Origin of the sequence: Bradyrhizobium sp. 33ap4, assembly GCF_032654765.1 — a bacterium.
In the GTDB taxonomy this organism is placed as follows: Bacteria; Pseudomonadota; Alphaproteobacteria; order Rhizobiales; family Xanthobacteraceae; genus Bradyrhizobium; species Bradyrhizobium australafricanum.
In genome coordinates, this window is the sequence record NZ_JAUMTJ010000003.1 from 55274 (window position 1) to 244261 (window position 188988).

The following is a 188988-nucleotide window of genomic DNA, read 5'->3' on the forward strand; positions in this document are numbered from 1 at the left end:
CTATGCGCGCTCGCACGACGGCGGCAAAACCTTCTCCGATCCGCTTCCGGTCGGTCAGCCGAACCGCAGCCCGTCACGGCCGCAGATTATCGCGGGGCCGCAGGGGCTTGTCATGGCCTGGAAGGAATTCGACGGGCAGAAGACGACAATCGATCTCATGACATCGCACGACGATGGAGCGACATGGTCGAAGCCAACGGTGATCGCGGATACCGCCGACAGTTCCGACCATCCGCTGCTCGTCTCGAACAGCCGGCAGACCTATCTGTCGTGGATGACGAAGGCCGACGGCTACCATTTTCAAGCGATCGAGGGCGAACCATGAAGCGTTATCTGCTCGCGGCGCTGGTCCTGCTCGCAACGCTGCCGACTGCACTGGCGGCGGGAGAGGGCGCGCCAAGGCCGTTTGAACGCGGCAGCTGGCAAAAGCTGCTGCATGCGCATGCCGGTCGTCCGACCCTGGTGCATTTCTGGGGAGTGACCTGCGGACCATGCAAGGTCGAGCTGCCGGAGCTTGGCCAGTTCATGAAGGATCATCCCGGAATCGATATCGTCACGATCAGCGCGGATCTGGTTCCCAACCTTCCGGAAGCGACGCGATCGATGCTGGATCGCGCCGGCCTCGGCGCGGCCGAAAACTGGATCTTCGACGACGGCTTTGCCGAGCGGTTGAGATTTGAGATCGATCCGGCCTGGCAAGGCGATATCCCGCGAACCATGCTGATTTCCCGGGATGGAACGATCACGACGATCGAAGGGGCGGCCGAAATCGCCGATCTGAACAAATGGTCCAGCGCCCAGTCGGCAGCAACCCGATGACACTTGAATTTCAACTTGAAAGGAAATCCGTCGCCATGAAGACGCTCTCCCGCATCCTTGCCCTCGCAGCGCTGACCGCTGCACTCGCGTCGACGTCCGCGCGCGCGGAGGACGTCAAGGCCGGCGATCTCGTGATCACGCAGGCCTGGACGCGCGCAACGCCGAACGGTGCCAAGATCGGCGGCGGCTACCTGACGATCGAGAACAAGGGGACGACGCCCGACCGGCTGGTGTCAGGCACCGGCGATGTTGCCGGCAAGATCGAAGTCCACGAGATGTCGATGGACAATGGCGTGATGAAGATGCGTGCGCTCGACAAGGGCCTCACCATCGAGCCCGGCAAGACCGTGAAGCTCGCGCCGGGCGGCTATCACCTGATGATGTTCGATCTGAAGAATCCGCTGAAGCAGGGCGACAAGGTGCCGGTCACGCTCGAGTTCGAAAAGGCCGGCAAGGTCTCGGTCTCGCTGGACGTGCAGGCCGTCGGCGCGCAGGGGCCGGGCGGCGGTCATTCCGGCCATGGCGACCATTCCGGTCACATGGACATGAAGAAGATGTGAGGCAGCCATGCGATCACAGACGCTCCTCATTGCCACGGCGGCGCTGCTCGCAGCGCAGCCGGCGATCGCGCATATCACACTCGAAGGAAAGCAGGCGGCGGTCGGATCGTATTACAAGGCGGTGTTCGCCGTGCCGCATGGCTGCGCGGGCTCGGCGACAATCAAGATCCGGGTGCAGATTCCGGAGGGCGTGATCGGAGTTAAGCCGATGCCGAAGGCGGGCTGGACTCTCGATGCGGTCACCGGCAAATACGCCGCCCAATACGACTATCACGGCGCCAAGCTTTCCGAGGGCGTCAAGGAAGTCGCCTGGAGCGGTGGCAAGCTTGCGGACCAGAACTACGACGAGTTCGTGATGCAGACGTTTCTCACCGATACCTTGAAGCCCAACACCACGTTGTACTTTCCGGTCGTGCAGGAGTGCGAGCAGGGCGTCAGCCGCTGGATCGATACCCCAGCCGACGGGCAGGGCGGCGGGCACGACCATGGCAGCAAGACACCGGCTCCCGGCGTCAAGCTGCTGCCGAAGTCGTAAGCGATGCGGCTGGTCGCAAACCTCGCAGCGCTGCTCGTGGCGCTGTGTCTTGCGACCTCAGCCCATGCGCATGCCGTCCTGATCGGCGCCGAACCGGCCGACGGCAGCGTGGTGGCTGAAGCACCCAGGACGGTGGTGCTCCGCTTCAACGAAGCGGTGGCGCCGACGGCGGTCAGCCTGCTCGACGCCGCGGGCAAGCCGCGCGACGTCGCGTTCCGCGCCGTCGACCAGTCGGTGATGGTGACGCTGCCGGCGGGCCTGCCACAGGGCACGCAGGTGGTCAGCTATCGCGTGGTGTCGCAGGATGGCCATCCGGTCGCGGGCTCGCTGCTGTTTTCGATCGGCGTCGTCACCGGCTCGGCGGCGCCGTCAAGCGACGGCGTGCTCGATGTGTTGATCTGGCTGGCGCGGCTCGGGCTCTATCTGGGCCTGTTTGCCGGCGTCGGCGGCGTGTTCTTTGCGGCCTGGATCGGGCAGGGCCCGGCCGGCGAACGGCTGATCATGTGGTCGCTGAAGATCGGCCTTGTCGGCGCGATCGCGTCGCTTGGACTGCAGGGCGTCGACCTCTTGAACCTGCCGCTGTCGGGCATCGTGACGTGGGCGGCGTGGGCCAGCGCCGCCGGCACCAGCTTGTTTCCCGCGCTGCTGCTCGCGATCGCCGCGATGCTAATCGCGGCGATTGCCTGGCGCAGTCCGTCGTTCGGTGCAGCTTTCACCCGCACCGCGATCGCAATGATCTGTGTCGGGCTGTCGTTTGCGGTCAGCGGCCACGCCGCCACCGCTTCGCCGCAATGGCTGACGCGAGCCGCGCTGTTCATCCATGGCGTGGGCGTGGCGTTCTGGATGGGCGCGCTCGCGCCGCTGGCGGTGCTTGCCTGGCAGCGCAAGGATTCGCTGCTGCGGGTGCTGCGGCATTTTTCGACGATCGCGGTGCCGGTCGTCGCGTTGATCGCCTTGTCGGGCCTGGCGCTCGCGATCGTCCAGCTCGACAGTTTTCACGCGCTGATCGACACCGGGTACGGCAACATCCTGGTTGCGAAACTGGTGCTGGTGGTGTTGTTGCTCGGGCTCGCTGCGCTGAACCGGTTGGTGTTCACGCCGGCCATCGCGCGCGAGTTTCATCGGACACGGCCGCTGCAGCGCTCGATCGCGCTGGAATTCGTGCTGATGATCGCCATTCTCGGCCTCGTTGCACTCTGGCGCTTCACGCCGCCGCCGCGCGTGCTGGCGATGTCGGCCGATGTTCCGCTTGCGGTCCACATTCACACCGATGCCGCGATGTTCCAGGTGCTGATCGCGCCGGGCAAGGTCGGGCAAAATGACTTCGTGCTGCAGCTGATGAACGGCGATGCCAGCCCGTTCACGGCCAAGGAGGCGACGCTGACGCTGAGCTTGCCCGAGCGCGGCATCGAACCGATGGAACGCGCCGCCGCGCGCGGTGCCGATGGCTATTGGCACGTGCGCAAGGTGCCGTTGCCGGTGCCGGGCCGCTGGCACATGCAGATCGACGCCTTGGTGACCGATTTCAAGAAAGTGACGCTGGAAGACGATTTCGAGGTCAGGTAAAGCCGCGGTCGGCGCGCTGGGCACTTCGATGGTACGCAATTCGTTCAAATGGCCGAAAATCGCCTGATTTGAAGGGTTTTTCTTATTTGGCGGCCTTGTGTTTTCACAGCCGATCCGGTTTCACTGCAGCTCTTCCCACGCTTTCCTGATTCCCGAGTAACGCCATGCGATTGTCGCGGTTTTTCCTGCCCATCCTGAAAGAAAACCCGAAAGAGGCGGAGATCGTCTCGCATCGGCTGATGCTGCGCGCGGGCATGATGCGGCAGGAGGCTGCCGGCATTTATGCCTGGCTGCCGCTCGGTTTCCGGGTGCTGAAGAAGATCGAGCAGATCGTTCGCGAGGAACAGGACCGCGCCGGCGCGCTCGAGCTCTTGATGCCGACGCTGCAGCTCGCCGATCTCTGGCGCGAAAGCGGCCGCTACGACGCCTATGGCCCGGAGATGCTGCGCATCCTCGATCGTCACAAGCGCGAGCTGTTGTACGGGCCGACCAACGAGGAAATGATCACGGAGATTTTCCGCTCCTACATCAAGTCCTACAAGAACCTGCCGCTCAACCTCTACCACATCCAGTGGAAATTCCGCGATGAGCAGCGTCCGCGCTTCGGCGTGATGCGCGGCCGCGAGTTCCTGATGAAGGACGCCTATTCGTTCGACCTCGACGAGGCCGGCGCGCGGCGCTCCTACAACAAGATGTTCGTGGCCTATTTGCGCACCTTTGCGCGGATGGGCCTCAAGGCGATCCCGATGCGGGCCGAGACCGGCCCGATCGGCGGCGACCTCAGCCACGAATTCATCGTGCTCGCGGAGACCGGCGAGTCCGGCGTCTACATCAACCGCGATGTGCTGGACCTGCCGGTGCCGGGCGCGGACGTCGATTATGACGGTGATCTGACGCCGATCATCAAGCAGTGGACTTCGGTCTACGCCGCGACCGAGGACGTCCACGAGGCTGCGCGCTTCGAACAGGAAGTGCCTGAGGCAAAGCGGCTGAACACGCGCGGCATCGAGGTCGGCCAGATCTTCTATTTCGGCACCAAATATTCCGAGACCATGAAGGCGATGGTGGCCGGTCCCGACGGCGTCGACGTGCCGATCCATGGCGGCTCCTACGGCGTCGGCGTGTCGCGTCTGGTCGGCGCGATCATCGAAGCGTGTCACGATGACGCCGGCATCAAATGGCCCGAGGCCGTCGCGCCGTTCCGCGCCGCGATCCTCAATCTCAAGCAGGGCGATGCCGCGGTCGATGGCGCCTGCGAGCAGCTTTATCGCGAGCTCTCGGCGAAGGGCGTCGACGTGCTCTACGACGACACCGACCAGCGTGCCGGCGCCAAGTTCGCCGCGGCCGATCTGATCGGCATCCCGTGGCAGATTCTGGTCGGACCCAAGGGGCTTGCGGACGGCAAGGTCGAAGTGAAGCGTCGCAGCGACGGCTCACGCGACAATATGAGCCGCGCCGACGTGGTCGCGAAGCTCGCGGGTTAAAGTTTATTCACGCCGTGCTGATCGGCGGGGTAATCCGGCCACATTTGGCCCGAATCATGGGATTATCGACAGATGGATGAGACCATGAGCGAGCCAGTCCGTACCCCGCCCTTTGCGCCATTCGAATGGCTGCTGTCCGGACGCTATCTGCGCGCGCGCCGCAAGGAAGGGTTCATTTCGGTCATCGCCGGCTTTTCGTTCCTCGGCATCATGCTCGGCGTCGCCACGCTGATCGTGGTGATGGCGGTCATGAACGGCTTCCGCAAGGAATTGCTGGACAAGATCCTCGGCCTCAACGGACACATTCTGGTGCAGCCGCTGGAATCGCCGCTGACCGACTGGAAGGATGTCGCCGACCGCATCAGCCAGGTGCAGGGCATCCGCCTCGCCGCACCGGTGGTCGACGGGCAGGGGCTCGGCTCATCGCCGTTCAACGCCGCCGGCGTCTTCATCCGCGGCATCCGCGCCGACGATCTCAACAACCTCACCTCGATCGCCAAGAACATCAAGCAAGGCTCGCTCGAGGGCTTTGATGAGGGGCAGGGCGTCGCGATCGGTCGCCGCCTCGCTGACCAGCTTTCGCTGCATGCCGGCGACATGATCACGCTGGTCTCGCCGAAGGGCGCGGTGACGCCGATGGGCACCACGCCGCGCATCAAGCCCTACAAGATCACTGCGGTGTTCGAGATCGGGATGTCGGAATATGATTCGACCTTCGTGTTCATGCCGCTGACCGAGGCGCAGGCCTATTTCAACCGCAACAACGACGTGTCCTCGATCGAGGTGTTCACCACCAATCCGGACAAGATCGAGACCTATCGCAAGCTGGTGACCGAGGCGGCCGGCCGGCCGGTCTTCCTGGTCGACTGGCGGCAGCGCAATTCGACCTTCTTCAACGCGCTTCAGGTCGAACGCAACGTGATGTTCCTGATCCTGACCATGATCGTGCTGGTCGCGGCGCTCAACATCGTCTCGGGACTGATCATGCTGGTGAAGGACAAGGGCCAGGACATCGCGATTCTGCGGACCATGGGCGCCTCGCAGGGCTCGATCATGCGGATATTCCTGATCACCGGCGCATCGATCGGCGTCGTCGGCACGCTGGTCGGTCTGCTGGTCGGCTTGCTGATCTGCTTCAACATCGAAACCATCAGGCAATTCCTGTCGTGGCTCACCAACACGGAATTGTTCGATCCGACGCTGTATTTCCTGTCGAAGCTGCCTGCTGAAATCGATTTTGGCGAGACGCTCGCCGTCGTGATCATGGCGCTGACGCTGTCCTTCCTTGCGACGCTCTACCCGTCGTGGCGCGCCGCGCGCCTCGATCCGGTCGACGCGCTCCGGTACGAATAAGGAGCGCACATGGCGGAGGGGGCGGAAGACACACCGGTCGTCTATCTTCATGACATCAAGCGGGAATACCGGCAGGGCGAAGCGACGCTGACCGTCCTGAACGGCGCCAATCTCGCGCTGTGGCCCGGTCAATCGGTGGCGCTGGTGGCGCCGTCGGGATCCGGCAAGTCGACATTGCTGCACATCGCGGGCCTGCTGGAGACCCCCGATGACGGCGAAGTCTATGTCGCGGGCACGCCGACCTCGCAGATGTCCGACGTCGACCGCACCCAGATTCGCCGTTCCGATATCGGCTTCGTCTATCAATCGCACCGGTTGCTGCCGGAGTTCTCGGCGCTCGAGAACGTCATGCTGCCGCAGATGATTCGCGGCCTCAAACGCTCCGAAACCGTGAAACGGTCGACCGAGATTCTCTCCTATCTCGGGCTCGGCGATCGCATCACCCATCGCCCAGCCGAGCTCTCGGGCGGCGAGCAGCAGCGTGTCGCGATCGCGCGCGCGGTTGCCAACGCGCCCCGGGTACTGTTCGCGGACGAGCCGACCGGCAATCTCGATCCCGGCACGGCCGACCACGTCTTCAACGCGCTGATGCAACTCGTGAAGGCGACCCGGGTCGCGATGCTGATCGCGACTCACAATCTGGATCTCGCCGCGCGAATGGATCGCCGGGTGTCGCTGTCGAACGGACAGGTTGTCGAGCTCGAATAGTGCGCCGTCGCGTGAACTGGCTAGCGGTGCGCGTGAAGAAGCCGCGCTAAGACGAGAGAATCCGGAGCCTTTTTCCGTGTCGCTTCGATCGGAACGAAATGCTTCTGGCTCAATAAGCGGGGCGAGGCCGTCTGCCGGATGCTCTCGGCTGCCTGTCGATCGGCGGCCCGGCATAATAGGGGTTGTTGATGCAGATCGCCGCGAGGCCGGACGCCGAAGCCTGGCACTGCGCGATCGAAGTGTAGCCGCAGTCGGTATCCTCACCGCCCCATCGGTAGTTGGTTTTGCAGACCGGCGAGGTCGAATCGTATTTCTGGGCGCTGGCCGGCGCGGCTGCCAAGGCCAGGAGTGTCGGCAAGAGTGCCAGAATCAGACTGCGCATCAGAAATCTCCTCGTCGGCGCCGGCAATGCTGATGCCGAGCGCGCGCGAATAGGCACCTGTGCGCAGCGCCGGATCAACTCACATTCCCGCGCCGGGGTTGCCGGACCGAGCGTATCAGTGGATGAACAGGTCGAAGAAATTGCCCTCACGGCGGTCCCGCGGGGACACGTGAAGATACGAGCGCGGGTCGTTGTCGCCGGCATAATAGGGGTTGGCGATGCAGTTCTGCCCGATGCCCGAAGCGGTGGCCAAGCACGCCTCATACGATGGATAGGAGCAGTTGCTCAGGCCGGGATAGCGGTCGCCTTGAATGCAGAACGGGTAACGCACGCCGACGGCATGCGCGGGCGCAGTCCCCAGCGTTGCAAGTGCAGCCACCGATGCCGCAGCAGCAAGAATCATCGTCCGCATCTGCATTCCTTTTGCTGCGAAGATTCGACCCTGGCGACGATCCAAATCGGACAAGCCGGTTCCGGTCAACGATCTTGCGCCCAGCTGCGCACGCAGATCCGAATTGTGAAGATTGTGCGGCAACTATGTGGCAAAAACTCCAGGAAGTGCCCGTAATACAGTATTAACTTCAAATTTGAGCGAAGTCGTTTGGCCCTGCCTGTTGCCGCGAAGTTACAGCAATTCCGCCGGCGGCTGCTATGACGGTGTCTCGCGGCCTTGGGGGCCTGTAGAAAAAGTTGGAACGGGAAAATGAAAAAGATTTTGCTTGTCACCGCCAGCATGCTCGCGCTCAGCGCGACTGCTGCCTCCGCGGCTGACCTCGCGGCTCGCCCTTACACCAAGGCTCCGCCGCCCATGGTTGCCGCTGTTTATGATTGGACTGGCTTCTACATCGGTATCAACGGTGGTTGGGGCCAGAGCCACGACAACCGTTCGGTCGACGGCTTCGGCGGCGTCGGAAGCTACGACGCCAACGGCGGCACCGTCGGTGGCCAGATCGGCTACCGCTGGCAGGCCGGCGGCTGGGTGTTCGGTCTGGAAGCTCAGGGCAACTGGGCTGACTTCTCCGGCAGCACCGGCAATCTGGTCGTCCCGGGCGGCATCGTTCGCTCGAAGACTGATGCGTTCGGCCTGTTCACCGGTCAGATCGGCTACGCCTGGAACAACGTCCTGCTGTACGCCAAGGGCGGTGCTGCGGTCACCGATCGCAACTTCCAGTTCCTCAACGCGGCCGGCAATCTGGCGTCCGAGACCGGCTTCGACACCCGTTGGAGCCCGACGGTCGGTGTTGGCCTCGAATTCGCCTTCTCGCAGGGCTGGTCGCTCGGCGTCGAGTACAACCACATCTTCGAAGACACCCATGGCGCGACCTTCGTGACCCCGGCTGGTGTTGCCGTGACCGGCTTCCACACCGGTGGCGACACCGACATGGTCCTGGGCCGTCTGAACTACAAGTTCGGTGGCCCGGTCATCGCGAAGTACTGATCGCTCGCTTAATTCAAGCGGCATCGAAAACCCCGGGCTTCTTCGGCCCGGGGTTTTTTGTTGGCCTGGCGGCGCCGGCCCGTCGGCCAGGAGCAGGGGACGGGCTTTGCCCGTCCGCTTCGGGATTCGGGTCGGATTTGATTGGACGAGGCCTTCCGACCGAACGGTCAACGCCGCATATTCGCGGCATGACGGACCTGCAGCTGACTTCCCAACTGACGTGCCCGTCCTGCGGCCATGTCTCCATCGAGACGATGCCGACCGACGCCTGCCAGTTCTTCTATGATTGCAAGGGCTGCGGCACTCGCCTGAAACCGAAAGCAGGAGATTGCTGCGTGTTTTGCTCATACGGAACGGTCCTTTGCCCTCCCAGGCAGGCTGGGAATTGCTGCGGTAACTAGCTCCCCGGAGGCTCAAGACGAGTTCGCCATCCGGATCACTGTCGGCGGCGAGACGTCGGCCGCTCAGGAATTAACCACAGGGGTCACTTCTCGAACTGGGTCGCCGGCATTGCTTGACTCCTAGAACAAAAAAGGAACAATGTTCTGCATACGTTCCGGTTCAGGGAGAGCGGCCATGTTGAAGATTTTCGTGCAAGAAGCTGCAGCGCTGGCATCGATCACGCTGTTCGTCGGGATGATCGCGGTGTGGGCCCAGCTGATCACCCAATTCTGAAAATGCGCCCGCGGGGACAGGGGCATCGCCGGCGGCATGGTCTGCCCCTGGGGAAAAGCAGGAGGACTTGCCGCCACGCCGCGTTCGGCGTGGACTTCACAGGGGTCAGGCCCCACCATGGGATTGCGAGTCGGGTCTGACACTTTCGAGTTCCGGCCCTGGCGCTCGCTCCATCCCTGACTCAAGAGATTCCGTAAGCAGTCATGCCGAATGCCGGATTCGTTCACCTTCACGTTCATTCCGCTTATTCGCTGCTGAAGGGCTCGATCAAGATCGCCAAGCTGGGCGAGCTCGCGAAGGCCGACCGCCAGCCGGCGCTGGCGCTGACCGATACCGACAACATGTTCGGCGCACTGGAATTCTCGGACAAGATGGCCGGCTACGGCATCCAGCCGATCGTCGGCTGCGAGCTGGCGGTGGATTTCGGCGACGTCGATCCGAATACGCGGAGCATCCTTGCGACGACGGGCCCGGCGCGAATCGTGCTGCTGGCGGCGCGCGAGCGCGGCTACCGCAGCCTGATGCGGCTGAACTCGCGGGCGTTCCTGGAGACGCCGGTCAACCAGACCCCGCACATCAAGTTCGATTGGCTCATCGACGACGCCGAGGACCTGATCGCGCTGACCGGCGGCCCCGACGGCCCGATCGCGCTGGCGCTCCGGGCCGAGCAGGCGGCGCTGGCGATCACCCGCTGCGAACGCCTGGCCGGCCTGTTCGGCGATCGCCTCTACATCGAATTGCAGCGCCACGGCGCCGACAAGGAACGCCGCACCGAAGGCGGCCTGATCGATCTCGCCTACAGCAAGGGCCTGCCGCTGGTGGCGACCAACGAGCCGTATTTTGCCAGCAATGACGACTACGAATCGCATGACGCGCTGCTCTGCATCGCCGGCGGCCATCTGATTGCCGAGACCAACCGCGAGCAACTGACCCCGGATCACCGCTTCAAGACCCGCGCGGAAATGGCGGTGCTGTTCGCCGACATCCCGGAGGCGCTGGCCTCGACGGTGGAGATCGCCGAGCGCTGCTCGTTCCGGCCGAAGACCCGCAAGCCGATCCTGCCGTTCTTCACGGTGGGTGCCGCCGCCAGCGCCGATGCCGCCGCCGACGAGGCCGCCGAGCTGAAGCGCCAGGCCGAGGAGGGGCTCGCGAATCGCCTGCGGGTGCACGGTCTCTCGCCGGGAATGACCGAAGAGGACTACAGCAAGCGGCTTGCCTTCGAGCTCGACGTCATCACCCGCATGAAATACGCGGGCTACTTCCTGATCGTCTCCGACTTCATCAAATGGGCGAAGGCGCAGGGCATTCCGGTCGGGCCGGGCCGCGGCTCCGGCGCCGGCTCGCTGGTCGCCTGGGTGCTGACCATCACCGACCTCGATCCGATGCGGTTTGCGCTGCTGTTCGAGCGCTTCCTCAATCCCGAACGCGTCTCGATGCCGGACTTCGACATCGACTTCTGCCAGGACCGCCGCGGCGAGGTGATTCAGTACGTGCAGGAGCGCTACGGCCGCGACCAGGTGGCGCAGATCATCACCTTCGGTACGCTGCAGGCGCGCGGCGTGCTGCGCGACGTCGGGCGCGTGCTGCAGATGCCCTATGGGCAGGTGGACAAGCTGACCAAGCTGGTGCCGCAGAATCCCGCAGCGCCGGTGACGCTGGCGCAGGCGATCGAGGGCGAGCCCAAGCTGCAGGCGTTCCGCGACGAGGATCCGGTGGTGGCGCGTGCGTTCGATATCGCGCAGCGCCTCGAAGGCCTGACGCGCCATGCCTCGACGCATGCCGCCGGTATCGTGATCGGCGACCGGCCGCTGAGCGAGCTGGTGCCGCTCTACCGCGATCCGAAATCCGACATGCCGGTCACCCAATTCAACATGAAATGGGTCGAGCCGGCGGGCCTCGTGAAATTCGACTTCCTCGGCCTGAAGACGCTGACCGTGCTGGACGTCGCGGTGAAGCTGCTCAAGCAGCGCAACGTTCATGTCGATCTCGCGACGCTGCCGATCGACGATGAGCCGAGCTATCAGATGTTGGCGCGGGGCGATGTCGTCGGCGTGTTCCAGGTGGAAAGCCAGGGCATGCGGCGCGCGCTGATCGACATGCGGCCGGACCGCTTCGAGGACATCATCGCGCTGGTGGCGCTGTATCGCCCGGGCCCGATGGCGAACATCCCGACCTATTGTGCGCGCAAGCACGGCGACGAGGAATCGGAATATCTGCATCCGATCCTGGAGCCGATCCTGAAGGAGACCTTCGGCGTCATCATCTATCAGGAACAGGTGATGCAGATCGCGCAGCAGATGGCGGGCTACTCGCTCGGCCAGGCCGACCTGCTGCGCCGCGCGATGGGCAAGAAGATCCGCGCCGAGATGGACAAGCAGCGCGACATCTTCGTCGACGGTGCGATGAAGAACGGCGTAGGCAAGGGCCAGGCCGAGACGATTTTCGAACTGCTCGCCAAGTTCGCCGACTACGGCTTCAACAAGAGCCACGCGGCGGCCTATGCGCTGGTGTCGTACCACACCGCCTATATGAAGGCGCATTACCCGGTCGAGTTCCTCGCGGCGTCGATGACGCTCGAACTCAACAACACCGACAAGCTGTCCGAATTCCGTTCCGAGGCGCAACGGCTCGGCATCAAGGTCGAGGCGCCCAACATCAATCGCTCCGGCGCGACCTTCGAGGTCAGCGAGAACACGATCTACTACGCGCTCGCCGCGCTGAAGGGCGTCGGCATCCAGGCGGTCGAGCAGATCATCGAGGAGCGCAACAAGAAGGGCGCCTTCACCTCGCTGGCCGATTTCGCCGCGCGGGTCAGCCCGCGCGCGGTCAACAAGCGGATCATCGAGAGCCTCGCGGCGGCCGGCGCCTTCGATACGCTGGAGCCGAACCGCGCGCGCGTCTTCGCCGGCGCCGATGCGATCCTCGCCGCCTGCCAGCGCAGCCATGAGGCGGCGACCTCGGGCCAGAACGACATGTTCGGCGGCGCGGCGGATGCGCCGAGCATCATGCTGCCGCAGATCGAGCCGTGGCTGCCCGCGGACCGGCTGCGGCGCGAATATGACGCCATCGGCTTCTTCCTGTCGGGCCATCCGCTCGACGACTACGCGACCGCGCTGAAGCGGCTGCGCGTGCAGTCCTGGGCGGAGTTCTCGCGCGCGGTGAAGACCGGCGCCACGGCGGGCAAGGTCGCGGCAACCGTGGTGTCGCGCATGGAGCGGCGCACCAAGACCGGCAACAAGATGGGCATCATGGGCCTGTCGGACCCGACCGGCCATTTCGAAGCGGTGCTGTTCTCGGAGGGCCTTGCGCAATACCGCGACGTGCTCGAGCCGGGCGCGGCCGTGCTGTTGCAGCTCGGCGCCGAATTGCAGGGCGAGGACGTGCGGGCGAGGGTGCTGCACGCCGAGCCGCTGGATCACGCCGCGGCCAAGACGCAGAAGGGCCTGCGCATCTTCGTCCGCGACACCAAGCCGCTGGAGTCGATCGCCCGCCGCCTCAACATGCCGGAAGCCGCGCCCGCCCCGGGCGGCGCAGCAAAGGTACCGGCCGTGAAGCCGGCCGCCGCGCCGCCACCGGCGGCGGGGGCCGATGGCGACGTCTCGCTGGTGATGATCCTGGACCTCGAAACCGAGGTGGAGATGAAGCTGCCCGGCCGCTACAAGGTCTCGCCGCAGATCGCCGGCGCGATCAAGGCGGTGGCGGGCGTGGTCGACGTGCAGACCCTGTAAACTGGGGACTCCGGACGCCAAACAGGGCCGTTTCGGCACGATTTGGGCCCGGCCGGCCGGTGTAACCGGCCGTATTTCCTTGCTTCTGGCGCAAATCGCGCTATATAGCGCGCCATCTCACACGGAAACATGGCTCTCAAGGCCGTCCGGTGGCAACCGGGCCATTCAGGCGCGTTTGCTCACACGTTTCCGGAGGAACCAACCGGAGAATTATCACTATGTCGCTACCCGATTTTTCTATGCGTCAGTTGCTTGAAGCTGGCGTTCACTTTGGCCACCAGGCCCACCGCTGGAATCCGAAGATGCAGGATTACATCTTCGGCGCCCGCAACAACATCCACATCATCGACCTCGCGCAGACCGTGCCGATGCTGCACCGTGCCCTGCAGGCGGTCAGCGATACCGTCGCCAAGGGCGGCCGCATCCTGTTCGTCGGCACCAAGCGCTCGGCCCAGGACGGCGTTGCCGACGCTGCCAAGCGTTCGGCGCAGTACTTCGTCAACTCGCGCTGGCTCGGCGGCACGCTGACCAACTGGAAGACGATCTCGGCCTCGATCAAGCGCCTGCGTCATCTCGACGACGTGCTGTCGTCGGGCGAAGCCAACTCCTACACCAAGAAGGAGCGGCTGACGCTGCAGCGCGAGCGCGACAAGCTCGACCGTTCGCTCGGCGGCATCAAGGACATGGGCGGCCTTCCCGACATGATCTTCGTGATCGACACCAACAAGGAAGACATCGCGATCCAGGAAGCCCAGCGGCTCAACATCCCGGTCGCGGCGATCGTCGACACCAATTCGGACCCGAAGGGCATCACCTATGTGGTGCCGGGCAATGACGACGCCGGCCGCGCGATCTCGCTGTATTGCGATCTCGTGGCGCGCGCCGCCATCGACGGCATCTCGCGCGCTCAGGGCGATTCCGGAATCGACATCGGCGCGTCGGCGACGCCCGTGCAGGAAGACCTTCCGGCGGCTGCGCCGTCCGGCTTCCAGGGCCTCGCCGGCCCGCGCGGCACCGCCGACAACCTCAAGAAGCTCACCGGCGTGTCCGGTGCGATCGAGAAGAAGCTCAACGACCTCGGCATCTTCCACTACTGGCAGCTCGCCGAGCTCGACCACGACACCGCGCACAAGATCGGCGAAGAAGTCGGTCTGCCGAGCCGTGCCGACGCCTGGGTCGCCCAGGCCAAGACGCTCGCCGAAGCGGAATAAAGGCTACGCGGCGTGGCCGGGTCTCGCCCGGCCGCCGCTTCTATTCCACGAACAACGATCTCCCTGTTGCAGATAGCGGCGCCATCGGGCGCCGCGGTTTCTGTACAGGCAAGAAGGACATTGAACGATGGCAACGATCACAGCAGCGATGGTCAAGGAGCTCCGCGAGTCGACTGGCGCGGGCATGATGGATTGCAAGGCGGCGCTGACCGAGAACAACGGCGACATGCAGGAAGCGCAGGACTGGCTGCGCAAGAAGGGCCTCTCCAAGGCCGCCAAGAAGGCCGGCCGCGTCGCGGCCGAGGGCCTGATCGGCGCGCTGACCTCCGGCACCAAGGGCGTGCTGGTCGAGGTCAACTCGGAGACCGACTTCGTTGCGCGCAATGAGCAGTTCCAGGGCCTGGTCAAGATGATCGCCCAGGTCGCGCTGCACAACGGCGCCGACGTCGAGAAGATCAAGGCGGCCAAGGTCGGCGACGTCACCGTCGAGACCGCGATCTCCGACGCGATCGCGACCATCGGCGAGAACATGACGCTGCGCCGCGCCGCCTCGCTCGAGGTGAGCAAGGGCGTGGTGTCGAGCTATGTCCACAACGCGGTCGTCGAGGGCGCCGGCAAGATCGGCGTGATCGTGGCGCTGGAGTCCGCCGGCAAGACCGACGAGCTCGCGGTGCTCGGCCGCCAGCTCGCCATGCACGTCGCGGCGGCGAAGCCGCTGGCGCTCGACCCGGCCGGGCTCGATCCGGAGACCGTCAAGCGCGAGAAGGACGTGCTGGCCGACAAGTACCGCCAGCAGGGCAAGCCGGAGAACGTCATCGAGAAGATCGTCGATTCCGGCCTGAAGACCTACTACAAGGAGGTCTGCCTGCTCGATCAGGCCTTCATCCACGATAGCGGCAAGTCGGTTGCCCAGGCGGTGAAGGAAGCTGAGGGTAAGGTCGGCGGGCCGATCAAAATCGCTGGCTTTGTGAACTATGCTCTCGGTGAGGGAATCGAGAAGCAGGAAAGTGACTTCGCCGCCGAAGTCGCGGCCGCCAGCGGCAAGAAGTAACCGCTGACACCAAGGCGTCCGGCGCTCCGCGCCGGAGGCCTGCCTGCGCGGGATAAGAAAGCGATCGCATCATGGCTGAGCCGATCTATCGTCGCGTGGTGATCAAGCTGTCCGGCGAATATCTGGCCGGCTCCCACGGGTTCGGTATCGATCAACCGACGGTCGATCGCATCGCCGACGACCTGATCGCAGCCCGCAAGCTCGGTATCGAGGTCGCCGTCGTGATCGGCGGCGGCAACATCGTCCGTGGCGTCGAGGTGTCCTCGCGCGGCGTCTCCCGGCCGACCGGCGACACCATGGGTATGCTTGCCACCATGATGAACTGCCTCGCGCTGGAGGCGGCGATCGAGCGCAAGGGAACCCCGGCGCGGACCTTGTCGGCATTCGTGATGCCGGAGATTTCCGAGCTGTTCACCCGTAGTGCAACGCACAAATATCTCGCCGAGGGACGCATCGTCCTGCTCGGCGGTGGAACCGGCAACCCGTTCTTCACGACCGACACCACCGCCGTGCTCCGCGCGGCCGAAATCGGTGCGCAGGCGGTGCTGAAGGCCACCAATGTCGACGGCGTCTACAGCGCCGATCCGAAGAAGGACCCCAAAGCCAAGCGCTTCGACCGCCTAACCCATTCGCAGGCGATCGAGGGCGGCTACAAGGTCATGGACGCGACCGCTTTCGCACTTGCCCGCGAGACGTCGCTGCCTATCATCGTGTTCTCTATCGCGGAGCCCGGTTCGATCGGTGCGATTCTGCGCGGTACCGGACACGGCACCGTCGTCGCCGGCTGATTGCCGCGCCTCCGGGTCCAGATTTTGGGCCCGAGGGCGTCGACAGCCGGTTTCTAGTGAAAGGGAGAAACGTCATGGCCGCAGCTGGTTTTGACATCAACGACGTGAAGCGCCGCATGCAGGGCGCCACGCAATCGCTCAAGCACGAGCTCGGCGGCCTGCGCACCGGCCGTGCCGCGGCCTCTATGTTGGAGCCGGTCCAGGTCGAGGCTTACGGCTCGCATATGCCGCTCAACCAGGTTGCCACCATCAGCGTGCCCGAGCCGCGCCTGCTCTCGGTGCAGGTCTGGGACAAGACGATGGTCAAGGCCGTGGAGAAGGCAATCGTCGACTCCAACCTCGGCCTGTCGCCGGCGACCGAAGGACAGGTGCTGCGCTTGCGGATTCCCGAACTCAACGAGGAGCGCCGCAAGGAGCTCGTCAAGGTCGCGCACAAATACGCGGAAGCGGCCAAGGTCGCGGTACGCCACGTGCGCCGCGACGGCCTCGACGTGATCAAGAAGCTCGAGAAGAATCACGAGATCTCCGAGGACGATCAGGAGCGCCTGTCGAACGAGGTGCAGAAGGCGACCGACGGCGTGATCGCCGAAGTCGATCAGCTGCTTGCCGCCAAGGAAAAGGAAATCCTGACGGTCTGAAGGCGCTACGGGAACGAGCCGATGTCGAACGCCGCCGCCCCAGCAGCTGACGGACCGGATCGCTCCGGCAGTCCGTTGCATGTGGCCATCATCATGGACGGCAACGGGCGCTGGGCCGCTTCGCGCGGCTTGCCGCGCGTCGAGGGCCATCGCCGCGGCGTCGAAGCGCTGCGCCGCGTGGTGCGTGCGGCCCATGAACTCGGCATCGTCTATCTCACCATTTTTTCTTTCAGCTCGGAAAACTGGTCGCGGCCCGCGAGCGAGATCGGCGATCTGTTCGGCCTGTTGCGCCGCTTCATCCGCAACGATCTGGCGACGCTGCATCGTGACGGGGTGCGGGTGCGCGTGATCGGCGAGCGTGACGGGCTTGACGCCGACATCTGCGCGCTGCTCAACGAGGCAGAGGAGCTGACGAAGAACAACGTCAAGCTCAGCCTTGTGGTCGCCTTCAACTATGGTTCGCGGGCGGAGATCGCCGCCGCGGCGCGGCGCCTTGCGCGCGAGGTCGCCGAAGGCAAGCGCGACGCCAACTCCATCGATGCCGACACGCTCGGGCAATATCTCGATGCGCCCGACATTCCGGATCCGGATCTGATTATCCGCACCAGCGGCGAGCAGCGTCTGTCCAACTTCCTGATGTGGCAGGCCGCCTATAGCGAACTCGTGTTCGTGCCGATTCACTGGCCGGATTTCGACAAGGCGGCGCTCGAAGGCGCGATTGCGGAATACGGCAAGCGCGAGCGCCGGTTCGGCGGGCTCGCTGCGAAAACCGGATCGTGACCGAGGGCGAGGCCGCGCCGGCGGCAGCAAACGAGGAGGGGTCGCGCAATCTCGCGATGCGCGTGATTGCGGCGCTGGTGCTGGCGCCGGTTGCGATCGCGCTGGCCTATATGGGCGGCGTCGCCTGGTCGCTCCTCGTGACATTGGCGGCGGCCGGATTGTTCGCGGAATGGCTTGTTGTCACCGGACTCGGACGCGAGCTCCGTGTCGTGGTGCCCGGCGTGGTCGCGTTGCTGCTCGCCGGACTATGCCTGATGGCCGGCCGTATCGATGCGGCCCTGATCGTACTCGCCGCCGGTGCGGTTGTTGTGGCGCTGACGTCCGGCGCGCGGCGCAACTGGGCCATTGCGGGACTGCTCTATGCGGCAGGGGCCGAGATTGCATCGGTCCTGCTGCGCCTCGACACGGCGAAGGGCTTTGCCGCGCTGATGTTCGTGTTGCTGATCGTGTGGGTCACCGATATCGGCGGCTACTTCGCGGGCCGCAGTATCGGCGGGCCGAAGCTCTGGGTGCGGGTCAGCCCGAAGAAGACATGGGCGGGCGCGGTTGGCGGCTTCGGGGCGAGCCTGCTGGTCGCTGCCGGCTTTGCCGCCCTTGAGATCGGCTCGACCGGTCCGCTCTTGATGCTCGGCGCCGTGTTGTCGGTGGTCTCGCAACTTGGCGATCTCTTCGAATCCGCGGTGAAGCGGCGGTTCGGCGTGAAGGATTCGAGTCACATCATTCCCGGTCACGGCGGCCTCCTGGACCGCCTGGACGGATTTGTCGCGGCCGTCATTGTGGCGGCGATTTTCGGCTTTCTCCGTGGTGGCGCCGATGGCGTCGGGCGCGGTCTTATGGTTTGGTGATGAGATGAGCGCAGTTCCGTTGCGTAACAACAAGGCCGCGGCGGCATCCGCCCTGCGGACTGTAACCGTCCTCGGTGCCACCGGCTCGATCGGCGACAGCACTATGGACCTGCTGCGTGGCGCGCGCGACCGCTACCGGGTCGAGGCGCTGACCGCGAACAGCAATGTCGAGGGCCTCGCCAAGCTGGCCAAGGAATTCGGCGCGCGGTTCGCCGCCATTGCCGATCCGGCGAAGCTTTCGGAGCTGAAGGACGCGCTGACCGGAACCCGGACCGAATGCGGGGCCGGGGAGAGCGCGATCATCGAAGCGGCCGCGCGGCCGGCCGATTGGGTGATGGCGGCGGTCAGCGGCGCGGCCGGGCTGAAGCCTGCGCTTGCCGCGGTCGATCGTGGCGCCACCGTCGCGCTGGCCAACAAGGAATGCTTGGTCTGTGCCGGCGATATCTTCATGGAGCGGGCGAGGAAGGCCGGCGCCTGCATCCTGCCGGCGGACTCCGAGCACAATGCGCTGTTCCAGGCGCTGGCTTCCGGCAACCGCGAGGAACTGACGCGGGTGATCATCACCGCGTCCGGCGGCCCGTTCCGTACCTGGGCGCCCGCCGACATCGAGCAGGCGACGCTGGAACAGGCGCTGAAGCATCCGAATTGGAGCATGGGGCAGAAGATCACGATCGATTCCGCCTCGATGATGAACAAGGGTCTCGAGGTGATCGAGGCGTCCTATCTGTTCGCTTTGACGCCCGACGAAATCGACGTGCTGGTGCACCCGCAGTCGATCATCCACGGCATGGTCGAGTTCTCCGATCGCTCGGTGGTCGCCCAGCTCGGCACGCCCGATATGCGGATCCCGATCGCGCATTGCCTCGGCTGGCCCGACCGCGTCGTCGGCCCGTCCGCCAAGCTCGACCTCGCCAAGGTCGGACAGCTCACCTTTGAGGCGCCGGATTTTGAGCGCTTCCCGGGGCTGCGGCTGGCCTACGAGGCGTTGCGGATGGGGCACGGCGCGACGACGGTCTACAACGCTGCGAACGAGATCGCGGTCGCCGCGTTTATCGCCGGCAAGATCAAGTTCGGCGCGATCGCCCGGCTGGTCGAGGCGACGATGAACGATTGGATCAAGTCAGGGAATCAGCCACCACTGCACTCGGCGGATGATGCGATTTCCGTTGACCATATCGCGCGAAATAAAGCTGCCGCCCTATTGCCTCAAATTGCCTTAAAGGCAACCTAGAGGGTTGGGGACGGAGCCTTTGGCTCTTGTCGAGGGAAAATCGAATGCCCGAGTATTTTATTCATAGTATCAATGCGTTGAGTCATGGGCTTCTCGGTACCATCGTTCCCTTCCTCTTCGTCCTGACCATCGTCGTCTTCTTCCATGAGCTCGGCCACTTCCTGGTCGCGCGCTGGGCCGGCGTGAAGGTGTTGACGTTCTCGCTGGGCTTCGGCCCGGAGCTCGCCGGCTTCAACGACCGGCATGGCACGCGCTGGAAGATCTCGGCGATTCCGCTCGGCGGCTACGTCAAATTCTTCGGCGACGACAGCGAGGCTTCGACGCCGTCCACCGAGACGCTCGCCGCCATGACGGCGGAAGAGCGTGAAGGCAGCTTCCATCACAAATCGGTCGGAAAGCGCACCGCCATCGTTGCGGCCGGCCCGGTGGCGAACTTCATTCTCGGCGCCCTGATTTTCGCGGGCATGGCGCTCTACTACGGCAAGCCGAGCACGATTGCCCGGGTCGACGGCTTAGTGGCCGAAAGCGTCGCCGCGAACGCCGGCTTCAAGGTCGGCGATGTCGTCGTGGATATCGACGGCAGCGCGATCCAGAGCTTCGCCGACATGCAGCGGATTGTAGCTTCGAATGCTGGTTCAGAGCTTGGATTTAAGGTGAAGCGCGATGGTGCGATTGTCGCGCTCAAGGCGACGCCGGCGCTCCGGGAGGTCAAGGACCCCTTCGGCAATGCCCACCGAATCGGCGTGCTCGGAATTGAGCACAAGGCTCAGGTCGGCGAAGCGACCAGCGCCTCGGTCGGCGTGCTGGAGGCCCTGAAGATCGGCGTCGAGCAGGTTTGGTACATCATTTCCAGCACGTTCAAGTTCCTGGGCTCGCTGTTCGTTGGAACCGGCAATCCGGCCGAGGTGAGCGGCGTCATTGGAATCGCGAAGCTGTCGGGGCAGGCCGCGAGCGCCGGGTTCCAGTTCGTGATCAATCTTTGCGCCATCCTGTCGGTCTCGATCGGCCTGCTGAACCTGTTTCCGATCCCGCTTTTGGATGGCGGACACCTGCTTTTCTACAGCGCGGAGGCGCTGCGCGGGCGCCCGCTGTCGGAGCGGACGCAGGAGGTGGGTTTCCGAATCGGGCTGGGTCTGGTCCTGATGCTGATGGTGTTTGCGACGTATAACGACATCCTCAGGATCGCCGGGTCCTGAAACGGGCTTTTTTGTGGCGTTGCCAATGGGCAACGTCTTGGAACGAAAATGGAAATGTTCGGCTCTAGTAAGTTTGCCCCCCCGGCAAATTTGGTTACAAGCTGAGCGGCAGGTTGGGAATCTGTCGGGTCGTTGGGGAACGATCTGGCATCGTTAAGATAAGGGCGCATTGCGCATGATGTTTGGAATGCGAGTGAGGGGGGGGCTGTTCGCCGCCTTGGTCATGTTCGCCGCGCCGGTGGTTGCCACCTTGGCGACCGTAGCTGTGTCTGTGCCTGCGTCGGCGCAGACCGTCGATTCGATCACGGTGGAGGGGAACCGCCGTGTCGAGCTTGAAACCATCCGCTCCTACTTCCATCCCGGACCGGGCGGTCGGCTGGCCCAGGCCCAGATCGACGACGGTCTGAAGGCGCTGATCGAGACCGGCCTGTTTCAGGACGTCCATATCGACCAGCGGGGCGGGCGCCTCGTCGTGGTCGTGGTCGAGAACCCGGTGATCGGCCGCGTTGCCTTCGAGGGCAACAAGAAGATCAAGGACGAACAGCTCACCGCTGAAGTGCAGTCCAAGCCGCGCGGCACGTTCTCGCGCCCGATGGTCCAGTCGGACGCCCTGCGCATCGCCGAAATCTACCGTCGGTCCGGCCGCTATGACGTGCGGGTCAATCCGCAGATCATCGAGCAGCCGAACAACCGCGTCGACCTGATCTTCGAGGTCAATGAAGGCGTGAAGACCGGCGTCCGGTCGATCGAATTCATCGGCAACAGCGCCTATTCGGCGTCCCGTCTGCGCGACGTCATCAAGACCCGCGAATCGAACATCCTGAGCTTCCTCGGCGGCAACGACGTCTACGATCCCGACCGGGTCGAGGCCGATCGCGACCTGCTGCGTCGCTTCTATCTCAAGAACGGCTATGCCGACGTCCAGGTCGTGGCCGCGCTGACCGAATACGATCCCGAGAAGAAGGGCTTCCTGGTTACCTTCAAGATCGAGGAAGGCCAGCAGTACCGCGTCGCGTCGGTCAACTATACGTCGTCGATCGCAACGCTCGACCCGAACGCGCTGCGCACCTACTCGCGCGTCAATGTCGGCTCGCTCTACAACGCCGAGGCGCTGGAGAAGTCGGTCGAGGAGATGCAGATCGAGGCATCGCGCCGCGGCTACGCATTCGCGGTGGTCCGGCCGCGCGGTGATCGCAACTTCGACAATCACACGGTGTCGATCACCTTCGCTATCGACGAAGGTCCGCGCACCTATATCGAGCGCATCAACATCCGCGGCAACAGCCGTACCCGCGACTACGTGATCCGCCGCGAGTTCGATATCTCGGAAGGCGACGCCTACAACCGTGCGCTGGTCGACCGCGCCGAGCGCCGGCTGAAGAACCTCGACTTCTTCAAGACGGTGAAGATCACCACCGAGCCGGGCTCCTCCAGCGATCGCGTCATCCTGATCGTCGATCTCGAGGAGAAATCGACCGGCGACTTCTCGGTGTCGGGCGGTTACTCGACCACCGACGGCGCGCTGGCCGAAGTCAGCGTCTCCGAGCGCAACCTGCTCGGCCGCGGCCTGTACGCGAAGGCGTCGGTGACCTACGGCCAGTATGCCCGCGGCTACTCGCTGTCGTTCGTCGAGCCCTATCTGCTCGACTACCGCGTCGCGCTCGGCCTCGACCTCTATCAGCGCCAGCAGCTGTCCAACAGCTACATCGCCTACGGCACCAAGACGCTGGGGTTCAGCCCGCGGCTCGGCTTCAGCCTGCGGGAAGATCTGTCGCTGCAGCTGCGCTACTCGATCTACCAGCAGGAAATCACCCTGCCGTCGACGCTGAACAACTGCAACAACGTGCCGACCCTGCCGGATGGAACGCCCAACCCCGCGTTCAATCCGAGCCCGGCCTATGCGAACCTGAACGGGATCAGCTTGGTGTCGACCAATGGTCTCGGCTGCTTCTTTGACGGCGAAGCCTCGCTGCCGGTCCGCAAGGAGCTGGCGGGCGGCAAGACCCTCACATCGGCGCTGGGTTACACGCTCAACTACAACACGCTCGACAACAACAAGAACCCGACCGACGGTCTGATCGTCGACTTCAAGCAGGACTTCGCCGGTGTTGGCGGTGACGTCAGCTACATCAAGACCGCGATCGACGCGAAGTACTACACCCCGCTGGTCTCCGACATTGTCGGCGTGATCCACGCCCAGGGCGGCATCCTGAACAAGCTCGGGACCTCGGATCTGCGCATGCTCGACCACTTCCAGATGGGCCCGAACCTGGTCCGCGGCTTCGCGCCGAACGGCATCGGTCCGCGTGACATCAACCCGTACGGCACCATGGATGCCATCGGCGGCACCAAGTACTGGGGCGTGTCGGCGGAACTGCAGATGCCGTTCTGGTTCCTGCCGAAGGAAGTCGGGCTCAAGGGCGCGGTCTATGCCGACGCCGGCGGGCTGTACGACTACCAGGGCCCGACCTCGTGGGCGGCGACCGGCGAAGTCAACGTGCCTGGCTGTGTCAGGCCGACGAACAATCCGCCGTCTCCGGGTACGTGCCTTGGCCTGAGCTACGACGACAGCAAGGTTGTCCGCACCTCGGTCGGTGTCGGCCTGATCTGGCAGTCACCGTTCGGCCCGCTGCGCTTCGACTACGCGGTGCCGCTGACCAAGGGTGCGTTTGACCGCACGCAAGAATTCCGGTTTGGCGGCGGTACGACGTTCTAAGACCGATTGCCAACCGGACTGCGACGGATGGAATGGCGCAGCCGATCTTCTACAAGAGTCCTCCTTCGTCATCGCTGGCTGAAATAGCCGCGCTGACGAAGGCGCAACTGGTCGACCCCGAAAGGGGCGCGCTTCAGATCAGGGGGCTGGCCTCGCTCGACGAGGCCGGTCCGATGCATCTCGCCTTTTTCGACAATCTGAAATACGCCGACCAGCTTGCCGCGACCAAGGCCGGGGCGTGTCTGGTCAGCCCGCGCTTCGAGGCGCAGGTGCCGAAGGGCACGGCCGTGCTGCGGGCGGCGAAGCCGTTCCAGGTGTTCGTCGAGCTCGCCCGGCAATGGCACGCCGATGCCCTGCGGCCGCAATCCTGGTTCGACACCGAGGGGATCGCGCCGTCGGCGATCATCGATCCCACCGCGCGCCTCGAGGACGGCGTCATCGTCGATCCGCTGGTCGTGATCGGCCCGCGGGTCGAGATCGGCTCGGGCACCATCATCGGCGCCGGCGCGGTGATCGGGGCCGATGTCAAGATCGGCCGCGACTGCAATGTCGGCGCCAAGACCACCATTCAGTTCGCGCTGATCGGCAACAACGTCCTGATCCATCCCGGCTGCAATATCGGCCAGGACGGCTATGGCTTCATCTTCTTCGGGCCGGCCGGCCATGTGAAGGTGCCGCAGACCGGCCGCGTGGTGATCCAGAACAATGTCGAGGTCGGCGCCGCCTCGACCATCGACCGCGGTTCCCTGCGCGACACCGTGATCGGCGAGGGCACCAAAATCGACAATCAGGTCCAGATCGGCCACAATGTGACGATCGGCCGGCACTGCCTGCTGGCGGCCCAGATCGGGCTCGCCGGCAGCCTGACCATCGGCGACAATGTCGCGCTCGGCGCCAAGGTGGGCATCAACAACCACCTCAAGATCGGCGACGGCGCCCAGGTGACGGCGATGAGCGCGGTCAAGGACGACATCCCGGCCAACGGTCGGTGGGGCGGGCATTTCGCCAAGCCGACCAAGCAGTGGTTCAGGGAAATTATCGCAGTGGAGCGTCTGGTGCGCGACAACGAAGCCAAAGGTGAGGGGCAGGAGTGATGGAGGAGGCACCGGTCAAATTCGAGCTGGTGGATATCAACGATATCCTGAAGACGCTTCCGCATCGCTTTCCGATGTTGCTGATCGACCGGGTGATCAAGATCCGCACCGACTACAGCGGCATCGGCATCAAGAACGTCACCTTCAACGAGCCGCCGTTCCAGGGCCACTTCCCGGACCGCCCGGTCTACCCCGGCGTGATGATGATCGAGGCGATGGCCCAGACCGCCGGCGTCATCGGCATCAAGTCGGTCGAGGGCACCGAGAAGCCGCGCGCGGTGTATTTCCTCACCATCGACAAGTGCAAGTTCAGGAAGCCGGTGATGCCCGGCGACACCATCGAGTATCACATGCGCTCGCTCGGCCGGCGCAAGACGATGTGGTGGTTTCACGGCGATGCCAAGGTCAACGGTCAGGTCGTCGCCGAAGCCGATGTCGGTGCGATGCTGACGGATTAGGCCGCGCCGGTCCACGTGGTGCAGGTGTAGCGGCCGTCCGCGCCCGCGATCCGCAGGACGCGATTGAGGAAGATGCCCATCGATGGCGCGTTCATCAGCGCGTCGTAGGTTTCGGCAGGGACGCCGCAATAATGCTGGTAGCTGCCTCTGACCGCGACCAGCAGCGCGCGTTGATCCGTGCTGTAGCAGACCCGCTGGACGATCGTGCTGCGGTTGATGTCGCGGCATTCGAAGCTCGAGAGGTCGACCGCCGTGCTGTTGCCGAGATCGACCGTCTCCGGGCCGATTGGCGCAGAGAGCAGGCTGAGGATCAGCGCGGCGGCCCGGACCATGGATCGGTTGCGACCTTCTCTTGCAACAGGCGGTCATGATACGTCACTGGACAGGGCGGGCAAAGTCGCGCTAACGACCGCCCAAATCGATAGGCTGGCGCCTCGATAGCATCTTGGCGCCATTAACGAATTCCGGACCGAAATTTCATGAGCATGATCGACCCGACTGCGCGGATTGCCGATGGCGCTGTGATCGGGGCCGGCACCGAGATCGGTCCGTACTGCATCGTCGGCCCCAACGTCGTGCTCGGTGAGAACTGCAAGCTGATCGCGCATGTCACGATCAGCGGGCATACCAGGATCGGCGCCGGCTGCATCATCTCGCCGTTCGCCGCGCTCGGCGGGCCGCCGCAGGATCTCAGCTATCGCGGCGAGCCGACCCGCCTCGAAGTCGGCGAAGCCTGCACGATCCGCGAGGGCGTGACGATGAATGTCGGCACGGTCAAGGGCGGCGGGCTCACGCGCGTCGGCGATCGCGGCTTCTTCATGAACAACAGCCATGTCGGCCATGACTGCATGGTCGGCAATGGCGTGATCTTCGCGACGTCGGCGACGCTCGGCGGCCACTGCGAGATCGGCGACTTCGTCTATATCGGCGGCCTGTCGGCTGTGCACCAGTTCACCCGCGTCGGCTCGCAGGTGATGATCGGCGGCGTCTGCGGCGTGCGCGGCGACATCATCCCGTTCGGCCTCGCCAACGGTCAGTACGCGGTTCTCGAAGGACTCAACATCATCGGCATGCGGCGCCGCCAGTTCACCAAGGCGCGGCTGGCGACGGTGCGCGCGTTCTATCAAAAGCTGTTCCACGGCCCCGGCATCTTCGCCGAGCGGCTCGCCTCGGTGCAGCCGCTGGCGGGCGAGGATCCGGCGATTGCGGAAATCCTGGCCTTCATCGAGGGCGGCAAGCTGCGCCCGCTCTGCCTTCCCGCCGATACCAATTGAGCAGGGGATGGCCGCCAGCATGACGTCAGCGGCTCCCTCGCTTTCCTCGCCGGTCGGCGTCATCGCCGGCGGCGGCGCCATGCCGTTCGCGGTCGCCGACTCCCTGGTTGCGCGCGGCATCACGCCGGTGCTGTTCGCGCTGCGCGGCGCCTGCGATCCGGCGCGCGCGCAGCGGTTCCGTCACCGCTGGATCTCGGTCGGCCAGCTCGGGCGGGCGACCCGGCTGTTCCGCGACGAAGGCTGCCGCGATCTGATCTTCATCGGCACCTTGGTGCGGCCCGCGCTGTCGGAAATTCGGCTCGACTGGGGCACGCTGCGCCTGCTCGGCCACGTCGTGCGCGCATTTCGCGGCGGAGACGATCATTTGCTGTCGAGTGTTGGCCGCATCCTCGAGCAGCAGGGCTTCCGCATGGTCGGGATCAAGGATGTCGCGCCCGATCTGTTGATGCCGGAGGGCGCCGTGACGCGCGCGGCGCCCGACAGCACGGCGCTCGCCGACATCGCGCGCGGACGCGGCGTGCTTGACGCGCTCGGCCCGTTCGACATCGGTCAGGCGGCCGTGGTGATCGACGGTCATGTGGTAGCGGTCGAGGATATCGAGGGTACCGACGGGCTGCTCGCGCGCGTCGCGCGGCTGCGCGCCGAGGGTCGCGTTCGCGCCAAGGCCGGCCGCGGCGTGCTGGTGAAGGCTCCGAAGAGCCGGCAGGATCTGCGCTTCGATCTGCCGACCATCGGCCCGCGGACGGTCGAGGGCGCGGCAGCAGCCGGTATCGCCGGCATCGCCGTGATCGCCGGCAATACGCTGGCCGCCGAGCCGCAGGCCCTGGTCGAGGCCGCCGACGCCAGGGGGCTGTTTGTCATCGGGCTGGCGGGCTGATGCAGCTGCGCAGCCCCAGCACCGCTCGCAAGATCTTCCTCATCGCGACCGAGGAATCCGGCGACCGCCTCGGCGCGGCGCTGATGCAGGTGCTGCGCCAGCGGCTCGGCGATGCCGTGCAGTTTTCCGGCGTCGGCGGTCGGGCGATGACTGCTCAGGGAATCGCCCCGCTGTTTCCGATCGAAGAGCTCTCGATCATGGGCTTTGCCGCCGTCGTGAAGCAGTTGCCGAAAATCCTGCGATTGATCCGGCGCACCGCCGATGCCGTGCTCGCCGACGCGCCTGACATGCTCGTCATCATCGACAGCCCCGATTTCACCCACCGCGTCGCCCGTCGCGTCCGCGCCCGCAACCCGAACATTCCGATCGTCGATTACGTATCCCCGTCGGTCTGGGCCTGGCGGCCGGGCAGGGCGCGCGCGATGCGGGGCTATGTCGACCACGTGCTCGCGCTGCTGCCGTTCGAGCCGGAGGAATATCGCAAGCTGCAGGGACCGCCGTGCAGCTATGTCGGCCACCCCCTGACCGAGCAGCTCGCCACGCTGCGCCCGAACGAGGAGGAGCAGAAGCGGCGCGATGCGCAGCCTCCGGTGCTGCTGGTATTGCCCGGAAGCCGGCGCAGCGAGATCAGGCATCATCTGGCGCTGTTCGGCACCGCGCTCGGCCAGCTCAACAAGCAAACGCCGTTCGAGCTCGTGCTTCCCACCATGCCGCATCTCGAGGCGATGGTGCGCGAGGGCGTCGCGTCGTGGCCGGTGGTGCCGCGGCTCGCGATCGGCGAGACCGAGAAGCGCGCCGCGTTCCGTGTCGCCCGCGCTGCGCTCGCGAAGTCGGGCACGGTGACGCTGGAGCTCGCGCTGTCAGGGATTCCCATGGTGACGGCCTATCGCGTCGGCGCCGCCGAGGCGTTCATCCTGCGCCGCGCGATCCGGGTGTCCTCGGTGATCCTCGCCAATCTCGTGATCGGCAGCGATATCATTCCCGAGTTCCTGCAGGAGGACTGCACGCCGGACGAGCTCGCGGCGGCGCTGGGCGACGTGCTTGCGGATTCGCCCGATCGTCTGCGGCAGCTCGTGGGGTTCGCGACGATGGACGGGAAGATGTCGACCGGCGACCAGCCGCCGAGCGTCCGCGCCGCCGACATCGTGCTGGCGGAAATGGGCCGCCGTTCGGCCTAGCCAATCGATCGTGTCCTCGTTCAGTTCAGTGGCGACATCCCGCCGCAACGATCTCGCTTGCGCTGAATATTTAGACCGTCCTAATATTAGCAATAGCTAATATTAGGACGGAGCATGCCATGAAGATCGACCCGGTCGCCTATCTCGGAGCCGTCATTCGCGAAGTCGCCTTCCGGGAACGCGACGGCAAGCCGGCCCGGGCGGTGATCGCGACCCGCAGCTACGACACCGACATTGCCGATCTCTGGGATGTGCTGACCAACCCCGAACGCATTCCGCGCTGGTTCCTGCCGATCTCGGGCGACCTGAGGCTTGGCGGCCGCTATCAGTTCCAGGGCCATGCGGGCGGCGAGATCACGACGTGTGAGCCACCGCGCCGGCTTGCCGTCACGTGGGAGTCCATGGGCACGGTCAGCTGGGTTAGCGTCACGCTGGCCGAGAATGGCCCGGACGCCACGCGCCTGGAATTGGAACACCTCTCGGTGATCGAGGGCGACTTCTGGGACCGCTACGGGGCCGGTGCGGTCGGCGTCGGCTGGGATCTCGCGCTGCTAGGGCTCGCGCTCTATCTGGCCATGCCGCCCGGCGAGGAATTCGACCGCGCCGCCGCGTCCGCCTGGCCAGCCACCGGCGACGGCAAGGAATTCATCCGCCGCGCCAGCGAGGACTGGTGCAGGGCCTCGATCGCGGCGGGCACCGAGGAGGCTGCGGCGCGCAGATCGGCCGCAAACACCACGGCGGCCTATTGCGGCGAGCCGGAGCCGGGGAGCGGAGGCTAGAGCATGATCCGGAAAAGTGTGAAGCGGTTTTCCCTCGCGACAAACGCGAAGCGTTTGCGCGGAGATCATGCTCAAACGAAGAGCTAAAGCGGGATGACGATGCAGTCTCATCGCGCTTTAGCGACCTTGCACGCCTTCGACATCCTCGGCGATCCCGTCCGCCGGCGCATCCTGGAACTGCTTGCGACCGGCGAGCACAGTTCGGGCGACGTCGTTGCGGTCGTGCAGCGCGAGTTCGGCATCACCCAGTCGGCGGTGTCGCAGCAGCTGCGGATCTTGCGGGACGCCGGTTTCGCGTCGGTGCGTGCCGAGGGCACGCGCCGCATCTATGCGGTCGAGCCGGCGCGGCTGCGCGAGGTCGACGACTGGCTCGACCGGTTCAGGGCGTTCTGGCTGCCGCGCCTTGACGCGATCGCGACCGAAGTTGCGCGGGGCAAACGAAAACGGCGCCATCAGGAATGATGGCGCCGTCCCGGATTCTCTTCAGCGATGCAGCTTACTTGCGCTTGTCGATCTGCACATAGTCGCGGCGTGCGACGCCGGTGTAGAGCTGGCGCGGACGGCCGATCTTCTGCTGCGGATCCTCGATCATCTCGCTCCACTGGCTGATCCAGCCGACGGTGCGGGCGACCGCGAACAGCACGGTGAACATCGAGACCGGGAAGCCCATCGCCTTCAGCGTGATGCCCGAATAGAAGTCGACGTTCGGATAGAGCTTGCGATCGATGAAGTAGGGATCGCTGAGCGCGATCTTCTCGAGCTCCATCGCGACCTTGAGCATCGGATCGTCGCCGTGGCCGGTCTCCTTCAGCACCGCGTGACACATCTTCTGCATGATCTTGGCGCGCGGATCGTAGTTCTTGTAGACGCGGTGGCCGAAGCCCATCAGGCGAACTTCGCTGTTCTTGTCCTTCACCTTGGCGATGAAGTCCGGAATGTTTTCGACCTTGCCGATGCCGTAGAGCATGTTGAGCGCGGCCTCGTTGGCGCCGCCATGCGCCGGGCCCCACAGGCAGGCGATGCCTGCCGCGATGCAGGCGAACGGGTTGGCGCCCGACGAGCCGGCGATACGTACCGTCGAGGTCGAGGCGTTCTGCTCGTGGTCGGCGTGCAGGATGAAGATCTTGTCGAGCGCGTCGGCGAGCACCGGGTTGATCTTGTAGTCCTCGCAGGGGACCGCGAAGCACATGTTGAGGAAGTTCTCGGCAAACGAGAGCGAGTTCTTCGGATACACGAAGGGCTGGCCGACCGTGTACTTGTAGGCCATCGCCGCCAGCGTCGGCACCTTCGCGATCATCCGCATCGAGGCGATCATGCGCTGACGCGGATCGTTGATGTCGGTGGAGTCGTGATAGAACGCGGCGAGCGCGCCGACGGCGGCGACCATGATCGCCATCGGATGAGCGTCGCGGCGGAAGCCCTGGAAGAACCGCGCCATCTGCTCATGCACCATCGTGTGATGGATCACGCGATGGTCGAAGTCCTTCTTCTGCGCCGGGGTCGGAAGATCCCCGTACAGCAGCAGGTAGCAGGTCTCGAGGAAGTCGCCGTGCTCGGCGAGCTGCTCGATCGGATAGCCACGGTACTCGAGCACGCCGGCGTCGCCGTCGATGTAGGTGATCTTCGACTGGCAGCTGCCGGTCGAGGTGAAGCCGGGGTCGTAGGTGAACACCCCGGCCTGGCCGTAGAGCTTGGCGATGTCGATGACATCAGGCCCAACCGTGCCGCTCAGGATCGGGAAATCGTAGTTCTTGTTGCCGATGGTGAGTGTGGCTGTCTTGCTGGATTTTGCGTCCATCGTGATATCCCCGATGAATTCGTTGCGAAAACCGACCTTGCCCAGTCGCTAAATTGCGGCCCATGGCGGGGCGGAACGGCTTGTGGAGAAAGCGTCCGGGATTGGGTAGCTCATTGCCATGTGCGCTGCAAGATGGACCCTGGAGGGGGTCCATGCAGGATCACGCCGCCTGATCGGCGAGGCGGGCAAGGCACTCCTGGCGTCCCAGCACGGCCAGCACGTCGAATATGCCCGGCGACGTCGTGCGTCCCGTCAGTGCTACCCGCAGCGGCTGGGCGACGGCGCCGAGTTTCAGGTTGTTCTGCTCGGCGAAATTCCGCATCGCGGTCTCGGTGGTTTCCGCCGTCCAGTCGTTGACGGCTTCCAGCGCGGTGCGCAGGCGGCCGATCAACGCGCGCGTTTCCGGCGTCAGCAGCGCCACAGCTTTCGGATCGAGCGCGAGCGGACGATCGGCGAAGATGAAATAGGCGCCGGCGATCAGCTCGATCAGCGTCTTGGCGCGCTCCTTCAGGCTCGGCATCGCCCGCAGCAATTGCGCGCGGGTGGTGTCGTTGAGCTTGGCCTTCAGCGCGGCACCCTCGGGAACATAATCCAGCACGCTCTCGAACTGGGTCACGAGGGATTGATCGTCGCTCTGCCGGATATAGTGGCCGTTGAGGTTCTCCAGCTTGGCGAAATCAAACCGCGCCGCAGAGCGGCCGATGCCCGAGAGGTCGAACGCGTCGATCATCTCCTGGGTCGAGAAGATCTCCTGATCGCCATGGCTCCAGCCGAGCCGGACCAGGTAGTTGCGCAAGGCGGCCGGCAGGTAGCCGAGCGCGCGGTAGGCGTCGACGCCGAGCGCGCCATGGCGCTTCGACAGTTTCGAGCCGTCGGGACCGTGGATCAGCGGAATGTGGGACATGCTCGGCAGTTCCCACTCCAGCGCGTCGTAGATCTGCTTCTGACGCGCGGCGTTGATCAGGTGGTCGTCGCCACGGATGATGTGAGTGACGCCCATATCGTGGTCGTCGACCACGACCGCGAGCATGTAGGTCGGGGTGCCGTCGCCGCGCAGCAGGACGAGGTCGTCGAGGTTCTCGTTCTGCCAGACCACGCGGCCCTGCACCTGGTCCTCGATCACGGTTTCGCCGGTCTGCGGCGCCTTGAGGCGGATGGTCGGCTTGATGCCGTCGGGCGCGGTGGCCGGATCGCGGTCGCGCCACATGCCGTCATAGAGGCGGGTGCGGCCCTCGGCGCGCGCCTTCTCGCGCATCGCGGTGAGCTCTTCCGGCGAGGCATAGCAGTAATAGGCGCGCCCGGCGGCGAGCAGGCTCTCGGCGACCTCGCGATGGCGGGCAGCGCGGCTGAACTGGTAGATGACCTCGCCGTCCCAATCGAGCTCGAGCCACTTCAGGCCGTCCAGGATGGCGTCGATCGCCTCCTTGGTCGAGCGTTCGCGGTCGGTGTCCTCGATCCGGAGCAGCATCTTGCCGCCGAGCTTCCTGGCATAGAGCCAGTTGAACAGCGCGGTGCGGGCACCTCCGATATGGAGGAAGCCGGTCGGAGAGGGGGCGAAGCGGGTAACGACGGGTTTGGTCATGATCGAGCGAGACGTATGCTGAGACGGCGGTGGTGTATATCAGGAACCGGACATAACTAAACCCCCGGCTGACCTTTTGCCCACCAAACCAGGCCTCAAACCAGACTTGAAACCAGGCTTGAAACCAGACTTGGCCGGACGGCACGAATTTGGCAGAAGGTTGAGCTGACTCCTCCAGGGAACCCTTTGATGACGACTGACACGACGGCAGAGGCAGGGCGCGACTTCATCCGCGACATCGTCCAGGCCGATCTCTCCTCCCACAAGCACAACCGGATCGTGACCCGTTTCCCGCCGGAGCCGAACGGCTACCTGCATATCGGCCACGCCAAGTCGATCGCCCTGAATTTCGGCATCGCGCAGGAGTTCGGCGGCCAGTGCAATTTGCGCTTCGACGACACCAATCCGACCAAGGAGGAGCAGGAGTACATCGACTCCATCCAGGCCGACGTCCATTGGCTCGGCTATGACTGGGGAGCCAACCTGTTCTATGCGTCGGACTATTTCGAGCGCCTGTACGATTGGGCCGAGGGTCTGATCAAGGCCGGCTATGCCTATGTCGACGATCAGTCCCAGGAGGAAATCCGGCTGTCTCGCGGCACGCTGACCGAGCCCGGCAAGAACTCGCCGTTCCGCGACCGCTCGGTCGAGGAGAACCTCGATCTGTTCCGCCGCATGAAGGCCGGTGAGTTCTCGAACGGCGCCCGCGTGCTGCGCGCCAAGATCGACATGGCCGCCGGCAACATCAACCTGCGCGATCCGGTGCTCTACCGCATTCTGCACGCCCATCATCCGCGTACCGGCGACAAATGGTCGATCTATCCGAGCTACGACTACGCGCACGGCCAGTCGGACGCGATCGAGGGCATCACCCATTCGATCTGTACGCTGGAGTTCGAGGATCACCGCCCGCTCTATGAGTGGCTGCTCGACAAGCTGCCGGTGCCTTCGAAGCCGCGCCAGTACGAAATGGCACGGCTCAACCTGACCTATACGCTGCTGTCCAAGCGCGTGCTGACCCAGCTCGTCCGTGACGGCCACGTCTCGGGCTGGGACGATCCGCGCATGCCGACCATTGCCGGCTTGAAGCGGCGCGGCGTGCCGCCGGCCGCGGTGCGCGAATTCATCAAGCGCATCGGCGTCGCCAAGGCCAACAGCGTGGTCGATGTCGGGATGCTCGAATTCTGCATCCGCGAGGAGCTGAACCGCACGGCGCTGCGCCGGATGGCGGTGCTGCGGCCGCTCAAGGTGGTGATCGAGAATTATCCGGAAGGGCAGGTCGAGGAGATCGAGGCGATCAACCATCCCGACAATCCGGAAGCCGGCACCCGCAAGATCGCGTTCGGCCGCGAGCTCTATATCGAGCGCGACGACTTCATGGAGAATCCGCCGAAGAAGTTCTACCGCCTCTCGCCCGGCAACGAGGTGCGGCTGCGCTATGCCTACTTCATCAAGTGCACCGGCGTGGTGAAGAACGACGCCGGCGAGATCGTCGAACTCCGCGCGACCTACGATCCCCTAACCAAGGGCGGCAATGCGCCCGACGGCCGCAAGGTCAAGGCGACGATGCACTGGTTGCCGGCGGCGCAGTCGAAGCCTGCGGAGATCCGTATCTACAACCAGCTGTTCGCCAATCCGAGCCCGAACGCGGCCGATTTCGCCGCCGACCTCAATCCGCAGTCGCTCGAAGTGCTGAAGGATGCGCGCGTCGAGCCGGCGATCGCCGAGAGCAATTCGCCCGATCCGGTGCAGTTCGAGCGGCAGGGCTATTTCGTGCGCGACGCGGATTCGACGCCGGACCGGCTGGTGTTCAACCGCACCATCGGCCTGCGCGACACCTTCGCCAAGGAAGTCGGCGGCAAGGGCTAGCCGAGAGGAAGCGCGTCCCGAGCGGACAAGCGGACGGGGGGATCGATGCCTGATGAATCCGACGAGATTGCCTCCGCCATCATCGCCAGATGGTCGGCGGGTTTCAGCAGGCTCGATGCGAATGCGTTAAGCGCGCTCTATTCGAAGAGCGCGTTCTTCTTCGGCTCGAACCCGACGCTGTATCGCGGCCGCGACGGCGTCAAAGCCTACTTTGACGGTCTGCCGCGCTGGCACGCGCCGCGTGTTCAGTTCAGCGATGTCAGGGCAGAACGGGTCAACGCCGATCTCGTCAACATGGCGGGCATCGCGTCATTCGTCCTCGACGGCGATGCGCCCTCGCTCGCCGTCAAGATCACCTGGGTGATCGCGCGCGAGGACGGCGACTGGAAGATCGTCTGCCACCACGTCTCGTCGCAGACGCCGCTGATCTAGGCTCAGCGCTGGAGCTGACGAAAAAGTCGAGGGCCGGCGGGCCCTCGTAGTCAGGGAGAGTGCGCGGGGCCGGGCGCCTCGCGGCTGCACCCAACTCGCAGGCTATCCGGATCGCGCTGCATTGCGAGGAGGGACCAAGGTCGTAGGCTGCGGAACGCGGCTTCCGGGCGCCCGGACGGCAGCAAGGTCGTCGGCTCGCGGATCAGCAGCGGCAACACATCGCAGGTCGGACAGATGCTTTTTTGTCCGCGCCGCACCATGTCTTCGGAAGAAGGAGGTGAGGATCATGCGCATTCAACACTGGCAGGATGCTGCCAGCCTGTTGGTAGGCGCCTGGCTGGTCGCATCGCCGTTTGCACTGGGCTTTTCCGGGGCAGCTCTCTGGATATCCATCGCGCTCGGATTGGGCGTCGTGCTGTTCGCCCTGGAGGCATTCATCATTCCGTCCTATCTGGAGGAATGGGGCGAGATGCTGATGGGGTTGGCTCTGGTGGTGGCACCCTGGACGTTCGGCTACCAGCAGGGATCGGTCACGACGAGCAGCGTGCTCGCCGGGGTCGTGGTGATCGTGCTCGCGTGCTGGGAGCTGACGATGGATCGTGATTTCGCCACCTGGTGGCACGATCGCTGGCATCACCGAGCTGGCTGAGAGGAAGCTGACTGAGACGCTGGCCTGACCGCCAACCAAAGGCGGCCGGAGCGGGGATTTGCGTGGCGCGGGATCCCCTCCATGCCGCTCCGACGTAACGCGGATGCAGGTTCTGCAGAGACATCTCGCCAGAGACGGCGGGTGTGGGACGATTCAGAAGCGTCGTCCCGCACTCGCTGGACGGCGGCCATGGCGCCTGCTGCAGGGTGAGAGCGCTTTCGAGCGACGTGGATAGCGGCTCGCGTAAGGAAAACGCGTCGAGACAAGCTTCGAGAGTCCCGTTCCGATCCCGTCGGAACGGAGCTGTAGTCGCCCGTCAGCAAGGCGACTCCGTCACGATGCGGCTTTCGCCTCGATCTGCTCCCAAATTCTGGTCTTGCGTGTTTCGGGCATGATGAAAACGGCGATCACGAAGCACACCGCGGGAACGACAATCGGGTAGATCAGCGCATAGCCGATGCTGCCGGTCGCCGCGAAGGCGGCTGATGTGATGAACGGCACCAATCCGCCGCCCCAACCATTGCCGATATGATACGGCACCGAGACCGAGGTGTACCTGATCCTGGCCGGGAAAAACTCCGCCAGGAACGCGCCGACCGGCCCGTACACCATCCCGACGTAGCAGACGAGGATGAAGATGATGAAGACGGCGACCGGATAGTTGATGTGTCCCGGTTGCGTGACCATGCCGAGCCACAGATACAGCGGATAGTAGGTGATCGCGGCAAGCAGCATTCCTCCGAGGATCACGGACTTGCGGCCGATCTGATCCGACAGCCAACCAAAGAAGATCAGGCTCGGCGTTGCGATCAACAATGCGGCTCCCACGATGTAGGCCGAGGTAACCGCATCGACCTTGGAGACCTGCTGCAGGAAGTACAGTGCCCAGAATTGACCACTGTACCAGACCACGCCCTGTCCAATCAGGACGACGATAGCGATCAGGATGTACTTGATGTTGGCGCTGAGGAAGGCTTCCCGCCAGGGATTCCTGGTCATCTGTCCCTGTGCCTTGATCTCCTGGAAAATCGGCGTCTCCTGGAGTTGCAGGCGGATGTAGATGGCGATGGCCACCAGCACGAACGAGACCAGGAACGGTACGCGCCACGCCCATTCGTCAAAGGCCTGATTGCCGGCCCAGGTTCGGGTCAGAACGATCACCGCCAGCGACACCACGATCCCGAGCGTCGGCGAGGTTTGTAGCCAGCCCGTGTAGTAGCCGCGGCTGTCGTCCGGAACATGCTCGGCGACGTAGGTGATGGCGCCGCCATATTCGCCGCCCAGGCAGAGACCCTGGATCATCCGCAAGCCGAACAGAACGAATGCGGCCGTCAGGCCAATCGACTGATAAGTTGGGATCAGTCCGATCGCTCCCGTTCCCAGGCCCATTCCGCTCAGCGTAATGAGGAATGTATATTTGCGGCCGACCCGATCGCCCATCCATCCGAACAGGAAGGCCCCCAGCGGGCGGATCAGGAATCCCGCAGTGAACAGCGCGATCGTGCTCAGCAGGGCTGCGACGGGGTGGGATTGCTCAAAGAACTTGACCGACAGAACGGCGGCCAGGCTGCCAAAAATATAAAAGTCGTACCATTCAATGATGTTTCCCACTGACGCAGCGACAATCACGCGGCGAAAATCGCTTGGTACTTGAATTGCCATGTGCTGCTCCTCTCAAAAGCAAACGCTACTCCTCGCGTTTTTCAGCGATCTATCCGCTCGCGGAGTGCGCGTGGTGCACGGCGTTACAGGCGAGATTTGCGCGTTCGTCCGCAACGCCTGATCTCAGGGGAGTTGTGGCCACCTGAGAGGAGCTCCAGCGGCCTTCAAGTGCCGCGAGCCGTCACTGCCTCATCCCTGTCTATTTGGGAGTGGAGGCATCAGGACAGTCTATTCCTAATGTGATCGGTATCTTAGTGAGACTTTCGGCTCGATCGATTTGACGCAGGCGGCAGCTGTGGCGCGGCGCGAGCTAGGCAAGGCGCAGGACGATCCAGGTACCCCGGGCGTTCCCGGTCCGTATTCTGCATCCGTTCCGCTGGGCGACGGGGCCATCCGCTAGCCTGCCGCCCGGCAGGGATCGCAGGCGGAATGGCGGAGCAGGGCACGACGCCGGGCGGCAAACGCGGCTACGCGGGGACGTGGCCGCCGCGCACGGCTGCGCCGGTCGGCGGCTTTCTCCCGGGCGCGCGCCGGGATCTGGAAGCCTCTCGTCGAGACATTGCGGCAATGGGCGCGCGCGGAGGCGGGGGCGGGCCGCCTGTTGCCCTGGGTGCCGGTGGCGTTCGGCACCGGCATCGCGTTCTATTTCGCGGCCGAGCACGAGCCGGTGCTGTCGGTCGCGGCCACCGCCGCAATCCTGCTCTGCCTGCTGGCGCTGCTGCTGCGGCGGCGCAGCGTGTTTCCCGTCATCGTGATGCTGGCCGCGGTCGCCGCGGGCTTTGCGACGGCGACCTGGAAGACGGCGCGCGTCGCTCACACGGTGCTGGCGCGGCCGATGTTCTCGGTGGCGCTGACCGGCTTCGTCGAGACGCGCGACATCCGCGAGAAGACCGATCGTTTCGTGCTGCGTGTGGTTTCGATGGAGAGCCCGCGCGACATGACGAAGCTCGATCGGGTCCGGCTCTCGGTGAAGAAGGGCACCGCGCCCGATGTCGGCAGCTTCGTTGAATTGAAGGCACGGCTGATGCCGCCGCTCGGGCCACAGCGCCCGGGCTCCTATGATTTCGGCCGCGACCTGTATTTCCAGGGCATCGGCGCCTCCGGCTTCGTGATGGGCGCCGTCAAGACCAGGGAGCCGCCTGCGACCGGCGGCTTTGCGCTGCGCTACGCCGCCTTCATGCAGGGCCTGCGCGACACCATCGACGCGCGGATTCGCACCACGCTCGACGGCGACCAGCGCGCGATCGCGACCGCCTTGCTCACCGGCCGGCGCGATGCGATCTCGTCGCCGGTCAACGATGCGATGTTCATCTCGGGACTCGGCCACGTGCTGTCGATCTCCGGCTACCACATGGCCGTGGTCGCCGGCGTCGTGTTTTTCGCGGTGCGCGCGCTGCTCGCGCTGTTTCCGGCGCTGACGGCGGCGCATCCGATCAAGAAATGGGCGGCGGCGGCCGCGCTGGTCGCCGCCGCATTCTATCTTCTGCTGTCGGGCGCGGAGGTCGCGACCCAGCGGTCATTCTTCATGACCGCCGTGGTGCTGCTCGCCGTGATCGTCGACCGCCGGGCCATCACCTTTCGCACGCTGGCGGTGGCAGCGCTGATCGTGCTCGCGATCGCGCCGGAGGCGCTGGTGCATTCCAGTTTCCAGATGTCGTTCGCCGCGACGCTCGGGCTGGTGGCGCTGGTGCAGATCGGGCTGCCGAACCTGCTGGCGTCGCCCGACCATTCGGCGACCGCGCGCGTCGCGCTGTGGGGCGGGCGCGAGCTCACGATGCTGATGCTGGCCTCGCTGGTGGCGGGGCTGGGGACGACGCCCTATGCCGCATTCCATTTCCACCGCGTGACGCCCTACGGGCTGCTCGCCAACCTCGCGGCGATGCCGGTGGTCTCGGCGGTCGTGATGCCGGCCGGCCTGCTGGGGCTCGTCGCCATGCCGTTCGGCTTCGACGGCGTGTTCTGGGCGATCATGGGTCTTGGCATCGACTGGATGATCCTGGTGACGCAATGGGGCGCCGCACTCCCGGGCGCGGTCGGCCGCATGGCGGCGTTCGGCATCGGGCCGCTGATCGCAGCGAGCGCCGGCATCATCCTGCTCGGGCTGCTGCGCACGCCGCTGCGCTGGTCAGGTGCGGTGCTGCTGCTGGTGGCCTCGGTCTGGGCGCTCAGGGTGCCGCAGCCGGACGTGCTGATCTCGGGCGACGGCCGCAATGTCGCGGTGCGTGGCGGTGATGGACGGCTGCATCTAATGCACAGCGCCAAGGATGCATTTTTGGTCAAGGAGTGGCTGGCGGCGGACGCCGACGCGCGCACCGCCACCGATGCGTCGCTCGGCGAGGGCGTCTCCTGCGATGCCAGCGGCTGCGTGACCCAGGGACCCGGCGGCGCCTTCGTCGCGCTGGCGACCCGGCCGGAGGCCCTAGTGGACGACTGCGAGCGCGCAGGCCTGATCGTGACGGCGCGGCCGGCGCCGCAGGGCTGCGCGGCATCGGTGATCGATGCCGAGCGGCTGCGCCGCCACGGCGCGCTGGTGCTGCGACGGAGCAGGGACGGCTACGTCGTCGATGCGGTCAAGCCCGGCGGGATCGACCGGCCGTGGTCGCCGGCGGTTCCCGGCGACGGCGAGAGCGAGACGACGCTACGCGCCCCCGCGCCGCGGCCTGCGGTGGATGCGACGCCGGCCGAGACCGATCTGCAGGGCGATGATTAGCCGTGGTCCGGCAAGGGCGCGCTCGGCAGCTCGAACAGGCCGAGATGGTATTCGTCGGAGTCGGGGCCGGCGTCGGGCTTCTTGACGAGAGTGAAGGAAGCCTCGGGAAATTGCTCCCAGACTTTCAGGTCGTCGGCCGTTACCGTCAGCCAACCGAACCGGAACATGTAGCGGCCCGGTTCCGTGACGCGTCCAGCCTTTTGCCATGTGACCTTATCGACCACCGCGCACGTCCTCCGTACCCGATGATGCGCCAAGGTGCCGGCCGACGCAAATCTCCTTCTGCGCCCCGGAAGCGGGAGTCCGGGGTCGCCCGAAATTGCTTAGGTCATCCGCCGCCGAACAGCTCATTCCACGGCGACGATGCGCTCAACCCAAAAACAGCGTTGCGAATGCGGAAGGCCGCCGCTCCACAACCTTCGGCTTCTGCTCGACCGGCGGATGCAGCGCCGGCAATTGCAGCACGCTGACGCGCTGTCCCTCGACCAGCTGGGTCACCAGCACATGGCTGCCGTCGGGGAATTCGACCGCATCATGATGCCGATCGGGCACGTCGGGCTCGACTTCGTTGAATACGCCGACGCGATAGTTCAGCGTCTTGGTCCAGATCCAGCGGCTGTCGTAGCGAACGTTCTCGGCGAAAGCGAGCTCGGTGCCCGGCAGCATGCAGACCGCGACAGTGGGGTCATTCTCCGAAGCAAAGCCGCGGGTCGACGTGCCGCGGAACGTCGTCGTGATCAGCGTCTCTCCGACAATGGCGGGGCGCGATGCCACGGCGTGCAGACTATAGTCACACATCGGATGGCTCCTCATTTCGAGGTAGCGACCCGTGCCTCTCCTTGAGGCATTAGGGCCTCTACCAGAGTGGACGATAGCGAACGAGCGTCTGCTCGTTTCTGGGCGATTGTACGACTGGTCCGAGATCGCTCCGATCACAAACACGCGACGCTGCGCGAGAGGTATCGGAGCGCATCGGGCAGGCCGTACGCTACACTATCATGCAAGGAACGATCCGACGTGTTGCTCGTTCCCGGCCGCCGCAAGTATTTGCAATTCAGTATTTGCGATAAAGGCCGATCAGCTTGCCCTGGATGCGGACCCGGTTCGGCGGCAGGATGCGCACTTCATAGGCGGTGTTGGCCGGCTCGAGCGCGATCGATGCGCCGCGGCGGCGGAAGCGCTTCAGGGTCGCTTCCTCCTCGTCGATCAGCGCCACCACGATGTCGCCGGTATTGGCGACGTCGTTGCGCTGGATCAGCGCCATGTCGCCGTCGAGGATGCCGGCATCGACCATCGAGTCGCCGCGTACCTCGAGCGCGTAGTGCTCGCCGGCGCCGAGCATGTCGGGCGGCACGCTGATGGTGTGGCTGCGGGTCTGCAGCGCCTCGATCGGCGTACCGGCGGCGATCCGGCCCATCACGGGGACCGCGACCGGACGGTTGCCGTCGTCCTCGGCAATCGGCGGCGTGCTGGCGCGCCGGCCGAGGGTGCCTTCGATGACGCTGGGCGTGAAGCCGCGGCGACCGTTGCCGCCGCCGGCCGAGAGTTCGGGCAGCTTGATGACCTCGATGGCGCGGGCGCGGTTCGGCAGACGGCGGATGAAGCCTCGCTCCTCCAGCGCAGTGATCAGGCGGTGGATACCGGACTTCGAGCGCAGGTCGAGCGCATCCTTCATCTCGTCGAAGGAGGGCGGTACGCCGGCCTCTTTCAGACGTTCATTGATGAAACGCAGTAGTTCGTACTGTTTGCGCGTGAGCATCTCGAGTATTCCCCCGGTTGATAGCGTCGTTCGATTCCGAGACTCTTCTGGTGGGGCCTGCAGGCCGGGCCTGACCTCAGGAGCATGTGCTCGATGCACCTGCTTCCATGCAGCTTCCCGAATGTAGACACCAGCACTCGAAACAAATCATGAACGGACACTATATGTTCGATATGTGTTCCGCAACCACTTAATTTCCGGTGAACGTGTCGGGCAACGCACAATCGGCGGGGCGCGAAAACCCTATTCGGGCAGTGTCAGGATCTCGCATTCGCTGCCTTCGACGGCCGCCGCCGCGAACGGCGGGCGCACGAGAAGTGCCCGTGCCGCAGCGAGATTCCCGAGCAACGACGAGTCCTGCTGCGTCACCGGCGTTGCGATCAACGTGCCGTCCTCGCGCGCTTCGAGCCGTGCACGCAGATAGTCCTCGCGCTGGTCGTTGGCGGCGAGGTCGCGGCCGAGCAGGGCGCTCGTGCGGCGATGATGAATCACTTTCCGGCCGCTCAGCGCCCGAATCAACGGCACCAGGAACAGGAAGGCGCAGACATAGGACGACACCGGATTGCCGGGCAGGCCGATCACCCTCATCGCGCCGAGCCGGCCATGCATCATCGGCTTGCCGGGCCGCATCGCAATCCGCCAGAACGTCATGTCGACGCCCTCGGCTTCCAGCGACCGCTTGACGAGATCGTGGTCGCCGACCGAGGCGCCGCCTGTCGTGATCAGGACATCGGCACCGGCCTCGCGCGCCCGGCGGATGCCCGCCGTGGTCGCCTCCACCGTGTCGGCGGCAACGCCGAGGTCGACGGTCTCGGCGCCCTCGGCGCGCGCCAGCGCCCGCAGCGCGTAGCCGTTGGAATAGACGATCTGGCCGGGGCCGGGCTGCGAGCCCGGCATCACCAGCTCGTCGCCGGTCGCCAGCACCGCGACCTTCGGGCGGCGGCGCACCGCAAGTCCCGGATAGTTCATGGCGGCCGCCAGCGACAGCGCGCGGTCGGACAGGCGGCTGCCGCCGGCGAGCAGCACCTCGCCCTCACGGAAGTCGACCCCAGCCGGGCGGATGTGCCGCCCGACGCTGGCGGCCTCCGTGATCGTGATGTGGTCGCCGTCGACGGCGGTGTCCTCCTGGATGATCACCGCGTCGGCGCCATTGGGGATCACGCCGCCGGTGAAGATCCGCACCGCCTCGCCGGCGCCGACCGTCCGGTCGAACGGCCGGCCGGCGGCGACTTCGCCGATCACCTTGAGCCGGGCCTTTAGATCAGCCGCATCGGCGGCGCGCACCGCATAGCCGTCCATCGCCGACATCGGCTGCGGCGGCTGGGTGCGGAGCGCCGCGAGGTCGTGCGCAAGCGTGCGGTGGTAGGCGGCATCGAGCGCGACCATCTCCTCCGGCAGCGGTTCGGCGCCGGCGAGGACGGCGGACAGGGCATCGGCAACCGGCATCAGGGCCACGCTCAGAGTTCCTCAATTCCTAGTCTTCAAATTCCAAGTGCGGTCAAAGCCCTTGCCACGTCATCCGTCGATGTCACGTGGATAGCATAAAGGCCGCGGGCCCGCGCACCTTCGATATTGGCGGCCAGGTCGTCGAAAAACAGGATCCGCGACGCCGGCACGCCGATGGCTTTTACCACATGATCATAGGCCTCGGCGTCGGGTTTGCGGAAGCCGATGCTCGAGGACAGGAAGACGTTGCGGAAATGGCTGAGCAGCTCGGCATGGGTGACCGAGAAATGCGCGACATGGGCCGGATTGGTGTTGGAGAAGGCGTAGAGCGGCATCCGCTTGGCGGCCGCCGCGAGCAGCGGGGCGATGCCCGGCATCTCGCCGGTGAAGATCGCATTCCAGCCTTCGAGGAACTGGGCGTCCGTGATGTTGATGCCGAGCGTCCGGCGCAGATTCTCGAAGAATGCCGCGTCGTCGATCCGGCCGATCTCATGATGCTTGAAACTGTCGTCGACGACAAAGCGCGTGGCGAGCTCGGCGGGCGCACACCCGGCATGCTGCGCCCAGTGCGCCATCACCTTGTCAAAGTTGATGTCGAGCACGACGCGGCCGATATCGAACAGCAGCACGTCGACGGAGTTGGGAGTGAATTGCGAGGTCATTGCATGAAACCGTGTACGAGAATTGCGGGCAGGCGGCAATGTCCTCGATTTCAGTGACCGGTGTGTGGATTGTACGTGGCGTTGCATCCATCGCGAGACTGTTCCCGCGCACACCACCGTCGTCCCGGCGAAGGCCGGGACCCATAACCACCGCATTTGATCAGGAACGGGATCGTGGCCCCAGCGTCGCGCAACAATTGAGATTGGGGTAAGGGGTCCCGGCCTTCGCCGGGACGACGGCGGGTGTCGTCGCTTGTGCGTCAAACATCCGCATTCTCGCGACATGTCTGTCCGAGCCTTGCTCTTCGTTTCACCCTATATTTTTGCTACGGGGCTTGGCTTGCCGCGTCGGGCAACTCAGTGGCACGCGCGCGCGCTTTCAGGGTACCAAGCGACTTGATACCTGCCGGCGGCTTGGTGCCCGCCGGCGTCGCTCTCACAGCCTGGACAGCGCCAAGCCGAGGTAACCGATCAGCGCACCGGTGCTGAGAATGATGACGACGAGCGCCTGTTCCGAGCGTGCTTGCAAGGTTTTCCGGGTCACGGCGTTGGACGCTCCGTCTTCGAGATCATGCGGTCCAACGAACAGCAACGATTTCCGTTCCGGTCCTTCCCCCGGGAACCTTCACGACCTGCCGAGTGACGCGACGGGCGCGGAACAGGAACGCAGGTCGGCCGCCTACGAGGGCGGCGCGATCCCCGGAACGGGGAAAGCGCGGCACATCTCGACGCTGATCGACCTCAGTCGCTTGACGACCGCTGCATCTCCCTTCGACCGGAGGGACTCCGCAATGAGTTCGGCGATCAGGCGCATTTCGGGCTCGCCCATGCCGCGCGTGGTCGCCGCCGGCGTCCCGAGGCGAATGCCGCTCGGCTTGAGCGGTGGATGCGGATCGTCGGGAATGATCTGCTTGTTTGCGGTGATCCCAACGGCGTCGAGGATGTTCTCGGCCGCGCTGCCGTCCACGCCGACGCTGGCCACGGTATCCACGACCATCATGTGATTGTCGGTTCCGCCGGTGATCAACGTCATGCCGCGTTCCATCAACGCTTCGGCTAGGACCTTCGCGTTGCGCATGACCAGCCTTGCATAGGCATGAAAATCGGACGTCGAAGCCTTCTTCAGCGTGACCGCGGTTCCGGCCACAACGTTCATGTGCGGACCTCCCTGCAATCCCGGGAACACCGACGCGTCTATCTTGCCGGCGAACTCCCGGCGACAAAGAACGATGCCGCCACGCGGCCCGCGAAGCGTCTTGTGCGATGTCGTCGTCATCACGTCGAAACCCGCATCGAGCGGATTGCGCAAGGCGTTGCCGGCGATCAGGCCGCCGTAATGGCTGACGTCGGCCATGGTCAGTGCACCCACTTCATCGGCGATGCTCTTGAAGGACGCATAATCCAGATCGCGCGGATAAGAGCTGTAGCCGCACAGCACCAGCTTCGGGCGGACGTGCCGGGCCATGGCGCGGAGCTCATCGAAATCGATGGCGCCGCCGTTTGACGGCTGCGTCTTGTAGCGGGCGAAGTTGAAGAGCCGCCCCATGTGCGACACCGGCGCGCCATGAGTGAGATGGCCGCCGTGTGAAAGGTCCATCGCCAAGATCGTATCGCCGGGCTGCAGCAGGCCGAGATACACGGCCTGGTTCATTGGCGACCCGGACAGAGGCTGAACGTTGGCATGTTCGGCGCGGAACAGCGCGCAAGCGCGCTGGCGGGCAAGGTTCTCTATCTGGTCGGTGAATTCCTGGCCGCCGTAATAGCGACGTCCCGGATAGCCCTCGGAATACTTGTTGGTGAACACCGATCCGAGCAGCTCGAGCACCTCGGGATAGGTGTAGTTCTCCGACGGAATCAGCTCGACGCCGTCTTGCTGGCGGCGCTCTTCGCCCTCGAGCGCAAGGGCAACTTCCGAATCGTTGAGATGGAGTTCATTGCGGAATGACGGCATGGTCCGGGCTCCCTAAGACGCTGGATCATCAGCTGAACGGGTTGCCCAGGCGAACGGCGTTGAAACCCTTCGCGCTTCACCGTGGTCAATTCCACGTAAGCTCGCCAGTCGCGCGAGGGACGAATGAGCCTGCGAGGCTCATCGCGAGCAGAAGGCTATCCAATCCCCGGCGGGCTCGCAAGGGTTGGTTGCTGGCGCCGCCGCGGGCCCAGCGTTGGGCGAGATCGAACATCTGGCGACAGCCACGGCAATGGCGACCAAACCGAGGGACGTCCGGCTTACCCAATGAACCGATGTCCCGATGATCAATGCCGTCTTCGGCTGAGGGCCAATAAGGTGCATGACCATCCGTCACTTGCGGGCCGTCAGGCTTGCGGGGTGGCTGACCGTGTGGCTGTGGCACCCGCGAATCTATTCCTTGACGAAGATATGAGACTTTATCTTCCACTGCCCGTCGGGTTGGCGTTCAAGCAGTCTCACGGTGCTGCCAGAAATTGGCGCCGCCTTCTCATTTATTACTAGCGTGGCCGTGAAATGCGAGGTGGTGTAGGCGTATTTTCCCATGGGCAACACATCGAGCAGCTCAACCTTGTGATCTCTGACGCTTCTTCCCCGCCCGGCAAAGAAATTACGGATTGCCAAAGGGCCGGTGACTGGCTGCGCACCAGGCGGCATCAATCTGGCGTCAGCGGCATACAACGGTAACAGGGCATCGAAGTCTGCGTTGTTGATGGCGGCATCCCATTTGGCAGCCGCCGAGGAAAGTTCGTCGGCAGGTGGGGCTGCCCCTGCGGGACTGACGCAAGTACAAGTAAAGATCAACAACAGGGTGCATGAAAGAAGAGAAGGGCGGCTCATCTTTGCCTCCTTTAGCTGAGATGCTTAGCGCGGGAGCGCATTCGCAAACGCTATAGCCGAGGCAAGCAGAACCACTAGTCCAGAAAGTGGACTGGATATCCTCAACTGGCTGAGACTCGATCTGCGGCCGCCGGCGCCTCATCGGCATATTTGCTGCGTGGGAACCAAGTCCGCATGCTGTTCACAAGATGCCTGGGACCGTCGATCTCGATTTTGCCGAGCTCACACGCCCGTAGCAGCGGCATCTCGTCTACGAAAATCTGCACGAGCGTCAGCAGACTCGCATAGAGGCTGATATCGACCTTGAAGCCGGGGTCATCCCAGCAAAGATCGGCTTCCTCCTTCTTCACAACAAACCACCAGCGCTTTGGCCGAGCGTCCGCAATCTCGATGTACAGAACGAAGTCGCATGGAATGTGCCTTAGATCGAACGAACGGCGCATATTCCACATGAGCCGGCCCGCGTGAAGTTCGTTGGGTGTGAGCTGGCTGCGAGCCCATTTGTGGCCCCAATAGCCCATTGCATCGATAATTGGCCTGGCTTCCCTGGCTGCCTGGGTTGGATGGTACTCCCAATGCCCGTTATCGCCTGATCTGCGTGAGATTAGCCCGGCTTCTTCTAGCGTTTGCAGGCGCTTGGAGAGGAGGGTCGGCGACATCTGCGGGATGCCGCGGCGAAGCTGGTTGAAGTGGTGGGACCCCAGCAACAGTTCGCGGAGCAGGAGCGGGGTCCACCGCTCCGTGAGAATTTCCGCAGCTTTGGCTACGGGGCAAAATGATCCATAGCCTTTCATGACGAGAACTTTAGCATCACGAGGGCCACCAAGGTAGTCCAGGTTCTGAACTATGTCCCAGACGAGCCAGCATCGAGGCTGTCCTGGAGGTCTGTTACGCGATTTTCTCGAGACTCGGCCATTCGACGATGCCGGCTCGATGTTCGGTTTGCCCGGAGGCAGATGCGGCTCGATTTGCCAGTACGCGGCCTGGCTGGTGCCACCGTGGGCTCAGCGTTCGCCGAGATCGATCTGCGTGAGGATGCCTTGCCGCAGCGCGAGGCGGACCAACTCGATATCGGTGCCGACGCCGAGCTTGTCCTTGATTAGGGAATGCAGGTTCGCGACCGTCTTGGGGCTGAGGTGCAGTGCCTCGGCGATCTCCTCGGTGGTGTTTTCCGCGAGCAGCATCCGCAGCACCTCGAATTCCCGCGCGGTCAGGAGGTCGGCCGCCTTGGTCTCGCCGGCAAGGTGGCTGAGCGCGAGCTCGTGGTCGATATCCGGGCTGATCGCGATCTTGCCCGACAGCGCATCCATCACGGCGTGCACCAGCGTCTCCGGCGGGCTGGTCTTGGTGACATAGCCGCTCGCGCCGGCGCGGATCGCCTGCACGGCAAAGGCCGCGTTCTGGTGCATGGTGAACACCAGGATTTTTGCGCGCCTGTCCCACTGCCGGAGGCGGCGAATGGCCTCGATGCCGCCGATGCCGGGCATCGACAGGTCCATGATGACGAGGTCGGGCCCGGTCTCCTTGTAGAGGCGGTAGGCCTCGACACCGTCGGAGGCTTCGGCGACGACGCAGAGGCCCGGCTGCTTCTGCAGCATCGCCCGGTAGCCCTCCCGGACGACGGCGTGGTCGTCGACCAGCATGATGGTGCGCGCCGCGTGGCTCATGCCGCGCGCTCCACCGGTGCGGCCTCTCGGCTGGCCGCGACGGGAACGATGACGCGGAGCGAGGAGCCGCTGGGCTGTCCGGTCTCGAAGCTGAGCCGCCCGCCCAGCGCGGCGACCCGTTCGCGCATGCCGAGCAGGCCGAGGCCGGACCTGAGCTGGGGATCGCCTTGCGGATCGCCGGGCTGGCCGTCATCGTCGATCGCGAGCACGATCGCGCTGTCGCCGCCGCCAGGCGGCGCCTCGCGCATCTCAAGCCGCAGCATGACGCGCGTGGCGCCGGCATGCTTGGCGGCGTTGGTGAGCGCCTCCTGCACGATGCGGTAGAGATTGGCGCTGACGGAGGCGACAAGGCGCTCGAACGATCCCGATATGGTGATCTCGAACCGTGGCTGTCCGCGGCTGCGGCCGTTCCAGCCGGCGACCAGGCCCTCGAGGCTGGCCGCAAGTCCGAGTTCGTCGACATCGGGCGGGCGGAGCCGGAAGAGGGCGCCGCGCAACGTCTCCATCATGGCGGTCGCGGTCCGCGCGATGCCGTCGCATTCGGCGAGCAAAGGCGGGCAATCCGCGGCCGCGGTTTGGCGCGCCGAGGCGGCGAGCGCACGGATTGCGGCCAGCGACTGCCCGAACTCGTCATGCAGCTCACGCGCGAGGTGCCGGCGCTCCTCGTCCTGCACCAGGATCAGTTTCTGCGTCAGCGCGTTGCGGTCGGAGAGCGCGGCGGCGAGGCGCTCGGCGAGCTGGTTGAAGACATCGCCGATCGCCGACAGTTCGGCGAGATCGAACGGCGGCAGGCGCGCGGCGAGGTCGCCTGCGGCGATCCGCTCGAGCCCGTCGCGGATCTGCCGCGTCGGACGCAGCGCGCGCGCCAGCGCCGCATAGACCAGGGCGCAGAGCAGCGGCAGCGCGATCATGAACACCGCCATCAGCCGGCCGGCATCGTGCCAGGCCTCGGCGGTCGGCACCGCCGGATCGATCCAGGCCACGGCCTCGCCGATGGCATTGCCGCGCGAAACCACCTGCCGCACCACCTCGCGGCAGGGATCGAACAGGCGGCGATAGAGCGCCGCGAAGGCCAGCGGCGGCGCGGCCGTGTCAGTCTGCGAGCCGCCGCAGAAGCGCTGGCTGATCTCGCCGCTATTGCTGCGAAAGGCGAGGCACAGTCCCGGCGTCATGACCGAGGCGGCAACGCTGTCGAGATCGGGAAATTCGGAGCGCGCATTGTTCAGCCACTGGATCTTGCTCTGCTGCAGCTCCAGCGTCTTGGCGGCGACATCGGCAACGGCCGCGATCCGCCCGCGCACCGAGCGGTCGGCCTCGATCAGGAAATAGCCGGAGATGACGGCAAAGCAGAGCGTCGAGACGATCGCCACGCGCAACGTCAACCGCAGTTTCAGATCGCTTCCGGACCAATTCCACATTGGCGTATCCTCAAGATCGAAGGCGGGCTTCGGCGCGCGATCGCGGGCAGGGTCGTCACGCACATTAAACGGCAGAACGGAGGCGCCGAGAAGCGCTGCCATAGCCGTTCTTCGGGCGCGGACCATCGTCGTGAAATTTTCCCGGCACCGGGCGGGAGGCACTCCGCTGCGGCGCGGAGGCCAGTTGGCCCAGGATGCGACCGACCCGCCCGCGCCAGCAGCTGAAAGGCCCAATCATGCACCAGTCGCGCCTCGTCTTGCTCGCCCTCGCGTTGACCGGCCTTCTGGCCAGACCTTGTCCGCCGCGCGCCGAGACCGGCACGGTGCCGGCATCCCACCTTGGCGTCAGCATCGATGATTTCAGCTACGTCGACACCTCGGGCGAGGTGATCGACCAGACCGCCGTGCACCAGAAGCGGCTCGACGCGTTCATGCGCGCGCTGCGCGCCGACGTCGCCGCGGAGCCGCGCTATCGCCTGGTGCCAGCAGCGGCGTCCGCAGGCGAGGCCCGGATCAAGGTGGTCGGCGGCGTGCAGAAGATGAGCACGCTGGTGCAGTGGGCCAAGGTGGCGGTCGTCGATGTCGAAGGGAGCCGCGTGCTGTACGAAAAGCTCTACACGTTTCGCGGCGACAATGACGACGCATGGGACCATGCGCGGATGTTCGTGTCGCGCGAGGTGCTCGGCGTGCTCGCGGCCGTGTTGCCGCCGGCACAGACCGCCACGGCTGCGCCGATCGGGCTTGCGGTGTTCGAGTTCGAGCTTGAGGACACCTCCGCGGCGCCGGCATCCGGCCTTGCCGACGCCGATGCGGCCTACCTCGCCGATGTGACCAAGGGCGTGCGTGACCGGCTTGCGCAGTCGGGCCGCTACCGCCTGGTCGATACCGGCGGCGCGACCGCCGAGCCCGTCAAGGCGCGTGCGCTGCGCGACTGCGACGGCTGCGAGGCCGCGATCGCGCAACAGCTCGGCGCAGATCAATCGCTGATCGGCGTGATCAGGCGGGTCAGCCGGACCGAATACACGATCGGCTTCCAGCTGCGCGACGCCCGCAGCGGCGCGGTCGTCTCACGCGGCGACAGCGGCCTGCGGATGGGCGCCGATTATTCCTGGACCCGTGGCGCGGTCCGCCTGGTCGGCGATCGCCTGCTCGAAGGTGGGGCGCAGCGCTAGGGATGCTTCGCGGCTGCGGCTGCAACTCTGGCAGGCGGACCATAGCAAAGTGCGATAGCTGCTAGACACACCGTCATCTGGCTCCGGGCTCATGCGTGCGCTATCACCGCCGCCTGATCACCGCACAGGAGCCGCCGATGCGTTTGCCCGCCATCTTCTTCGCCCTCACGCTCGCCGCAAGCCCCGCGGCGGCCGAGGAGCTGTCGGGCACGCTGCAGAAGATCAAGGAGACGAAGAAGGTCACGCTCGGCTTTCAGGAGGCTTCCGTTCCCTTCAGCTATCTCGACGACAATCAGCGGCCGATCGGCTTTGCGCTCGACATCTGCCTGAAGATCGTCGATGCCGTGAAGAAGGAGCTCGGCGTATCTGACATCGCCGTCGACTACCTCCCGGTGACCTCGTCGAACCGCATTCCGCTGATGGTCAACGGCACGATCGATCTGCATTGCTCGGCGACCACCAACAGCGCGGACCGCCAGAAGCAGGTGACCTTCACCAACACGCACTTTCTCAGCGCGACACGGTTTGCCGCCAAGAAATCCGCTGGCATCAACACGATCGACGACCTCAAGGGCAAGTCCGTCACCGCCGTTGCGGGCTCGGTGAACCTCACGCAGCTCATCAAGGTCAACACCGAACGCAAGCTCGGCATCAACGTTCTCCCGGCCAAGGACCAGGCCGAGGCGTTTTTGATGCTGGAGACCGATCGCGCCCAGGCCTACGCGCTCGACGATGTCCAGCTTGCGGTTGCGATCGCGCGGTCGAAGCAGCCTTCGCTCTACATGATCAGCGAGGAGGCGTTCTCGAAGGCAGAGCCGTTCGGCATCATGCTGCGCAGGGAGGACACCCCGTTCAAGGTGCTCGCCGACCGCGCCACGGCGGAACTCTACAAGAGCCCCGAGATCGAGGTCATGTACAGGAAGTGGCTGGAAGCGCCGACCCCGCCGAAAGGTATCAATTACAACGTCCCGATGTCGCCGGCGCTGCGCCACGCGTTCGCCCATCCGAGTTCGAGCTTCGATCCCGACGAGTACGAGGTCGGCAAGTAGCGTCACTTGCGGGTGTGCCAGCGCAAATCGATTGTGGTTCTCGGAAGCCGCTGCGCTCACCCCCGCGCCGAGCGGCAGTCCGGGTGCACCTCCAATGATTTATGGCCCCAGCGTGACGGCTGGGGCCGCAGGAGGTGGTGTGTGCCTCTGGGGCAATGAATCAGAGGACAACCACTGAACCGCACATCGATGACAATGTTCCAACAGGCTGCGGCCGGCCGTGCCATGCTGCCATGCAGACTGAGAAGCTTGCAGACCGCGCCAGGACCGTACCATCATGACGTCGGCCGGCCCGAATCGAATGCGGGCCTGGTGGACGTCTCCAGCGTCGGCCTTCGGCCCCAAAGGGTGCCGGGGTCACATTCCGTTTGCAGCTAATTTTTTCCGTTATGCCGATTGTTCTGCGGAGCCGACATTGAACCACGATGCATTGGCCAAGCTCACCGTCACCATCATTGTCCTGGTCGCGTTGCTGGTATGGCGCGTTGCCGACCAGAAGAAGTCGATTGAATGCGGCGCAAATTGCCCAACCGACCTCTCTGCGAGCCGGAAGGCCGCCCAATAGTATCTGAGCGACTCGATCCCGGTTCACGGCCGCCTGGTCAGCATGGCGCGTAGCCTAGCGCTTTGCGGGTGGGCCGCTCTTGTTGCCTGGTTGTCCCTTGATGTTCGACGAATCCTGTTCCTGGACATGCAGGTTCTGCGAGTTCGAGCCGACCGTGCCTTGCTTGGCGGGCGGCCCGCTCTTGTTGCCCGGCGCGCCGGCGATTCCGGTTCCGGAACTTTGAGCGCTCGGGGACGTCGTGGCGTTTGGGGAACCGGCGGCCGTGTCGGGGCGCCCCGGAGGCGTTGCGGCCGCGCCGGGCCTGTCCTGATCGCCGACATAGCCGGATTCACCGGAGTTGCGGGTCTTGGCACCCTTGTCGGCCTCGTTTTGCAGGTTCTGGGCAACCGCGTGTTGCGCCAGTATCGGGCTGGTTGCCATGGCACCGGCGATGAGCAGTGCGATTGTGCGGGTTCTCATGAGTGTCCCTCCTCTGGGTTGCCGGGGACAACACGTATCGCGATCATCATTTCCTATGCGCGCGAAAAATCGCCGCGAGGGAACAAGCATCGCGAACGTGCCGCGGCCGGCTACAGCGATCCGTTTGAGTGGTCGCACCGCGCCTCTATCGGCCATCGCGCGGCGCGTATATCGTCCGCGCCAAACACAAGATCGGTCCCGGCACGCCGGGTAACGACGCATAATGAGGACGCGATGTCCGACATGCTGCTGTTTTCGCCAATGACCATCCGCGGCGTCACGCTGAAGAACCGCATCGTGGTGCCGCCGATGCACCAATATTCCGCCGAGAAGGGCTTTCCGACCGACTGGCATCTGATGAATGCCGGCAAGTTCGCCGCCGGCGGCGCCGGTCTCGTGATCGTCGAATCGACCAAGGTCGAGCGGCGCGGCTGCGGCACGATCGGCGATCTCGGCATCTGGGACGACAAGTTCATCGCGCCGCTCAGTCGCCTCGTCGGCTTCATCAAGCAGCAGAACGCGGTCGCCGGCATCCAGCTCGGTCATTCCGGCCGCAAGGCGCGCGCAAGCCGGCCCTGGGAGGGGGATCGTCCGCTCGAACGCACCGCCGAGATCGAGGACTGGGATGCCTGGACGCCGGTGGCGCCGAGCGCGATCGCCCATAGCGAGCGCTGGCCGGTGCCGCGCGCGCTGGATACGCACGAGGTGAAGGACCTCGTCGCAGCCTGGGGGCAGGCGGCACGACGCGCCCATGCGGCAGGGTTCGAGGTGCTGGAACTGCACGGCGCCCATGGCTATCTCGTGCACGAATTCCTCTCCGGGCGCTCCAACCAGCGCAGCGACGAATATGGCGGCTCGGAAGCCAACCGGATGCGCTTCCTGATCGAGGTCACCGAGGCGGTGCGGGCGCACTGGCCGGATCACAAGCCGCTGTTCGTGCGGCTGTCGGTCGAGGACAACGCCGGCTGGGGCCCGGAGCAGAGCGCGCGGCTCGCCAGGATCCTGAAAGCGAAGGGGGTCGACGTGATCGATTGCTCATCGGGCGGAATCAGCGAGATGGCGCCGATCCTGGGCAAGGAGATCAAATACAATTATCAGGTGCCGCTCGCGGAATATGTCCGCGCCCATGCCGATATCATGACCATGGCGGTCGGCCTGATCATCCATGGAGACCAGGCCGAACAAATCCTGCGTGATAAACAAGCAGATTTGATCGCGGTCGGCCGGGAAATCCTCAATAACCCGAACTGGCCGATGGACGCCGCGCTCAAGCTCGGCGTCGAGGGGCCGTTCCGCAATGTTCCTCCGCAGTTCGGCTACTGGCTGGGCACGCGGGCCAAGCGCGGATTCGGCACCCAGCCGTCGACCTGGCAGAACGGGTTGCGGGAGACTGGGCCAAAGGCCGACGAAAGGCTGGCAGGGGGCTGACAAGAGGCCGATCCGGGCACCGTGACAGGACCGTAATGGTCCGGTGACAAGGCGGCCTTGATCCGACCAAAAAGCCGTTGTGTGGTGCCCCGCGTCGGGGTGGGGCCGAATGTTGCGAAACGTTGCCGGCCGTTAGCGAAGGGATCACGGATAATGCGCAAACATGTTGGCTTCTTGCTCGGGACGGTGGCGGGCGCGTGTCTCACCTTGCTCGTGGCCTCGCCGCAGGGCGCGCATCTGTTCGCCGTCGCCAACGCCGCCGCGCATTCCAAGTCGGATCGTAGCCATGTCGTTCTGTGAGCCAAGGAGTTGAGTGTTATAGTTGTCTTCCTAAGACCGCTTGGCCTCCGACTTGAGAAGCCCGAGGACGCCAAGCTCGTCGAGGGCGCGATCAACGGCATGATCTCCTCGCTCGATCCGCACTCCCGCTACATGAACGAGAAGGGCTGGGCGGAGATGCAGGAGACCACGCATGGCGAGTTCGGCGGGCTCGGCATCGAGGTCACCATGGAGGACGGCTTCGTCAAGGTGGTGGCGCCGATCGACGACACGCCGGCCTCGCGCGCCGGCATCATGTCGGGCGACGTGATCACGTCGATCGACGACGACCAGATCCAGGGCATGACGCTCGACCAGGCCGTCAACAAGATGAAGGGCGCCCCCAACAGCTCGATCCGGCTGAAGATCATCCGCAAGGACGCCGACAAGCCGATCGAGGTCTCGATTATGCGCGAGATCATCCGCGTCCGCCCGGTGAAGTATCACGTCGAGGGCGGCGACATCGGCTATATCAGGATCACCTCGTTCAACGAGCAGACCACCGAGGGTCTGCGCAAGGCGATCGGCGATATCCAGAAGCAGATCCCGCAGGACAAGCTCACAGGCTACGTCGTCGACCTCCGCAACAATCCCGGCGGCCTGCTCGACCAGGCGGTCTCGGTGACCTCGACCTTGATGCAGCGCGGCGAGGTGGTCTCGACCCGCGGCCGCAATCCCGAGGAAACCCAGCGCTTCACCGCGCATGGCGGCGACATGACCAAGGGCAAGCCGCTCGTCGTCTTGATCAACGGCGGTTCGGCCTCGGCCTCCGAGATCGTCGCCGGCGCGCTGCATGACCACAAGCGCGCGACCCTGATCGGCACCCGCTCGTTCGGCAAGGGCTCGGTGCAGACCATCATTCCGCTCGGCACCGGCAATGGCGCGCTGGCGCTGACCACGGCGCGCTATTTCACGCCGTCGGGCCATTCGATCCAGGCACTCGGCATCAAGCCCGACATCGAGGTGCTGCAGGACGTGCCGGACGAATTCAAGACCCGCTCGGAGATCAAGGGCGAGGCCTCGATGCGCGGCCATCTCTCCGCCGAGGGCGCCGAGCAGACCGGCTCGCAATCCTACGTCCCGCCGGACGAGAAGAACGACAAGGCGCTGGCCGCGGCGTTCAACCAGCTGCGCGGCGTCACCGTCAACGCCGATGCCAAGAACGCCGACACCAAGGCCGCGCAGAAGCGGCCGGTGCCGAACTAGAACCTGTAGCCCGGATAGCTCCATCCGGGCTACGCAGCTGCCAAAATATCGAAAACAACCCCATGCAAAGGAGCCGGTGGGGGCTGGCGCTCGACCAGGCAATTTGACACGTCGGGCAATTACAGGGTAAATTTCCAAAATTCCGAAATCGTGCGGGCGCGTCCCTCGGGCTCCGACTTCCGAGCAGCCTTACGCCGCGCCGGCGACCGGCTTGCGTCGCCGCGCCGTGCTCGCGCCCGCAGCGGGGCCGCGGCGATGCCCGGCCAGCAGCTCGCGGATCTGGGCAGCGGGCTTTGGCGGGCTGAACAGATAGCCCTGCATCTCCGAGCAGCCGAGCTCGCGCAGCAATTGCTGTTGCTGCGCGGTCTCGACGCCTTCCGCCGTCGTCGTCATGCTGCGCTCGGCGGCGATGTTGACGACGGCCTCGACGATGCCGGCCGAGCCTTGCGGATCGGCGATGTCGGTGACGAAGCAGCGGTCGATCTTGATCTTGTCGAACGGGAATCGCTTCAGGTAGCTCAGCGACGAATAGCCGGTGCCGAAATCGTCGAGCGCGATCCTGATCCCGATGGCGCGCAGCTGGTGCAGCGCGGCCAACGCGCTCTCGTCGTCGCGGATCAGCACCGCCTCGGTGATCTCGAGCTCGAGCCGGCTCGCTGACAGCCCCGACGATGCAAGCGCCGCGATCACCTTGAGCGCCAGCGTGCCGCTGCGGAACTGCACCGGCGAGACGTTGACGGCGAGCCTGACGTGGTCGGGCCAGTTCACGGCTTCCTTGCAGGCCGTCATCAGTACCCACTCGCCGAGCTGGTTGATCAGGCCGGTCTCTTCCGCAATCGGCACGAATTCGGCCGGCGAGATCATGCCGCGCTGTGGATGACGCCAGCGCACCAGCGCCTCGCAGCCGGTGATCTCGTTGCTGCGCAGGTCGACGCAGGGCTGGTAATGCACTTCGAGCCCGCTGCCGGCGGCGATCGTCTGCCGCAACTCCATCTCGAGCTCGCGGCGGGCGCGGGCGTCGGCATCCATCGCCGGCTCGAAGAAGCGGAAGACGCGCCGGCCGGCCGACTTCGCCGCATACATCGCAAGATCGGCGTTCTTCATGATCTGGTCGAGATCGGTGCCGTCCTTCGGCGCCAGTGCGATGCCGATGCTGGCGTCGGTCGTGACCTGGTGGCCGAGGCATTGATAGGGCGCGCGGATCACCTCGTAGATGCGCGCGACGAGGTCGGCGACCTCGGCCTCGCTCTTCACCCCGGTCTGCACGATCGCGAACTCGTCGCCGCCGAGGCGAGCGACGAAATCGCCGTCGCCGATCACGCCGCTCAGCGTCCGCGCCACGGACTTGAGAAGCTCGTCGCCGACCATATGGCCGAGCGAGTCGTTGACGCCCTTGAATTCGTCGATGTCGATATAGAGCACCGCAAGCTGGCTGTCGGGCGTGACATGCGGCAGCTCGCGCCTGATCTCCTCGTGGAACAGCGCGCGGTTCGGCAGGTCGGTGAGCGCATCGTAGTGGGCGAGATGCGTGATGCGCTCTTCGGCGCGGCGGCGCTCGGTGACGTCCTCATGGGTCGCAAGCCAGCCGCCGTCGGCCAGCGGCTCGTTGACGACCTGGATCGAGCGCCCGTCGGGCGTCGTGATCACCATGGTGTTGCGGATGTCGACGTCGCGCAGCACGAGATTGACGTAGCGCTCGACGTCGCCCTGGAACGAGCCGGTCCGGTGACGATGCACGATGACGTCGCGGAAGCTGCAGCCGGGCTTGATGATGTCGGCCGACAACCCGTACATCTCGATATAGCGCCTGTTGCAGATCACCAGGCACTGCGCGGCGTCGAACAGCAACAGGCCCTGCGTCATGTTGTTGACGGCGGTGTCGAGCCGCAGCTTCTCCAGCGTCAGGCGCTGCTGCTGGGCGCGATGCTGCTGCACCAGCTTGCGCACCACCAGCGTCAGCAGGATCGCGATCGCCAGCACCGAGATGCTGGTCACCGCGATCAGGATGCCGATCTGCTCGCGCCAGTTGGCGAGCGCCGCCTCGGTGGTGCTCGTCGCGACGACGACGATCGGGAATTTGGTCAGTGCCCGCGACGACACCAGGCGGTCCTTGCCGTCGACCGGGCTGGCGAGCCGCGTCGTGCTCTGCGGCAGCTCGAAAACCTGCTGCTGATTGACTGGACCGTTGCGGAAATTCCTCCCGATCAGCTCTTCGACATGGGGATAGCGTGCCAGCAGCGTGCCGTCGCGATGATGCATCGAGATCGCGGCGCCGTCGCCGAGCGCCACGGTGGAGAAGAACTTCTCGAAGGCCGCCGGCTCGATGCCGCGGCCGACCACGCCGAGGAATTCCCCGTGCGGACCGGTGACCTTGCGGACGATAACGGTGGTCCAGTTTCCGGTGATGCGGCTCACCACCGGCGCGACCTGCATGTCGGGCGAATAGGGGCTCGACTTGAAGATCTGGAAGTAGGGGCGGTCGGCAATGCTTGCCTGCGGCAGCGGCCAGGCGCCCGAGCTGTTGATCAGAACGCCGTCGGCGTCGAACACGTTGAGGCTGCCGACATTGGACAGCGCGTCCATCTTGGATTTGAGCATCGCATGGATGTCGGCGGCCGACATCCGGCGCCTGTAGTTCTCCGGCGCCGCGATTGCATTGTCGCGCATGAACGTGATCAGGTCGCGCTGGACGACTTCGAGATCGTCGAGCTGCTGGTCGAAATGCCGCGCCAGCAGCAGTACGGTGTTCTCGAGCTCACGCTCGCTGTTGTGCAGGGCGCGATCGCGGAAATTCTCCGCCATCAGCGTAGCGCCGATCGCGATCGCGGCCATCAGCACGGCGCCGCCGAGGATCAGCCAGCGGATCGGACCGCTGCCGATCACCGATTTGATGTTGAACGTGGCGCTGCCGTTTGGAGTCATTTGCCGCAATCGCTTCCAGGTGTTTCACCCGGAAGTAGGTCTCGTGCACCCCCGGCCCGCGAAAGTCGTATCCAATCGAAATGGAGCGCGGGTTAGCGAGATTGGTTAATGAAACCTTGCGGGCATTGGCGACAGTGCGTACCGGCGATCACGCGCCGGCGCGATAGTGCCCCGATTTGCCGCCGATCTTCTCGACGAGGTGGATGCCCTCGATGCGGATGCCGCGGTCGACCGCCTTGACCATGTCGTAGATCGTCAGGCATGCGACCGAGACTGCGGTCAGCGCCTCCATCTCGACGCCGGTCGGCCCCGTCACCTTGACGCTGGCGCGGACGATGCAGCCGGGCAGCTTGCGGTCGGGTGTGATGTCGATCGTGACCTTGGTCAGCGCCAGCGGATGGCAGAGCGGGATCAATTCCGAGGTCCGCTTCGCCGCCATGATGCCGGCGATCCGCGCCGTCGCCAGCACGTCGCCCTTCTTGGCCTGGCCGGTTTCGATCAGCGCCAGCGTCGCCTTGCTCATCACGACGCGGCCTTCGGCGACCGCGGTCCGCTCGGTCGCGGGCTTGGCCGAGACGTCGACCATCCGAGCCTCGCCCTTGGCGTCGATATGGGTGAGGGCGGTGCCGGAGCCGGAAGGCTCGGCCTTGGTCTTGCCCTTGCTGTTCCGCGCCATTGCGTCAGCGCGTTGCGGTGGCGCGCGGGGCGGCCTGCCGCGTCAGCAAGGCGCGGGTCGCCGCGGTGACGTCCTGCTGGCGCATCAGGCTTTCACCGACCAGGAAAGTCGACATCCCGACCCGTTCGAGCCGGGCGAGATCGCCAGGCGTGAAGATGCCGCTCTCGCCGACCATCAGGCGGTCGGGCGGGATCAGCGGTGCCAGCGCCTCGCTGGTCGCGAGCGTGGTCTCGAAGGTGCGCAGATTGCGGTTGTTGACGCCGATCATCGGCGAGCGAAGTTTCAAGGCACGGTCAAGCTCGGCGCGGTCGTGAATCTCGACCAGTACGTCCATGCCGTAGCCGAGCGCGGCGTCCTCGATCTCCCTGGCCGCCGCGTCGTCGAGCGCGGCCATGATGATCAGGATGCAGTCGGCGCCATGGGCGCGCGCCTCCGCCACCTGGTAGGTGTCGAACATGAAATCCTTGCGCAGCACCGGCAGGCTGGTCGCCGCGCGGGCCGCAACCATGAAGTCGAGATGGCCCTGGAACGAGGGCGCGTCGGTCAGCACCGACAGGCACGCCGCGCCGCCGGCCTCGTAGGCCTTTGCGAGCACGGGCGGATCGAAGTCGGCCCGGATCAATCCTTTCGAGGGCGAGGCCTTCTTCACTTCCGCGATTAGCGCGTAGTCGCCGCGCGTATGCTTGTCCTTGAGGGCGCGGACGAAGCCGCGAGGAGCCGAGGCCGATCTGGCCTCCGCCTCGATCTCGGCGAGCGGATGGGCGCGCTTCGCGGCGGCGATCTCCTCGCGCTTGTAGGCCTCGATCTTGGTCAGGATGTCCGACATCGCTTAGCGCCTTGCTTAACCGTTCGAAACCGCGACCAGATGCTTCAGCCGCGCGGCGGCAGCGCCGCTGTCGAGCGACTGGGCACCGATCGCGACGCCTTCCTTGAGGTCCTTGGCGCGGCCGGCCACGATCAGCGCGGCGGCGGCGTTGAGCAGGGCGACGTCGCGATAGGCGCTCGGCTTGCCCTGCAGCACGCTGGAGAGCGCGATCGCATTTGCATCGGCGTCACCGCCCTTCAGCGCCTCGCCGCCGACGCGGCCAAGGCCGGCATCCTCGGGCGTGACCTCTGATGTCCTGATCTCGCCGTTCTCGAGCGTCGCAACGAAGGTCGGGCCGGTGAGGGTGATCTCGTCGAGGCCATCGGAGCCATGCACGACCCATACCTTGTCCGAACCGAGGTTCTTCAGCACCTGCGCCAGCGGCTGCACCCATTGCCGCGAGAACACGCCGACCATCTGCCGCTTGACGCCGGCCGGGTTCGATAGCGGCCCGAGCAGGTTGAAAATGGTGCGGGTAGCGAGCTCGACCCGGGTCGGACCGACATTCTTCATCGCCGGATGATGCGCGGGCGCGAACATGAAGCCGATGCCGGCTTCCTTGACGCAGCGCCCGACTTGTGCGGGCGTCAAATCGAGCTTGACGCCGAGCGAGGCCAGCACGTCGGCGGCGCCCGAGCGCGACGACAATGCGCGGTTGCCGTGCTTCGCCACGGGCACGCCAGCGCCGGCCACGATGAAGGCCGCGCAGGTCGAGACGTTGACCGAGCCGGAGCCGTCGCCGCCGGTGCCGACGATGTCGACGGCCTCCGCCGGCGCCGTGACCGGCAGCATCTTGCCGCGCATCGCGGTGACGGCGCCGGTGATCTCCTCGACGGTCTCGCCGCGCACCCGCAGTGCCATCAATAGCCCGCCCATCTGCGAGGGCGTGGCTTCGCCCGACATCATGCTGTCGAAGGCGGACGCCGCCTCTTCACGCGTCAGCGTGGCGCCGGTGGCGACTTTTCCGATGATCGATTTCAGGTCGTCCATTCGCTGGCTCAGGGTCTGTTGTTGGAGCTTGATCGCCGCGCAGCGCGTCGTCGCGCTGTCCCGATCATGCTCAATTATTTGCGCCTGTCACCTGTGCGAAGGCTGCCTGGTTGATGGTCACACCGATATCGGACTCGATCTTCGTGACATATTGCGCGACCTGCTCGTCGCTCAGCGACCGCCGCAGCGCCTCGGTGAGCTGCTTGGCCGCGTCCGACGCGAAGTCGACCGGCGGCACCGTCACGTTGGTGACGCGGAAGACCACCCACTGGCTGCCGCCGGCGACGGAGGTCTGTCCATCGCCGTCCTTGGCGGTCCGGAATGCCGCCGCAATCACGCCGGCCGGCACGGCAGGCAGCGAGGCCTCGCGGTTGAAATTCGCCGCGGTTTCGACCTTGACGCCGGCAGCGGCGGCTTCGTCGGCGAGCTTGGCGCCGCTGTCGAGCTTCTGGACGATCTCGGTCGCCTTGGCACGCAGCTTGGTGGAGATCTGGTCTTCGCGCCACTTGGCCTCGACCTGATCGCGAACCTCGTCGAGGCTGCGCTCGCGCGACGGCGTGATGCCGAGCACGTCGTACCAGACATAGCCGCCGTTGAACTGGATCGGGTCGTTGTCGACGCCAACGTCGCTGTTGAAGGCCTGCGACACCACGTCGAGGCCGCGCGGGATGTTGGTCGCGACCTGGCCGTTCGGCAGCCGTCCGGAGCGATCGACCGCGTCGATGGTGATCGGCGTCAGCTTCAGTTTCTGTGCGGCTTCGACGACGCTGGCGCCGCCGCCGCGCTCGTCTTCCATCTTGTCGCGCAGGTCGGCGACCTTGGTGCGGGCGCGCTCGGAGGCGATCTCGTTCTTCACCTGCTGGGCGAGGCTCTCATAGCTCGGGGTCGCGCCGGGCTCGACCTTGCCGACCTTGACCAGCGCGACACCGAAGCGGCCCTGCACCGGCTGGCTGACTTCGCCTGCGGGCAGGGAGAAGGCGGCATCGGCGACGGCAGGGTCGAGGATCGCCGACTTCGCGACCAGGCCGAGATTGACGTCGGCCAGATTGAGGTTGCGCTCCTTGGCGATGTCGTCGAACGACGCGCCCGACGCGATCCGCCCGCGCGCGGCCTGCGCCTCGCCGGCGTCCGGAAACACGATCTGCGAGACCTCGCGCTTCTCCGGCGTGCTGAGCCGGTCCTTGCGCTCCTCGAAGATCTTCCTGGCGTCCTCGTCCGACACCGTTTCCCACTTGCCGATTTCCTCCGGCGTGATGGCGACGAAGGAGATCTTGCGGTATTCGGGCGCGCGGAACTGGGCCTTGTGGTCCTCGAAATAGGCGGCGAGCGCCTCGGGCGAGGGCGGATCGATGGTTCCGGCCTGCGCGGCGCCGAGCGTGATGTAGTCGATCGAACGCTGCTCGTTCTGGAACCGGGTCAGCGCCTCGACCAGAGATTTCGGCGGCTCGATCCCGGACGAGATAGTGCCGGCGATCTGGCGCCTGAGGCCAACGCGGCGCTGCTCGGCGATGTAGCGACCTTCGGTATAGCCATAGTTGCGGATCACGGCCTGGAAACGCTGCGGGTCGAACTGGTTGTTGAGGCCCTTGAAGTTCGGATCGTTGTAGATCGCGCGCAGCACCTCGGCGTCGGACAAATTGAGGCCCATGCGGCGTGCTTCCTCGTCCATCGCGGCTTCCGCAAGCGTCTGCTGCAGCACCTGGCGGTCAATGCCGAAGGCGCGCGCCTGGTCCGGCGTCAGCGGGCGGCCGAACTGGCGGCCTAGCTGCTGCAGGCGGTCGGTATAGATCTGGCGGAACTGCTCGGCCGAAATCTCGGTCCCGCCCACCTTGGCGAAGGTCGACTGGCCAAACCCCTTGAAAATGTCGGCAATGCCCCAAATTCCGAAACTGACGATCAAAACGCCCATCACCACGGCCATAATCGTCTTGCCGAGCCAGTTTGATGAGGCTTTCCGCATTCCTCGAAGCATGGGTCCAACTTGTTTTACAGGAGGGGAACCGGGTCGTGCCCAATGGGGAGCCGAAAGTCGAGGCTTTTGTCCCGCAGCAGGGCGTCACCGGGTTGAAAACCCATCATAAAGTGGCCGAAGCGCCCCCGCAACCTTGGCCGCGCGGGCGGAAGCGTCGCACGGTGTGCGCGAAGCCGCGCTCTGGAAGTCGCCGCCCGGCTCTGGTAGCGCAGGGACACGCTCGAACGATGGGAAATCCGACATGACCGACGCCATCCGGCCGCTGATCGCCGGCAACTGGAAAATGAACGGCCTGAAATCCTCTTTTGCCGAGTTCGACGCGATGCTGGCGGGCGCCGGAGATGTCGCCGGGAAGGCTGATCTCCTGGTCTGTCCGCCCGCGACATTGGTCGGGGCGTTCGCTGACAAGGCGCGCGGCTCGAAGGTCGCGGTCGGCGCCCAGGATTGCCATCCCAAGGCATCGGGCGCCCACACCGGCGATCTCTCGGCGGAGATGTTCAAAGACCTCGGCGCGGTCGCGATCATCGTCGGCCATTCCGAGCGGCGCGCCGACCACGGCGAGACCGACGCCTTGATTCGGCAGAAGGCGGAGGCCGCCTGGCGCGCCGGGCTGACCGCGATCGTCTGCATCGGCGAGACACGCGAGCAGCGCGACGCCGGCAAGACGCTCGATGTCTGCGGCACCCAGCTTGCGGGCTCGCTGCCCGACGGCTCGACCGCGGCCAACCTGGTGGTGGCCTATGAGCCGGTCTGGGCGATCGGCACCGGCCTGACCCCGACGGCCAAGGATGTCGAGGAAGTTCACAGGTTTATCCGAGGTCAGCTCACCGATCGCTTCAAGGGCGAGGGAAACAGGATCAGGATCCTCTACGGCGGCTCGGTCAAGCCGTCGAATGCGGTCGAGCTGATGGCCGTCGCCAATGTCAACGGCGCCCTGGTCGGCGGCGCCAGCCTCAAGGCGTCGGACTTTTTGGCGATCGCTGCGGGGTGTTAGGGCTGCCCCTTCGCACCGAGCTCTCACACCGTCATCATGAAGGAGGCCGCAACGCGGCCGTCTCGAAGGATCGACGGCCCAGCTGGTGGCCGTCGACCCTTCGAGACGCGCGGAGCCTGTCATCGGGCCGCGCTTTGCGCGGACCCGTTGGCGCTCCTCAGGGTGACGGGATGGGCAGTGTTGCGCAGACAGTTGCCATCGGCATCTCTGCTTGGCTACGGATTCAGGCCGCCGCCGCGCCGATCCGCTTCCAGTAGATCATCGTGCCGGTGAGGCCGCCATTCGGCTTCAGCGCGTAGTCCGGGATGAGGCCGGTGAGCTGAAATCCCAGTCTTTCATAGAGTGGCGCAGCGCCATCCTCTGCGGCGGTGTCGAGCACCAGCAGCGTGCGGCCGTGCGCGATCGCAAGCTGCTCGGCCGTGCGCATCAATTCCGTCGCGACGCCGCGATGGCGATGGGCGACGCGTGTCATCATCTTTGCAATTTCCGCCCGATGCGGCTGGTTGGGCGGCAGCTTGAGCAGAAGCGTCACGGTGCCGATCAGATCATTGTCGGTGAATGCGCCGAGCACGATGCGCTCGCCGCGCGCGGCGGCGCCGAGCGAGTCCTGCCAGAATGCATCGGCGTCGTCCGGCGACAGCGGATGCATGAAGCTCACCGAGCCGCCGCTGGCGACGGTCTCGATCAACAATTCGCTGAGCGCGCTGCGAATCCCGGGCTCATCGGCGAGTGGCTTGATCGAAAACTGCGGCATGCATCAGCTCCGGGCCAGGGCGACCACATAGGTGCAGGAGGCGTTGGTCTCGTTGGCGAAGGTCGTCTCTGCCGGCGGGCCGAATCCGAGGCAATCACCGGCGCCGAGCAAATGGCGTGCGCCGCCTTCGGTGATGACGAGGCTGCCGCTGAGCACCCAGACCAGTTGGCGGATATGCGCGTAGGAGGAGGCGGGCAGGGTCACGGTCTGCTTCGGCGGCAGCTCGACCCGCACCAGTTCGACCGGATGGTCGGGACGGCTGAACACCTGGCGGCGTAGATAGCCGGTTTCCGGATCGCGCCAGACCGGTTGCGCGGCGGCGCGCGACAGCCGTTCGCCCTGGCCTTCGGCGCGCAACATCAGGCCGGCCAGGGTGAGATCGAAAGCCGAGGCGAGGCGCACCAGCACGACCGCGGTCGGGCTGACCTCGGCGCGCTCGATCTTGCTGATCGTGGCCTTCGAGACGCCAGCGCGTTCGGCGAGGTCGGCCAGCGACCAGCCCCGGCCATCGCGCTCGAGCCTGATCCGCTGCGCCAGGCGCTGGCTCAGATCTTCTACTAAAGTATCCATTTGTCTACTATAGTAGAAATTGCCGGTTCCCGGCAAGGCCCGGCCGGGCCGCCATCGGCGCCGCTTGTGATCGTCGACAGTGCGACTATCTCGGGGGTGACAATGCCCGGTGCAATCGTGTAACAGGGCGCGACTTCACGAAAACCGTAGAGCCGATAGCGCCGTTTGTCTGGCCGCTTGGCGGCTTGTGACGAAGGCTTGCGATGCAGACTGTCGTTATCATTGTCCACCTCATGATTGTCGCCGTCATGATCGGCGCCGTGCTGTTGCAGAAATCCGAAGGCGGTGGCCTTGGCATGGGTGGCGGCGCCGGCTTCATGTCGAGCCGCGGCACCGCCAATTTGCTGACGCGGACTACGGCGATCCTCGCGGTGGGCTTCTTCATCACCAGCCTGTTCCTGTCCTGGTACGCAGGCTACGACCGCAAGCCGAGCTCGATCGTCAGCACCGGCGCGCCGGCGCAGACGCAGCCGGCCGGCGGCACGCCGATGAACGCGCCGACCTCGGGCGGCATCCTCGATTCGCTGAAGAAGGCCGACGAGCAGCAGGGGCAGCAGGCCCCGAGCGGCCCGCAGGCGCCACGGTCGCAATAAAGCGGGGTGGCCATGCAGGATGCCCCGCTGGCATCCTGCATCAGAAACCCCCATCAATGCTCTGAAATCGCTTCCAGTTTGATGCAACCCACAGCCCGGCGAATTGTTTGCCGGGAACAGCCGATTCGTTTTGCGAATCGCCGGAGTCGGATTAAAGGTAAAGTCCCATGGCGCGGTACATATTCATCACCGGCGGCGTGGTCTCCTCGCTCGGCAAGGGTCTGGCTTCAGCGGCGCTCGGCGCTCTGCTGCAGGCCAGGGGCTACAAAGTCCGCCTTCGCAAGCTCGATCCCTATCTCAACCTCGATCCCGGAACGATGTCGCCGTATCAGCACGGCGAAGTGTTCGTGACCGACGACGGCGCCGAGACCGATCTCGATCTCGGCCATTACGAGCGCTTCACCGGTCGTCCGGCCACCAAGGCCGACAACATCACGACCGGGCGAATCTACCAGGACATCATCACCAAGGAGCGCCGCGGCGATTATCTCGGCGCCACCATCCAGGTGGTTCCGCACGTCACCAATGCGATCAAGGAATTCGTGCTGTCGGGTAACGACGAGTTCGATTTCGTGCTGGTCGAGATCGGCGGTACCGTCGGCGACATCGAGGGCCTGCCGTTCTTCGAGGCGATCCGCCAGCTCAAGAACGAGCTGCCGCGCGATCACGCGGTCTACATTCACCTGACGCTTCTGCCGTACATTCCAAGTGCCGGCGAACTCAAGACAAAGCCGACGCAGCACTCGGTGAAGGAGCTGCGCTCGATCGGCATCCAGCCGGACATCCTGCTGTGCCGCACCGATCGCGAAATTCCCAAGGAGGAGCGGCGCAAGCTCGGCCTGTTCTGCAACGTGCGCGAGAGCGCCGTGATCGAGGCGCGCGACGTCGACAACATTTACGCCGTGCCGGAGGCCTATCACGCCGCCGGCCTCGACGATGAGGTGCTGGCCGCGTTCGGCATCACCGCGAAGATTCCGCCGGCGCTGCAGAGCTGGCACGTCATCAACGAGCGCGTCCGCAATCCGGAAGGTGCGGTGACGATCGCCATCGTCGGCAAATACACCGGCATGAAGGACGCCTACAAATCGCTGATCGAGGCGCTGTCGCACGGTGGCATCGCCAACAAGGTGAAGGTCAATCTCGATTGGATCGAGAGCGAGGTGTTCGAGAACGAGGACCCGGCGCCGTTCCTCGAGCACGTCAACGGCATCCTGGTGCCCGGCGGCTTCGGCCAGCGCGGCGCCGAGGGCAAGATCCGCGCGGCGCAGTTCGCGCGCGAGCGTGACGTGCCGTATTTCGGCATCTGCTTCGGCATGCAGATGGCGGTGATCGAGGCGGCGCGCAATCTGGTCGGCATCGAGGACGCCAACTCGACCGAGTTCGGCCCGACCAAGGAGCCGCTGGTCGGCCTGATGACGGAATGGCTGCGCGGCAACGAGCTCGAGAAGCGCTCGCAGAGCGGCGATCTCGGCGGCACGATGCGGCTCGGGGCCTATCCCGCGGCGCTCAACCGCGGCAGCCGCGTCTCGCAGGTCTATGGCGGCGCGACCGAGATCTCCGAGCGGCACCGCCATCGCTACGAGGTCAACACCGCCTACAAGGACCGCCTCGAGCAGCACGGCCTGCGCTTCTCCGGCATGTCGCCCGATGGCGTGCTGCCGGAGATCGTGGAGTACGAGGACCATCCCTGGTTCATCGGCGTCCAGTTCCATCCCGAGCTGAAATCGCGGCCCTTTGAACCGCATCCCCTCTTCGCGTCGTTCATCGAGGCGGCAGCCAAGCAGAGCCGGCTGGTTTAACTGAGCGGCCGTCAGCTGCGCCGCTACACGGCGCAGTCCTCGCTGGTCCGGCGTTCCTTCTTGATCGGTGAAACGTTTGCACCAGCCGCCGGCGTGCCGTCGCGCGTCATCAGCTTGTATTGCGGGCGTCGCGTCAGCCGGTAGACCGCGGCCGGCGGCACGTTGAGGATGGCGCGATCGACCAGCGTGGCGCGCAGGCCGAGCCGGTCGAGGATCGGCCGCGGCACCGGACAGCGCATGCCGTAGGTGAATTGATAGAACGCGCCGCCGGGACGTAGATAGCTGAACGCGCCGCCGACGATCGAGATGACCTTGCGCGGCGACATGTTGAGCAGCGGCAGTCCGCTGACGACGGCGCCGACCGGCGCGCCATCGTAGAGCCGCTCCGAGGCGAGGCGCGCCGCGTCCATCCACAGCACGCGCGCGCCGGGAAAGCGCAGCTGCAACAGCCGCATGAAATCCGAGCCGTATTCGATCAGCGTAAGATCCTGCTGGCGCACGCCGCGCTTCAACAGCTGATAGGTGAACGCGCCCGTGCCCGGACCGAGCTCGAGCACCGGGCCGGTGTCGGCGCTGATGTCGCGCGTGATCAGTTCGGCGAGCGCGGCGCCCGACGGCGCGATGGCGCCGACGCGGCCGGGGGCCGCCATCCACGCCGTGAAGAAAGACAGCAGATCATGTGACATTGGGATTCCCAGCAAAGTGTCGCGGCGCTTCGACTCAGATGCGAAGCGTGACGCCTTGTTTGCGGGAGCTGCATTGCGAGAACATTGCGCGAGAGCGCCGTTCCGATTGAATCGGAACGGGGCTCTCGACTCTAGTTTTGACGCGTTTCCTTCACGCGAACCGGTGCCCATCCCGCATCGAGTGCGGGACAGGCTTCGCTCGAAAACGCTTTGGCATCACGACGCGAACGGCGCCGGCGGTAACGTGAGGCGGAAGCACGCGCCGCCCTTCGGACCGTCGAGCACGGAGACGTGACCGCCGTGCAGCCTTGCGATCTCGCGCACCATGTTGAGGCCGAGTCCGGCGCCGCGGTCGAGCGGCGCGAGCCGATAGAACGGATCGAAGATCCGGGTGCGCTGGTCCTGGGGAATGCCGTCGCCTTCATCCGATACGTCGATGGTCGCGGCACTGCCGACATGGATGGTGATGGTGCCGCGGCGGCCGCCATGCTGGATGGCGTTCTGCACCAGATTGGTGAGCGCGCGCTCCAGCGCGGCGCGATCGCCCAAGATCTCGACGCGATCGGTTGCGGTATCGAGCGACAGCTCGTAGCCGGCCGCGATCGCGAGCGGCGCGAGGTCGGCCGCGACATTGCGGGCGACCGCGACGAGATCAACGCGGACGAACGGATTGCGGCACTGGTCGAAGCGCTGGATGTCGAGCAGTTGCTCGGCCAATGTCGCAAGCCGCGCCGAATCCTCGAGCAGGCGGGTTTTCTCCGGACCTGGCGGCAGCGACTCCAGCCGCGTGTTGAGGATCGCGATCGGCGTGCGCAATTCATGCGCCGCGTCGGCGACGAATCGCTGGTGCCGGGAATAGCCATCGTCGAGCCGTTTCAGCGCATCGTTGATGGCGGTCACCAGCGGCGCTACCTCGAGCGGCAGATGGTCCGCCGACAGTCGGCTGCCGCGCTGGCGGAAATCGATCCGGCGCGCTTCGTCGGCGGTGGTATCGAGACCGGCGAAGGCGCGCTTCACCACCATCGGCGTCGCGATGAAGGTGGCGCATGCCATCAGGAAAAGGCCGGGCAGGGCAATGGCGAGGAATGCCAGCGTCGTGGCGAGCGCGGTCTTGACGCTCGACATTGGCCCTTGCGTCGCTGTGAGCACCTGCACGGGGCCGGCGTCGGAATTGACGCGCTTCAGCCGCGCCGGCGGCTTGCGCGGATCATCCTCGAACATCTGCCAGCCGAGCCGCGCCTGGCTGATCTGGTCGAGTGCGTCACCGATCCTGGCAAATTCCGGCGGCACCGCGCCTTCCGTCAGCGAACGGCCATGCCGGTCGCGCACCAGGAACCAGAGGTCGGGCGTGTCGTCACGAAGCTTTTGCAGTTCGGCCGTCGGGCGCAAAATCAACTCGCCCTTGCCGTCGCGTGCGACCGCGCCCTGCACGATGGAAATCACATGATCCTCATCGCGTGGAACGATCAGGAAGCCGGTGGCACACAACGCGCTGATCAGGCAAACGATCAGCATGGCAAGCAGCAGCGCCTGGAGCGTCACCAGCCGCCAGCTCAGTTGCGAGCGCAGGCAATAGTGCTCGGCCTGTTCGCTCATGACGTTTGCTTCAAGAGATAGCCGACGCCGCGGATGCTGTGGATCTCGACGCCGGCGTTGGCGTCGGCAAGCTTGCGCCTGAGACGCGAGACGTGCGCATCGAGCGCGTTGGACTGGATCTCGTCCTCGAAATTGTAGACGGCCTCCTCCAGCGTCGCGCGCAGCACGGTGCGGCCCATGCGGCGCAGCAGCGTCTCCAGCACCAGCAGCTCGCGCCGCGGCAGCTCAAGTGGGCAGCCGTCGACACTGGCCTCGCGATGGCCGCAATCGAACGCCACGCGGCCGGCCCTGATGATCTCGAGCTGCAGGCCGGCGGGGCGGCGCAGCACGGCGCGCAGCCGCGCCATCAGCTCCTCGACCGCGAACGGCTTGGCCAGATAGTCGTCGGCGCCGCTGTCGAGGCCCGTGATGCGGTCGGTGAGATCGCCGCGCGCGGTCAGCACGATGATCGGCACGCCGTCGGCCTTGGCGCGCAGCTTCGGGATCAGCGTGAGGCCGTCGCCGTCCGGAAGCTGGCGGTCGAGCAGGACCGCGCCATGCACGTCGGCACAGATCGCTTCCTCGGCCTCGGCAAGGTTCGGGACGTGGTCGACCACCATGTCGTAGCCCTTCAGCGCCTGCGACAGCGCCGCCGCCATTTCGGCCTCGTCCTCAACCAGCAGTATCCGCATGTCCTTGTGGTCCAACTCCTGAAGGCAGGTTTTAGGGCAAGTAACATTGCAACAACATTGCGGAAATGGCCGCCCGTCGCGAGCAGGGGTGCCATGTTGTCACCCCCTCAAGACAGTCCGGAAGGCGCTGGCTATAACCGCCCGCACACCAATCTGGGAGGACTGCCAATGATCTACGAGACCCGCGTCTATCGCTGCCTGCCGGGACGGCTGCCGGCGCTGCTCAAGCGCTTCGAGACCATCACGCTGAAGCTCTGGGACAAGCATGGCATCAGGCAGGCCGGCTTCTTCACGACGCTGGTCGGGGAATCCAACCAGGAGCTGACCTATCTGCTGGCCTGGGAATCGCTCGCCGAGCGCGAGAAGAAGTGGACCGCGTTCCAGACCGATCCGGAGTGGATCACCGCGCGCGCCAAGACCGAGGAGGACGGCCAGATCGTCCTCAACATCGTCAACCAGCTTCTGGTGCCGACGGCGTTTTCGTCGGTCAAGTGACGCCCGCTGCGGCCATGTTCCCGTCATTGCAAGCGAAGCAATCCATTGGCACCACATATGCGGAGCGATCGATTGCTGCGTCGCTTCAGCGCAAAATTGCTTCGCAATTTTGTCGCGAGCTCCTCGCAATGACGGGGAGGCATCTTTTCTCGGTCCCTTGGGGAGGGAAAGTTGCAGCGACGCTATTGCGGGCAGCCCGAGGTCTGATCGCCCTGGGTCACCATCGGCTTGCCGTTGATGAAGACGCCGTGGCTGCCGGAGGTCGTCTTGCCGCCGCAATGCGTGCGATCGCCCATGACCACCGCCGGCTTGCCGTTGATCAGGACGTTGGGCACGCCCTCGACGAGCGGGCCGCCATTGCTGGTGGTATCGCCGCTGCGCGCCGCCGGCTTGCCATTGACGGTGACGCCGGTGGCTCCGCTGGTGACGACCCCGGGCTGGGTGCTGGTCTGGCCATAGGCGAGGCCCGACATCGCCGACATGGCGGCGACGGCTCCGATCATCAGCGGGATGCGCATGGCTTCCTCATGGGAATCTGTTCCGCGCCAGTTTATAGGCGCTGTTTGGGCGGGATTGTGTTAGCACGGCGCACCCACGGCGTCAGCGCAACCCCCTCATCGTGCGGGATGGCTTGATCCGTCCCGCGCGGGACTGCATGGTCGCCGGCAAAAGGATGCAGCATTTTGACCAATCAGGTTTCCGCGCAAGCCGCCGCGCCGATCGTTGCCGTCGGATCGGCCAAATTCGGCAATGCCTTGCCGATTTCGATCATCGCCGGTCCGTGCCAGCTCGAGAGCCGCGCGCATGCGCTTGAGGTGGCGTCCGCGCTGAAGGAGATCGCGGTCCGGCTCAAGGTCGGTCTGGTGTACAAGACCTCGTTCGACAAGGCGAACCGCACCAGCGCGACCGCGGCGCGCGGCATCGGATTGGCGCAGGCGCTGCCGATCTTCGCCGAGATCCGGTCTTCGCTCGGGCTGCCGGTGCTGACCGACGTGCATGAGGCGACCCAGTGCGCCGACGTGGCGCAGGCGGTCGACGTGCTGCAGATCCCGGCCTTCCTGTGCCGGCAGACCGATCTGTTGCTGGCTGCGGCCGCGACCGGCAAGGTCGTCAATGTCAAGAAGGGCCAGTTCCTGGCGCCGTGGGACATGGCCAATGTGGTCAGCAAGATCACCGGCGCCGGCAACGCCAATGTGCTGGTCACCGAGCGCGGTGCATCGTTCGGCTACAACACGCTGGTCTCGGACATGCGCGCGCTGCCGATCTTGTCGCGCACCACCGGCGCGCCTGTGATCTTCGACGCCACCCATTCGGTGCAGCAGCCGGGCGGCAAGGGCACCTCGTCGGGCGGCGAGCGTGAATTCGTGCCGGTGCTGGCGCGGGCCGCGGTCGCGGTCGGCGTCGCCGGCGTGTTCATCGAGACTCATCCCGATCCGGATCATGCGCCGTCGGACGGCCCCAACATGGTGCCGCTCCGCGACTTCGAGGCCCTCGTCAAGCGGCTGATGCAGTTCGACGCGCTGGCGAAGACGGCGGCCTGACCGGCGGACAACGACATGACCGCAACCAGCGGCATGCCGCCGGCCCTCAACGTGATCACGCTGGCGACCTTCGCGGCGAGCCTGTCGGTGCGTGCGCTTGATCCGGTGCTGCCGCATGTCGCTGATGACTTCGGCGTCAGCATAGCGACCGCCGCGAGCTTCGCCGCGGTGTTCGCCTTCACCTTTGCCGCGGTGCAGCCGGCGATCGGCGCCGCTGCCGATTTGTTCGGCAAGGCGCGGCTGATGACGATCTGCCTCGGACTGCTCGGCGTTGCCAACATCCTCGGCGCGCTCTCGACCTCGTTTCCGATGCTGTTCGTGACCCGCATCCTCTCTGGCATCGGCTCGGGCGGCGTGTTTCCGGTGGCGCTGTCGCTGACCAGCGATCTGGTTGGCCCGGACAAGCGGCAGCTCGCGATCGGGCGAACCCTGGCGGGCTCGATGACCGGCAATCTGCTCGGTGCGACGGCATCCGGCCTGATCGGCGACTTCCTCGGCTGGCGCGGCGTGCTCGCGGTGCTCGGCGGCCTCGTGATTATCGTCGCGCTGGCGGTTGCAGCCGGCTTCCGCGGCGCTGCGCTGAACCGTCCGCCGCGCACCAGCCTGAAGGCGCTGCGCCACGGCTATCGTACCATCTTCACCAATCCGAACGCCCGCATCTGCTATTCGGCAGTCTTCATCGAAGGCTGCTGCGTGCTCGGGCTGTTTCCCTTCATCGCCTCGTTCCTGTTCGAGCTCGGCGAGACCTCGCTGTCGATCGCCGGCATCGTGATCGCGGGATTTGCGATCGGCGGATTGCTCTACACGCTGACGGTATCGCGCCTGCTGCCGTGGATCGGGGTGAGGGGGATGATGATCGTTGGCGCGACACTGGTTGCGATTCAACTGGTCGGGGTCGCCTTCGGGCCGCACTGGAAGCTGCAGATGGCGGGCCTCCTGGTGATGGGCCTCGGCTTCTACATGATCCACGGCTGCCTGCAGGTGTTCGCCAGCGAGCTGTCGGTCGAGGCGCGCGCCACCGCGCTGTCGCTGCACTCGTTCTTCTTTTTCATGGGCCAGACCGTCGGCCCGATCGCCTATGGCTTCGGCCTGCAACACGTCGGCAAGACCGCGACGTTGGTGTCAGCCGCCGCCGTGATGGTCGTGCTCGGCTTTATCTGCGCGCGGTTTCTGCGTCAGACCAGGCCCGCCGATGCGCAGACAACCTAGGCGTCCACGGGCTCACCGGCGGTGGCAGACACAACATGCAGGGAAGCGGGGTGCAGCGTCAGGATGACGCATTCGCGGCAGCGTTCGGACGACCGCGCATGGCATGAGGATTGCTTATTTCTCGCCATTTGAGGTGAGAGCGTGGACGTCCAGACTGGCTGGCCTATTCGAGGGAATGCGGACGTCAGGACAACGGGATATGGCACCGAGCCTCCACTTCAGCGTTTTCTGGCCTCCTGCCACCAAGAATTCAAATCGGACAATTCCGGCGCGCTCGCCGACTACATTCCGGAGCTGAAACGGGCCAACCCGGCGCATTTCGGCATCAGCCTCGTCACCATCGATGGCCATGTCTACGAAGTCGGCGACAGCGCCGCTCCTTTCACCATCCAGTCCGTTTCGAAGGCGTTCGTGTTTGCGCTGGCCCTCGATCTCGTCGGCGAAGCGCGCGTCGCGTCGGCGATCGGCGTCGAGCCGAGCGGTGAGGCATTCAACTCGATCCGGCTGACCAACGACAACAAGCCGTTCAATCCGATGGTCGACGCCGGCGCGATTGCCTGCTCCGGGCTGATCCACGAGGTCGATGGCCGCGCCGCATTCGAGCGCATCCGGGACAAGCTCGGCCAGTTTGCCGGCCGCGAACTCGACGTCGACGACGCGGTCCATGCGTCGGAGACGGCGACCGGCAACCGCAATCGCGCGATCGCCTGGCTGCTGCGCAACTACCTCGTGCTACAGGACGGCGTCGATGCCGTGCTCGATATCTATTTCCGGCAATGCGCAATTCTCGTCACCGCGCGCGACCTCGCGGTGATGGCCGCAACGCTCGCCAATCGCGGCGTCAATCCGGTCACCGGCGTCCAGGTGGTGACGCCGCATGTCGTCGCGCGCACGCTGTCGGTGATGACGAGCTCGGGCATGTACGACTATGCCGGCGAGTGGATCTATCGCGTCGGAATGCCCGCCAAGAGTGGGGTCGGCGGCGGCATCGTCGCAGCGCTCCCGTCGCAATTGGGGCTCGGCACCTTTTCGCCGCTGCTCGATGGGCACTTCAACAGCGTGCGAGGCCTGAAGGTTTGTGAGGCGCTGTCGGCGCGATTTGATCTGCATATGCTCAACCGCAGCGGCGACGTCCGCACCTGCATCATCGCCGACTACGACATCTTCGGCATCACCTCCCGCCGCAGCCGCCAGCCGCACGAACAGCAGATCCTCGATGACCGCCACAGCGACACCCGCGTCATCGAGCTGGTGGGGGCGCTCAACTTCGCGTCGATCGACTACGTCACTCGCCGGCTGTCCAGCGAGCCGCCCGGCGCGCCGCTGCTGATCCTAGATTTCCACCGCGTGCCCGACATCACGGCAGCCGGCGCCCAGCTGCTGGCTGAGAAAATCGCCACGCTCGGAAATTCCGGTGTCACGACGATCATCTCCGGTGTCGAGACGACGTCGTCGGTCTGGGCCACGATCCGCGCGCAGATCGAAGAGCCGAAGCGGTTGCGGCATTTTCCGCTGCTCGACGACGCCGTTGAATGGGCCGAGGATCAACTGATCTACCGCTATGGCGGCTTCACCGAGACCAAGGAGACCGCCCATCTCGGCGAGCAGGCGCTGTTGGCCGATCTCGCGCCCGAGGAGATCGCTGCGCTCGCCGAACTCTCGACGCCGCGCCGCTACGACGCCGGCCAGCGCATCGTCGTGGCCGGCGAGCCGGCCAATTCGTTGTTCTTCCTGCAAAGCGGGATGGTGAGCGTGAAGCTGCCGAGCGGCGTGCGGCTTGCCTCGCTCGGGCCGGGGATGGAGTTCGGCGAGATGGCGATCATCGAGAGCCACCGCAGCGCCGACGTCTGGGCGGACACGCCGGTCAAATGTCTCGAGCTACCGATCGACAGCTTTGCCGACTATCGTCAACTCCACCCGCAGATTTCGATGAAGATCATGCGCAATCTTTCCGCACTGCTGGCGCGCCGCCTCATCCTCGCCAATGCCAAGGTCGATCTGCTGAGCGCCTATTGAGACGCCGGATCAGCCCCGGCCTCGATAGGGCGCGACGCCCTGATCGGGAACCCAGATGCCCTTCGGCAGCCGGCCGGTCTGGAAGAACACGTCGATCGGAATGCCGCCCCGCGGATACCAGTAACCGCCGATCCGCAGCCATTTCGGCTTGATTTCCCCGACGATGCGCTTCCCGATCATGACGGTGCAATCCTCGTGGAAGGCGCCGTGATTGCGGAAGCTCGCCGCATAGAGTTTCAGCGACTTAGATTCCAGGAGCCACCGGCCCGGCACATAGTCGAGCACCAGATGGGCGAAGTCCGGCTGGCCGGTGATCGGGCAGACCGAGGTGAATTCCGGGATAGCGAAGCGCACCAGATAATCCGTGCCGGCCTGCGGATTGGGGACGCGGTCGAGCACCGCCTTGTCCGGGCTATCCGGCCAAGCGACGGCACGGCCGAGTTGCAGGGTTTTCTTCGCCATGGGCCTCATCCTTGTGGGAGCGGCCGAAATGAACGGAAGCGGGCGGTTCGTCAACCGTCCGCGTGCGGGGGCAGGGTGCTACGCGGGCGCCGCCGTCTGGATCAGGACCAAGCGGTCTTGGCCGGATTCACAGCCCCAGACCTCGCCGGGCCGGCCATCGAGTTGCCGGACATTCGCGCCGGCGCGGTCGCTCGGAAAGGCGTTGAAGGTCGCGCCCACCGGATCGAAGCGCATGATCGCGTTGGCCGAGAAATCGGTGAGCCAGACCTTGTCCTTGTCGTCGACATAGACGGCATAGGTCCGTGGATTGCTGCCGGGCAGCTTCCAGGCCCTCCACGTCCCGTCGGCGGGATCGTGCACCGACACGTTGCCGCTGTTCCATTCGCTGACCCAGATCCGCCCCCGCGAATCCGACCACACCCGTCGCGCGCCCTGTTTCGGCGTCGGCGGTTGGACCACGCTGGCGTTGCCGGTCGCAGGGTCAATCCGTGCGATATAGCTGCCGGCAAGCGAGGCGTACCAGATGTCGCCGTTTGGGGTCACGGTGATGCCGTAGGGGCCGACGCCGCGCGGTGCCTCGAACACCTTCATCTCACCGGATTTCGGATCGAGCCGGCCGTAGAAGCCGGACTGGCCGGTGAACCAGTAGACGCCGCGCTTGTCGAACACGCCGGTATTGAGATTGGCGTCAGCGGCTTTCTCAGGCAGGCGGAACAGCGTCACCTTGTGGTCGCCGGGGTCGACGCGGGCGATCGCATTCTGCCCGCCCTCGGTTACCCATGGCGCGCCGTCGGGGCCGATCGTGACGCCGTGCGGGGCCGCACCCTTGCCGAGGCTGACCAGCTTGAACGCACTGTCGCGCGGATTGAGCCGGCCCAGCGCACCGCTGCGCTGGCCCGTGAACCAGACGGTGCCATCGGGCGCCGGCGTGACATCGTGCAGGCCGGTCCCGGCGTCGACGTTGAAATATTTCACCCGGAACGGCGTCTGGGCATCCTGCGCCTGCGCTCTCTTGGTCAAAATCGCGGCAGTGGTGGAGGCGAGAAACTGGCGACGGTTCATTGCGTTATCCCGGCTTCGTGAAACAATGGGCCAGCACGCGAAGGTAATCCCCGACAGCATAAACCCACCACATTGCACCGTCAGACGGGCCGGGCGGGCGGGCCGTTCACATTTGCTTGCGCGCCGTGTATGACGCGGCGCATCAGCCAACCCCATATCGAGAAAGAGCACGTCATGACTGACATCGTCGACATCATCAGCCGCGAAATCCTTGATAGCCGCGGCAACCCCACGGTCGAGGTCGATGTGGTGCTGGAGGATGGGTCAATCGGTCGCGCGGCGGTGCCGTCGGGCGCCTCCACCGGCGCGCATGAGGCGGTGGAACTGCGCGACGGCAACAAGGCGCGCTATCTCGGCAAGGGCGTCGAGAAGGCGGTCGCCGCCATCAACGGTGAGATCTTCGAGGCGCTCAGCGACCAGGCGGTCGAGGAGCAGGTCGCGATCGACCAGATCATGATCGAGCTCGACGGGACGCCGAACAAGAGCCGGCTCGGGGCCAACGCCATCCTCGGCGTCTCGCTGGCCTGCGCCAAGGCCGCCGCCGAATCCTTCGACATGCCGCTGTATCGTTATGTCGGCGGCACCTCGGCGCGGACGCTCCCGGTGCCGATGATGAACATCATCAATGGCGGCGTGCATGCCGACAACCCGATCGACTTCCAGGAATTCATGATCCTGCCGGTCGGCGCCACGTCGTTCGCCGAGGCGCTACGTTGCGGTTCGGAAATTTTCCACACGCTGCGCGGCGAACTGAAGAAGGCCGGCCACAACACCAATGTCGGCGACGAGGGCGGCTTCGCGCCGAACCTGCCGTCGGCCGACGCCGCGCTCGAGTTCGTGATGAATGCGATCGGCAAGGCCGGCTACAAGGCGGGCGACGACGTCGTGCTCGGCCTCGACTGCGCCTCGACCGAATTCTTCAAGGAAGGCTCCTACGTCTATGGCGGCGAGAACAAGACCCGCTCGCGCTCCGAGCAGGTGAAGTATCTCGCCGATCTCGTCAGCCGCTATCCGATCGTCACCATCGAGGACGGTATGTCGGAGGACGACATGGACGGCTGGAAGGAACTGACGGATGCGATCGGCAAGAAGTGCCAGCTGGTCGGCGACGATCTGTTCGTCACCAACGTCACCCGGCTTGCCGACGGCATCAAGAACGGCCGCGCCAATTCGATCCTGGTCAAGGTCAACCAGATCGGCACGCTGACCGAGACGCTTGCGGCGATCGAGATGGCCTACAAGGCCGGCTACACCGCCGTGATGTCGCACCGCTCCGGCGAGACCGAGGACTCCACGATCGCCGATCTCGCGGTCGCCACCAATTGCGGGCAGATCAAGACCGGCTCGCTGGCGCGCTCCGACCGCACCGCCAAATACAATCAGCTGCTCCGCATCGAGCAGCAGCTCGGCACCCAGGCGAAATACGCGGGCAGGGCGGCCTTGAAGGCCTTGGCGTAGCGCCCCAGCTTGAACGTGATCCAACAAAACTCAAAAGGGAGGTCGGGATGAGCGACGGCAAGAGCGGTCTGCAGCTGCGTTCGCTGCTCAAGAAGAATGGCGAGCTCGAGATATCGCTGGTCAATGTCCCGACCCCCGAGCCCGGCCCCGACGAGGTCGTTGTCCGGGTCGAGGCGACCCCGATCAATCCGTCCGATCTCGGTCTGTTGATCGGCCCGGCCGACATGTCGGCCGCCAAGGTCTCCGGCAGCCAGGAATTGCCAGTGGTGACCGCGCGCGTGCCGGAAGCTGCGTTGCCGGGCCTCGCGGCACGGCTCGATGAGTCCATGCCGGTCGGCAATGAAGGCGCCGGCGTCGTGATCAGGACCGGTTCATCGGATGCGGCGAAAGCGCTGATGGGCCGGACGGTCGCGATGATCGGTGGCGCGATGTATGCGCAATACCGGACGCTGCGCGCCAACGAATGCCTGCCGCTGCCCGACGGCACCACGCCGGCGGAAGGCGCGTCCTGCTTCGTCAATCCGCTGACCGCGCTCGGCATGACCGAGACGATGCGGCGCGAGGGGCACAAGGCGCTGGTGCACACCGCGGCAGCGTCCAATCTCGGCCAGATGCTCAACAAGATCTGTCTCAAGGACGGCATCGGCCTCGTCAACATCGTGCGCAACAAGGAGCAGGCCGACATCCTGCACAAGATCGGCGCCAAACATGTCGTCGATTCCTCCGCGCCCGATTTCATGGACAAGCTCACCGGCGCGCTGGTCGAAACCGGCGCCACCATCGCCTTCGATGCGATCGGCGGCGGCAAGCTCGCGGGCCAGATCCTGGTCGCGATGGAGACCGCGATCAACAAGACCGCCAAGGCCTACAGCCGCTACGGCTCGAATGTGCACAAGCAGGTCTATGTCTATGGCAGCCTCGACACCCGCTCGATCGAATTGCCGCGCGGCTTCGGCATGGCCTGGGGCGTCGGCGGCTGGCTGCTGTTCCCATTCCTGATGAAGATCGGTCCGGAGGCCGGCAACAAGCTGCGCCAGCGCGTGGTGGCCGAACTGAAGACGACTTTCGCCAGTCACTACACCAAGGTGGTCTCGTTGCAGGAGACCCTGCAACTCGACAACATCGCCGTCTACAACAAGCGCGCGACCGGCGAGAAATTCCTGATCAACCCGAACAAGGGCTGAGGATCGAAACGCAGGGGCCGTCCCGATGGGGGCGGCCTTTTGCTTTGCATAGACCAATTCCGCGAAACGCTGCGTTTCCGGAATTGGACGATCCATGCACTTGCATCTTTCTTGGTGCGCCGGTAGGTGAGGGGCACCAGTTTCACGCGCAATCCGAGGGGAATTTGCTATGGCCTATAACATCGTCACCATCGTCGGCAGCATCCGCAAACAGAGCTTCTCGCTCAAGATCGCCAATGCGCTGGCCAAGCTTGCACCGGCGTCGCTGAAGCTCGATGTGACGACGCTTCAGGAAATTTCCTTCTTCAACCAGGACCTCGAGGCCGCGCCGCCGGCGGACTGGCTTGCCTTCCGCGAGAAGCTGCAGAAGTCGAACGGCGTGCTGTTCGTGACCCCCGAATACAACCGCTCGATCCCGGGCGTGCTGAAGAACGCCATCGACGTCGCCTCGCGGCCCTACGGCAAGAGCTCGTTCATCGGCAAGCCGGTCGGCATCATCGGCAATTCGCCCGGACCGCTCGGCGGCGTCAGCGCGGTGAAGCACCTGCAGAACATCCTGCCCGGCATTTCCGGCCCGATCCTCGGTCAGCCGGAAGCCTATCTCAACGGCGTCGGCGATGCCTTCGACGACAACGGCGAACTGACCAAGGAGTCGCTCAAGGGTGTGCTGCAGCAGTATCTCGACGCCTTCGCGGCCTTTATCGAAAAGCAGAACCGCTGAGCAAGAGTCCCGTTCCGATCGAATCGGAACGGGCTCTGAACTTGCTTTGACGCGTTGTCTTCACGCGAACCGGCATCCACTTCGCTCGAAAACGCTCTGGTTCAGCGTTCGTTAACCCCATGGCCGCATGCTCGCGGCCATGGTTTCCCGCACACGCCTCAAATCGATTCTGACCGGGCTCGCCCTCTATACGCTGGCGGCGCTGATGGTCGGCTATTTCGGCGTCAACGCCTACACCGGCAAATACGGCTTGAACGCGCGGCAGGAGCTCGATCAGGAGATCATCGCGCTGACCTCCGAGCTGGCGCGGCTGAAGAAGGAGCGGGCCGAGGGCGAACAGCGGGTGTCGCTGCTGCGGTCGGACCGGGTCGATCCCGACATGCTGGACGAGCGCGCGCGCTTCCAGCTCGACTACGCCAACCCGCGTGATCTCGTTCGGATCAACAAGAACTGACGCGTTCTCAAATTTCAAAATCACTCGCGCGCTATCACAAAAATGTCGCGCTGCGCTGCAGTGCGGCATAGCAAAATTCCATCGGGCGAACGCAATCCTTCCAAGGCGATTTGAGTTGGGTTAGAGAGGGTTCTCCGACTTCTCTCACCCGGAATTGCCATGGCCGCACCCAAGAAAAGCGTCGCAAAAGAATCAGGGCAGGAGAAGGCCGGCTCTCCCCCCGAATTCACCAAGGAGCAGGAGCTCAAGGCACTGCGGGACATGCTCCTGATCCGGCGCTTCGAGGAGAAGGCCGGTCAACTCTACGGCATGGGTGCGATCGGCGGTTTCTGCCATCTCTATATCGGCCAGGAAGCGGTCGTGGTCGGCATGCAGATGGCGCTGAAGCCGGGCGACGAGGTCATAACCGGCTACCGGGACCACGGCCACATGCTGGCCTGCGACATGGAAGCCAAGGGCGTGATGGCCGAATTGACCGGACGCCGCGGCGGCTATTCCCGCGGCAAGGGCGGCTCCATGCACATGTTCAGCAAGGAGAAGCACTTTTATGGCGGTCACGGAATCGTGGGCGCGCAGGTCTCGCTCGGCACCGGCCTTGCGTTCGCCAACCGCTATCGCGGCAACGATAACGTCAGCGTGACCTATTTCGGCGACGGCGCGGCCAACCAGGGCCAGGTCTACGAGAGCTTCAACATGGCGGAGCTGTGGAAGCTGCCGGTGATCTACGTGATCGAAAACAATCGCTATGCGATGGGCACCTCGGTGTCGCGCGCATCGGCCCAGCAGGATTTCTCCAAGCGCGGCGCCTCCTTCAACATTCCGGGCAAGCAGGTCGACGGCATGGACGTGCGCGCCGTCAAGGCCGCCGCCGATGAGGCCGTGGCCTGGTGCCGCGGCGGCAACGGTCCGATGATTCTCGAGATGCAGACCTACCGCTACCGCGGCCACTCGATGTCCGATCCGGCCAAGTACCGCACGCGCGAGGAGGTCGAGAAGGTGCGTCACGACCAGGACCCGATCGAGCAGGTGCGCAACCGCTTGCTGGCCTCGGGCGCCAGCGAGCAGGACCTGAAGGCGATCGACGCCCAGGTGCGCGAGATCGTCAACGAGGCCGCAGACTTCGCGCAGCACGATCCGGAGCCGGATCCGGCCGAGCTCTACACCGACATCTACCGCTGACCCCACCCGCGCAGACGAATTTCAAGACCGATTTCGGGAGCCGATATGCCCATTCAAGTGCTGATGCCTGCGCTGTCGCCCACCATGGAGAAGGGCAACCTCGCCAAATGGCTGAAAAAGGAAGGCGAGACCATCAAGTCCGGTGACGTCATCGCCGAGATCGAGACCGACAAGGCGACGATGGAGGTCGAGGCAACTGACGAGGGCACGCTCGGCAAGATCCTGATTCCGGAAGGCACCGCGGACGTTGCGGTGAACACGCCGATCGCCACCATTCTCGTCGACGGCGAAAGCGCCGCCGACCTCGCCAAGGCGCCGGCGGCTCCAGCGCCGCAGCCGAAGGCCGCCGAAGCCGCGCCTGCCGAAGCCAAGGCGGAAACGCCGCAGCCCGCGGCGAAGGCACCAGCCGCGCCCGCGACCGAGTCACTGCCTGATCCGGAAATCCCTGCGGGGACCGAGATGGTCACGCAGACCATTCGCGAGGCGCTGCGCGATGCGATGGCCGAGGAGATGCGCCGCGACGGCGATGTCTTCATCATGGGCGAGGAGGTCGCGGAATATCAGGGCGCCTACAAGGTGACGCAGGGCCTGTTGCAGGAATTCGGCGCCCGCCGCGTGATCGACACGCCGATCACCGAGCACGGCTTTGCCGGCGTCGGCGTCGGCGCGGCGATGGCGGGCCTGAAGCCGATCGTCGAGTTCATGACCTTCAACTTCGCCATGCAGGCGATCGACCAGATCATCAACTCCGCCGCCAAGACGCTCTATATGTCCGGCGGCCAGATGGGATGCTCGATCGTGTTCCGCGGCCCGAACGGCGCCGCCGCGCGTGTCGCCGCGCAGCACAGCCAGGACTACGCGGCGTGGTACTCGCAGATCCCGGGCCTCAAGGTGATCGCGCCGTATTCGGCCGCCGATTACAAGGGCCTGCTCAAGGCCGCGATCCGCGATCCCAATCCGGTGATCTTCCTCGAGAACGAGGTGCTGTACGGCCACACCGGCGAGGTGCCGAAGCTGGCTGATTTCGTGGTGCCGATCGGCAAGGCGCGGATTGCCCGCGCCGGCAAGGACGTCACCATCGTCTCCTGGGCGATGGGCATGTCCTATGCGCTGAAGGCTGCCGACGAGCTCGCCAAGGAAGGTATCGAGGCCGAGGTCGTCGATCTCCGCACCATCCGTCCGATGGACACCGAGACCATCATCAACTCGGTGAAGAAGACCGGCCGCGCGGTGACGGTCGAGGAGGGCTGGCAGCAGAGCGGCGTCGGCTCTGAGGTCGCCGCGCGCATCATGGAGCACGCCTTCGACTATCTCGACGCGCCGGTGGCGCGCGTCTCCGGCAAGGACGTGCCGATGCCCTATGCCGCCAACCTCGAAAAGCTCGCTCTGCCCTCCGTCGCCGAGGTGGTCGCCGCCGCCAAGGCCGTATCCTACCGGTAACGCCGATGGCCGGTCCCAAGGAGCAGCCGCTGCCGCCTGACGTGATGGGCCGCGACGACGCCATCGAGGTGCTGCGCGCCTTCGTCGTCGATGGCGGCCTGTCGATCGCGTTCCAGCGCGCTTTCGAGGAGCCGGACATGTGGGGGCTCATGCTGGTCGACATCGCCCGCCACGCCGCGCGCGCCTATGCGCGCGAGAGCGAATACACCGAGGACGAGGCGCTCGCGCGCATCGTCGAGATGTTCGAAGCCGAAATCGCCCGGCCGACCGACATGGGCCAAACCAAACCGCGGTCGCAACAAGGTCACTGACAATGCCGATCAATATTCTCATGCCCGCGCTGTCGCCGACGATGGAAAAGGGCAACCTCGCCAAGTGGCTCAAGAAAGAGGGCGACAAGGTCAAGTCCGGCGACGTGATCGCGGAGATCGAGACCGACAAGGCGACGATGGAAGTCGAGGCGGTCGACGAAGGCACGATCGCCAGGATCCTGGTGCCCGAGGGCACCCAGGACGTGCCGGTCAACGACGTCATCGCGGTCATGGCCGGCGACGGCGAGGATGTGAAGGCGGCGGCCAGCGCCGGAGCGGGCGCCGCACCTGTCGCGAAACCCGCCGAGGCGCCGAAGCCCGCCGCCCAGGCCGCGCCGGCGGCGGCTCCCGCACCGGCGGCGGCGCCTGCGCCGAAGCCGGCCGCAGCGCCAGCGCCGGCAGCGGCGCCTCAGGCTGCTGCACCGGCCGCGCAGGCTAACGGCCACGCCCGGGTGTTCTCATCGCCCCTGGCGCGCCGGCTGGCAAAGGAAGCCGGCATCGATCTTACCCGCATCACCGGCACCGGCCCGCATGGCCGGGTCATCGCGCGCGACGTCGACGAGGCCAAGTCCGGCAAGGGCCTGAAGGCGCCGGCGGCAGCGCCCGCCGCGGGACCGAGCATCGCGCCGTCAATGTCGGACAAGCAGATCCTCGCGCTGTTCGAGCCGGGCTCCTACGAGGTGGTGCCGCATGACGGCATGCGCCGCACCATCGCGCAGCGTCTCACCGCCTCGGTGCAGAACGTCCCGCACTTCTACCTCACCATCGACTGCGACATCGGCAAGCTGCTCGCCGCGCGCGAGGAGATCAACGCCGCAGCGCCGAAGGACAAGGAAAAGAAGCCGCTCTACAAGATCTCGGTCAACGACTTCGTCATCAAGGCGATGGCGGTCGCGCTGCAGAAGATTCCGAACTGCAACGTCAGCTGGACCGAAGGCGGCATGCTCAAGCACAAGCATTCCGACGTCGGCGTCGCGGTGGCGATGCCGGGCGGCCTGATCACGCCGATCATCCGCAAGGCCGAGACCAAGACACTCTCGACCATCTCCAACGAGATGAAGGATTTCGCCGCCCGCGCCCGCGCCCGCAAGCTGAAGCCGGAGGAATATCAGGGCGGCACCACCGCGGTCTCCAACCTCGGCATGTACGGCATCAACCACTTCACCGCCGTGATCAACCCGCCGCATGCCTCGATCCTCGCGGTTGGCACCTCGGAGGAACGTCCGGTGGTGCGCGGCGGCAAGATCGAGATCGCGCACATGATGAGCGTGACGTTGTCGTGCGATCACCGTGCGATCGACGGCGCGCTCGGCGCCGAGCTGATCGGTGCCTTCAAGCAGCTGATCGAAAACCCTGTGATGATGATGGTGTGACGAGCATCCGCCATGTACGCGATCGTCGGTCCGTACGTCCTGCTCGCCGCTATCGCCGTCGCGTTGCTCGTCGCGGTCAACCGCGACCTGATATCGACGATCCAGTTCAGGATCATGATGATCGGCGCCGCGGTGCTGGCGCTGGCGTGGTCCGTGTTCCTCGGTGCGGTATGGCGGGAGTACGGATGAATGGCCAGCATGGCTCGCACGCGCTGGCCCTGGATCTCGCTGTTGCTGTCGGCCGCACTGGTGCTCAATCCGGTCGGATTGGATTTTCTACACTCCGCGTTCTTCGCCGGCGAGCAGCTGGCGCGGAACATCGCCCAGCCGATCGTGCTGACGGCCCTGGCCATCATGGCCCTGGTGATCGGCCTCGAATGGCTGGTCAGGTCATTGATCGCAAGAAGCCGCGCCCGCGGCGTCACACGTTGAGTTGAACGGGAGCCGCCATGGCCGACACATCCTTTGACGTCATCATCATCGGCTCCGGCCCCGGCGGCTACGTGACCGCGATCCGTGCCGCGCAGCTCGGTTTCAAGACCGCGATCGTCGAGAAATCCTATCTCGGCGGCATCTGCCTGAACTGGGGCTGCATTCCGACCAAAGCGCTGCTGCGCTCCGCCGAGATCTATCACTACATGCAGCACGCCAAGGATTACGGGTTGTCGGCCGACAATGTCTCGTTCGATCCGAAGGCGGTGGTGCAGCGCTCGCGCGGCGTCTCGAAGCGCCTCAATGACGGCGTCGGCTTCCTGATGAAGAAGAACAAGGTCACGGTGATCTGGGGCGAGGCCAGGATCGACGCGCCCGGCAAGATCACGGTGAAGAAGTCGGCGGTCGAGGCGCCGAAGGGCGCCAGCGGCGAGGGCAGCTATCAGGCCAAGCACATCATCGTGGCGACCGGCGCGCGGCCGCGCGTGCTGCCCGGGCTCGAGCCCGACAAGAAGCTGATCTGGACCTATTTCGAGGCGATGGTGCCGGAGCGGATGCCGAAGTCGCTGCTGGTGGTCGGCTCGGGCGCGATCGGCATCGAGTTCGCCTCGTTCTTCCACACCATGGGCGCCGACGTCACCGTGGTCGAGGTGCTGCCGCAGATTCTCCCGGTCGAGGATGCGGAAATCGCAGGGCTCGCCCGCAAGCGGTTTGAGAAGATGGGGATCAAGATACTCACCTCGACCAAGGTGACAAAGCTCGAGAAGAAGGCCGACAGCGTGGTTGCGACCATCGACGACGGCAAGGAGAAGCCGCAAGCGGTGGAGTTCGAGCGCGTGATTTCGGCGGTCGGCGTGGTCGGCAATATCGAGAATCTCGGGCTGGAGAAGCTTGGCGTCAAAACCGATCGCGGCTGCATCGTGATCGACGGCCTCGGCAAGACCAACGTTCCCGGCATCTATGCGATCGGCGACGTCGCGGGACCGCCGATGCTCGCGCACAAGGCCGAGCATGAGGGCGTGATCTGCATCGAGGCGATCAAGGGCCTGCATCCGCATCCGATGGACAAGCTGATGATCCCGGGCTGCACCTACTGCAACCCGCAGGTCGCCTCCGTCGGCCTCACCGAGGCCAAGGCCAAGGAAGACGGCCGCGAGATCCGGGTCGGCCGCTTCCCGTTCGTCGGCAACGGCAAGGCGATCGCGCTCGGCGAGGACCAGGGCCTCGTCAAGGTGATCTTCGACAAGAAGACCGGCCAGCTGCTCGGCGCCCACATGATCGGCGCCGAGGTCACCGAGCTGATCCAGGGCTACGTCGTGGCGATGAATCTGGAGACCACGGAAGAGGAACTGATGCACACCGTGTTCCCGCATCCGACCTTGTCGGAGATGATGAAGGAAGCGGTGCTCGACGCCTATGGGCGCGTGCTGAATATCTGAGGCCGCGGACGGCGGCCACGGTCCCGTCATCCTGAGGAGCGCGGAGCGCATCCCGAAGGATGCACGGCCCGGAGCGAGCAGCGGGGCTCGTCGCCCTTCGAGACGGCCGCTGCGCGGCCTCCTCAGGGTGACGGGTCCGACAAAACGAATTCGCAAAGAAAAAAGAAAGAGCGCATCTCGTGAAAGACAACGACAACCTCACCATCGAACGCCCGACTTTCGTCACCCATCTCGAATGCGCGATGGAGGGCGATCATTATCCCGCCGACCAGGTGCACAACCTCTCCAAGGCCGGCAAGCCGCTGCTGGTGCGCTATGACCTTGCCGGGGTGAAGAAGGCGCTGACGAAGGACGCCCTGGCGCAGCGTCCCGCCGATTTGTGGCGCTACCGCGAGCTGCTGCCGGTGCGCAAATGCAAAGATATCGTCAGCCTCGGCGAGGTCACGACGCCGCTGATCCGGCTGCCGCGGCTCGGCGCCAAGCTTGGCGGCGGCGAGATCATTGTGAAAGATGAAGGCCGGCTGCCGACCGGCTCGTTCAAGGCACGCGGCCTGGTGATGGCGGTGTCGATGGGCAAGGCGCTCGGCATCAAGCACATGGCGATGCCGACCAACGGCAATGCCGGCGCGGCGCTGGCGGCCTATGCGACCTCCTGCGGCATCAAGACCACGATCTTCTGCCCGGCCGATACGCCGGAGGTGAATGTCAGCGAGATCGAGCTGCAGGGCGCCACCGTCTATCGCGTCAACGGCTATATCGATGACTGCGGCAAGATCGTCGGCGAGGGCAAGGCGAAGGTCGGCTGGTTCGATACCTCGACCCTGAAGGAGCCGTACCGGATCGAGGGCAAGAAGACGATGGGGCTTGAACTTGCCGAGCAGCTCGGCTGGGACGTGCCCGACGTGATCTTCTACCCGACCGGCGGCGGCACCGGCCTGATCGGCATGTGGAAGGCGTTCGACGAGCTCGAGAAGATCGGCTTCATCGGAAGCAAGCGCCCGCGCATGGTCGCGGTGCAGGCCTCCGGCTGCGCGCCGATGGTGCGGGCCTATGAGGCCGGCACCGAGCACGCCGCGCGCTGGGAGGACGCCCACACCATCGCCTCGGGCATCCGCGTGCCGCAGGCGATCGGCGACTTCCTCATCCTGCGCGCGGTGCGCGAGAGCAAGGGCTTTGCGATCGCCGTCGATGACGACAAGATCAGCGCCGCCCTCAATGAGGTCGCGCGCGAGGAGGGGCTGCTGCTGTGCCCCGAGGGCGCCGCGACCTATGCCGCCTACAAGGAGAGCCTCGCCGACGGCCGTGTCAGCAAGACCGACCGCGTGATGCTGTTCAACTGCGCCAGTGGCCTGAAATACCCCCTGCCGCCGATCACCCGCACGCTCGACCGGCACAAGCCGATCGACTTCTCGCAGTTCTGACGCCTCATCCGAAGGGCCATCTTGTCGAAAGGTGGCCCTTCAAAAATAATTGGAAACAAGAAAATTGAGGGAGAGCGTGATGCGGAAGCTGGTTCTGGCCGTATTGGCGATGTTCGCGTTGACGGGGACCGTTTCCGCGGAAACCTATCCCGCGCACCCGATCACCATCGTGGTGCCGTTTGCTGCCGGCGGCCCCTCGGATGCGATGGCGCGCATCCTCGGCGAACGAATGAAGCAGTCGCTCGGTGAGGTGCTGCTGATCGAGAACGTGACTGGAGCGGGCGGCTCGATCGGCGTTGGCCGCGCGGTGCGCTCGGCGCCCGACGGCTACACCATCTCGTTCGGCCATCTCGGCACCCATGTCGCCAACGGCGCGATCTACAAGCTCGGCTACGACCTCGTCACCGATCTCGAGCCGGTGGCGCTGCTGCCGAGCAACCCGATGATCATCGTCAGCAAGAACGCCGTGCCGGCGAAATCGCTGAAGGAGTTGCTGGAGTGGCTGAAGTCGCGGCCGGCGCCGCCGACCGCGGGCACCGCCGGCGCCGGCAGCGGCAGCCATATCGCCGGGCTCTATTTCGAGAACGTCTCCGGCATCAAGCTGCAATATGTACCGTATCGCGGCACCGGCCCAGCGCTGAACGACCTCGTCGCCGGCCAGATCGACATCATCGTCGACCAGACCTCGAACTCGATCAACCAGGTCCGTGCCGGCAATATCCGCGCCTATGCGGTCACCGATTCCAAGCGGGTCGCGAATGCGCCTGACGTTCCGACGGTCGACGAGGCCGGCCTGCCGGGCTTCCACATGACGCTGTGGTCCGGCCTCTGGGTGCCGAAGGGTACCCCGAAGGAGATCGTGGCCAAGCTCAACGCCGCTGCGGTCCAGGCGATGGCCGATCCGGCCGTGCAGAAGCAGCTCGAGAATTTGGGCTTGCAGATGCCGCCGAAGGATCAGCTCACGCCGGATGCGCTCGGTGCCTGGCAGAAGGCGGAAATCGCCAAATGGTGGCCGATGATCAAGGCCGCCAACGTGAAGGTGGATTGAAACTTGTCATCCCGGCCGCGCGCAATTGCGCGCTAGGCCGGGACGACGTTATTGCGACGGCATTGCCTCAGCCGGCGCCGCGTTGCTCTCCTGTGTCACGACGCGCTCGCCGTTCTTGGCCACCGCCGTGCCGGCATCCTCGAACCGCGCCTGGTAGACCGCGAAATTCTCCATCACGCGCTGCACGTAGTTGCGCGTCTCGGAGATCGGGATCCGCTCCACCCAGTCGACCGGATCGACCTTGGGATCGCGCGGGTCGCCATAGGCCTTGACCCAGTCGCGGACGCGGCCGCGACCGGCGTTGTAGCCGGCAAAGGTCATGATGTGGCAGTTGCGATATTCCGACAGCAACGCGCTGAGCTCGGCTGCGCCCATCTGGGTGTTGTAGACGGGATCGGACACCATCCGGCTCCAGTCATAGCTGACGCCGAAGCGCTTGGCGGTGTCACGGCCGGCTTCCGGCGTCACCTGCATCAGGCCGACGGCGTTGGCCGCCGACTTGTCGCGCTGGTCGAACGCGCTTTCGGTACGCGCGATCGAGTAGGTCATGCTGCGCCCGATATCGGGCGCGATCGGCGTGTGCTTGGGAATGCCGATCACCGGGAAGGCGTAATGGTCGAAGGCAAAGCCGCGCGCGAGCGCGATCTTGCCGATCTGCAGCATGGCGCGGGCATCGTTGCGGCGGCCGGTCAGCTCGCCGAGCGCTTCGAGCATCCCGACATCGGTGCTTTCCTCGGCGAGGTCGGCGGCGAAATAGAGCACGACGTCGGGCTCGCCGATCGCATAGAGCATATCGGCGGCGCGGACCCGCTCGTCGGTCGCCATGCTGCCGGCGCTGGCAGCCGGCGAGGGCGCGCGCAGCTCGACGCCACCATCACGGCCGAGCTTGGCCAGCGCGAGCTGACCGTAATAGGCCGTCGGGTAGCGCGCGGCGGCCTGGTAGTCGGCCCGCATCGCCGCGGAATTTCCGAGTGCCTCGGCGGCGCGGCCGCGCCAATAGGCGGCGCGCGCCAGCACGGTCGGGTTGGTCTGGCCCTCGTCGATATGCGCGAAGTGCGCCGCGGCGGTCTTGGCGTCGTTGAGATAACGCAGCGCGATCCAGCCGCGCATGAAGTGCATGTCGGAGCGGTAATAAGGATTGTCCGGCGCCGCCGCGGGCCGGATCACGTCATAGGCCGCCTGGTACTCGCCCTGGTCGAGCAGCTTGCGGGAGAGGATGCGGCGCTCGCGCCACCACTGGTCGGTGTCCTGCTGCGCCATCGTCTCGGGCTCAGCCGCGATCGTCACGCGCGCGGCTTCGTCGACCTTGTTCTTCGCAAGCAGCCACTGAATTCGGCACAGCGTGTAACCGAGATCGCGGCGGGCATCGGCCGGCACATCGTTGAGCGTGTCCTCTGCCTTGCTGGATTGTCCGCGGACCGCGCTGCAGGCTTTCACGATCGCCAGATCGTCGCTGCCGAGCCGCTGCGCCGCGCGCCTCGCGCCGGCGAGATCCTTGGCGCCGATCAGCTTGTCCATGCGCGCGCGATGGTCGTCGCGCGTCAGCAGGTCCTTGAACGCATCATAGGCGTCGCTCTCGGAGCGATCGGACAGCTCCTCCGAGCGCCAGGCGTCGCGCACCAGCCGGGTGGCGCCGTCGCGGTCGCCTTCGGCCAGCAGCGTGCGGGCGAGCGCGAACTTGCCCTTGGCGCTGATCGGCTGATCGAGGGTGAAGCCGTGCACCGTGGCCGGATCGCTGCGCTCCTGCCAGATCCGCGCTTCGGCGCGCTTGCGCAACAGCGTGACGCTAGGCCAATCCGGATTGGCCGTCACGAATGCCGCATAACGGCTGAACGGCGCGCTCGATTCCGAGTGGCGCAGCAGATACCACTCGACGAGTTTTCGCCCGACCGGGTCGGTGATCCTGGCCTGGATATCGGTCGCGTCGCTGGTCTTGCCTCTGCGCGCGGCGAGGATCGCGTCCCTGATCGTGGCGAGATCGCCCAACAATTGCGGCTCGGCGGGTTTCTCCGGCTCGGGCGCCTTCTCAGCGGATTTGGAAGGATCGGATTTGGCCTTCGCGGATTTACGTTTGTCGGCGCCGTGTCTGGCGTGCCGCCGCTTGCCGGAGGCACTCTCGCGCGCGGCCTTGCCGCCATGCGCCTTCTTGTCCCCGTGGCCGCTCTTGGCCTGGTGCTGGTGATGCGGCTTGGCGGTCGCCTGGACCGGAAGCAGCGCGAGCGCGGCGGCGGTGGCGAAGCACGCCAGCGGACGTAGGCAACGGTTCATTCCCTGGTCCCCCCTGAGAAACCATGAGGCACTACAGAACGCGTCATACGGCGGCACAACCGCCGCAGATTATCACTACCCTCGATTCTCGAGTCTTAATGCAGCTGCAACTCAACAGGGAAAACGCGGCAAAATATGGAATATGGCGTGTGGAACCCGCGGGAACCGGGGTTTTCACGGACGAAAATGGCGGGCAGCACCGTGCTTTGACCGGTTCCGCGTGAGTTGTATCGTCGTCGCGAGCGCACGTGGGGGCTGCCGATGTCACTGCCACATCACTTTTCTCGAGCCGGTGCGTCATGACGGCTCGCCTCAGAACGATCCTCGACGGCGGCCGCTATTTCGAAGGCCCGCGATGGCATCGCGGGCGGCTCTGGTTCGTCGATTGCATGGCGCGGGCGCTTCTGAGCATCAGCTCGTCGGGCGAGTTGCAGGAGCATGCTGCGCTGACCGACGACACGCCGTGTGGTCTCGGCGTGCTGCCTGATGGGGACATCGTCGTGCTGACGATGTTCAGGAAGCGGCTGCTGCGATTTTCCGATGGAGCGCTGTCAATCTATGCCGATCTCTCCGAGGTCGCGACCGGCACGATCGACGACATGATCATCGACGGGCAGGGACGCGCCTATGTCGGCGATCTCGGCTTCAACCTGCCGCCGCCGGAGCGCCGCGGTGCGGTCGGCCGGATCATCCTCGTGAGGCCCGACGGCAGTGCGCGCGTCGTTGCTGAAGGCTTGCGGTTTCCCAACGGCATTGCCGTCTCCTCCGACCGTCGCCGACTCGTCGTTGCCGAAATGGATGGCGCCGGTCTCGCCGAATACGACATCGCGCCGGACGGCGGCCTGAGCCTGCGCGGGCGGTTCGGCAGCATCAACGATCCCGACGGCATCTGCCTCGATGCCGACGGGGCGACCTGGGTCGCGTCCTTCACGGAAGATGCTTTTGTCCGGATCGATCGCACCGGTGTGGAGCGTAAGCGCATCACGGTGTCCGGCCGCCGCGCGCTTGCCTGCGCGCTCGGAGGCGCGGACCGCAGGACGCTGTTCTGCCTGAGCGCGGAGACGTCCTACGAGGAGCTACGCAAGGGCAGGTCCGCGTCGCGGATCGATGTGATCGAGGTCGACACGCCGGGTGACGGCTATCCCTGACCCGACCGCAGGCGCGTCTCAGTTCTTCTTTTTCTTCTCTTTCCTCTTCAGGATATCGGCCTGACTCTCCTGAAGGCGCGGGCGAGGGAGCGCATCTGGTTGGCGACAAGTGCGTCGGCCGTCGTCAATGCAACTCGCTCCGCGGTCTGCGCCTGCCTGCGAATTGCCTTGGCCATTTTCATGAAGGAACCAATCGCGTCGCGTCGCTCTGGTTCCTGCACCGGCGACGGTGGCTTGAAGCCATCTCGCGGCCTTGAGTTTCGTTCTTGTTTCGTTCATATTGACGCGCTCCGGGGGAGTGCTGCCATGGACGCCGAGCGAGACCGCGAAATCATCAGGCTGTGGAACGAGCTCCGCCGGCTGCAGCGCGAGGGGCGTCCGACGGCGGTGCTGGTCCGCCGGATCGAGAGGGCGCTCGCGGAACGCGAGCAGGAGGCTGCCTGAAACTACGGTCTGCCGCGTCCTCGCTGCGCGCAAGCGGTCTAGCGCCCGCCGTCCGGCCCCATGATCAGATTCGGCAGCCAGGTCGATATCTCCGGAAAGAAGCAGAGCAACAGCACTGCGAACATCATCAGCAGCACGAATGGCAGCGTGCCCCAGATCACCTCGCTCAAGGGGATGTCGGGCGCGACGTTGCGGATGACGAAGATGTTGAGGCCGACCGGCGGATGGATCAGGCCCATCTCCATCACGATCGTCATGACGACGCCGAACCAGATGATATCGAACTCGGCCGCCCGCAGTGGCGGCAGGATGATCGGCGCGGTCATCAGGATGATCGAGACCGGCGGCAGGAAGAAGCCGAGCACGATCACCATCACGAGGATCGCAAACAAGAGCTCCCAGCGCGGCAGGTGCATGGCGACGATCGCTTCCGCCGCCGACTGCGAGATGTGCAGGTAGCTCATCACATAGGAATAGAGCAGTGACATGCCGATGATCAGCATCAGCATGGTGGACTCGCGGATGGTCGATTTCAGGATCGGCGACAGGTCGTTGGGTGTCCACACGCTGTAGATCACGGCGATCAGCCCGAGCGCCAGGAGGCCGCCGAGGCCGGCGGTTTCCGATGGCGTGGCGTAGCCGCCATAGAGCGCAATCATCACGCCGGTCAGCAGCAGCACGAACGGGATCACGCGCGGCAGCGCGCTGAAGCGCTCGGCCATGGTGAATTCGTCATGCTGCAGGATCGCCGCGTCCTTGCCGGTCGCGTCATAGACGGCGCGGGCCATGGCGTATTCCTTGCGGAAGCGGAACACGGCGTAGAAACCGAACAGCGTCACCAGCAGCAGGCCGGGGCCGATGCCGGCGAGAAACAGCCGTCCCAGCGATTTCTCGGCTGCGACGGCGAACAGGATCATCGTGATCGAGGGCGGCAGCAGGATGCCGAGCGTGCCGCCGGCGGCGATGATCCCCGCGGCAAAGCCGCCTGAATAGCCGCGCTTGCGCATCTCCGGGATGCCGGCCGAACCGATCGCCGAGCAGGTCGCCGGCGAGGAGCCGGCCATCGCCGCGAACAGGGCGCAGGCGAACACGTTGGCGACGCCGAGGCCGCCGGGCACGCGGTGCAGCCAGGCGTGCAGCGCCGAATAGAGGTCCTGGCCGGCTCGCGATTTGCCGATCGCCGCGCCCTTCAGGATGAACAGCGGGATCGACAGCAGCGTGATCGAGGCCATCTCCTCGTAGACGTTCTGCGTCACCGTATCGAGCGAGGCCGCCGGCATGAAGATCGCCATGAACACGACCGCGACGGCACCGAGCGCGAACGCGATCGGCATACCGGAGAACATCGCAAACAGGGTGGCAAGTCCGTAGGAGATACCAATACCAAACACGGTCATCGGCGCGCGCCACCCGTCAGCGGAATGATGATTTGCAGGAGGATTTGCACGCAGAGCAGCGTCATGCCCAGCGCCATCAGCACGTAGGGGATGGCGAGCGGCGGCGACCACATCGAGTTGGACACCTGGCCGTCGACATAGGCTTCATGCGCCAGGGTCCAGGATTTCCAGGCGAAGAAGGCGCAGAACGCGAAGCTCGCGACGTCGACCAGCCACAGCCGGATGGCGTTGGCGCGCGCCGAGAGCAGCCCGACGAACGCCTCGATGCTGACATGGCCGCGCTGGCTCTGCACATAGGCCGAGGTCATGAAGGTGGCGCCGACCAGGAGGAAGACGGCCGCCTCGTCCTGCCAGTAGTTCGGGCTGTGGAACAGGGCGCGGCCGAGCACGCTGTAGCTCAGGATCACGCAGGCCGCGACCAGAGCGAGCGCGGCGAACACCACGATGATGTTGTTGCAGATGGACAGCGCGCGCCCAAGCACGGCCACGGGCGTGTTGCCCGCGGCGATGCTTGCGGTTTCGGCCTGATCCGCGACCGGACCATGGATCATGCGGCGACGTCGCTAGCGAGCTTCAGCAGGTTGGCGGCGGTGGCGGTCTTGGCGCCATAGTCCTTCCACGCGGTGTCGCGCGCGATGTCGCGCCACTTGCCGACAATGGTTGCATCGAGCGCGCTGACCTTGGCGCCGGCCTTCTCATAGACCTTGGCGACTTCGGTATCGTCGTCCTGCGCCCCCTTGCGGCCAAACGCCTCGAGCTCGGTGCCGACGGCAAGGATGATGTCCTGCTGGTTTTTCGGCAGCTTGTCGAAGATCGCCTTCGACATCATCAACGGCTCCAGCATGAACCAGTAGGAGGCGCCGGCGCCCGAGGTCAGCGACTTCGCGACCTCCTCGAGGCGGAACGAGATCAGGCTGGTGGAGGAGGTGATGCCGGCGTCGCAGGCGCCGGTCTGCATCGCGGCGTAGAGCTCGTTGGACGGCACCGAGAGCACGGCGGCGCCGGCGGTCTGCAGCACCATGTCCATCTCGCGCGAGCCGCCGCGCACCTTGAGGCCCTTGGCATCTTCAGGCGCCACGATCGCCCTGGAGCGGCTGGCGACGCCGCCGGCCTGCCAGACCCAGGAGATCAGCAGAATGCCCTTGTCGGCGAGGAAGTCGCTCAAGGCCTTGCCGACCGGCTCCTTCTTCCAGCGCAGGCCCTGGTCGTAGGTGGTGACGAGGCCCGGCATCAGGCCGATATTGGTCTCCGGCAATTCGCCGCCGGCATAGGGCATCGGATACAGGCTGAGGTCGAGCGCGCCCTTGCGCATCGCCGAGAACTGCGCGTTGGTCTTGATCAGCGACGAGTTCGGATAGACCTCGGCGGTCAAATCGCCGCCCGAGCGCTTGGCGACCTCGGCCGCGAACATCCTGCACAGCCGGTCGCGGAAGTCGCCCTTGTCGATGGTGCCGCCGGGGAACTGGTGCGAGATCTTCAGCGTGGTCGCGGCATGCGCGGTCCCGATGCCCATCCGCAGGACGGCGGGTGCGGCGAGGGCGGAAGCGAGGACGTGGCGGCGTGTAAGCATTGTTCTCCCCTGAGAGCTTCTTGAGTGGCTGTTAGGCCGGCGCGGAGCTTTAGTTTAGCCGGTCTTCGCGTGAATATTCTCTAGTCTGATAGTTCGAGGCGCCCTGATAGTGCGAGCCGATACGCGGCTGCAAGTCCTGACGTTCAAGTCCTGACGTTCAAGCCTTGCCGTTGTTGCGATGCACACTGATGCGCGGTGACGCCGCGTCGTCACGCAACCGTCGCGCGACCAGCCGCCGGGCGACCGCAGCCGTGCTGCTTCAAGAATTCGTTATTGGAGGTAACGACGGCCGGCGCAAGTGCGTCGAGTAGAGAGCGGCAAGTCGTCGCGCTCACATTCGACCACACAAGGGATCATCACCATGACCACCAAGACCCGCCTCGGCCTTTCCGCCGCGCTGCTCTCGTTCAGCCTGGCGCTGGCGCCCGCCGCCTTCGCTCAGGACAAGATGGGCAAGGATGACGCGATGAAAAAGGAAGACTCGATGTCCAAGGATGCCATGAAGAAGGACGGTGGCATGATGAAGAAGGACGACGCCATGAAGAAGGACGGCGGCGCGATGATGAAGAAAGACGACGGCATGAAGAAGAACTGACTGCCGTCATCGCCCGCTATCCGCAGGCCCGCCGCTCTGGCGGGCCTGGTTGCGCCTTAGCGCTTCTTCTTGCCGCGCTCCTTGCGTGCCGCGTAGCGGGCATCGCGCTTGGCCTTCTGCTCGGCGAGCAGCGCCTCCTCGCGGGCGGCTTCCTCTTCCTTCTCGCGGGCAATGCGGGCGGCCTCGGCGGCGGCGGCCTCTTCCTCGCGGCGCTTCTGCTCGGCCTTTTCGGCCTCGCGGGCTTCCTTGGCCTTGGTGCGGCGTTCGGCGATCGCCGCGCGCTCCTCGGCACGTGCCTTCACAGCGGGATCGTCAGCTCCCGGCTGGGCGCGAAACTTGTTGAGGAGGTTTTGCCGCGCCTGCAGGGCCGCTTTCTGGCGGTCGGCAAAACCCGGTTCCTTGAAGCCACTCATAGAGGAAGCCTTGCTGCTTTCTGTTCGGGTGATGGATGGGGTTGGTTCGGCGTTTCAATAAGTGAATGGCGACGAAATTGCCAGTGGTGAACGGAGGGCTGTGGAGCAAGGGAGATATGAGCCAGCGTCAAGCAGCCATCGTTCGCCCCGCGGACGCGTGGTGAGTGGCTGGTCACCAAGGGCTGTTGAACAAGGGCTGTTGAAAAGTTCAGCCGCGCTGGAGGTGCTCGCGTCGTCCGTTACCCAGGACTTTGGCGACCGTCTCGGCGGTCATCGCGCTCCGGTCCGAGGCGCGCTGGGCTTCCAGCCTGTCGCGCGCCCTTTCGACGATCAGTAGGCTGATCAGCCGCTGCCTGCTGCTCTCATCGACAGCCTCCGAGAGCAACTGCCTGTAACGCTGATAGTCATACGTCGTCGCTTCTTGTTCGCTCATCGGCACGCCCCGCACACGCGCTCCACTTCAGCGAGTAGTCTTTCGCGAGTCGCCCCTGGCGCGCAACGGAATTGCGGTGCCGACGGCCGCGGCCGTGCATTTCGTTGTGCGACTGTTGCAGAATTGATCCCACGCAACCATGCAAAGGGCATGATGCGGACCATGGCAACCGGGAACCGAAGCGGGCATGAGCGAATCCGACGACGGAGGCAGCAGAAGGGGCGCGCTGATCGGACTGCTGGTCGCGGCGGTCATGCTCGCGGTCGGCCTCTGGCTCGCGCATGACCTGACGGCGGCGAGCAAGATGCAGGACTGCCTGATGTCGGGCCGGACCAACTGTAATGTGATCGAGCCGGCGCGCTGACCCCGTCTTGCGGCAGTGCAATATCGATCCCACATCAACCCCAAAGACTCGGGCTGAACTGTTTGATCCCGGTTGTGATTCCGATCGCACGCGGACAGGCGGGCTGCCTCGACTCCTGGAGATCGGCGGGAACCAAGGCCATGATGTCCAAGCTGTGGTCCGGAAAGGGCGCGGCGCTGGCTGCCGCAGGCGCGGCGGGTGCCGTTTTGGTGGCGTATCTATCCCTGACACTGGCGTCGCCAGAGCCGGTGTCCAATGCGGCGCTCGGGCCGGAATGGCAATGCAGCCGGGTTGCTTTCGTGCTGACCACCTGCACCAGGGGGACCGAGGCGGAACGCGAGGCTGAGGCCAAGCCGGAAGGCGAGGTCAAGGCGATCCCGGTGCGGGCGAAGGACGATTGTCCGCCAGAACTCTAGCGGCCGTATTTCAAGTCATTTCTTGGTGGTACTGCGCGGCTTGATCGACAGGCCGAGGCGCATCGCCATCTTCTTGATCCGCTCCGGCGAGCGGCCGGTCGCCTTGACGACCTCCTCCAGCGACTTCGAGGAGCGTGCCAGTTCCATCAGTCGTCGGTCCTCCTTGAACGACCACCGCGGCTTTCGGGCCATCTTGTTGGTTTCCTTGTGCATTGCTGGGCAACAAAGCCGCCAGGCGGGGTCGCCTGACGGCCTTGCCGGTGTGGGCCCGGACCTTGGGGAAATGTCCGGTGGATAAGCAATACTGCTTCCGAATAAGGCCGCAATTGAAACCGGAATTTAACCTAACCCATCAAGGTTACTTGCAACGTTACTCGGATACGGCGTGGCAGGAGGCCTTATGCGCAAGGTCGCCATTTTGAGTGCCGCAGCATTTTTACTGTCCGGTTGCTGGTCCGACCCGGAGGTTACGGGATCGACCAACAGCTGTGCGGCCAATCTTTACAGTCAGTACAATCCCAAGGTCATGGATCAGTGCGTCAACGCCTGCATCAAATGTGACCGCGGCAACGTGACGACCTGCACGACCTCCTGCACGCTGAAGGGCGCGCGGTAATCGATCCGCGCGTCCGATGCCAGCGAGGCCTCGTGGCGTCATGCCACCGAGCCGCCTTGCGTGGCGCGATGATCGCCTTTATCGCGTCTGGCAGCGGCGCCGTCGGCGCGCGGGACACTGAGAGCGTGGAACAGGGCGCGATGAGCGGGCTTTCCTATGTCGCGGTCGATTGGGGCACCAGCAGCTTCCGGCTCTGGCTGACGGGCGCCGGTGGCAAGGTGCTCGGTGAGCGCCGCAGCGATGAAGGCATGACCGCGGCAGCCAGGACCGGCTTTGCGGCCGTGCTGCAATCGCATCTCGATGCGTTGGGTGTGCCGGCCGACCTGCCGGTCGTGATCTGCGGCATGGCGGGCGCGCGGCAGGGCTGGGTCGAGGCCGGCTATATCGATACGCCGGCGCATCTGTCGGACATCCTCAAGGGCGCTGTCGTGGTCAGCGGGCAGGCGCGCGATATCCGTATCCTGCCCGGGATCGCGCAGCGTGATGCCGCCGCGCCGGACGTCATGCGCGGCGAGGAGACCCAGCTGCTGGGGGCGCTCGGCTTGAACGCGCCGGGCGAGGCGCTCGTCTGCATGCCGGGAACGCATTCCAAATGGGTGAGGGTCCGCGGCGGAACGGTCGAACGCTTTGCGACCTTCATGACCGGAGAGCTGTTCAGCGCGGTCGCGCGCGACACCATCCTGTCGCACGCCGTCGCCGGCGCCGAGGAAGCGGTTGACGGCGATGCGTTCCGCGCGGCGGTCGCGGCGGCATTCGCGGCGCCGGCGCTAGCGGCCAATCTGCTGTTTCGCGTGCGATCGCGGCAGCTGCTGTTCGGCGGCAACGCACAGGCCGCGCGCGAGACGATCTCGGGCACGTTGATCGGCGTCGAACTCGCGGCGGGCCTTGCGGAGCGGGAGCAGGGAGCGCCGGTTACGCTGCTTGCCTCGGGCCGGTTGCAGCGGCTCTATCAGATGGCGCTCGAATGCCTTTCGATTCCGCTCAATGTTATGGATGCGGAGGAGGCGGTTCGCCGTGGCCTCGCCGGCGCGGCGGCGGCGATCTGGAAGAACTGAGGGATCAACGCATGAGTATTCCGTTTCCGCCGATGAATCGGCCGCTGGTCGCGATCCTGCGCGGCGTCAAGCCGGACGAGGTGCTGGGCATCGTCGGCGCGTTGCTCGACGCCGGCATGACCGCGATCGAGATTCCGCTGAACTCGCCAGAGCCGTTCCGCTCGATCGAGATCGCGGCGAAGCGCGCTCCGGCCGATGTTCTGATCGGCGCGGGCACGGTGCTGACTGCAGCCGACGTCGATCGCCTGCACGACGTCGGCGGCCGCCTCATGGTGTCGCCGAATGTCGATGTCGAGGTGCTGGCGCGTGCAAGGGACCACGCGATGATCACGATGCCCGGCGTGTTCTCGCCGACGGAAGCGCTGCTCGCCGCGCGCGCGGGGGCATCTAGCCTGAAATTCTTTCCGGCCAGCGTGCTCGGCGCCGCCGGCATCACCGCGATCCGCGCCGTGCTGCCGCCGGACGTGATGATCGCCGCGGTCGGCGGCGTCTCGGACCAGAATTTCGCCGAGTATGTGAAGGCAGGCATTCGCGCCTTCGGTCTCGGCAGCAGCCTTTACAAGCCGGGCATGACGGCCGCGGATATTGCGGTCAGGGCAAGGCTGACGATCGAGGCCTATGACAAGGCCGTGCAGGGTACCGGCTAGGCTCGGCGCAAGCGCGCTAATCGTCCCGCCTGCCGCCGTCGATCACCCTGAACAGCGGGGCCGCCTCGCGGGGATTCTCAAGCAGCTCTTCGACCATGGCGATCGCGGCCGCGACGTATTTCCCGGTCGCGGCGTCCAGCGGCCGTTCGGCTTCGTCTGACAGCGCGAGCCTTGCGCCTTCGAGCAGCTTGCGGGTGCGGACGGCGGACTCGTCGCCGGCGGTGAGGGCGGCGCGCGCGATCGATCGCAGCACGAACAATTCGCCCTCCAGCCGCAGCAGGCGGTCGTTCAGCTTGCTCAGGACGGTGTTCAGGTTCCGCATGATGCGCTCTCCGGGCATTGGACCGTCTTCCATACACGGTCATTCCTGACGAAATTCTTGTGACGACCGCGCACCATTTGGTTGGTCGAATGGCATCTCGGATATTCTCATGCTCCCGGTGGCCCGGGCATTGCCATTTGACGAAGGCATCAATGGCCCTAATAGAATGGCTGCGGTCCGGCGCCGCCCGGGAGGCGCGTCAGCTTCACCCCATCGCAACGAGGGAATTGATATGAGGATTGCCGTCGAAACGACCGTTGCCGCGCCGATCGCGGATGTCTGGCGCGCCTATACGACGCCTGACGACATCAAGCAGTGGAACGCGGCTTCCGACGATTGGCACACGACCGCCGCGACCGTCGACCTGCGCACCGGCGGCGCCTTCTCGTCGCGAATGGAAGCCAAGGACGGCAGCATGGGGTTCGATTTCGCCGGCACCTACACCAGGGTCGAGGAGCCCCGTCTGCTCGAATATTCGTTCGGCGATCGCAGCGCGCAGGTCGCATTCACGCCGGAGAGCGGCGGCGTCAAGGTGCAGGTCAGCTTCGACAGCGAGGATACCCATTCGGTCGAGCAGCAGCGCGGCGGTTGGCAGGCGATCCTGGATAACTTCAAGCGTTACGTCGAAGCCAAGCGGCGGTCCTGATCCGGCGACTTGAGAGCGGCGTGACGTTGAAGCGACCGCGCGCGGCGATGCCGGCGAGCATCCGCCGCAAGCTCGATGCTGCCGGACTGATGCAGGCGTTCAAGACGCGCCCGCCGTATCAGCGCAACGACTATCTGCACTGGATCGGCCGCAGCGTGCGAACTGCAACACAGCGCAAGCGGATCGACCAGATGCTGGCGGAATTGAAGGCCGGTGGGGTGTATATGGGAATGGCGCATCGGCCGAGCAAACCAAAGTGAGACTCTCGCGGCGTGACCGCTGCGCGCGGTGCGTTCGCATCGCTCGCGTGATGTTTTGGTCGTGCGAATCCTCATCGAACAAAAAGGACGATCTGGGAATCGTCCATCGCGGTCCTGAAAAATATCGACGACCGATGCGCGCACTCACAATCCTCTAGCAAAACATTCTTGGATTAAGAAATTGCGAAGCGCGCTGCCGGCGCTCACGGCAAGTGGAACCTGCAATCGCACGAACGGAAAGCGATCAGTCCCTCAATCGCCGCCGGAACTTTGTTCACGCACGGAGAACTACGGAATCGTTTCGTGCGCTGAATGATAAAAACGGCGAGTGATTTCACGGCACACGGCGAACATCAAAAAAGAAAGGCCTCAGCGCGTGGGCCACGCTGAGGCCAAGTAAACACTTTGGTCGTGAGGCACCGTCGCCGGCGCCTCGATGCCTAACCTATCTTTGTTTCTGTGTTTCCAAATGGCCCATTTGGGCCATGCCGCGTGATAGCCAATTTGGGACATGCGCCGCTGGCACAAAGTGTGCAGACTTGGAGCTGTCAGGATTTTGCATCACCTTCCTGGGGCTAGGGCCAGCGCCGTCCGCATCTATTTCAAGCGGACGGCGTTGTGCATTCCGGCGGCCGCGCCGGCCATCGCCTGGCTGCGCTCAGGGTCAGCGGTCCACCGGCCGAATCTCGAGGTTCTCGATTTTCAGGGGCGGCGTTGAGGGGACGTTCCGCTCGTTCGACGGATGCAGCGTGATCGGCGTATTCGTGCCGCCGGCGAGAACGTTGACGCCGGCGCCGTCGGCATGGGCGTAGCCGCCGGCGAGATCGTCGCTTCCAAGCCACGGCACGGGCGCCATCACCTTCCAGGTCATGGCGACTTCTTGATCTCCGATCAAAACGCCGAGGTTGCGGATGGCCGCGACATAACGACTGTCCGGCGTGCTATCGACGTGCAGCACGCAATTGAGGTTGGTCACCGGACCCACCACGAACCCGGTATCGGGTCCGCCACGACACTCAAGCGTTCCGGCCTGCACCTGCTGCGCATTGGCGGCTGCGAGCGGCGCAGCGAGAACCGCCGCACCACACAGAGCAGAGGCGATCGGACGGCTTGTCACACGCATGGTGCTGGATAACGCGGATCGGCGCGCAATCGGCCCATGACCCCGCGTGCGGCCTTCGCTTGTGGTTAAGAGAGCCTTAGAGATTGGTTTGATTGCTGCCGACGGTCGACGTTCGCGAGCGACCGGCCAGGAGGACGACGATCAACCAGCGGCGATCCTTTTCATCGCCGTGCCGGCTGACACCTCGATGGTGGAGCTATCGACGTCGAACGAGCGTGCTTGATTTCCAGGCAGGAGAGGCCGCGGGCGAAGCAAGGGAATGGTCCCGGCACTGACGCCGGACCGTTCGGATCATGGCGGTGAGCCCGTCCCGAAAAATTACGCCGCCGGGCTCGAAATGCATTGTCCCGGCGGCGCCTGTTCCAATCTGGGCCCGCAATCCCAGTCATGTTTGTCTCTGCAAAACCGGCGCCAAGGTTCGAGCGCCCCCGTAATCATACGGGGACTGGGGGGCCCGCGATGGATTGGTGTTGGCTGCTTGTGCGCTGGCGAAGGTCCGATTGTCTGGGGTGATCCAAGCCGCGGCGCGAGAACGGCTGATCGCCACCGATGCTCCGCCCGGTCAGATATGATGCTCGAGCTTGCGCATCTCCTGCAGGCGAGCCAGGCAAAAATCCCGATACAATTCGTTGATGAAATCCCACATGACCGAAGCCCCTTGGTCCAACCCCCTGGACACTACGCCGGGTTTGTTTCCGGCCGGCTTCGTGGCTTCTGGAAAATGGTTTCATCGAGGAGGGAGGGTGGCGATCCCGGCAGGATTCGAACCTGCAACCCGCGGAGTAGAAATCCGCTACTCTATCCAGTTGAGCTACGGGACCGTGGCGGCCTTGTAGCACCGCCAATATGAAAAATCCGCCTTTCCGCCAAGTCCGTCCGAACCGATTTTTGTGGTCGAACGACAAAGGCGAGCAGGGCGCCCGCCCTGCGTTGGCCTGTCCAGCCTGCCGAGCCGCACGACGCTGCAGCCGGGGGCCGGTCAAAGGAATGTCGGCAATGCGATCTGCGACGTTTTCGTCCGTTCATGTCCGCGCCTTCACTCCGTCACCTTTTCGCGCACTTTTGGCCCCAACGCGGCGTTCGACCGCGGGGCGTTCAGGAGCTCCATCATGATCGGATTGGTTCGTGCCGCCACGATATGCGCCACGCTGCTGCTCGCCCTGGTGGGCGCCCAGGCCGCGGACAAGGCCTTCAAGCGCGACGATCTCGCCGATTCCGCGATCAAGCTGGAAGCCCAGATCAAGAGCGAGGCCGGCGCGGTCAACAAATCGGCCGCGACCCTGCGCACCGAAGCCGACGCCGCCTTCAAGCGCAATGATTTCCGCGGCGGGCTGCAAATCCTCGGCCAGATCGCGGCGACCACGCCCGAGGACGGCGCTAACTGGCTGCGGCTCGCCAGGACGATCTTCCAGATCCGCTCGGCGAGCTCCAGCGAACAGACGTTCCTGATGGAGCGCGCCTCCACTGCCGCCTACATCGCCTATCAGCGCGCCGGCAATGCGGGCGAGGAGGCGGACGCGCTGGCCGTGCTCGGCAAAGCGCTTGCCGAGCGCAAGCTGTGGCGCCCGGCGCTGGACAGCTTGCGGCTGTCGCTCGACATGCGCGAGGTCGCCGATGTCCGCGGCCAGTATGAGAAGATGCGCGGCGAGCACGGTTTCCGGCTGCTCGATTATACCGTCGATTCCGACGCGGCCTCGCCGCGGGCCTGCTTCCAGTTCTCGGAGGAACTCGCCAAGCGCGTCGACTTCGCGCCGTATCTCGCGCTCGCGGGCACCGACAAGCCGGCCTTGTCGGCGGAAGGCCAGCAGCTCTGCGTCGACGGGCTGAAGCACGGCGAGCGCTACAACATCAATCTGCGCGCCGGCCTGCCGTCGACCGTCAAGGAGACCCTGCCGAAATCGGCCGAGTTCAACATCTATGTCCGCGACCGCAAGCCGTTCGTGCGGTTCACTGGGCGGGCCTATGTGCTGCCGCGGACCGGACAGCGCGGTATCCCGGTGGTCAGCGTCAACACGCCGGCGGTCAAGGTCGACGTCTTCCGGATCGGCGACCGCAACCTGATCAACACGGTGATCGACAGCGACTTCCAGAGCACGCTGAGCCGCTACCAGCTCTCCGATCTCGGCGACCAGCGCGGCGTCAAGGTGTGGTCCGGCGAGCTTGCGACTGCGACCACGCTGAACCAGGACGTCGTCACGGCGTTTCCGGTCGACCAGGCGCTCGGCGACCTGCAACCCGGTGTCTATGTCATGACCGCCGCGGCCAAGGGGCCGGGGACCGACGACGACGGCACGCTAGCGACGCAATGGTTCATCGTCTCGGACATGGGCCTGTCGGCCTTCTCCGGCAATGACGGTATCCACGTCTTCGTCAACTCGCTGGCTTCGACCGAACCGGTCGCCAACGCCGACGTGAAACTAGTCGCCCGCAACAACGAGATCCTGGCGACCCGCAAGACCGATGCCGCCGGCCATGTGCTGTTCGAGCAAGGCCTGGCCCGGGGCGAGGGCGGGTTGTCGCCGGCACTGCTGACCGTCACGGGCGAGAAGGCCGACTACGCCTTCCTGAGCCTGAAGACCAATGCGTTCGACCTCACCGACCGCGGCGTCGCGGGCCGGGCGATCCCGGCCGGCGCGGACGCCTTCGTCTACGCCGAGCGTGGCGTCTACCGCTCCAACGAGACCGTTTATCTGACCGCGCTGTTGCGCGACGGGCAGGGCAATGCCCTGACCGGGACGCCGCTGACCATGGTGATCGAGCGCCCCGACGGCGTCGAATTCCGCCGCGCCGTGCTGCCCGACCAGGGCGCCGGCGGCCGGATGCTGGCGGTGGCGCTCAATTCGGCGGTGCCGACCGGCACCTGGCGCGCCCGTGTCTTTACCGACCCGAAGGGCTCGTCGGTCGGCGAGACCACCTTCATGGTCGAGGATTACATTCCCGAACGGGTCGAATTCGATCTGACCAGCAAGGAGAAGGTGATCAAAGCTGAAGTTCCAGTGGAGCTTCAGGTCTCCGGCCATTTCCTCTACGGCGCGCCGGCCTCGGGCCTGCAGCTCGAGGGCGACATGCTGGTAGCGCCCGCGGCGAACGGCCGGCCCGGTTATGCCGGCTATCAGTTCGGCGTCGACGACGAGCAGACCGCGAGCAACGAGCGGACCCCGATCGAGGACCTGCCGGAGGCCGATGCCAACGGCGCGGCGACCTTTCCGGTGAAGCTCGAGAAGGTGCCGACCTCGACGCGGCCACAGGAGGCCCAGATCTACATCCGCATGGCGGAGACCGGCGGCCGCTCGGTGGAACGCAAGATCGTGCTGCCGGTGGCGCCTAGCGCCTCGCTGATCGGCGTCAAGCCGCTGTTCGGCGACAAGAGCGTTGCCGAGGGCGACAAGGCCGAGTTCGACGTCGTGTTCGTCGCGCCCGACGGCAAGCAGCTGCCGCGCAACGGGCTGCGCTACGAGCTGTTGAAGCTGGAGTCGCGTTACCAGTGGTACCGGCAGAATTCGTCCTGGCAGTATGAGCCGGTCAAGTCGACCCGCCGCGTCGCCGATGGCGACGTCAACCTCGCGGCCGACAAGCCGATGCGCCTGGCCTTCCAGCCGCAGCCCGGCCGCTACCGGCTCGACGTGAAATCGACCGACGCCGACGGCCCCGTCACCTCGGTGCAGTTCGACGTCGGCTGGTATTCCGACGGCAGCGCCGACACGCCCGATCTATTGGAAACCTCGATCGACAAGCCGGAATATGCCTCGGGCGACACGATGACCGTGTCGGTCAATGCGCGCACGTCAGGCAAGCTGACGGTCTATGTGCTTGGCGACCGCCTGCTGACCACCCAAAGCGTCGACGTCACGGAGGGCACCCGGCAGGTCAAGCTCCCCGTCGGCAAGGAATGGGGCACCGGCGCGTATGTCATGACGACGTTGCGCCGTCCGCTCGATGCCGCCGCCGGGCGCATGCCCGGCCGCGCGATCGGACTGAAATGGTTCGGCATCGACAAGAAAGCGCGCACGCTTGCCGTCGAACTGTCGCCGCCCGCGTTGGTGCGGCCGGGCTCGACACTGAAGATCCCGGTCAAGCTCGGCGGGCTCAATCCCGGCGAGGATGCCAAGGTGGTGCTCGCCGCGGTCGATGTCGGCATTCTCAATTTGACCAATTACAAGCCGCCGGCGCCGGACGACTACTACCTTGGCCAGCGCCGCCTGACCGCCGAGATCCGCGACCTCTACGGCCAGCTGATCGACGGCATGCAAGGTACCCGCGGCCAGATCCGCAGCGGCGGCGACTCTGCCGGCGCCGAGCTGCAGGGCTCGCCGCCAACGCAGAAGCCGCTCGCGCTCTATTCCGGCATCCTCACGGTCGGGCCTGACGGGACGGCCGAGGTGAGCTTTGATATCCCGGAATTTGCCGGCACCGCGCGGGTGATGGCGGTGGCGTGGAGCGCAACCAAGGTCGGCCGCGCCAATGTCGACGTGATCGTGCGCGATCCCGTGGTGGTGACCGCGACCTTGCCGCGCTTCCTGCTGACCGGTGACAAGGGCACCATCAGCATGGATATCGACAATGTCGAAGGTGCCGCCGGCAACTATGCCATCAGCGTCAAGGCGAGCGGCCCGATCAAGGCTTCCGGCAATTCGACCACGACGGTGAAGCTCGCCGCCAAGCAGCGCTCCTCGCTGTCGCTGGGCCTCGAGGCCGGCGGCGCCGGACGTGCCGAGTTCGACGTCGACATCTCCGGGCCGAACGGGCTGACGCTGGCGCGGCATTATGCGCTCGACGTCAAGCCGGCGACCCAGGTTCTGGCGCGCCGTTCGATCCGCACGCTGGCGAAGGGCGAAAGCCTGACGCTGACCTCGGACATGTTCTCCGATCTTGTGCCGGGTACCGGCAGCGTTTCGGTCTCGGCGAGCCTGTCGACCGCGCTCGATGCCGCGAGCATTCTGAAGGCGCTCGACCGCTACCCGTATGGCTGCTCCGAGCAGATCACGAGCCGCGCGTTGCCGTTGCTCTATGTCAATGATCTCGCCGCCGGTGCCCATCTTGCGATGGACACCGCGGTCGACCAGCGCATCCGCGACGCGATCGAGCGGCTCCTCGCTCGACAGGGGTCCAACGGCTCGTTTGGCCTGTGGTCGGCGGGCGGCGACGACGCCTGGCTCGATGCCTACGTCACAGACTTCCTGACCCGGGCCCGCGAAAAGGGCTTTGCGGTGCCGGACGTGCTGTTCAAGAACGCGCTCGACCGCGTCAGGAACTCGGTGGTCAATGCCAACGAGCCGGAGAAGGACGGCGGCCGCGATCTGGCCTACGGCCTCTATGTGCTCGCGCGCAACGGCGCGGCGCCGATCGGTGATCTGCGCTATCTCGCCGACACCAAGCTGAACAATCTGGCGACCCCGATCTCCAAGGCCCAGCTTGCGGCGGCGCTGGCGCTGGTCGGCGACAAGGCGAGGGCCGAGCGGGTCTATGGTGCCGCGCTCGATGCGCTGAACCCGAAACCCGTGATCGAGTTCGGTCGGGTCGACTACGGCTCGGCGCTGCGCGATGCTGCTGCGCTGGTCTCGCTCGCTGGCGAAGGCAATGCACCGCGCACCACGCTGACCCAAGCCGTGCTGCGGGTCGAGGCGGCGCGGGGACTGTCGCCCTACACCTCGACGCAGGAAAATGCGTGGATGGTGCTGGCGGCGCGGGCGCTCGCCAAGGAGACGCTGGCGCTCGACATCAACGGCCAGCCGGTCAAGACCGCGGTCTATCGCAGCTACAAGGCCGAGGAGATGACCGGCCAGCCGCTCAGGATCACCAATACCGGCGATGCGCCGGTGCAGGCGGTGATCTCGGTGTCGGGCTCGCCGGTCACGCCGGAGCCGGCGGCCTCCAACGGCTTCAAGATCGAGCGCAGCTATTTCACGCTCGACGGCAAGCCGGCCGATGTCACCAAGGCGAAACAGAATGACCGCTTCGCGGTTGTCCTGAAGGTGACGGAAGCCAAACCGGAGTTCGGTCACATCATGGTGGCCGACTATCTGCCGGCCGGGCTCGAGATCGACAACCCGAACTTGGTGTCATCGGGGGATTCCGGCACGCTCGCGTGGATCGAGGACGGCGTCGAGCCGAAGAACACCGAGTTCCGCGATGACCGCTTCACGGCGGCGATCGATCGGGGCGCCAACGACAAAGCGGTGTTTACGGTCGCCTATGTCGTGCGCGCGGTGTCGCCGGGCAAATATGTGCTGCCGCGGGCCTATGTCGAGGACATGTACAATCCCTCGCGCTATGGCCGCAGCGGAACCGGTGCGGTTGAGGTGAAGCCGGCGAAATGAACAAGGACGCGCGGCGCAAACTCTTCTCGTCATGGCCGGGCTTGACCCGGCCATTCATAGGCGCGTCCATGCGAACGAAGGATGTGGATGCCCGGGTCAAGCCCGGGCATGACAAGCGCAGCGGGCGGCTGGCGCTCCGCGTCGCGGCCGCAATGGCCGTCGTCCTTATTGCGATCACCGGCGCCTTCGCCGCCTGGATCGTTTCGCTCGGGCCGTTGCCGCTCGACAAGGCGCAGCAGGTCTCGACCACGGTGATCGATCGCAACGGCAAGTTGCTCCGCGCCTATGCGATGACGGACGGGCGCTGGCGGCTGCCGGTCGATGCGAAGACGTCAGTCGATCCCACCTATCTGAAGCTCTTGTTCGCCTATGAGGACAAGCGCTTCTATGAGCATCGCGGCATCGATCCGCTGGCGCTGTCGCGCGCCGCATTCCAGCTTCTCACCAGCGGTCATATCGTCTCGGGCGGTTCGACGATCACGATGCAGCTGGCGCGGCTGATCGAGCCGCGCCACCAGCGCTCGGTCTACGCAAAGCTGCGGCAGATGGTGCGGGCGGTCGAACTGGAGCGGCAGCTCTCGAAGGACCAGATCCTCGATCTCTATCTTGCGCTGGCGCCGTTCGGCGGCAATCTCGAGGGCATCCGTGCCGCCTCGATCGCCTATTTCGGCAAGGAGCCGAAGCGGCTGTCGCTCGCCGAAGCCGCGCTGCTGGTGGCGCTGCCGCAATCGCCGGAGCGGCGGCGGCTCGATCGTTACCCGGACGCCGCCCACGCCGCCCGCGACCGCGTGCTCGAGCGCATGGTCGAGGATGGCGTGGTGTCGAAGGACGATGCCGCGCAGGCCACGGCGACGGCGGTGCCGAAGATGCGCAAGCAGATTCCGATCCTGGCGCCGCATTCGTCCGATCAGGCGATCGCGACGATTAAGGATGCGCCCGTCATCAAGCTGACGCTCGACGCCGCGCTACAACGGAACCTGGAGGCGCTGGCGCGCGACCGCGCCATTGCGCAGGGGCCTGATGTCTCGGTTGCGATCGTCGTGGTCGACAATGAGACGGGCGACGTGCTCGCGCGCGTCGGCTCGGCGGATTATTTCGACGAGCGGCGGGCCGGGCAGGTCGACATGACGCGCGCGGTGCGCTCGCCGGGCTCGACCTTGAAGCCGTTCATCTATGGCCTTGCCTTCGAAGATGGCTTTGTCCATCCCGACAGCCTGATCGAGGACCGGCCGATCCGCTTCGGCACCTACGCGCCGGAAAATTTCGACATGACGTTCCAGGGCACGGTGCCGATCCGCAAGGCGCTGCAATTGTCGCTCAACGTGCCGGCGATCGCGCTGCTCGACCGGGTCGGTGCCAGCCGGCTGTCGTCGCGGCTGAAGCAGGCCGGCACCAGTCTCGTGCTGCCGAAGGACGAGGCGCCGGGCCTTGCGATGGGTCTTGGCGGTGTCGGCATCACGTTGCAGGATCTCGCTCAGCTCTATTCCGGCCTGGCACGGCTCGGCGCGACTAAACCGTTGCGCGAGATCATGCAGGAGAATGACAGTCGCGACACGATGCGGCTGATGGATCAGGCTGCGGCCTGGCAGGTCGGCAACGTCCTGCTCGGCACGCCGCCGCCGGAGAACGGCGTGCACAACCGGATCGCGTTCAAGACCGGCACCAGCTATGGCTATCGCGATGCCTGGTCGGTCGGCTTCGACGGCCGCGTCACGATCGGCGTCTGGGTCGGCCGTCCCGACGGCGCGCCGGTGCCGGGTCTGGTTGGCCGCACCGCCGCGGCGCCGATCCTGTTCGACGCCTTTGCACGCACCGGCAAAATCCCGGCGGCATTGCCGAAGCCGCCACGCGGCGTGCTGGTCGCCTCCAACGCGAAACTGCCGCCGCCGCTGCGCCGCTTCCGGCCGCTCGGCGAACTGGTCCGTAGCGGCAACGACCAGGCTCCGCACATCCAGTTTCCGCTGAACGGCTCGCGCATCGATGTCGATCAATCCGAGGGCGGCCGCAATGCCGCGCTGCCGGTCAAGGTTGCCGGCGGGGTGCTGCCGCTGACGGTGCTCGTGAATGGTGTCTCAGCCGGGGACATCGACAGCCGGCGCCAGCGCCTGATCGAGCCGCCCGGGCCGGGCTTTGCGCGGCTCACCGTGATCGACGCCACGGGGGCCGCGGATACCGTTGTGATCCGCGTGCAATGATCGCACGGGAAAGCGGAGCGGCACGGCCGGAAAGCGGAACAGCACAGTTGTTTGCGCTGCGGTTTCATCGTATGCGAAACCCATGGTGGATGGCCTCCAACCCCGGCGCTTCGGAGCAGGGCAACAGTCTGTAAAACCTGCGCATTCGAGCCGCAGGCTGTTCATGGCGTTCGAGTTCGCAACGGCCAGCCAATGGCGTTCGATCCTGTTCCTGACGCTGACCTGCCTGGTGCTGTTCCTGCCGGGCTTCTTCACCATCCCGCCGATCGACCGTGACGAGGTCCGCTTTGCCCAGGCGACCAAGCAGATGGTCGAGAGCGGCGATTTCGTCGACATCCGCTTCCAGGACGACGTCCGTTACAAGAAACCGGTTGGCATCTACTGGATGCAGGCGGCTGCGCTGAAGACCGTCTCCGCGCTCGGAGTGCCGCGCGCCCAGGTCCGCATCTGGGTGTACCGCCTGCCGTCCCTGATCGGCGCCATCGGCGCCGTTTTGCTGACCTATTGGACGGCGCTGGCCTTCGTGACGCGGCAGGGGGCGGTGCTGGCCGCCCTGATGATGGCAAGCTGCGTGCTGCTCGGGGTCGAAGCGCGGCTCGCCAAGACCGACGCGATGCTGCTGCTGACCGTCACCGCGGCGATGGGCGCGATGGCGCGAGTCTATCTGTCGTGGCAGCGCGGCGAGGATCCCGCACACCCTTCATGGGGTCCGCCCGCGGTGTTCTGGACGGCACTGGCGGTCGGCATCCTGCTCAAGGGGCCGCTGATCCTGATGTTCGTCGGCCTTGCGATGGCGGGGCTTGCGATTCTCGACCGATCGGCGGCTTGGTTCTGGCGCATGCGCCCGGTCTGGGGCCTGATGTGGACCCTGGTGCTGGTGCTGCCGTGGTTCGTGCTGATCTTCCTGCGCGCCGGCGAGACCTTCTTTGCCGACTCGGTCGGCGGCGACATGCTGAGCAAGCTCGGTGCGCAGGAATCCCATGGCGCGCCGCCTGGACTCTATCTGCTGCTGTTCTGGATCACGTTCTGGCCCGGTGCGCCGCTGGCCGGCATGGCGGCGCCTGCGGTTTGGCGGGCGCGGCGCGAGCCCGGTGCGCAGTTCCTGCTGGCCTGGCTGATCCCGTCCTGGATCGTGTTCGAGGCCGTGCTGACCAAGCTGCCGCATTACGTGCTGCCGCTCTATCCGGCGATCGCGATCCTGACCGTCGGCGCGCTGGAGCGGCGCGTGCTGTCGCGCTCGCCCTGGCTGTTGCGCGGCGCCGCCTGGTGGTTCGCGATCCCCGCATTCGGCGCGGTGCTGGTGATCGTCGGCGCCATCAAGGCGATCCATCAGCCGGTGTTTCCGGCCTGGCCGTTGTTCGCCGTTGCGATGGTGTTCGGCCTGATCGCGTGGTGGTTGTTCGAGGACAGCCGCGCCGAGCGCTCGCTGCTCAATGCGGTGATTGCCGCGGCGCTGATGGCAGCCGGCACCTATGGTGTGGTGCTGCCGCGGCTCACCACCGTATTTCCGAGCCAGGAGGTCGCGCGCGCCTTGCGTAACGTGACCTGCGTCGGCCCGAAGGCGGCAGCCGCCGGCTTCCACGAGCCGAGCCTCGTGTTCATGACCGATACCTCGACGCTGCTCACCGACGGATCGGGCGCCGCGGATTTCCTCGGGCAGGGCTCCTGCCGCTTCGCGCTGGTCGAACAGCGCTCGGAGCGCGCCTTCGTGCAGCGCGCCGAGGCGATTGGCCTGCGCTACAACGCGCCGGTGCGCGTCGAGGGCTACAACATCTCGCAGGGCAAGGCGGTCTCGATCGCGATCTTCCGTTCCGAAGGGACGGAATGACATGCCGGCGCCGCCAGCCATCCCGGATTCTGCCAATTATTTCGGACGATTGCTGACGCTGGTTTGGCTGTCCCTTGCCCAGCTCGTGCGGGCGCCGTCGCATTCGCGCCGCGCCGAGGCGGCGCGCCGCTCCGCGCGCCACGGACTTTTGCTCGTCGTCATCGTCGGCGCCGTGATCATCACGCTGATGTATGCGTTCGATGTCACCGAGATCGGTCTGATGCCGCCACGCGGCACGCCGGGTCTCTGGTGGGTGAAGACGCTCACCGATTTCGGCAAGGACGAGTATGTGCTGTGCGCGCTTGGCCTGCTGCTGATCGTGGTCGCGCTGGCGGCGCCTGCGCTGCGCGGCGTGCCGCGCGCCACCTTGCTTGGCTTCGGGACAAGGCTGCAATACCTGTTTCTGTCGGTCGTGCTCTCGGTCGCTGTCGGCGAATTGATCAAGTGGATCGTCGGCCGCGGGCGGCCCTTTGTCGGCGGCAAGGCCAATGCCTTCAACTTCCAGCATTTCGCCGGCACCGAGGCCTATTCGAGCTTTCCGTCGGGACATTCGATCACGGCGTTCGCGCTGGCCTTTGCCATATCCGCGGTGTGGCCGGGCGCGCGGTTCGTGATGCTGGTCTATGCGCTGGTCATCGCCGCGACCCGGCTCGTGCTGCTGGCGCATCATCCGAGCGACGTGGTGGCCGGCGCGCTGGTCGGGGTGATCGGCGCAATGGTCGTGCGCTACTGGTTCGCCGCCCGCCGCCTTGGTTTTGCCATTCATCGCGACGGCACTGTGGTGGCGCTGTCAGGACCGTCGGACGGGCGTCTCAAAAGGGTTGCGAGGAGCGCCTTCGCCCCATAAAAGCGGTCGCCCGACGGCCGGATCGGGCTGGTTCCATCGCCGACAACACCAACCACGAGTGCCGATTTGCCTGCTCCCGACCAGACGCCGGTCGCCGTTTCCATCGTCGTGCCCGTGCGCAACGAGGCGGACAATATCGCGCCGTTGATCGCCGAGATCGCGGCCGCGCTCGACGGACGCTGGGCCTACGAGGTCGTCTACGTCAATGACGGCTCGACGGATGCCACCGGCGAGCGGCTGAGCGCGGTCATGGCCGGGCGGCCCAATCTCCGGCAGCTTCGCCACGCGGTCTCGTCGGGCCAGTCGGCGGCCGTGCGCAGCGGCGTGCGCGCCGCGCGCGGCGCGATCGTGGCGACGCTCGACGGTGACGGGCAGAACAATCCCGCCTTCCTGCCGGACCTGATTGCGGCGGTCGAGAGCGGCAATGGCCGCGTCGGCCTCGCCGCGGGCCAGCGCGTCGGGCGCAAGGACACCGGCTTCAAGAAGCTGCAATCGCGCATCGCCAACACGGTGCGCGGCATCATCCTGCGCGACGGCACCCGCGACACCGGATGCGGCCTGAAGGCGTTTCCGCGCGAGGTGTTTCTGGCGATGCCTTACTTCGACGGGCTGCATCGTTTTCTTCCGGCACTGGTCCGCCGCGAGGGGCTGGCGATTGCCTATGTCGACGTCGTCGACCGGCCGCGCCATTCCGGCGTGTCGAACTATGGATTTTTCGACCGGCTCTGGATCGGGATCATGGATCTCGCCGGCGTGTGGTGGCTGATCCGCCGCAAGAAGCCGACGCCGGTCGTCACTGAAGTGGTCGCTGAAGTGCCCGATGTCGCTGGCGTGCCAGGCGTGACCGAGGTGAAGTGATGCTGATTCAGTACGGTCAGGCGCTGAGCGCCTATCTCTACGACGTGTTCATCGCCAAGTTCGACTTCTGGCTGGCGTTCGGCCTGATCGCGCAACTGTTCTTCACCGCGCGCTTCCTCGTGCAGTGGATTTCCAGCGAACGCGCCGGCCAGAGCGTGGTGCCGATGGCGTTCTGGTTCTTTTCGATGGGTGGCGGCCTGATGACGCTGATCTACGGGCTTGCCAAGCGCGAGCCCGTCATCATCATCGGGCAGGGTCTCGCCACGCTGATCTACATCCGCAACATCATGCTGATCGTGAAGAACCGCGGCCGCGGGTCGAAGACACTCGATAGCTGATTGCCGTCATCGCCGGAGCGGCGAGCGGTATGCCGGGCCTTGTTCGGGAATCTCGATAGATTCCAGCATCGGGCTCAGCCCGGGATCAATTGCGACCGAATCTGAACCAAGGTCAAACATTCGCCCCAAGCGGCATGGCATCTACGGCTTGCCGTGGGCGTGGCGGCATCTCGAGACCGTGCCCCAGGGGATGAGGGGCGTTGATGACCAGCCGTGACGAAGCGACGAAAGCGGGCGGTTATCGATCGAGCGTCCGCGATATTCCGTCGCTTGACGAGCCACCGCTGACCGGCGAGCGCAAATTGCCTGACCGGCGCGCCGTCAGTCTCCGCTGGATGGCGGGGACGATTCTGATCGGATCCGCCGCCGTCGCTCTTCTGGCTGGCGCGCTTCGCGGGGCATTTGGCGATCACGCGCGATTCGCAGCCGCGCCGGTCGTGTCACTTCCGCGCTTCGCAGGGCAGGTAGTTGACGAGGCGCGACGCGGCGATCGTCTCGACCGGAGGCTCGGCCCGCAGGGCAATTCCGCTGCGCTCAAGATTGAGCAGCTGAGCGATGCCGGCGCGGTCCGTCGATTTACCCGCGTGTCAGCGCGGCTCGCGGAGATCGATCCCGAGCCACACCAGGAAGCGCGGGGAGACGAAAAGGACGACGCGCGAGCGGGCTCGCAACGCGACCTGCTGTCGGAGCTGCCGGCCATCATACGGACAGGTCCAGCGCGGCGCCCGCTGCCGGGCGGCACCAGCGCCTATGCTGACGGTGAAGACGTGCCGCGTCCGCCGGCTCCGATCGGCGAGGCTGTCAACGTCACCAACCTTCCGAAGTCGCCTACGTCGTCGCGTCACCGCCGACATGTCATTATCGCGAGAAGCGGCGACACGCTGGCCGCCATTCTGCGGGCGCTGGCGGCGGCCGCGGAGGACGCGCCGGCGATCCTTGCCGCCTTCCCGTCGCCGGGCGCTCGAGAGACGCTGTCCGGTGGCGAGAAAATCACGGTCGTCGAACAGGGCGAAGACGCCGGTTCGCCACGCGGCCATGTCGCGAAGGTGTCGATCGAACGGGCCGGCTCGGATGTGTCCGCCGTCGGTCGCACCGATGGCGGCCAATACCAGCCGATCGTGCCGGAACAGCCCGACATCGCCGCGCGGAGCGAGAGCCCGCTGCGTGAGTCGATCGATACGCATTCCGTTCCGGGCGAAACACTGCGTGACGGCCTTGACGCGCTTGCGCGCTCCAACCACGTCGACCAGGGGATCGTTGCTGAACTGATGCGGCTCTGTGGCCGCGATTTCGATCTCGACGAGCCGCTCGGCGACGCCGATGTGGCCGAGATCATCTACGCGCCGAACGACATCGGTCAGCCGGAGTTGGTCTTCATCGATTTGACGGCGGGCGGACAGTCCCGCCGGTACTATCGCTTCACGGCGCCGGACGATGGCAGCTCCGATTTCTATGATGAGACCGGCCAGTCCATCACCAGATTCCTGTTGCGCAAGCCGGTCGTGAGCGGGCGGCTCGGCGACGGCTTTGGTTGGCGGATTCATCCGATCCTTGGCGACCGCCGTTTCCATGAGGGCGTCGATTATGCGGCGCCCTATGGTTCGCCCATCGCGGCCGCGGGCGCCGGCGTCGTCGAGACCGAAGGGTACGAACGCGGGTACGGGAAATATATCCGCGTGCGGCACGACCGCGGCTATGAGACGACCTATGCCCACGTCGCGAGCTTCCCGCCCGGGCTGAAGATTGGAGACCGCGTTCGTCAGGGCGAGACGATCGCCTTTGTCGGATCGACCGGGCTCTCGACCGGACCGCACCTCTATTACGAGGTGCGGATCAACGGCCGCAACGTCGATCCGCTTCGGATGAAGCTGTCGGGCGGCCGGCTGCTGCAAGGCGATCTGCTCGGGGCTTTCGATCGCCAGCGTGACAGCATCGACCAACTCGCTGCCATCTCCGCGCTTCTGCCGCGGCGTTTCGGCTCCGAACATCGGCCGCCGACATAGCGAGCGCAGATCGCATCACGCCATGCCGGCGCGGCGGGCCTTGCCGGGGTCAGGAGCCCGGAGAGCTCGAAGGCACTGGCGCCGCAACGTCGGTCGCTTCCATGGTGATGCTCTCGCGATCGGCGGCGGTCTCGCCGGCGGCGTCGAGCACGGGATAGGCGACCGAGCAGATGTGCGAATGGATGCGGCGAAGGTCGCGCAGCACGTCGAGATGCAGCGAAGTGGTCTCGATGGTTTCGGGCCGGCCTTCGCGCAGGCGCTCCAGATGGCGCTCGACGGCGGCCAATTCGGCCGCGCGCAGCGCCGCCTTCTCGGTGAGCAGCTTGCGCGCCTCGTTGGCATCGCCCGACATGAACACGCCGAACGCGATCCGCAGCGAGTCGATCGTGCGCTTGTGGAACGCCGACAATTCCTCCGCGCCTTCGGTGGAGAATTGCAGGCGATGCTTGATCTTCTTGGTCGCGAGCTCGCTCAGGTTCTTGTCGATGATGTCGCCGATATGCTCGAGATTGATCGCGAACGCGACGATCTCCATCGCGCGCTGGCCCTCGCGCTCGTCCAGGCTGCCGCGGGTGAGTTTCGTGACGTAAAGCTTGATCGCCTCGTTCAGCCGGTCGACGGTGTTGTCCATCTTCGACACCTGGTCAACCAGGGCGCGATCGTTGGTCAGCATCGCCGCCATCACCTTGCGCAGCATGGCCTCGGTGTGATCGCCCATATGCAGCACCTCGCGCGCCGCATCGGCCAGCGCCAGTGAAGGCGTCTCCAACGCACTCTCGTCGAGATAGCGCGGCCGTGATGGATCGGTCTCCTGCGCTCGCTTCGGCAGCAGACGCTCGAGCAGCCGCGCCATGTGGTCGAGCACGCCGATGAACAGCAGCGCAGTCGCGACGTTGAAGGCGATGTGGAACAGCGCAGTCGCCTTGGCGAGATCGGGCTGCCAGGCGTAGATGATCTCGGTGATCGGGCGCAGGAACGGCGCCACCAGCAGGATGCCGACGACGCGGTTGACGAGATTGCCGACCGGCAGCCGGTAGCTCGCCGGATTGTCGCGACGCGCGCCCTCCAGCAGCGGATTGATGGCACTGCCGAGGTTGGCGCCGAGCACCAGCGCAAATGCGGCATAGGGCGAGATGAACTGGGAAAAGGCCAGCGACATCACCAGCAGCACGCTGGCGACACTGGAATGGACCAGCCAGGTGACGACGGCGCCGATCAGGATACAGAGCACGGGATCGCCGGTGATCGCGCCCAGGAACACGCGCACGCCCGGAGCATTCTCGGCGGGCGCCATCGTATCGAGCAGGATGTGCAGCGCCAGCAGCATCAGGCCGAGGCCGATCGAGACGCGGCCGAGATCCTTGATCCGGGAGCGCGGCCCGCTGCGGAACGCGACGAGGCCGACAATGAACAGGACCGGCGCGATGGCGGCGACGTTGAACGACAGCACCTGCACGATCAGCGTGGTGCCGATATTGGCACCGAGCATGATCGCGAGCGCCGGCACCAGGCTGACGATCTCTTCGGCGGCGAAGGAACTGGTGATCAGGGCAGTCGCGGTCGAACTCTGGAGCAGGGCGGTCAGGCCGAGGCCGGCGCCAAGGGCGGTAAAGCGATTGCGCAGCGCCCGGGCGAGCAGCAGCCGCAAATCCGGTCCGAAGGCGCGCAGAATCCCGCTATGGACCATGTGCAGGCCCCACAGCAGGAGCGCCACGCCCCCCATCAGATCGAGCAGAACAATGCTTCCCATGCTTCCTGGCATCCCGGCGAATTCGAGTCGAATGAACATAGGTATCGCCTATCGACTGGCGATCAACCCCTTTTTGTTCTCATGCGACCACGGCGGGAGCGACGCAGGCTATCGAGTGAGGCGGCCCATCAGGGAGACCTCATTCGACCTGCAGCACATATCCTTCAACTATTCAATCTTTGATTGATCAAACTCGTGTCGCCCGGCGGGGGCGCCCCGGTAAACGAATCTCGAACGCGACCGCTCAATTGCGATGGGTTCCGCTAGGCAGTTTCCAATCTTTCCCCGCTATGACGATAGGCCAGGAAGTTGCCCAGAAAGGCTTGGGGATCAGAATGTTTATGAATCGCCGCAAGAGCGAACGCCGCCCGTGCCGGAGCGTCGCCAAAATTCAGCTGGGCACAGGGTCGCTGCCACGCGACTGCATGATCACGGATATTTCGGCCGGCGGCGTCAAGGTGATCGCCGAATATCTGGAGATCCCGCCGGAATTTACCATCATCCTGTCGAGCGGCAGTCCGCGTCAGTGCCGGCTGGCCTGGCAAATCGGGCACGAGTTCGGCGCCCAGTTCGTCGACTGAATCAGCCATTTGGCTGCTGTCTCGCCAGGCGTCCGGCACCGCATCTGGGCCGGATGACGGCGACATGATGGCATCCTTAACCGGACCTTAGGGTTAAGCTGTGAGCATCCCGGAACCTTCGCCGTTCCGAGTCTCGCTTTATGTTTGAGAAATTCCCCCGACCCTCAGGCCGCGTGCGCCGTCTCGCGGGCACGGTATCTGCTGCGATCCTGCTGATCGGGTTGTCTGCCTGTCAAACCTCCGGCCCGTCTGACATCACCGGCTCATTGGGCGACACGGCGGAGGCCACGCCGGCCCCGGCCGATCCGCGGCGCGACATCGCGACCTACCACGAGCGGGTCCGCGCCAACCCGAAAGACACCGACGCCGCGCTGAAATACGCCCGGGCGCTGCGCGCCACCGGCCAGCGGGCCCAGGCGGTCGCCGTCATGGAGCAGGCGGTGCTGGCGCAGCCCAGCAACAAGGCGCTGCTCGCGGGTTACGGACGGGCGCTCGCCGACAACGGCAATTTCCAGCAGGCATTCGACGTGCTCGGGCGCGCGCATACCCCGGAAGATCCGGACTGGCGCATCCTGTCGGCGCAGGGCGCCGTGCTCGACCAACTCGATCGCCACGACGAGGCGCGGCAGTATTATGCGAGTGCGCTGAAGATCGTGCCTGACGATCCGTCAGTGCTCTCCAATATCGGGCTGTCCTATCTGCTGTCGAAGGACCTGCCGAAGGCCGAGGAGACGCTGCGCCGCGCGCGGGAGCGCGCCCCCGGCGACATGCGGGTGCGAACCAATCTCGCCGTCGTGGTTGGCTTGCAGGGCCGCCAGTCCGATGCGGAAACCATCATGAAGGCCGATTTGCCGGCGGAGCAGGGCTCAGCCAACGTCGCCGCGCTGAAGCGACTGTTGGCGCGCAGGGATGCGAGCCGCACCGACGCCGAGAAGATCCCGGTCGCAGCCAGTCGCCGCGACTAGAGCGCTAGCGGGACGCTAGCCGGCGGCCCGGCGCCCGTCATTTCGGCGCGACTGCAGCTTCCTGAGGATCGGCGACAGGAACGACTCGCGGGCTTCGGCGAGATCGGGACGGCCGGTGAGGCGCTGCGCGATCTGCAGGAAAGTCCTTGTGGTGCGGTGACGCGCGGAGACTTCCGCGATCATCTGGCCGTTGTTGGCGGCTTCACCGAACAGCCTGCAGTCGAACGGGATCGCCGCGATCGGCTGGCTCTCGATCGTCTTGGCGAAATCCTTGACCTCGATCTCGGGTCGCTTCGACATGCCGACCTGATTCAGGCAGTAGAGCGGCGGGCGGTCGTTCGGACGCGCGGTCCTCAACAGGTTCATCATGTTCTTGGTGTTGCGCATGTTGGCGAGGTCGGGCTCGGCCACGATCAGGATATCGTCGGCACCGACCAGCACGCGTTTGGTCCAGGCGGTCCATTGATGCGGCACGTCGAGCACGATGCAGGACGTCGTCATGCGCATCGTATCGAAGATGGCATCGAACGCCTCGGCGCCGAAATCGTAGACCTGGTCGAGGGTGGCCGGCGCCGCCAGCAGGCTGAGATGATCGCCGCACTTTGCGAGCAGGCGTTCCATGAAGGCAGAGTCCGGACGCTCGGGCGAGAACACGGCGTTGGCGATGCCCTGCACCGGGTCCTGATTGTAGTCCAGGCCGGCCGTACCGAAGGCGAGGTCGAGATCGACGACGACCGAATCCAGCCCGAGGTCGCGTGCGATGGTCCAGGCGACATTGTGGGCAATGGTCGAGGCGCCGACGCCACCCTTGGCGCCCGCGACCGCGATCAGGCGGCCGACCGAGACCGCTTCGGAGGCCGAGAACAGGCTGCAGATCGAGCGCACGATGTCGAGCACCTTGACCGGCCCGATGACGTAGTCGTTGACGCCGCGCCGGACCAATTCGCGATATGGCGCAGTCTCGCCGGCCGTGCCGAGCACCACGACGCGGGTGCCGGGATCGCAGACCGTGGCGAGCTCGTCGAGACCGGCGAGGAAATCATGATCCGGCTCGGTCTCGAGCATGATGACGTTGGGCGTCGGCGCCTTGTGGTAGGCGTCGATCGCCGCGGCGATGCCGCCCATATGGACCGAGAGATGAGCCTTGGCGAGCCGGCGGTCGTCGGCAGCCGCGCGTGCGTTCGCGGCGGTCGCGACGCTTGCGCAGAACGCCTGCACGGAAATCCGCGGCGCCGGCGCGATGTAATCGTTGGCGTGCTGCGGCTCGTCTTGTTGTTCGGTCATTTCGCGGCGTCGCTCAGCTTGGCTTTCTCGGCTTCGGGGTAGGCGGTCGCGGTCGACTCACCCTTGCGGTATTTATCGAACGCGATCGTACGGCGCGGCGTATAGGCTGCGGTCTCGGTTCGCGGCTGTTCGAGGTCGGACGGATTGGCGACCATCGCGGCAAGATTACGCTGCGTGGCGCAGCCGAAATTGTCGTACTGCTTGTTCTGGTTGTAGTTCGGATTGTAGATCGAGGGACCGAGGTCGCTCGGCCACACTCCGCAGGGACCGGCGACGGCGGCCATCTTCGGATAGCTCAGCCGAATGGTCGGAAGCGCGCGCGGATCATCGAGATGGTAGGAGCGCTTGGTGATGGCATGGGCGGGTACGCCCATCGACGCCAGCAGGCCGCGGATCTCCTGATACACAGCCTGTGCCGAGCGCGAGTTCGAGCTGTCGGCCGGCACGTCGATCGCAATCGCGCCGGTGCCTTCGCGGCGCCAGGTGCGCGCCAGCCCCATGACGTCGTCGCGCTGCGCTTCGGTGAGGTTGCCGCGGGCGCGGCCGACGAAGACGACGATTGATTGCTCGCCCTCGGTCACCGCGATCGGATGCCGCTGCCGGTAGTCGTCGCCCACGGTGCCGGTGGCAAGATTGTCGCCCGTCAGATTGCAGCCGCCGAGCGCGATCGCGCTGACGACGAGGGCGCCCAACAGCGACAGCGTCCTGGCACGACCGGCTTGTGTGTTGCGTGTCATCATAGGATCCCCCAACCCCTTCAGGTCCGCGCCTCAGTCGATGATGAAGCCGAAATTGACCGGCGTGGCGCCGATCGGCTCGCTGCGGGCGGCGACGCCGTAGATGCGATTGACGCGCGCCAGCAGTGCCGACTGCGCGTCGGAAGCCGGGGCAAATCCGTCGTCGGGACGGGACAGCTCCTTCTGCGCAACGGCGCGCACCACGTAGGGCGTCACGATGACCATGAGCTCGGTCTCGTTGTTGACGAAGTCCTGGCTCCGGAAGAGCTGGCCGAGGATCGGGATCTGATCGACGCCGGGCATGCCGTTGATGGCCTGCTTGGTCTGCTCCTGGATCAAACCGGCCATCGCGATCGAGCCGCCGGAGGGCACCTCCAGCGTGGTGTCGGCGCGGCGGGTCTTGATCGAGGGAATGGTCGTGCCGTTCTGGCCGCCGGTCAGGGCGTTCTCCATCGAGACTTCGGAGACCTCGGTCATCACCTTCAGGCTGATCCGTCCCTCGGTCAGCACCACCGGCGTGAAGTTGAGCGAGATGCCGAACTTCTTGAAGCTGACGGTCTGCACGCAATTGCCGATCGTGCCCGACGTCGTCGTCTGGCAGGTGACGCCGGTCGGAATCGGAAACTCGCCGCCCGAAATGAAGGTCGCCGACTCGCCGGAGATCGCGGTGAGGTTGGGCTCGGCCAGCGTCTTGACCACGCCCGCGCTCTCCATCGCGCGCAGCGTCGCGGTGACGGTCGGCACGCCGAGCTTGTTCAGGGCTGCGCCCGTCAGCCCGTTGTTGGGGGCGAGCGCACCGTTATTGGCGGTGAAGGCGTTGGCGTTGTTGAAGACCACCGCGGCGGTGCCGTAGTTCATGTTGGCGCTGAGGTCGACGCCGAGCTGCTTGACGACGTCCCGGCGGACTTCGGCGACGGTGACTTTCAGCATCACCTGGTCGCGGCCGCGGACCACGATGGAATTGACGACCTTGTCGGCGCTGCCGACCAGTTTGGCGGCGATGTCGCCGGCCTGCTGGGCCTCGACCGGGCTTGCCACCGTGCCGGTCAGGACGACGCTGTCGCCGACGCCCTCGATCTGGACGCCGGGCAGCATCTGCTTCAGCGCGGCGCGCATTCCGTTAAGGTCGCGCTTGATCGCGATGTCGTAGGAGGCGACCTGGTTGCCGTCGGCGTCGAAGAACACCACGTTGGTCTGGCCGACTGCCGCGCCGATGATATAGGCGCGCTGCGCCGAGCGGATCACGGCGTTGGCGATCTTGGGATCGGCGACCAGAACGTCCTTGGCCTCGCGCGGCAGGTCGACCACGACCGACTTGCCGACGCCGAGCGAGACGGAGCGCGTCTTGGCGGCGATGCTGCTCGTCACCGCGACATCCGCGTTCTTGTCGGGATCGGTCGCGCTGGCAAGGGCAGGGATCAGCATCAGCGCGGTGATCGCCGACAATGACAGCGCGCGGACCAGCGTGGTCGACGTCGCCATTTGTTTCGCACCCGTCGTCATATCGAAGCCCCCATCACTTCTGTGTCGTCAGAGAGCTCGGGATGCCGAAGCGCACCACCTTGATGCTCTCGCCCCGCTTCGGGGCATGGTCTCTGGTCTCGTCGGTCTGCTCGTTGACGTCGGCGATGCTGCGCAGCGCCAGCGCCAGCGTTCCGCTCTGCCGGGCGCGCGCCAGCGTCTCGGCCTGTTCGGGCTTGAGCTCGAGGGTCACGGTCTTGCCGACGAGGGAGTTGTTGCCGTCCTTCTCCTTCGGCGCCTGGTCGATCGCCAGCACGCGGACGTTGGACAGCAGGATTTCAGTGGTGACGATATCGCGGCCGCCTTGCTGATCGGGATTCTTGTCGCGACGCGACAGGATCACATCGACGCGGTCGTTCGGCAGAATGAAGCCGCCGGCGCCCGTCTCCGGCGAGATTTCGGTGGAAATCGCGCGCATGCCGGAGGGCAGGATCGCGGCCATGAAGCCGCTTCCGTTGGCCTTGACCAGCTTTTGCTCGCGGATCGGTTCGCCGACGATGAAGGGCGCGCGTGCGATCGAACCGATGATGTCGTTCATGGCATTGGCGTTGGCGTCGTGACGGATGAACGCGCTGCTTGCAGTTTCGGCCGGCCAGCGCTGCCACTGGATGTCTTCGGCCTTGACCGATTGACCGAGCCCGATGTCGGACTTAGCGACCAGCACTTCGACGGTCGGCAGTTGCGCGACGGGCGGCGCGACCGGCGCCGGTTTGCGATCGCCAACGCTCGCGAGATACATGGCCGCGAGGCCTGCGACGCCGGCGATGCCGAGGACCACGATGCGTGCCGTTTTCATGCGATTGTCTGAATGCCCTTCACACAGGGCAATCGCGTCCTTGCGGCACTGACAGCCCTTCCCGAGGCATCACTACGGCCGCAAAAGTATAAGGGAACTTGATGGAAGGTCCGGACAATTAAGGGATTGGTGGGGATGGTGAACGGCGAGTTATCGGCGCTGTTGCATCTCCGCAGAATCCCGGAGATCGCGCGTGCTTAAGGCGTACGACGTTGGTCGCAACGCGGCGTCAGCGCCGGTGGAGCGTGGTTAATGTCGTCTAACGTGGCAGGGCGCGAGGATCAGAGCGCGGCCTTCAACGCCGCAAATCCACGGTCGAGATCGGCCTTGAGGTCGTCGAGATTCTCGAGCCCGATATGCAGCCGCAGCGTCGGCCCGCCCGGCGACCATTTGGTCGCGGTGCGATAGTCGCTGCAGTCGAACGGGATGGCGAGGCTTTCGAAGCCGCCCCAGGAAAAGCCCATGCCGAACAAAGTGAGCGTGTTCAGCATTGCATCGACCGCGGTCTGTGGCACCGGCTTCAGCACGATGCTGAACAGCCCGGAGGCGCCGGTGAAGTCGCGTTTCCAGATCGCGTGCCCGGGATCGGTGTCGAGGGCAGGGTGCAGCACGCGATCGACCTCGGGCCGCGCGCCGAGCCAGCGCGCGATCTCGAGTCCGGAGCGGTGGTGCTGCGCAAGCCGCACCGATAGCGTGCGAACCCCGCGCAGCGCGAGATAGACGTCGTCGGGGCCGGCGCAGACGCCGAGCAGGCGGATCGCCTCCTGGATCAGCGGCCAGGCTTTCGCATTGGCTGCGATGGTGCCGAACATGATGTCGGAGTGGCCGCCGATATATTTGGTGCCGGCCTGCATGCTGATGTCGACGCCCTGTTCGAGCGAGCGGTGATAGAGCGGCGTCGCCCAGGTGTTGTCGTCGATCATGAGCGCGCCGCGGGCGTGCGCCACGGCCGATATCGCCCGCACGTCCGGCATCTCGAACGTCTGCGAGCCGGGCGCTTCGATCAGCACCGCGCGGGTGTTCGGCTTGAACAGCGTCTCGATGCCGGCGCCGATCAGCGGATCGAAATAGCTGGTCTCGATGCCGTAGCGCTTGAGCATGTTGTCGCAGAAATTGCGGGTCGGCCGATAGGCATTGTCGCACACCAGGAGGTGATCGCCGGTCTTGAGCACGGCGAGCAGCGTGGTGCTGATCGCCGCCAGTCCCGACGGGGCAAGGCCGACGCCGGCGCATTGCGGCCCTTCCAGCGCCATCAGCACGTCCTGTAGCGCCCGCGTGGTCGGGCTGCCGTGGCGGCCATAGGTAAATTCGGCGCGATGGGCGTGCAGGTCCTCCGCGGTCGGATAGAGCACGGTAGAGCCGTGAAACACCGGCGGATTGACAAAGCCCTTCTGGGCCTTGGTGTCGCGGCCGGCCGTGACCAGGCGGGTGGCGGCCTGTTGCGGGTGGGAGGGCGTGGAGCCGTCGGAGGAGATCATGGAGCGCTGCCGTTAAACTTTAGACTCTTTGCCGCAGCCGTACCGCGCCGGGAAGACGGGGCCGGGCCGGGAGGTGTTACTAACAAGAGGTAGAAGACATGCGTCAACCCCTTGACCCGGCTCGTCAGTCGCTATGTGATGCTGCGCAACTACCAGTCGCCGCACGTTGAGGGGCCTGCCGCGACCTACGATCCGTTGCCTGACCGGTTTGCAAGTCAAACTGCCGGTCAAATCGGCATTTTTGCTGCAAGGGATCATTGGGATGGCCCGTGAACGCGAGGCGATCACAATGCAAACGTCCACCGGACGACCTTGAAAGGCCCCGCCCATGAAACGCGTAACCCTGGCTGTCACCCTTGCCGCTGCCGCCGCCCTGTCGGTCCAGGCCGCCTCGGCGCAAACCCTCAAGACGGTCAAGGACCGAGGCCAGCTGTCCTGCGGCGTCAGCGGCGGCCTGCCGGGCTTCTCGTCGCCGGACGACAAGGGGAACTGGACCGGCATCGACGTCGACATCTGCCGTGGCATCGCGGCGGCGATCTTCGACGATCCGTCCAAGGTCAAGTTCGTGCCGCTGTCGGCCAAGGATCGCTTCACCGCGCTGCAGTCGGGCGAGATCGACGTGCTGTCGCGCAACACCACCTGGACGCTGTCGCGCGATACCTCGCTCGGCGCCAACTTCACCGGCGTGACCTATTATGACGGGCAGGGCTTTCTGGTGAAGAAGTCGCTGAAGGTGAACTCGGCGCTGGAGCTGAACAGCGCGTCGGTCTGCGTGCAGACCGGCACCACGACCGAGCAGAACCTCGCCGACTACTTCAAGGGCAACAACATGAAGTACGAGGTGATCGCGTTCGCCGGTGCCGACGAGACCGTGAAGGCCTACGAGACCGGCCGCTGCGACGTGTTCACCTCCGACGTGTCCCAGCTCTATGCGCAGCGACTGAAGCTCGCCAACCCGGCCGACCACGTCGTGCTTCCCGAGATCATCTCCAAGGAGCCGCTCGGCCCGATGGTTCGCCATGGCGACGACCAGTGGTTCGACATCGTGAAGTGGGCGCTGTTCGCCCAGATCAATGCCGAGGAACTCGGTGTTACCCAGAAGAACGTCGACGAGATGGCCAAGTCGGACAAGCCCGACCTCAAGCGCGCCTTCGGCACCGACGGCAATCTCGGTGAGCAGCTCGGCCTGACCAAGGACTGGTTCTCCCGCATCATCAAGGCCGTCGGCAATTACGGCGAGATGTACGATCGCAACGTCGGCGTCGGATCGAAGCTGCAGATCGCACGCGGGCTCAACAATCTCTGGAACAAGGGCGGCATCCAGTACGCGCCTCCGATCCGCTGATCGGCGACGAGGCGGCTGCGGCGATGACGACCGAGCCCCGAAAACCACCGCTGCAGTTCATCTTCCGCCTGAAGCGCGCGCTCGGCGGCCAGTCCGGCTGGACTGGCCTTGCCGTGCAGATCGTGTTCGCGGCGGTGTTGGCCTGGGTCGCCTATGAGATCGTGGCCAATGCCCGCGCCAACCTGGAGACGCAGCGCATTGCCTCCGGGTTCGGGTTTCTCAAAAACAATGCGGGCTTTGATGTCAGCCTGAACCTGATCCCGTATTCGGGGTCGGACACCTATACGCGGGTGTTCTTCGTCGGCCTGCTCAACACGCTGCTGGTTGCGGGCATTGGCATCGTCTTCGCCACCATCATCGGCTTCATCATTGCGCTGTGCCGGCTGTCGCCGAACTGGCTGTTGGCGCGGCTCGGCGAGATCTATGTCGAGATCGTCCGCAATCTGCCGCTGCTGTTCCAGCTGTTATTCTGGTACCTCGCGGTGCTGGCGGCGCTGCCGGGGCCGCGCCAGAGCATCTCGCTGTTCAACGCCTTCTTCCTCTCCAATCGCGGGCTGGTGATCCCGCGGCCGATCGGCGAGCCCGGGCTCGATCCGCTTCTGATCGCGCTCGCGATTGGCGTCGCAGGCGCGCTGGCGCTGCGCGGCTATGCGAGGCGGGCGCTGTTTCAACGCGGGCAGGCGATCCGGATCTGGCCCTATGTACTCGGCCTGCTCGCTGGCTTGCCACTGGTGACGATGCTGGTGTTCGGGCTGCCGGTGACCTTCGAGCTGCCGCAACTCAAGGGCTTCAACTTCGCCGGCGGCGCGCGGGTGATTCCGGAGCTGGTTGCGCTGGCGGTTGCGCTGTCGACCTATACGGCGGCGTTCATCGCCGAGATCGTTCGCGCCGGTATTCTGTCGGTCCATAGGGGACAGATGGAAGCCGGCTCGTCGCTCGGCCTGTCGCGCGGCACCACCTTGCGGCTGATCGTCGTGCCGCAGGCGATGCGCGTCATCGTTCCGCCGCTGACCAACCAGTACCTCAACCTGACCAAGAATTCGTCGCTGGCGGTCGCGATCGGCTATCCCGACCTGGTCTCGGTATTCGCCGGAACGACGCTGAGCCAGACCGGCCAGGCGATCGAGATCATCGCCATCACCATGGGCGTGTACCTGCTGATCTCGCTGGTCACCAGCGCGATCATGAGCGTCTATGGCTGGCGCATCAACCGGAGCCTTGGGGCATGACCGACGCCACCGCGTCATCCTTCGTCCGGCAGGACCTGGTGCCTGAACGCCGGGCGCCGGTGAAGACCACCGGCCTCGTCGGTTTCGTCCGCACGCGGCTGTTGAATTCGCCGACCAACATCCTGCTGACGATCCTGGCGCTGGGGCTGCTCTGGTACACGATCGTTCCCGCGTTCAAGTTCCTGCTGGTCGATGCGGTCTGGAGCGGCAAGGATCGCAATGCGTGTCTCGCCGAGACCGCCGGCCGTCAGGTCGGCGCCTGCTGGCCCTACATCCAGGCCAAGCTCACCCAGCTGATCTACGGCTTCTATCCGGAAGCCGAACGCTGGCGCGTCAACCTGACCTTCGTCCTTGCGGCCGTCCTGTTGCTGCCACTCCTTATTCCGCGCCTGCCGGCGAAGGGCCTGAATGCGGGTCTGTTCTTCTTCGCGTTCCCGGCGGTCGCCTTCTTCCTGCTGCGCGGCGGCGGACTAGCCGGCTTCGGCGTCAGTTGGGTCGCGAGCCTGTTGCAGCTGTTCGACGACAGCATCGTCAATGCCGGTCGGGCGCTGGTCAATCTCAGCCGGAGTTCGGCGATCGGGCCGCTGCTGTGGGCCGTCGGCAATATCATCGTGCTCGTCGGCAGCCTGATCGGCTGGCTGATCTTTCCGCTGACCTGGCTGCGCGAGCAGCTCCAGATGTCGATCCAGCCGCTGTGGTTCGACTTCCTGCTGACCACGGCGATCGTCTCGCTGATCCTGTTTTTCCTCGGCGGCGGCATGCGAACCGGACAACGGGCGCTGCTCGGGAGCCTGGCGAGCTTCGCCGGCATCGCGATCGTGATCAAGCTGATGGGGCTCGACCGCGGCGGACTGCCTATCGTCGACACCAGGCTGTGGGGCGGCCTCCTGGTGACGCTGGTGGTGTCGGTCACCGGCATCGTCACCTCGATGCCGATCGGGATCGCGCTGGCGCTGGGCCGCCGCTCGACCATTCCGCTGATCCGGATATTCTCGATCGCCTTCATCGAGTTCTGGCGCGGCGTGCCGCTGATCACCGTGCTGTTCTTCGCAACCTACATGCTGCCGCTGTTCCTGCCGGGCAACTTCAACGTCGACGGGCTGGTCCGCGCGCTGATCGGCATTGCGCTGTTTGCCGGCGCCTATCAGGCCGAGGTGGTGCGCGGCGGCCTTGCCGCAATCCCGCGCGGGCAGGGCGAGGCGGCGAGCGCGCTCGGCCTGTCCTGGTGGAAGACCACGTCGCTGATCGTGATGCCGCAGGCGCTGCGCCACGTCATTCCGGGTCTCGTCAACAGCTTCATCGCCCTGTTCAAGGACACCTCGCTGGTTTCGATCGTCGCACTGTTCGACCTCTTGGGATCGTTGCACGCGACGTTCTCCGATCCGACCTGGTCGACGCCGACCACGGCCTTTACCGGCTTCGCCTTCGCTGGAATGATCTACTTCGTGTTCTGCTTTGGAATGTCGCGCTACTCGCTGTTCGTCGAAAACCGGCTCAACGCTCACCGCCGCCACTGAACAAGGTCACCATGTCCACAACCCCGATCGTCAACATTTCCGCTCTCAACAAATGGTACGGCGACTTCCACGTGCTGCGCGACATCAACCTGGAGGTCGGCAAGGGCGAGCGCATCGTGATCTGCGGCCCATCCGGTTCGGGCAAGTCGACCCTGATCCGCTGCATCAACGCGCTGGAGGAATTCCAGGAGGGTGAGATCGTGGTCGACGGCATCGACCTCGGCCCGAACCTTCGCCGTGTCGACGAAGTCCGCCGCGAGGTCGGCATGGTTTTCCAGAGCTTCAACCTGTTCCCGCATCTCACCGTGCTCGACAATTGCACGCTGGCGCCGATCTGGGTGCGCAACATCCCGAAGAAGGATGCCGAGGCCACCGCGATGAAGTTCCTCGAGCGGGTCAAGATCCCGCATCAGGCCAACAAGTTTCCCGGCCAGATGTCGGGCGGTCAGCAGCAGCGCGTTGCGATCGCCCGCGCGCTGACCATGAACCCGAAGGTGATGCTGTTCGACGAGCCGACCTCGGCGCTCGACCCGGAGATGGTCAAGGAAGTGCTCGACACCATGGTCGATCTTGCCAAGGAGGGCATGACCATGCTGGTCGTGACCCACGAAATGGGCTTTGCCCGCGAGGTCGCCAACCGCGTCGTCTTCATGGACGCGGGCCAGATCATCGAATCGAACACGCCGCAGGAATTCTTCGCCAACCCGCAGCATGCGCGGTCGAAGCTGTTCCTGAGCCAGATTCTGCGGTGATTTCTGCCGTCATTGCGAGCCACCCGGTCGGCGCAAAGCGCCGCCGGATGACAGGCTCCGCGAAGCAATCCAATCCTCCGCATCGGAAGCATGGATTGCTTCGTCGCAATAGCTCCTCGCAATGACGTCTGCGGGGACGCATTCGCTCCCTAGACCAGCGGCAGCTCGATCTTGCTGCGCTTTTCCAGCCATTCCGGGACCGGCAGGTTCTTCGAGCGCATGAAGGCCGGGTTGAACAGCTTGGACTGATAGCGGTTGCCGGAGTCGCAGAGGATGGTGACGATGGTCTTGCCGGGGCCGAGCTGCTTGGCGAGCTGGATCGCGCCCGCGATGTTGACGCCGGTCGAGCCGCCGAGGCACAGGCCTTCGTGCTCCAAAAGCTCATAGATGATGGTCACCGCTTCCTCGTCGGAGATCAGGAACGCAGTGTCGACCTTCGCCGTCTCGACCACAGGCGTGACGCGTCCGAGCCCGATGCCTTCTGTGATCGAATCGCCCGGCGTCGATTTGACCTGCCCATTCTTGAACAGTTCGTACATCCCGAAGCCGTGCGGATCGGCGCAGGCGGTGACGATGGCCGGGTTCTTTTCCTTCAGGTAGCGGCTGATGCCGGCGAGCGTGCCGCCGGTGCCGACCGAGCAGATGAAGCCGTCGACCTTGCCGTCGGTCTGCTGCCAGATTTCCGGTCCGGTCGAGTCGTAATGCGCCTTGGGATTGTCGAGGTTGTTCCACTGGTCGGCAAACAGCACGCCGTTCGGTTCGGTCTTCCGCAGCTGCTCCGCGAGACGCCTGCCGAGATGCTGATAGTTGTTCGGATTGGCGAAGGGCAGCGCCGGCGCCTCGACCAGTTCGGCACCGCACAGCCGCAGCATGTCCTTCTTTTCCTGGCTCTGCGTCTCCGGAATGACGATCAGGGTGCGGTAGCCGCGCGCACTCGCCACGACAGCAAGCCCGATCCCGGTATTGCCCGCGGTCGACTCGACCACGAGGCCGCCGGGCTTCAGCGTGCCGCGCCTCTCGGCCTCCAGGATCATCCATTTGCCGGCACGATCCTTCACCGACTGGCCCGGGTTCATGAATTCGGCCTTGCCGAGAATGGTGCAGCCGGTCAGTTCGGACGCGCGTTTCAGCTTGATGAGGGGGGTGTTGCCGATCGCTTCGATGACGTCTTTGTTGAATATCATGTCGGGGAATTTCTTTGCCGGTCTGGGTCTTGCTTGGCGAACCTAGTGTGCTGATCGAAAAAGGGAAGGGCTTTTGCACTGCGGCAAAACACGGGTTCAACACGCTTGACCTCGCAAGCGCGGAGGTCACGGGCTTGGGGAGAACTCCGTTTTGTGGCGGTCGGGTCGGCCAGCACAATCATCCTGTGGTCCGCGGTTTCGCGTGAGTTGCGCGCTCTCGGCCAATCAAGACCTGACGGCGCGGTGCGCGGTGGCGCGAGTCTGGCGCCGTGCCGGCACATCTTGCGGATTCAATGCAACAGCAGCCGAGAAATCCCCATGAAATCTTTGTAAGAATCGTGACTTCCGGCACCGGTCCGAAATGCGCGGAAATGCCGTAAAAAATAGGGAAAAGTCGGCATTCAAGGTAGCTACGAATCGCTTGCGATGCGACGCCACGCAATCGTGACGGGGCTGTCCGCCCCATTGTCCCAAGGGTAGGATGGGACAGGCAGGTTCCATTGGAAGCATACCCCCGTGAACGTCACCCAGACCATCGCTGAACGCGTCATTCGTGCGCCACGGGCGAAGTCTGGCTTCGGCGGAGAACGGGTGTGACCCAGCCGGTGTCCGTGATGGTGCCTGGAGGCCGGTTCGGCCTCGCCGCCCGCGCGCGCCGGCTCGCGGCACGTTCGCTCGTTGCGCTCGGCCTGGTCGTTGGTTCTGCCGGCTGCATTCTGACCCAGGACATCCCTGACCCAGCGCTCGACGTGCCGCAGGGCTACAAGGCCGTGCGTCTCGGCCGGCCGGGCGACGCGCTTCCGACGCTCGATTGGTGGCGGGGCTTCCGCTCCAGGGAGCTGACGCAGCTGATGGAGGAGGCGCAGACCGTCAACCTCGACATCGCCGCTGCGGTTGCGCGCTTCCGCCAGGCCGACGCGCTGGCGCGGCAGGCCGGCGCGGCGCTGCTGCCGACCCTCAATCTCAACGGATCGGAAACCTACTCGCGCACCTCCGGCTCCAGCGCCAGCGGCCTCACCAATGGCGGGCGCGAGGTGGTGAACTACAACGCCTCGCTGAGCGCCAGCTATCAGCTCGACTTCTGGGGCCAGAACCGCGACGCCGCGCAGGCGGCGGAGGAGACCGCCGTTGCCAACCGGTTCGACCGCGAGGTGGTGGCGCTGACCACGCTGGCGAGCGTCGCCAATGCTTATTTCAGCGTGCTCGCGACGCAGGACCGGCTGCGCACCGCGCAGCGCAACATCGCCAGCGCCGAGCGCATCCTCAATGCGATCAAGGAGCGCTTCAAGGCCGGCACCGGCTCCGATCTCGACGTCGCGCAGCAGGAGACCGTGCTCGCCAACCAGCGCGCGCTGGTGCCGCCGCTGCGGCAGACGCTCGACCAGAGCATCAATGCGCTCGCGGTGCTGGTGTCGCGACCGCCGGAAAGCGTGCGCGTCTCCGGCGGCTCGCTCAACGCCGTTGCGATCCCGCGCGTTACGCCGGGCCTGCCGTCTGAATTGCTGACTCAGCGTCCCGACATCCGCCGGCAGGAGGCGCAGCTTGCATCCGCCACCGCCAATGTCGGCAGCGCGCGGGCGCAGTTCTTCCCGAGCATCCAGCTGACCGGAACGGGCGGCTACCAGAGCCAGGCGCTGGTCTCGCTATTCCAGCCGCATGCCGCCTTCTTCAACCTGGTCGGCAGCATGACCCAGCCGATCTTCGACGGCGGCCGGATCCTCGGCAATTTCGAGTACACCAAGGCCAAGCAGGACGAGTTGCTGCAGACCTACCGCAAGACGGTGGTGCAGTCGTTCACCGACGTCGACAATGCGCTGGTCGCGATCCGCGAGACCACGCGCCGGCTGCAGCTGCAGCGCGACGTGCTGTCGTCGTCGCGGCGCGCCTTCGACCTCGCCGAGCAGCAGCTCAAGGCCGGCACCGCCGATATCGTAACTGTGCTAAACACGCAGCTGACCCTGTTCCAGGCGGAAGATGCCTATTCGCAGGCCCAACTGGCCCGGCTATTGGCGATCGTGAGCCTATATCAAGCATTAGGGGGCGGCTGGGAACCGAAGATGGAAAGACCGGTCGATGCTCTTTAAGCCCGACTCGACGGACGACGAGAAACGCACGGCGCCGCGCAAGCGGAGCCTTCTCTCGCGCGTGCTGGGGCGCATGGTGTCCTTGCTCATCACGCTCGTGATCCTCGGCGGGCTCGGCTATCTCGGCTGGCTCGCCTTCCAGCCCAAGCAAAATGGGGGCGGCGGGCGCGGCGCGGGCGGGCGGCCTGACCTGCCGGTGCCGGTGCTGGCGGCCACGCCGCAGGTGCATGACGTGCCGGTCTATCTCGACGGCGTCGGTTCGGTGAGGGCGCTGAATACCGTGACCGTGCGCTCGCAGGTCGACGGCAAGCTGCTCAAGGTGAATTTCGTCGAGGGCCAGGACGTCAAGAAGGACGATGTTCTGGGCGAGATCGATCCGGCGATCTATCAGGCGCAATACGACCAGGCGGTGGCCACGAAGGCCAAGGACGAAGCGCTGCTCGCCAATCAGAAGATCGATCTTGCCCGCTATGAGCAGCTCGCTGCCACCAACGCGGGCTCGAAGCAGCAGGCCGATACGCAGCGAGCGCTGGTCGCGCAGCAGCAGGCCATCATCAAGGCCGACCAGGCCCAGATCGACAATGCGCGCGCCACGCTCGGCTATACCAAGATCGTCGCGCCGATCGCGGGGCGCGCCGGCCTTCGCCAGGTCGACCAGGGCAACATCATCCACGCCGCCGATACCACGGGGCTCGTCATCCTGACCCAGCTGCAGCCGATCGCAGTATGGTTCAGCCTGCCGCAGCAGCAGATCATGCGGGTCAACGCCGCGGCCGCGAAGGGCCAACTCGCGGTCGACGTGTTCGGCAATGACGGCGTCACCGTGATCGATACCGGCAAGCTGACCGGCATCGACAACCAGGTCGATCCGACCACCGGCACGCTGAAGCTGAAGGCGGAATTCCCCAATGCCAGCTACCAGCTCTGGCCCGGCCAGTTCGTCAATGTCCGCCTCAAGGTCGAGACCCTGCCGCAGGCGATCGTGGTGCCGACCTCCGCGGTGCAGCGCGGTCCCGCCGGCACGTTCAGCTACGTGATCGGTGAGGGCGATATCGTCACCGCCAAGCCGGTCACGGTCACGCAGCAGAACGAGCATGAGGCCGTGATCGCCAGCGGCCTGACCACGTCGGACCGCGTCGTGACGACCGGCTTTGCCAATCTCGCCGATGGCGCGAAGGTCGTGGTCGGCAAGGACGACGGGCCGCCGGCCGCCGATCTCGCGCCGCGCAAGCGCAGCCGCAACCCTGACGGCAAGCGCGGGGCGCAAGGCGAAGGTCAAGGCACGGACGGTAAGAAAGACTGGCAGGGCAAGGACGGCGAGCATCGCGGCCGGCACGAGCATAGCGAAGGCGATCAGAAGGGGCAGACCGGACCGGCGCCCGCGCCGGCAGCAGGGGGCGAACTGTCGGGCGGCGCGCCGAAGGCGCAGCCATGACCGGCATCCTGACTTCGTAATGTCCGATCTAACAGCGAGCACGCAGCCATGAGCGTCTCCGAACCGTTCATCCGCCGGCCGATCGCCACCTCGCTGCTCGGCATCGCCCTGATGATCGGTGGTGCGCTCGGCTATTGGGCGCTGCCGGTCTCGGCGCTGCCGCAGGTCGACTTCCCGACCGTGCAGGTGACGACGCAACTGCCCGGCGCGAGCCCCGACGTGGTTGCCTCGCTGATCACGGCGCCGCTGGAGCGGCAGCTCGGGCAGATCCCGTCGCTGTCGTCGATGAACTCGACGAGCTCGTTCGGCGTCAGCCAGATCTCGCTGCAGTTCGACCTCAACCGCGACATCGACGGCGCCACGCAGGATGTGCAGGCCGCGATCAATGCGGCCGCCGGCATCTTGCCGAAGACGCTGCCGTATCCGCCTGTCTACGCCAAGGTGAACCCGGCGGACGCGCCGGTGATGACGCTGGCGCTGACCTCGGAGACGATCTCGCTGCGGGCGATGAGCGATCTCGCCGACACCATCCTGGGTCAACGGCTGAGCCAGATTTCCGGCGTCGGCCGGGTCTCGATCCTCGGCGGATTGAAGCCGGCGGTGCGCGTGCAGGCCGATCTGGCCCGGCTCGCGGCCTATGGCATCGCGATGGAGGACCTCCGCAGCGCGATCGCCGGTGCCAACGTGTCGGGGCCGAAGGGTTCGCTCGACGGCGCCCAGCAATCCTACACCATCGCCGCCAACGACCAGATCGCCGCCGCCGACGCCTACCGGCCGATCATCATCGCCTATCGCAACGGCTCGCCGGTCACGATCGGCGACGTCGCCCAGATCGTCGATGGGCTGGAGAACGACCGCACCGGCGGCTGGTACCAGGGCACGCCGGCCGTCATCATCGACATCCAGCGCCAGCCGGGCGCCAATGTCATCGACGTCGTCAAGCAGATCCGCGGCGAAATCCCGCGGCTGCAACGCGCGGTCCCGGCCGGCGTCAAGCTGACCATTGTCTCCGATCGTACCGTGACGATCCGCGCCTCGGTACGCGATGTGCAGTTCACGCTGATCCTGAGCGTCGTGCTTGTGACGCTGGTGGTGCTCCTGTTCCTGCGGTCGCTGCGCGCGACCCTGATCGCCGGCGTTGCGCTGCCGCTGTCGCTGATCACGAGCTTCGGCATCATGTATTTCGCGGGCTTCAGCCTCGACAATCTGTCGCTGATGGCGCTGACCATCGGAACCGGGTTTGTGGTCGACGACGCCATCGTCATGATCGAGAACATCGTCCGCCACATGGAAGACGGCGAAACGGTGATGGAGGCCTCGCTGAAGGGGGCCAGCGAGATCGGCTTCACCGTGATCTCGCTGACGGTGTCGCTGATCGCGGTGTTCATCCCGCTGCTGTTCATGTCCGGCCTGGTTGGCCGCATGTTCCGCGAATTCGCGCTCACCTTGACGATCGCGGTCGTGACCTCGGCGATCGTCTCGCTGACATTGACGCCGATGATGTGCTCGCGGCTGCTCAAGAACATCCATGAGGAGATGGCGGTCCCGGGCCTTGCCGCGGTCAGCCGTTTCATCGACCGCATGGTGGAGTTCTACCATCGGACGCTGCTCTGGGTGCTGCGGCGCCAGCGCGCGACGCTGCTGGTGACGTTCGCGACCATCGCGCTGACGCTGATCATGTATGTGCTGGCACCGAAGGGTTTTCTGCCGCTGCAGGACACCTCATCGATCACGGCGGTGACCGAGGCCGGACCCGACGTCTCGTTCGCCGAGATGCAGCGGCGGCAGAGCGCGGTCTCAAACATCATCAAGGCCGATCCTGATGTGGTCGGCGTTGTCTCGGTGATCGGTTCGGGCTCGGTCAATCCGACCACCAATGTCGGCCGTCTGGTGATGACGCTGAAGCCGCTCGACCAGCGGCGCGAGGGCGTCGTCAAGGTGATCGAGCGGCTGAAGGAGAAGATCGCGACGGTGCCCGGCATGACGGTGTACTTCCAGCCGGTGCAGGATGTGCAGATCTCGACCCAGTCGAGCCGCTCGCAATACCAGTACACGCTGACCGCGACCGACGCCGCCGAGGTCTCGCAATGGGCGCAAAAGCTCGTCGCCGAGATGCGGCGCGACCCGATCTTCCGCGATGTCTCCTCGGAGGCGCAGGAGGGCGGCCTGCGCGCGGCGCTCGACGTCAATCGCCAGCGTGCCGGCCAGCTCGGCGTCAGTCTGCAGGGCGTCACCGACACGCTGAACGATGCCTTCGCGCAGCGGCAGATATCGACGATCTACGGCCAGGCCAACCAGTACCGCGTCGTGCTCGAAGCGCTGCCGATGTATCAGCGCGACCCGTCGATTCTCGACAAGCTCTATCTGCCCGGCGCCAACGGCGCGCAGGTGCCGCTGTCGGCGGTGGCGACGCTGGTCCGGACCACGGCGCCGCTCGCGATCTCGCACCAGGCGCAATTCCCGTCGGTCTCGCTCAGCTTCAACCTGGCGCCGGGCGAAGCGCTGGGCGACGCGGTCGCGGCCGTGAAGGCGATCGAGAGCAGGATCGGAATGCCCGGCAGCATCGTCGGGATCTATTCCGGCGACGCCGCCGAATTCTCGCGCTCGCTCGCCGGCCAGCCCTGGCTGATCCTGGCGGCGATCATCACGATCTATATCGTGCTCGGCGTGCTCTATGAGAGCTATATCCATCCGATCACCATCCTCTCGACGCTGCCCTCGGCCGGCGTCGGCGCCATCCTCGCCTTGATGCTGTGCGGGCAGGACCTCTCGGTGATCGGCCTGATCGGCATCATCCTGTTGATGGGTATCGTCAAGAAGAACGCGATCATGATGATCGACTTCGCGCTGGAGGCCGAGCGTCGCCAGGGCATGTCGTCCTATGACGCCATCGTGCAGGCCTGCCTGCTGCGCTTCCGCCCGATCATGATGACGACGCTGGCGGCGTTGTTCGGCGCGCTGCCGCTCGCGATCGAAAGCGGCACCGGCGCCGAACTGCGCTTCCCGCTCGGCATCTCGATCATCGGCGGCCTGCTGCTGAGCCAGCTGCTGACGCTCTACACCACGCCGGTGATCTATCTGGCGCTCGACCGCCTCAACCGCCGGATCGAGCGGGCCGTGCCGGAGCCGGGTCCCAGCGGCCCGCCGATCGCGGGCGCCACCGAGGGCATGCAGTGATCTCGATCTCGGAGCCCTTCATCCGCAGGCCGGTGGGCACCACACTGCTTGCGATCGGGCTGTTCCTGGTCGGGATCGTCGCCTACCAGTTCCTGCCGGTGTCGTCGGTTCCGAATGTCGATTTCCCGACCATCCGGGTGTCGGCGTCCAGGCCAGGGGCCGATCCCTCCGTAATGGCCGCGACCGTCGCCGCACCGCTGGAGCGCAAGCTCGGCACCATTTCGGGCGTCGACCAGATCACCTCGACGAGCTCGCTCGGCACCACCAGCATCCAGGTGCAGTTCTCGATCGGCCGCAATATCGACCGCGCCGCGCGCGACGTGCAGGCCGCGATCAACGCCTCGCTCGCCGATTTGCCGAGCGACCTGCCGTCGCTGCCCAGGTTCCGCAAGGCCAACCCGGCCGCGTCGCCGGTATTCGTGCTGGCGCTGACCTCGAAGACGATCTCGACTAGCGCGATGTACGACGTCGCCGACACGGTGCTGGCGCAGCGCATCTCGCAGGTGCCGGGAGTGGGCGAGGTGACCGTCAGCGGGGCCGATCAGCCGGCGGTGCGCATCGCGCTCAATCCGGTGTCCCTGGCGAACGCCGGGATCGCGACCGACGACGTCCGGCTCGCGATCATCAATGCCAACCCGCTGGGACCGGTCGGCATCTTCAATGGCGGCCGGCTGAGCGAGACGCTCTCGATCAACAAGCAGATGCGCACCGCGGCCGAATTCCGCGACATTGTCATCAAGAGCTCGAACGGCAATTACGTCCGTCTCGCCGACGTCGCCGAGGTCGAGGATTCCGTGCGCAACTCGCGCTCGATCGCCTGGTTCAACAAGCAGCCGGCGGTGCTGATCCAGATCACCAAGCAGGGCGACGCCAACGTCATCGACACCGTCGACGGCGTTCGCAGGATGCTGCCGGAATTGAGGAAATGGATTCCGGCGGGCGTCGAGATCTCCACCCTGGTCGATCGTACCGGAACGATCCGCGCCAGCGTCGAGGACATGCAGTTCACGCTGCTGGCGACCGCCGTGCTTGTGATGATTGTGGTGTTCGTGTTCCTGCGTCGGGTGGTGCCGACGATCGCCGCCGGCGTGTCGGTGCCGCTGGCGCTGGCCGGCACCTGCGCCGGAATGTGGCTCGCCGGCTTCTCGATCGACAATCTGTCGCTGATGGCGCTGGCGATCTCCGTCGGCTTCGTGGTCGACGACGCCATCGTGATGATCGAGAACATGTACCGCAATCTCGAGCAGGGCATGGCGCCATATCCGGCCGCGGTCGAAGGCGCCAAGCAGATCGGCTTCACGGTGCTGTCGATCTCGCTGTCGCTGATCGCGGCCTTCACGCCGCTGATCTTCATGGATGGCATCGTCGGGCGGCTGCTGCGCGAATTCTCGCTGACGCTGGTGTTCGCGATCGCGGTCTCGACCGTGGTGTCGCTGACCATCACGCCGATGATCTGCGCGCATTACATCAGGGAGGCGACCTCGGATCATGCCACCTGGTACGATCGCGTCATCGAGGGCACGTTGTCCCGTGTCGTGGCGTTCTACGCAGCGACGCTGCGAATCGTGCTCGGCTATCCCTTCCTGACCCTGGTGGTGTTCTTCGCCACCGTCGCGCTGACAGTGACGCTCTACATCAAGACGCCGAAGGGCTATTTCCCGACCGACGACAGCGGTTTTGTCATCGGCGCGACGCGGGCGTCGGCGGATATCTCGTTCCAGGCGATGCTTCAGCTGCAGCAGCGGCTCGCCGACATCGTGATGGCCGACCCCGCTGTCGCCGGCATCGGCTCGTCAGTCGGTTCCGGCGGCGGCCCGGGCGGCGCCACCTCCAACCGCGGCATCATGTACATCAGCCTGAAGCCGCCGGAGGAGCGGGGAGGCCTGTCGACCGCGCAGGTGATCGACCGGCTGCGCCGCAACCTGTTCATGGTGCCGGGCATCCGCCTGTTCATGTTCGCCGCACAGGACATTCGCACCGGCGGCCGGCAGAGCGATTCAGACTACCAGTACACGCTCGCCTCGACCGATCTCGAGCTGCTGCAGAAATGGGCGCCGATCATCGCCAAGCGCATGGAAACGGTGGAGGGCATCACGGACGTCTCCTCCGACCGCGATCCCGGCGGGCTACAGCTCAACCTCGTGATCAACCGCAAGACCGCCTCCAGCCTCGGCGTCCGCGTGCAGGACATCGACAATGCGCTCAACAACGCCTTCTCGCAGCGGCAGATCTCGTACATCTACACCCAGCGCAACCAGTACATGGTAGTGCTCGAGATCGATCCGAAATTCCAGAGCGATCCGTCGAACCTCGAGCGCATCTACGTTGCCGGCGCCAACGACGTGCAGGTGCCGCTGTCGGCGCTGGTGCACTACCAGCGTGGATTGTCGGCGCTCGCGGTCTATCACTCCGGCGGCTTCCCCTCGACCACGGTGTCGTTCAACCTGCTGCCGGACGTGCCGCTGGAGGTGGCGACGACGAACATCCAGCAGGCGGTCGACGAGCTGCACATGCCCGAGGGCATTCGCGGCAGCTTCGACGGCAATGCCGGCGACTTCAACAAGACCAGCGGGCGGCAGCCGCTCCTGATCCTCGGCGCGCTGGTCGCGATGTATATCGTGCTCGGCGTGCTCTATGAGAGCCTGGCGCATCCGATCACGATCATCTCGACCCTGCCTTCGGCCGGGCTCGGCGCCTTGCTCGCCTTGCAGGTGACCAACACGCCGCTGACGGTGATCGCCTTCGTCGGCATCATCCTGTTGATCGGCATCGTCAAGAAGAACGGCATCATGATGGTCGATTTCGCGCTCGAGGCCGAGCGGCATCAGGGCCTGTCGTCGCGGGACGCGATCTTCGAGGCCTGCCGCGCGCGCTTCCGTCCCATCCTGATGACGACGATGGCCGCGCTGTTCGCCGGCATTCCGCTGGTCATTGCGACCGGCCCGGGCACCGAGCTGCGCCGGCCGCTCGGCATCACCATCATCGGCGGCCTGTTCGTGTCGCAGATCCTGACGCTCTACACGACACCGGTGATCTATCTCTTGATCGACCGGCTGCGCCAGCGCCGCGAGCCGTCAGGCGTGCACGCACCCGCGGAATAGTTTGAATTGCACGATTGCAAGCGTATAGCGGAGCGATGTCCGAACCGACCGAAGCAAAAACCGATATTGTCGCCGAGATCGAGGAGTGCGCGCATTGCGGCAAGCCGTTGCCGCTGTGCATCTGCGACAGCGTCACGCCGATCGAGAGCCGCATCCAGCTCCTGATCCTGATCCATCCGCAGGAGCAGGACAGGGCGCTCGGCACCGCGCGACTGTTGGCACAGCATTTCGAAAACGCCGTGGTGCGGATCGGGCTGTCCTGGCCGAGCCTGGCCAAGGCGCTCGGCCGGCCGGTACCCGATCCGTCACGCTGGGCGGCGCTCTATCTCGGCTCCGCCAAGGTCGAAGACCTCGAGACCGATGCCGAGATCGTTGCGATCAACCGCAAGGGCGAGCTTGAGCCGCATCAGCGCGCCATCCTCTCCGACATCGAGGGCATCGTGCTGCTCGACGGCACCTGGAGCCAGGCCAAGGCGCTGTGGTGGCGCAATGCCTGGATGCTGAAGTGTCAGCGGGTGATTCTCGGGCCGAAACGGCCCTCGCTCTACGGCAGACTGCGGCGGGAACCGCGCCGCGACGGCCTGTCCACCATTGAGGCGGCCGCGATCCTGCTGGCGCGGCTGGAGAAGCGGCCGGACATTGCCGCAACGTTAACTAATAGTTTCGAGCGGATGCTGGCGAGATTCCGCGAAGTGCAGGCCAAAATGCCGGAATTGGCGCCAAAACCGAAGAAGCGGGACTTTCGCAGACGCCGGCGTTAGCCGTCCGGCTTGGTTGCCTATCTCGGAGAGGGCGTATATGAAGTGCGCCGCAAGGGGCCACGTGGCGGAGTGGTTACGCAACGGTCTGCAAAACCGTGTACACCAGTTCAATTCTGGTCGTGGCCTCCACTCATCTCATCAATGGCTTGCAGCCAGTCAATGAGAAGCCGCATTAGCTCGCGGCGTACCAACCTTCAGGAAACGGAATCAGCGGCCACGGCGCCTGGTTGTCATTGGCCGCGCGCGGTGGCGGCTGAATGCGGGGCGAGGGCTGAGCCACGAAATCCTCCTGAGCAATGGGCGCGATCGCCGTTCGCACGGCGTCCAGCAGCAGATCAAATTCGACTTCGCTCATCACGCTCTCCGAGGTTCGAGAGCGCCATGGTCGCAAAACAGTCTTCGGTCCGGATTGAGCGATTCGTTCGAATTTTATGAAAAGAACGATGGCGCCCGCTTTGGTTAATGAATCGTTGGTGATCCCTTCGGGAACCTAGGTCGGCATGGCCGCACCTCGTGTGAAACAAATCACAACTTTCTAAAAACTCTTGCCGGGATTCCCGGCGGTATTCATAGCCGTCAAATATCGCAGGAATTTTAGGGAGACGTGACAATGGAGGCAAGTATCGCACGGTGGGGACCAGTCGCATGCCGCACGATCCTCGGCTCCTGCTGACGCGAACGGCGTAAGCCGTATGCGCCCGTATCTATCGTTTCTGTACAGGGAATATTCCCAACGCTCGTGCCGGAGCCGTCATGCCAGACTGGCGAGGTCGTGCGGCAGCATGGTCTTGAACTGCGTCAGCGCCTGCCGCGCCTTCCTCGGTGGCAGCGTGATCGTGTGACGCACGGCGGCTGCGATCAGTGTCATGGTCAGGGCGGAAAAGGTGGCGAGAGCGGCAGTCGGCATGTCGGGCGCAATCCGCCTGATCGCGTCGGACAACAGGCCGGAGAGCACGGCCATGTCGTCCGCATCGAGCTTCTGCAGGGCGCGGTCGGCTTGCGTCGCCTGCCAGATGTCGCGCATGACAGGCTCGCGCATGAACATCTCGTAGTAGCTGTCGACGATCCTGCACAGCGCCGGGTGCAGGTCGCGCGCGGTCGTCACCGCGGCCAGATCGCGCCTGACGCAATCGCGCCCGACCGCGTTATGGCGTTCGGCCAGCGTGCCGATGATCGCGGCCTTGTCCGGGAAATATTGATAGAGCGAGCCGAATGCGACGCCGCTGCGCGCGACGACGTCGCTCATGCGGAAAGCCTCGCTGCCCTTTTCCGCCATGATCTCGGTCGCACAGGCGAGGATGCGCTCGAAGCGCTCGCGGCTGCGCTGCTGGGTCGGGGCAAGCCGCGCCAGCCCGGGCAGGGCGACTTCCACGGATGCGGCCTTTCGTCTCGACATCTTTCGCTTCCCTGCGATCGGGGTTGACGGCTCTAATACGAGAGTTTATCGCATTTCACAAATACGAGTATATCTCGCATTTGGAGGCGGAACGATGCGCCAGATCTTGACCTCGGGCTTGCTTTGGTTTTCCGCGCTCGGCTGCGGCCTGCTCGCTGGGCTCTATTTCGCGTTCTCGGCTTTCGTCATGACCGCGCTCGGCCGCATCGATCAGGCCGCCGGCATCTCGGCGATGAACGCGATCAATGTCGATATCGTCCGCTCGCCGTTCATGCTGGTGTTCCTCGGCACCACGCTGTCCTGCGCCGTGCTCGCCGTGCTCGGCGGGCTCAGATGGCAGGAGCCGGGCGCGGTTGCGATGATTTGCGGCGGCCTCTACGTGGTCGGCATGTTCGTCGTCACCGTCGTCTTCAATGTGCCGCTGAATGATCAGCTTGCGGCCTCTGACCCGGCGGGCACGTCGGCGGCGTCGGTTTGGGCGCGCTATCTGACCGACTGAACCTTCTGGAACCACGTGCGGACCATTGCATCGCTGGCCGCGACCGCGCTGTTCATCGTTGCCATCGCCGGGCGGTAGCCAACCCGTTTGCGAGAGGAACTGGGCCGTGGCGCCCCTGACAGAATCGCGGGCGCGGTGCGACCGCCGCGCTGGCGGTGTTTCCAGGCGCCCGCGGGAGCGCGGCCGGGCCGGCGGGCTGGGCATGTTGCACGCCGTGCGATAGGTAAGCCCTTGTATCGCAGAGGCTTACCGTGCGCGCTAAAGTTTCGCCGGAGGGGCCATTTGGTTCTTTGCAAGGCCGAAAGGCTTTGTTATACGCTGCCCGCTCGCGAACAGATGTTCGCCTATTCCTCGGTAGCTCAGCGGTAGAGCATTCGACTGTTAATCGAATGGTCGCTGGTTCGAATCCAGCCCGGGGAGCCAGTTTGGTCTGGCCCCATCGATCCCCCAAATCGCCATCACAAGCCCGTGGTCCGCAGCGGACAGGCCGAAAACGTCGTCAAATCGACTCAATAGCCGTCGACACTTGCTCCCGCCGGGTCTTGAGAGGTGATTTTGATGGCCATTAACCTGATCGACCTGTCGATGCCGCAGCCGACGCTCGTTCCGAGCGATGCCCCCGACATCAGTGACGACGAGTGCGTCCGCCGGCTCGCGAGGGCCGTCGAGGAGCACGATTCCGAGCATCTCGATGAAGTTGCCCGCCTGATCGGCCGGCTCGCCGTCACGATCGAATAGACTGCGCCTTGGAGCGCGTTTTGGGAGCGCGTTTTGCACGCCAGCGGCGTGTTGCGTTTTGGCGGAGCTTGTTCCAAAAGATGGCCCTGTTCTAGCTTCTCCAGCGGCAATGCCGCGACTTGCAGGGTCTCCGCCAATGACCGGTTTTTCGACCGCGCGCCAGTATATGGTCGATGGTCAGGTGCGTCCGAGCGACGTGACCGATGATCGCATTCTCGATGCCATGCTGACCGTGCCGCGCGAGGTCTTCGTGCCGGCCAGCAAGCAGGCGCTGGCCTATCTCGACCTCGACCTCGATGTCGCCGAGGGCGGTGCGACGAAGCGCTGCCTGATCACGCCGGCGCTGCTCGCCCGGATGCTCCAAGCCGCCGAGATCAAGGCCACCGACCGCGTCCTCGTGGTCGGCTGCGCGACCGGCTACGCCGCCGCCGTCGTGGCGCGCTTTGCCGCAGAGGTCAGCGCGACCGAAAGCGATCCGGCCCTTGCCGCAAAGGCGACCACGGCGTTCGCCGAGCTCGGGATCCAGAATATCACGGTCAAAGCGGCCGCGGCCGCCGATGGCGATGCCGCGGGCGCCCCGTTTGACGTCATTATCCTCAATGGTGCGACGGAAATCGTCCCGACCGGGCTGTTCGGCCAACTCAAGGAGGGGGGCCGGCTGGTCGGGGTGTTCGGCCTGTTGCCGCCGCCGCGCGCCACCCTGGTGACGCACTCCCACGGGGATTTCGGCCATCGCGAGCTGTTCGACGCCTCGGCCCCCGTTTTACCCGGATTCGAGCGAGTTCCCGCCTTCGTCTTCTGACCGCGATGGCGGCGCACCGGCTGATAAAATCCCGTTCCGAATCAGAAGTGTGGCCCGTTTGCCCCATGTGAAGAGTTTCGACCGTGTTCCGTTGCGGGGTAGTTCCGTTGGCCCTAGCTGCGGACTAAGGTGAGGCGGGACTCACTTCGACTGAAGCGACCGCCGGACTGATTTGCGTGTGGGAGACGGCGACTACAATGATTGGATTTCCGGGGATGCGTGGGGTGAAGGTTGTCACCGCGGCTGCGACTGCCGTCCTTCTGTTGGCGGAGATGGGCCCTGTGCCCGCACTCGCCGATACAATCGAGGCCGCGCTGGTGCGGTCCTACCAAAACAATCCCCAGCTGAACGCGCAACGCGCGCAGGTGCGGTCAACTGATGAGAACGTTCCGCAGGCACTGTCGGGCTACCGCCCGAAAGTCGCACTGACGGCAAGCGCGGGGTACCAATACACCGATACGCTGACGACACAGGGCGGCGACGCGAACAATCTTGTCCGCACCCAAATCCATGGCGCCAACGCGCCGCGCAGCGCAGGCCTCACGGTCAACCAATCGCTGTTCAACGCGCAGACCGCGCCCAGGGTGCGCGCGGCCGAAAGCCAGGTCTCGGCGGCGCGCGAGGGCCTGCGTGTGCTCGAGCAAACCGTGATCCTGAGCGCGGCTACGATCTACATGGACTATCTCCGCGACTCCGCCATCGTCGAAGTTCAGCGCAGCAACACGCGCGTGCTGGAACAGACGCTGAAGCAGACCCAGGACCGCTTCAATGTCGGCGAAGTGACGCGGACCGACGTCGCGCAATCCGAAGCGCAGCTCGCGGCAGGTAAAACCCAGCAGCTCACCGCCGAATCGAACCTGACGACGACGCGATCGAATTTCCGCCGCATCATCGGCAACGAGCCGCAGAATCTCGCGCCGGGCTCGCCGGTCGACCGCTTCCTGCCGACGACGCTTGCGGCCGCCGTCGATCTCAGCCTGACCCAGAATCCGAACGTCACCTCGGCGATGTACGGCGTCGACGTCAACTTCCTGCAGGTCAAGGTCAGCGAGGGTGCGCTGTTCCCGTCGGTCAACCTGCAAACGTCGGTGCAGCAGCAATACGAACAGACCCTGATCAGCCAGCGCGCATTCAGCGCGGGAACGGCGGTCCAGCTGTCGGTGCCACTCTACCAGGGCGGTGCGGAATACTCGCTGATCCGCCAGTCCAAGGAATCGCTGGCGCAGCAGCGCCTCGTGCTCGAACAGACCCGCGATCAGGCGCGCGCCAACGTCGTCACCGCGTGGGGCCAGCTGGTCGCCGGCAAGTCGCAGGTGGCATCGGCACAGGCGCAGGTGACTGCGTCGGAGATCGCCCTGAACGGCGTGCGCGAAGAGGCCAAGGCCGGTCAACGCACCACGCTCGACGTGCTCAACGCGCAGCAGGCGCTCGTCAACGCGCGCAACGCGCTGGTCACCGCGCAGCACGACCGCGTCGTCGCGTCCTATAACGTGCTGAGCGCGGTTGGCCGCTTGTCGCCGCAGGTGCTCGGGCTTTCGACCAACGTCTACGATCCGAGCGTGCATTACCAGCAGGTTCGTGACAACTGGGCCGGCGTACGCACGCCCGACGGCCGCTAAACACCTTCGCATCGTCATCGCTTATCGCGTCATGTTTGTGGTTCTGAGTTAATCAGGACCACAAACAGGCGCGTTTGCTTGCATTCGATAATTGGCCTGACATACCGTTTTGTCGGGCAGCAAGGCGATTCGCGGCGCGCCGGCGTAGCGTGATGACAGGTGCGACGCCCCCTGTGAGCACGCTGCATTGGGCGACACGAAGCTTGCACAAAGCCTCGGGCGGGCTTGATCTGGGGACAAGTCGGGCGGGAGCAGTCAAAATCTCCGCCCGCATCATCGGAACCGGCGAATCCTCTCGGGCTTGATGTAAAATCGTTTCGATGTGGAGTCGGAGATGACGCAACCTGCGAAGGTCCAAGAGCCCTCGATGGAGGAGATCCTGGCGTCGATCCGTCGCATCATTGCCGACGACGAGGCGAAGCCGGCCGCGGCCGAGAAGCCTGCGGCCGCCGCTGCAGCCCCGGCGCCGAAGGTCGAGCCAGCACCAGCAGCCAAGCCCGCGATGAAGAGCCCGCCGTCCGCAGCGCCACCGGCCGCGAAGGCCGCCGCGCCGGCGCCGAAATCACCGCCGCCTGCGGCGCCGGCACCGGCGGCCAGCAACAGTCAGGACGATATCGACTCGCTGCTCGCCAGCCTCGATGAGGCGACGCCCGCAGCCGAGATCAGGCCGTCGCCGCAGCCCGCGGCCCAGCCCGAAGCCGACGTGTTCGAACTCACCGACGAGATGGCGCTGCCGGACCCGGCCGCCGCGCCGTCGTTCCGCAAGGTCGAGCCGCAGGACGACCTCGAGTTCACGGAAGCGCGGAGCCGGGCGCCGGAACCGGCCCGGGAGCCGCCGGCGATCGAGACCGCGCCCATGCAGCAGATCATCTCGGGAACCACGATGCGGGCCGTCGAGTCGGCCTTCAACTCTTTGGCCAACACCGTGCTGAGCAACAATGCGCGGACGCTCGAGGATCTGGTCAAGGAGATGCTGCGGCCGATGCTGAAGTCCTGGCTGGACGACAATCTGCCCGGGCTGGTCGAGCGGATCGTCAAGGCCGAGATCGAGCGGGTATCCCGCGGGCGCTAGCTCCGCCGCGGGCGCTAGCTCCGCCGCGGGCGCTAGCTCCGCCGTGGGCGCTAGCAACGCAACCGGCGCGAGGCTGACTCCCGCCGTTGGGCCTGGCGGCCCTCAATCAGCTCCCCAAATGCCCTAAACGTCGATTTGACGTACTGGTCCGGTTGACTTGGTGCGCTCCGGCGGCTTTCTAACGCTTTCCATGGTCCACAGCGCATTGTCATGATCGAGAAAAACTACCAGCCCGCCGATATCGAGCACCGGATGGCCCGGATCTGGGAGGAGAGCGGTGCGTTCAAGGCCGGCCGGCCTGAACGCAAGGACGCCGCGCCTTTTACCATTGTGATCCCGCCGCCGAACGTGACCGGCTCGCTGCACATGGGCCACGCGCTCAACAATACGCTGCAGGACATCCTGTGCCGCTTCGAGCGGATGCGCGGCCGCGACGTGCTGTGGCAGCCCGGCACTGATCACGCCGGCATCGCCACCCAGATGGTGGTCGAGCGTCAGCTGATGGAACGGCAGGAGCCGGGCCGGCGCGACATGGGCCGCGCCAAGTTCCTCGAGCGAGTCTGGCAGTGGAAGGCCGAGAGCGGCGGCACCATCGTCAACCAGCTCAAGCGTCTCGGCGCCTCCTGCGACTGGTCGCGCGAGCGCTTCACCATGGACGAGGGCCTGTCGCGCGCCGTCGTCAAGGTGTTCGTCGAGCTGCACCGCGATGGCCTGATCTACAAGGACAAGCGCCTGGTCAATTGGGACCCGAAGCTGCTCACCGCGATCTCCGATCTCGAAGTGCAGCAGGTCGAGGTCAGGGGCCATCTCTGGTACCTGCGCTACCCGATCGAGGGCCGCAGCTTCAGCCCCGAGGATCCGAAATCGTTCATCGTGGTCGCGACGACGCGCCCCGAGACGATGCTCGGCGACACCGCGGTCGCGGTGCATCCGGACGACGAGCGCTACGCCGATCTGGTCGGCCAGCACGTCATCCTGCCGCTGGTCGGCCGCAGGATTCCGATCGTCGCCGACGACTATTCCGATCCGGAGAAGGGCTCGGGCGCGGTCAAGGTGACGCCTGCGCACGACTTCAACGACTTCGAGATCGGCAAGCGTCACGGCCTGCCGCAGATCAGCGTGCTCGACCAGGAAGGCAGCCTCAGCCTGGTGGGCAACGAGGACTATCTGCGCGGCCTGCCTGTCGGCGCCGACGAGTTCGCCGCCGAGTTTGACAAGATCGAGCGCTTCGCGGCGCGCAAGAAGATCGTCGCAAGGCTGGAGGAGTTCGGCTTCCTCGAGCGGATCGAGCCCAACACCCACATGGTGCCGCATGGCGACCGCTCCGGTGTCGTGATCGAGCCGTATCTGACCGACCAGTGGTATGTCGACGCCAAGACGCTGGCGCAGCCGGCGATCGCGGCGGTGCGCTCCGGCGAAACCACGTTCGTGCCGAAGAACTGGGAAAAGACCTATTTCGAGTGGATGGAGAACATCCAGCCCTGGTGCATCTCGCGCCAGCTCTGGTGGGGCCATCAGATCCCGGCGTGGTACGGACCCGACGGCAAGGTGTTCGTCGCCGAGACCGAGGAAGAGGCGGTCGGCCACGCGCTCGGCTATTACGTCGAGCAGGAAGTCATCACGCCGGAGCAGGGCCACGACATGGCGGTCGACCCCGCCAAGCGCGAGGGCTTCATCACGCGTGACGAGGACGTGCTCGACACCTGGTTCTCGTCGGCCCTGTGGCCGTTCTCGACGCTGGGCTGGCCGGACGACACGCCGGAGGTCGCGCGCTACTACCCGACCAATACGCTGGTTACCGGCTTCGACATCATCTTCTTCTGGGTCGCCCGCATGATGATGATGGGCCTCCATTTCATGAAGGAGGCGCCGTTCTCGACCGTCTACATCCACCGCCTCGTCCGCGACGAGAAGGGCGCCAAGATGTCGAAGTCGAAGGGCAACGTCATCGACCCGCTCGGCGTGATCGACGAATACGGCGCCGACGCGCTGCGCTTCGCGCTGACCCGCGAGGCGGCCCAAGGCCATGACATCCGCCTGTCGCCGCATGTGGTCGAGACCAACCGCAATTTCGCGACCAAGTTCTGGAACGCCTGTCGGTTCGCCGAGATGAACGAGTGCGTCAAGCCGGACGGTTTCGATCCGAAGGGCGCAAAGGAGACGTTGAACCGCTGGATCGCGCACGAAACCTCGCGCGTCACCCGCGAGGTGACCGAGACGATCGAGGATCATCGCTTCAACGATGCCGCGGGCGCGATCTACCGCTACGTCTGGAACGTGTTCTGCGACTGGTATCTTGAGCTCGCGAAACCCGTGCTGATGGGCGAGGAGGGCGCGGCCAAGGCCGAGACCCGCGCCATGATCGCCTGGACCCGCGACGAGATCCTCAAGCTGCTGCATCCGTTCATGCCCTTCATCACCGAGGAGCTGTGGGCGGTGACCGCACAGCGCGACGGCCTGTTGGTCTTGGCGTCCTGGCCGCGCAAGTCGGGCGTGACCGGCGAGCAGCTGGCCGCGATCGCGACCGCCGGTCCGGTGGTCGATCCGATCATTCCGCCGGTGATTGCCGCGCTCGACGCCGACGAGTTCAGCGATCCCGCGGCCGAGGCCGAGATCGGCTGGGTGGTCGATCTCGTCACTGCGATGCGGTCGGTGAAGGCGGAAATGAACATCCCGCCGTCGACACTGACGCCGCTGGTGATCGCGGGCGCCTCCGACGAGACGCGGGACCGCGCGCGGCGCTGGAACGACACCATCAAGCGGCTCGCGCGATTGTCGGATATCTCGTTCGCCGATCACCCGCCGGAAGGCGCGGTGCAGCTCCTTGTCCGCGGCGAGGCGGTCGCGCTGCCGCTGAAGGGCGTGATCGATCTCGCGGCCGAACGCACGCGGCTGGAGAAGGAGCTCGGCAAGGCCGACGCCGACATCAAGCGGGTCGATGCCAAGCTCGCCAACGACAAGTTCGTCGCCAACGCGCCGGACGAGCTCGTCGAGGAAGAGAAGGAAAAGCGCGCGGCAGCAGCGGAGCGCCGCGCCAAGATTCTCGAGGCGATCGAGCGGTTGAAGAAGGCGTCATAGCTGATAACGCCGTGGTGCTCAAAACCGCTTGCTGAGGAATTTTGATCCCTTCAGCCCGTAGCGCCAAGGCAGGTCGACGGCCTTGGTGATGCCGATCCGCACCCCGGTGATGATGTCGGGGGCTTCGGTCCGCGCATGGAGCGCGATCGGGGCGCGGTCGAGTGGCAATTCGCTGTGCGCGATGGTGATGCCGAGCGCCTCGCAGAGCTTGCCGGGCCCCGAGCACAGCGCGCGCTCGTCTTCCAGCCCGCGCCGCCGGCGCATCGCCGCGAGCCCATGGGTCGGCTCGATCGCGCGGATCAGCACGGCGCTGGCCGAGCCCGCTTCCTCGCAGACGAAGTTGACGCACCAATGGATGCCGTAGGAGCGGTAGACGTAGGAGAAGCCCGGCGGGCCGAACATCACCTGGTTGCGCGGGGTCGGCCCGCGGTAGGAATGCGCCGCCGGGTCGGTGTGATGATAGGCCTCGACCTCGGTGATGATGCCGCCGGCGCCGCCGACCAGGAAGGTCGCGCCGATCAGGTCGGGGGCGACCTCGTGGACGCTGCGATCGAAGAAGGAGCGTTTCAGCGCCTTGCCGAGGCGCGGCGCGGTCGCGCTGATGGGTAGGGGTTTTTGAGCCATTTTGAGGTGGGAATCGGCATGGAACGGGCCGCAAGACTGCCAATATATGGGCAGGTCTGCTAGGGTCGCGGGGCGGGTTGCGAGCCGCGTCAACACCGATTAGCTAAGCCGTTGGTTCGGAGCATTGATCTGCCTGGATCATGCTCCCGCGACTTGCAGGCATCCATGGTCACCATCGTCGATACCATCTCCATCACTCAGCTCCGCCCGCGGCACCCCGAAAAGGTCAACCGGCCGGATGCCGTGTCGCCGCCGAAGCCGGACTGGATCCGGGTTCGTGCGCCGAACACGCGCGGCTATGCAGATACGCGCCGGATCGTGAAGGAGAACGGCCTCGTCACGGTGTGCGAGGAGGCGGGCTGCCCCAATATCGGTGAGTGCTGGGACAAGAAGCACGCCACCTTCATGATCATGGGCGACACCTGCACGCGCGCCTGCGCGTTCTGCAACGTCAAGACCGGCATGCCCGGCGCGCTCGAGGCGAGCGAGCCGGAATACGTCGCGGAGGCCACCGCCAAGCTCGGGCTCAGTCATGTCGTGGTCACTTCGGTCGACCGCGACGATCTCGCCGACGGCGGCGCCGAGCATTTTGCCGAGACCATCCGCGCCATCCGCGCGCGCTGCCCGAGCACCACGATCGAGATCCTGACACCGGACTTCCTGCGCAAGGACGGCGCGCTGGAGCGCGTGGTCGTGGCCAAGCCCGACGTCTTCAACCACAATCTGGAAACCGTGCCGTCGCGCTATCTGACGGTCCGTCCCGGCGCCCGCTATTTCCATTCCATCCGGCTGCTGCAGCGGGTCAAGGAGATGGATCCGACCATCTTTACCAAATCAGGCATCATGGTCGGACTCGGCGAGGAGCGGCACGAGGTGCTGCAGGTGATGGACGATCTGCGCTCGGCCGACGTCGATTTCCTGACCATCGGCCAGTATTTGCAGCCGACCCGCAAGCATCACGCCGTGATGCGCTACGTGACGCCGGACGAGTTCGCAGGCTACGAGCGCGTCGCCTATACCAAGGGCTTTTTGATGGTGTCGGCGAGCCCGTTGACGCGCTCGTCGCATCACGCCGGCGAGGATTTCGCCAAACTGCAGGCGGCGCGCACGGCCCGCGGCCGCTAGATTTTTGCAAACGGCGGTAGGCCGGCGCCGTCACGCGCCGTTGCTTGATCGGGCCTTGACCGAACCTTGACCGAATCTTGGACTGGACCAATGCAGCGCGTTCTGGTGATGGGATCGTCGGGATCCGGCAAGTCGACCTTTGCGCGGCGGCTGTCCGCGATGACAGGGATTCCGACCGTGTCGATCGATGCGCTGTTCTGGAAACCGGGCTGGGTCGAGTCGGGCAGGGACGAATTCGAGCGCCGCGTGACCGAAGCAGCCCAGGAGCCGCGCTGGATCATGGATGGGAACTACATGAGGCATGGTGCAGGGGAATTGCGCCGGGAGCTCTCCGACACGATCATCTGGTTCGACCTGCCGCGGTCGACCTGTATGCTCGGTATCTTCAGGCGGATAGCCGGGAGCTATGGCGAGGTCCGCCCGGAGATGGCGGAAGGCTGCCCTGAGAAGATCGATCTCGAATTCTTCCGCTACGTCTGGACCTATCGCCGGCAGCAGCGGCCGAAGCTGATCGAGTATTTTGCCGGCTTGCGGCCCGATCAATCGCTGGTCTGTTTCACCGATCGGGCGCAGGCGGATGATTATCTGAAGCGCCTCGCACTCGGGCAAAACCGTGCGAGTATCCACTGATGCCACGATTCTCAAGCAAGCGGCGGGTCCGGCACACCGCACCCCAAATGTTCGATCTGGTTGCCGACGTCGAGCGCTATCCCGAATTCGTGCCGCTATGCCAGTCGCTCAAGATCCGCCAGCGCACGCCCAAGGACGACGGCACCGAGGTCGTGGTGGCGGACATGACAGTGTCCTTCAAGCTGGTGCGGGAAACCTTCACCAGCAAGGTGACGCTCGACCGGGCCAATCTGAATATCCTGGTCGAATATCTGCGCGGCCCGTTCAGCAATCTGGAGAATCGCTGGAGTTTTGAGCCGAAGTCAGAAACCGAATGCGATGTCGGCTTCTTCCTGAACTACGAATTCAAGAGCCGGATGCTGGCGATGCTGATGGGCTCGATGTTCGACGCCGCATTCTCGCGCTTTGCCGCGGCGTTCGAGAAGCGCGCGGATCAGGTCTACGGCAAGCCGCAGCTGTCGACGTAGCGAAGCCGTCTCGTCTACATCTCTGGAACGCAAATGCCCGCACGAGGCCGGGCACGACGGATGGTGCGGGAGAGCGTTCGCCGACTTACGGGCAGGATCGCCGCACGCCGCCGGATGCGATGTAGGTGCCCGAAGCGGGGTCGTAGGTACGGAAACGCTGGGAGCAATAAGCGTCGTTGTTGGCCTTGGCCTGGCTCGCCGCAATCGCGCCGCCGATGATCGCGCCGGCCGCCAGCCCGCCGATGATCGCCGCGCCGTTACTGCCGCGATCGCGATAGTAACCACCGCGGTAGCCGTATCCGCCGCGATAGCCGTAACGCGGACCACCGTGCCAGTGACGATACTGCACATGCTCGACGGAGGTAGGCTGATCCTGCAATCGCGCGGGAGCGAGTGGTGCGGCGGACGAAGGCACAACAGTCGACAGCGTCATGGCGCCAGCGCTGATGGCGGCCACGACCAAAGTTCCCAACTTCATCATTTTCTCCTTGTTGTGGGATTTTGCTGTTGGACGAACAATCGAAACAGCAGAGTTGGAACAACATAAAGCGGCGAAGCCGCGTCAAAGTTCCATTTCAGCTAAGCGTCACCGGGCCGCAGTTGACACAAGCCCGTGTAAGGCGGGCCGTGGCGCGACTTGTTGGGCCTATCCGCGCGGCGGCCGGCGGCGTTTCGCAGCGTGGCTCCGCGGCGACCGGGCCACCCTTGGCCGCAACCGGCTGGCCGCCTCGCGACGCGGCTTGGCGGCCTGCGGCGGGCGCGCAAGCTCCATCAGCATGCGCAATGCTTCGACCACGGAGCGCTGCCGCACCGTGCTGCGGCCGATCGCGCCAAATCGCTGCTCACGATGAATGATGCGGCCGTCGCGCGCGGCGACGGCGAAATGCACCAGGCCGACCGGCTTGCCCGGTGTCGCACCGCCCGGGCCCGCGATGCCGGTGATCGAGACCGCAAGGTCGACGCCGGCCTTTTCCAGCGCGCCGATCGCCATCGCAGTCGCGGTTTCCTTGCTCACCGCGCCGAACGTTTCGAGCGTGGCCGCCTTGACGCCGAGCATGACCCGCTTGGCCTCGTTCGAATAGGTCACGAAGCCGCGGTCGATCACGTCGGAAGAGCCGGGGATGTCGGTGAGCGCACCCGCGACCAGGCCGCCGGTGCAGGATTCGGCGGTCGCGATGGTCAGCTTGCGCATCCGGCACAGGTCGAGCAGCGAGCGGGAGAGGGCACGAGCGTCGCTGTCGCCCATGTCAGGCACTCCGGCCTTTATCGTCCCAGCCTTTATCATCCCACGGGAGACGGACCGTGGCGCTCGCGGTTGCCGCGATGCCTTCCTCGCGGCCGGTGAAGCCGAGCCGCTCGCTGGTGGTGGCCTTGACCGCCACGCGCGAGACGTGGACGCCGGAGATCTCCGCGATCTTCGCCCGCATGGTGTCGCGCAACGGCCCGATCTTCGGCCGCTCGCAGATCAGCGTCACCTCGAGATTGGCGATCCGTCCGCCACGCGCGGTGACGCGCTCGACCGCGTATTTCAGGAATTGGTCGGAGGAGGCGCCCTTCCACTTGGCGTCGCTCGGCGGGAAATGCGAGCCGATATCGCCGTCGGCCAGCGCGCCGAGGATCGCGTCGACCAGCGCATGCAGCCCGACATCGCCGTCGGAATGGGCCAGGAATCCCTTCGTGTGCGGCACGCGCACGCCGCAGATCATGACATGGTCACCGTCGCCAAAGGCATGCACGTCGTAGCCGGTGCCGGTTCTGATGTCGCCGAGCTGGCTTGCGAGCCGCGCTTCCTCGCGCACGAAGTCCTCGGGTGTGGTGAGTTTCATGTTGGCAGCATCACCTTCAAACGTCGCAACCGTCAATCCCGCCCACTCGGCAAGCGCCGCATCGTCGGTGAAATCGGAGCGGCCATCGCGCGCTGCGCGACGATGCGCCTCCAATATTACGTCGAAACGAAAAGCCTGTGGCGTCTGCGCGATCCGCAGGCGCGCGCGCTCCGGCGTCGCCTCGACGTCGCCGGCATCGCCGGTGAGCTTGATGGTGTCGGTGACGGGAATCACGGGGATCGCAGCGCCGGTCCGGCCGGCCGCGGCGATCGCGCGCGAGATCACGGCTGATGTGACGAAGGGGCGCGCGGCATCGTGGATCAGCACGATGTCCGGCTTTTCGCTTGCGAGCGCCTCGAGCCCGGCATGGACCGAGGCCTGCCGGGTCGCGCCGCCCGGCGTCGGCGGCCGATGGCGGAGGCCTGCGACGGCTTCATCGAACAGCGCGGTGTCGTCAGGATTGACCACAGGCTGCACCGCAAACACGTCCGGATGTCCGGAGAACGCCTCCATGGCGCGGTAGATCACCGTCTGTCCGCCGATCGTCCGGTATTGCTTCGGCCCGCCTGCGCCGGCGCGCAGTCCACGGCCGGCTGCGACAAGGATGGCTGCGGTACGCTCAGGCTTCGGCATTTTGAACCAGTGACAGACGAATCGGGGATGAGGGGGACGGCGAGGATCGCCGCGCACAGCCCTTAGCATGACCGCTGCGCAAAAACAGAGCGTTTGCCGATGACTGTGGGAAAAGCAGATTTTGTTGCAGTGCACCTGCACTGATGATAGGAATGTCTAAACCGTAGGCATGAGCCTTGACTGCACAAGAATTGTGCGCAGAATAGGCGACGTCAGCTGCAATGGCGTGGCTGACAGAACGACGAGACGGCTGTGACCGGCGTGCAAAGTACTCCTCGTAACCCATTGAAGATCGGCGATATTGCTGTCGCCAACCGGGTTCTCCTCGCGCCCATGTCCGGCATCACCGATGCGCCCTTCCGGCGACTCGCTGCCACTTTGGGCGCCGGCCTGGTGGTCTCCGAGATGACCGCCAGCAACGATCTGGTGAACGGCAAGCCGATGTCGAAGCTGCGTTGCGAGGCAGCCGGGGTCGGGCCGCATGTGGTCCAGCTGGCGGGCTGCGAGACCCACTGGATGGCGGAGGGCGCACGGATCGCCGAAGGCGCCGGCGCCGACGTCATCGACATCAACATGGGCTGTCCGGCCCGCTACGTGACCGGGGGCCAGTCCGGCTCGGCCCTGATGCGCGACCTCGACCACGCGGTCACGCTGATCGAGGCGACGCTGTCGGCGGTCAGGGTGCCGGTCACGCTGAAGATGCGGCTCGGCTGGGATGATCGCTCGCTCAATGCACCGGAACTGGCGCGCCGCGCCGAGGCCGCCGGCGTGCAGATGATCACCGTGCATGGCCGGACCCGCTGCCAGTTCTACAAGGGCGAGGCGAACTGGAACGCGGTGCGCGCGGTCAAGGACGCCGTCACCGTCCCGGTCGTGGTCAACGGCGATATCACCTCGTTCGACAAGGCCGTCAGTGCGCTCGAGATGTCGGGCGCCGACGCCGTCATGATCGGCCGCGGCGCGCAGGGGCAGCCCTGGCTGCCGGGACAGATCGGCCGTCGCCTCGAGACCGGGATCGCCGAGGCCGCGCCGTCGCTCGCCGAGCAGCTCAAGCACGTTCGCGCGCTCTATGACGAGGTTTGCAGCCACTATGGCCTGCGCATCGGGCTCAAGCATGCACGCAAGCATCTGGGCTGGGCGCTGGAGGCTGCTGCGGCCTATAGCTGCGCGCCGGCCGCGACCTTGAAGACCTGGCGGCAGGCGATCCTGACCGCGGAAGAGCCGTCCAGCGTGCATCGCTCGCTCGCCGACGCCTACGACGATTTTGCCTGGAGTGCTGCCGCATGACGTCAGCCATGGAATTCCGCCGGCCGGTGCCGACTGACGGGGAGGCCATCCTCAATGCGCTGCCCAATCCGGTGCTGCTGGTCGCACCCGACGGGCGGATCGTCGACGCCAATATCGCAGCCGAATCATTCTTCGAGATATCGACCCAGTTCCTGCGCCGGCAATCGCTGAAGGAACTGGTGCCGTTCGGCAGCCCGCTGCTGGCGCTGATCGAGCAGGTGCGGACGAGCGGCTCGCCGGTCAACGAATACAAGGTCGATCTCGGCACGCCGCGGATCGGCGGCGATCGCCAGGTCGATCTGCACGTCGCGCCGCTGACCGAGCGGCCCGGGCATATCGTGGTGATGCTGCAGGAGCGCACCATCGCCGACAAGATGGATCGGCAGCTCACCCACCGCAGCGCGGCGCGCTCGGTGATCGCGCTGGCGGCGATGCTCGCCCACGAGATCAAGAACCCGCTGTCGGGCATCCGCGGCGCGGCGCAGCTTTTGGAGCAGCAGGCGTCCTCCGAGGACCGGCTGCTGACACGACTGATCTGCGACGAGGCGGACCGCATCGTGACGCTGGTCGACCGCATGGAGGTGTTCGGCGACGACCGCCCGGTGGCGCGCGGTCCGGTCAACATCCATTCCGTGCTCGATCATGTGAAGCGCCTGGCGCAGTCCGGCTTTGCCCGCAATGTCCGCTTCATCGAGGACTACGATCCGTCGTTGCCGCCGGTGCTGGCCAACCAGGACCAGCTGATCCAGGTGTTCCTCAACCTCGTGAAGAACGCGGCCGAAGCGGTGGCCGATCTCGGCACCGATGCTGAGATCCAGCTCACCACTGCGTTCCGGCCAGGCGTGCGGCTGTCGGTGCCCGGCAAGAAATCGCGGGTCTCGCTGCCGCTGGAATTCTGCGTCAAGGACAACGGCTCTGGCGTGCCGGAAGACCTGCTGCCGAACCTGTTCGATCCCTTCGTCACCACCAAGCAGACCGGCAGCGGGCTCGGCCTCGCGCTGGTCGCCAAGATCGTCGGCGATCACGGCGGCATCATCGAATGCGAGTCGCAGCCGCGCAAAACCACTTTCCGCGTGCTGATGCCGATGTACAGCGCCGCCAAGCAACTTGACCAAAGCAACCGCGATGACGTTCCGGGTACGTCCTCGCCTGCCTCTCAGGATGCACGATGAGGAACACCAATGCCTGCAGGTAGCATACTTGTCGCTGACGACGACACCGCCATCCGGACCGTCCTGAACCAGGCGCTGTCGCGCGCCGGCTATGAGGTTCGCCTCACCGGCAACGCCGCCACGCTGTGGCGCTGGGTCAGCCAGGGCGAGGGCGATCTCGTCATCACCGACGTGGTGATGCCCGACGAGAACGCATTCGATCTCTTGCCGCGGATCAAGAAGATGCGGCCGAATTTGCCTGTCATCGTGATGAGCGCGCAGAACACCTTCATGACCGCGATCCGCGCCTCCGAGCGCGGCGCCTACGAATATCTGCCGAAGCCATTCGACCTGAAGGAGCTGATCACCATCGTCGGCCGCGCGCTGGCCGAGCCGAAGGAGCGGGTCTCCAGTCCCGCCGATGACGGCGAGTTCGACTCGATCCCGCTGGTCGGCCGTTCGCCGGCGATGCAGGAAATCTACCGCGTGCTGGCGCGGCTGATGCAGACCGACCTCACCGTGATGATCTCGGGCGAATCGGGCACCGGCAAGGAGCTGGTCGCGCGCGCGCTGCACGACTACGGACGGCGCCGCAACGGCCCGTTCGTCGCGGTCAACATGGCGGCGATCCCGCGCGACCTGATCGAATCGGAGCTGTTCGGCCATGAGCGCGGCGCCTTCACCGGCGCCAACACCCGCGCCTCCGGCCGCTTCGAGCAGGCCGAGGGCGGCACGCTGTTCCTCGACGAGATCGGCGACATGCCGATGGAGGCGCAGACCCGGCTGCTCCGCGTGCTGCAGCAGGGCGAGTACACCACGGTCGGCGGCCGCACCCCGATCAAGACCGACGTCCGCATCGTCGCCGCCTCCAACAAGGACCTGCGCATCCTGATCCAGCAGGGCCTGTTCCGCGAGGACCTGTTCTTCCGCCTCAACGTGGTGCCGCTGCGGCTGCCGCCGCTGCGCGAGCGCATCGAGGATCTGCCCGACCTGATCAGACACTTCTTCTCGCTCGCCGAGAAGGACGGCCTGCCGCCGAAGAAGCTCGACGCCCAGGCACTCGAGCGGCTCAAGCAGCACCGCTGGCCGGGCAACGTCCGCGAGCTGGAAAACCTCGCGCGGCGGCTCGCCGCCCTCTATCCGCAGGACGTCATCACGTCTTCCGTCATCGACGGCGAGCTGGCGCCGCCCGCGGTCACCTCGGGCAGCACGGCGACCGTCGGCGTCGACAATCTCGGCGGCGCGGTCGAGGCCTATCTGTCCTCGCACTTCTCCGGCTTCCCGAACGGCGTGCCGCCGCCGGGCCTCTACCACCGTATCCTCAAGGAGATCGAGATCCCGCTGCTGACCGCCGCGCTGGCGGCGACCCGCGGCAACCAGATCCGGGCCGCCGACCTGCTCGGGTTGAACCGCAATACGCTACGCAAGAAGATCCGCGACCTCGACATCCAAGTCTACCGGAGCGGCGGCTAGGGCTGCCAGGGCGGGGCGCAAGCCTCGCTTCAAGCTCGCTACCGTATTGAGTAGTCACAAATGGTTTTGGGGACACGGCGCCGCACCAGGGGTTTGCGCCGCGGAAATGTCGCAATTCGGCAACATTGTGATATGATTGCATCAGTTCGCAATTCCCGCGGGCGATCGCTCTCAGCTCAATTGCCGGTATGACCAGCGCAGAGACCACCGCTTCAACATTACGCGCCCCGTCGGCCGAGCAGCCCAATGCAGAGGCGCGGGGCTTCCCGCTGCGGCGCTGGCTGGCGCCGTTTGCCGTGGCCATCGCGCTGCTGTCCGCCTTCCTGACCTTCGTGGTGCTGACCGGGCTGACCCCGATCGAGCCCACGTCCGAGGTGGTCCGCTCCTTCCTGATGATCAATGCCGGCACCATCCTGCTGCTGGTCGGCATCATCGTCCGGGAAGTCTGGCAGATGGTGCAGGCGAGGCGGCGCGGCCGGGCCGCGGCGCGGCTGCATGTGCAGATTGTCGGCCTGTTCTCGGTGATCGCGGTGCTGCCCGCCGTGCTGGTGTCGATCGTCGCCAACGTCACCATCGAGCGCGGCCTCGACCGGCTGTTCTCGGGTCCCACCAAGCAGGTGATCCAGAATTCGCTGACCATCGCCAGTGCCTACATGCAGGAGCACGCCCAGCTCATCAACGGCGACACGCTGGCGATGGCCAATGACCTCGCCCATGCCCGGCCGCTCTACGACCAGGATCGCATGACGTTCCTGCAGCTGATGACGGCCGGCGCCGAGTCGCGCAATCTTCCGGTCGCGGTGCTGATGGACAAGGACGGCAAGATCGTCGCCAGCGCCGAGACCGGCGTTCGCCTGAACTACGAGGCGCCGCCGCCCGACATCCTGAAGGACATCAACGAGACCGAGCCGAAGATCTCGGTCTTTCCGGAAAACTACGTCGCCTCCGTGGTCCGCCTGCGGGCCTATGACGACATGTTCCTGTATGTGGCGCGGCTGCTCGATCCGGCGGTGGTTGCCCAGCTCAAGCAGACCCAGACCAGCGCGGCCGAATATGCCCAGCTCGAGACCCGCAGGCTCGGCATCCAGGTCGCGTTCGCGCTGATGTTCGCGGTGATCGCGCTGACCATCCTGATGGCCTCGGTGCTGATCGGGCTGAACTTCGCCAACGGGCTGGTGTCGCCGATTCGCCAGCTGATGGGTGCGGCGAGCGAGGTCTCGACCGGCAATCTCAATGTCCAGGTGCCGGTCAACAAGTCGGAAAGCGACCTCGCGCTGCTCGGCGAAATCTTCAACAAGATGACCCAGGAGCTGCGCACCCAGCGCAACGAGCTGGTCGACGCCAGCGAGACCATCGACAGCCGCCGCCGTTTCATCGAAGCGGTGCTGTCGTCGGCCTCTGCCGGCATCATCGGGGTCGACGCCTCAGGCACCATCGGCGTCCTCAACCGCTCGGCGGAGAAGCTGATCGGGCACGCCGAATCGGAGACGCTCGGCCATCCGCTCTCGGACGTGCTGCCCGAGCTCGACGAGATGATGAAAACCGCGCGCGAGGGAACGCAGCGCCTGGTGCAGGGGCAGGTCACGATCCTGCGCGACGGCCATGAGCGCAATCTGTCGGTCCGCGTCTCGGCCGAGCAGACCAGCCAGTCGCGCGACAGCTACATCATCACACTCGACGACATCACCGAGCTGGTGTCGGCGCAGCGCACCTCGGCCTGGGGCGACGTCGCCCGCCGCATCGCCCACGAGATCAAGAACCCGCTGACCCCGATCCAGCTCTCCGCCGAGCGCATCCGCCGCAAGTTCGGCAAGACCATCACCGAGGAGAAGGACAAGTCGATCTTTGAGCAGTGCACCGATACCATCGTGCGCCAGGTCGACGACATCAGGCGGATGGTCGACGAGTTCTCGCGCTTTGCGCGGATGCCGAAGCCGGTGATGGAAGGGGAGGACGTCGCCGACGTGGTGCGCCAGGCGGTGTTCCTGATGAAGGTCGCGCATCCCGATCTCGACATCGAGGCCGACATCAAGCAGTCGCCGCTGCCCGCGCAGTTCGACCGCCGGCTGATCTCGCAGGCACTGACCAACATCATCAAGAACGCCACCGAGGCGATCGAGCAGGTGCCGCGCGAGGAACTCGGCAAGGGCCGCATCGACGTCGTGGCGCAGCGCGAGAACGACGACATCCTGATCGACGTGGTCGACAACGGCATCGGCCTGCCCAAGGTCGCCCGCGCGCGCCTGCTCGAGCCCTATGTCACGACCCGGGCGAAGGGCACCGGCCTCGGCCTGGCGATCGTCGGCCGCGTTCTGGAGGACCATGGCGGCCGCATCGAGCTCAAGGATGCCTCCGATTTCCGCGACGGCCAGCGCGGTGCCTGGATGCGGCTGCGCTTTGCCGTCACGGGACACGCGGCCAAGCCGGAGAACAAGCCCGAAAGCAAGGACCAAAAACCGGACGTCAAACCGGACAAGGCCGAACCGGAAAGTGAAAAAAATCCGCCGGAGGAGCCGACCAACGGCCCGGCACAAGCGACCAACAATGAACCAAAAATCCAAGAACCGACCCAAGAACCAATCCAAGAACCTATCCGAGATCCCGCTGATCAGGGGCCAAACAATCAAGAGCCAAATGCGCAAAAGCCAAAATTCAAAGCCGCGACGAGCGACTGACAAGGCAGGTGTAACCCATGGCAAGTGACATTCTGATTGTCGACGACGAAGCTGACATTCGCGACCTCGTTGCGGGTATTCTGGACGATGAGGGCTTTTCCACGCGCACCGCGCGCGACAGCGACTCGGCGCTCGCCGAGATCGCCAATCGCCGGCCCAATCTGGTCTTCCTCGACATCTGGCTGCAGGGCTCCAAGCTCGACGGCCTGCAGCTGCTCGAGCAGATCAAGAAGGACAATGCCGATCTGCCCGTCGTGATGATCTCGGGCCACGGCAACATCGAGACCGCGGTCGCCGCGATCAAGCGCGGTGCCTACGACTTCATCGAGAAGCCGTTCAAGTCGGACCGGCTGATCCTGGTCGCGACCCGGGCGCTGGAAACCTCGCGGCTCAAGCGCGAGGTGAAGGAGCTCAAGCAGCTGGCTCCGGCGGCGAGCGTCCTGACCGGCCGCTCGGCCTGCATGAACCAGCTGCGCCAGACCATCGACCGCGCCGCCAAGGCCAACAGCCGCATCCTGATCGTCGGTCCCTCCGGCGCCGGCAAGGAGCTTGCCGCGCGCACGCTGCACCATGCCTCCGGGCGCGCCGAGGGGCCGTTCGTGGTGATCAATGCGGCCGCGATCACGCCGGAGCGCATGGAGATCGAGCTGTTCGGCATCGAGGGATCGAACGGCGAGCAGCAGCGCAAGGCCGGCGCGCTCGAGGAGGCGCATGGCGGCACGCTGTTCATCGACGAGATCGCGGACATGCCGCGCGAGACCCAGAACAAGATTCTGCGCGTGCTGGTCGATCAGACCTTCCAGCGCCAGGGCGGCACCGGCAAAGTCCATGTCGACGTCCGCATCATCTCCTCGACCGCGCGCAATCTCGAGGAGGAGATCGCCGCAGGCCGCTTCCGCGAGGACCTCTATCATCGCCTCTCGGTGGTGCCGATCCGGGTGCCGCCGCTGTCGGAGCGACGCGAGGACATCCCCGAGCTGATCGACTATTTCATGGACCAGATCTCGGCCGCCACCGGCCTGCCGAAGCGGCAGATCGGGCAGGACGCGATGGCGGTCCTGCAGTCGCACGTCTGGCCGGGCAACGTCCGCCAGCTCCGCAACAATGTCGAGCGCGTGATGATCCTGGCCGGCGGCGGTCCGGAGGCGATCATCACCGCCGACATGCTGCCGCAGGACGTCGGCTCGATGGTGCCGGCGATGCCGACCTCCAACAATGGCGAGCACATCATGGGCCTGCCGTTGCGCGAGGCGCGCGAGGTGTTCGAGCGCGACTATCTGATCGCCCAGATCAGCCGCTTCTCCGGCAATATCTCGCGCACCGCGGAGTTCGTCGGCATGGAGCGCTCAGCGCTGCATCGCAAGCTGAAGGCGCTCGGGGTCGGCTGACCCCGGCGCGGCAGGCCGGCAGTCCGCTGGCGGCTCGAAGCGAAGCCCCGGCGGTCACCCGCCGGGGAGCCGACAGGCGGCTCTCGGGGCGGTTTGGATCGATCGGCGGGGCGAGGGCGGGGCCGGTACAACCGGGGATTTATCCACGCTCCACGAGAATATTCGTCTCTTTCCCCGCACTTTCTTAGAATTGCCACCGTGTTCCTACCGACTGCACCGCGAACTGGCTTGCCTAAAAACCGCGCGTAGCCTCTAATCCTACCGCTATGCCTGCCGGAGGGGGATCTCGTGGCAGGTGGGCAGCCGGAGGAGGCTCCGTCAGAGAGCAACAACCGGTTCAATAAAAAGAAGCACAAGCTTGCGGGACAAAAACAATGGCGGCAGACCGCGCACAAAATCTACAAGACACCTTCCTTAATCACGTTCGTAAAACCAAGACGCCACTGACGATATTTCTGGTCAACGGAGTAAAGCTGCAGGGCATTGTCACATGGTTCGACAATTTCTGCTTGCTGCTGCGGCGCGATGGTCACTCGCAGCTGGTCTACAAGCACGCGATCTCGACCATCATGCCCGGAGCTCCGATTCAGTTGTTCGAAGGTGGTGAGGACGCACCGGCTTGAGAGTGAACTGATTGGAACCCTTCAATCGTGAAGGGGGCGCCGACCGCGCACGGTCGGCGGGGGACGGCAGCACCGGGCGGGTGATCGTCATCGGCCCGTACCTGCGTACGCGCCGTGGCGACGGCGATGCGCAAACAGATTCGTCTGTCCGCGACTATGAAGCGCGGATCGAGGAAGCCGCCGGCCTCGCTGGTGCGATCGACCTCACGGTGGTGGACTCCGTGATCGCGCCGATCAGCCAGATCCGGCCCGCAACCTACCTCGGCAAGGGCAAGGTCGAGGAGATCAACGGCCTCGTCGCCAGCAACCAGGTCGAGCTCGTGGTGATGGATTGCGCGCTGTCGCCGATCCAGCAGCGCAATCTCGAGAAGGCCTGGAGCACCAAGGTGCTCGACCGCACCGGCTTGATCCTGGAAATCTTCGGCCGCCGCGCCAAGACCAAGGAAGGCGCGCTGCAGGTCGAGCTCGCCCATCTCAACTATCAGCGCAGCCGTCTGGTGCGGTCCTGGACCCATCTCGAGCGCCAGCGTGGCGGCTTCGGCTTCATGGGCGGCCCCGGCGAAACCCAGATCGAGGCCGACCGCCGCCTGATCAGCGAGCGCATCACCAAGCTCGAAGGCGAGTTGAAGAAGGTGCAGGCGACGCGGCGGCTGCATCGGGCCGGCCGCCAGCGCGTGCCGTATCGCGTGGTGGCGCTGGTCGGCTACACCAATGCCGGCAAATCGACGCTGTTCAACCGCCTGACCCGCGCCGACGTGCAGGCCGCGGACATGCTGTTTGCGACGCTCGACCCGACCCTGCGCGCGCTCAACCTGCCGCATGGCGGCAAGGCGATGCTGTCGGACACGGTCGGCTTCATCTCCAATTTGCCGACCCAGCTGGTGGCCGCGTTCCGCGCCACGCTGGAAGAGGTGCTGGAAGCCGACATCATCCTGCATGTCCGCGACATCTCCCATGAGGACGCGGAGGCGCAGGAGCGCGACGTCGAGGCGGTGTTGCGCCAGCTCGGCATCGATCCCGATGCCGACGGTGGCCAGCGCATCATCGAGGTCTGGAACAAGATCGACCGCTTCGATCCCGAGGAGCGGGACAATTTGCGCAATATCGCCGCGCGCCGTCCGCCGGAGCGGCCATGCTTCCTGGTTTCGGCCGCAACAGGCGAGGGGATCGATGCGCTGCTCGCCGCGATCGAGGATCGCCTCGCGGCCAAGCGCTCGACGCTCAATCTTTCGATCGACGCCTCCGATGGCGCCGGCATCAGCTGGCTGCACCGCAATGCCGAGGTCCTGAACAAGGTGCTGCATGGCGAGCGCTTCGACATGACGGTGCGCGTCGACGAGACCAAGCGCGACATCGTGATGAGCCGGTTCGCCGCCGTCCCCTACGAGGCGTAAGCCCTCGAATACGGGCCTTGCAATCTTCCGAAATATGACGATGCCGTGACGTTGCAGGGCGCCGATGCGCCTGCGACGCGGCGTCGCACTTTCTGTTTGAAATCCGCGCCGCCTTGGTTCATTGCGCTGCAGAACGCAAAGCCGAGGCGGATCGATGCAGGACACCAGCGAAACCATCACGAAAGAGGCGCTCGCCGGCCAGAGCGGTGACCTTGCCCATGTCCGGGCTCCCGAGATCGTCGATGCGCTCAACGCCCGGGAGCCCGCGGATGCCGCGAAGCTGCTGCGATCGCTGCCGGCCGAGAAGGCGATCGAGGTGCTTGACCTGCCCGGACTCGACAACACCTGCGAGATCCTCGCCGAGCTGCCGAAGGATACCGCGGTCTCGCTGCTGTCGGGCGTCTCCGACGACCGTGCCGCCGATATCTTCAAGGAGCTGGTCGAGCCGCTGCGCGCCACGCTGCTGAACGGGCTCAATCCGGAGACCCGCAACGTCATCTCGGGCCTGTTGGCCTATCCCGAGCGCAGCGCCGGCAGCATCATGACGACCGAGTTCGTCAGCGTGCCCTCGAGCTGGACCATCGCCGAGGTCCTGCATCACATCCGGATGGTCGAGCGCACCCGTGAGACCGTCTACTCGATCTTCGTGATCGACCCGGTCAAGAAGACGCTGATCCAGGCCGTGCCGCTGCGCCGCCTGATCTCGGGCGATCCGCACGCCAATGTGCTGACCGCGGCGCCGGCGCGGAAGCCGTTGATGATCTCGCCGGAGGCCGACCGCATGGAGGCGGCGCGGCTGATCTCGCGCTACGACCTGCTCGCCGTCGCCGTCGTCGACGGCCCCGGCCATATCCTCGGCATCGTCACGGTCGACGACGTCATCGACGCCATCGTCGAGGAATCGACCGAGGACGCCCAGAAGTTCGGCGGCATGGAAGCGATCGACGAGCCGTATTTGCGGATCGGTTTCGGCGAGATGATCAAGAAGCGCGCCGGCTGGCTGTGCGCGCTGTTCCTGTCGGAAATGCTGACCGCGACCGCAATGCAGTCGTACCAGAGCGAGCTCGAGAAGGCGATCGTCCTGACGCTCTTCATCCCGTTGATCATGAGCTCGGGCGGCAATTCCGGCTCCCAGGCAACCTCGCTGTTGATCCGCTCGCTGGCGCTGCACGAGGTGCGGCTGCGCGACTGGTGGCGTGTCGCCGTGCGGGAATTGCCGACAGGCATCGTGCTCGGCGCCATTCTCGGCCTGATCGGCGTCGTCAGGATCACGCTCTGGCAGACGCTCGGCCTGTTCGACTACGGCCCGCATTGGGTGCTCGTCGCAGCGACCGTCGGCACCGCACTGATCGGCATCGTCACCTTCGGATCGCTGTGCGGCTCGATGCTGCCCTTCATCCTCAAACGCATCGGCTTCGACCCGGCCAGCGCCTCCGCGCCATTCGTCGCGACACTGGTCGACGTCACCGGCCTCGTGATCTATTTCGGCGTCGCCGCGGTGATCCTGCGCGGGACGCTGTTGTAGGCTGAGCCTGCGCCCTCAACCTCGGTGTCGTCCCTGCGAAAGCAATGCGAAAGCAGGGACCCATGACCACCGGCCATCGTTGTTGAGTGCAGCGGAAGTTCTGCATCTTGCTCGCCTCGCTGAATCTCTGGCGATGCGTGGGATTGATACCGTCGACTATCCGTTAGATCACGCGGTATGGGTCCCGGCGTTCGCCGGGACGACGGCGGTTTTGGCTTCATTCCACAACGCGTCCATCTCCTCCAGCGATGCCCCCTCCAGCGAACGCCCCTGCGCCGCCAGCGCCTTCTCGATATAGGCAAAGCGCCGCTCGAACTTGGCGTTGGTCGCACGCAGCGCCGCTTCCGGATCGGCGTCGACGTGGCGGGCGAGGTTGACCAGCGCGAACATCAGGTCGCCGGTTTCCTCCGCGATCTCCGCCTTGTCGTTGCGGTCGAGCGCGGCCTCGATCTCGTCGGCCTCCTCGCGGATCTTGGCGAGCACCGCGCGCGGGTCGTTCCAGTCGAAGCCGACGGTGGACGCCTTGCGCTGCAGCTCCATCGCGCGCGTCAGGGCAGGCAGGCCCGCCTTCACGCTAGCCAGCAGCGATTTGTGCGCAGTCTCTTCGGGCGGCCGCCGCGCGGCGCGCTCGGCCTTCTCCTCGGCCTTGATCCGTTCCCAGGCGCTCTTGACGCCGGCCGGCTGGATATTGCCGTCCTTGTCGGCGAAGACGTGCGGATGACGGCGGATCATCTTCCTGGTGATCGCCTCGACCACATCGCCGAACGCGAACGCGTTCTGCTCCTCGGCCATCCTGGCGTGATAGACCACCTGCAACAGCAGGTCGCCGAGCTCCTCGCGCAAATCGTCGAGATCGCCGCGCGTGATCGCATCCGCAACCTCATAGGCCTCCTCGATCGTGTAGGGCGCGATGGTCTCGAAATTCTGCACGAGGTCCCATGGGCAGCCGGTCACCGGCGTGCGCAGCGCAGCCATGATCTCGATCATTCGGGAAATGTCGCGGGATGGGGTCATGGGGCACCGGCATCAAAGAGGTATTGGCTTTATGCCAAAACACCCCTCCCGATCCCAGTAAAACACGCCGGAATCGCGACGCTGTCCACGGATTGGCCACGGCGCCGTCAGATGCTAAATCGCGTTTCATGACCGATCAGAATGCTTCCGACACCGCGCTGGTGCTGTTTTCCGGCGGCCAGGATTCCACCACGTGCCTTGCCTGGGCCTTGTCGCGCTTTGCCCGCGTCGAGATGCTCGGCTTCACCTACGGCCAGCGCCACGCGATCGAGCTCGATTGCCGGGACCAGCTGCTGGCCGGGATCAGGCGGGTCCGGCCGGAATGGTCTGCGAAACTCGGCGACAGCCACACGCTTGATATCCCGACGCTGTCCGAGATTTCCGACACCGCGCTGACCCGCGACGTCGCGATCGAAATGGGCGCGGACGGCTTGCCGAACACCTTCGTGCCCGGCCGCAACCTCGTGTTCCTCACCTTCGCTGGGGCGCTGGCCTATCGGCGGGGGATCCGCCACATCATCGGCGGCATGTGCGAGACCGACTATTCCGGCTACCCGGATTGCCGCGACGAGACCATTAAGGCATTGCAATCCGCGCTCAATCTCGGCATGGCCAGGGATTTCGAGCTGCACACGCCGCTGATGTGGCTCGACAAGGCCGCGACCTGGCGGCTCGCGCACGAGCTCGGCGGAGCAGGGCTGGTCGACCTGATCCGCGAGCACTCGCACACCTGCTATCTCGGCGAACGCGGCGCGCAGCACGATTGGGGCTATGGCTGCGGCGAATGCCCGGCCTGCAGCCTGCGGGCCAAGGGCTGGCGGGAGTACGTCGCGCAGGGTGGCGCGTAACCGTGGACTGATGGCCCCGCAGGGCGCACGGCCAAAATATCGAAAACAACCCCATGCAAAGGAGTCGGCGGCTGCCGGCGTTCGACACGGCAACGTTCGACACGGCAACTTGACACGTCGGGCAACTCAGCGGTATTCTTCTATTATCCAGAAATCGTCCCAGGCCCGGCTCGACCGGGCGATCCGGTATGCTGCGGCTTCTCGGCTCCAGCACTCCCGTCTCTGGAATCCGTGCGCGCGGTCTCTCCCCGTCGTCGTCCCGGCGAAGGCCGGGACCCATACGCCGCGGCAGGCGTTGTGGGTGGGACTCGTCGTTCCAGCATCGCGTAACAATTTGCATTTGGGGTTATGGGTCCCGGCCTTCGCCGGGACGACGATGAGGATGAGTTCGCGATTCAAGGCGACCCACCACGCGATGACATCACCCGCGCATGCGCATGTAGGTAATCATGGCATTCGAGGCTACTCGAAATCCGCGGCCGTCAGCACGATCGGCTGGCCGTGCGGGGTGCGGTCGGCGGCGTGGTCCCAGGCGTCGCGGTAGCGGTGCAGTGTCTCATGCGTCGTGACGCCCTTGGCGGCGACGAGATGTTCGAGCGTCGCGAGCCAGTGCTGGTAATAGGTCTCGCCGGTGTCGGGATCGCCGGCGGCCTGCGCGCGCTTGATCTGGTCGGCAAGCGCCGCAGCCCATTCGGGCCAGGTGAACACGCCGCGGTCATGCAGCGTCAAGGCCATGGCGAACGCCTGCGCCTCCCACGGTGCACGGAACACCGGGCCGTCCTGGTCGCGGGGAATGCTGGACACTGCGCTGGTGGCGCGCGCGGCGGCACCTGCATCCATCACACGGCCTCCAGATACGGCTCGAACGCGTCGATCGAGACCTTGATGGTCGGATCGGAGTCCGGGCCCCACAGCTCGCGTCCGTCGAACACGACGGTGTACAGCCACTGCGGATGTTCGCCGGCGTCGTTGGCCACGGTATCGGGAAATACGTGACAGCCATGATCGCGCTCGACCACCCCGACGTGACCGCGCACGTAGCGTGGCAGCCGTGTGTGCGTCGCGGGATGGATGTTCTTCGCCCGCACCCGATCGCCGGCCTTGAATTTCGCAGGCCCCGGCGCGGCGCGGCCGAACTTGCCGCGCACCATGATGCGCTCGATGTCGGCGACGGAGAACTTGCCGTGCTTGAGCGATTTCGCCGGCGCGACGGAATGCCCGGCGGCGACGTCGTCCTTGGAGATATAGCCCTTGTCGAGCAGCAGGGCTTCCAGCCCAAGCAGCCATTTCCTGTAGTAGGAGCTCGACAGATAGACCTGCGGGGGCAGGGTCTCGCGATAGAAGCGCGAGGCGTCGATGTTGAAGGCGCCGGCTGCGCCCATCGCACGGACCATGGCGAGCACCCGGGATTCCCATTCCTCATGGAACATCGGTTCGTTCGGCTCGGGCTCGACCTTGCCGAACCCGTCCATGCCGCCCATGTCGTGGACGCCGTTCATGACGGCGCCCCCGGTTTCTTGGGAAAGCCGGTGCCGATCATGGAATCGCGCGTCACCAGCTCGGCGAGCTGGTCTTCGCTCCAGCCCTCGGTGCCTTCGGGCCGCATCGGCAGCACCAGAAAGCGCGTCTCCGCGGTCGAATCCCAGACCCGGATTTCCGTCTCCTTCGGCAGGCTGACGCCGAAATCGGCGAGCACGCCGCGCGGATCCTTGACCGCGCGCGAGCGATACGGCGAGGCCTTGTACCAGACCGGCGGCAGCCCGAGCATTTCCCAGGGATAACAGGAGCACAATGTGCAGACGACCATGTTGTGGCGGCCGGGTGTATTCTCCATCGCGACCAGATGGTCGCCGACCCGGCTGACATGGCCGAGGGTGCCGACCGCCTTGCTGGCGTCCTCGAGCAGCGCCTTCTTGAAGGCGGGATCGGTCCAGGCCTTGGCGACGACCCGGGCGCCGTTATGCGGGCCGATCTTGGTCTCATAGGCCTGCACGATGGCGTCGAGCGCGGCAGCCTCGACATAGCCCTTCTCGGTCAGGATCGATTCCAGCGCACGGACGCGCAGTTCGGTCTCCGACAGTTCGGAATGGTCGTGATCGTGGTGGTGATGATCATGTTCGCTCATGCCCACAGAATAGGCGAAACCGTCGTGCTATGTCGAGGCAGGCAGTACACAAGAATGCGAGCGGGGAGGTATGCGTGATTGACTATGTGACGATCGAGAAAGGCCTCGGGCCGGAGGGCCGCATCGCCGTGGTGCGGTTCGACCGCGGCGACGGTATCAACGCGCTGTCGCCGGAGGCGCTGCGGCAGCTGACCGACGCGGCGCGCAGTTTCGAGGACGATAGCGAGACCTCGGTGGTGGTGCTGACCGGCGGCGCCAAATCGTTCAGCGCCGGCTTCGACCTCAAGGACGCCGAGGGGCGTTCTCGCCAGACCATGGACATGGGCACGCTGCGCCGGCACCTGAAGCTCGGGCCGCGGCTGACGCGCGCCTGGCAGGACATGGAGCAGGTCACGATCGGCGCGATCGAGGGCTTTTGCGTCGGCGGCGGCGTGGCACTCGCGGTCGCGCTGGATTTCCGCGTCATGGCGCGCGACGCGCATATGCGGGTGCCGGAAATCGCGCTCGGCATGAACATGAGCTGGCAGAGCGTGCCGCGCATGCTGCATCTGATGGGACCGGCGCGCACCAAGCAGGCGGTGATCCTGGCCGACGACCGGATCTCGGCCGAGGAGGCCTACGAGTGGGGCCTGGTGGAGCAGGTGACCGATCCTGGAAAGTCATATGACATCGCGATGGCGCTCGCGGCCAAGGTCGCTGCCCAGCCGCCGATCTCGGTCGCGATGACCAAGCTGACGGTCAACCGGCTCGCACATGCGCTCGACGATCTCGCCAGCCACATGGACCTCGACCAGTTCGCGCTGGCGAGCCTGACCGAGGATCACAAGGAAGGCGTCGCGGCCTTCCTCGGACGGCGGAAGCCGGGCTTTAAGGGGCGCTGATGCTTGTCGTTCAAGAGCCTTTCCAGGCTTCGGAATGGCGAAGGCCCTGACGCCCGGGCCGGTGCGTCAGGGCCTTTGCGGTGCGGAGACGACCCCAGCACCTTTGCGGGCCCTGGGGCCGACGCTGGGGTCATCCGCCTGCACCGTTGTCGAGACTAAGCAGGTAACGGGTATGATGCGCCCATCACAGCGTCCGCATTTGCCTATGTGAATCGCCATCCCCGTCCTCGAGCTTACTTTCGCCGCCGCGCTCTGGTGCGGGCTGCTTTCTTTGCTGCGGCCGAACGAACGGCCGATCCCTTGGTTTTTGCCGCCTTGCGTGCCGCGGCCGAGCGGGCCGATGCAGAACGCCGCGAGGCCGCGCGCCGCGTTTGTTTCGACAGCGCCGTGTGCGACGCCGCGCTGCGCGGTTCCCGTTTCAGGACGTTGGACACCGCTCGCGAGACGCGCGGCCTGCGTCTGGTCTTTCGCTTGCCCTGGCCCGCCTCATAGGCGTACTCCGCGCTCTTGCGGGTGGTCGCCTTGGCTGCGCCTTTCTTGGGGGGACGGAGCGGAACGCCCGCGCGCCTCGCCTTCGACAGGCCGATTGCAATGGCCTGTTTGGAAGATCGCGCGCCGTGCTTGCCACGGCGAACCTTGCGAATTTCCTCGTGCACGAACTCGCCCGCCTGGGTGGTCGTCGACTTTCCCGCGCGCCGGTCCTGTCTGGCCTTTTGCATCGTCTTTCGTTCCGGCATTATCGTTCTCCCGTTGCCGATTTCGGTTTCCGGGACGTCAACGTCCGGCTCAAGGAAACGGTCCTTCAAGCATCGATTTAGCCCACTGCCGCAGGAGCGCCTCTCGGCGATCCTAGGTTCCCGAGATCAAGGCTGCGCAGTGGCGAGCAATCGTTGCTTCCTCGTTTGTCGCCATGACGAGCACGTCCACCGAACTGTCCGTGCCAGCAATGTGCAGCTCTGCCGCGGCGTTGGCGCATGGATCGAGCTCAACACCCAGCCATCGCAGGCGTTCGCAGACCTGGCTGCGAACCTCGCCCGCGTGCTCGCCGATACCGCCGGTGAACACCAGGCATTCCAGTCCGCCCAGCGTGCCAGCCATCGCGACGACCTGCTGCGCGATGCGGAACGTGAAGAGATCAACCGCTTCCTTCGCGGCTGGCTCCTGGCTGGCGAGCAAGACACGCATGTCGGAGGAGATGCCCGAAACGCCGAGCAGCCCCGATTGGTGATAAAGCAGTTGCTCAAGGTCGTCGACCGACATGCCGTTCTGCTGCTGGAGGTAAAGCAGAACGCCCGGATCGATCGTGCCGCAACGGGTCCCCATGACCAGGCCGTCGAGCGGCGTCAGACCCATCGTGGTGTCGATGCTCCGGCCGTTGCGCATGGCGCAGAGGCTCGCGCCATTGCCGAGATGCGCCACCACGGTGCGCTTTGCGGAAAACTCCGGCGAGATGTCGGCAAGGCGGCCTGCGACATATTCAAAGGAGAGCCCATGAAAGCCGTAGCGCCGAATGCCGGCGCGTTCGAGATGTCTCGGGATCGCAAACCGATTGACGGGCGGCGCGAGGCCATGATGGAACGACGTGTCGAAGCATGCGACCTGCATCAGTTCCGGCCGGATCGCGCTGATTGCCCGGATTGGCGTCAGGCAGCGAGGCTGATGCAACGGCGCCAGCGGGGTGAGGGCGTCGAGGACGGCAAGCACCGTCCGATTGACTTCGACCGGTCGCGAAAATTCGCGGCCGCCATGTACGACGCGATGCCCGACGGCACGCAGCCGCTGGCCAAGATGATGTTCGATCCGTGCCAGGACGTCGGCGAACAGCCGATCGGGCGACGCATCTGGTTCGGCTTGCTCCAACGCGAACGACGCGCGGCCGGCCGGGTCGGTGAAGACCAATCGCGACGCGCCCTCGTGCTCGTCGACCTGTGCCTTGCAGAGCAGCGCGGGATCGGTATGCGAAGCATCGAAAACGCCGAACTTGATGCTCGACGAGCCGGAGTTGACGACCAGAACCGCATCGGACGTCGGCATGGCTCAACCGCCCGCAGGTGTGGCGCCGCCAGTGCCGTTTGGCCAGACCCAGTCTCGAACCTCCGGCATGTCCTCGCCATGTTCGCGCACATATCGCGCATGCGCGATCAAGGCGTTCCGGTATTCTTGCTTGATCTGTGCGGCCTTGGTGGCGAGCCCCGGCACGCGCTCGATCACCTCGATCGCGAGATGATAGCGGTCTAATCCATTGAGAACGACCATGTCGAAAGGTGTGGTCGTCGTGCCTTCCTCCACAAAGCCGCGCACATGCATGTTGTCGTGATTGGCCCGGCCATAGGTGAGTCGGTGGATGAGATAAGGGTAGCCGTGGTAGGCAAAGATGACGGGGCGATCGCGCGTGAACAGGCTGTCGAAGTCGCGATCGCTGAGGCCATGAGGGTGCTGTTGCCTCGGCTGCAGCGTCATCAGGTCGACGACGTTGACCACGCGGATCTTGAGGTCGGGGAGGGCCTTATGCAGCAGATCAACGGCGGCGAGCGTCTCCAGCGTCGGAACGTCACCCGCGCAAGCCATCACGACATCGGGCTCGCTTGTGGCATCTCCGGTTCCGGCCCACGTCCAGATGCCAATGCCGGCATCGCAATGGGTGGCGGCGTCCTGCATCGAAAGCCATTGCGCGGACGGTTGTTTGCCGGCGACGATGACATTGATCCGATCGTAGGTCTGCAGGCAGTGATCGGCGATCCATAGCAGCGTGTTGGCGTCGGGCGGGAAATAGACACGGACGATGTCGGCCTTCTTGTTGGTGACCAGATCGACAAAGCCGGGATCCTGGTGGCTGAAACCGTTGTGATCCTGTCGCCAGACATGCGACGTCAGCAGATAATTGAGCGAGGCGATCGGACGCCGCCACGCCAATTGGCGCGAGACCTTCAGCCATTTGGCGTGCTGGTTGAACATCGAATCCACGATGTGGATGAATGCTTCATAGCAGGAGAAGAAGCCGTGGCGTCCGGTCAATAGATAGCCCTCCAGCCAGCCCTGGCAGAGGTGTTCGCTGAGGACTTCCATGACGCGGCCGTCTTGAGCGAGATGGACATCGTACGGCTCGGTCGGCTCCATCCAGACCCGGTCTGTGGCTTCGAATACGGCATCCAGCCGGTTCGAGGCGGTTTCGTCAGGCCCCATGATGCGGAAATTGCCGGCATTGGCATTCAGCTTGAGGACATCGCGCAGGTATTTTCCGAGCTCGTGGGTCGCTGCGGCGACCGTCTGACCCGGATGCTTCACGTCGACGGCAAATGCGCGGTAATCCGGCAACCGGAGCTCGCGTTTCAGAAGGCCGCCATTGGCGTGCGGATTGGCGCCCATCCGGCGGTTCGCGGTCGGGGCGAGGGCCTGGAGCTCCGGGATCAGCGCACCATCCTTGTCGAACAGTTGCTCTGGATGATAGCTTCGCATCCAGTCTTCAAGCAGCCTGAGATGCGCGGGGTTGTCGCGGACTTGCGCGATCGGCACCTGGTGCGCGCGCCAAAAGCCCTCGACTTTCAGCCCGTCGACCTCCTTCGGACCGGTCCAGCCCTTCGGACTGCGCAGCACGATCATCGGCCAGCGCGGCCGCTCCGATCGTTTGCCGCCGCGCGCCTCGGTTTGGATCTTGTGAATGGCTGCAAGCGCCTCATCCAGGGCAGCGGCCATGGCGCGATGCATCGGCATCGGATTGTCGCCCTCGACGAAAAGCGGCTCATGTCCGTAGCCGCGAAACAGGTTGCGGATTTCCTCGTCGCCCATCCGCCCGAGCACCGTCGGATTGGCGATCTTGTAGCCGTTGAGATGCAGGATCGGCAGCACCGCGCCATCACGCGCGGGATTTAAGAACTTGTTCGAGTGCCACGATGCAGCCAGCGGACCGGTTTCCGCCTCGCCATCGCCGACGACGCAGGCCACGATCAGATCGGGATTGTCGAACGCCGCGCCATAGGCGTGGACCAGCGAATAGCCGAGCTCGCCACCCTCATGAATGGAGCCGGGCGTTTCCGGTGCCGCGTGGCTTGGAATACCGCCGGGGAAGGAAAACTGCCGGAACAACTTTCGCAGACCATCCGCGTCTCGGCCGATGTCGGGATATATCTCGCTGTAGGAGCCTTCGAGATATGTGTTCGCCACCATGCCCGGACCGCCATGTCCGGGACCGCAAATGTAGATGACGTTGAGATCGAGCGCGCGAATGACACGGTTGAGATGGGCATAGACGAAATTCAGGCCCGGTGTGGTGCCCCAATGACCGAGCAGGCGGGGCTTGATGTGTTCCTTGCGCAGCGGCTCGCTAAGCAGCGGATTGTCGAGAAGATAGATCTGGCCGACCGAAAGGTAATTGGCGGCGCGCCAGTAGCGGTCGAGCAGGTCGAGATTGCCGGCGGTCGTTCTTTGTTCGATGGTTGCTTTCATGGAGCCAACTCCTCCCCAAAACTATCACAACAGCTACAGGTTGATCCGGCCGGTGATGATCGCGCTCGACTGATGGCGGGGCCGGGCGGGACGTCGGGCAGCGATAGCGGCGGCGGTTCTTGGCTGCGGTTCTTGGCTGATGCATTGCGTTCGCTGGCTCCAACCGCAGGCGCCGACCCTCGTTCCTTAGTTTGCCGCCTTGGAGCCGCGCACCCGCACACCCTAGCGGTGACGGCGACTGGTTTGTTCTTCGACATCGGCAAACAAGGCATCTCCGGGCGGGACCACCGATCTCTCATATGTAAATGCCGGAACCAGGCAGAGAGATGACAAGCGGCAGCGACTGATGTTTCGACCGCGATTCGATATCCGCCATAGTCATCCGAAGGGTGCAGTTGATGAATCTCATCGACCGCTACTTTTTCGCCGCAACGATCACTGTGACAATTGTACTCTGGCTGTACCTCGGGTTGCTGGTGGCCGGTAGCTGACGGCGCGCGCCTGGAAAATCGGGACCACCCTCCGTCTTGAATTCCCGCTCTTTGAATGGGCCATGACCGCTGTCCTAACGGTGCGCGGAACGACGCGCCTGGGAAACCCAACCGGCGGGAGAACGTTAACGCCTCGATCATCCGCGAAGATCAACTGGCAGAGGTACTGCTATGCGTACGATCTTGATCGTGGAGGACGAGTATTTCATTGCCGATGACTGTGCCACGCTGGCACGACAGGCCGGCTATCACGTCGTCGGCCCGTTCGCTTCGATCGACGAAGCCCGCCCGCACGCGTCCGGAGCGTCCGGCGCGCTGATCGACATCAACGTCAATGGAACCTCGTCCTACAAGTTGATCGATACCCTGCTTGCGATGGGAACACCGGTCACCCTGTATACCGGCTACGACCCCAGCGCGCTGCCCGAGAAGTATGCGCATCTCCCCGTGGTGACCAAGCCGCGCGGGTGTGCGGAGGCTCTCGGGATCTTGTGCAAGCAGATGAGCGTCGCCGAATAGCCGGCGAACTGAACGCAGATCGGTGCGCGCGCCGGGATGCGCAGCGGTGGATATGGGTCCGGCCCCCGTGCCAATGACACCAAAGAGAATGAGCGTTCGCTGCTCTTTCCACACGTCGTCCCTGCGAAAGCATGCGAAAGCAGGGACGACACCGTATGTATTGCGCTGTGATTCCCAACACAGCACTTTGTTGGCAACTTTCCTGGTCGAGGTTTGTTGTCTCCTCATCACCGGCCAAGGCTCTGCCGTAGGCGTCGGTGGCTGAGAGACCGATTGTGCTCCCGCCTGCATAACAGGGAGTACACCATGCCCATCGAGCGGCAAATCTATCGTCTTTCCAATTACCGTGATCTCAACGATACCGAGCGGATGATCCGGGTCGTCGAGCACGCGCGCAAGCTCCTCGCCGAAAGCCGCGCCAGCACGTTTCTGGGCCGCAAGACGCAGGAACCCTTCCCGCAGGCGGAAAGCCAATATGGAATCCTGAATCCTGACCTGTGTTGAGCTTTCGCACCCTGCGGAGGCGGAACCATGCTGGTTGGGGTGATTACTGTGTCACCCCCGCCAGGGAGCAGAGCATGAAGCGGCGCACCGACGCTGGCGACGACCGCGTTCGAACAATCTTCGATGTCTCATGAGATACGTTTGTCGCGATGCCTCGGAGCAAACCCGCTTCGGACTTATCACATGACAGGGCGGCGGCAGCGATCGGGTGACATGTTTCGTCGATGATCGATCCCCTGTTCGCCCGCGCTCAGCTTGCCATCGAAGAAAGTCTCACTTTGCGCGCACAGAAGCGATCGCTCGCGGATCAGCGAGACGATCAGCTCGCCGAGTTGCGGCAATCGGTGCGTAATTCCGCGAGCACGCGCATGGAGATCAAAGCCCACCGCGACAACAGTACGTAAGGCTTTCGCTGGTGGGGGCGGGCAATATCCCTATCGGTCGGCAGGCCGACTAGCGGGCGTTGATGAAGCGTTCGAGATGCATGGAGAATTCGTAGCTCAGCGCCAATTGTCGCCAGGACCTGGCCAGCAACTCGTAATCCTTGCGCGTCCTTTCGACGCCGGACGTCGCGGCCAGACGGTCGGCCTCGTCGGCCAGTTGCCGGCATTCCGCGATCCGATCCGTTGAATCGTGCAGTGTCGTTGTCCTTCCTGAAAACGATGGGAGGATGTATCGCGCCGCCGGTTCACCCGAGATCGTGGACCGAGACAATCAGACAGTATGAGCGTCACCCGGCCTCAAGGTCCTGAGCTGCGCGACGACGAGGCGCAACTCGTTTGCCAATTGGGCGTTACGGATGCGGGTTTCCGTGACGGTTGAGAGGTCGGCGACCAGCGCGCGTTCTGCGGCCGTCTGCTCCAGCAGCTCGATACGTCTTTCGATCTCGGTCATTACACACCCCCGGTCCGATATCGTGACCGGAGTATCGTGAGGCCGTCTGCAAACCTCCGCACTAACATTTGCAAATGCTCGAGCGGATTATTCGTGTCCGGCAGCGTCATTGCCGCGCAGGATCATGCCGGCGAGCCCGTGCGCCATGGCGCGATGATCGAACGGCTTCTCCCACAACGGAACGTCCGCGAATTCGCTGCTCAGCACGATCTTGTCGTATCCCGAGGTGAACACCATCGGCACGCCGCGCGCCTGCAGCTCGCGCGCGACCGGATAGATCATCTGCTTGCGGATGTTTACATCGAGCACCGCTCCATCGATCACGCCGCCGTCTTGAAGGATACGAAGCGCATCGTCGATGTCACCGGCCGGCCCGGCGATATCGGCACCGAGCGCACGCAGCGCGCTGCGCATGTCGTCGGCAAGGAAATATTCGTCTTCGACAATCAGGACGCGCCGTCCGGTCAGGAGAGGGCGTTCGCGCAAAGGTGCAAATTCAGACATGTCGATTCGGGCCGTACCCGGTGTGATGTCGTCGCAAAATTGGAACATAAGCCGAATGCTCGCCTTGTTGTAAACAATATCGGAAAAGGCAGGTTCCATGTCCAATCGGGACATCATCGTCATCGGCGGTTCGGCTGGGGCGACTGCACCGTTGAAGGAGATTCTGGGCCGGCTGCCGGTGGATCTGCCGGCCGCGGTCTTCATCGTATTGCACATACCGTCTCACGGCATCGGCATTCTCTCCACGGTCGCGAACGCCGCCGGCAAGCTGCCGGTCCGGCAGGCGGAAAGCGGCATGGTCATCGAAAATGGTCACGTCTATCTGGCGGCGCCGGACCACCATCTGCTGATCCAGGATGGCCACCTGATGCTCGGCCGCGGGCCACGCGAAAATCTGGTGCGGCCGGCGATCGACGCGCTGTTTCGCTCGGCCGCACTGCACTATGGACCGCGCGTGATTGGCGTTGTGCTCAGCGGCCTGCTGTCCGACGGCGCGGCAGGCCTGAACGCGATCAAGCGGTGCGGTGGGGTCGCGCTGGTTCAGGAGCCCCAGGACGCGATGTCCGATGAAATGCCGCTCAGGGCATTGGAAGCGACCACCGTCGATCTCTGTATCCCGGGCGCACGGCTTGGCGATGTGCTGTCCGATCTGGTTCGGGAGCGGCCCGGCGCGATCCTGCCGATTCCGCCGGAGATCGTGCTGGAGGTGAAAATTGCGGCGGGCGAGCGCGTCGGCAGCGATACGCTGGTCGAGATTGCCGATCCGGCACCGCTGACTTGTCCGGGATGCGGTGGCGTCCTTTCCGAGCTCAAGGTCGGGCACCCGCTGCGATTTCGCTGTCAGGTCGGTCACGCCTATACGGCCGACGCGCTTGCCAAGGAGCAGGAGGGCCGGGTTGACGAGGCGCTCCGGGTCGCACTCCGCATCATCGAGGAGCGCGCCGAACTGGTGCACCGGATGGCCGAGGACGGCCGCCAGAGCGGTCGCCCGGCGGTCGCGCAAATGTATGACGCGCGCGCCGCTGAATATCGCGAATACGCCGATATGATCCGGCGAGTCATGCTACAATCGCTCGATCCGAAGCGACCGGCGCGGAAGGAACCGTGATGGCCAGCGCTGAGCATGCGAACTGGGCCGAACAGCTGCGGTCCGAACGTGCGCTGCTGGTCAAGGCGGACGTCGATATCGAGGAGGGCTGGAGGCGGCTGCGCAGCCAGCAGGATCTGCTGGATTGGCTGCAACGGGCCGGTCACGACACTGTGCAAGCCGAGCGGCTGGTCGGCTTGCTCAAGCAGACCTTGATCGAGTGGGAGCGGCATCGAACCCTGATCGTGCAGCGGGTCGCATATCTCGAGGAGCGGGTGACATCGCACTAGCGCCTGGGAGGAGGATCGGGGATGCGCCTCAGTGCCCTGAACTCCGCTCCAAGTTCGAACATGTGGTCAAACTGCTGCAGGACGCGCTGGCGCCAGAGGTCGTTCTCGTCGATGAGGCGATGGGCTTCTGCAGTCGCCCGTTCCGCACGCCTGATCAGGGCTGTGAGCTCTCCGGATCCATCTATCGTCGGGTCGCCTTCCATCACCTAACTATGACCCTTCCGGTTTTGGAGGGCAATCGATCCCGGAGTCGAGGTTCCCGGGAGGTTGGAGAATTCCTACCTATCCCGTTGGGATAGGACTAAACTCTGCTATCAAAAGACGCGGGCGAGACGCCAGCAGGAGAATGAGAGCCGCTGCAATCATGGATGATGTTGGCCAATCCCAGAGCGGAGACGAAGAGCGCCAGTCCAAGGCGCCGCTGATCATAGGTGTGGGCGCGTCCGCCGGCACCCTCGACAGCATCGAGCGGTTCTTCTCGAAGCTGAGGCTCAATCCGGACCAGGCCGTCGTGCTCGTGTTGCAGTACCGGGATGCCATCGAGGACACCCGGTTGCGCGAAGCGTTGCAGCGATCGGAAGGCGCCCGGCTGTCCGAGATCAGCGACGGACAGCTCGTCGAGGGTGGCACGATCCATCTGTGTCCGTCCGACATGATCACCACCGTTCATGGCGACCGTTTCGCGGTCCGGCGCGCCGAGCAGGCGCGCGCCGAGCGGGCCACCATCGACAGTTTCCTGGTGTCGCTGGCGGAGGAGCGCGCCGAGGAATCGATCGGCGTGGTGCTGGCCGGCACCGGTGGCGACGGCACGCTCGGGGTCGCGACCCTGAAGGATCATGGCGGCCTGGCGATCGCCGAGCGCATCGGGGATGGCGAACCCGATCCGCACGCCGAAGGCAATTCGGCCGTCGCGATCGCGGATTTTGTGCTGCCGCCCGAGGCCATTCCCGAGCATATCGACGTCTATGCCCGCCACCTGCGCCGGCTCGAGGAGAAGCAGGGGTTCGACGAGGTGCTGGCCGCGGCGGCAACCTCGCTTGCGCGCATTGCGGATATCCTTCGCAACAAGACCGGCAACGATTTCCACGGCTACAAGCAGAACACCTTCCTGCGCCGCGTCCAGCGCCGCATGCAGGTGGTGCAGATCGACGATATCTCTGCCTATGTCGATTTCCTGAGAAACGACAAGGACGAGGCGCAACATCTGTTCAACGACCTCCTGATCGGCGTCACGGAATTCTTCCGCGACAAGAAGGAGTTCGATGTCCTGGAAACCCAGATCATTCCGAAGATATTCGAAGGGAAGGGCGTCGGCCAGCAGGTGCGTGTCTGGGTGCTTGGCTGCGCGACCGGCGAAGAGGCCTATTCGATCGGCATTCTGCTGCGCGAGCATATGGCCGGTCTCGACTCGGTGCCGCAGGTGCAGATCTTCGCGACTGACATCGACGGGCGCGCGCTCGCCGCCGCGCGCGTCGGGCGCTATCGCACCAGCATCGAGAACGATATGACGCCGGAACGGCTGGCGCGCTGGTTCGTACGCGAAGGCGACACCTACTGCGTCGTCAAGGAGCTGCGCGAGATGTGCATTTTCTCGCAGCACAACGTCATCAAGGACGCGCCGTTCTCCAAGCTCGATTTGATCTCGTGCCGCAACCTGCTGATCTATCTCAATGCCGAGCTGCAGAACCGCGTCATCCCGCTGTTCCATTTTGCGCTGCTGCCGGACCGGTACCTGTTTCTCGGCAATTCCGAGAACGTCACCCGGCATCCGAAGCTGTTCGCGCCGGTCGACCGGCGCGCACGCATCTTCAAGAAGCTCGAGACCGGGACGCGGCTGCCGCCGGAATTCCCGATCACGACGGCGGCCGGGCGAGCCGCGATCGACATACCACCGGTCCGCTCCATCGGCCCCGATGTCGGCCTCGAGCGCCGCGCCCAGCGCATCGCCGAGCGCTATGCGCCGGCCTATGTGATCACCGACGACCACTTTCACATCCTGCATTTCTCCGGCCGCACCGGCCGCTATATCGAGCCGACCGCAGGCACGGCGACCCTCGACCTGCTGCAACTCGTGCACCGCGACCTCAGACTTGAGCTGCGCACGGCGCTCAGCCGTGCCGCGGAAACCAACGAGGCCGCGCATGCCGAGCAGGTGCAACTCGGCGTCAACGGGCATCGCGTGCTGGTCGACATCACGGCCGAACCAATTCTCGACGGCCCTGCGGGTCACCGCAATTTCGTCGTGCTGTTCAAGGATGGGCCGATCCGCCCTGTGGATCGCGCCGAAACCAATCCCAACGTTCTGGTCAGGACCGAGCATGTCGAGCGGCTGGAAAGCGAGCTGCGCGCCACCCGCGAGCGGTTGCAGGCCACGATCGAGGAGCTCGAAAGCACCAATGAGGAACTGAAATCCTCCAACGAGGAGTATCAATCGCTCAATGAGGAGCTGCAATCCGCCAACGAGGAACTGGAGACCTCGCGCGAGGAATTGCAGTCGGTCAACGAGGAGCTGACGACCGTCAACGGCGAGCTGGCGCATCGCGTGCAGGAATTGACCCGCGCCACCAGCGACCTGAAGAATTTCCTCGAGAGCACGCAGATCGCGACCGTGTTCCTGGACAACGATCTGAAGGTGATGAACTTCACGCCGGCGATCACGCATTTGCTGCATCTGGTCGAGACCGATGTCGGCCGCCCGATCGCGCATATCAAGGCGCGCATCCCGATCGAGGAGCTCTACGACGATGTGCGGCGCGTGCTGCGGACGCTGGCCAGCGCCGAGCGCGAGCTGACCGCGCCCGACAGCGGCACGCGCTATATCGTGCGCATCCTGCCGTACCGCAGCATCGACAATTTCATCGCCGGCGTCGTGATCACCTTCATCGACGTCACCGCGATCACGCGGGCCGAGGAGCGGCAGCGGCTGCTACTTGCCGAGCTGCAGCATCGCGTGCGCAACACGCTCGGCGTGGTCCGCTCGATCGCGCGCCGCTCGGCCGAGACCAGCGCGAACGTCGAGGACTACGCATCGCATCTCGACGGCCGGCTCAACGCCTTCGCGCGGACCCAGTCGCTGGTGACCCGCGATCCGGAAGGCGGCGTCGACCTCGAATATCTCGTGGTCGAGGAATTGCTTGCGTACAACGCGAAGGAAGGCGAGCAACTGAAGGTCGCAGGTCCCGGGATCCGGCTCCAGCCCAAGGCCGCGGAGACCTTCGCGCTGGCACTCCACGAGCTCGCAACCAATGCCTTGAAGTATGGCGCGCTGAGCGATACGGCCGGGCGCATCGACGTCTCATGGCGCATCGATGATGCGGCCGATCCGCGGCAACTGCTGTTCGACTGGCGCGAGCGCAACGGGCCCGCGGTGGCGCCGCCGCGCCGCAGGGGATTTGGATCCGATCTCCTGGAGCGGACGCTGGCGTTCGAGTTCAAGGGCAAGAGCACGCTCGAGTTCAATCCGTCGGGACTGCACTGCACGATCGCCATACCGATGAACCCGCAAGCCATCCATACGCCGAGCATGGGGAGCTAGATGCATCCCCCGATCCTCGAGGGAAATCTGGCGCAGCCGGTGATCCGGCGGCTCAATGCCCTGCGGCAATTGTCCGAACGCGGGATCGCGTTGCTGCAACAGGCGATCCAGGAAGGGCTGCATCGGGCCCGCCCGGGCGAAGACCTCGCCACCGAGGGCGATCCGGTCGAGAGCGTCAGGATCATCCTGTCGGGCTGGCTCTGCCGCTACAAGACGCTGCCGGACGGCCGCCGCCAGATCGTCAATTTCATCCTGCCGGGCGACAGCTGCGACGCCTGCGTTTATCTTTTGTCGGTGATGGATCATTCGATCGGCGCGCTGACCCCGGTCACTTATGCCGACATCAAGCGGCCAGCGTTCGAGCAACTGCTGGCGAGCGACCGTTCGCTGGAGGAGGCGCTGTGGTGCGAAACCATGGTGAACAGCGCGATCCAGCGGGAATGGACGGTCAATATCGGACGGCGCGTGGCGCTGGAGCGGGTCGCGCATCTGTTGTGCGAACTCCATGAGCGCCTGCTGCCGGTTGGAATGATCGACGGCGATTCCTGCCTGTTCCCGGTCACGCAGATGGATCTCGCCGATGCCACCGGCCTGTCGGTGGTCCACGTCAACAGGACGCTGCAGGAGCTGCGCGGCTCCGGCCTGATCGTGCTGCGCGACCGCATGCTGACGATCAACGACCTGAAGCTGCTCAAGGACACGGCGTTGTTTTCGGCCGACTATCTGCACACCAAGCGGCGCGGCTGAGACGCGGCAAGGCGGCTCTATGCTGCTCCCCCTGAAATCGCGACGGATGCCGGTGCGGCGGGCGCGCGAGGCGCCGCAGGCGTTCGCTGATGCGATCCTTGAAATGTCGCAGCGGGACTGACGCGGAGGCGCGTCATTTTGCAGAGCGCACTGACGATCTGAACATGACAGTGATTTGTCGCGACGAAGACAGCGCGACGGTCGGCCGCGCAAGATTTGGATACGGCTGTTAACATACTTGAACTCCTCTCGCGCGGTGTCGCGCTACGATGCAGTTCGATCCACGAGGGCAGGGAGGCAATCATGCTCGATGGAGAGACGGCCGCAGTGCTTCGCGCGGTGCTCGACGAGGTCTGCGGAGGCGTGCCGCGCTCGGATACGACGAAGCGGACCAACGTCGCCTCTGGATTGCTGCAGGCCATTCGCGAGGGACGCTCGTCAATCGATGAGCTGCGCATCGCAGGCCAGGCCGCGTTGCGCACCGCCCCGAGCATGTGGCGCTAGGCGGTCTGATCGGGCAATCGCAGCGGCACGATTGTGCGTCGCACATTTGCAGACGTTAGTGCCGGAACTGACTTCGACGCGCATGCTCTCGCGAGCTGACGCGCCGACCGGCCGTCAGCGCAACCAGGAGAACCCCGCTACGACCCCAGCTCTCCATCCCTGAGCTGGGGTCACTTGTGTCGAACAGGGAGTGGAGCCACAGCGATCGAGTAGAGCGTCGAGGGCTCCTCGATCTCGTCCTCCGGTCACGTCCAGCCGCCATGATGGTGAAGGAACGTTCAGGAAAGTTCCGGTCCTGTTCCTGCAACATGCGCGGACGCCAGTCGTTATCACGGCGTACTAGTCTTACTGTGTCATAAGTGGATCGGCGGGTCGCGCCCTTTGATGAGCCGGATGCAGCAAGGACACCTTTGCATGCGG

General features: G+C 65.2%; 171 protein-coding genes, 3 tRNA genes, 3 pseudogenes and 1 riboswitch (1 of these 178 running past the window's edge). Of the genes and pseudogenes, 114 read left to right on the forward strand and 63 right to left on the reverse strand.

All coding sequences use genetic code 11. The annotated features are described in order from the left end of the window. The 8 genes from Q2M23_RS03155 to Q2M23_RS03190 form a co-directional block, all read left to right on the forward strand. A protein-coding gene (locus tag Q2M23_RS03155; protein WP_316394175.1) for a sialidase family protein crosses the window boundary here: on the forward strand, window positions 1-325 show its 3' portion. The gene continues 902 nt to the left of window position 1, outside the view; only the last 325 of its 1227 coding nucleotides appear in the window; its start codon lies off the left edge, out of view; it ends in the stop codon at window positions 323-325. Beyond that, on the forward strand, window positions 322-819 hold the full coding sequence (locus Q2M23_RS03160; RefSeq protein WP_168855894.1) for a TlpA family protein disulfide reductase: 498 nt from the start codon (window positions 322-324) through the stop codon (window positions 817-819). Before Q2M23_RS03155 ends, Q2M23_RS03160 begins: the two co-directional genes overlap by 4 nt. A 35-nt stretch (window positions 820-854) precedes the next feature. Then, entirely contained in the window at window positions 855-1379 is a 525-nt protein-coding gene (locus tag Q2M23_RS03165) for a copper chaperone PCu(A)C (RefSeq protein ID WP_057016486.1), read from the forward strand. A gap of 7 nt (window positions 1380-1386) precedes the next feature. Further along, window positions 1387-1914, forward strand: coding sequence for a YcnI family protein (locus Q2M23_RS03170; RefSeq protein WP_253623827.1), 528 nt, complete (start codon window positions 1387-1389; stop codon window positions 1912-1914). Between the two features lie 3 nt (window positions 1915-1917). Beyond that, a complete protein-coding gene (locus Q2M23_RS03175; protein ID WP_316394179.1) occupies window positions 1918-3480 on the forward strand; it encodes a copper resistance CopC/CopD family protein in 1563 nt (520 codons plus the stop codon). A 164-nt stretch (window positions 3481-3644) separates the two neighbouring features. After that, entirely contained in the window at window positions 3645-4964 is a 1320-nt protein-coding gene (gene proS / locus Q2M23_RS03180) for a proline--tRNA ligase (protein WP_316394181.1), read from the forward strand. A gap of 72 nt (window positions 4965-5036) precedes the next feature. Beyond that, window positions 5037-6317, forward strand: a complete 1281-nt coding sequence (locus Q2M23_RS03185) for a lipoprotein-releasing ABC transporter permease subunit (protein WP_028339647.1) — start codon at window positions 5037-5039, stop codon at window positions 6315-6317. A 9-nt stretch (window positions 6318-6326) separates the two neighbouring features. Continuing rightward, window positions 6327-7025, forward strand: coding sequence for an ABC transporter ATP-binding protein (locus tag Q2M23_RS03190; protein ID WP_016840545.1), 699 nt, complete (start codon window positions 6327-6329; stop codon window positions 7023-7025). A gap of 109 nt (window positions 7026-7134) precedes the next feature. Here the strand turns inward: Q2M23_RS03190 and Q2M23_RS03195 are convergent, their stop codons facing one another. Together Q2M23_RS03195 and Q2M23_RS03200 are read right to left on the reverse strand one after the other, a co-directional pair. Continuing rightward, window positions 7135-7407: a DUF3551 domain-containing protein gene (locus Q2M23_RS03195; protein WP_057016489.1), complete on the reverse strand. Its 273-nt coding sequence runs from the start codon at window positions 7405-7407 to the stop codon at window positions 7135-7137. Window positions 7408-7522: 115 nt separating this feature from the next. Next, on the reverse strand, window positions 7523-7873 hold the full coding sequence (locus Q2M23_RS03200) for a DUF3551 domain-containing protein (RefSeq protein WP_225647479.1): 351 nt from the start codon (window positions 7871-7873) through the stop codon (window positions 7523-7525). 237 nt (window positions 7874-8110) lie between these two features. On the opposite strand from Q2M23_RS03200, the gene Q2M23_RS03205 reads away from it, so the two are divergent. The 14 genes from Q2M23_RS03205 to fabZ all read left to right on the forward strand — a co-directional run bounded on the left by Q2M23_RS03205 (window position 8111) and on the right by fabZ (window position 25256). Further along, window positions 8111-8845, forward strand: a complete 735-nt coding sequence (locus tag Q2M23_RS03205) for an outer membrane protein (RefSeq protein ID WP_057016491.1) — start codon at window positions 8111-8113, stop codon at window positions 8843-8845. Window positions 8846-9033: 188 nt separating this feature from the next. After that, on the forward strand, window positions 9034-9246 hold the full coding sequence (locus Q2M23_RS03210; RefSeq protein WP_076825378.1) for a GDCCVxC domain-containing (seleno)protein: 213 nt from the start codon (window positions 9034-9036) through the stop codon (window positions 9244-9246). A gap of 477 nt (window positions 9247-9723) precedes the next feature. After that, window positions 9724-13248, forward strand: coding sequence for a DNA polymerase III subunit alpha (gene dnaE, locus Q2M23_RS03215; protein WP_316394186.1), 3525 nt, complete (start codon window positions 9724-9726; stop codon window positions 13246-13248). Between the two features lie 218 nt (window positions 13249-13466). Beyond that, on the forward strand, window positions 13467-14459 hold the full coding sequence (locus Q2M23_RS03220) for a 30S ribosomal protein S2 (protein WP_057016493.1): 993 nt from the start codon (window positions 13467-13469) through the stop codon (window positions 14457-14459). A gap of 127 nt (window positions 14460-14586) precedes the next feature. Continuing rightward, on the forward strand, window positions 14587-15510 hold the full coding sequence (gene tsf / locus Q2M23_RS03225) for a translation elongation factor Ts (RefSeq protein ID WP_057016494.1): 924 nt from the start codon (window positions 14587-14589) through the stop codon (window positions 15508-15510). A 71-nt stretch (window positions 15511-15581) separates the two neighbouring features. Further along, window positions 15582-16298: a UMP kinase gene (gene pyrH, locus Q2M23_RS03230; RefSeq protein WP_028334006.1), complete on the forward strand. Its 717-nt coding sequence runs from the start codon at window positions 15582-15584 to the stop codon at window positions 16296-16298. Window positions 16299-16372: 74 nt separating this feature from the next. Further along, window positions 16373-16936, forward strand: coding sequence for a ribosome recycling factor (gene frr / locus Q2M23_RS03235; protein WP_028334007.1), 564 nt, complete (start codon window positions 16373-16375; stop codon window positions 16934-16936). Between the two features lie 21 nt (window positions 16937-16957). Beyond that, entirely contained in the window at window positions 16958-17716 is a 759-nt protein-coding gene (locus Q2M23_RS03240; RefSeq protein ID WP_057016496.1) for an isoprenyl transferase, read from the forward strand. After that, window positions 17713-18561, forward strand: coding sequence for a phosphatidate cytidylyltransferase (locus tag Q2M23_RS03245; RefSeq protein ID WP_316394191.1), 849 nt, complete (start codon window positions 17713-17715; stop codon window positions 18559-18561). The genes Q2M23_RS03240 and Q2M23_RS03245 overlap by 4 nt, the downstream gene beginning before the upstream one ends. Before the next feature lie 4 nt (window positions 18562-18565). Next, window positions 18566-19792, forward strand: a complete 1227-nt coding sequence (dxr, locus tag Q2M23_RS03250) for a 1-deoxy-D-xylulose-5-phosphate reductoisomerase (protein ID WP_316394193.1) — start codon at window positions 18566-18568, stop codon at window positions 19790-19792. Window positions 19793-19836: 44 nt separating this feature from the next. Then, window positions 19837-20988 carry an RIP metalloprotease RseP gene (gene rseP / locus Q2M23_RS03255; RefSeq protein WP_028339659.1) on the forward strand — a complete coding sequence of 384 codons (1152 nt, stop codon included), beginning with the start codon at window positions 19837-19839 and terminating at the stop codon, window positions 20986-20988. 175 nt (window positions 20989-21163) lie between these two features. Then, window positions 21164-23704, forward strand: coding sequence for an outer membrane protein assembly factor BamA (gene bamA / locus Q2M23_RS03260; RefSeq protein WP_057016498.1), 2541 nt, complete (start codon window positions 21164-21166; stop codon window positions 23702-23704). 32 nt (window positions 23705-23736) lie between these two features. Next, the gene (gene lpxD, locus Q2M23_RS03265; RefSeq protein ID WP_316394195.1) at window positions 23737-24798 is read left to right on the forward strand and encodes a UDP-3-O-(3-hydroxymyristoyl)glucosamine N-acyltransferase; all 1062 of its coding nucleotides are present in this window, start codon (window positions 23737-23739) and stop codon (window positions 24796-24798) included. After that, window positions 24798-25256: a 3-hydroxyacyl-ACP dehydratase FabZ gene (gene fabZ, locus Q2M23_RS03270; RefSeq protein ID WP_016841580.1), complete on the forward strand. Its 459-nt coding sequence runs from the start codon at window positions 24798-24800 to the stop codon at window positions 25254-25256. The genes lpxD and fabZ overlap by 1 nt, the downstream gene beginning before the upstream one ends. On the opposite strand, the gene Q2M23_RS03275 is transcribed toward fabZ, so the two are convergent. After that, entirely contained in the window at window positions 25253-25588 is a 336-nt protein-coding gene (locus Q2M23_RS03275; RefSeq protein ID WP_316394197.1) for a KTSC domain-containing protein, read from the reverse strand. The two genes, fabZ and Q2M23_RS03275, sit on opposite strands and share 4 nt — an antisense overlap. A 147-nt stretch (window positions 25589-25735) precedes the next feature. Here Q2M23_RS03275 and lpxA point away from each other — a divergent pair, with 147 nt between their 5' ends. From lpxA to Q2M23_RS03300, 5 genes are all read left to right on the forward strand, one after another. Then, window positions 25736-26530 (forward strand): acyl-ACP--UDP-N-acetylglucosamine O-acyltransferase, encoded by a 795-nt coding sequence (gene lpxA, locus Q2M23_RS03280; protein ID WP_028334015.1) that lies wholly within the window; start codon window positions 25736-25738, stop codon window positions 26528-26530. A 19-nt stretch (window positions 26531-26549) separates the two neighbouring features. Continuing rightward, on the forward strand, window positions 26550-27407 hold the full coding sequence (locus tag Q2M23_RS03285; RefSeq protein WP_076825416.1) for an LpxI family protein: 858 nt from the start codon (window positions 26550-26552) through the stop codon (window positions 27405-27407). Next, complete coding sequence (gene lpxB / locus Q2M23_RS03290) at window positions 27407-28585, forward strand: lipid-A-disaccharide synthase (RefSeq protein ID WP_316394200.1); 1179 nt, start codon at window positions 27407-27409, stop codon at window positions 28583-28585. Before Q2M23_RS03285 ends, lpxB begins: the two co-directional genes overlap by 1 nt. A 119-nt stretch (window positions 28586-28704) precedes the next feature. Further along, window positions 28705-29364 carry an SRPBCC family protein gene (locus Q2M23_RS03295; RefSeq protein WP_076825392.1) on the forward strand — a complete coding sequence of 220 codons (660 nt, stop codon included), beginning with the start codon at window positions 28705-28707 and terminating at the stop codon, window positions 29362-29364. Between the two features lie 93 nt (window positions 29365-29457). Continuing rightward, window positions 29458-29826 carry an ArsR/SmtB family transcription factor gene (locus Q2M23_RS03300; RefSeq protein ID WP_246786912.1) on the forward strand — a complete coding sequence of 123 codons (369 nt, stop codon included), beginning with the start codon at window positions 29458-29460 and terminating at the stop codon, window positions 29824-29826. Between the two features lie 34 nt (window positions 29827-29860). On the opposite strand, the gene gltA is transcribed toward Q2M23_RS03300, so the two are convergent. Both gltA and gltX read right to left on the reverse strand, forming a co-directional pair. Further along, window positions 29861-31162: a citrate synthase gene (gene gltA / locus Q2M23_RS03305; protein ID WP_028339667.1), complete on the reverse strand. Its 1302-nt coding sequence runs from the start codon at window positions 31160-31162 to the stop codon at window positions 29861-29863. 160 nt (window positions 31163-31322) lie between these two features. Beyond that, a complete protein-coding gene (gltX, locus tag Q2M23_RS03310) occupies window positions 31323-32744 on the reverse strand; it encodes a glutamate--tRNA ligase (protein ID WP_028334021.1) in 1422 nt (473 codons plus the stop codon). Between the two features lie 189 nt (window positions 32745-32933). On the opposite strand from gltX, the gene Q2M23_RS03315 reads away from it, so the two are divergent. The 3 genes from Q2M23_RS03315 to Q2M23_RS03325 all read left to right on the forward strand — a co-directional run bounded on the left by Q2M23_RS03315 (window position 32934) and on the right by Q2M23_RS03325 (window position 35694). Next, window positions 32934-34613, forward strand: a complete 1680-nt coding sequence (locus Q2M23_RS03315) for a glutamine--tRNA ligase/YqeY domain fusion protein (protein ID WP_076825395.1) — start codon at window positions 32934-32936, stop codon at window positions 34611-34613. Between the two features lie 45 nt (window positions 34614-34658). Then, window positions 34659-35045 carry a YybH family protein gene (locus Q2M23_RS03320; protein WP_076825397.1) on the forward strand — a complete coding sequence of 129 codons (387 nt, stop codon included), beginning with the start codon at window positions 34659-34661 and terminating at the stop codon, window positions 35043-35045. Window positions 35046-35331: 286 nt separating this feature from the next. Further along, complete coding sequence (locus Q2M23_RS03325; RefSeq protein WP_076825399.1) at window positions 35332-35694, forward strand: SPW repeat protein; 363 nt, start codon at window positions 35332-35334, stop codon at window positions 35692-35694. Between the two features lie 333 nt (window positions 35695-36027). Here Q2M23_RS03325 and Q2M23_RS03330 read toward each other — a convergent pair whose 3' ends face one another. After that, window positions 36028-37356 (reverse strand): MFS transporter, encoded by a 1329-nt coding sequence (locus Q2M23_RS03330; protein ID WP_057016507.1) that lies wholly within the window; start codon window positions 37354-37356, stop codon window positions 36028-36030. 429 nt (window positions 37357-37785) lie between these two features. Here Q2M23_RS03330 and Q2M23_RS03335 point away from each other — a divergent pair. Further along, window positions 37786-40066: pseudogene (locus Q2M23_RS03335) on the forward strand (ComEC/Rec2 family competence protein). Here the strand turns inward: Q2M23_RS03335 and Q2M23_RS03340 are convergent. From Q2M23_RS03340 to Q2M23_RS03390, 11 genes are all read right to left on the reverse strand, one after another. Further along, window positions 40063-40290 carry a hypothetical protein gene (locus Q2M23_RS03340; RefSeq protein ID WP_076825420.1) on the reverse strand — a complete coding sequence of 76 codons (228 nt, stop codon included), beginning with the start codon at window positions 40288-40290 and terminating at the stop codon, window positions 40063-40065. The pseudogene Q2M23_RS03335 and the gene Q2M23_RS03340 overlap by 4 nt on opposite strands. A 145-nt stretch (window positions 40291-40435) precedes the next feature. Beyond that, window positions 40436-40864 carry a hypothetical protein gene (locus Q2M23_RS03345; protein WP_026192810.1) on the reverse strand — a complete coding sequence of 143 codons (429 nt, stop codon included), beginning with the start codon at window positions 40862-40864 and terminating at the stop codon, window positions 40436-40438. 256 nt (window positions 40865-41120) lie between these two features. Then, complete coding sequence (gene lexA / locus Q2M23_RS03350) at window positions 41121-41825, reverse strand: transcriptional repressor LexA (protein ID WP_016841600.1); 705 nt, start codon at window positions 41823-41825, stop codon at window positions 41121-41123. Between the two features lie 243 nt (window positions 41826-42068). Then, entirely contained in the window at window positions 42069-43280 is a 1212-nt protein-coding gene (gene glp, locus Q2M23_RS03355; protein ID WP_076825422.1) for a gephyrin-like molybdotransferase Glp, read from the reverse strand. Window positions 43281-43306: 26 nt separating this feature from the next. Beyond that, window positions 43307-43933 carry an HAD family hydrolase gene (locus Q2M23_RS03360; RefSeq protein ID WP_076825423.1) on the reverse strand — a complete coding sequence of 209 codons (627 nt, stop codon included), beginning with the start codon at window positions 43931-43933 and terminating at the stop codon, window positions 43307-43309. Window positions 43934-44369: 436 nt separating this feature from the next. After that, window positions 44370-44525 (reverse strand): hypothetical protein, encoded by a 156-nt coding sequence (locus Q2M23_RS03365; RefSeq protein ID WP_168855882.1) that lies wholly within the window; start codon window positions 44523-44525, stop codon window positions 44370-44372. An 87-nt stretch (window positions 44526-44612) separates the two neighbouring features. Continuing rightward, window positions 44613-45884 (reverse strand): serine hydroxymethyltransferase, encoded by a 1272-nt coding sequence (gene glyA, locus Q2M23_RS03370; protein WP_253639768.1) that lies wholly within the window; start codon window positions 45882-45884, stop codon window positions 44613-44615. Between the two features lie 36 nt (window positions 45885-45920). Beyond that, window positions 45921-46006, reverse strand: a riboswitch (ZMP/ZTP riboswitch). A 289-nt stretch (window positions 46007-46295) separates the two neighbouring features. Further along, window positions 46296-46742, reverse strand: coding sequence for a YybH family protein (locus Q2M23_RS03375; protein ID WP_076825427.1), 447 nt, complete (start codon window positions 46740-46742; stop codon window positions 46296-46298). Between the two features lie 101 nt (window positions 46743-46843). Next, window positions 46844-47536, reverse strand: coding sequence for a winged helix-turn-helix transcriptional regulator (locus tag Q2M23_RS03380; protein ID WP_076825429.1), 693 nt, complete (start codon window positions 47534-47536; stop codon window positions 46844-46846). A 210-nt stretch (window positions 47537-47746) separates the two neighbouring features. Continuing rightward, the gene (locus Q2M23_RS03385) at window positions 47747-48409 is read right to left on the reverse strand and encodes a response regulator transcription factor (protein ID WP_028334034.1); all 663 of its coding nucleotides are present in this window, start codon (window positions 48407-48409) and stop codon (window positions 47747-47749) included. Then, on the reverse strand, window positions 48406-49827 hold the full coding sequence (locus Q2M23_RS03390; protein ID WP_316394376.1) for a sensor histidine kinase: 1422 nt from the start codon (window positions 49825-49827) through the stop codon (window positions 48406-48408). The genes Q2M23_RS03385 and Q2M23_RS03390 overlap by 4 nt, the downstream gene beginning before the upstream one ends. 236 nt (window positions 49828-50063) lie before the next feature. Between Q2M23_RS03390 and Q2M23_RS03395 the strand changes: the two genes are divergently transcribed. The 3 genes from Q2M23_RS03395 to Q2M23_RS03405 all read left to right on the forward strand — a co-directional run bounded on the left by Q2M23_RS03395 (window position 50064) and on the right by Q2M23_RS03405 (window position 52613). After that, window positions 50064-50999 (forward strand): DUF3280 domain-containing protein, encoded by a 936-nt coding sequence (locus Q2M23_RS03395; protein ID WP_310884643.1) that lies wholly within the window; start codon window positions 50064-50066, stop codon window positions 50997-50999. A gap of 137 nt (window positions 51000-51136) precedes the next feature. Continuing rightward, window positions 51137-52048 carry an amino acid ABC transporter substrate-binding protein gene (locus Q2M23_RS03400; RefSeq protein WP_316394215.1) on the forward strand — a complete coding sequence of 304 codons (912 nt, stop codon included), beginning with the start codon at window positions 51137-51139 and terminating at the stop codon, window positions 52046-52048. A gap of 415 nt (window positions 52049-52463) precedes the next feature. Beyond that, window positions 52464-52613 carry a hypothetical protein gene (locus tag Q2M23_RS03405; protein WP_018271828.1) on the forward strand — a complete coding sequence of 50 codons (150 nt, stop codon included), beginning with the start codon at window positions 52464-52466 and terminating at the stop codon, window positions 52611-52613. Between the two features lie 54 nt (window positions 52614-52667). On the opposite strand, the gene Q2M23_RS43945 is transcribed toward Q2M23_RS03405, so the two are convergent. Continuing rightward, complete coding sequence (locus Q2M23_RS43945) at window positions 52668-53072, reverse strand: hypothetical protein (protein WP_076825434.1); 405 nt, start codon at window positions 53070-53072, stop codon at window positions 52668-52670. A gap of 234 nt (window positions 53073-53306) precedes the next feature. Here Q2M23_RS43945 and Q2M23_RS03415 point away from each other — a divergent pair, with 234 nt between their 5' ends. Together Q2M23_RS03415 and Q2M23_RS03420 are read left to right on the forward strand one after the other, a co-directional pair. After that, on the forward strand, window positions 53307-54500 hold the full coding sequence (locus Q2M23_RS03415; protein WP_253639771.1) for an NADH:flavin oxidoreductase/NADH oxidase: 1194 nt from the start codon (window positions 53307-53309) through the stop codon (window positions 54498-54500). A gap of 153 nt (window positions 54501-54653) precedes the next feature. Next, window positions 54654-56024, forward strand: a pseudogene (locus tag Q2M23_RS03420) (S41 family peptidase). Between the two features lie 189 nt (window positions 56025-56213). Here the strand turns inward: Q2M23_RS03420 and Q2M23_RS03425 are convergent. From Q2M23_RS03425 to Q2M23_RS03445, 5 genes are all read right to left on the reverse strand, one after another. Further along, a complete protein-coding gene (locus Q2M23_RS03425; protein WP_316394218.1) occupies window positions 56214-58946 on the reverse strand; it encodes an EAL domain-containing protein in 2733 nt (910 codons plus the stop codon). A gap of 148 nt (window positions 58947-59094) precedes the next feature. Further along, complete coding sequence (moaC, locus tag Q2M23_RS03430; protein WP_050384518.1) at window positions 59095-59622, reverse strand: cyclic pyranopterin monophosphate synthase MoaC; 528 nt, start codon at window positions 59620-59622, stop codon at window positions 59095-59097. Between the two features lie 4 nt (window positions 59623-59626). Then, window positions 59627-60448: an indole-3-glycerol phosphate synthase TrpC gene (gene trpC / locus Q2M23_RS03435; RefSeq protein ID WP_076825441.1), complete on the reverse strand. Its 822-nt coding sequence runs from the start codon at window positions 60446-60448 to the stop codon at window positions 59627-59629. A 15-nt stretch (window positions 60449-60463) separates the two neighbouring features. Continuing rightward, window positions 60464-61477, reverse strand: a complete 1014-nt coding sequence (trpD, locus tag Q2M23_RS03440) for an anthranilate phosphoribosyltransferase (protein WP_076825443.1) — start codon at window positions 61475-61477, stop codon at window positions 60464-60466. A 70-nt stretch (window positions 61478-61547) separates the two neighbouring features. Further along, window positions 61548-63449 (reverse strand): peptidylprolyl isomerase, encoded by a 1902-nt coding sequence (locus Q2M23_RS03445; RefSeq protein WP_316394219.1) that lies wholly within the window; start codon window positions 63447-63449, stop codon window positions 61548-61550. Window positions 63450-63690: 241 nt separating this feature from the next. Between Q2M23_RS03445 and tpiA the strand changes: the two genes are divergently transcribed. Beyond that, window positions 63691-64443: a triose-phosphate isomerase gene (tpiA, locus tag Q2M23_RS03450; RefSeq protein ID WP_076825446.1), complete on the forward strand. Its 753-nt coding sequence runs from the start codon at window positions 63691-63693 to the stop codon at window positions 64441-64443. 223 nt (window positions 64444-64666) lie between these two features. Here the strand turns inward: tpiA and Q2M23_RS03455 are convergent, their stop codons facing one another. Both Q2M23_RS03455 and Q2M23_RS03460 read right to left on the reverse strand, forming a co-directional pair. Then, the gene (locus tag Q2M23_RS03455) at window positions 64667-65197 is read right to left on the reverse strand and encodes a GNAT family N-acetyltransferase (protein WP_076825448.1); all 531 of its coding nucleotides are present in this window, start codon (window positions 65195-65197) and stop codon (window positions 64667-64669) included. A 3-nt stretch (window positions 65198-65200) separates the two neighbouring features. Then, the gene (locus Q2M23_RS03460) at window positions 65201-65767 is read right to left on the reverse strand and encodes a helix-turn-helix domain-containing protein (RefSeq protein WP_076825450.1); all 567 of its coding nucleotides are present in this window, start codon (window positions 65765-65767) and stop codon (window positions 65201-65203) included. Between the two features lie 203 nt (window positions 65768-65970). Between Q2M23_RS03460 and secG the strand changes: the two genes are divergently transcribed. Both secG and Q2M23_RS03470 read left to right on the forward strand, forming a co-directional pair. Next, window positions 65971-66360 carry a preprotein translocase subunit SecG gene (secG, locus tag Q2M23_RS03465; RefSeq protein WP_316394221.1) on the forward strand — a complete coding sequence of 130 codons (390 nt, stop codon included), beginning with the start codon at window positions 65971-65973 and terminating at the stop codon, window positions 66358-66360. A 167-nt stretch (window positions 66361-66527) separates the two neighbouring features. Beyond that, window positions 66528-68159, forward strand: a complete 1632-nt coding sequence (locus Q2M23_RS03470) for a CTP synthase (protein WP_057016524.1) — start codon at window positions 66528-66530, stop codon at window positions 68157-68159. A gap of 23 nt (window positions 68160-68182) precedes the next feature. Here Q2M23_RS03470 and Q2M23_RS03475 read toward each other — a convergent pair whose 3' ends face one another. From Q2M23_RS03475 to Q2M23_RS03485, 3 genes are all read right to left on the reverse strand, one after another. Continuing rightward, window positions 68183-68845: a class I SAM-dependent methyltransferase gene (locus Q2M23_RS03475; RefSeq protein ID WP_057016525.1), complete on the reverse strand. Its 663-nt coding sequence runs from the start codon at window positions 68843-68845 to the stop codon at window positions 68183-68185. A gap of 216 nt (window positions 68846-69061) precedes the next feature. Next, on the reverse strand, window positions 69062-70441 hold the full coding sequence (locus Q2M23_RS03480) for a sensor histidine kinase (RefSeq protein ID WP_076825451.1): 1380 nt from the start codon (window positions 70439-70441) through the stop codon (window positions 69062-69064). Next, a complete protein-coding gene (locus tag Q2M23_RS03485) occupies window positions 70438-71112 on the reverse strand; it encodes a response regulator transcription factor (protein WP_316394226.1) in 675 nt (224 codons plus the stop codon). The genes Q2M23_RS03480 and Q2M23_RS03485 overlap by 4 nt, the downstream gene beginning before the upstream one ends. 168 nt (window positions 71113-71280) lie before the next feature. On the opposite strand from Q2M23_RS03485, the gene Q2M23_RS03490 reads away from it, so the two are divergent. Then, complete coding sequence (locus tag Q2M23_RS03490; protein WP_018271819.1) at window positions 71281-71607, forward strand: NIPSNAP family protein; 327 nt, start codon at window positions 71281-71283, stop codon at window positions 71605-71607. A gap of 182 nt (window positions 71608-71789) precedes the next feature. Here Q2M23_RS03490 and Q2M23_RS03495 read toward each other — a convergent pair whose 3' ends face one another. Then, the gene (locus tag Q2M23_RS03495) at window positions 71790-72125 is read right to left on the reverse strand and encodes a PAAR domain-containing protein (RefSeq protein ID WP_076825455.1); all 336 of its coding nucleotides are present in this window, start codon (window positions 72123-72125) and stop codon (window positions 71790-71792) included. A 165-nt stretch (window positions 72126-72290) separates the two neighbouring features. Here Q2M23_RS03495 and kdsA point away from each other — a divergent pair, with 165 nt between their 5' ends. The 3 genes from kdsA (at window position 72291) to glsA (ending at window position 76373) form a co-directional block, all read left to right on the forward strand. Further along, window positions 72291-73148, forward strand: a complete 858-nt coding sequence (gene kdsA / locus Q2M23_RS03500; RefSeq protein ID WP_076825457.1) for a 3-deoxy-8-phosphooctulonate synthase — start codon at window positions 72291-72293, stop codon at window positions 73146-73148. A gap of 15 nt (window positions 73149-73163) precedes the next feature. After that, a complete protein-coding gene (locus tag Q2M23_RS03505) occupies window positions 73164-74357 on the forward strand; it encodes an MFS transporter (RefSeq protein WP_076825459.1) in 1194 nt (397 codons plus the stop codon). 165 nt (window positions 74358-74522) lie between these two features. Next, window positions 74523-76373 carry a glutaminase A gene (gene glsA, locus Q2M23_RS03510; protein ID WP_316394377.1) on the forward strand — a complete coding sequence of 617 codons (1851 nt, stop codon included), beginning with the start codon at window positions 74523-74525 and terminating at the stop codon, window positions 76371-76373. A 9-nt stretch (window positions 76374-76382) separates the two neighbouring features. Here the strand turns inward: glsA and queF are convergent, their stop codons facing one another. After that, complete coding sequence (queF, locus tag Q2M23_RS03515; RefSeq protein WP_210262590.1) at window positions 76383-76844, reverse strand: preQ(1) synthase; 462 nt, start codon at window positions 76842-76844, stop codon at window positions 76383-76385. 69 nt (window positions 76845-76913) lie between these two features. Continuing rightward, entirely contained in the window at window positions 76914-77897 is a 984-nt protein-coding gene (locus Q2M23_RS03520; RefSeq protein WP_076825463.1) for a lyase, read from the reverse strand. A 174-nt stretch (window positions 77898-78071) separates the two neighbouring features. On the opposite strand from Q2M23_RS03520, the gene eno reads away from it, so the two are divergent. The 13 genes from eno (at window position 78072) to Q2M23_RS03585 (ending at window position 90357) form a co-directional block, all read left to right on the forward strand. Continuing rightward, window positions 78072-79355, forward strand: a complete 1284-nt coding sequence (gene eno / locus Q2M23_RS03525) for a phosphopyruvate hydratase (protein WP_316394233.1) — start codon at window positions 78072-78074, stop codon at window positions 79353-79355. Window positions 79356-79402: 47 nt separating this feature from the next. After that, window positions 79403-80539, forward strand: a complete 1137-nt coding sequence (locus tag Q2M23_RS03530; protein ID WP_076825465.1) for a zinc-binding dehydrogenase — start codon at window positions 79403-79405, stop codon at window positions 80537-80539. A gap of 169 nt (window positions 80540-80708) precedes the next feature. Continuing rightward, on the forward strand, window positions 80709-81260 hold the full coding sequence (locus Q2M23_RS03535; RefSeq protein ID WP_076825467.1) for an NADPH-dependent FMN reductase: 552 nt from the start codon (window positions 80709-80711) through the stop codon (window positions 81258-81260). Between the two features lie 139 nt (window positions 81261-81399). Continuing rightward, window positions 81400-81714 (forward strand): FtsB family cell division protein, encoded by a 315-nt coding sequence (locus tag Q2M23_RS03540; protein ID WP_028339710.1) that lies wholly within the window; start codon window positions 81400-81402, stop codon window positions 81712-81714. Between the two features lie 159 nt (window positions 81715-81873). Then, a complete protein-coding gene (gene pdhA / locus Q2M23_RS03545) occupies window positions 81874-82893 on the forward strand; it encodes a pyruvate dehydrogenase (acetyl-transferring) E1 component subunit alpha (protein ID WP_057016533.1) in 1020 nt (339 codons plus the stop codon). 45 nt (window positions 82894-82938) lie between these two features. Continuing rightward, window positions 82939-84333 carry a pyruvate dehydrogenase complex E1 component subunit beta gene (locus Q2M23_RS03550; protein ID WP_076825471.1) on the forward strand — a complete coding sequence of 465 codons (1395 nt, stop codon included), beginning with the start codon at window positions 82939-82941 and terminating at the stop codon, window positions 84331-84333. 5 nt (window positions 84334-84338) lie between these two features. After that, window positions 84339-84644 carry a DUF5076 domain-containing protein gene (locus Q2M23_RS03555; RefSeq protein ID WP_018271806.1) on the forward strand — a complete coding sequence of 102 codons (306 nt, stop codon included), beginning with the start codon at window positions 84339-84341 and terminating at the stop codon, window positions 84642-84644. Window positions 84645-84646: 2 nt separating this feature from the next. Beyond that, window positions 84647-86017 (forward strand): pyruvate dehydrogenase complex dihydrolipoamide acetyltransferase, encoded by a 1371-nt coding sequence (locus tag Q2M23_RS03560; RefSeq protein WP_316394239.1) that lies wholly within the window; start codon window positions 84647-84649, stop codon window positions 86015-86017. A gap of 12 nt (window positions 86018-86029) precedes the next feature. Next, window positions 86030-86206, forward strand: a complete 177-nt coding sequence (locus Q2M23_RS03565; RefSeq protein WP_168858567.1) for a hypothetical protein — start codon at window positions 86030-86032, stop codon at window positions 86204-86206. Further along, the gene (locus Q2M23_RS03570) at window positions 86207-86449 is read left to right on the forward strand and encodes a hypothetical protein (protein ID WP_057016535.1); all 243 of its coding nucleotides are present in this window, start codon (window positions 86207-86209) and stop codon (window positions 86447-86449) included. A gap of 17 nt (window positions 86450-86466) precedes the next feature. Then, complete coding sequence (gene lpdA, locus Q2M23_RS03575; protein ID WP_316394241.1) at window positions 86467-87888, forward strand: dihydrolipoyl dehydrogenase; 1422 nt, start codon at window positions 86467-86469, stop codon at window positions 87886-87888. A gap of 179 nt (window positions 87889-88067) precedes the next feature. Beyond that, window positions 88068-89309 carry a threonine synthase gene (locus Q2M23_RS03580; RefSeq protein WP_057016596.1) on the forward strand — a complete coding sequence of 414 codons (1242 nt, stop codon included), beginning with the start codon at window positions 88068-88070 and terminating at the stop codon, window positions 89307-89309. A 79-nt stretch (window positions 89310-89388) separates the two neighbouring features. Further along, window positions 89389-90357, forward strand: a complete 969-nt coding sequence (locus tag Q2M23_RS03585) for a tripartite tricarboxylate transporter substrate binding protein BugD (protein WP_316394243.1) — start codon at window positions 89389-89391, stop codon at window positions 90355-90357. 48 nt (window positions 90358-90405) lie between these two features. On the opposite strand, the gene Q2M23_RS03590 is transcribed toward Q2M23_RS03585, so the two are convergent. Further along, window positions 90406-92625, reverse strand: coding sequence for a lytic transglycosylase domain-containing protein (locus Q2M23_RS03590; protein ID WP_076825481.1), 2220 nt, complete (start codon window positions 92623-92625; stop codon window positions 90406-90408). 299 nt (window positions 92626-92924) lie between these two features. Here Q2M23_RS03590 and Q2M23_RS03595 point away from each other — a divergent pair, with 299 nt between their 5' ends. Together Q2M23_RS03595 and Q2M23_RS03600 are read left to right on the forward strand one after the other, a co-directional pair. Continuing rightward, window positions 92925-93773 carry an SMP-30/gluconolactonase/LRE family protein gene (locus Q2M23_RS03595; protein WP_316394244.1) on the forward strand — a complete coding sequence of 283 codons (849 nt, stop codon included), beginning with the start codon at window positions 92925-92927 and terminating at the stop codon, window positions 93771-93773. Between the two features lie 306 nt (window positions 93774-94079). Continuing rightward, window positions 94080-94217, forward strand: a complete 138-nt coding sequence (locus tag Q2M23_RS03600) for a hypothetical protein (protein WP_156436145.1) — start codon at window positions 94080-94082, stop codon at window positions 94215-94217. A gap of 38 nt (window positions 94218-94255) precedes the next feature. Here the strand turns inward: Q2M23_RS03600 and Q2M23_RS03605 are convergent, their stop codons facing one another. The 3 genes from Q2M23_RS03605 to dctP are packed head-to-tail and all read right to left on the reverse strand — an operon-like array spanning window position 94256 to window position 97184. After that, window positions 94256-95614 (reverse strand): TRAP transporter large permease, encoded by a 1359-nt coding sequence (locus Q2M23_RS03605; protein ID WP_168858563.1) that lies wholly within the window; start codon window positions 95612-95614, stop codon window positions 94256-94258. Further along, the gene (locus Q2M23_RS03610) at window positions 95611-96165 is read right to left on the reverse strand and encodes a TRAP transporter small permease (RefSeq protein ID WP_194295317.1); all 555 of its coding nucleotides are present in this window, start codon (window positions 96163-96165) and stop codon (window positions 95611-95613) included. The genes Q2M23_RS03605 and Q2M23_RS03610 overlap by 4 nt, the downstream gene beginning before the upstream one ends. After that, window positions 96162-97184, reverse strand: a complete 1023-nt coding sequence (gene dctP / locus Q2M23_RS03615; RefSeq protein WP_316394250.1) for a TRAP transporter substrate-binding protein DctP — start codon at window positions 97182-97184, stop codon at window positions 96162-96164. Before dctP ends, Q2M23_RS03610 begins: the two co-directional genes overlap by 4 nt. A 361-nt stretch (window positions 97185-97545) precedes the next feature. On the opposite strand from dctP, the gene Q2M23_RS03620 reads away from it, so the two are divergent. After that, the gene (locus tag Q2M23_RS03620; RefSeq protein WP_092083897.1) at window positions 97546-97779 is read left to right on the forward strand and encodes a pentapeptide MXKDX repeat protein; all 234 of its coding nucleotides are present in this window, start codon (window positions 97546-97548) and stop codon (window positions 97777-97779) included. A 56-nt stretch (window positions 97780-97835) separates the two neighbouring features. On the opposite strand, the gene Q2M23_RS03625 is transcribed toward Q2M23_RS03620, so the two are convergent. Further along, the gene (locus Q2M23_RS03625) at window positions 97836-98192 is read right to left on the reverse strand and encodes a DUF6481 family protein (protein ID WP_057016541.1); all 357 of its coding nucleotides are present in this window, start codon (window positions 98190-98192) and stop codon (window positions 97836-97838) included. Window positions 98193-98400: 208 nt separating this feature from the next. After that, entirely contained in the window at window positions 98401-98625 is a 225-nt protein-coding gene (locus Q2M23_RS03630; protein ID WP_057016542.1) for a hypothetical protein, read from the reverse strand. A gap of 187 nt (window positions 98626-98812) precedes the next feature. Here Q2M23_RS03630 and Q2M23_RS03635 point away from each other — a divergent pair, with 187 nt between their 5' ends. Next, window positions 98813-98989: a hypothetical protein gene (locus Q2M23_RS03635; RefSeq protein ID WP_162832424.1), complete on the forward strand. Its 177-nt coding sequence runs from the start codon at window positions 98813-98815 to the stop codon at window positions 98987-98989. A 140-nt stretch (window positions 98990-99129) separates the two neighbouring features. Continuing rightward, complete coding sequence (locus Q2M23_RS03640) at window positions 99130-99405, forward strand: hypothetical protein (protein ID WP_050384538.1); 276 nt, start codon at window positions 99130-99132, stop codon at window positions 99403-99405. 15 nt (window positions 99406-99420) lie between these two features. On the opposite strand, the gene Q2M23_RS03645 is transcribed toward Q2M23_RS03640, so the two are convergent. Continuing rightward, on the reverse strand, window positions 99421-99597 hold the full coding sequence (locus Q2M23_RS03645; RefSeq protein WP_166205288.1) for a hypothetical protein: 177 nt from the start codon (window positions 99595-99597) through the stop codon (window positions 99421-99423). 208 nt (window positions 99598-99805) lie between these two features. Between Q2M23_RS03645 and Q2M23_RS03650 the strand changes: the two genes are divergently transcribed. From Q2M23_RS03650 to Q2M23_RS03660, 3 genes are all read left to right on the forward strand, one after another. Beyond that, entirely contained in the window at window positions 99806-100021 is a 216-nt protein-coding gene (locus Q2M23_RS03650) for a hypothetical protein (RefSeq protein WP_026192800.1), read from the forward strand. Between the two features lie 140 nt (window positions 100022-100161). Further along, window positions 100162-101076 (forward strand): 2-dehydro-3-deoxygalactonokinase, encoded by a 915-nt coding sequence (locus Q2M23_RS03655; RefSeq protein ID WP_076825510.1) that lies wholly within the window; start codon window positions 100162-100164, stop codon window positions 101074-101076. Between the two features lie 11 nt (window positions 101077-101087). Further along, a complete protein-coding gene (locus Q2M23_RS03660; protein ID WP_316394255.1) occupies window positions 101088-101723 on the forward strand; it encodes a 2-dehydro-3-deoxy-6-phosphogalactonate aldolase in 636 nt (211 codons plus the stop codon). 16 nt (window positions 101724-101739) lie between these two features. On the opposite strand, the gene Q2M23_RS03665 is transcribed toward Q2M23_RS03660, so the two are convergent. Then, window positions 101740-102045, reverse strand: coding sequence for a hypothetical protein (locus Q2M23_RS03665; RefSeq protein WP_057016599.1), 306 nt, complete (start codon window positions 102043-102045; stop codon window positions 101740-101742). A 232-nt stretch (window positions 102046-102277) separates the two neighbouring features. Here Q2M23_RS03665 and Q2M23_RS03670 point away from each other — a divergent pair, with 232 nt between their 5' ends. Continuing rightward, window positions 102278-102691, forward strand: coding sequence for an SRPBCC family protein (locus tag Q2M23_RS03670; RefSeq protein WP_076825494.1), 414 nt, complete (start codon window positions 102278-102280; stop codon window positions 102689-102691). A 20-nt stretch (window positions 102692-102711) separates the two neighbouring features. Beyond that, on the forward strand, window positions 102712-102951 hold the full coding sequence (locus Q2M23_RS03675; RefSeq protein WP_316394257.1) for a YdeI/OmpD-associated family protein: 240 nt from the start codon (window positions 102712-102714) through the stop codon (window positions 102949-102951). A 664-nt stretch (window positions 102952-103615) separates the two neighbouring features. On the opposite strand, the gene Q2M23_RS03680 is transcribed toward Q2M23_RS03675, so the two are convergent. Together Q2M23_RS03680 and Q2M23_RS03685 are read right to left on the reverse strand one after the other, a co-directional pair. Beyond that, a complete protein-coding gene (locus Q2M23_RS03680; protein ID WP_316394258.1) occupies window positions 103616-104074 on the reverse strand; it encodes a DUF992 domain-containing protein in 459 nt (152 codons plus the stop codon). A gap of 744 nt (window positions 104075-104818) precedes the next feature. Then, window positions 104819-104895: transfer RNA gene (locus Q2M23_RS03685), tRNA-Arg, on the reverse strand. 288 nt (window positions 104896-105183) lie between these two features. Here Q2M23_RS03685 and Q2M23_RS03690 point away from each other — a divergent pair. From Q2M23_RS03690 to Q2M23_RS03720, 7 genes are all read left to right on the forward strand, one after another. Next, a complete protein-coding gene (locus Q2M23_RS03690; protein ID WP_316394260.1) occupies window positions 105184-110391 on the forward strand; it encodes an alpha-2-macroglobulin in 5208 nt (1735 codons plus the stop codon). Window positions 110392-110459: 68 nt separating this feature from the next. Beyond that, a complete protein-coding gene (gene pbpC, locus Q2M23_RS03695; protein WP_316394262.1) occupies window positions 110460-112586 on the forward strand; it encodes a penicillin-binding protein 1C in 2127 nt (708 codons plus the stop codon). An 82-nt stretch (window positions 112587-112668) separates the two neighbouring features. Beyond that, complete coding sequence (locus Q2M23_RS03700; RefSeq protein ID WP_375166482.1) at window positions 112669-114414, forward strand: ArnT family glycosyltransferase; 1746 nt, start codon at window positions 112669-112671, stop codon at window positions 114412-114414. A gap of 1 nt (window position 114415) precedes the next feature. Then, window positions 114416-115261, forward strand: coding sequence for a phosphatase PAP2 family protein (locus Q2M23_RS03705; protein WP_316394264.1), 846 nt, complete (start codon window positions 114416-114418; stop codon window positions 115259-115261). Window positions 115262-115327: 66 nt separating this feature from the next. After that, window positions 115328-116119: a glycosyltransferase family 2 protein gene (locus Q2M23_RS03710; RefSeq protein ID WP_316394265.1), complete on the forward strand. Its 792-nt coding sequence runs from the start codon at window positions 115328-115330 to the stop codon at window positions 116117-116119. Beyond that, on the forward strand, window positions 116119-116457 hold the full coding sequence (locus tag Q2M23_RS03715) for a lipid-A-disaccharide synthase N-terminal domain-containing protein (protein WP_016845896.1): 339 nt from the start codon (window positions 116119-116121) through the stop codon (window positions 116455-116457). Before Q2M23_RS03710 ends, Q2M23_RS03715 begins: the two co-directional genes overlap by 1 nt. Window positions 116458-116660: 203 nt before the next feature. Further along, window positions 116661-118460 (forward strand): M23 family metallopeptidase, encoded by a 1800-nt coding sequence (locus Q2M23_RS03720; protein WP_316394268.1) that lies wholly within the window; start codon window positions 116661-116663, stop codon window positions 118458-118460. A 49-nt stretch (window positions 118461-118509) separates the two neighbouring features. Here Q2M23_RS03720 and Q2M23_RS03725 read toward each other — a convergent pair whose 3' ends face one another. Next, a complete protein-coding gene (locus Q2M23_RS03725) occupies window positions 118510-120210 on the reverse strand; it encodes a Na/Pi cotransporter family protein (protein ID WP_316394269.1) in 1701 nt (566 codons plus the stop codon). A 335-nt stretch (window positions 120211-120545) separates the two neighbouring features. On the opposite strand from Q2M23_RS03725, the gene Q2M23_RS03730 reads away from it, so the two are divergent. Beyond that, window positions 120546-120791 carry a PilZ domain-containing protein gene (locus Q2M23_RS03730; RefSeq protein WP_076828746.1) on the forward strand — a complete coding sequence of 82 codons (246 nt, stop codon included), beginning with the start codon at window positions 120546-120548 and terminating at the stop codon, window positions 120789-120791. Between the two features lie 140 nt (window positions 120792-120931). Beyond that, complete coding sequence (locus tag Q2M23_RS03735) at window positions 120932-121756, forward strand: tetratricopeptide repeat protein (protein WP_316394272.1); 825 nt, start codon at window positions 120932-120934, stop codon at window positions 121754-121756. Between the two features lie 15 nt (window positions 121757-121771). Here Q2M23_RS03735 and Q2M23_RS03740 read toward each other — a convergent pair whose 3' ends face one another. The 5 genes from Q2M23_RS03740 to metC all read right to left on the reverse strand — a co-directional run bounded on the left by Q2M23_RS03740 (window position 121772) and on the right by metC (window position 127572). Then, a complete protein-coding gene (locus Q2M23_RS03740; protein ID WP_057016553.1) occupies window positions 121772-123040 on the reverse strand; it encodes a CpaE family protein in 1269 nt (422 codons plus the stop codon). Continuing rightward, on the reverse strand, window positions 123037-123777 hold the full coding sequence (locus tag Q2M23_RS03745) for a CpaD family pilus assembly protein (RefSeq protein ID WP_253590199.1): 741 nt from the start codon (window positions 123775-123777) through the stop codon (window positions 123037-123039). The genes Q2M23_RS03740 and Q2M23_RS03745 overlap by 4 nt, the downstream gene beginning before the upstream one ends. Window positions 123778-123810: 33 nt before the next feature. After that, entirely contained in the window at window positions 123811-125259 is a 1449-nt protein-coding gene (locus Q2M23_RS03750) for a type II and III secretion system protein family protein (RefSeq protein WP_038377148.1), read from the reverse strand. A 34-nt stretch (window positions 125260-125293) separates the two neighbouring features. After that, window positions 125294-126094 (reverse strand): Flp pilus assembly protein CpaB, encoded by an 801-nt coding sequence (gene cpaB / locus Q2M23_RS03755; protein WP_057016555.1) that lies wholly within the window; start codon window positions 126092-126094, stop codon window positions 125294-125296. Between the two features lie 281 nt (window positions 126095-126375). Beyond that, window positions 126376-127572 (reverse strand): cystathionine beta-lyase, encoded by a 1197-nt coding sequence (metC, locus tag Q2M23_RS03760; RefSeq protein WP_316394275.1) that lies wholly within the window; start codon window positions 127570-127572, stop codon window positions 126376-126378. Between the two features lie 111 nt (window positions 127573-127683). Here metC and Q2M23_RS03765 point away from each other — a divergent pair, with 111 nt between their 5' ends. From Q2M23_RS03765 to Q2M23_RS03785, 5 genes are read left to right on the forward strand one after another with little or no spacing between them, the layout of a single operon-like run. Next, window positions 127684-127845, forward strand: a complete 162-nt coding sequence (locus tag Q2M23_RS03765; RefSeq protein WP_316394277.1) for a hypothetical protein — start codon at window positions 127684-127686, stop codon at window positions 127843-127845. A gap of 55 nt (window positions 127846-127900) precedes the next feature. Beyond that, window positions 127901-128917, forward strand: a complete 1017-nt coding sequence (locus tag Q2M23_RS03770) for an amino acid ABC transporter substrate-binding protein (protein WP_316394279.1) — start codon at window positions 127901-127903, stop codon at window positions 128915-128917. A 23-nt stretch (window positions 128918-128940) separates the two neighbouring features. Then, window positions 128941-130146 (forward strand): amino acid ABC transporter permease, encoded by a 1206-nt coding sequence (locus tag Q2M23_RS03775; RefSeq protein ID WP_141340598.1) that lies wholly within the window; start codon window positions 128941-128943, stop codon window positions 130144-130146. Further along, window positions 130143-131663: an ABC transporter permease subunit gene (locus Q2M23_RS03780; RefSeq protein ID WP_316394282.1), complete on the forward strand. Its 1521-nt coding sequence runs from the start codon at window positions 130143-130145 to the stop codon at window positions 131661-131663. The genes Q2M23_RS03775 and Q2M23_RS03780 overlap by 4 nt, the downstream gene beginning before the upstream one ends. Window positions 131664-131674: 11 nt before the next feature. After that, window positions 131675-132415: an amino acid ABC transporter ATP-binding protein gene (locus tag Q2M23_RS03785; protein ID WP_028331915.1), complete on the forward strand. Its 741-nt coding sequence runs from the start codon at window positions 131675-131677 to the stop codon at window positions 132413-132415. A gap of 149 nt (window positions 132416-132564) precedes the next feature. On the opposite strand, the gene Q2M23_RS03790 is transcribed toward Q2M23_RS03785, so the two are convergent. Beyond that, on the reverse strand, window positions 132565-133599 hold the full coding sequence (locus Q2M23_RS03790; RefSeq protein ID WP_076828754.1) for a cysteine synthase A: 1035 nt from the start codon (window positions 133597-133599) through the stop codon (window positions 132565-132567). Window positions 133600-134213: 614 nt separating this feature from the next. Here Q2M23_RS03790 and Q2M23_RS03795 point away from each other — a divergent pair. From Q2M23_RS03795 to Q2M23_RS03820, 6 genes are all read left to right on the forward strand, one after another. Next, window positions 134214-135683: an efflux transporter outer membrane subunit gene (locus Q2M23_RS03795; RefSeq protein ID WP_316394383.1), complete on the forward strand. Its 1470-nt coding sequence runs from the start codon at window positions 134214-134216 to the stop codon at window positions 135681-135683. Further along, window positions 135673-137118 (forward strand): efflux RND transporter periplasmic adaptor subunit, encoded by a 1446-nt coding sequence (locus tag Q2M23_RS03800; protein ID WP_316394287.1) that lies wholly within the window; start codon window positions 135673-135675, stop codon window positions 137116-137118. Before Q2M23_RS03795 ends, Q2M23_RS03800 begins: the two co-directional genes overlap by 11 nt. Before the next feature lie 48 nt (window positions 137119-137166). After that, on the forward strand, window positions 137167-140295 hold the full coding sequence (locus Q2M23_RS03805; RefSeq protein ID WP_316394289.1) for an efflux RND transporter permease subunit: 3129 nt from the start codon (window positions 137167-137169) through the stop codon (window positions 140293-140295). Next, the gene (locus Q2M23_RS03810; RefSeq protein ID WP_316394291.1) at window positions 140292-143396 is read left to right on the forward strand and encodes an efflux RND transporter permease subunit; all 3105 of its coding nucleotides are present in this window, start codon (window positions 140292-140294) and stop codon (window positions 143394-143396) included. Before Q2M23_RS03805 ends, Q2M23_RS03810 begins: the two co-directional genes overlap by 4 nt. Before the next feature lie 35 nt (window positions 143397-143431). Beyond that, the gene (locus tag Q2M23_RS03815; RefSeq protein ID WP_316394293.1) at window positions 143432-144157 is read left to right on the forward strand and encodes a tRNA-uridine aminocarboxypropyltransferase; all 726 of its coding nucleotides are present in this window, start codon (window positions 143432-143434) and stop codon (window positions 144155-144157) included. 55 nt (window positions 144158-144212) lie between these two features. Further along, window positions 144213-144286: transfer RNA gene (locus Q2M23_RS03820), tRNA-Cys, on the forward strand. 43 nt (window positions 144287-144329) lie between these two features. Here the strand turns inward: Q2M23_RS03820 and Q2M23_RS03825 are convergent. Both Q2M23_RS03825 and Q2M23_RS03830 read right to left on the reverse strand, forming a co-directional pair. After that, window positions 144330-144512, reverse strand: a complete 183-nt coding sequence (locus tag Q2M23_RS03825; RefSeq protein WP_024584196.1) for a hypothetical protein — start codon at window positions 144510-144512, stop codon at window positions 144330-144332. A 396-nt stretch (window positions 144513-144908) separates the two neighbouring features. Beyond that, window positions 144909-145553 carry a TetR family transcriptional regulator gene (locus Q2M23_RS03830; protein WP_168856415.1) on the reverse strand — a complete coding sequence of 215 codons (645 nt, stop codon included), beginning with the start codon at window positions 145551-145553 and terminating at the stop codon, window positions 144909-144911. Window positions 145554-145647: 94 nt separating this feature from the next. On the opposite strand from Q2M23_RS03830, the pseudogene Q2M23_RS03835 reads away from it, so the two are divergent. The 7 genes and pseudogenes from Q2M23_RS03835 to Q2M23_RS03865 all read left to right on the forward strand — a co-directional run bounded on the left by Q2M23_RS03835 (window position 145648) and on the right by Q2M23_RS03865 (window position 153361). Continuing rightward, window positions 145648-146130: pseudogene (locus Q2M23_RS03835) on the forward strand (DUF1772 domain-containing protein). Window positions 146131-146400: 270 nt separating this feature from the next. Further along, window positions 146401-146475, forward strand: a tRNA-Asn gene (locus Q2M23_RS03840). A 135-nt stretch (window positions 146476-146610) separates the two neighbouring features. Continuing rightward, complete coding sequence (locus Q2M23_RS03845) at window positions 146611-146790, forward strand: hypothetical protein (RefSeq protein ID WP_050404540.1); 180 nt, start codon at window positions 146611-146613, stop codon at window positions 146788-146790. A gap of 136 nt (window positions 146791-146926) precedes the next feature. Further along, window positions 146927-147592: a protein-L-isoaspartate O-methyltransferase gene (locus Q2M23_RS03850; RefSeq protein WP_316394299.1), complete on the forward strand. Its 666-nt coding sequence runs from the start codon at window positions 146927-146929 to the stop codon at window positions 147590-147592. Between the two features lie 215 nt (window positions 147593-147807). Next, the gene (locus Q2M23_RS03855) at window positions 147808-149211 is read left to right on the forward strand and encodes a TolC family outer membrane protein (protein WP_050385334.1); all 1404 of its coding nucleotides are present in this window, start codon (window positions 147808-147810) and stop codon (window positions 149209-149211) included. A 334-nt stretch (window positions 149212-149545) separates the two neighbouring features. Beyond that, window positions 149546-150283: a PopZ family protein gene (locus tag Q2M23_RS03860; RefSeq protein WP_168856413.1), complete on the forward strand. Its 738-nt coding sequence runs from the start codon at window positions 149546-149548 to the stop codon at window positions 150281-150283. A gap of 210 nt (window positions 150284-150493) precedes the next feature. After that, a complete protein-coding gene (locus Q2M23_RS03865) occupies window positions 150494-153361 on the forward strand; it encodes a valine--tRNA ligase (RefSeq protein WP_316394303.1) in 2868 nt (955 codons plus the stop codon). A gap of 18 nt (window positions 153362-153379) precedes the next feature. Here Q2M23_RS03865 and Q2M23_RS03870 read toward each other — a convergent pair whose 3' ends face one another. Continuing rightward, on the reverse strand, window positions 153380-153985 hold the full coding sequence (locus Q2M23_RS03870) for a DNA-3-methyladenine glycosylase (protein ID WP_076828770.1): 606 nt from the start codon (window positions 153983-153985) through the stop codon (window positions 153380-153382). A gap of 165 nt (window positions 153986-154150) precedes the next feature. Here Q2M23_RS03870 and lipA point away from each other — a divergent pair, with 165 nt between their 5' ends. The 3 genes from lipA to Q2M23_RS03885 all read left to right on the forward strand — a co-directional run bounded on the left by lipA (window position 154151) and on the right by Q2M23_RS03885 (window position 156207). Beyond that, window positions 154151-155110: a lipoyl synthase gene (gene lipA / locus Q2M23_RS03875; RefSeq protein WP_316394306.1), complete on the forward strand. Its 960-nt coding sequence runs from the start codon at window positions 154151-154153 to the stop codon at window positions 155108-155110. Between the two features lie 90 nt (window positions 155111-155200). Next, a complete protein-coding gene (locus Q2M23_RS03880) occupies window positions 155201-155740 on the forward strand; it encodes a DNA topology modulation protein (RefSeq protein WP_253623861.1) in 540 nt (179 codons plus the stop codon). Further along, entirely contained in the window at window positions 155740-156207 is a 468-nt protein-coding gene (locus Q2M23_RS03885) for a type II toxin-antitoxin system RatA family toxin (RefSeq protein WP_076828775.1), read from the forward strand. The genes Q2M23_RS03880 and Q2M23_RS03885 overlap by 1 nt, the downstream gene beginning before the upstream one ends. 85 nt (window positions 156208-156292) lie before the next feature. On the opposite strand, the gene Q2M23_RS03890 is transcribed toward Q2M23_RS03885, so the two are convergent. From Q2M23_RS03890 to Q2M23_RS03900, 3 genes are all read right to left on the reverse strand, one after another. Next, window positions 156293-156688 carry a BA14K family protein gene (locus Q2M23_RS03890; protein ID WP_168856409.1) on the reverse strand — a complete coding sequence of 132 codons (396 nt, stop codon included), beginning with the start codon at window positions 156686-156688 and terminating at the stop codon, window positions 156293-156295. 165 nt (window positions 156689-156853) lie between these two features. Then, on the reverse strand, window positions 156854-157453 hold the full coding sequence (locus tag Q2M23_RS03895) for a CinA family protein (protein WP_316394310.1): 600 nt from the start codon (window positions 157451-157453) through the stop codon (window positions 156854-156856). 1 nt (window position 157454) lies between these two features. Further along, window positions 157455-158666: a bifunctional 2-C-methyl-D-erythritol 4-phosphate cytidylyltransferase/2-C-methyl-D-erythritol 2,4-cyclodiphosphate synthase gene (locus Q2M23_RS03900; protein ID WP_316394311.1), complete on the reverse strand. Its 1212-nt coding sequence runs from the start codon at window positions 158664-158666 to the stop codon at window positions 157455-157457. A 333-nt stretch (window positions 158667-158999) separates the two neighbouring features. On the opposite strand from Q2M23_RS03900, the gene dusB reads away from it, so the two are divergent. From dusB to mgtE, 8 genes are all read left to right on the forward strand, one after another. Then, window positions 159000-159953 carry a tRNA dihydrouridine synthase DusB gene (dusB, locus tag Q2M23_RS03905; RefSeq protein ID WP_316394313.1) on the forward strand — a complete coding sequence of 318 codons (954 nt, stop codon included), beginning with the start codon at window positions 159000-159002 and terminating at the stop codon, window positions 159951-159953. After that, the gene (locus Q2M23_RS03910; protein ID WP_026192783.1) at window positions 159950-161125 is read left to right on the forward strand and encodes a two-component system sensor histidine kinase NtrB; all 1176 of its coding nucleotides are present in this window, start codon (window positions 159950-159952) and stop codon (window positions 161123-161125) included. The genes dusB and Q2M23_RS03910 overlap by 4 nt, the downstream gene beginning before the upstream one ends. Window positions 161126-161134: 9 nt before the next feature. After that, entirely contained in the window at window positions 161135-162577 is a 1443-nt protein-coding gene (gene ntrC / locus Q2M23_RS03915) for a nitrogen regulation protein NR(I) (RefSeq protein ID WP_050419700.1), read from the forward strand. A gap of 188 nt (window positions 162578-162765) precedes the next feature. Beyond that, window positions 162766-165252, forward strand: coding sequence for a sensor histidine kinase NtrY-like (locus tag Q2M23_RS03920; RefSeq protein ID WP_057016578.1), 2487 nt, complete (start codon window positions 162766-162768; stop codon window positions 165250-165252). A gap of 17 nt (window positions 165253-165269) precedes the next feature. Continuing rightward, a complete protein-coding gene (locus tag Q2M23_RS03925; RefSeq protein WP_028331957.1) occupies window positions 165270-166640 on the forward strand; it encodes a sigma-54-dependent transcriptional regulator in 1371 nt (456 codons plus the stop codon). A 374-nt stretch (window positions 166641-167014) separates the two neighbouring features. Then, window positions 167015-167263: an RNA chaperone Hfq gene (hfq, locus tag Q2M23_RS03930; RefSeq protein ID WP_006020546.1), complete on the forward strand. Its 249-nt coding sequence runs from the start codon at window positions 167015-167017 to the stop codon at window positions 167261-167263. 11 nt (window positions 167264-167274) lie between these two features. Continuing rightward, entirely contained in the window at window positions 167275-168657 is a 1383-nt protein-coding gene (gene hflX / locus Q2M23_RS03935) for a GTPase HflX (protein ID WP_168856407.1), read from the forward strand. Window positions 168658-168811: 154 nt separating this feature from the next. Continuing rightward, entirely contained in the window at window positions 168812-170182 is a 1371-nt protein-coding gene (gene mgtE, locus Q2M23_RS03940) for a magnesium transporter (protein WP_076828786.1), read from the forward strand. Between the two features lie 168 nt (window positions 170183-170350). On the opposite strand, the gene mazG is transcribed toward mgtE, so the two are convergent. Beyond that, window positions 170351-171196 carry a nucleoside triphosphate pyrophosphohydrolase gene (gene mazG, locus Q2M23_RS03945; protein ID WP_316394355.1) on the reverse strand — a complete coding sequence of 282 codons (846 nt, stop codon included), beginning with the start codon at window positions 171194-171196 and terminating at the stop codon, window positions 170351-170353. Window positions 171197-171324: 128 nt separating this feature from the next. On the opposite strand from mazG, the gene queC reads away from it, so the two are divergent. Continuing rightward, window positions 171325-172044 carry a 7-cyano-7-deazaguanine synthase QueC gene (queC, locus tag Q2M23_RS03950; RefSeq protein ID WP_316394356.1) on the forward strand — a complete coding sequence of 240 codons (720 nt, stop codon included), beginning with the start codon at window positions 171325-171327 and terminating at the stop codon, window positions 172042-172044. A gap of 462 nt (window positions 172045-172506) precedes the next feature. Here queC and Q2M23_RS03955 read toward each other — a convergent pair whose 3' ends face one another. The 3 genes from Q2M23_RS03955 to nthA are packed head-to-tail and all read right to left on the reverse strand — an operon-like array spanning window position 172507 to window position 174169. Further along, the gene (locus tag Q2M23_RS03955) at window positions 172507-172884 is read right to left on the reverse strand and encodes a nitrile hydratase accessory protein (protein ID WP_050419707.1); all 378 of its coding nucleotides are present in this window, start codon (window positions 172882-172884) and stop codon (window positions 172507-172509) included. Continuing rightward, window positions 172884-173543, reverse strand: coding sequence for a nitrile hydratase subunit beta (nthB, locus tag Q2M23_RS03960; RefSeq protein WP_076828791.1), 660 nt, complete (start codon window positions 173541-173543; stop codon window positions 172884-172886). Before nthB ends, Q2M23_RS03955 begins: the two co-directional genes overlap by 1 nt. Then, window positions 173540-174169 carry a nitrile hydratase subunit alpha gene (gene nthA / locus Q2M23_RS03965; protein ID WP_316394359.1) on the reverse strand — a complete coding sequence of 210 codons (630 nt, stop codon included), beginning with the start codon at window positions 174167-174169 and terminating at the stop codon, window positions 173540-173542. Before nthA ends, nthB begins: the two co-directional genes overlap by 4 nt. 74 nt (window positions 174170-174243) lie before the next feature. On the opposite strand from nthA, the gene Q2M23_RS03970 reads away from it, so the two are divergent. After that, window positions 174244-175050 carry an enoyl-CoA hydratase/isomerase family protein gene (locus Q2M23_RS03970; RefSeq protein WP_316394361.1) on the forward strand — a complete coding sequence of 269 codons (807 nt, stop codon included), beginning with the start codon at window positions 174244-174246 and terminating at the stop codon, window positions 175048-175050. A 233-nt stretch (window positions 175051-175283) separates the two neighbouring features. On the opposite strand, the gene Q2M23_RS03975 is transcribed toward Q2M23_RS03970, so the two are convergent. From Q2M23_RS03975 to Q2M23_RS03985, 3 genes are all read right to left on the reverse strand, one after another. After that, the gene (locus Q2M23_RS03975; protein ID WP_076828795.1) at window positions 175284-175787 is read right to left on the reverse strand and encodes a DUF6496 domain-containing protein; all 504 of its coding nucleotides are present in this window, start codon (window positions 175785-175787) and stop codon (window positions 175284-175286) included. Window positions 175788-175899: 112 nt separating this feature from the next. Continuing rightward, window positions 175900-177084, reverse strand: a complete 1185-nt coding sequence (locus tag Q2M23_RS03980; protein WP_316394363.1) for an acetate/propionate family kinase — start codon at window positions 177082-177084, stop codon at window positions 175900-175902. Between the two features lie 3 nt (window positions 177085-177087). Then, entirely contained in the window at window positions 177088-179493 is a 2406-nt protein-coding gene (locus tag Q2M23_RS03985; protein WP_168856403.1) for a phosphoketolase, read from the reverse strand. 662 nt (window positions 179494-180155) lie between these two features. Here Q2M23_RS03985 and Q2M23_RS03990 point away from each other — a divergent pair. The 3 genes from Q2M23_RS03990 to Q2M23_RS04000 all read left to right on the forward strand — a co-directional run bounded on the left by Q2M23_RS03990 (window position 180156) and on the right by Q2M23_RS04000 (window position 181411). Beyond that, on the forward strand, window positions 180156-180503 hold the full coding sequence (locus Q2M23_RS03990) for a response regulator (RefSeq protein WP_076828800.1): 348 nt from the start codon (window positions 180156-180158) through the stop codon (window positions 180501-180503). A 306-nt stretch (window positions 180504-180809) separates the two neighbouring features. Further along, the gene (locus tag Q2M23_RS03995) at window positions 180810-181007 is read left to right on the forward strand and encodes a hypothetical protein (protein ID WP_076828802.1); all 198 of its coding nucleotides are present in this window, start codon (window positions 180810-180812) and stop codon (window positions 181005-181007) included. Window positions 181008-181231: 224 nt separating this feature from the next. Continuing rightward, on the forward strand, window positions 181232-181411 hold the full coding sequence (locus tag Q2M23_RS04000; protein ID WP_076828803.1) for a hypothetical protein: 180 nt from the start codon (window positions 181232-181234) through the stop codon (window positions 181409-181411). Window positions 181412-181721: 310 nt separating this feature from the next. Here the strand turns inward: Q2M23_RS04000 and Q2M23_RS04005 are convergent, their stop codons facing one another. Together Q2M23_RS04005 and Q2M23_RS04010 are read right to left on the reverse strand one after the other, a co-directional pair. Continuing rightward, window positions 181722-181901: a hypothetical protein gene (locus Q2M23_RS04005; RefSeq protein WP_244558852.1), complete on the reverse strand. Its 180-nt coding sequence runs from the start codon at window positions 181899-181901 to the stop codon at window positions 181722-181724. Window positions 181902-181988: 87 nt separating this feature from the next. After that, the gene (locus Q2M23_RS04010) at window positions 181989-182609 is read right to left on the reverse strand and encodes a hypothetical protein (protein ID WP_316394384.1); all 621 of its coding nucleotides are present in this window, start codon (window positions 182607-182609) and stop codon (window positions 181989-181991) included. Between Q2M23_RS04010 and Q2M23_RS04015 the strand changes: the two genes are divergently transcribed. From Q2M23_RS04015 to Q2M23_RS04035, 5 genes are all read left to right on the forward strand, one after another. Beyond that, entirely contained in the window at window positions 182503-183513 is a 1011-nt protein-coding gene (locus Q2M23_RS04015; protein WP_316394366.1) for a chemotaxis protein CheB, read from the forward strand. The genes Q2M23_RS04010 and Q2M23_RS04015 overlap by 107 nt on opposite strands. Further along, complete coding sequence (locus Q2M23_RS04020; RefSeq protein ID WP_076828806.1) at window positions 183513-183782, forward strand: hypothetical protein; 270 nt, start codon at window positions 183513-183515, stop codon at window positions 183780-183782. The genes Q2M23_RS04015 and Q2M23_RS04020 overlap by 1 nt, the downstream gene beginning before the upstream one ends. A gap of 364 nt (window positions 183783-184146) precedes the next feature. After that, on the forward strand, window positions 184147-187317 hold the full coding sequence (locus Q2M23_RS04025; protein ID WP_316394370.1) for a CheR family methyltransferase: 3171 nt from the start codon (window positions 184147-184149) through the stop codon (window positions 187315-187317). Beyond that, a complete protein-coding gene (locus Q2M23_RS04030) occupies window positions 187318-188064 on the forward strand; it encodes a Crp/Fnr family transcriptional regulator (RefSeq protein WP_076828811.1) in 747 nt (248 codons plus the stop codon). A gap of 303 nt (window positions 188065-188367) precedes the next feature. Continuing rightward, window positions 188368-188568, forward strand: a complete 201-nt coding sequence (locus Q2M23_RS04035) for a hypothetical protein (protein WP_028331978.1) — start codon at window positions 188368-188370, stop codon at window positions 188566-188568. Window positions 188569-188988: the final 420 nt, after the last annotated feature.

Coding starts and splice junctions, on each gene's coding strand:
- Q2M23_RS03160 (WP_168855894.1), top strand. CDS start 322: ATGAAGCGTTATCTGCTCGCGGCGCTGGTCCTGCTCGCAACGCTGCCG.
- Q2M23_RS03165 (WP_057016486.1), top strand. CDS start 855: ATGAAGACGCTCTCCCGCATCCTTGCCCTCGCAGCGCTGACCGCTGCA.
- Q2M23_RS03170 (WP_253623827.1), top strand. CDS start 1,387: ATGCGATCACAGACGCTCCTCATTGCCACGGCGGCGCTGCTCGCAGCG.
- Q2M23_RS03175 (WP_316394179.1), top strand. CDS start 1,918: ATGCGGCTGGTCGCAAACCTCGCAGCGCTGCTCGTGGCGCTGTGTCTT.
- proS (WP_316394181.1), top strand. CDS start 3,645: ATGCGATTGTCGCGGTTTTTCCTGCCCATCCTGAAAGAAAACCCGAAA.
- Q2M23_RS03185 (WP_028339647.1), top strand. CDS start 5,037: ATGGATGAGACCATGAGCGAGCCAGTCCGTACCCCGCCCTTTGCGCCA.
- Q2M23_RS03190 (WP_016840545.1), top strand. CDS start 6,327: ATGGCGGAGGGGGCGGAAGACACACCGGTCGTCTATCTTCATGACATC.
- Q2M23_RS03195 (WP_057016489.1), bottom strand. CDS start 7,407: ATGCGCAGTCTGATTCTGGCACTCTTGCCGACACTCCTGGCCTTGGCA.
- Q2M23_RS03205 (WP_057016491.1), top strand. CDS start 8,111: ATGAAAAAGATTTTGCTTGTCACCGCCAGCATGCTCGCGCTCAGCGCG.
- Q2M23_RS03210 (WP_076825378.1), top strand. CDS start 9,034: ATGACGGACCTGCAGCTGACTTCCCAACTGACGTGCCCGTCCTGCGGC.
- dnaE (WP_316394186.1), top strand. CDS start 9,724: ATGCCGAATGCCGGATTCGTTCACCTTCACGTTCATTCCGCTTATTCG.
- Q2M23_RS03220 (WP_057016493.1), top strand. CDS start 13,467: ATGTCGCTACCCGATTTTTCTATGCGTCAGTTGCTTGAAGCTGGCGTT.
- tsf (WP_057016494.1), top strand. CDS start 14,587: ATGGCAACGATCACAGCAGCGATGGTCAAGGAGCTCCGCGAGTCGACT.
- pyrH (WP_028334006.1), top strand. CDS start 15,582: ATGGCTGAGCCGATCTATCGTCGCGTGGTGATCAAGCTGTCCGGCGAA.
- frr (WP_028334007.1), top strand. CDS start 16,373: ATGGCCGCAGCTGGTTTTGACATCAACGACGTGAAGCGCCGCATGCAG.
- Q2M23_RS03240 (WP_057016496.1), top strand. CDS start 16,958: ATGTCGAACGCCGCCGCCCCAGCAGCTGACGGACCGGATCGCTCCGGC.
- dxr (WP_316394193.1), top strand. CDS start 18,566: ATGAGCGCAGTTCCGTTGCGTAACAACAAGGCCGCGGCGGCATCCGCC.
- rseP (WP_028339659.1), top strand. CDS start 19,837: ATGCCCGAGTATTTTATTCATAGTATCAATGCGTTGAGTCATGGGCTT.
- bamA (WP_057016498.1), top strand. CDS start 21,164: ATGATGTTTGGAATGCGAGTGAGGGGGGGGCTGTTCGCCGCCTTGGTC.
- lpxD (WP_316394195.1), top strand. CDS start 23,737: ATGGCGCAGCCGATCTTCTACAAGAGTCCTCCTTCGTCATCGCTGGCT.
- fabZ (WP_016841580.1), top strand. CDS start 24,798: ATGGAGGAGGCACCGGTCAAATTCGAGCTGGTGGATATCAACGATATC.
- Q2M23_RS03275 (WP_316394197.1), bottom strand. CDS start 25,588: ATGGTCCGGGCCGCCGCGCTGATCCTCAGCCTGCTCTCTGCGCCAATC.
- lpxA (WP_028334015.1), top strand. CDS start 25,736: ATGAGCATGATCGACCCGACTGCGCGGATTGCCGATGGCGCTGTGATC.
- Q2M23_RS03285 (WP_076825416.1), top strand. CDS start 26,550: ATGACGTCAGCGGCTCCCTCGCTTTCCTCGCCGGTCGGCGTCATCGCC.
- lpxB (WP_316394200.1), top strand. CDS start 27,407: ATGCAGCTGCGCAGCCCCAGCACCGCTCGCAAGATCTTCCTCATCGCG.
- Q2M23_RS03295 (WP_076825392.1), top strand. CDS start 28,705: ATGAAGATCGACCCGGTCGCCTATCTCGGAGCCGTCATTCGCGAAGTC.
- Q2M23_RS03300 (WP_246786912.1), top strand. CDS start 29,458: ATGACGATGCAGTCTCATCGCGCTTTAGCGACCTTGCACGCCTTCGAC.
- gltA (WP_028339667.1), bottom strand. CDS start 31,162: ATGGACGCAAAATCCAGCAAGACAGCCACACTCACCATCGGCAACAAG.
- gltX (WP_028334021.1), bottom strand. CDS start 32,744: ATGACCAAACCCGTCGTTACCCGCTTCGCCCCCTCTCCGACCGGCTTC.
- Q2M23_RS03315 (WP_076825395.1), top strand. CDS start 32,934: ATGACGACTGACACGACGGCAGAGGCAGGGCGCGACTTCATCCGCGAC.
- Q2M23_RS03320 (WP_076825397.1), top strand. CDS start 34,659: ATGCCTGATGAATCCGACGAGATTGCCTCCGCCATCATCGCCAGATGG.
- Q2M23_RS03325 (WP_076825399.1), top strand. CDS start 35,332: ATGCGCATTCAACACTGGCAGGATGCTGCCAGCCTGTTGGTAGGCGCC.
- Q2M23_RS03330 (WP_057016507.1), bottom strand. CDS start 37,356: ATGGCAATTCAAGTACCAAGCGATTTTCGCCGCGTGATTGTCGCTGCG.
- Q2M23_RS03345 (WP_026192810.1), bottom strand. CDS start 40,864: ATGTGTGACTATAGTCTGCACGCCGTGGCATCGCGCCCCGCCATTGTC.
- lexA (WP_016841600.1), bottom strand. CDS start 41,825: ATGCTCACGCGCAAACAGTACGAACTACTGCGTTTCATCAATGAACGT.
- Q2M23_RS03360 (WP_076825423.1), bottom strand. CDS start 43,933: ATGACCTCGCAATTCACTCCCAACTCCGTCGACGTGCTGCTGTTCGAT.
- glyA (WP_253639768.1), bottom strand. CDS start 45,884: ATGCCGTCATTCCGCAATGAACTCCATCTCAACGATTCGGAAGTTGCC.
- Q2M23_RS03375 (WP_076825427.1), bottom strand. CDS start 46,742: ATGAGCCGCCCTTCTCTTCTTTCATGCACCCTGTTGTTGATCTTTACT.
- Q2M23_RS03380 (WP_076825429.1), bottom strand. CDS start 47,536: ATGAAAGGCTATGGATCATTTTGCCCCGTAGCCAAAGCTGCGGAAATT.
- Q2M23_RS03385 (WP_028334034.1), bottom strand. CDS start 48,409: ATGAGCCACGCGGCGCGCACCATCATGCTGGTCGACGACCACGCCGTC.
- Q2M23_RS03390 (WP_316394376.1), bottom strand. CDS start 49,827: ATGTGGAATTGGTCCGGAAGCGATCTGAAACTGCGGTTGACGTTGCGC.
- Q2M23_RS03395 (WP_310884643.1), top strand. CDS start 50,064: ATGCACCAGTCGCGCCTCGTCTTGCTCGCCCTCGCGTTGACCGGCCTT.
- Q2M23_RS03400 (WP_316394215.1), top strand. CDS start 51,137: ATGCGTTTGCCCGCCATCTTCTTCGCCCTCACGCTCGCCGCAAGCCCC.
- Q2M23_RS43945 (WP_076825434.1), bottom strand. CDS start 53,072: ATGAGAACCCGCACAATCGCACTGCTCATCGCCGGTGCCATGGCAACC.
- Q2M23_RS03415 (WP_253639771.1), top strand. CDS start 53,307: ATGTCCGACATGCTGCTGTTTTCGCCAATGACCATCCGCGGCGTCACG.
- Q2M23_RS03425 (WP_316394218.1), bottom strand. CDS start 58,946: ATGACTCCAAACGGCAGCGCCACGTTCAACATCAAATCGGTGATCGGC.
- moaC (WP_050384518.1), bottom strand. CDS start 59,622: ATGGCGCGGAACAGCAAGGGCAAGACCAAGGCCGAGCCTTCCGGCTCC.
- trpC (WP_076825441.1), bottom strand. CDS start 60,448: ATGTCGGACATCCTGACCAAGATCGAGGCCTACAAGCGCGAGGAGATC.
- trpD (WP_076825443.1), bottom strand. CDS start 61,477: ATGGACGACCTGAAATCGATCATCGGAAAAGTCGCCACCGGCGCCACG.
- Q2M23_RS03445 (WP_316394219.1), bottom strand. CDS start 63,449: ATGCTTCGAGGAATGCGGAAAGCCTCATCAAACTGGCTCGGCAAGACG.
- tpiA (WP_076825446.1), top strand. CDS start 63,691: ATGACCGACGCCATCCGGCCGCTGATCGCCGGCAACTGGAAAATGAAC.
- Q2M23_RS03455 (WP_076825448.1), bottom strand. CDS start 65,197: ATGCCGCAGTTTTCGATCAAGCCACTCGCCGATGAGCCCGGGATTCGC.
- Q2M23_RS03460 (WP_076825450.1), bottom strand. CDS start 65,767: ATGGATACTTTAGTAGAAGATCTGAGCCAGCGCCTGGCGCAGCGGATC.
- secG (WP_316394221.1), top strand. CDS start 65,971: ATGCAGACTGTCGTTATCATTGTCCACCTCATGATTGTCGCCGTCATG.
- Q2M23_RS03470 (WP_057016524.1), top strand. CDS start 66,528: ATGGCGCGGTACATATTCATCACCGGCGGCGTGGTCTCCTCGCTCGGC.
- Q2M23_RS03475 (WP_057016525.1), bottom strand. CDS start 68,845: ATGTCACATGATCTGCTGTCTTTCTTCACGGCGTGGATGGCGGCCCCC.
- Q2M23_RS03480 (WP_076825451.1), bottom strand. CDS start 70,441: ATGAGCGAACAGGCCGAGCACTATTGCCTGCGCTCGCAACTGAGCTGG.
- Q2M23_RS03485 (WP_316394226.1), bottom strand. CDS start 71,112: ATGCGGATACTGCTGGTTGAGGACGAGGCCGAAATGGCGGCGGCGCTG.
- Q2M23_RS03490 (WP_018271819.1), top strand. CDS start 71,281: ATGATCTACGAGACCCGCGTCTATCGCTGCCTGCCGGGACGGCTGCCG.
- Q2M23_RS03495 (WP_076825455.1), bottom strand. CDS start 72,125: ATGCGCATCCCGCTGATGATCGGAGCCGTCGCCGCCATGTCGGCGATG.
- Q2M23_RS03505 (WP_076825459.1), top strand. CDS start 73,164: ATGACCGCAACCAGCGGCATGCCGCCGGCCCTCAACGTGATCACGCTG.
- queF (WP_210262590.1), bottom strand. CDS start 76,844: ATGAGGCCCATGGCGAAGAAAACCCTGCAACTCGGCCGTGCCGTCGCT.
- Q2M23_RS03520 (WP_076825463.1), bottom strand. CDS start 77,897: ATGAACCGTCGCCAGTTTCTCGCCTCCACCACTGCCGCGATTTTGACC.
- eno (WP_316394233.1), top strand. CDS start 78,072: ATGACTGACATCGTCGACATCATCAGCCGCGAAATCCTTGATAGCCGC.
- Q2M23_RS03530 (WP_076825465.1), top strand. CDS start 79,403: ATGAGCGACGGCAAGAGCGGTCTGCAGCTGCGTTCGCTGCTCAAGAAG.
- Q2M23_RS03535 (WP_076825467.1), top strand. CDS start 80,709: ATGGCCTATAACATCGTCACCATCGTCGGCAGCATCCGCAAACAGAGC.
- Q2M23_RS03540 (WP_028339710.1), top strand. CDS start 81,400: ATGGTTTCCCGCACACGCCTCAAATCGATTCTGACCGGGCTCGCCCTC.
- pdhA (WP_057016533.1), top strand. CDS start 81,874: ATGGCCGCACCCAAGAAAAGCGTCGCAAAAGAATCAGGGCAGGAGAAG.
- Q2M23_RS03550 (WP_076825471.1), top strand. CDS start 82,939: ATGCCCATTCAAGTGCTGATGCCTGCGCTGTCGCCCACCATGGAGAAG.
- Q2M23_RS03555 (WP_018271806.1), top strand. CDS start 84,339: ATGGCCGGTCCCAAGGAGCAGCCGCTGCCGCCTGACGTGATGGGCCGC.
- Q2M23_RS03560 (WP_316394239.1), top strand. CDS start 84,647: ATGCCGATCAATATTCTCATGCCCGCGCTGTCGCCGACGATGGAAAAG.
- Q2M23_RS03565 (WP_168858567.1), top strand. CDS start 86,030: ATGTACGCGATCGTCGGTCCGTACGTCCTGCTCGCCGCTATCGCCGTC.
- Q2M23_RS03570 (WP_057016535.1), top strand. CDS start 86,207: ATGGCCAGCATGGCTCGCACGCGCTGGCCCTGGATCTCGCTGTTGCTG.
- lpdA (WP_316394241.1), top strand. CDS start 86,467: ATGGCCGACACATCCTTTGACGTCATCATCATCGGCTCCGGCCCCGGC.
- Q2M23_RS03585 (WP_316394243.1), top strand. CDS start 89,389: ATGCGGAAGCTGGTTCTGGCCGTATTGGCGATGTTCGCGTTGACGGGG.
- Q2M23_RS03590 (WP_076825481.1), bottom strand. CDS start 92,625: ATGAACCGTTGCCTACGTCCGCTGGCGTGCTTCGCCACCGCCGCCGCG.
- Q2M23_RS03595 (WP_316394244.1), top strand. CDS start 92,925: ATGACGGCTCGCCTCAGAACGATCCTCGACGGCGGCCGCTATTTCGAA.
- Q2M23_RS03600 (WP_156436145.1), top strand. CDS start 94,080: ATGGACGCCGAGCGAGACCGCGAAATCATCAGGCTGTGGAACGAGCTC.
- Q2M23_RS03605 (WP_168858563.1), bottom strand. CDS start 95,614: ATGACCGTGTTTGGTATTGGTATCTCCTACGGACTTGCCACCCTGTTT.
- Q2M23_RS03610 (WP_194295317.1), bottom strand. CDS start 96,165: ATGATCCATGGTCCGGTCGCGGATCAGGCCGAAACCGCAAGCATCGCC.
- dctP (WP_316394250.1), bottom strand. CDS start 97,184: ATGCTTACACGCCGCCACGTCCTCGCTTCCGCCCTCGCCGCACCCGCC.
- Q2M23_RS03620 (WP_092083897.1), top strand. CDS start 97,546: ATGACCACCAAGACCCGCCTCGGCCTTTCCGCCGCGCTGCTCTCGTTC.
- Q2M23_RS03625 (WP_057016541.1), bottom strand. CDS start 98,192: ATGAGTGGCTTCAAGGAACCGGGTTTTGCCGACCGCCAGAAAGCGGCC.
- Q2M23_RS03630 (WP_057016542.1), bottom strand. CDS start 98,625: ATGAGCGAACAAGAAGCGACGACGTATGACTATCAGCGTTACAGGCAG.
- Q2M23_RS03635 (WP_162832424.1), top strand. CDS start 98,813: ATGAGCGAATCCGACGACGGAGGCAGCAGAAGGGGCGCGCTGATCGGA.
- Q2M23_RS03640 (WP_050384538.1), top strand. CDS start 99,130: ATGATGTCCAAGCTGTGGTCCGGAAAGGGCGCGGCGCTGGCTGCCGCA.
- Q2M23_RS03645 (WP_166205288.1), bottom strand. CDS start 99,597: ATGGCCCGAAAGCCGCGGTGGTCGTTCAAGGAGGACCGACGACTGATG.
- Q2M23_RS03650 (WP_026192800.1), top strand. CDS start 99,806: ATGCGCAAGGTCGCCATTTTGAGTGCCGCAGCATTTTTACTGTCCGGT.
- Q2M23_RS03655 (WP_076825510.1), top strand. CDS start 100,162: ATGAGCGGGCTTTCCTATGTCGCGGTCGATTGGGGCACCAGCAGCTTC.
- Q2M23_RS03660 (WP_316394255.1), top strand. CDS start 101,088: ATGAGTATTCCGTTTCCGCCGATGAATCGGCCGCTGGTCGCGATCCTG.
- Q2M23_RS03665 (WP_057016599.1), bottom strand. CDS start 102,045: ATGCGGAACCTGAACACCGTCCTGAGCAAGCTGAACGACCGCCTGCTG.
- Q2M23_RS03670 (WP_076825494.1), top strand. CDS start 102,278: ATGAGGATTGCCGTCGAAACGACCGTTGCCGCGCCGATCGCGGATGTC.
- Q2M23_RS03680 (WP_316394258.1), bottom strand. CDS start 104,074: ATGCGTGTGACAAGCCGTCCGATCGCCTCTGCTCTGTGTGGTGCGGCG.
- Q2M23_RS03690 (WP_316394260.1), top strand. CDS start 105,184: ATGATCGGATTGGTTCGTGCCGCCACGATATGCGCCACGCTGCTGCTC.
- pbpC (WP_316394262.1), top strand. CDS start 110,460: ATGCGAACGAAGGATGTGGATGCCCGGGTCAAGCCCGGGCATGACAAG.
- Q2M23_RS03700 (WP_375166482.1), top strand. CDS start 112,669: ATGGTGGATGGCCTCCAACCCCGGCGCTTCGGAGCAGGGCAACAGTCT.
- Q2M23_RS03705 (WP_316394264.1), top strand. CDS start 114,416: ATGCCGGCGCCGCCAGCCATCCCGGATTCTGCCAATTATTTCGGACGA.
- Q2M23_RS03715 (WP_016845896.1), top strand. CDS start 116,119: ATGCTGATTCAGTACGGTCAGGCGCTGAGCGCCTATCTCTACGACGTG.
- Q2M23_RS03720 (WP_316394268.1), top strand. CDS start 116,661: ATGACCAGCCGTGACGAAGCGACGAAAGCGGGCGGTTATCGATCGAGC.
- Q2M23_RS03725 (WP_316394269.1), bottom strand. CDS start 120,210: ATGGGAAGCATTGTTCTGCTCGATCTGATGGGGGGCGTGGCGCTCCTG.
- Q2M23_RS03730 (WP_076828746.1), top strand. CDS start 120,546: ATGTTTATGAATCGCCGCAAGAGCGAACGCCGCCCGTGCCGGAGCGTC.
- Q2M23_RS03735 (WP_316394272.1), top strand. CDS start 120,932: ATGTTTGAGAAATTCCCCCGACCCTCAGGCCGCGTGCGCCGTCTCGCG.
- Q2M23_RS03740 (WP_057016553.1), bottom strand. CDS start 123,040: ATGACCGAACAACAAGACGAGCCGCAGCACGCCAACGATTACATCGCG.
- Q2M23_RS03745 (WP_253590199.1), bottom strand. CDS start 123,777: ATGACACGCAACACACAAGCCGGTCGTGCCAGGACGCTGTCGCTGTTG.
- Q2M23_RS03750 (WP_038377148.1), bottom strand. CDS start 125,259: ATGGCGACGTCGACCACGCTGGTCCGCGCGCTGTCATTGTCGGCGATC.
- cpaB (WP_057016555.1), bottom strand. CDS start 126,094: ATGAAAACGGCACGCATCGTGGTCCTCGGCATCGCCGGCGTCGCAGGC.
- metC (WP_316394275.1), bottom strand. CDS start 127,572: ATGATCTCCTCCGACGGCTCCACGCCCTCCCACCCGCAACAGGCCGCC.
- Q2M23_RS03770 (WP_316394279.1), top strand. CDS start 127,901: ATGAAACGCGTAACCCTGGCTGTCACCCTTGCCGCTGCCGCCGCCCTG.
- Q2M23_RS03775 (WP_141340598.1), top strand. CDS start 128,941: ATGACGACCGAGCCCCGAAAACCACCGCTGCAGTTCATCTTCCGCCTG.
- Q2M23_RS03780 (WP_316394282.1), top strand. CDS start 130,143: ATGACCGACGCCACCGCGTCATCCTTCGTCCGGCAGGACCTGGTGCCT.
- Q2M23_RS03785 (WP_028331915.1), top strand. CDS start 131,675: ATGTCCACAACCCCGATCGTCAACATTTCCGCTCTCAACAAATGGTAC.
- Q2M23_RS03790 (WP_076828754.1), bottom strand. CDS start 133,599: ATGATATTCAACAAAGACGTCATCGAAGCGATCGGCAACACCCCCCTC.
- Q2M23_RS03795 (WP_316394383.1), top strand. CDS start 134,214: ATGGTGCCTGGAGGCCGGTTCGGCCTCGCCGCCCGCGCGCGCCGGCTC.
- Q2M23_RS03800 (WP_316394287.1), top strand. CDS start 135,673: ATGCTCTTTAAGCCCGACTCGACGGACGACGAGAAACGCACGGCGCCG.
- Q2M23_RS03805 (WP_316394289.1), top strand. CDS start 137,167: ATGAGCGTCTCCGAACCGTTCATCCGCCGGCCGATCGCCACCTCGCTG.
- Q2M23_RS03815 (WP_316394293.1), top strand. CDS start 143,432: ATGTCCGAACCGACCGAAGCAAAAACCGATATTGTCGCCGAGATCGAG.
- Q2M23_RS03825 (WP_024584196.1), bottom strand. CDS start 144,512: ATGAGCGAAGTCGAATTTGATCTGCTGCTGGACGCCGTGCGAACGGCG.
- Q2M23_RS03830 (WP_168856415.1), bottom strand. CDS start 145,553: ATGTCGAGACGAAAGGCCGCATCCGTGGAAGTCGCCCTGCCCGGGCTG.
- Q2M23_RS03845 (WP_050404540.1), top strand. CDS start 146,611: ATGGCCATTAACCTGATCGACCTGTCGATGCCGCAGCCGACGCTCGTT.
- Q2M23_RS03850 (WP_316394299.1), top strand. CDS start 146,927: ATGACCGGTTTTTCGACCGCGCGCCAGTATATGGTCGATGGTCAGGTG.
- Q2M23_RS03855 (WP_050385334.1), top strand. CDS start 147,808: ATGCGTGGGGTGAAGGTTGTCACCGCGGCTGCGACTGCCGTCCTTCTG.
- Q2M23_RS03860 (WP_168856413.1), top strand. CDS start 149,546: ATGACGCAACCTGCGAAGGTCCAAGAGCCCTCGATGGAGGAGATCCTG.
- Q2M23_RS03865 (WP_316394303.1), top strand. CDS start 150,494: ATGATCGAGAAAAACTACCAGCCCGCCGATATCGAGCACCGGATGGCC.
- Q2M23_RS03870 (WP_076828770.1), bottom strand. CDS start 153,985: ATGGCTCAAAAACCCCTACCCATCAGCGCGACCGCGCCGCGCCTCGGC.
- lipA (WP_316394306.1), top strand. CDS start 154,151: ATGGTCACCATCGTCGATACCATCTCCATCACTCAGCTCCGCCCGCGG.
- Q2M23_RS03880 (WP_253623861.1), top strand. CDS start 155,201: ATGCAGCGCGTTCTGGTGATGGGATCGTCGGGATCCGGCAAGTCGACC.
- Q2M23_RS03885 (WP_076828775.1), top strand. CDS start 155,740: ATGCCACGATTCTCAAGCAAGCGGCGGGTCCGGCACACCGCACCCCAA.
- Q2M23_RS03890 (WP_168856409.1), bottom strand. CDS start 156,688: ATGATGAAGTTGGGAACTTTGGTCGTGGCCGCCATCAGCGCTGGCGCC.
- Q2M23_RS03895 (WP_316394310.1), bottom strand. CDS start 157,453: ATGGGCGACAGCGACGCTCGTGCCCTCTCCCGCTCGCTGCTCGACCTG.
- Q2M23_RS03900 (WP_316394311.1), bottom strand. CDS start 158,666: ATGCCGAAGCCTGAGCGTACCGCAGCCATCCTTGTCGCAGCCGGCCGT.
- dusB (WP_316394313.1), top strand. CDS start 159,000: ATGTCCGGCATCACCGATGCGCCCTTCCGGCGACTCGCTGCCACTTTG.
- Q2M23_RS03910 (WP_026192783.1), top strand. CDS start 159,950: ATGACGTCAGCCATGGAATTCCGCCGGCCGGTGCCGACTGACGGGGAG.
- ntrC (WP_050419700.1), top strand. CDS start 161,135: ATGCCTGCAGGTAGCATACTTGTCGCTGACGACGACACCGCCATCCGG.
- Q2M23_RS03920 (WP_057016578.1), top strand. CDS start 162,766: ATGACCAGCGCAGAGACCACCGCTTCAACATTACGCGCCCCGTCGGCC.
- Q2M23_RS03925 (WP_028331957.1), top strand. CDS start 165,270: ATGGCAAGTGACATTCTGATTGTCGACGACGAAGCTGACATTCGCGAC.
- hfq (WP_006020546.1), top strand. CDS start 167,015: ATGGCGGCAGACCGCGCACAAAATCTACAAGACACCTTCCTTAATCAC.
- mgtE (WP_076828786.1), top strand. CDS start 168,812: ATGCAGGACACCAGCGAAACCATCACGAAAGAGGCGCTCGCCGGCCAG.
- mazG (WP_316394355.1), bottom strand. CDS start 171,196: ATGACCCCATCCCGCGACATTTCCCGAATGATCGAGATCATGGCTGCG.
- queC (WP_316394356.1), top strand. CDS start 171,325: ATGACCGATCAGAATGCTTCCGACACCGCGCTGGTGCTGTTTTCCGGC.
- Q2M23_RS03955 (WP_050419707.1), bottom strand. CDS start 172,884: ATGGATGCAGGTGCCGCCGCGCGCGCCACCAGCGCAGTGTCCAGCATT.
- nthB (WP_076828791.1), bottom strand. CDS start 173,543: ATGAACGGCGTCCACGACATGGGCGGCATGGACGGGTTCGGCAAGGTC.
- nthA (WP_316394359.1), bottom strand. CDS start 174,169: ATGAGCGAACATGATCATCACCACCACGATCACGACCATTCCGAACTG.
- Q2M23_RS03975 (WP_076828795.1), bottom strand. CDS start 175,787: ATGCCGGAACGAAAGACGATGCAAAAGGCCAGACAGGACCGGCGCGCG.
- Q2M23_RS03980 (WP_316394363.1), bottom strand. CDS start 177,084: ATGCCGACGTCCGATGCGGTTCTGGTCGTCAACTCCGGCTCGTCGAGC.
- Q2M23_RS03985 (WP_168856403.1), bottom strand. CDS start 179,493: ATGAAAGCAACCATCGAACAAAGAACGACCGCCGGCAATCTCGACCTG.
- Q2M23_RS03990 (WP_076828800.1), top strand. CDS start 180,156: ATGCGTACGATCTTGATCGTGGAGGACGAGTATTTCATTGCCGATGAC.
- Q2M23_RS03995 (WP_076828802.1), top strand. CDS start 180,810: ATGCCCATCGAGCGGCAAATCTATCGTCTTTCCAATTACCGTGATCTC.
- Q2M23_RS04000 (WP_076828803.1), top strand. CDS start 181,232: ATGATCGATCCCCTGTTCGCCCGCGCTCAGCTTGCCATCGAAGAAAGT.
- Q2M23_RS04005 (WP_244558852.1), bottom strand. CDS start 181,901: ATGACCGAGATCGAAAGACGTATCGAGCTGCTGGAGCAGACGGCCGCA.
- Q2M23_RS04015 (WP_316394366.1), top strand. CDS start 182,503: ATGTCCAATCGGGACATCATCGTCATCGGCGGTTCGGCTGGGGCGACT.
- Q2M23_RS04010 (WP_316394384.1), bottom strand. CDS start 182,609: ATGAAGACCGCGGCCGGCAGATCCACCGGCAGCCGGCCCAGAATCTCC.
- Q2M23_RS04020 (WP_076828806.1), top strand. CDS start 183,513: ATGGCCAGCGCTGAGCATGCGAACTGGGCCGAACAGCTGCGGTCCGAA.
- Q2M23_RS04025 (WP_316394370.1), top strand. CDS start 184,147: ATGGATGATGTTGGCCAATCCCAGAGCGGAGACGAAGAGCGCCAGTCC.
- Q2M23_RS04030 (WP_076828811.1), top strand. CDS start 187,318: ATGCATCCCCCGATCCTCGAGGGAAATCTGGCGCAGCCGGTGATCCGG.
- Q2M23_RS04035 (WP_028331978.1), top strand. CDS start 188,368: ATGCTCGATGGAGAGACGGCCGCAGTGCTTCGCGCGGTGCTCGACGAG.